The organism is Pseudoalteromonas sp. SG43-4 (genome assembly GCF_014164325.1).
Taxonomy (GTDB): Bacteria; Pseudomonadota; Gammaproteobacteria; order Enterobacterales; family Alteromonadaceae; genus Pseudoalteromonas; species Pseudoalteromonas distincta.
Genome location: NZ_JACJFB010000008.1, coordinates 1 through 197,887, shown reverse-complemented (window position 1 = coordinate 197,887; position 197,887 = coordinate 1). Strand labels below are relative to the sequence as shown.

Annotated in this window: 172 protein-coding genes, 1 other RNA gene and 1 other annotated feature; of the genes, 96 read left to right on the top strand and 77 right to left on the bottom strand. The window is 38.7% G+C overall.

What is annotated here, in order from left to right:
- Window positions 1–65 precede the first annotated feature (65 nt).
- The gene (locus H5160_RS10370; RefSeq protein ID WP_182737391.1) at window positions 66–410 is read left to right on the top strand and encodes a hypothetical protein; all 345 of its coding nucleotides are present in this window, start codon (window positions 66–68) and stop codon (window positions 408–410) included.
- Between the two features lie 207 nt (window positions 411–617).
- On the opposite strand, the gene H5160_RS10365 is transcribed toward H5160_RS10370, so the two are convergent.
- The gene (locus H5160_RS10365; protein ID WP_002958138.1) at window positions 618–833 is read right to left on the bottom strand and encodes a hypothetical protein; all 216 of its coding nucleotides are present in this window, start codon (window positions 831–833) and stop codon (window positions 618–620) included.
- A 170-nt stretch (window positions 834–1,003) separates the two neighbouring features.
- Here H5160_RS10365 and H5160_RS10360 point away from each other — a divergent pair, with 170 nt between their 5' ends.
- The 4 genes from H5160_RS10360 to H5160_RS10345 all read left to right on the top strand — a co-directional run bounded on the left by H5160_RS10360 (window position 1,004) and on the right by H5160_RS10345 (window position 6,271).
- Window positions 1,004–2,911 (top strand): DUF1800 family protein, encoded by a 1,908-nt coding sequence (locus H5160_RS10360; protein WP_182737390.1) that lies wholly within the window; start codon window positions 1,004–1,006, stop codon window positions 2,909–2,911.
- Between the two features lie 9 nt (window positions 2,912–2,920).
- Window positions 2,921–4,261 (top strand): DUF1501 domain-containing protein, encoded by a 1,341-nt coding sequence (locus tag H5160_RS10355; protein ID WP_182737389.1) that lies wholly within the window; start codon window positions 2,921–2,923, stop codon window positions 4,259–4,261.
- 107 nt (window positions 4,262–4,368) lie between these two features.
- Complete coding sequence (locus H5160_RS10350; RefSeq protein ID WP_024596009.1) at window positions 4,369–5,082, top strand: DUF1499 domain-containing protein; 714 nt, start codon at window positions 4,369–4,371, stop codon at window positions 5,080–5,082.
- Window positions 5,083–5,224: 142 nt separating this feature from the next.
- Complete coding sequence (locus H5160_RS10345) at window positions 5,225–6,271, top strand: NAD(P)-dependent alcohol dehydrogenase (RefSeq protein WP_182693538.1); 1,047 nt, start codon at window positions 5,225–5,227, stop codon at window positions 6,269–6,271.
- A gap of 75 nt (window positions 6,272–6,346) precedes the next feature.
- Here H5160_RS10345 and H5160_RS10340 read toward each other — a convergent pair whose 3' ends face one another.
- On the bottom strand, window positions 6,347–7,552 hold the full coding sequence (locus tag H5160_RS10340) for an MFS transporter (RefSeq protein ID WP_182737388.1): 1,206 nt from the start codon (window positions 7,550–7,552) through the stop codon (window positions 6,347–6,349).
- 360 nt (window positions 7,553–7,912) lie between these two features.
- Here H5160_RS10340 and H5160_RS10335 point away from each other — a divergent pair, with 360 nt between their 5' ends.
- The 3 genes from H5160_RS10335 (at window position 7,913) to H5160_RS10325 (ending at window position 12,690) form a co-directional block, all read left to right on the top strand.
- Window positions 7,913–9,211, top strand: a complete 1,299-nt coding sequence (locus tag H5160_RS10335; RefSeq protein WP_182196878.1) for a PAS domain-containing methyl-accepting chemotaxis protein — start codon at window positions 7,913–7,915, stop codon at window positions 9,209–9,211.
- 133 nt (window positions 9,212–9,344) lie between these two features.
- Window positions 9,345–11,516: a TonB-dependent receptor gene (locus tag H5160_RS10330; protein ID WP_182737387.1), complete on the top strand. Its 2,172-nt coding sequence runs from the start codon at window positions 9,345–9,347 to the stop codon at window positions 11,514–11,516.
- 211 nt (window positions 11,517–11,727) lie between these two features.
- A complete protein-coding gene (locus tag H5160_RS10325) occupies window positions 11,728–12,690 on the top strand; it encodes a TDT family transporter (protein WP_182737386.1) in 963 nt (320 codons plus the stop codon).
- A gap of 2 nt (window positions 12,691–12,692) precedes the next feature.
- On the opposite strand, the gene H5160_RS10320 is transcribed toward H5160_RS10325, so the two are convergent.
- Entirely contained in the window at window positions 12,693–12,884 is a 192-nt protein-coding gene (locus H5160_RS10320) for a DUF2986 domain-containing protein (RefSeq protein WP_182693613.1), read from the bottom strand.
- Between the two features lie 336 nt (window positions 12,885–13,220).
- Between H5160_RS10320 and H5160_RS10315 the strand changes: the two genes are divergently transcribed.
- Window positions 13,221–14,708, top strand: a complete 1,488-nt coding sequence (locus H5160_RS10315; protein WP_182196875.1) for a dipeptidase — start codon at window positions 13,221–13,223, stop codon at window positions 14,706–14,708.
- A gap of 69 nt (window positions 14,709–14,777) precedes the next feature.
- On the opposite strand, the gene H5160_RS10310 is transcribed toward H5160_RS10315, so the two are convergent.
- Window positions 14,778–15,563 carry a putative porin gene (locus tag H5160_RS10310; RefSeq protein ID WP_182737385.1) on the bottom strand — a complete coding sequence of 262 codons (786 nt, stop codon included), beginning with the start codon at window positions 15,561–15,563 and terminating at the stop codon, window positions 14,778–14,780.
- Window positions 15,564–15,681: 118 nt separating this feature from the next.
- Window positions 15,682–16,446 carry an EAL domain-containing protein gene (locus tag H5160_RS10305; protein ID WP_182695030.1) on the bottom strand — a complete coding sequence of 255 codons (765 nt, stop codon included), beginning with the start codon at window positions 16,444–16,446 and terminating at the stop codon, window positions 15,682–15,684.
- Between the two features lie 217 nt (window positions 16,447–16,663).
- Between H5160_RS10305 and H5160_RS10300 the strand changes: the two genes are divergently transcribed.
- Entirely contained in the window at window positions 16,664–16,846 is a 183-nt protein-coding gene (locus tag H5160_RS10300; protein WP_002958152.1) for a 2TM domain-containing protein, read from the top strand.
- Window positions 16,847–16,922: 76 nt separating this feature from the next.
- Here H5160_RS10300 and H5160_RS10295 read toward each other — a convergent pair whose 3' ends face one another.
- From H5160_RS10295 to H5160_RS10270, 6 genes are all read right to left on the bottom strand, one after another.
- Window positions 16,923–17,360 carry an OsmC family protein gene (locus H5160_RS10295; RefSeq protein ID WP_024593544.1) on the bottom strand — a complete coding sequence of 146 codons (438 nt, stop codon included), beginning with the start codon at window positions 17,358–17,360 and terminating at the stop codon, window positions 16,923–16,925.
- 124 nt (window positions 17,361–17,484) lie between these two features.
- Window positions 17,485–17,625: a DUF2256 domain-containing protein gene (locus H5160_RS10290; RefSeq protein ID WP_002958154.1), complete on the bottom strand. Its 141-nt coding sequence runs from the start codon at window positions 17,623–17,625 to the stop codon at window positions 17,485–17,487.
- Between the two features lie 2 nt (window positions 17,626–17,627).
- Window positions 17,628–19,157: a cryptochrome/deoxyribodipyrimidine photo-lyase family protein gene (locus tag H5160_RS10285; RefSeq protein WP_182737384.1), complete on the bottom strand. Its 1,530-nt coding sequence runs from the start codon at window positions 19,155–19,157 to the stop codon at window positions 17,628–17,630.
- Between the two features lie 445 nt (window positions 19,158–19,602).
- Window positions 19,603–20,595, bottom strand: a complete 993-nt coding sequence (locus H5160_RS10280; RefSeq protein WP_024598256.1) for a carbohydrate kinase — start codon at window positions 20,593–20,595, stop codon at window positions 19,603–19,605.
- Window positions 20,596–20,658: 63 nt separating this feature from the next.
- Entirely contained in the window at window positions 20,659–23,247 is a 2,589-nt protein-coding gene (locus H5160_RS10275) for a TonB-dependent receptor (protein WP_024597027.1), read from the bottom strand.
- Window positions 23,248–23,481: 234 nt separating this feature from the next.
- Entirely contained in the window at window positions 23,482–24,639 is a 1,158-nt protein-coding gene (locus tag H5160_RS10270) for an ROK family transcriptional regulator (RefSeq protein ID WP_220486982.1), read from the bottom strand.
- A gap of 286 nt (window positions 24,640–24,925) precedes the next feature.
- Here H5160_RS10270 and fucP point away from each other — a divergent pair, with 286 nt between their 5' ends.
- The 7 genes from fucP to H5160_RS10235 all read left to right on the top strand — a co-directional run bounded on the left by fucP (window position 24,926) and on the right by H5160_RS10235 (window position 33,376).
- Complete coding sequence (gene fucP, locus H5160_RS10265; RefSeq protein WP_029753314.1) at window positions 24,926–26,233, top strand: L-fucose:H+ symporter permease; 1,308 nt, start codon at window positions 24,926–24,928, stop codon at window positions 26,231–26,233.
- Window positions 26,234–26,364: 131 nt separating this feature from the next.
- A complete protein-coding gene (locus H5160_RS10260; protein WP_182712565.1) occupies window positions 26,365–26,973 on the top strand; it encodes a flavin reductase family protein in 609 nt (202 codons plus the stop codon).
- A gap of 43 nt (window positions 26,974–27,016) precedes the next feature.
- Entirely contained in the window at window positions 27,017–28,966 is a 1,950-nt protein-coding gene (locus H5160_RS10255; RefSeq protein ID WP_182737383.1) for a S9 family peptidase, read from the top strand.
- 56 nt (window positions 28,967–29,022) lie between these two features.
- Window positions 29,023–30,678 (top strand): YHYH protein, encoded by a 1,656-nt coding sequence (locus H5160_RS10250; RefSeq protein WP_182733501.1) that lies wholly within the window; start codon window positions 29,023–29,025, stop codon window positions 30,676–30,678.
- A gap of 9 nt (window positions 30,679–30,687) precedes the next feature.
- On the top strand, window positions 30,688–31,218 hold the full coding sequence (locus H5160_RS10245; protein ID WP_024597033.1) for a hypothetical protein: 531 nt from the start codon (window positions 30,688–30,690) through the stop codon (window positions 31,216–31,218).
- A complete protein-coding gene (locus tag H5160_RS10240; protein ID WP_182737381.1) occupies window positions 31,218–32,663 on the top strand; it encodes an ATP-binding protein in 1,446 nt (481 codons plus the stop codon). Before H5160_RS10245 ends, H5160_RS10240 begins: the two co-directional genes overlap by 1 nt.
- A 38-nt stretch (window positions 32,664–32,701) precedes the next feature.
- Window positions 32,702–33,376 carry a response regulator gene (locus H5160_RS10235; RefSeq protein ID WP_182695987.1) on the top strand — a complete coding sequence of 225 codons (675 nt, stop codon included), beginning with the start codon at window positions 32,702–32,704 and terminating at the stop codon, window positions 33,374–33,376.
- A 24-nt stretch (window positions 33,377–33,400) separates the two neighbouring features.
- Here the strand turns inward: H5160_RS10235 and H5160_RS10230 are convergent, their stop codons facing one another.
- Window positions 33,401–34,258, bottom strand: a complete 858-nt coding sequence (locus tag H5160_RS10230; protein WP_182196864.1) for a PA4780 family RIO1-like protein kinase — start codon at window positions 34,256–34,258, stop codon at window positions 33,401–33,403.
- 302 nt (window positions 34,259–34,560) lie between these two features.
- Here H5160_RS10230 and H5160_RS10225 point away from each other — a divergent pair, with 302 nt between their 5' ends.
- Together H5160_RS10225 and H5160_RS10220 are read left to right on the top strand one after the other, a co-directional pair.
- Window positions 34,561–34,836 carry an EF-hand domain-containing protein gene (locus H5160_RS10225; protein WP_182196862.1) on the top strand — a complete coding sequence of 92 codons (276 nt, stop codon included), beginning with the start codon at window positions 34,561–34,563 and terminating at the stop codon, window positions 34,834–34,836.
- 12 nt (window positions 34,837–34,848) lie between these two features.
- On the top strand, window positions 34,849–35,304 hold the full coding sequence (locus tag H5160_RS10220) for a hypothetical protein (protein ID WP_024603529.1): 456 nt from the start codon (window positions 34,849–34,851) through the stop codon (window positions 35,302–35,304).
- A gap of 88 nt (window positions 35,305–35,392) precedes the next feature.
- Here the strand turns inward: H5160_RS10220 and H5160_RS10215 are convergent, their stop codons facing one another.
- The 5 genes from H5160_RS10215 to H5160_RS10195 all read right to left on the bottom strand — a co-directional run bounded on the left by H5160_RS10215 (window position 35,393) and on the right by H5160_RS10195 (window position 41,786).
- Entirely contained in the window at window positions 35,393–36,772 is a 1,380-nt protein-coding gene (locus H5160_RS10215; RefSeq protein ID WP_182737379.1) for a VCBS repeat-containing protein, read from the bottom strand.
- Between the two features lie 499 nt (window positions 36,773–37,271).
- Window positions 37,272–39,212 carry an EAL domain-containing protein gene (locus H5160_RS10210; protein ID WP_182737377.1) on the bottom strand — a complete coding sequence of 647 codons (1,941 nt, stop codon included), beginning with the start codon at window positions 39,210–39,212 and terminating at the stop codon, window positions 37,272–37,274.
- A 259-nt stretch (window positions 39,213–39,471) separates the two neighbouring features.
- On the bottom strand, window positions 39,472–40,317 hold the full coding sequence (gene yghU, locus H5160_RS10205) for a glutathione-dependent disulfide-bond oxidoreductase (RefSeq protein WP_024597039.1): 846 nt from the start codon (window positions 40,315–40,317) through the stop codon (window positions 39,472–39,474).
- Window positions 40,318–40,404: 87 nt separating this feature from the next.
- Window positions 40,405–40,986 carry a rhomboid family intramembrane serine protease gene (locus tag H5160_RS10200; protein WP_182737375.1) on the bottom strand — a complete coding sequence of 194 codons (582 nt, stop codon included), beginning with the start codon at window positions 40,984–40,986 and terminating at the stop codon, window positions 40,405–40,407.
- Window positions 40,987–41,102: 116 nt separating this feature from the next.
- Window positions 41,103–41,786, bottom strand: coding sequence for a type 1 glutamine amidotransferase domain-containing protein (locus tag H5160_RS10195; RefSeq protein WP_024597040.1), 684 nt, complete (start codon window positions 41,784–41,786; stop codon window positions 41,103–41,105).
- 157 nt (window positions 41,787–41,943) lie between these two features.
- Between H5160_RS10195 and H5160_RS10190 the strand changes: the two genes are divergently transcribed.
- Window positions 41,944–42,867, top strand: coding sequence for a LysR family transcriptional regulator (locus tag H5160_RS10190; protein ID WP_024597041.1), 924 nt, complete (start codon window positions 41,944–41,946; stop codon window positions 42,865–42,867).
- A 19-nt stretch (window positions 42,868–42,886) separates the two neighbouring features.
- Here the strand turns inward: H5160_RS10190 and H5160_RS10185 are convergent, their stop codons facing one another.
- The 5 genes from H5160_RS10185 to H5160_RS10165 form a co-directional block, all read right to left on the bottom strand.
- Window positions 42,887–43,621 carry a dienelactone hydrolase family protein gene (locus tag H5160_RS10185; RefSeq protein ID WP_024597042.1) on the bottom strand — a complete coding sequence of 245 codons (735 nt, stop codon included), beginning with the start codon at window positions 43,619–43,621 and terminating at the stop codon, window positions 42,887–42,889.
- A gap of 245 nt (window positions 43,622–43,866) precedes the next feature.
- Complete coding sequence (locus H5160_RS10180; RefSeq protein WP_182695991.1) at window positions 43,867–45,192, bottom strand: glycerophosphodiester phosphodiesterase family protein; 1,326 nt, start codon at window positions 45,190–45,192, stop codon at window positions 43,867–43,869.
- A gap of 74 nt (window positions 45,193–45,266) precedes the next feature.
- The gene (locus H5160_RS10175) at window positions 45,267–46,112 is read right to left on the bottom strand and encodes a carboxylate/amino acid/amine transporter (protein WP_182737374.1); all 846 of its coding nucleotides are present in this window, start codon (window positions 46,110–46,112) and stop codon (window positions 45,267–45,269) included.
- A 114-nt stretch (window positions 46,113–46,226) separates the two neighbouring features.
- Window positions 46,227–48,362 (bottom strand): M3 family metallopeptidase, encoded by a 2,136-nt coding sequence (locus tag H5160_RS10170; RefSeq protein WP_024598247.1) that lies wholly within the window; start codon window positions 48,360–48,362, stop codon window positions 46,227–46,229.
- A 213-nt stretch (window positions 48,363–48,575) separates the two neighbouring features.
- Window positions 48,576–48,782, bottom strand: coding sequence for a hypothetical protein (locus tag H5160_RS10165; RefSeq protein WP_002958182.1), 207 nt, complete (start codon window positions 48,780–48,782; stop codon window positions 48,576–48,578).
- A gap of 196 nt (window positions 48,783–48,978) precedes the next feature.
- Here H5160_RS10165 and H5160_RS10160 point away from each other — a divergent pair, with 196 nt between their 5' ends.
- The 6 genes from H5160_RS10160 (at window position 48,979) to yegD (ending at window position 55,958) form a co-directional block, all read left to right on the top strand.
- On the top strand, window positions 48,979–49,839 hold the full coding sequence (locus H5160_RS10160) for a mechanosensitive ion channel family protein (RefSeq protein WP_002958183.1): 861 nt from the start codon (window positions 48,979–48,981) through the stop codon (window positions 49,837–49,839).
- Between the two features lie 414 nt (window positions 49,840–50,253).
- The gene (locus H5160_RS10155) at window positions 50,254–52,518 is read left to right on the top strand and encodes a TonB-dependent receptor (RefSeq protein ID WP_182724978.1); all 2,265 of its coding nucleotides are present in this window, start codon (window positions 50,254–50,256) and stop codon (window positions 52,516–52,518) included.
- A gap of 105 nt (window positions 52,519–52,623) precedes the next feature.
- On the top strand, window positions 52,624–52,923 hold the full coding sequence (locus H5160_RS10150) for a hypothetical protein (protein ID WP_002958185.1): 300 nt from the start codon (window positions 52,624–52,626) through the stop codon (window positions 52,921–52,923).
- Between the two features lie 75 nt (window positions 52,924–52,998).
- Window positions 52,999–53,655 carry an HAD family phosphatase gene (locus tag H5160_RS10145; RefSeq protein ID WP_182737372.1) on the top strand — a complete coding sequence of 219 codons (657 nt, stop codon included), beginning with the start codon at window positions 52,999–53,001 and terminating at the stop codon, window positions 53,653–53,655.
- A 33-nt stretch (window positions 53,656–53,688) separates the two neighbouring features.
- Complete coding sequence (locus H5160_RS10140) at window positions 53,689–54,531, top strand: DNA ligase (protein WP_182721406.1); 843 nt, start codon at window positions 53,689–53,691, stop codon at window positions 54,529–54,531.
- A 62-nt stretch (window positions 54,532–54,593) separates the two neighbouring features.
- Entirely contained in the window at window positions 54,594–55,958 is a 1,365-nt protein-coding gene (gene yegD, locus H5160_RS10135) for a molecular chaperone (protein ID WP_024595669.1), read from the top strand.
- 19 nt (window positions 55,959–55,977) lie between these two features.
- Here yegD and H5160_RS10130 read toward each other — a convergent pair whose 3' ends face one another.
- From H5160_RS10130 to H5160_RS10120, 3 genes are all read right to left on the bottom strand, one after another.
- Window positions 55,978–56,442, bottom strand: a complete 465-nt coding sequence (locus H5160_RS10130) for a methylglyoxal synthase (protein ID WP_002958191.1) — start codon at window positions 56,440–56,442, stop codon at window positions 55,978–55,980.
- Between the two features lie 66 nt (window positions 56,443–56,508).
- On the bottom strand, window positions 56,509–57,153 hold the full coding sequence (locus tag H5160_RS10125) for a LysE family translocator (protein ID WP_024595670.1): 645 nt from the start codon (window positions 57,151–57,153) through the stop codon (window positions 56,509–56,511).
- Window positions 57,150–58,349 (bottom strand): multidrug effflux MFS transporter, encoded by a 1,200-nt coding sequence (locus tag H5160_RS10120; protein WP_024598245.1) that lies wholly within the window; start codon window positions 58,347–58,349, stop codon window positions 57,150–57,152. Before H5160_RS10120 ends, H5160_RS10125 begins: the two co-directional genes overlap by 4 nt.
- Window positions 58,350–58,532: 183 nt before the next feature.
- On the opposite strand from H5160_RS10120, the gene H5160_RS10115 reads away from it, so the two are divergent.
- Window positions 58,533–59,006 (top strand): hotdog fold domain-containing protein, encoded by a 474-nt coding sequence (locus H5160_RS10115; RefSeq protein WP_002958195.1) that lies wholly within the window; start codon window positions 58,533–58,535, stop codon window positions 59,004–59,006.
- Window positions 59,007–59,027: 21 nt separating this feature from the next.
- On the opposite strand, the gene H5160_RS10110 is transcribed toward H5160_RS10115, so the two are convergent.
- From H5160_RS10110 to bcsR, 12 genes are all read right to left on the bottom strand, one after another.
- Entirely contained in the window at window positions 59,028–59,510 is a 483-nt protein-coding gene (locus H5160_RS10110) for a polymer-forming cytoskeletal protein (protein WP_002958196.1), read from the bottom strand.
- On the bottom strand, window positions 59,500–60,663 hold the full coding sequence (locus H5160_RS10105; protein WP_182737370.1) for a M23 family metallopeptidase: 1,164 nt from the start codon (window positions 60,661–60,663) through the stop codon (window positions 59,500–59,502). Before H5160_RS10105 ends, H5160_RS10110 begins: the two co-directional genes overlap by 11 nt.
- Before the next feature lie 143 nt (window positions 60,664–60,806).
- A complete protein-coding gene (gene fahA, locus H5160_RS10100; protein WP_002958201.1) occupies window positions 60,807–62,120 on the bottom strand; it encodes a fumarylacetoacetase in 1,314 nt (437 codons plus the stop codon).
- A 136-nt stretch (window positions 62,121–62,256) separates the two neighbouring features.
- Window positions 62,257–63,303 carry a 4-hydroxyphenylpyruvate dioxygenase gene (hppD, locus tag H5160_RS10095; RefSeq protein ID WP_182724980.1) on the bottom strand — a complete coding sequence of 349 codons (1,047 nt, stop codon included), beginning with the start codon at window positions 63,301–63,303 and terminating at the stop codon, window positions 62,257–62,259.
- A 318-nt stretch (window positions 63,304–63,621) separates the two neighbouring features.
- Window positions 63,622–66,351 (bottom strand): metallophosphoesterase, encoded by a 2,730-nt coding sequence (locus tag H5160_RS10090; protein ID WP_182737369.1) that lies wholly within the window; start codon window positions 66,349–66,351, stop codon window positions 63,622–63,624.
- Between the two features lie 147 nt (window positions 66,352–66,498).
- Window positions 66,499–67,992, bottom strand: coding sequence for a peptide MFS transporter (locus H5160_RS10085; protein WP_024598453.1), 1,494 nt, complete (start codon window positions 67,990–67,992; stop codon window positions 66,499–66,501).
- A gap of 247 nt (window positions 67,993–68,239) precedes the next feature.
- Window positions 68,240–72,058, bottom strand: a complete 3,819-nt coding sequence (locus H5160_RS10080; RefSeq protein WP_182737367.1) for a cellulose synthase subunit BcsC-related outer membrane protein — start codon at window positions 72,056–72,058, stop codon at window positions 68,240–68,242.
- Window positions 72,049–73,179, bottom strand: a complete 1,131-nt coding sequence (gene bcsZ / locus H5160_RS10075; RefSeq protein ID WP_182737365.1) for a cellulose synthase complex periplasmic endoglucanase BcsZ — start codon at window positions 73,177–73,179, stop codon at window positions 72,049–72,051. The genes H5160_RS10080 and bcsZ overlap by 10 nt, the downstream gene beginning before the upstream one ends.
- Complete coding sequence (bcsB, locus tag H5160_RS10070; RefSeq protein WP_182737363.1) at window positions 73,179–75,425, bottom strand: cellulose biosynthesis cyclic di-GMP-binding regulatory protein BcsB; 2,247 nt, start codon at window positions 75,423–75,425, stop codon at window positions 73,179–73,181. Before bcsB ends, bcsZ begins: the two co-directional genes overlap by 1 nt.
- Entirely contained in the window at window positions 75,418–78,087 is a 2,670-nt protein-coding gene (gene bcsA / locus H5160_RS10065; RefSeq protein ID WP_182737361.1) for a UDP-forming cellulose synthase catalytic subunit, read from the bottom strand. The genes bcsB and bcsA overlap by 8 nt, the downstream gene beginning before the upstream one ends.
- A gap of 1 nt (window position 78,088) precedes the next feature.
- Window positions 78,089–78,805, bottom strand: a complete 717-nt coding sequence (bcsQ, locus tag H5160_RS10060) for a cellulose biosynthesis protein BcsQ (protein ID WP_182737359.1) — start codon at window positions 78,803–78,805, stop codon at window positions 78,089–78,091.
- Between the two features lie 32 nt (window positions 78,806–78,837).
- Entirely contained in the window at window positions 78,838–79,017 is a 180-nt protein-coding gene (gene bcsR, locus H5160_RS10055; protein ID WP_002958211.1) for a BcsR/BcsP family cellulose biosynthesis protein, read from the bottom strand.
- Window positions 79,018–79,131: 114 nt separating this feature from the next.
- Here bcsR and bcsE point away from each other — a divergent pair, with 114 nt between their 5' ends.
- From bcsE to tyrR, 3 genes are all read left to right on the top strand, one after another.
- Window positions 79,132–80,754, top strand: a complete 1,623-nt coding sequence (gene bcsE / locus H5160_RS10050) for a cellulose biosynthesis protein BcsE (protein WP_182737357.1) — start codon at window positions 79,132–79,134, stop codon at window positions 80,752–80,754.
- A 169-nt stretch (window positions 80,755–80,923) separates the two neighbouring features.
- Window positions 80,924–82,504, top strand: a complete 1,581-nt coding sequence (bcsG, locus tag H5160_RS10045) for a cellulose biosynthesis protein BcsG (protein WP_182737356.1) — start codon at window positions 80,924–80,926, stop codon at window positions 82,502–82,504.
- 188 nt (window positions 82,505–82,692) lie between these two features.
- Window positions 82,693–84,249, top strand: coding sequence for a transcriptional regulator TyrR (gene tyrR / locus H5160_RS10040; RefSeq protein WP_002958215.1), 1,557 nt, complete (start codon window positions 82,693–82,695; stop codon window positions 84,247–84,249).
- A gap of 28 nt (window positions 84,250–84,277) precedes the next feature.
- Here tyrR and H5160_RS10035 read toward each other — a convergent pair whose 3' ends face one another.
- Window positions 84,278–84,772 (bottom strand): hypothetical protein, encoded by a 495-nt coding sequence (locus tag H5160_RS10035; protein ID WP_182673719.1) that lies wholly within the window; start codon window positions 84,770–84,772, stop codon window positions 84,278–84,280.
- 105 nt (window positions 84,773–84,877) lie between these two features.
- On the opposite strand from H5160_RS10035, the gene H5160_RS10030 reads away from it, so the two are divergent.
- A complete protein-coding gene (locus H5160_RS10030; RefSeq protein WP_182737354.1) occupies window positions 84,878–85,417 on the top strand; it encodes a thioesterase family protein in 540 nt (179 codons plus the stop codon).
- Between the two features lie 82 nt (window positions 85,418–85,499).
- Here H5160_RS10030 and H5160_RS10025 read toward each other — a convergent pair whose 3' ends face one another.
- Window positions 85,500–86,153 (bottom strand): OmpW family protein, encoded by a 654-nt coding sequence (locus tag H5160_RS10025; protein ID WP_024596630.1) that lies wholly within the window; start codon window positions 86,151–86,153, stop codon window positions 85,500–85,502.
- Window positions 86,154–86,565: 412 nt separating this feature from the next.
- On the bottom strand, window positions 86,566–88,272 hold the full coding sequence (locus tag H5160_RS10020; RefSeq protein WP_182737353.1) for a lysophospholipid acyltransferase family protein: 1,707 nt from the start codon (window positions 88,270–88,272) through the stop codon (window positions 86,566–86,568).
- A 129-nt stretch (window positions 88,273–88,401) separates the two neighbouring features.
- Between H5160_RS10020 and H5160_RS10015 the strand changes: the two genes are divergently transcribed.
- Window positions 88,402–89,322 (top strand): glyoxylate/hydroxypyruvate reductase A, encoded by a 921-nt coding sequence (locus H5160_RS10015; RefSeq protein ID WP_024596628.1) that lies wholly within the window; start codon window positions 88,402–88,404, stop codon window positions 89,320–89,322.
- 96 nt (window positions 89,323–89,418) lie between these two features.
- The gene (locus tag H5160_RS10010) at window positions 89,419–89,565 is read left to right on the top strand and encodes a hypothetical protein (protein ID WP_002958221.1); all 147 of its coding nucleotides are present in this window, start codon (window positions 89,419–89,421) and stop codon (window positions 89,563–89,565) included.
- 194 nt (window positions 89,566–89,759) lie between these two features.
- On the opposite strand, the gene H5160_RS10005 is transcribed toward H5160_RS10010, so the two are convergent.
- Together H5160_RS10005 and H5160_RS10000 are read right to left on the bottom strand one after the other, a co-directional pair.
- Complete coding sequence (locus H5160_RS10005; protein ID WP_002958222.1) at window positions 89,760–90,005, bottom strand: hypothetical protein; 246 nt, start codon at window positions 90,003–90,005, stop codon at window positions 89,760–89,762.
- A gap of 106 nt (window positions 90,006–90,111) precedes the next feature.
- Entirely contained in the window at window positions 90,112–90,555 is a 444-nt protein-coding gene (locus H5160_RS10000; protein ID WP_024596627.1) for a hypothetical protein, read from the bottom strand.
- A gap of 113 nt (window positions 90,556–90,668) precedes the next feature.
- Between H5160_RS10000 and H5160_RS09995 the strand changes: the two genes are divergently transcribed.
- Window positions 90,669–91,052: a response regulator gene (locus tag H5160_RS09995; RefSeq protein ID WP_002958224.1), complete on the top strand. Its 384-nt coding sequence runs from the start codon at window positions 90,669–90,671 to the stop codon at window positions 91,050–91,052.
- A 107-nt stretch (window positions 91,053–91,159) separates the two neighbouring features.
- Here H5160_RS09995 and rpsT read toward each other — a convergent pair whose 3' ends face one another.
- Complete coding sequence (rpsT, locus tag H5160_RS09990) at window positions 91,160–91,420, bottom strand: 30S ribosomal protein S20 (RefSeq protein ID WP_002958225.1); 261 nt, start codon at window positions 91,418–91,420, stop codon at window positions 91,160–91,162.
- A gap of 295 nt (window positions 91,421–91,715) precedes the next feature.
- On the opposite strand from rpsT, the gene murJ reads away from it, so the two are divergent.
- From murJ to H5160_RS09925, 13 genes are all read left to right on the top strand, one after another.
- Entirely contained in the window at window positions 91,716–93,254 is a 1,539-nt protein-coding gene (gene murJ, locus H5160_RS09985; protein WP_404936231.1) for a murein biosynthesis integral membrane protein MurJ, read from the top strand.
- Between the two features lie 84 nt (window positions 93,255–93,338).
- A complete protein-coding gene (gene ribF / locus H5160_RS09980) occupies window positions 93,339–94,289 on the top strand; it encodes a bifunctional riboflavin kinase/FAD synthetase (RefSeq protein ID WP_024596625.1) in 951 nt (316 codons plus the stop codon).
- Between the two features lie 5 nt (window positions 94,290–94,294).
- Window positions 94,295–97,123 carry an isoleucine--tRNA ligase gene (gene ileS, locus H5160_RS09975; protein WP_182737352.1) on the top strand — a complete coding sequence of 943 codons (2,829 nt, stop codon included), beginning with the start codon at window positions 94,295–94,297 and terminating at the stop codon, window positions 97,121–97,123.
- A 12-nt stretch (window positions 97,124–97,135) separates the two neighbouring features.
- Window positions 97,136–97,636 (top strand): signal peptidase II, encoded by a 501-nt coding sequence (lspA, locus tag H5160_RS09970; protein ID WP_002958230.1) that lies wholly within the window; start codon window positions 97,136–97,138, stop codon window positions 97,634–97,636.
- Window positions 97,633–98,073 (top strand): FKBP-type peptidyl-prolyl cis-trans isomerase, encoded by a 441-nt coding sequence (gene fkpB, locus H5160_RS09965; protein WP_002958231.1) that lies wholly within the window; start codon window positions 97,633–97,635, stop codon window positions 98,071–98,073. The genes lspA and fkpB overlap by 4 nt, the downstream gene beginning before the upstream one ends.
- Window positions 98,073–99,002 carry a 4-hydroxy-3-methylbut-2-enyl diphosphate reductase gene (gene ispH, locus H5160_RS09960; RefSeq protein ID WP_182737350.1) on the top strand — a complete coding sequence of 310 codons (930 nt, stop codon included), beginning with the start codon at window positions 98,073–98,075 and terminating at the stop codon, window positions 99,000–99,002. Before fkpB ends, ispH begins: the two co-directional genes overlap by 1 nt.
- Window positions 99,003–99,031: 29 nt before the next feature.
- Complete coding sequence (locus H5160_RS09955) at window positions 99,032–100,066, top strand: sensor histidine kinase (protein WP_182737349.1); 1,035 nt, start codon at window positions 99,032–99,034, stop codon at window positions 100,064–100,066.
- Complete coding sequence (locus H5160_RS09950; RefSeq protein ID WP_182737347.1) at window positions 100,063–100,764, top strand: LytTR family DNA-binding domain-containing protein; 702 nt, start codon at window positions 100,063–100,065, stop codon at window positions 100,762–100,764. The genes H5160_RS09955 and H5160_RS09950 overlap by 4 nt, the downstream gene beginning before the upstream one ends.
- Before the next feature lie 185 nt (window positions 100,765–100,949).
- Window positions 100,950–101,510, top strand: a complete 561-nt coding sequence (gene pilV, locus H5160_RS09945) for a type IV pilus modification protein PilV (protein ID WP_024596572.1) — start codon at window positions 100,950–100,952, stop codon at window positions 101,508–101,510.
- Between the two features lies 1 nt (window position 101,511).
- Window positions 101,512–102,489, top strand: a complete 978-nt coding sequence (locus H5160_RS09940) for a PilW family protein (protein WP_182696013.1) — start codon at window positions 101,512–101,514, stop codon at window positions 102,487–102,489.
- Entirely contained in the window at window positions 102,477–102,980 is a 504-nt protein-coding gene (locus H5160_RS09935) for a hypothetical protein (protein ID WP_024596574.1), read from the top strand. Before H5160_RS09940 ends, H5160_RS09935 begins: the two co-directional genes overlap by 13 nt.
- A gap of 1 nt (window position 102,981) precedes the next feature.
- On the top strand, window positions 102,982–106,200 hold the full coding sequence (locus H5160_RS09930; protein ID WP_182737346.1) for a PilC/PilY family type IV pilus protein: 3,219 nt from the start codon (window positions 102,982–102,984) through the stop codon (window positions 106,198–106,200).
- A gap of 9 nt (window positions 106,201–106,209) precedes the next feature.
- Window positions 106,210–106,626 carry a type IV pilin protein gene (locus H5160_RS09925; protein ID WP_024596576.1) on the top strand — a complete coding sequence of 139 codons (417 nt, stop codon included), beginning with the start codon at window positions 106,210–106,212 and terminating at the stop codon, window positions 106,624–106,626.
- A gap of 6 nt (window positions 106,627–106,632) precedes the next feature.
- Here the strand turns inward: H5160_RS09925 and H5160_RS09920 are convergent, their stop codons facing one another.
- Together H5160_RS09920 and H5160_RS09915 are read right to left on the bottom strand one after the other, a co-directional pair.
- Window positions 106,633–107,163: a GspH/FimT family pseudopilin gene (locus H5160_RS09920; RefSeq protein WP_024596577.1), complete on the bottom strand. Its 531-nt coding sequence runs from the start codon at window positions 107,161–107,163 to the stop codon at window positions 106,633–106,635.
- 79 nt (window positions 107,164–107,242) lie between these two features.
- Window positions 107,243–107,806 (bottom strand): GspH/FimT family pseudopilin, encoded by a 564-nt coding sequence (locus H5160_RS09915; RefSeq protein WP_165723617.1) that lies wholly within the window; start codon window positions 107,804–107,806, stop codon window positions 107,243–107,245.
- A 160-nt stretch (window positions 107,807–107,966) separates the two neighbouring features.
- On the opposite strand from H5160_RS09915, the gene glnB reads away from it, so the two are divergent.
- Window positions 107,967–108,305 carry a nitrogen regulatory protein P-II gene (glnB, locus tag H5160_RS09910; protein ID WP_002962211.1) on the top strand — a complete coding sequence of 113 codons (339 nt, stop codon included), beginning with the start codon at window positions 107,967–107,969 and terminating at the stop codon, window positions 108,303–108,305.
- A gap of 50 nt (window positions 108,306–108,355) precedes the next feature.
- Here glnB and H5160_RS09905 read toward each other — a convergent pair whose 3' ends face one another.
- On the bottom strand, window positions 108,356–109,120 hold the full coding sequence (locus H5160_RS09905) for an outer membrane protein assembly factor BamD (protein WP_002962210.1): 765 nt from the start codon (window positions 109,118–109,120) through the stop codon (window positions 108,356–108,358).
- 141 nt (window positions 109,121–109,261) lie between these two features.
- On the opposite strand from H5160_RS09905, the gene rluD reads away from it, so the two are divergent.
- From rluD to clpB, 3 genes are all read left to right on the top strand, one after another.
- Window positions 109,262–110,239 carry a 23S rRNA pseudouridine(1911/1915/1917) synthase RluD gene (rluD, locus tag H5160_RS09900; RefSeq protein WP_002962209.1) on the top strand — a complete coding sequence of 326 codons (978 nt, stop codon included), beginning with the start codon at window positions 109,262–109,264 and terminating at the stop codon, window positions 110,237–110,239.
- Window positions 110,239–110,970 (top strand): peptidoglycan editing factor PgeF, encoded by a 732-nt coding sequence (gene pgeF / locus H5160_RS09895; protein WP_182737344.1) that lies wholly within the window; start codon window positions 110,239–110,241, stop codon window positions 110,968–110,970. Before rluD ends, pgeF begins: the two co-directional genes overlap by 1 nt.
- A 96-nt stretch (window positions 110,971–111,066) precedes the next feature.
- Window positions 111,067–113,643 carry an ATP-dependent chaperone ClpB gene (gene clpB, locus H5160_RS09890; RefSeq protein WP_165723615.1) on the top strand — a complete coding sequence of 859 codons (2,577 nt, stop codon included), beginning with the start codon at window positions 111,067–111,069 and terminating at the stop codon, window positions 113,641–113,643.
- A 52-nt stretch (window positions 113,644–113,695) separates the two neighbouring features.
- On the opposite strand, the gene H5160_RS09885 is transcribed toward clpB, so the two are convergent.
- Entirely contained in the window at window positions 113,696–115,243 is a 1,548-nt protein-coding gene (locus tag H5160_RS09885) for a methyl-accepting chemotaxis protein (RefSeq protein ID WP_182737343.1), read from the bottom strand.
- A gap of 589 nt (window positions 115,244–115,832) precedes the next feature.
- On the opposite strand from H5160_RS09885, the gene gshA reads away from it, so the two are divergent.
- On the top strand, window positions 115,833–117,410 hold the full coding sequence (gshA, locus tag H5160_RS09880) for a glutamate--cysteine ligase (protein WP_182737341.1): 1,578 nt from the start codon (window positions 115,833–115,835) through the stop codon (window positions 117,408–117,410).
- 147 nt (window positions 117,411–117,557) lie between these two features.
- On the top strand, window positions 117,558–118,169 hold the full coding sequence (locus tag H5160_RS09875) for a transglycosylase SLT domain-containing protein (RefSeq protein ID WP_002962200.1): 612 nt from the start codon (window positions 117,558–117,560) through the stop codon (window positions 118,167–118,169).
- 48 nt (window positions 118,170–118,217) lie between these two features.
- On the opposite strand, the gene H5160_RS09870 is transcribed toward H5160_RS09875, so the two are convergent.
- Both H5160_RS09870 and H5160_RS09865 read right to left on the bottom strand, forming a co-directional pair.
- Window positions 118,218–119,486 (bottom strand): HlyC/CorC family transporter, encoded by a 1,269-nt coding sequence (locus H5160_RS09870; RefSeq protein ID WP_002962198.1) that lies wholly within the window; start codon window positions 119,484–119,486, stop codon window positions 118,218–118,220.
- A gap of 61 nt (window positions 119,487–119,547) precedes the next feature.
- Complete coding sequence (locus H5160_RS09865) at window positions 119,548–120,354, bottom strand: inner membrane protein YpjD (RefSeq protein WP_182737340.1); 807 nt, start codon at window positions 120,352–120,354, stop codon at window positions 119,548–119,550.
- Window positions 120,355–120,606: 252 nt separating this feature from the next.
- Between H5160_RS09865 and ffh the strand changes: the two genes are divergently transcribed.
- The 6 genes from ffh to tyrA all read left to right on the top strand — a co-directional run bounded on the left by ffh (window position 120,607) and on the right by tyrA (window position 125,591).
- Window positions 120,607–121,986, top strand: a complete 1,380-nt coding sequence (ffh, locus tag H5160_RS09860; protein ID WP_002962194.1) for a signal recognition particle protein — start codon at window positions 120,607–120,609, stop codon at window positions 121,984–121,986.
- 260 nt (window positions 121,987–122,246) lie between these two features.
- On the top strand, window positions 122,247–122,495 hold the full coding sequence (gene rpsP, locus H5160_RS09855) for a 30S ribosomal protein S16 (RefSeq protein ID WP_002962192.1): 249 nt from the start codon (window positions 122,247–122,249) through the stop codon (window positions 122,493–122,495).
- Window positions 122,496–122,512: 17 nt separating this feature from the next.
- The gene (gene rimM, locus H5160_RS09850) at window positions 122,513–123,049 is read left to right on the top strand and encodes a ribosome maturation factor RimM (protein WP_024604448.1); all 537 of its coding nucleotides are present in this window, start codon (window positions 122,513–122,515) and stop codon (window positions 123,047–123,049) included.
- Window positions 123,049–123,816, top strand: coding sequence for a tRNA (guanosine(37)-N1)-methyltransferase TrmD (gene trmD, locus H5160_RS09845; protein ID WP_002962190.1), 768 nt, complete (start codon window positions 123,049–123,051; stop codon window positions 123,814–123,816). The genes rimM and trmD overlap by 1 nt, the downstream gene beginning before the upstream one ends.
- 33 nt (window positions 123,817–123,849) lie before the next feature.
- A complete protein-coding gene (rplS, locus tag H5160_RS09840; protein ID WP_002962189.1) occupies window positions 123,850–124,209 on the top strand; it encodes a 50S ribosomal protein L19 in 360 nt (119 codons plus the stop codon).
- Between the two features lie 248 nt (window positions 124,210–124,457).
- Complete coding sequence (gene tyrA / locus H5160_RS09835) at window positions 124,458–125,591, top strand: bifunctional chorismate mutase/prephenate dehydrogenase (RefSeq protein WP_182715688.1); 1,134 nt, start codon at window positions 124,458–124,460, stop codon at window positions 125,589–125,591.
- Between the two features lie 61 nt (window positions 125,592–125,652).
- Here tyrA and H5160_RS09830 read toward each other — a convergent pair whose 3' ends face one another.
- Window positions 125,653–126,810 (bottom strand): chorismate mutase, encoded by a 1,158-nt coding sequence (locus tag H5160_RS09830; RefSeq protein WP_002962945.1) that lies wholly within the window; start codon window positions 126,808–126,810, stop codon window positions 125,653–125,655.
- 44 nt (window positions 126,811–126,854) lie between these two features.
- Window positions 126,855–126,972, bottom strand: a sequence feature (Phe leader region).
- 192 nt (window positions 126,973–127,164) lie between these two features.
- On the opposite strand from H5160_RS09830, the gene H5160_RS09825 reads away from it, so the two are divergent.
- Window positions 127,165–130,179, top strand: coding sequence for an EAL domain-containing protein (locus H5160_RS09825; RefSeq protein ID WP_039489199.1), 3,015 nt, complete (start codon window positions 127,165–127,167; stop codon window positions 130,177–130,179).
- A gap of 12 nt (window positions 130,180–130,191) precedes the next feature.
- On the opposite strand, the gene H5160_RS09820 is transcribed toward H5160_RS09825, so the two are convergent.
- Window positions 130,192–130,521, bottom strand: coding sequence for a translation initiation factor (locus H5160_RS09820; protein WP_002962947.1), 330 nt, complete (start codon window positions 130,519–130,521; stop codon window positions 130,192–130,194).
- Between the two features lie 135 nt (window positions 130,522–130,656).
- On the opposite strand from H5160_RS09820, the gene H5160_RS09815 reads away from it, so the two are divergent.
- From H5160_RS09815 to H5160_RS09800, 4 genes are all read left to right on the top strand, one after another.
- Entirely contained in the window at window positions 130,657–130,962 is a 306-nt protein-coding gene (locus tag H5160_RS09815) for an STAS domain-containing protein (RefSeq protein WP_149602997.1), read from the top strand.
- Window positions 130,962–132,611, top strand: a complete 1,650-nt coding sequence (locus H5160_RS09810) for a SpoIIE family protein phosphatase (protein ID WP_182712753.1) — start codon at window positions 130,962–130,964, stop codon at window positions 132,609–132,611. The genes H5160_RS09815 and H5160_RS09810 overlap by 1 nt, the downstream gene beginning before the upstream one ends.
- Before the next feature lie 56 nt (window positions 132,612–132,667).
- On the top strand, window positions 132,668–133,327 hold the full coding sequence (locus tag H5160_RS09805) for a GAF domain-containing protein (RefSeq protein ID WP_182737338.1): 660 nt from the start codon (window positions 132,668–132,670) through the stop codon (window positions 133,325–133,327).
- Window positions 133,328–133,407: 80 nt separating this feature from the next.
- Window positions 133,408–134,598: an amino acid aminotransferase gene (locus tag H5160_RS09800; protein ID WP_002962951.1), complete on the top strand. Its 1,191-nt coding sequence runs from the start codon at window positions 133,408–133,410 to the stop codon at window positions 134,596–134,598.
- A gap of 73 nt (window positions 134,599–134,671) precedes the next feature.
- On the opposite strand, the gene H5160_RS09795 is transcribed toward H5160_RS09800, so the two are convergent.
- The gene (locus H5160_RS09795; RefSeq protein ID WP_182737337.1) at window positions 134,672–135,874 is read right to left on the bottom strand and encodes an aromatic amino acid transport family protein; all 1,203 of its coding nucleotides are present in this window, start codon (window positions 135,872–135,874) and stop codon (window positions 134,672–134,674) included.
- A 216-nt stretch (window positions 135,875–136,090) separates the two neighbouring features.
- On the opposite strand from H5160_RS09795, the gene H5160_RS09790 reads away from it, so the two are divergent.
- Window positions 136,091–136,984 carry a DMT family transporter gene (locus H5160_RS09790; RefSeq protein WP_182721329.1) on the top strand — a complete coding sequence of 298 codons (894 nt, stop codon included), beginning with the start codon at window positions 136,091–136,093 and terminating at the stop codon, window positions 136,982–136,984.
- Window positions 136,985–137,051: 67 nt separating this feature from the next.
- Here H5160_RS09790 and H5160_RS09785 read toward each other — a convergent pair whose 3' ends face one another.
- Window positions 137,052–137,930: an OmpA family protein gene (locus tag H5160_RS09785; RefSeq protein ID WP_024595663.1), complete on the bottom strand. Its 879-nt coding sequence runs from the start codon at window positions 137,928–137,930 to the stop codon at window positions 137,052–137,054.
- A 202-nt stretch (window positions 137,931–138,132) separates the two neighbouring features.
- Here H5160_RS09785 and rnt point away from each other — a divergent pair, with 202 nt between their 5' ends.
- The gene (gene rnt, locus H5160_RS09780; protein ID WP_165744211.1) at window positions 138,133–138,837 is read left to right on the top strand and encodes a ribonuclease T; all 705 of its coding nucleotides are present in this window, start codon (window positions 138,133–138,135) and stop codon (window positions 138,835–138,837) included.
- On the opposite strand, the gene H5160_RS09775 is transcribed toward rnt, so the two are convergent.
- The gene (locus H5160_RS09775; protein ID WP_182737335.1) at window positions 138,821–140,446 is read right to left on the bottom strand and encodes a DUF342 domain-containing protein; all 1,626 of its coding nucleotides are present in this window, start codon (window positions 140,444–140,446) and stop codon (window positions 138,821–138,823) included. The two genes, rnt and H5160_RS09775, sit on opposite strands and share 17 nt — an antisense overlap.
- 263 nt (window positions 140,447–140,709) lie before the next feature.
- Between H5160_RS09775 and ssrA the strand changes: the two genes are divergently transcribed.
- Window positions 140,710–141,066: a transfer-messenger RNA gene (ssrA, locus tag H5160_RS09770) on the top strand.
- 508 nt (window positions 141,067–141,574) lie between these two features.
- Window positions 141,575–143,032: a P-loop NTPase fold protein gene (locus tag H5160_RS09765; RefSeq protein WP_182737333.1), complete on the top strand. Its 1,458-nt coding sequence runs from the start codon at window positions 141,575–141,577 to the stop codon at window positions 143,030–143,032.
- 136 nt (window positions 143,033–143,168) lie between these two features.
- On the opposite strand, the gene H5160_RS09760 is transcribed toward H5160_RS09765, so the two are convergent.
- The 3 genes from H5160_RS09760 to H5160_RS09750 form a co-directional block, all read right to left on the bottom strand.
- On the bottom strand, window positions 143,169–144,275 hold the full coding sequence (locus tag H5160_RS09760) for a hypothetical protein (protein WP_310736669.1): 1,107 nt from the start codon (window positions 144,273–144,275) through the stop codon (window positions 143,169–143,171).
- Between the two features lie 162 nt (window positions 144,276–144,437).
- Window positions 144,438–144,734, bottom strand: a complete 297-nt coding sequence (locus tag H5160_RS09755; protein WP_182195342.1) for a hypothetical protein — start codon at window positions 144,732–144,734, stop codon at window positions 144,438–144,440.
- Between the two features lie 35 nt (window positions 144,735–144,769).
- Complete coding sequence (locus tag H5160_RS09750) at window positions 144,770–145,774, bottom strand: YHYH protein (protein ID WP_024596755.1); 1,005 nt, start codon at window positions 145,772–145,774, stop codon at window positions 144,770–144,772.
- A 186-nt stretch (window positions 145,775–145,960) separates the two neighbouring features.
- Here H5160_RS09750 and H5160_RS09745 point away from each other — a divergent pair, with 186 nt between their 5' ends.
- Entirely contained in the window at window positions 145,961–146,719 is a 759-nt protein-coding gene (locus H5160_RS09745; protein ID WP_182715678.1) for a sulfite exporter TauE/SafE family protein, read from the top strand.
- Window positions 146,720–146,897: 178 nt separating this feature from the next.
- On the opposite strand, the gene H5160_RS09740 is transcribed toward H5160_RS09745, so the two are convergent.
- From H5160_RS09740 to mnmC, 3 genes are all read right to left on the bottom strand, one after another.
- On the bottom strand, window positions 146,898–147,533 hold the full coding sequence (locus H5160_RS09740; RefSeq protein WP_182737330.1) for an NAD(P)-binding oxidoreductase: 636 nt from the start codon (window positions 147,531–147,533) through the stop codon (window positions 146,898–146,900).
- A gap of 182 nt (window positions 147,534–147,715) precedes the next feature.
- A complete protein-coding gene (locus tag H5160_RS09735) occupies window positions 147,716–148,039 on the bottom strand; it encodes a hypothetical protein (RefSeq protein ID WP_182737328.1) in 324 nt (107 codons plus the stop codon).
- A 67-nt stretch (window positions 148,040–148,106) separates the two neighbouring features.
- Window positions 148,107–150,116 carry a bifunctional tRNA (5-methylaminomethyl-2-thiouridine)(34)-methyltransferase MnmD/FAD-dependent 5-carboxymethylaminomethyl-2-thiouridine(34) oxidoreductase MnmC gene (gene mnmC / locus H5160_RS09730; RefSeq protein ID WP_182737326.1) on the bottom strand — a complete coding sequence of 670 codons (2,010 nt, stop codon included), beginning with the start codon at window positions 150,114–150,116 and terminating at the stop codon, window positions 148,107–148,109.
- Between the two features lie 179 nt (window positions 150,117–150,295).
- Between mnmC and fabB the strand changes: the two genes are divergently transcribed.
- Window positions 150,296–151,507, top strand: a complete 1,212-nt coding sequence (gene fabB, locus H5160_RS09725) for a beta-ketoacyl-ACP synthase I (RefSeq protein ID WP_004335606.1) — start codon at window positions 150,296–150,298, stop codon at window positions 151,505–151,507.
- 101 nt (window positions 151,508–151,608) lie between these two features.
- On the opposite strand, the gene H5160_RS09720 is transcribed toward fabB, so the two are convergent.
- Window positions 151,609–151,974, bottom strand: coding sequence for a hypothetical protein (locus tag H5160_RS09720; RefSeq protein WP_024596750.1), 366 nt, complete (start codon window positions 151,972–151,974; stop codon window positions 151,609–151,611).
- Between the two features lie 51 nt (window positions 151,975–152,025).
- Here H5160_RS09720 and H5160_RS09715 point away from each other — a divergent pair, with 51 nt between their 5' ends.
- Complete coding sequence (locus tag H5160_RS09715; RefSeq protein WP_024596749.1) at window positions 152,026–152,568, top strand: GNAT family N-acetyltransferase; 543 nt, start codon at window positions 152,026–152,028, stop codon at window positions 152,566–152,568.
- Between the two features lie 98 nt (window positions 152,569–152,666).
- Window positions 152,667–154,340 carry a gamma-glutamyltransferase gene (ggt, locus tag H5160_RS09710; RefSeq protein WP_182737324.1) on the top strand — a complete coding sequence of 558 codons (1,674 nt, stop codon included), beginning with the start codon at window positions 152,667–152,669 and terminating at the stop codon, window positions 154,338–154,340.
- 47 nt (window positions 154,341–154,387) lie between these two features.
- Here the strand turns inward: ggt and H5160_RS09705 are convergent, their stop codons facing one another.
- The 9 genes from H5160_RS09705 to H5160_RS09665 all read right to left on the bottom strand — a co-directional run bounded on the left by H5160_RS09705 (window position 154,388) and on the right by H5160_RS09665 (window position 163,690).
- Entirely contained in the window at window positions 154,388–155,242 is an 855-nt protein-coding gene (locus H5160_RS09705; RefSeq protein ID WP_182737322.1) for a Tim44 domain-containing protein, read from the bottom strand.
- Between the two features lie 164 nt (window positions 155,243–155,406).
- A complete protein-coding gene (locus tag H5160_RS09700) occupies window positions 155,407–156,159 on the bottom strand; it encodes a DUF3379 family protein (RefSeq protein WP_182737320.1) in 753 nt (250 codons plus the stop codon).
- Window positions 156,159–156,716 carry a sigma-70 family RNA polymerase sigma factor gene (locus tag H5160_RS09695; protein WP_032827217.1) on the bottom strand — a complete coding sequence of 186 codons (558 nt, stop codon included), beginning with the start codon at window positions 156,714–156,716 and terminating at the stop codon, window positions 156,159–156,161. The genes H5160_RS09700 and H5160_RS09695 overlap by 1 nt, the downstream gene beginning before the upstream one ends.
- Before the next feature lie 61 nt (window positions 156,717–156,777).
- Complete coding sequence (locus H5160_RS09690) at window positions 156,778–158,436, bottom strand: BatD family protein (RefSeq protein WP_182737318.1); 1,659 nt, start codon at window positions 158,434–158,436, stop codon at window positions 156,778–156,780.
- Window positions 158,430–160,370 (bottom strand): VWA domain-containing protein, encoded by a 1,941-nt coding sequence (locus H5160_RS09685; protein WP_182737316.1) that lies wholly within the window; start codon window positions 160,368–160,370, stop codon window positions 158,430–158,432. The genes H5160_RS09690 and H5160_RS09685 overlap by 7 nt, the downstream gene beginning before the upstream one ends.
- Entirely contained in the window at window positions 160,370–161,356 is a 987-nt protein-coding gene (locus tag H5160_RS09680; RefSeq protein ID WP_182712767.1) for a VWA domain-containing protein, read from the bottom strand. The genes H5160_RS09685 and H5160_RS09680 overlap by 1 nt, the downstream gene beginning before the upstream one ends.
- Window positions 161,349–161,783, bottom strand: a complete 435-nt coding sequence (locus tag H5160_RS09675; protein ID WP_004335624.1) for a DUF4381 domain-containing protein — start codon at window positions 161,781–161,783, stop codon at window positions 161,349–161,351. The genes H5160_RS09680 and H5160_RS09675 overlap by 8 nt, the downstream gene beginning before the upstream one ends.
- A gap of 2 nt (window positions 161,784–161,785) precedes the next feature.
- The gene (locus H5160_RS09670) at window positions 161,786–162,730 is read right to left on the bottom strand and encodes a DUF58 domain-containing protein (RefSeq protein WP_004335626.1); all 945 of its coding nucleotides are present in this window, start codon (window positions 162,728–162,730) and stop codon (window positions 161,786–161,788) included.
- A 3-nt stretch (window positions 162,731–162,733) separates the two neighbouring features.
- Window positions 162,734–163,690: a MoxR family ATPase gene (locus H5160_RS09665; protein WP_007377762.1), complete on the bottom strand. Its 957-nt coding sequence runs from the start codon at window positions 163,688–163,690 to the stop codon at window positions 162,734–162,736.
- Between the two features lie 306 nt (window positions 163,691–163,996).
- Here H5160_RS09665 and fadI point away from each other — a divergent pair, with 306 nt between their 5' ends.
- The 3 genes from fadI to H5160_RS09650 all read left to right on the top strand — a co-directional run bounded on the left by fadI (window position 163,997) and on the right by H5160_RS09650 (window position 168,098).
- On the top strand, window positions 163,997–165,307 hold the full coding sequence (gene fadI / locus H5160_RS09660) for an acetyl-CoA C-acyltransferase FadI (protein ID WP_004335629.1): 1,311 nt from the start codon (window positions 163,997–163,999) through the stop codon (window positions 165,305–165,307).
- A complete protein-coding gene (gene fadJ / locus H5160_RS09655) occupies window positions 165,307–167,514 on the top strand; it encodes a fatty acid oxidation complex subunit alpha FadJ (protein ID WP_182693123.1) in 2,208 nt (735 codons plus the stop codon). The genes fadI and fadJ overlap by 1 nt, the downstream gene beginning before the upstream one ends.
- Window positions 167,515–167,588: 74 nt before the next feature.
- Window positions 167,589–168,098 carry a GNAT family N-acetyltransferase gene (locus tag H5160_RS09650; protein WP_024596740.1) on the top strand — a complete coding sequence of 170 codons (510 nt, stop codon included), beginning with the start codon at window positions 167,589–167,591 and terminating at the stop codon, window positions 168,096–168,098.
- Between the two features lie 35 nt (window positions 168,099–168,133).
- On the opposite strand, the gene H5160_RS09645 is transcribed toward H5160_RS09650, so the two are convergent.
- Window positions 168,134–168,520 (bottom strand): MmcQ/YjbR family DNA-binding protein, encoded by a 387-nt coding sequence (locus H5160_RS09645; RefSeq protein ID WP_182737315.1) that lies wholly within the window; start codon window positions 168,518–168,520, stop codon window positions 168,134–168,136.
- 194 nt (window positions 168,521–168,714) lie between these two features.
- Between H5160_RS09645 and yeiP the strand changes: the two genes are divergently transcribed.
- A complete protein-coding gene (gene yeiP / locus H5160_RS09640) occupies window positions 168,715–169,287 on the top strand; it encodes an elongation factor P-like protein YeiP (RefSeq protein ID WP_002962153.1) in 573 nt (190 codons plus the stop codon).
- Between the two features lie 139 nt (window positions 169,288–169,426).
- On the top strand, window positions 169,427–169,621 hold the full coding sequence (locus H5160_RS09635) for a hypothetical protein (protein WP_182695843.1): 195 nt from the start codon (window positions 169,427–169,429) through the stop codon (window positions 169,619–169,621).
- Here H5160_RS09635 and H5160_RS09630 read toward each other — a convergent pair.
- A complete protein-coding gene (locus H5160_RS09630) occupies window positions 169,618–171,870 on the bottom strand; it encodes an EAL domain-containing protein (RefSeq protein WP_182737313.1) in 2,253 nt (750 codons plus the stop codon). The two genes, H5160_RS09635 and H5160_RS09630, sit on opposite strands and share 4 nt — an antisense overlap.
- 54 nt (window positions 171,871–171,924) lie before the next feature.
- Window positions 171,925–174,648: an insulinase family protein gene (locus H5160_RS09625; protein ID WP_182695806.1), complete on the bottom strand. Its 2,724-nt coding sequence runs from the start codon at window positions 174,646–174,648 to the stop codon at window positions 171,925–171,927.
- A gap of 191 nt (window positions 174,649–174,839) precedes the next feature.
- On the opposite strand from H5160_RS09625, the gene sixA reads away from it, so the two are divergent.
- Window positions 174,840–175,310, top strand: coding sequence for a phosphohistidine phosphatase SixA (gene sixA, locus H5160_RS09620; protein ID WP_024593905.1), 471 nt, complete (start codon window positions 174,840–174,842; stop codon window positions 175,308–175,310).
- An 18-nt stretch (window positions 175,311–175,328) separates the two neighbouring features.
- A complete protein-coding gene (locus H5160_RS09615; protein ID WP_182737311.1) occupies window positions 175,329–175,679 on the top strand; it encodes a RidA family protein in 351 nt (116 codons plus the stop codon).
- Window positions 175,680–175,731: 52 nt separating this feature from the next.
- Here H5160_RS09615 and H5160_RS09610 read toward each other — a convergent pair whose 3' ends face one another.
- Window positions 175,732–176,673 (bottom strand): AEC family transporter, encoded by a 942-nt coding sequence (locus H5160_RS09610; RefSeq protein ID WP_024604477.1) that lies wholly within the window; start codon window positions 176,671–176,673, stop codon window positions 175,732–175,734.
- Window positions 176,674–176,700: 27 nt separating this feature from the next.
- A complete protein-coding gene (gene smrB, locus H5160_RS09605; protein ID WP_007377742.1) occupies window positions 176,701–177,258 on the bottom strand; it encodes an endonuclease SmrB in 558 nt (185 codons plus the stop codon).
- Window positions 177,259–177,410: 152 nt separating this feature from the next.
- Here smrB and prmB point away from each other — a divergent pair, with 152 nt between their 5' ends.
- From prmB to H5160_RS09560, 9 genes are all read left to right on the top strand, one after another.
- Window positions 177,411–178,346: a 50S ribosomal protein L3 N(5)-glutamine methyltransferase gene (gene prmB / locus H5160_RS09600; protein ID WP_007377743.1), complete on the top strand. Its 936-nt coding sequence runs from the start codon at window positions 177,411–177,413 to the stop codon at window positions 178,344–178,346.
- Window positions 178,347–178,410: 64 nt separating this feature from the next.
- Window positions 178,411–179,508: a chorismate synthase gene (aroC, locus tag H5160_RS09595; protein WP_002962170.1), complete on the top strand. Its 1,098-nt coding sequence runs from the start codon at window positions 178,411–178,413 to the stop codon at window positions 179,506–179,508.
- A gap of 118 nt (window positions 179,509–179,626) precedes the next feature.
- The gene (locus H5160_RS09590) at window positions 179,627–180,004 is read left to right on the top strand and encodes a DUF4112 domain-containing protein (protein WP_024591638.1); all 378 of its coding nucleotides are present in this window, start codon (window positions 179,627–179,629) and stop codon (window positions 180,002–180,004) included.
- Between the two features lie 106 nt (window positions 180,005–180,110).
- Window positions 180,111–180,758 carry a glutathione S-transferase family protein gene (locus tag H5160_RS09585; protein WP_024596733.1) on the top strand — a complete coding sequence of 216 codons (648 nt, stop codon included), beginning with the start codon at window positions 180,111–180,113 and terminating at the stop codon, window positions 180,756–180,758.
- 61 nt (window positions 180,759–180,819) lie between these two features.
- Window positions 180,820–181,281, top strand: coding sequence for a zinc-ribbon domain containing protein (locus H5160_RS09580; RefSeq protein WP_029753288.1), 462 nt, complete (start codon window positions 180,820–180,822; stop codon window positions 181,279–181,281).
- Window positions 181,282–181,399: 118 nt separating this feature from the next.
- Window positions 181,400–181,954, top strand: a complete 555-nt coding sequence (locus H5160_RS09575) for an elongation factor P hydroxylase (protein WP_182737309.1) — start codon at window positions 181,400–181,402, stop codon at window positions 181,952–181,954.
- The gene (locus H5160_RS09570) at window positions 181,944–183,107 is read left to right on the top strand and encodes an ATP-NAD kinase family protein (protein ID WP_154903375.1); all 1,164 of its coding nucleotides are present in this window, start codon (window positions 181,944–181,946) and stop codon (window positions 183,105–183,107) included. Before H5160_RS09575 ends, H5160_RS09570 begins: the two co-directional genes overlap by 11 nt.
- Complete coding sequence (locus H5160_RS09565) at window positions 183,104–183,379, top strand: YfcL family protein (protein ID WP_024596509.1); 276 nt, start codon at window positions 183,104–183,106, stop codon at window positions 183,377–183,379. The genes H5160_RS09570 and H5160_RS09565 overlap by 4 nt, the downstream gene beginning before the upstream one ends.
- 142 nt (window positions 183,380–183,521) lie before the next feature.
- Window positions 183,522–185,075 (top strand): AbgT family transporter, encoded by a 1,554-nt coding sequence (locus tag H5160_RS09560; protein ID WP_182693393.1) that lies wholly within the window; start codon window positions 183,522–183,524, stop codon window positions 185,073–185,075.
- A 901-nt stretch (window positions 185,076–185,976) separates the two neighbouring features.
- Here H5160_RS09560 and H5160_RS09555 read toward each other — a convergent pair.
- A complete protein-coding gene (locus H5160_RS09555; protein WP_024606656.1) occupies window positions 185,977–187,821 on the bottom strand; it encodes a DEAD/DEAH box helicase in 1,845 nt (614 codons plus the stop codon).
- 160 nt (window positions 187,822–187,981) lie between these two features.
- Entirely contained in the window at window positions 187,982–188,245 is a 264-nt protein-coding gene (locus H5160_RS09550; RefSeq protein WP_024595981.1) for a GrxA family glutaredoxin, read from the bottom strand.
- 258 nt (window positions 188,246–188,503) lie between these two features.
- Between H5160_RS09550 and H5160_RS09545 the strand changes: the two genes are divergently transcribed.
- The 8 genes from H5160_RS09545 to H5160_RS09510 all read left to right on the top strand — a co-directional run bounded on the left by H5160_RS09545 (window position 188,504) and on the right by H5160_RS09510 (window position 197,732).
- On the top strand, window positions 188,504–189,541 hold the full coding sequence (locus H5160_RS09545) for a response regulator (RefSeq protein WP_024595980.1): 1,038 nt from the start codon (window positions 188,504–188,506) through the stop codon (window positions 189,539–189,541).
- Window positions 189,542–189,563: 22 nt separating this feature from the next.
- Window positions 189,564–190,175: an isochorismatase family cysteine hydrolase gene (locus H5160_RS09540; protein WP_182682043.1), complete on the top strand. Its 612-nt coding sequence runs from the start codon at window positions 189,564–189,566 to the stop codon at window positions 190,173–190,175.
- The gene (locus H5160_RS09535) at window positions 190,168–192,978 is read left to right on the top strand and encodes a PAS domain-containing hybrid sensor histidine kinase/response regulator (protein ID WP_182737308.1); all 2,811 of its coding nucleotides are present in this window, start codon (window positions 190,168–190,170) and stop codon (window positions 192,976–192,978) included. Before H5160_RS09540 ends, H5160_RS09535 begins: the two co-directional genes overlap by 8 nt.
- Window positions 192,979–193,666: 688 nt before the next feature.
- Window positions 193,667–193,957: a hypothetical protein gene (locus H5160_RS09530; protein WP_182694241.1), complete on the top strand. Its 291-nt coding sequence runs from the start codon at window positions 193,667–193,669 to the stop codon at window positions 193,955–193,957.
- Window positions 193,958–194,457: 500 nt separating this feature from the next.
- Complete coding sequence (locus H5160_RS09525; protein WP_182737306.1) at window positions 194,458–195,198, top strand: bifunctional diguanylate cyclase/phosphodiesterase; 741 nt, start codon at window positions 194,458–194,460, stop codon at window positions 195,196–195,198.
- A 108-nt stretch (window positions 195,199–195,306) separates the two neighbouring features.
- Window positions 195,307–195,681: an Hpt domain-containing protein gene (locus tag H5160_RS09520; protein WP_039489282.1), complete on the top strand. Its 375-nt coding sequence runs from the start codon at window positions 195,307–195,309 to the stop codon at window positions 195,679–195,681.
- A 9-nt stretch (window positions 195,682–195,690) separates the two neighbouring features.
- Complete coding sequence (locus tag H5160_RS09515; protein ID WP_082007326.1) at window positions 195,691–197,088, top strand: sigma-54 dependent transcriptional regulator; 1,398 nt, start codon at window positions 195,691–195,693, stop codon at window positions 197,086–197,088.
- 113 nt (window positions 197,089–197,201) lie between these two features.
- Window positions 197,202–197,732, top strand: coding sequence for a peroxiredoxin-like family protein (locus H5160_RS09510; protein ID WP_182737304.1), 531 nt, complete (start codon window positions 197,202–197,204; stop codon window positions 197,730–197,732).
- The last annotated feature ends 155 nt before the right edge of the window (window positions 197,733–197,887 follow it).

The following is a 197,887-nucleotide window of genomic DNA, read 5'->3' as shown; positions in this document are numbered from 1 at the left end:
CGAATAAACGAATAAACGAATAAACGAATAAACGAATAACTAATAAAACAAATAAGGATATATTTATGAAACGTTTACTTATCGCACTATCAATATTAATGCTCAGTGCATGCGCTAGTACAAAAAGTGATTTTAGATTTGATGGTTCTACACCTGAGTCAACTCAGGCCGGAGTTAATAAAGTTTTAAAGACATTAAAATCTCAAGATGTAATGCGCTTTATAGGCGCCTTAATTGCAATTCAATTTTCTGATGTGCAAAGCGCAGAAGATGTTTTAGGCGACCCAACCATGATGAATGAAGTGAATTACTTTATTATTGGTAAAAAAATTGATGGCTTAAATTATTATGAAGTACTGGATCTTGCGAGTTCATCTTCATCGAAAGTGGAAGTTTCGGTAGCGAAATAGTTTCAGCTTTTTTTCTATCTAAAAATATAATTTTACGCCATTGAAGCACTGTATCAATGGCGCTTTTTATACAGTAAGGCTATTTATACATAGCTATTTTTTATGGTAGTTAATTTTTGTAAAGCACCCTATACAGCTAAATGCAGAGTATCGGCATGATCTTGGCTTTTATTATAAGAATAGGCGCTACTTTTATGTTACTGCCTGCTAAACCTCTTTCCCGCCATGGCTCTGTGCAAGGTCATCAAGTTCGGCGCAAGTGTAATCAAAACCACTTTCGTCGTATTCGTATGTCACTTTTACACTATCGCCGCCATTAAAAAGTCGTGTTTTTACATCGTTAACCGGCCAGTCTTTGAGCTCGTGTAAAAATCGGTTAGCAACTTGTGAAGATTCAAAACAATAGCGAATTTCTGTTTTCATAAATAATAAAGCTCTGGCTGTTTACCCCAGCTGCTAGCGCATTATTAATGGGGCGTTCATGATTCGGTTACAAAAAATAAAGAGTTAAATTGTAAATTTTGTGTTTCAATAAATGCATTAAACTCGGTACACACTAACGTACTTTAATTAACAAATGATGACGACTTTACATGCATTATAAATTTGCTCTTATCGCAAGCTCGGTTTTTATACTAAGCGCTTGCGGTGGTTCAGGCTCCGATGATACGCCAACCGTTAACGGAAATAAAATCCCCATTTTGTCAGTCGCTGATATTCCTAGTGAATTAAGTAAAGGCCAAACAATTGAGCTAACAGCAACAGCCAGTGATAAAGACGGCACTATTACATCTGTTGTGTGGCAACAAACGCAAGGGCCTGAACTAATTAGTGGGCCTTTAGAGGCAACAACTACTTCAGTAACACTGCTAAATGCGCAAAGTTATAAGCCTGTTGATTATGCTTTTTCGGTAACAGCAACCGATAACGAAGGGGCAAGCAGTGTAAAAACGCTAAGCTTTACTGCACGTAATAATATGGATGACATTAGCGCCGCACGGTTACTACACCAAGCAACAATGGGACCTAAGCTTAGTGAAATACAAAACGCACAAGGTTTAAGCGAGCAGCAATGGCTTGATAAACAAATAGCGCTACCTATTAATTATCACCGTGATTATTTAGTAAAGTTAAATGACGATGATGACTTTAAATACATAAGCCGCATAGACGCATGGTGGAAGGCAGTAATGCAAAGTGACGATCAACTTCGTCAACGTGTTGCATTTGCGTTAAGTGAAATATTAGTAGTGTCGGATGAAAACAGTGCCTTAAGAGGCCAACCTGAGGGCATGATCACTTATTACGATTTGCTACTAAAGCATGCCTTTGGTAATTATCGTGACTTACTCGAAGATGTCACGCTTTCGCCTATTATGGGAACTTACTTAAGCCATTTGGGTAACGAAAAAGCAGACGATGCACTTAATATTCGCCCAGATGAAAATTACGCACGTGAAGTAATGCAGTTATTTACTATTGGCCTTGAAGAGCTAAACCTAGATGGCAGCGCCAAGCTTGATGCACAAGGTAATACTATTGCTACTTACGGACAGGTCGAAATAGAGGGTTTTGCACGCGTATTTACTGGTTGGACGTTTGCCGATAGTGAAACATTTAAGCGTAAAAGTCGTGACTATATTAAACCAATGGAAGCATTTGACGAGTACCATTCTAGTAAACAAAAAACCTTACTAAATGGCGAGGTTATACCACAAGGTTATACAGCAGAAGAGTCATTGCAAATAGCGCTCGATAATTTATTTAACCATCAAAATGTTGCGCCATTTATTACTAAGCAACTTATTCAGCGATTAATTACGTCAAATCCAACCCCCCAATACGTTGAACGAGTAGCTAATGTATTTATTGATAATGGCGCCGGTGTACGCGGCGATTTAGCGGCTGTAGTAAAGGCTATATATTTAGATGATGAAGCACGGCATTTTGGCTCAGTGCTTAACTATCAAGGTAAAATTAAAGAGCCTATTTTAAAAACCGTACAGTTTTGGCGAAATCTCGATGCTAAATCTTTGGCTGGTTACTATAAAACATGGAATTTAATAAATAGCTACGGGCAAGGACCCATGCAGTCGGCTTCGGTATTTAACTTTTTTAGGCCTGATTATCAAACCGCAGCTTTACGAAATGAAGGTATTGTTGCGCCAGAGTTACAAATAGCAAACGATGCGACACTGATTGGCACCATGAACGCGCTTTACGCAAGTTTAGTGTGGAGTACCGCTGAAGCACACAGTGATTTAAATTTAAATGGTATTTATGTTTATATTCAAGACGACATGAATGTTTTAGAGAAAAACGGTGTTAGCGCGCTATTAACTCAGTACAACACGTTATATTTTGCAGGCGCAATGAGCAGTGGCACACGCCAAGCATTACTTGATTTAGATGCCTACTTTAATGAAGAGCAATACCGTGAACGGGTTTCGTATTTATTATATATGATTGCTATTTCACCTGAATTTAACGTGCAGAATTAGGAGCGCATAATGAGCATTAATAGAAGAGAGTTTTTGTCGTTATGTGTAAAAGGCAGCGTATCGGCTGCCGCGTTAACGAGCCTGCAATTACAAGCATTAACTGGAGCGACTAATGCCGTTGAGCTAGGTGATTATAAAGCATTAGTGTGTGTGTATTTATACGGGGGGAATGATTCGTTAAATATGCTCGTTCCGCTTGAAGGCGAGCAACGGAGTTTGTACGAGCAAAGCAGGCAAAACCTAGCGGTAGAAAGCCCACTTGAGCTAAGCATTAAAAGCCAGTTTGCTGGTGGCGTAGGTATTCACCCTTCACTTGAACCCATACAAAATGTGTTTGAATCCCAAAATTTAGCATTTATAGGCGGGGTAGGTACTTTACTCGCTCCCACAACATTGAATGACTATAAAAATAAAACAATAGGTTTGCCTAAGCATTTGTTTTCGCATAACGATCAGCAAGCTGCGTGGATGTATGGTCGAGAAAAACAATCACTTAATAGCGGGTGGGGCGCACGACTTTTAGAGCGTTTAGAGTTACAAGATGAGTTTGCAGCTAATGTATCACTCGACGGTACTAATTTATGGCAAACGGGAAGTGCTAGCAATGCATTTGCGCTTAACAAAAGCGGCATTAGTAGTATTAACGCGTTTGGAGGGTATCAACCTCGTAGCGAGCACGTAACCGCTATTATGAACCGTTTACTAGGCAATACGAGCCATCCGTTAAGTACAGCTTATGCCAATGGCTTAACAAGTGCGATAAATAACACTCAAGCAATGAACAGCGCGTTAGAAAGCGCGCCTGCACTTATTACCCCATTTAGCGATAATAGCCTTAGTGAGCAATTTGCCGCAGTCGCTAAAACAATTAGCGTACAGGCAAAGTTGAGTACTCAACGCCAAGTGTTTTTTGTTTCTATGGGGGGGTATGATACCCACGACAACCAATTAACAACGCACCCTGCTTTATTAAATACGTTAGCTCAAGGGTTAAGTGAATTTGATAGTGCGATGAAAGAGCTTGATATGGCAGATAAAGTGACTACGTTTACTATGTCTGATTTTGGTCGCACGTTGACCTCAAATGGCGATGGTACTGACCATGGTTGGGCAGGAAACCAAATAGTAATGGGCGGCGCAGTAAAAGGCGGCAATATATATGGCGAGCTATTAACTCAACATTTGGATGGCCCACAAGATACCGGTGGCGGTCGTTTAATTCCAAGTGTTGCTAATGAACAGTACTTTGCCACATTGGCTCAGTGGTTTGGTGTGCCAAGCTCTGAGCTTGTTGATATTTTTCCAAACTTGAGTAACTTTGATCACACAACATTGGACTTTTTTGTGTAATTAGTCGCTAATAGTAATCTAAAAGCGCTTGTTAGTAGTATAAGCTACTGTTTAATAGTGCTTAATTGTTTTAATAATAAAAAATCACACAATATAGGAATCATAAAATGAAAGTTTTAGTGAGCTTAGTTAGTCTAATCGCCTTTTTACTCGTCATACTGCCGGGGCCTTTGTATAAATTTGGTATTGTAGAGCTAGGAACTGCGTTTGCTGGTTTTAAATTTGGTGTTTACGCTGGTGGCGCTGCATTGGTGCTACTTATAGTACAAGCGTTATTTATGCGTAAAACGTTAACGCTAAGCAGTGGTGTTATTGCGCTTGTGTTTTCGGTTGTGGCTATTGCTATGCCACTTAACATGATGAACAAAGCTAAAAGCGTACCGGCAATTCATGATATTTCAACAGATTTAGTTAACCCACCAAAATTTGTAGCAATTGCGCCACTTCGTGCTGAAGCACCAAATCCAGTAGAGTACGCGGGTGAAGAAACGGCAGTACAACAACGCAAAGCATACCCTGAACTGGCAACGTTAAGCTTTGCACAATCTAAAGCCGATTTGATGGCAGCAAGCGAACAAGCAGTTAAAAATCTTGGCTTTGCAGTGGTAAGTGCAAATACGGCTACAGGTATTGTAGAAGCTACTGATACAACCACATGGTTTGGTTTTAAAGACGATGTGGTAATTCGTATTAAAGATGAAGGCAGCCAGCGTTTTGTTGATATTCGTAGTAAATCGCGAGTAGGGCGTAGTGATTTAGGAAAAAATGCAGAGCGCATTCATTCAATTATTAATGAACTAAACAGCTTACTTGCAAAATAATTAAATTTAGCGCCCTAGTACTAACGATTGAGCCCAAACACTGTTTGGGCTTTTTTGTGCCTATTTTATATTGTCAGGTTCTATTCACGGGCTATGGACTATGCTGTTGATGATTTAAATTTTTAACCACTATGGAGTTATTATGAAAACAGTAGGATATGCAGCAAAAAGCCAAGGTTCTGAATTGACAGAGTTTTCTTTTGAGCGCCGCGATTTGCGAAATAACGATGTAGAAATTGAAATTTTATACTGTGGTGTGTGCCATTCAGATTTACACGCCGTACGAAATGATTGGGGTGGCAGTGACTACCCGCTAGTACCTGGGCACGAAATTGTTGGTAAAGTTATGTCGGTAGGTAGCGACGTTAAAAAATATAAGCAAGGCGACACAGTTGCTGTGGGTTGTATGGTTGATTCGTGCCAAAGTTGCGATCAATGTGATAACGACGAAGAGCAATTTTGCCGCGAAGGCATGGTTGGTACGTACGCAGGCAAAGACCGCGTTAGTGGTGAAATGACCCAAGGTGGATATTCTAAGCATGTTGTTGTACGCGAAGAATTTGTACTTTCTGTACCAGAAAATTTAGACCTTTCACGCGTTGCACCGCTACTTTGTGCAGGTATTACTACGTATTCGCCACTTCATAAGTGGGGAGTACAAAAAGGTAGCCGTGTTGGTGTTGTTGGTCTAGGTGGGCTTGGTCACATGGCCGTTAAAAATGCAGTTGCAATGGGCGCAAGCGTTACGGTAATTGGCCGTAGTGAGTCTAAAAAAGATGATGCGGTTAAATTAGGCGCTCAGCACTATTTAGTGTCATCTAATGATGACGAAATGAAAGACTCGCAATCTGCCTTTGACGTCATTATAGATACAGTCCCTGTAAAACATGATTTATCTATTTACACACCGCTACTTGATGTAGATGGTACATTAGTTATTGTTGGCCAAGTTGGTCCTGTAGATGAGCTAAGCACGGTGCCATTATTAATGGGTCGCCGTCGTATTGCAGGCTCACTTATTGGTGGTATTGCACAGACGCAACAAATGCTCGACTTTTGTGGTGAAAATAACGTGCTACCTGAGTGCGAAATGATCAACATTGACGAAATTAATACGGCATACGAGCGTATGGAAAAATCTGACGTACGATACCGCTTTGTTATTGATATGGCATCGTTAAACGCTTAATTTACTAGGTAAATTAAAAATAAAAGAGCCGCTAATTAGCGGCTCTTTTTGTATTTTAAATTAACTCGAACTCAGTTAATTAGTAGCTTGCGCTGTTGGTTGCTGTTTGTTTAGTTGTAAGTAACTTAATAGCCACATACCCAAACCACCTAAAAACAATACAGCTGCTACGTAACCTGTTTGATTAGGTGCAGCACCTTGCGCTATTGCTATTCCGCCAACCCAAGGACCTATAGCATTGGCAGTATTAAATGCGCACTGTACTAAGGCACCAATCATAGCGTGGCCTTCGGGCGCAACGTCCATTAAAAGCGTTTGAATCAGCGTAGCCAAGCCCACACTGCAACCAATAAAGAAGATCACCGCGTAAAGAGCCCAAATATTATGGCTTGCCGTTACATATGCAAAGGCAAATACAATAGTACATACAAGCGCAAGGCCAGTCGTTTTAATTGCTGATTTATCGGCAGCTTTACCCAGTACATAGTTACCGAGTGTACAACCGATACCAAACATTACCATTGCGATAGAAATAGTATACGGAGCTGTTTTTGTTACCACTAATATGGTGTCGGCAATGTAAGTATAAATACAAAACACTCCGCCAAAGCCAATAATTACAATACCCAAAATGGACCAAACCAGTTTATTTTTAAGTACGCCAAACTCGTTTAGTAAGTTAGAAGGCTTAGCGTTATCGATACTAGGCACTACTTTATAAACAAAAACAAAAGCAATAAAGGCCAGTACTGCAGCGCCAGCTAAACAATAACGCCAACTTAAATTTTGACCTACAAGTGTGACTATAGGCACGCCAACAATAGTAGCCACAGTTAAACCCATAAACACCTTAGACATAAAGCTAGCACGCTTACCTTTTGGAGCAATATCTGATGCTAATAAAATAGCAGCACCAAAATATGCACCATGAGGTAAGCCACTTAAAAATCTAAATATTACAAGCTGCTCAAGCGATGTTGCCATCGCGCTTAACCCGTTTGAGATAAACATTAAGCTTATAAAAATGAGCAATGCTTTGCGCTTTCTCATATTAGCAGTAGTGAGCATTAAAATAGGTGCGCCAACTACAACACCAATGGCGTAAGCACTAATTGCGTAACCACTTTGTGAGGGCGTTGAGCCAAATGTTTCGCTAATTAGTGGCAGCATAGGCATCATCGAAAACTCAGATAATCCTAAAATAAATGTGCCAAGTGCTAATACGAGTAAAATAGCGGTTCTGTTAAGTTGACTAGATGCCGACGTTACATCTGATGTCATAGATGATCCCTTAAGATTTAATTTTAAAAGTGAAACAGCACAATAAATTCTGAATAGAAAATATTATATGTATGCTTAAATTTTGGTGTGAGAGGGTAGTCTGTGAGAGTGCTATTTTAAGTTAAAAAAAGTACAGAGTCATGCATAAATTAGTGTTTTTGTTAGGTTTTTGAAATGTTAATTAGAAGAAAATACTACTTAAAATTTATAAAATAAAAAAACTATTTATAAAGCATGCATCTATAAGGTGTTAAATATTCGCCGAAAGGTTATTTAGAGCTTATATTTACAGTATAGTTACATATTTGTTTAACGTTATTCTGCTAATGTTTTTACTAATTTACTCCTTAAGGTTTTTATATGTTTGGTATTTCTAAAAGAAACGCAAAAATTGAAGAAATGGAGCTTCAATTAATTCAAAAACAGTCTATCTTGTCGGCAATTAACAAGCATGTGGCTTATATAGAGTTTACACCTGAAGGAATAATATTAGACGCAAATCAGTTATTTCTAGCTACTGTAGGCTACAGCAAAGAGCAAATAATTGGCAAACATCATCGCATGTTTTGCGAACCTGAATATGCAAAGTCAGATGAATATAGCCAATTTTGGCAAGCATTAAAAACCGGAGATTCTAAATCAGGATCGTTTTTAAGATACAAAGCTAATGGCGATAAGCTTTGGCTTGAGGCAACTTACTTTCCTGTAGAAGAGCATGGCGTAGTCACTAAAGTGATTAAAATAGCCTCTGATATTACGACTAGTTATATACAACGAAAGGCACAAGAAGCCATAGCTAGTGCACTCGATAAAGCATTGGCTACAATAGAGTTTACCCCACAAGGTAATATTTTAAGCGCAAATCAAAACTTTTTAGCGACAGTAGGCTACAGCTTAAAAGATATTGTAGGTAAACATCATAAAATGTTTTGTACTGAAGTGTTTTATGAGAAAAACCCACACTTTTGGAATGAATTAGCGCAGGGGCAGTTTAAGTCAGGAAAATTTAAACGTATTGCCGCCGACGGTTCAGAAATTTGGCTAGAAGCTACTTATAACCCAATATTAGATAGCAAAGGTAATGTAATTAAAATAATTAAGTTTGCATCAAATATTACTGATCGTATACACAATAATAATGCAGTGACTGAAGCCGCTGCAATCGCGTATGAATCGGCGGTAGCTACAGCGCAAACCGCTAAAAAAGGTTCTGAGATACTACAAAGTTCTGTTGCAAACTCAGATGCCATTGTAAGCCAAGTTCTTAAGTCAGTTGATTTAATTAAAAATCTTAATGAACAATCAGCTGTAATAGGCTCCATTGTTTCTACAATCAGCAGCATTGCTGATCAAACTAATTTACTTGCACTCAATGCTGCTATTGAAGCTGCACGTGCTGGTGAATACGGTCGAGGTTTTGCTGTAGTAGCTGACGAAGTAAGGCAACTTGCAGCCAGTACGAGTAGTTCAACTAATGAAATAGCGACCGTTGTTAAAAATAACCAAGAGCTCACTAATGATATATCAAGGCAAATTACGTCGGTTTCAGACTCTTCAGAGCAAGGCCGAGAGCTTATTGCGAATGTATCTGAGGTTATTAAAGAGATTGAGCGAGGGGCTGATATTGTTTCTCAAACAGTCGCTGAGTTAAATACTTAATTTATTATATGACCTTTTAGATTAAACACGCCTAACAACATTCAAAATTGATAAAGTGCGACAATATGTCGCGCTTTTGCTTTTGCAGTTCACACTATAATTACGCCAATTATTACAGTGGCATAAATTAACAATGGTTTATAAAAGCAAAACTCAAAAAACTTACTTACTTTCCCCTGTCGCACTTTTTATTAGCGGTGTGCTATCTACTTTTGCATTTGCCGACGATACGTCTTTAGAAGTAATTGTAGTACACGGACATGCTCAAAATAAGCACTTAGCACTTGGTTCGTCAGAATCGTTATTAAGTGATTTAGGTGTCGACTTTTCAGCTGCGGGCGGCGTATCTAACCTCCCTATTTTAAATGGTTTAATGGGCGACAGAGTTAAAGTGTTAATTGATGGCGCAGATGTAACCGCTGCATGCGCTAATCATATGAACCCGCCACTTTCGTATATCTCGGCTAATCAAATTACGTCTTATAATGTGGTTGCAGGCGTGTCGCCAGTGAGTGCGGGCGGCGATAATATTGCTGGCGTAATAAGCGTTAATTCTATTTCACCACAGTATAGCGATAGCAATGAATTAGGTTGGCACTCAGGTTATGTGTCAGCAAAGTACAGTAGTGTTGATAACGGACGTAAGCTTGGCGTAGGTGCACGTTTAGCAAGTGACAAGTTTAGTCTTAATTACCAGGGGTCGTTTAGTGATGCAGGTAGTTATGAAGACGGTAACGGCGATGTAGTGTTAGATACATTGTATCGAGCACAAAATCATAGTTTAACCGCAGCTATGCGCGATGATAAACAGCAATTAGTGATAAAGCTAACACATCAAAAAATCCCGTATCAGGGATTTGCAAATCAGTATATGGATATGACCGATAACACCAGTTACGGTGCAATAGCTCAATACAAACGCTCTTTTGATAACAGTGAGTTTGAAGGGCAAGTTAATTGGCACAGTGTAAAGCACGAAATGGGTTTTTTTAGCCAAGAAAAAACAGGCATGATGCCAATGAAAACCGATGCACAAGATATAAGTACGCAGCTTAAATGGCGTATTGCGCTTGATAAAAATAGCAGTATTTTACTCGCTCAAGAATATTACAATTACAGCATTGATGATTGGTGGCCAGGTATTGAAGGCTCAACCATGATGGGACCAAACGATTACGTAAATATAAATAATGGCAAACGAGAGCGCATAGCAGCATTTGCTGAATATGAGAACCCAATAAATACAAAACTGTGGCTAAACGCAGGTGTACGTATTGAAAGTGTTAATACCCAAGCTGGAGAGGTTCAATCTTACAACGATGGTATGAATATGAGCATGATGGATATTGACGATATAAGCGACATGGATAGTATGGAAACTATGACCATGAGCGATACGTCTACAGATAATAGCATTGCTGCACAGAATTTTAATGCTGGCGGCAGAGATAAAACCGACACTATAGTTGATGCTAACTTATTAATTAACTACCAAATAACAAATTATGATGAGCTGCAATTTGGTCTTGCCCGTAAAAACCGCGCGCCCAATTTAAACGAGCGATACAGTTGGGGTGTAAGCACCATGGCAACCACCATGATTGGTTGGTATGGCGATGGTAGTGGCTATATTGGTAACCCTGATTTAGACGTTGAAACTGCGCATACAATAAGTGCTACTTATATTAAATCGGCTAAAGATGATGGTTGGCGATTAAGTACCAATGTGTGGTATACCGATGTGAGCGACTATATTGATGCTGATATTGTAAGATGCTTCAATAGTTATAACTTGGACAATACAACGCGTAACATTTTTCAGTTCACTAATGTAGATGCCATTTTGTATGGTGCAAAAATAGATTTAACAGCCAACATTTATGAATCTAAGGACTTAGGTAACTGGCAGTTACACGCTAATGTTACTAATACGAGAGGCAAGCGCGACGATACTAACCAGCCGCTTTATCAAATTAAACCACTGCAGACCCAGCTAGGTATTAGCCAGCAAATGGGTCGGTTTGAAAACGCATTATCTTGGCAGTGGGTCGATAATAAAAGCCGTGTAGATAATAATCGTTTTGAAAACCAAACAGACAGCTACAGCTTGGTTAATTTAAGCTCTAAAGCCACATGGGATTCATTAACGCTAAGCGCAGAAGTGAGTAACGTGTTTGATGAGTACTACCAACTCCCACTAGGCGGCGTAAGTATTGCAGCACTTAAACAAGATAGCAGCAACGGTTTTGAACAACTTGCTGGGCAGGGTCGTTCATTTAATGTAAGCATTAGTTACGCGTTTTAACTAAATTAAATTTTAAAATAAAGTAAAAGCCATAACTGTGTTATGGCTTTTTTCATACGCTTTAATATGTAAGCCGTAAACTTATTTTTATGAAATATTTGTACGCAAAAAGCGTTCTATTAAGCACGCTTGTACTAATTTTACAGCGTTATTTTAAGGCAATGCAGTAAAAAGCAGTAACTTGTTCATCACCCAATGATTAGGAAGTACAGTGTTTAAGCAATTTAAAAATAAAGTGATGGGTGCGCCAACAGCTATGGCCGGTTTAGCTTTGGGTATTGCTAGTATGGGATGGACATGGGAAAACGTTTTTAATTTAAACTCCCAAGGGCAATTTTTGGGAGCGGTATTAGCTGGCGTATTAGTTTTACTTTTGGCTGCTAAGTTTTTACTACACCCTCATTTATTAAAAGCCGATTTAGCACACCCAGTTGCAGGAAGTGTGATCCCTACATTTGCAATGGCTAATCTTGTTATTTCAAACTCAGTTGGGCAATTTAACCAATTAGCTGGCGACATTATGTGGGTTTTAGCTTTTGTGTTGCATCTAACCTTTTTGGTGAGTTTTTTATACCAGCGAGCAAAAAAGTTTAATTTTGAAGATATGGCGCCTAGCTGGTTTGTGCCACCAGTGGGGATAATTATTGCAGATGTTACTTTTTCGGGAAATCCGACATTAGCGTGGTTAGCTTATAGTGCATTAGTTATTGGTATATCAACGTACGCTATAATGCTGCCAATTATGTTTTATCGTTTTTTATTAGCATTAAAAAGTGACTACGAAATACAGCCAACACTCGCCATTTTAGCAGCGCCTGCCAGTTTAACATTAGCGGGGTATTTTCATATTGTAGCTAATCCATCACTTGTTATAGTGGGCGCATTATTTATATTAGCGATAATAAAAACACTGATTGTTTATGTGTTATTTATAAAGTTATTACGCAGACCTTTTACGCCGAGCTACGCTGCTTTTACATTTCCAATGGTTATTGGGGCAACTGCATTATTTAAAATGAAAGACTGGATGCAAAGTATAAACCTCGCAATGCCATATGTAGATACAGTTAATTACTTAGCTACGTTTGAACTTATAGTTGCCACGGCAGTGGTTGGTTATGTAAGTGGTCGGTACTTTTGCCACTTTAAATTATCAAAGCAACAGGTAACGTAAAGTTACTCTTGGATTACCTGTGGCTCATTATTTTCTTGCTCAGCTAGTTTTTCGCGCTCAGCTTTTGACACATAAGAGGGTTTGTTGCTTTTGTGTAGTTTAGCGTTAGTGCGTTTATCTTTTTTTTGAAATTTAGTGACGATTTTTTTACGACGGTTCACAATTAAATACTCTCTTAATTTTAAGTCGCGCATTATACAGTCATCCTCATAAAAGCTGCTATATAAATATTTAACATGAACTCTGGGTAAGAGGTTTACCAGCGTATTGAACTATAGTGATATTTAAATTTATTTTCTCTAGCCAGAGATTTTCAGTGAAAACAAGGCGAACTTACGCGTCAATAGCTGGCCTATTGCAAGTAAGTTCAACGCAGTTAGCGCTGGAAATAGCTGCTTGAGATAGATTTATTATCCAGAGTTCAGGTTATTTACCTTAAGTAATCTGCGCGTTTGGCGTAAAGAGCTATAAGTAAGTAACTCATAGCGTTATAATTACCGCTCTTAGCTATTAATTAAATGGGAATTGTTTTGAAAAAGTTAGCTTTAGCCAGTATTGCTTTATTTGCATTTGGCGCACATGCGCAGTTAAATAAAAATATTGATAGCGTTGCCGATTACGCAGTAAATACCTACCAAAATGCTCAAATACACACACTAACTAACTTAGTGGCTTTTCCGACGGTTAACAAAAGCGACATTAGCACTCCTCAAAATCCCGATTTTATTGGCTTTAAAGCACTTTTAAAAATGAAAGCCGCAGAGCTTGGTTTTGACTACCAAGATTTAGGCTACACCGTATTAATTGGTATGGGCGAGCAAAGCGAAAAAGTAACGGTAGTAACCCACGGCGACGTGCAACCTGCTAATGCAAGTAAATGGAAACAAAGCCCTTTTATTATTGATACATCTGAACCGGGTAAATTAGTTGGTCGTGGTACTGAGGACGACAAAGGTGCAATAGCAACAGCGCTTTACGCCATGAAAGCAATTAAAGATAAAGGCATAACCCTTAATAACCGTATTGAGCTTATGATTTACCTTGCTGAGGAGTCTGATTGGGGTCCGCTTACTCAATTTATGAAAACGTATGAACAACCAAAATATGCAGTAACGATTGATGCATCATACCCTGTAGTGGTTGCCGAGAAAGGCTGGAGCTTAATTGCACCTACTTTTAATGCAACATCACCACAAACGGGTTTATATGTAAAGGATGTAACTGGCGGTGCGTTTAGAAGCCAAATTCCAGAAGACGCCAGCTTAGTGCTTCACAATGCAGACGCGGCACTTATTAATACATTAAAAGCAAAAGCTAAAACATTAAATAAAGTTGAATTTAACTTTAGTGAAAAAAGTAATGGTTTAGCAATAAGCGTTAAAGGTATGTCGGCGCATTCATCTGAGCCGGAGTCGGGTATAAATGCTATTGCTTATTTAGCTGAGTTATTTAAAGGTGTGAAGCTTGAAAATAACAGTGACGGCGAGCTAATCGACTTTGTGAATCAGTTAATTGGTTTAGACATTCACGGTAAACAATTTGGCGAAATAGCTTACAAGCACGACTTTATGGGCCCAATGACAGTGGCACCAACCGTTATTGAGCGCGATGGTAATGCGCTAACACTTGCTGTAAATGCACGTCGCCCAATGGGTAAAGACGAAGCTGTATTACAAAAGCAAATTGATGATGCACTCGCTAATTGGCAAGCTACTAACAATGTAACACTTGCTAACATAGAAACAATTATTGGCACACCTATGCTACTTGATGGCGCGCCACATGCGCAAAAGCTGCTTGATATTTTCAAGCATTTTACGGGCGACGAAAAAGCTGACTTTGTATCAATAGGTGGTGGCACTAACGCAAAGCTGTTTGATAATGCTGTATCGTTTGGCCCTTCAATGCCGGGTAAGCGCTACACAGGTCATTCAGAGCATGAATTTATGACACTTGAGCAACTTGAACTGAATTTACGTATGTACACAGCAATGATGATAGAGCTGGGTAATATGTAGTTATAGTTGTTTAGTAAAAGCCGCCTTGGTTAACTGAGCAGACCCAGCAAGGCGGCTTTTTTGTGTTTATTAAAACTGGGCTACAAAGCTAAGATTGTATATATCATAGTTATCATTATCAGTGTAATTAGCAGTGAAGTAGTAGCTATCATTAATAAAGTACTTACCTTCAATAACTAAATCAGAGTCGTTTGAGCCAATACCGACTGCAACATGTTTATTGAAGTAATAGTTTGCGAGCACATTAAAAACTGAGTCGTCGCCAACATCTAGATAGTCAACATTTACAGCAAAATAGCTGTCATCATAAAGATGGGCAAAGTAACGTGATGATAGGTCCCACGACTCTGTTTCATCATCTGTTTCAGCAGTAAAACCAATGTAGTCGGTGTCGTTAATTTCATGATTATACTGAGCTTTAAACAAATAAACTGTATCGCTATATTCATAATCTAACATACGTACAGATACTTTTAGTGAATCAGCAAATAAGTAACCTAAACCTAGTGAATAGTTGTCGGCATCACCAATATTAGGTAGTTCAAAAGTTGCAAAAGCATTGCCGTAAAAGCCTTCTCCAAAAATACCTTTTCCACTGTAACCATCTGAATTAAAATAATTTAAGCCTATATTACTATCTGTATCCAAGTAGCCATAATCATCCCAAACACCAGAGTTTTGCTGCTTCTCAAAGTAATAGTGAGTTGATAGCCCATACACATCATCGCTGTAATAATCAGAATCAATTTTTGCGTAGTTTATAGAGTTAAACCATTGTTTTGATTCTGACTGCTCAGCGTTTACAGACGCTGTGCAGCTAAGTGTGAGTAAAGTGAGTGGCATTAAAAAGCGCATAAGTATCCCTTCTTATAATTAAGTAAATTTGTTACTAGAATGGGTATTATATTTGTGAGGTTTTATAAGGCAATTAAATGATTGTAATAAAGTGTTTAGATGTTGTTAGTTTTCCTAATTAAAAAATTAGGTTTACCTCAGGCAAGTTTTCAAAGCTTGGTTTGGCAAATAAATACCCTTGCATAAGCTCAACACCTGCGTTTTTAAGCCACTTATATTCTTCTACCGTTTCAATCCCTTCAGCTAGTGCGGTGATGTTTAAATCGCGAAACATATTTAAGCAATGAGTTACTATTAGTTGGCGTTTTTTGTCGTTGTTAATATCGCGTATGAGCGCCATATCAAGCTTGATAATATCTGTTTGAAAGTCAGCCAGTAGATTTAAACCAGAATAACCTGCACCAAAGTCATCAGTGGCGGTTTTAAATCCGAGAGACTGATAGTAATCAACAATGCGTTTAATGTGTGCGGTGTCTTCTATTTTTTCAACTTCAGTAAATTCAAACATAATATTTTGAATTGGAAAGTTATACTTTTTTGCAGCTTCGAGTGTGGTGCGTATACATCGCTCAGGTTTATAAATAGCATTAGGTAAAAAGTTAATGCTTAGCATTGATGTTATGCCCAGCTTTGCGGCTAGTTGAATGGCTTTAATACGACAAAGCTGATCAAATGCATAGCGGTTGTCTTCATTCACTTTTGAAATAATTGAATAAGCAGATTCGCCATTTAAACCTCTAACCAATGCTTCATAGCCATAAATTAGGCGAGTTTTACAGTTTATAATCGGTTGAAAAGCCATAGAAAAATCAAATTCAAGATCGTTGGCGTCAGCACAATTACTACATGTCACTTTTTCACAATCTTTAGATTTTTCGATCACTTAGTTCATCCTCTGATGTTTATTTTTAAAGTTAGTTGAGGGTAGATCCTAACACAAATAGATTAAAGTATTAGTTTATATTTTTTTTAACGTAATAAGTGATTATTTATATGTGAGTAATATGATGACTAATGCCATGCTATTTAATGACATTTGGCAGGAGTTTGCATTTCGTTTTTATATAAAAATAGATTTATACATTAACAGGAGGATAAACATGAATACATCAACAACAATATTTCAAAGTTTTAAACAGTATGCAGTTGCTTTAGTGTTTTTAGGATTAATTAATTTAATTACATCACCAAACACCTTATGGGTGATTTGGCCCGCGCTTGGCATGGGGATCGCTTTATTATCTGAAGTCTTAGGTATAAGCAGCTCTAAAAAGGTATCTTGATGATTAGTAAGCCAAGTAATAATTTACTTGGCTTTAATTTAATGTGCTTTATTTACAGTAATCTAAACCTAAATATTTAAAATGCTGATTGAAGTGTCGCATCTAGTGATATTTCGGTATTTAAGAGTTTTGAAATAGGGCAGCTCTTTTTGGTTTGCTCACATAAAGCTTGAAACTGCTCGTTTTGAATATCATCAATACGCGCTTTTACCTCAAGGGCAATATGCGTCACCGAAAAACCATCATCTACTTCATCAAGGCTTACAGTGGCTTTAGTATCAATTTTATCTGCGGTAAAGCCTGCATCACCTAATGCAAGTGAAAGCGCCATACTAAAACATGCACTGTGCGCTGCACCTACTAATTCTTCAGGGTTTGAGCCCGCCTCATCTTCAAAGCGGGTATTAAAACCATAAGGTTGTTTATTAAGCGCGCCACTTTGAGTTGATATGCTACCTTTGCCTGTTTTAATGTCGCCAGACCATGTTGAACTTGCCGTTTTTTTAATCGTCATCATCTTCTCCTTGCTAGAGTGTAAGCTTTTCAGGTTATCTAAGCGTTATTTACAAAATAAACTTATATAAAGCCTTAAAAGCACTAATTACTGATGATGTTGCAAAATAGGCGCCAGTTAATTGTTACCCCTGTTTATTTCGCTTACAGCGCTCTGAACAGTAAATAACGTTATCCCAGTCGCGCTGCCATTTTTTACGCCACGTAAAAGGTTTATTACAAATAGGGCATATTTTTTGAGGTAAGTTTAGTTTTTTGTGCGCCATGCTTACTTAGCCTTACTGTTATTTTTAGTATCCGTTTTACTTTTTGTTCGAGTAACTTTTTGAGTACCCCCAACGTGCTTTTTAAGAATTTTCCCTATGGCACGTTTAACATCGGCTCGCTCACGGTATTGCCATAAGCGTTCGCGTGCTTCTTTTGAGGCCGCTGTTAAATCAAGCATGGGTTCAGGGTAATCCTCCCCTAACTTAAAGTCGTTAAAGAGTGCTTCCATTGGAGTTTGCTCCCAAGGCTGATGTAAATATTCAATAGGGAGTTTTTCAAGCTCGGGGCACCACTTTTTAATAAACGAACCTGTTGGGTCTTGATCTTCTGATTGCTTAATTGGGTTGTAGTGCCTAATGGTATTAATACCTGTGACCGAGGCTTGCATTTGAATTTGCGGATAATGAATCCCTGGCTCAAAATCTAAAAAGTAATTAGCGAGCGGAAAGCTTGCTTGCTGCCAACTTATATTTAAATGATGCGTTACAAAGCTTACAAGCATGGCGCGCATTCTAAAGTTTATATAACCGGTGGCTTTTAAGCAGCGCATGCAAGCGTCAATAATTGGAATACCTGTTTGACCTTGCGCCCAGCGTTCAATATCGTTTTTCACACGTTCATCATCACGATACGGAAATACGTGATAACCCGGATTAAGAGCTAAAAACTCCATAGAGCACTCGCTTTCAAACTTTTGCATAAAGTGGCAGTGCCAATGCAAGCGCGATACAAACGCTGCTAGTGGGCGTTTCCAACCTCTTTTGTCAGGGTGTTTTGAATGATATTCATCAATGGCCATTTGATACACTTGCCTAAGGCTAATGTTCCCCCATGCTAGGTAGGGCGAAAGGCGAGAGCAGTGGCTTTGGCTTAAACTTGGGCTCGATATTCCCTTTTGATAACCTTTACCGCGCTCGGCAAAAAAACTCTGCATTACAGTTCGCGCATGCAGTGGGCCACCTTGTTGAAAGCTGTCGTGATCTTGAGTGTAAGCGCTTGGCAGCTCAGGCGCTTGATAGTTATTAAGGGTAATTGTTTTTATACTCTTCCAATTAGGAACAGCAATAGGTGCTTGCATTGTTTGCTGCCAGCGTTCGTTCCAATTATTACGATTTTTTTTGCCGCGAATTACCGCGCCTGTTTGCGACTCTTGCCAATTAATGTGGTTATGCTGGCACCATGCTTTTATTGCCTTATCGCGCTCAAAGGTGTTGTTTAAGCCTATTTCTTGATGGCTAAAAATATTAACTATTTCAAACTGCGTCTTTATCGACTCAAGTAAATCGTTCATATTTAAATTAAATATATAAACACAGGCGTTAAAACGCGCTAGCTGATTATTTAACTCAACTATCGATTGATACACAAAGCGCCAGTGCCGCTCATTGTAGTGTGCATCTTCGAGCAGTAATGGCTCAAAGTTATAAAGTAACAGGGTCGGTAAGCCATTACTAAATGCATTTTTTAATGGTTGATGATCGCTAAGACGTAAATCACGTTTAAACCACACGATGTTTATTCTTTCTTTCATACTGGCAATATTAAAACCGTGGCATTATAAATAATAGGACAAAACCAATACGTATTAAATGTAAAAGAAGACTAGTGTAAAAACGATTTTGATATAGGCAACTCATGTTAAGGTGATACTAAAATGAGTCGCCAATAAAAGAAGTATTATAAATAGGGAGAATTACCGTGATACTTAAGCAATTTTGGCACTTGCAGTCATGTGAGAGTACACCTATTAAAGCTTCACCAATTGCAACTACTTCCATTATCTTTTCCTAAAACTTGCGGGGGTATCGCTTTGTATGACGATACCCTCAGTTAGGGTAAAATTAAAAACGCTTACCAATAGTAAAGCTAAAGACACGAGATATGACAACGCGCGCATTAAATATAATTGATTGATCTGCTACCGTTTCACCTGAGTGAAACTTCCCTCTGATAAGTTTCCTGAGTTATTTAGGTTTTTAACATCGACACGAAGATTTAAGGGTACTCGCCGAGATATCATGGTATGTAGGTAGGGCATCAAAGGCTCCAAACGTTGCTACTGTTTTGGCTCCGCATTTAGTAGCAAAGTCGATAGCCTTTGAAACGTTAGTAAAGTTATTTGCCCAGTCAGTAAATTCTGTTTTATTACTCACTAGCGAAGATATTTGATATAAAAAACCACCTACAAACGCATCGCCTGCAGCTGTGGTATCCACAACATATGCCTTAGGGCAAGGATAAGTACCACTAAATGAGCTAGATGAAAAAGTAATAGGCTCGCCACCATCGGTCATTAAAACTAAAGCTACGCCACTATCTACCCAACTTCTAATAGTGGTATCAATATGCTCTATTCCATAAAGCGAGATCAGCTCATCTTTACTCGCTTTAATAACATCAACTGTTTTAGCAACATCCTCAATAACAGATTTAGCTGTGAGTGGTTCATCCCAGAAGGCTGAACGAAAGTTAATGTCAAAGCATGTAACCGAGCCTGATTCTTTAAAGTGTTTTAGCGCATGTAAGGTTGTATTTAATACTAAAGGTTTTGCAAAAGAGCCTGAACAAAAACTCACAATTTTAGGTGTTGAAAATAAAGAGGGCTCTAAATCGGTTATTTGTAAATCGTAATGTGCAGCATCTTTATCGTAAAATTCAAATGTACGTTCACCGTTTTCATCCAACGATACGAACGCGAGTGCCGTCTTCCCTTTTTTTGAAAAGCCAACATAAGATGTGTTTACATTATACATTTTGAGTGCATTTATTAAAAAGCGACCAAATTTATCATTGCCTACTTTACCAAGCAAATAACTTGAACCACCAAGCTTTGCTACGGCTACAGCAACATTAGCGGGTGCGCCTCCGGCAAACTGTGTGAAGTCTAGTTCGCTATTTGATGCCTTATTGTGCATGCAGTCATGTGAGAGTATATCTATTAAAGCTTCACCAATTGCAACTACTTCCATTATATTTTCCTAAAAATTGCGAGGGTATCGCTTTGCATGACGATACCCTAGATTAGAGTAAAATTAAAAACGCTTACCAATAGTAAGGCTAAAGGTACGAGGTAAGACAACGCGCGCATTAAATGTAGTTGCTTGACCTGCTACCGTTTCACCTGCGCGAGGATCCCCCTCTGATAAGCCTTCTGAGTTATTTAGGTTTTTAACATCGGCACGAAGGTAATAACCGTCTTCGTTTTCAAGGGATAAACCAAGGTTTAACATGCCATACATAGGCAGTTCTGCTGTGTTGGCGTCGTCGGCATAACGTTTACCGCTCCAAGAGTAGCTACCATGAATAGCTGCCATACCCCACGAAAAATCTTCAAACTGATAGCTACTAGTTAATTGGCCAAAGTGCTTAGGCACACGTACAGGTAAGTTGCCGTTTATATCAATAGAGGCAGAGCTTCCATTAGCATCCAAGTATTGCGCCGCTGGTGTGTTTACAAATTCGGGTGATTGGTACGTTGCAGATACACCAATGCGCCAGTCTTGGGTGATTTGCAGGTTAAATTCGGCTTCTACACCTAAGGTTTCTGTGTTTCTAAAGGCTTGACGTTGCACTACTTGACCATTTTCAACAGTAGGTACATTAAAGAATAAATCATCCGCAGCGGCGAAGTAACCGGTTACAAATGCTGCGACATCACCTTCGTTATATTTAATGCCCACCTCGGCCATTACCGTTGAAGCTGGTTGTGTTTCACGTCTCTCAGAGTTATTAAATTGATTAATTTCCTCTTGACTAGTTAGGTTGGTAATCGCCATGTATTTATCTACATCAGGCATACGAAAACCATCTGCATATCGAGTGAATACCGCTAAGTCGTCGTTAAATTTGTAGTTAGCTGCAATTGTCCATGCCATTTCGTTGTATTCAACATCAAAGTTTCGGTAAGTCCCATCACCAAAGGGCAGGGTAATATTCCCATTGACGGTATCAGTATCGCTGGCAAAACTGTCAATTGTGTAATTAGCTTGGTTTTGCGCTTCCCCATCTGCTTTGAGGGTTTCGTACCTTAGGCCCAGATTAAACGACACATCTTCAAGCTCGTATTCAAAGTCAGCAAAGGGCGCAAGGGTATTTTCACTATAAACAATATCGGCAAAACCATGTGATCCAGCCTGAATACCTTTGTAAGTACCGCTGGCAATGTCAAGACCTTGTGCATCTGTAAATACAACATCTAAGCGCTGCGGCAGGGGCTCTACTGATTGCAGTGTATTAATTCGATAGTCGGTAACATGGCCATTAATATTAGAGAAGAATAAGCCAAAATTAGCATAAAGAGTCCCTTCGCCTACATCATCAAAGGTGTAGTTGAATCTGGTTTCGTTTTGAAAGTTATCGCCTTCAAAACGTCTATGCCAAAAGCCTGCGTTTATTCCGTATCCATTGGTGTTGTAGGTATTTACGTTGCTTGAATCAGCCAATACAAAGCCGTTTCCTGCATCGCGTATATCGTAACTTAGGTTACCATCAACCATGGCACCTGCAAGGACATCAGTATTTGCAGCATATATAGCTTGTGCTTTACTAGCTAACGATTCGGCGTTACCTACGTTAATGATGCCGGTAAAGGTTGTTAGCATATCGGTATAACGCATTTGATTTGAAAAGACTAAGTTTTCGTTGATTTCAATTTCGGTTGTATTGCCAAAGTAGGTCACATTAGCGTAGTTACCATCTGCAATATCCAAATCAATGTCGCCGCTTGGGGTGTTATTAAGAGTTAATAAACGCGCACCTGCTGAGTTACCGGTGGTGCCATCTCTGATATCCATCCCGCCTGGGATTGTTTTAGCATTGGTGGTTGAGCCTATTAATGGCTGAGGAATAAAAAAGAATGATCTATCGTTTTGTTTATTAAACTCAAAGCGGGTAAAGCCGCTGCCATCTTTAAAAAAGTGCTTAATATTGCCATTAAGCTCACCACCTTGGTTAGCTGTATACCCCGGATCGCGTGCGGAGTCATCCTTGCGATACCAAGCGCCAACAGCATAGGTTGTCTGATCGTCTATTGATCCGCTAACCCAACCTTGTCCACCTAGGCGGTTGTTGCTGTTGGTTTCAAAAAACACATCACCTTGGGTATCATCGGAGCCTTCACGAGAAATAAAATTAATAAACCCAGCTGGCGCGCTACCAACAAAAATTGACGAGGCACCACCACGAATAGCTTCAACGCTGCCCACAAAATTAGACAAACGGGTAAAGCGATCATTTTGAGTAAATAAAATATCTTGATTATAAAACACGGTCATACCATCACGAAGTAGTGCTGTAAACTCTGTTTGCGTTGATAACGGAAAGCCTCGTGGGGCTACGTTGTTACCGGTTTCTCCACCGGTGTCTTCGGCATGAAAACCAGGAATACTTCGCACTAATTCAGCAACACTGTGCGGAGCCAATTGCTCTAACTTTGCTTCGTTAAAGGTAGTTATTGCATTAGTTGATTCGATTTTCTCTTTTGGCCGAGATGTTCCCGTTACAATGATGCGCTCAAACCCTAAATCACTTTTTGCTTCTTGTTGCTCTTGTGACAAGACGCTAGGGGATATGGATAGACCTACAGCGACTGCAATTAGAGTCATTTTTGCTGATACTTTCATTTTTCTGTTCTCTCTTTGTTGTGTGTGTATACAAATTTGCGGTTTTATTAATCAAACATGTCAGTGTTATCAAATTTGTAAATAGAATGTAGAGAACTTAAAATAATAAATCAACTATTATTACTTATTATTTTTTGTACAGCTTTTTGATTGTTTAAGTGAATTTTTTACCTCTGATAAAAAATAAATAAGCAGCCAACGTTACCGATGGCTGCTTTTTAACTTTAAAGTATATTAGTGGTGTGAAAGGCTTGCGTGATCTTGAGAAAAGTTGATAAGTAACGGAAGGTTAGCGCAGCCTACTGATTGAGCCTTGGCGCCAATAGAGCCACTTTGTACTTCACAGCGATTAATACCGCGATGATCAGCCTGGCTCAATTTTAACTTTGTTGCCAAAACTATTTTTTCTCTGACATTGATAGGAATGGCGCCATCAATGACAATTGCCTCAAAATCAAAAATAGCTAAAGAACACAATGCCGCGTAGGCGAGGCCATCTGCAACTTGGTCTATCCACTTATCGAGTACGGGGCCTAAGTCTCCCCAATACTCTTTTGAACTCCATAGTATGTCAGTATTGTAGCCATCACCTTTGAGCATTTTTTCGAGAATATACAGTGATGATTGCATAATAAGTTGTTGGGAGGTTAGTTGTCCTTCACTATTAAGCATAGGCCTAGGTAATGAACCTATAGCGCCGGCATTACCTTTTTTACCAGTAAATAAGGTTTCGTTTATAACAACTCCACCACCAATAAAAGTACCAATAAAAATATATAAAAAATCGCTAAAACGAGCAGGATTACCAAAGCTTAATTCAGCTGAACAAGCAGCGGTATCATCATTACATACATACACGGGAAGATGTACAATTTGATTTATTTTTTCTTTAAAATCAAAAGACTTCCATTCATTCAATACTGTTTTTGGAGCGCCGGCTTCTTCTGTCCAGTTCCAAATTTCGTAAGGGGTTGCAACACCCACACCTAAGATACGCTTGGCTAATTCGTCACTTAAGCTCATTTTAAGTACGCTGATCCCTTTCTCTAAAAAGGTTAGCAAGCTCTGTACTGTGGGGTAAGCGCAGTTTTCGTGCAAAGTTGCGCGTATATTTCCTACTAAGTCAATCAAGGTTAAATCAAAACTGCGACGACCTACTTTTAAGCCAATTCCAAATGCACCATCTGGATTTAACGCAAATGGGATGGTTGGTTGGCCAACCTTACCACGCTGAGGGTCTTTCCGTATTAATAACGATTCGGCTTCTAAACTATTGATAATTACTGTGACGGCCTGTGCTGAAAGCCCTGTTTTTTGTGCAATTTCAGCTTTTGGAGCACTACCGTGTTGGCGAATTAATGACATAATTCGGCGTTCATTATGAGCACGCAGGCCAGATTGGCTTCGGCCTTCTTGTAAAGAGAGTCGAGGGTTTTTAGATTTGATAATTATTCCTACCTAGTTGTTATTATCTTGAATAACCTGATTAATTGTACACCGAGTGTGTGTAATTGGCGACTATATTAGCTTTATTGCCAGGTTCATTTCTTATTATTAAATTTACGACAGAGTATAAATAAGTCACAGGAGGTCAATAAATAACTATAGTTGATTTATTGACGGAATGATATTTAACTGGTTAAATGCTTTACTTAACATTAACAACTGAGACACGGCAATGACCACACACACACACACACAAACACCTCTTGTCTCCAAGGAGATGGTGGTTCCCTTTATTTTACTTGTTCTGTGCTTTGCTGCATGGGGAGCTGCGGCAAACATGACTGATCCGCTAGTAAAAGTGTTTAGTAAAATTTTTACTATGTCGTCAGTGCAGTCTGCATTGGTACAATTTAGCTACTATGGAGCTTACTTTTGCCTAGCTATTCCGGCGGCATATATCAATAAACGCTTTTCGTATAAAACAGGTGTGTTAACCGGTTTAGGGATGGCTGCAATCGGAGCATTTTTGTTTTATCCCGCCAGCCAAGCAATGACTTATGGTTTTTTTTTAGTGGCTTTGTTTGTGTTAGCTGGAGGCTTATCTATTTTAGAGACATCAGCAAACCCTTATGTAATGGGAATGGGCACCCAACAAGGTGCAACTCGCAGGTTGAATTTGGCGCAATCATTTAACCCTGTCGGTACTAACATTGGTGTTTTTTTAGCCGCCACCCTTATTTTACCAAAGCTCAATACCGCAACCTCTGGTGAGCGCACAAATATGAATAGTGAGCAATTAACTAGCATTATAAGCGCAGAACTTGATGCAGTTATGGTGCCTTATGTTGGTATGGCTTGTGTGTTGGTTTTTATTTGGTTGGCAATTGCGTTTACTAAAACACCTAATTTTTGTAAGCAAAAAAAAGTCTCTAAGCATGTAGAATTTAGTGCAACGTTTAAGCGTTTGTTTAAAAATACCCATTACCGCTTTGGTGTTATCGCCCAGTTTTTTAATGTTGCGGCGCAAACTTGTGTATGGACATTTACCATCCAGTACGTAATGGAGGCACTCGATACAAATGAAGTTACCGGGGGAAGTATTTTACAATACAGTATGATCACCTTTTTAGTTTCTCGATTTGTAATGACCTGGCTTATGGGATTTATTCGTCCTGCCAAACTGTTAATGGCAACCTCTATTATTGCAATGCTGCTGTGTTTTTATATGGTGAAAATGCCAAATATAAGTGGCGTATGGGCGCTGGTAAGTATATCGGCTTGCTTGTCGTTAATGTTTCCAACTATTTACGCGATTTCACTACATGGGTTAGGCGATGATGCAAAACTAGGTGCTGCTGGTTTAGTAATGGCTATTTTAGGTGGAGCGATAGTTCCTGTATTCCAAGCTGTGTTTATTGATACATACAGTGTCGCGTTTTCTTATGTTGTGCCTGCGGGGTGTTTTATTATTGTTGCAGCTTATGCTGCATTTGATTTAAAAACAAAAGTCAGAGTATTCAATAATGTAGCGCCTTGCTAAATGGATTGAAAACCGAGCCTGAAGGCTCGGTTTTACTTTTTAACTTTTCTCATTTGTAAATCTTCTTTAACCCCAACCTTCATCGGATTAAGATATTAGGCATGTTGATATTCTTATTTAGTTGAAAAAATATGTTTTTAGATCTCACCGAAAATACCAACCAAAATGTTTACTCTTACTTAGTAGGCGGTATCAGCCCACGGCCTATCGCATGGATAAGTACATTAAATAGCGAAGGTATTGCAAATATTGCGCCTTATTCATTTTTTACTGTGGCTAGTTGCAAGCCAGCTGTTTTAAGTGTTACGCAAGTAAACCCTAGTGATAAAACGAATAAAGATACGCTCAGTAATCTAATGGCAACTAAAGAATGTGTGGTTAATATTGTCAGCCAAGAGCTAGTTGAAAAAATGAATCAAAGTTGTGCAAATTATCCTAGTGATATAAGCGAATTTGATGCAGCTAACATTGCCCAAGCTCCAAGTAAGTTAGTAAATGCACCAAGCGTTGCCGATTCAAAAGTACGGTTTGAATGTAAATTACGCGAAGTTATTAGTATTTCAAATGAGCCTGGCGGCGGAAAAATGATGTTGCTGGATGTAGTGGGTATTTGTATAGACGATGAAGTGATGAGTGGTGGCTATATTGACCCTGAATTATTAAATGCAGTGGGCAAAATGGGCGGCGATTACTTTAGTACAACCAAAGATAAGTTTTTGCTTAAAAGGCCACAGTTGTGAAATAATCGTTTACTTAGGAGTACAATAATAAAAGGATTTACGAATGTTTAAGTTCATTTTCACTTTGTTAATTGCTTTGCAAAGTTTTGGCTCTTTTGCCACACAAGATAAAAAACTACCTATAGAAGTTTTTGCAGGCTTAAAAGATTTTAGCCAAGTGAAGCTATCTCCCAATGGTAAGAACCTCGCTTTTATAAGAAACCACCAAGGGACTTTAATCTTAATGGTTAAAAACTTGGAGACGGGGGTTACAACACCAATTATAAACTCAAATAACCATACAGTGTTTTTTGATTGGTATAACTGGGCAAATGATGACGTACTGTTACTTGGTGCTCGCTATATAAAATATCAGTTTGGCGGAGTTAAATATACATCAACGCTTATGTATGCGTATAACTTTAAAAATGATAAAGGTCTTAAATTAGCTTTTAAAGCCAACACAGTAAGAGATGAAATCCAGCCACAATATTCAGACCGAATTGTTAGTTTTTTACCTGAAAAAGAAAATAAAATTTTAGTTCAAGGGGATTTTAAAATAGCAAATACCCCAGCAGTTTATGAGTTAGATTTAACCACATTACGTAAGACACAAATACAAAGACCACGCAGTAATGTAGTTACTTGGTTTGCCGACAGGCAAGGTAAAGTTCGTATTGCAAAAAAAATGGACGATACGCAATTTACTTACGATTATTTTGATGAGAATAAACAGTCGTGGGAAACTTTATTTGATTATGAGGTTTTTAGTAAGCAAAGTATTTCTATATTAGGGTTTGATAAAGACTCTAATTTTTTATACATCACTGCGTTACATGAAGGGCGCGATGCATTATTTAAACTCAATTTAACGACTAAAGCTCGCGAGCTAATTTACAGTAATAGTAAATATGATTTTGATGGGTCTATTTTTTATTCACAACAAACTGGCGAAGTTGCAGGCTTTACTGATTCACATTTAGATGATGGTATTAAATATTGGGATAAAGACTTAGATAAATTACATCGTTCTTTGCGCGTATCACTCCCTAAAGATGAATATAAATTAGACATTGTAAGTACCAGTAAAGATCAGCAAAAATATATACTCTATATCAGCTCAGACAAAACGTCTGGTAGTTATTTATTTGGGGATAGAGTAAAAAAGCAGGTGAGTGCAATTGCTGATGTTTATCCGCAAATAGATGCCTCTGTATACAGAGGCAAAAAGCGCATTAGCTACAAGGCAAGAGATGGCTTGAAAATAGAAGGCTATCTAACTCTACCAGTAGAATATAAAGAAGGTGATAAGTTACCAACAATTATATTTCCACATGGCGGCCCCATGGCAAGGGATTATGCTAATTTTGATTACTGGACAGCTTTATTAGCCTATAACGGATATGCTGTTTTACAGCCTAATTTCCGTGGTTCGAGTGGCTATGGGCACGACTTTTTAATGCAGTCAATTCAAGGTTTTGGTTTGGCTATGCAAGATGACTTGCAAGACGGTGCAAACTGGTTAATTGACCAAGGAATAGCACAAGCAGATAGCATTTGTATTGGTGGTGCTAGCTATGGTGGCTATGCAGCGTTAATGGCTGTAATTAAGCACCCAGAAACGTTTAAATGTGCAGCTAGTTTTGCTGGGGTAAGTGATTTACAGTATTTAGTGAGTAAAGCACGACACTTTACAAACAAAAATATCGTTAGAAAGCAGTTTGGAACTGATGATGATTTACTAGAAGCTAATTCTCCAGTGAATTTTGCTAAAAAAATAACAAGACCAATATTGCTTGTACATGGAACTGACGACAGTGTGGTACCTGTTTATCATAGTAGAGAAATGCAGGATGAACTTGATGATGAAGCAAAAGATGTTACTTATATTGAGCTTGAGGATGGCGATCATTACTTATCTTATCAAGAACACAGAGTTAAAACTCTTCAGGCATTTTTAGACTTTTTTGATAAACATTTGAAAAAAATAAATAGCCAGACTCCAGTTAAATAGCAAAAAGACAACTTAGGTTGTCTTTTTTGATCACAATCTTCCTTTGTTTGTGCACATTGTTTGCACTTTTACTTGTTAACTTTGTTTTATTAAACGTTAAAGTAAAGGTTCAAGCATTGAAAACACTTCTTAAAACAAAAGCCGCTAATGCAACTAAGTTATTTGCGTTAAGTGCGCTTTGTATCGCTTTAAGCGCATGTAATAGCGATTCAACAAGTACTGCAACAGACGGCGATACAGTCAGTAATAGTGCTCCAACGGTTGATGCTGGTATTGACCAAACTGTTAATGCGGGCGATACCGTTTATTTAAGTTCAATGGTTGAAGATGACGGTGAAGTATCGGTTAGTTGGTCACAAACATCAGGCACTACCGTTAGTTTATCTTCAAGTACTGCAACGTCTACAGAGTTTGTTGCACCTGAAGTTTTAACCGATGAAGCACTTGTATTTGAAATTAGTGCAGATGATGGCACAAACGATGTCGTTGTAGATACAGTTATAGTTAATGTTATTGCTTCATCAGACTCAGATACAGTTGATAATAGTGCAAAACTTACCAGCTGGTTAATTAACAACGATACAACTTCTACATACATACAAAATAATGGTGCAGTGGTTGAAGATGTTCAATCAGTTGAGGTCGTTAGCGTTACTGAGGAAGATGCTGACGTTGAATACATGTATGTGCAAACTACTGACATTCCTAAATATGATGTAACGCTTACACAAGACCAAGTAGACGCGTTAAATAACCGCCCGCGTGCAGCTACCGATTTTTATAACGGTGTAACTTCTGCAGCAGTAGGGCAAACCATTTCCTTTGGTGAAGATATTGGCTATAACAGCAGCACTGAAAACTGTGATGACACAGGCGGTGCAGGTTATTGGCCTCCAGGACCGGGTTGCCCAACAGAACAAGCGGTTGAAGCATATTTTCCGCTAACACCTACCGATTTATCTGACGCTGAAACTTGCGAAACAGGTTTAGGTACAGTTGGCTTAATGGTTAATGGCACCAGTATATTTAACTGGGGCGATGGTATGAGCTACGGAAATAATATTTGGTATACATTAGCGCCCATTGCTGAGCAATATGATGTTGATGTGTGTGGCGGACATGCTGCTAACGGTGAATATCATCACCATTTTTATACTAGTTGCTTAGCTGATTTACTTGAAGATGATGGCGATGCGCATTCACCTATCTATGGGTTTGCAGCTGATGGCTATCCGCTTTATGGTCCTTATGAAAGTAACGGACAACTAGCATTAAGTGGCTGGGAAATGCGAGATTACGGTGCACCTACAAGTGAAGGGGGTTGTGGTACTGAGGGTGAGCGAAGCTGTACCTTAGTTGATCAATACGATGTTAGCCAAGGTACACAAACAAGTGATGCAGGTCCTGCTATAGGTGCACAAGTAACGACGCTCTCTGGTAATACATTAAATGCCGACGATGGTTATTACTTTGAAGATTATTACTACGCGCAAAAAACAGTAACCGGTGCTCAATTAGATGAGCATAACGGCCACGATACTAATGATGGTAAGGGTTATCACTACCATATAACACTAACGTTAGACAGTGATGGTAAATTACAGCCTTCTTTTCCTTATCAAATAGGGCCTCGTTTTAAAGGTCAATTAGCCGCTAATTCAATTGGTCGCTGTGATACTGGCGAAACAATGGGTCCACCACCGGGAATGTAAGGAGTAACTATGCGTTATTTTAAATACGCATTGATCCTAACAACTGCTGCGCTATTGAGCTTCAAGCTCTTTGCGCAGCAGGAAATGATGGATCATAGCCATATGCCTATAGCTGTGCCAAATGACACGCCAATCCCGGCATTAAGCCTTAAGTTATTAAAAGATAGTATGTCGGGTTATAACTTAATTTTAGATACACAGCGTTATGATTTGTCTGTGCCGCCAGAGGGCACGATGAACATGCAACAAATGATGGGCGTGACAACAAACCAAGACACCGGTTTTTTACAAGGTCATGCTCATTTATACATTAATGGGGTTAAAATACAGCGAATTTACGGACAAGCGTTGCATTTACCTGCTAACTTATTTAAAACTGGTATAAATACCGTATCGGTTACTTTAAATAATCATGGTCATATGTATTGGACCGCTCAAGGTAAAAAAATAGTTGCTACGCTGTATGTTAACGACCAAACCAAAGAGTTTATAACATACCGATTTGAGAGCTTTCCTAGCAAGGTTGAAAACACGCATTAATGAAAATTCATAATAAACTTTTTTTAATACTATTTAGTTTTACCTTTAGTGTTATTGCAGGGCTTGTGGTTCTTATACAGTGGAGCATAGGGCAAGGCGTAATTGATTTTGTTAATGCAAAAGAGGTGAAAGCGCTTGAACCACTTGTTGTGCAATTTGCAAAGCAATACGAACAAACACCCTCATGGGAGCATGTTGTCGGCAATGGCGAAAGCTTTAGAAAACGTGTTGAATCGCAATTAGAAAATAGCCAGTTTTTGCCTAGGCCACAAGAAGGCCCAGGTCCGCGTGGGCGAATGATGCGACCACCGCCGCCAGATCATATTCGTTTAGAGGAAGATCGCCGCCCACCGCCAGAAAATATTGCTCACTACGCTTTGCTTGACGAAAATAAACAGCGAGTAGTGGGTAGATACCTCAGCGATTTAAAATATATAACAACCCCAATTATTGTTAACGATAAAATAGTGGGTTACTTAGCAGTTTCTAAAAGAGATAGCTTGGTTGATGGCTATGAGCTTGATTTTTTACAGCAGCAAACTAACTACTTATGGTTTATTGCTTTAGCTGCGGTATTGCTAACATTAATGGTTACTTTTTTATTGTCTCGTCACCTAGTAAGCCCTGTAAAGCAAATTGCTAACGGTATGCATCGCTTAACGCAAGGTAATTACGAGACCAAACTCAAACTTGAGCGAAAAGACGAGCTAGGACAGTTGAGCGAAGATTTTAATACGCTTGCATTTACACTCGCTAAAGATGAGCAAGTACGTAAGCGTTGGCTTGCTAATATTTCTCATGAGCTTAGGACGCCAATGAGTATTTTACTCGGTGAACTTGAAGCTATGTTACTTGGTATACGAGAACCGAACGCAAAAAATATAAGTTCGGCTAACGATGAAGCTTTGCATTTAAAACGCTTAATAGACGACTTGCATATGCTCAATAGCGCAGAGTTAGGAGGTATGCACTACACTATGCAACCTACTGATATGGCGTTATTATTAAATACTATTGAGCAAAAATATCAGGTTGTGCTTGAACAACATAATATAAAAATATACCTGCTAAATAGCGCTAAACACATAACTGTACAAGCAGATAAAACACGCCTTTTGCAGCTACTCGATAATATTTTAATGAACGCAGTACACTATGCACAATGTACAACTATTTCTTTAACGGCTAATAATATAAGCATTAAAGGGCAAACTTATTTAGAGCTTATAATCGAAGATAATGGTGTCGGTGTAGAGCAATCGCATTTATCGCATTTATTTGAATATTTATACCGAGTAGATAGTTCGCGTAATCGCCAAGAGGGCGGTTCTGGCTTAGGTTTATCTATTTGCCAGCATATAGTTAAAGGTCATAAAGGTGAAATAGCTGCAGAAAAAGCCAGCTTAGGCGGCCTTGCTATTATTATTAGATTGCCAACTATTTAGCTTATAAAATAAAGTTAAGGTTACTTAAAGAGATGCCTATGAGTGAACAAATACTAATTGTGGAAGATGAAGTAAAGCTAGCTAACTTAATGAGTGACTTTTTAAGCAGCCATCACTTTATTACTCATCAAATACATCACGGGAATGAAGTATTACCTTGGCTTGAAATTAACAGGCCGAGTGTAATCTTGCTAGACATAATGTTACCAGGTCAAAGTGGTATTGAACTGTGTAAAGCAATCAGGCGCTTTTCAAACGTGCCTATTATTATGGTATCGGCAAAAGTAGAAGAAATAGATAGGCTGCTTGGGCTGGAATTAGGTGCAGATGATTATATTTGTAAGCCGTTTAGTTATGCTGAGCTGGTGGCACGTGTAAAAGCTATTTTAAGGCGATTAAATAACGCAAGTGACGTTACAGAGTCAACAATGAAGCTTGACGAAAGCAGCTACAGCGTAAAATTTAAATCAAACAGTATAGAATTGACGAACTTTGAATTTCAACTATTTAAACCTTTGTTTAACAACCCAAATCGTATTTATTCGCGCGATAGCTTAATGGACACTATGTACGCCGATCAGCGTATTGTGAGCCACCGTACTATTGATAGCCATATTAAAAAGTTGCGTAAAAAACTAGATGAAGTGACACAAACTGAAAGTGTTATCCAGTCTGTTTATGGGGTTGGCTACCGGTTTGTGCATCCACAGTAAGGTGGAATGAGCTATGACGATGAGTTACTCATCGTCGTCAGCATTTTTAATTCGCTCTAAACGGTCAAACTCTTCGTATTCGGCAGCTTGAATTTCATCAAGAATAGAATCTACATCAGCAAGTTCGTCGCTGTCTTCAAATTCACCTGTAAGCGTTGAATTAGGCGTTAAATTGGCCTCTTCAAATAGTGCCCACATTTCTTTAGCGTATTGAGTTTTTAGTATGCTTGGCGCAAATTCACCATAGTAGCGGCGTATGTTATTTACATCGCGTGCAAACATAGCTTGTGCACTGTTATTAGCTGAAGCGTTAACGGCTTGCGGTAAATCTATAATTACAGGGCCGTTATTATCTACAAGTACATTAAACTCAGATAAATCACCGTGTATTATACCAGCGCAAAGCATAAGCTTAATGTAATGTATCATGAGTTTATACTGCTCAATCGCTTGCTCTTCACTAAAAACGACATGTCCTAGTTGAGGGGCTACGTTACCATCTTCATCAGAGACGAGCTCCATAAGCAGCACGCCATCAATACAAAAGTAAGTATCAGGAACGCGTACACCCACGCTAGCTAAACGAGATAACGCATCAACTTCGGCATTTTGCCAAATTTCTTCTTCTAATTGGCGGCCATAGCTAGAGCGTTTACCCATTGCACGCGCTTGGCGTCCACCACGTACTTTTCGGCCTTCTTGATATTGTGCCGCTTTTTTAAAACTACGTTTAACCGCATCTTTATACACTTTCGCACAGCGAATATGTTCACCACAACGCACAATAAATACATCGGCTTCTTTACCGCTCATTAGTCGGCTTATTACTTCGTCAATAAGGCCATCATCAACAAGAGGTTGTAGGCGTTTAGGTATTTTCACAGATTGCCTGCTAAGTAGGGTTGGTTATTAATCATTATTTATGAAAGTGCTCTGTATTTGTTTGTTTAATTGGCTCAAGCAGTATATCAGCTTTGAGAATTAAGGGCAGTAACACTACTGCCAGAGAGTAATTAATCGTATTATTTTATTAGCTTATATATTGATTGCAAAGCAATCAACCAGAACTTTTTTTGAATCATCAGTTTTTATTAAAAATAATTTATTACTTCCTCATTATTTGCACATTGTTTGCGTTTTTAAAGCGTAAGCTTAGTTTAATTCTTAAATACGAGGTTATTACTATGAAGCATTTTTCAACTCTTGCCACTGTGGCAATATTATCTATTGCTTTTTCAGCTAATGTAGCTGCTCGAGGCGGTGACAATCCTCCTGAAAAACCTGACTTTTCAACTATTGATACTGATGGTGATGGCGTAATTAGCTTTGAAGAGTTTAGTGCTAAAAAACCGCCGCACGGTGATGCACAAACAATTTTTGATTCTATAGATGCCGATGGTAATGGCGAAATTACTGAACAAGAGCTTAGCGATCATAAACCACCTCGTCGTGAACGTTGAAAGGATACTAAAATGATTAATAATATTGGCAGCAGCTCTGTGAGTTTTGTGCCGCAACAAAGTAGTCAAGCTGCAAAATTAACAACAGAGCAAAGTGATTTTGTTAAAGAAACGCTTGCACAGTTTGATGCAGAAAACTTAACTAGCGACGATGCGCAAAGTATTCAAGCTGCATTTAAAGAACAAGGTATTGAACCAACAAAAGAGCTTGCTGATTTAATGGGCGAACTCGAGTTTGATGCTAAAAGCATTGGTGATGCAGGAAGAGCAGAAGGTCAAAGACCGCCGCCACCGCCACAAAACTCATTAGAATCAGTCGATACAGACGAGGTAGTGAGCTACTTAGATGAGCTCTTAACTGAGTATTCAAACCAGTTGTCTGATGAAGATAAAGAATCAATCCTTGCATCAGTGCAAGAGAAGTTTGGTTTAAGTGAAGGCGATTCACTGCTAAATGTAACTGCTTAGGTGTTATTACTTAGAGTAAAGCTGACTGTTACTCGAAAGTCTTAAGTCCAAAGCCCAACGGTTAATTCTGTTGGGCTTTTTTATTGGCTTAATTTAATCGTGTTTCTATTTTACTGGTGCCATCTTCTTCGGTAAATTTAAATACAAAATCTTTTTTACCGTCTTGGTTTATATCTATCAGAAGAATATCTTTATTATTTTTAGGCAGCGTTAGCTTTAATTTTTTGCGTTTATCATTTAGCAGTGAGTCTTGCTCTCCATAATAAATATACAGCGTTTTTTTACTGTATTTGTATACCGCATCAATATAGCTATCGCCGTTAATGTCACCTAAATAGAGAGCCGGTTCTGATTCATCGCCATTCATCCCCACTTCCATTTCTAAATCAAGTTCAATACTCGATTTATTGGCAAATGAGCCGTCGGGTTGCTGCTTATAAAGATTCATTTCTACATCTACATCAGTACTGCCACCGCCTAATGCCATAGAGGCGATAGTACCTAAGCCAATATCTAAGTCCATTTTTTGTAAATCAATTAAGCCATCATTATTAAAGTCAGTTTTGAGCAATAACTCACTAGGGCCCTGTGTTTCAAATAAGGTAATGGGCGTATTAGTAAAACCTTTAGCACTCCCTAGGTACAAAGTATGTGCTATTTTTATATCTAGCGAGTCCATACCTTGTGTAGGCTTAAACTGTCTGGTTGTAAAATCTAGAAATCCGTCGTTATTAATATCAATAATTTGCTTTATTTTGCGAGTCTCGCCATTGCTTAGCTCGCCTAGCTCAATGTTAAAATCAATTGAGGTGAGCTTTTGCTCAAAGCCCTCTGAATTAGCAAGGAGTACATCTGCTCCAAAGTCATTTGAAAAAACCAGGTCGTTTAATCCGTCGTGGTTAAAATCGATAACCACAGGTTTATTGTTAATATTAACTTCTAAAGAAAGCCCTTTTCCTGAAAAGCGGCCTTCATATTTAGGTATTTGCTTAAATTGGTTAGGTTTAAAGCTGCCATCTTTATTTTGAATGTATAAAGTACTGCTTGCTAACCCAGGAATGAAAATATCGCTTAGACCATCGTTGTTAGCATCGAAAACAAAGTCTACTTTTTCAAATTTATCTATTTTTAATTGATTAAGAACCGACTCATAATTAAACAACAATGTTGGTTTACCTGCTTGGGCTTTATATACGCCATCACTTGTTAGTACGAGTGCTTGTTTATCGGTGATGTTAGCAAGTGTTGCCACATCAAACCCGATGGCGTTTTTTGGTAAAGCAAGTTCACTACTAAGTGATGTAAGTAAATTGATGGCTTCTAATTGTTTTAATTCTTTATTATATGCAAATAAAATCTCTGAATCGGTTGATACTAATTCATCCGTTGTTTTTATTGCCATTGTTTGAGCTATAACGCTTATGGGGGTAAGTAAAGTGATGAGTGAATAGCAAAGTGGTTTTATCATGCAAATTCCTTTTTTATATTTAGTTGTATCGTTAAAGTTTTTATTATTTAAGCAGCGTCAGCGCATAATTCTACCTACTATCCAGCGCTGGGGCTTTTTCGTTTAAACGTAATATACATATGTAAGTTGAATTATATTTAGCCTACGCTAATTACTATGTACTGGGTGTAAGCAATTGTAAGATTATGTTTTAGGGAGGGGCTGCTGACCTTTAAGGATTGAAATTTGTTCAATCCAAGGACGATTTAATCGCGGCGCGAGGTTTGTAACCTAGTAACAAAGAGTCTATCTCCCTAGGCAGAACCTTTGGGCAGCGCATGTTTGGCATTAATACTACGTTATCAACTGGTTATGGGGGCTAACCACACTTCATAGGCTCTGCCTTGCTTAATATCAAACAGTCTGCTGCAAATTCAACCTCAAAAAATAAACTGGCCCTAATAAGAAAGGTAGCGCATAACTCATATGGTAGCTAAGCGCTTTTAGAAGTGTTTGGTTATTAACTACATCGCTTATTTTGCTCATTTAAATAAGCATCTACAAAACCTACTTCCATCGGTTTTGAAAAGTAATAACCTTGTAGGTGAGATACACCAATTTTAGTGAGTGTGTTTGCTTGCTCAATAGTTTCAACGCCTTCTGCAACAACAGTAAAATCTAAAGTAGAGGCCATTTGTACAATTGCATGAATAATACTTAACCCTCTTTTATCCATATTTTGAATAAAGCTTCTGTCTATTTTTACTATATCGACACCAATATCAAGCATGCTTGATAGTGATGAGTAGCCTGTACCAAAATCATCAATTGAAATACAAAAGCCTTGTTTTTGTAGTGCTTTAACGGCTGTCAAAAATGTGAGTTTATCCTCGGCAAATACTGACTCAGTAATTTCTATGTGTAGGTTTTTAGGTTCTACCTGATGGCGATTTACTATTTTTAATACCTTAGATACAAAATCAGGATCTTGTAGCTGAATAACCGATACGTTTACGCTTATAGCAATTTGTGGTTGTAAGTGACTTAATTTTGTTGCTTGTATACATGCCTGTTCTATTACCCAAATACCTAACTCGGTTATTAAACCGTATTGCTCGGCAATAGCTATAAATTCATCAGGGAAAATATTTTCACCATCTAGTTGCCAGCGTAATAATGATTCAAAAGAGGTTACTTTTGAGGTTTTGCTATCAACAATTGGTTGAAATACTAGCCTTAAACTATTTTCTTCTATGGCACTGGCTAGGCGTTGACTCAAAAGATACTCCCTTTCTTGTATTAATTTGAGTGAATCGTTATAAATATTGATATTACCTTTCGCGATGCGTTTTTGGTGATACATTGCAGTATCAGCAGAGCGAATTAAAGTATTAAAATCACTCCCGTGCTCAGGATACATGGCAATACCAATAGTTGCAGATACCCATTTTTGATATTTATATGTTTCATGCTCGGCACCAATGCTTTGAAGTACTTTATCTGCAAACTCGATAAGCTCAGCTTGTTTTTGATACGTTGCTAAAATTAAAAACTCATCCCCGCCCCATCGGCATTTAAATAGCTGTTGATTGCATACATTACTAATTCTTCGTGCTATTTCTTTTAATACTTTATCGCCTACTTTATGACCCAACGAATCATTTATTTGTTTAAACCCATCTAAATCTACAAATAATAAAGCAAAGGGTTCTTGAGGGTTGTCTGCTAGTTGTCTGTTTGCATTTTTTAAAAATGCGGTTCGGTTTAATAGATTTGTAAGTGGATCGGTATTAGATAAACGGTAGATTTCTTCTGTGCGTTGCTCAACCTTGTTTTCCATTTCATTAAGCAGCTCTCTGTTTTGGTTTTTGAGCTTGATTGCGCTGTGTGTAAATGTGGCTGATTTGTACGATGAAGCCACCATAATAGCAGTAAATGCTAGGCCTAAAATACCGAGGACAGAGTTGTAGTTTTCGTTAGAAAAGGTTAATAAAAAAGAGTAGGGCGCCAGTAAAATAATGCTATAGAGTACAGCGGTTACTCGACTTCCTGAAAGCAGATTTGCAGAGCCTCCTGCAAATGCCGATAAAATAGCAATCGTGGTTGTCGTCTCTATTGCTGATGAGGTGCTATGAAACCAAAGTGCATACCCACACCACGATAGCGCAGTTAAAATACACCCGGTTGAAAATCTTTTTGAGTATGTGTCAGCATTAAATAGCGGGCTATCCTTTTTGGTTTTATAAAACCATATTACATCAATAGCGCGAGCTGCTAATAAGACAACCATAATGCTTAACCAAATACTTTTTTCGTAGGATATTTTCTGGTTATTTAAATCAAAAGCAAACACTAATATAAAACTGACTACAGTCGAAATGGCAATGCCAGAGATGGCATTAGAGTATAAAATTTTAACGGTTTCTCTGCGTTCTTCACTATTTAGATTTTTATATGGCACTAAGTAAAACCTTATACAAAAGTCACTCCAACTAGCGATGGAGAAACGTTCAAGAAATACAGCAAATATTTCAGATGAACAAAAGCGTATTAAACATCGATTAGTTAGGCTCTAATCCTGAGTATAAGAATAAATATAGTTTATGAAAGCAAAAAAAAAAGCTAGCACAGTAAAAAGGCTCATAATAAATAATCATTATGAGCCTTAAAATTATTAAGCAGGTTAAAGTGTTAACGACTTTACTTGCTGTTTAGTAGATTTAACCTTCGAAATCACTATCGTTATGGCGCTCTGCCATTTGATCTTCTTCAGGGCCCCATGTGCGATTTACGCGGCGGCCGCGCTTTACAGCAGGGCGATCAGCAACTTGTTTTGCCCAACGAACAACATGAGTGTATGAGGCAACATCTAAAAATTCAGCTGCATCATATAAGTCGCCTAAAACAAGCGAGCCATACCAAGGCCAAATTGCAATATCGGCAATTGAGTATTCATCACCCGCCATGTATTCATTTTCGCTTAAATGACGATTTAACACGTCAAGTTGGCGTTTAGTTTCCATGGTAAAACGATCAATAGGGTATTGCATTTTACTTGGTGCGTAACTATAAAAGTGACCAAACCCACCACCTAAGTATGGCGCTGAGCCCATTTGCCAAAATAGCCAGTTACGACACTGCGTTTTAGCTTTTAAATCCTTAGGGATGAGTACATCAAATTTTTCAGCCAAATATTGTAAAATAGAACCCGATTCAAAAACGCGAGTAGGTGGGGTAGTTGAATGATCCATTAGCGCTGGGATTTTTGAGTTTGGATTAATATCAACAAAGTCAGATCCAAACTGATCGCCATCACCTATGTTTATTAAATATGCGTCATAGTCTGCATCGGTGCAACCAAGCTGTAAAAGCTCTTCAAACATGATTGTAGCTTTTTGGCCATTTGGTGTAGCAAGAGAATAAAGCTGAAATGCGTGCTCACCAATAGGTAGAGTTTTGTCATGAGTCGCGCCTGCAATTGGGCGGTTAATGCTGGCAAATTTACCGCCACTTTCACTTTCCCACGTCCATACTTTTGGTGGCGTGTATTCGTTTTGATCACTCATAAATAACCTCAATGTTAAATGGAAATGTTTAATACTTACTCATAAATGTGGCCATAAAAAATTAATTAAAGGCCCTAAATATTTAATTTACCAACCTTTTAATTTATCGGCTTTTGCTAATCTATAACCTAAAAACAACCCGCTTAGCGCTCCAAATAAATGGCTTTCAAACGATACATGATAGCGCTGAGGTAAAACACCCCATATAAAACCGCTATAAAGTATAGCCACTACAACTGCAATTATAATTGATTTTAATGAGCGTCTTACTAAGCCGTAGCATAGAATAAAGCCCCATAAACCATATATAACACCGCTTAAACCAACATGTATGTTACTGCGCCCAAATGCCCAAACTAAAAGTCCACCGATTAAAGCGGTAAAAATAAATACGTTATAAAAACGTTTTACGCTGTACTGGCAAATTAGCCAACTTAATACTACAAATGGGATCATATTACTGGCAAAGTGCCACCAGCTACCATGTAAAAAAGGTGCGCATAGTATGCCAATTAATCCTTGGATACTGCGTGGATATATGCCTAAACCATTAAGATTTATGCCAGGTAGACTATTGATCACTTGTAGTACGAAGCAAATAACAACAATATTAAATATTGCGAAACGGGTACTAGTTAGTAATGACAGTGTGGTTGGCTTGGTTGCCATATAATCGCCCTAATTGACTTTAAGAGTTGCCAGTATAGGAATTGTATTTGCTAATGAAAAGCAATTAAAAAAGCACAGCATTAAATGCTGTGCTTAATTTTAATTATTACTCACTATTAACCTAATTTAGTTAATAGTTTTTTTGCAGCTAGTTCAGAGCTTGCTGGGTTTTGGCCGGTAATTACTAAACCGTCTTCTAGTGCTAATACACCCCAGTCGTCAGTTTTTTGATAATCGCCACCTTTTTTAATTAGCTCGTCTTCAACTAAAAATGGCACGATATCGGTAAGTTGCACTGCAGCTTCTTCAGAGTTAGTAAAACCAGTTACTTTTTTACCCGCTACTAGTGCATTGCCATCGGCATCTTTAACATTTAAAAATGCAGCACTTGCATGACATACCGCAGCAACAGGTTTTTGCTCTTTTACAAAGCTTTCGATAAGAGAGATTGAATCTGTGTTGTCAACCAAGTCCCATAATGGACCGTGACCGCCTGGGTAAAATACAGCGTCAAAATCGCTAGATTTTACTTCACTCAACACTTTAGTGTTTGCCATAAGTGTTTGTGCTGCGCTATCGGCGTCGTAACGTTTAGTTGCATCTGTTTGAAAATCGGCAAGTGTACTTGTCGGATCAATGGGTGGTTGGCCGCCAGCTGGAGACGCTAATGTTACTTCAACGCCTGCATCAACGAAGGCGTAATAAGGGGCTGCAAATTCTTCTACCCAAAAACCTGTTTTTTCGCCAGTGTTACCAAGTTCTGCGTGAGATGTAAGAACCATAAGTACTTTTTTAGACATTGAATATATTCCTTCTGATGATTTGAATTAGTTTATCTTGCTTACCAATTACTATATGCACTAACACTGCTTTAAACAACGATGATAAATTTAACTTTATTGGTTTAATAATTGATACAATAAAAAGGTTGAATTTAAAACACACTACGGAGCATTTATGAAAGTGTCGTTTGAGCAGTTAAAGAGCATGGTTGTATTTGCACAAATTGTAGAGCAGGGCAGCTTAACCGCTGCTGCCAAACAGCTAGGGCTTACGCGAGCAGTTGCAAGTTATCATTTAAAAAAATTAGAAACGCAGCTTGAAGTTACTTTACTAAATCGCTCAACCCGTACCATGGCGCTCACTGAAGCGGGCATTGCTTATTATGAGCGTTGTAGAATAATTACCGAACAAGCTAATGCGGCTAATCAGCAAATAGAAAATATAAAGAGCGAGCCACAAGGTTTACTTAAAATTAGTTGCCCAGTAAATGTGGGAATGCAGTTAATTGTGCCTGCAATAAATACGTTTAAGCGCCAATATCCTAAAATTCAAATAGACTTACAGCTTACTGACGATGTGGTTGATATTATTAAAAATGGGTTTGATTTTGCAATTAGGGGCGTGGCACTGAGTGACTCCAACTTGCAGGCAACCAAGCTGACTACAATGAGCACTTGTATTTGTGGCGCGCCGGAATACTTTGCACATTTTGGTAAACCTAAAACGCCTTTAGAGCTAGCAGAGCACCAATGGGTCGTTTATCAATTGGGCAGTAAAACATTAACACTTCAAAAAGATGGCAAAAAACACGATATTACAATGCAAGGCGCCTTAAGCACCAATAATGCCGCTGCTCGTACTGCTTTTGTTGAAGCAGGGCATGGCATTGGGCGTATTCCGCTTTACGATGCGTGGCCAAAAGTGCAAGCTGGACTGCTTGAAATAATATTAGATGATTATAAAAGCAAAGATATTGAGCTTTACGGGGTATTTCCGCCAGGGGCTGCGGGCTCTAAAAAGCTACGATTGTTTATTGATTACTTAAAAGCATACTTTGTAAAACAGCATACCGCTTTAGGTATGCTGAAAAGTACTTAATGAGTAGTTTTTACAGCATTTATAAAGTTCGGCTAAATAATGCCACCGCTTGTTGATACATATTTATCGCAAGGGCTGCATCGTATCGCTCACCTTCATCACGCATAAAGGCATGCTGTGCGTTAACTTCCTGCCACTGGTAATTGATGCCTGTGCTTACGCATTGCTGGTATATTTTAGCGCGGCCTTCTTTTGGCACATGCGGGTCTTGTTTGCCCCATATAAAGTGAATTTCGCCTTGTATATCAGCCATACGCTCGAATGAGTTATTTCCAGGTTGCGCAGGTAATGTATTGCTGTGAATATCAGTTGCGTATAAACAAAAAGCCGCATTAATTTCAGGATTTAGTGCCGCTCTGTAAGCTAAGTGACCGCCAATACATACGCCCATTGCGCCGACGGAGCCTGTGCAATAGCTTTGTAATCTAATGAAGTCGATCATAGTTTGTGTGTCACTGTCGTGGTGCTCAAGTGGCTTTGCCCACTTGTCGGCATTGCCTTTGTCTTTACCTGTATCATCATAAGCAAGCACAGTGCCTATAGGGTTTAACTCATGAAACACTTCAGGCACTAACACTACAAAGCCATGGCTTGCTAAAATAGCTGCGCTGCGTGCGATGGGGGCAGTTTGCTGAAATATTTCAGAATAAAAAATGATAGCAGGGAACTGTCCTTGCGCTTGAGGGCGATATACAGTTGTTCGCATTAAACCTGTCGGTGTTGGCAAGTCAGCATTATGTTGTTGGATTATCATAAAAAGCGCTCAGTAAAATAAAATTATATATGCTGATATGGTAACTGAGCGCGATAAAATATACGACTTTTGTCGTTGAGTATTTATACCAACCTGCATAAATCTTTGATCAATTTAACGAATTAAATTTCACTACAACGTCGTTAAAAATTTTTTATTTAGAACAACTAGATAAAAAAATTTTTGCCTAGTTCTAGCGTAATTTTCTCAACGTTAAATAGACCCCATATATAAGCAGATTGGTATTAAATACTTGCAGGCATTTTATTACAACTGGCGTAGTAACTTACCGTAGCCGGCCAATCTGAAAAAATACCCATTACCCCCACGTCCTTTGCGAGTACGTCGACTACTGTCATCATGTCGCCATCGTTATCTATAACATCAGCAATTGATTGATAGTAGTAACCTCCACCTTCATTAAGCGGGCCCGAGCGCTCAAGGCTCCATGCAATAAGCTTTAAACCTGCTGCTTTTGCGTCAATAGCGTATTGCGATGGCACAATATTACTTTCGTTATCTATTGTTAACATCATCCAAATTGGAGGAGCTAAAATTTTCACCCCATCAGCCACTAACTCATCCATTCCCGGTTGCCATGTTTGTGGGTTACTTGGATCAAATCCGGCTTCACTGTCACGTCCATCTAGGTAAACGCTTTTATCTGCAAAGTCAGGGTTATTGTTAATCCAGTATTTTACGTCTTCAAGGTTAAATGATTGCGGATAAACTTTTGAGGCTGGCACACCCATTTGCGTGTACTCGTCTAGCATTTTTTGCGCATATTGTTCTTGCGTCATTCCATCAAATGGCATACTTACTTGTGGCGATTTTAGCTCTGGTGTCATTTTTACACCTAGCTCATTAAACAGTGCAATGCTTTGTTTATGGGTCATCAATGTGCCGTTGGTGGCATATAAATCAGTGCGCCAACTTGGTGTGCCATCCATGTAATCGGCAACGGTCGTTGCATTAGTGTTTGCACCATCCATTTTACCTTCAAGGGTTAAAAACTCCGCTAAGCTTATATCGCTGGTACAACATTTAGCTGATGCGGCAATACCATTAGCAGGGTCGGCTGGTGTAAATGGCACACTGCATTTAGCTGCAAGTTCAGGAATAGCTAAAATATTAGTTGTGGTATGTAAATCGCATTGAGAGTGGCGACAAACAAGCTCTTTGTCGTTTGTAAATGTAACATCGCATTCAACAATGCCAGCGCCCATTCTCGCTGCCGCAATGTAGGCTTCTTTAGTGTGTTCGGGGTATTGCATTGATGCACCGCGATGACCAATAGAAAAATCGGTGCGGTAAAAAGGACCTTCGCTGCATGACTCTAATTTTGTTTTTAGTGTGCTTTGCGCCATATCGTTAATTAAATAGTCAGGGCGAGTCCCTAGCTGAATATTTACTCCTTCAGCAACCTCTACAACAATGGGCGTAGGTACTTCAACAATTTCCACTTCGGTGTTGGTAACAACCACTTCTTTTTCTACTATTTCTACATCGTCGTCGCAGCCTGCAAGTGTGGCTAACAATATACAGCTTGTAAGTAAGGTAATACGTTTCATTGTTTATCCTTAAAAAGTACAATTTGTACTACCTTAATGATTATTAATGACAATTTTGCTACAAGCTTATTAATTTACTTTTTATTAAGCATTTGATTGACCAATAACGCACCTAACATTATAGCAGCCCCAATACTTAACCTGACTATATCGGCATCTCGGTTCCAGATCAGCACGTTAATTATAATCCCAGCTGGGATAAGCAAGTTATTCATAACTGCCAAAGCACCTACGTTGACAAGGGTTGCGCCTTTATTCCACATAAAGTAACCAAGTCCTGATGCAACCAACCCTAAATAAATTAGTATGCCCCACTGTGTGAAAGTGGTTGGTAATTTGTTTGAGTTACCAAATAATGCATAGCAAATTGTGGCAATAATAAGTGCACCTATAAAAAACCATCCAAATACGGCTTTATCATCAAGCTGATTGTTATTCATTAATCGTTTGTAGGTAACTTGGCCTACAGCAAAACTTATATTCGCCCCTTGAACGATTAATAAGCCGATTATGAAATCGCTATTTAGGTTTTCGTAACGAATAGTAATTGCACCGATTACAGCAATAAGTGCGACTATAAAAAAGCGTGGGTTAAAGCGTCTGTTCAATCCATCATTTAGCAGGGTAATGTACAAAGGAGTCATTACAGTAAATAGCAGCACTTCGGGAACGGTTAAAAATAAAAATGAGTGGTAGTAAAAGCTATACATAACACCAAGTTGTATAGCGCCAATCAGCATAAGCTTTAAGGCTAAAGGTTTAGGCGTTTGTTTGAGCTTTAAAAAAGGTAGAAAAATCAGTGTTGCCAGTGCTATGCGTATTAATACGCTAAACCAAGCGTCAACTTGGCCTGCTAAATACACACCAATTAAACTAAACGAAAACGCCCAAAGCAAAGTGACTGCAAATAAGTACTGCATAACCATCATCTTTTAATAAATATTGAGCTAAGTTTATCTGTTATATGTGAGGGTATAAACAATAAAAGCCCGCAAGCGGGCTTTTATAAAAGTGAGCTTAATAAATTAAGTTATTTACTCAACTAAACCACGGCGCTTAAGTAATGCGTCGGTAGTTGGTTTTTGACCTCTAAACTCAATGTAGCTTTGCATTAAGTCGCGGCTGTTACCTTTAGATAGGATTTCTTTACGGAACTTATCACCATTTTTACGTGTTAAGCCGCCGTTGTTTTCCATGTGTGCAAAGGCATCGGCTGCAAATACTTCAGTCCAAAGGTATGCGTAGTAACCCGCAGAGTAACCACCGGCAAATGTATGGCTAAAGTAGTTTGATTTATAGCGCGGTGGTACAGGGTAGTAATCAATACCGTGTGCTTTTAGCGCATCGCTTTCAAACTTTTGAACATCAGTAATTTTTTTATCTGAGCCAAACGAGTGCCATTCCATATCAAGTAAAGCAGCTGCTAAATATTCAGTGGTACCAAAACCTTGGTTGAATTTTTGCGATGCAAGTACTTTATCAAGTAAAGCTTGTGGAATTGGCTCACCTGTTTTGTAGTGTTTGGCGTAGTTAGCAAGTACCGTAGGTTCAATCATCCAATCTTCATTCGCTTGCGACGGAAACTCAACAAAGTCACGCGCTGTAGCAGTACCTGCTAAGCTTGGGTATTTAACGTCAGAGAATAAACCGTGCGCCGCATGACCAAACTCATGGAACATAGTTGACACTTCGTCAAACGTCATTAACGTTGGCTCGCCTGCAGCAGGTTTTGGAATGTTTTGGGCATTGTAAATTACAGGTTTAGTGCCTTTTAAGCCGCTTTGACTTACGTAAGCGCTCATCCATGCACCGCCACGCTTACCTTCACGTGCGTATGGGTCTAGGTAAAATAAACCGATGGCGCTGCCGTCAGCGTTGAATACTTCGTAGGCTGTAACATCTTCATGATAAACCGGTAAATCTTTACGCTCTTTAAATGTAATACCGTATAGCTTGTTCATTGCAAAGAATAAACCATCGTGAATTACAGAATCCATTTCAAAGTAAGGCTTAACAAGGGCAGGATCTAAGTCGTACTTTTCAGCACGTACTTTTTCTGCGTAAAAAGCCCAATCCCATGGTTTAAGCTCAAAGCTTTCACCTGAATCGTTAATTACTTTTTGAATAGCAGCTGCTTCAATTTTAGCTTTTTCAACTGCTTTTGGTGCTAGGTCATCTAAAATGCCGTACACGTTGTCAGTTGTTTGTGCCATACGCGAAGTCATTACATACGATGCCCAATCTTTAAACCCTAGTAGCTCTGCTTTTTGAGCGCGGAGGTTTGTTTCTTCAATAATAATTGGGCCGTTAGTTTTTGCTGCACGGTTAGCAGAGGCTTTAAATATTTGCTCACGAAGGTCGCGGTTTTCAAGGCTTGATAAAATTGGCTGTTGGGTCGTATTTACCAGCGTGATCATGTAGCCGTCTTTACCTGCTTTTTTAGCAGCGGCCGCAAGACCTGCAATTTCACCTTCAGAAAGGCCAGCAAGTTTAGATTTATCGGTAACGACAATGACATCTTCTTTAAACGATTTTAAAATGTTTTGAGAAAACGCAGTAGAAAGCTCTGCAAGTTGTGAGTTGATTTCACGCATTTTTGCTTTTTCAGCGTCATTTAATTTAGCGCCTGCTTTTACAAATTGCTTATAGTAAAAATCCACAAGGCGTTGATCTTCAGCATTAAGCGAGTCTTTGTTGTCGTAAATAGTTTGTACGCGCTTGAATAATGCACCATTTAAGTAAATGTCGTCAGAGTGAGCAGATAATACCGGCGCCATTTTTTTACTTATACGTTGGTATTCGTCATCAGAAATCAAACCTGAAAGGTTATAAAAAGCAGCTGATACACGGTTTAGTAGCTCGCCAGACATTTCCATTTCAACTAATGTATTTTTAAAAGTTGCAGGAGCTGGGTTGTTAGCAATAGCTTGTATTTGCGCAGTATGCTGAGCAATACCAGCATCAAAGCCGGCTTCGTAGTCTTTTGTACCAAACTTATCAAACTCAGGTGCCATGTATTGTAATGGGCTTGGTTTGAATAAAACATTGTTTGCGTTCATGTCTTGCACTTGTGCTGCGCTCTCTTTTGCCATGTCTTGAGGTTCGTTAGAAGAACAAGCCGATAGGATTAGGGCACTAGCAATAGTAGTGGCGATCAGGGTTTTACGCATAATAACTCCATAAAAAGATTAGCCGAAATAGGCTTTGCGAGTCGAAAAACCTAGTTAACTTATCAAATTTGTGGGTTTATACAATAAAGTTTATCGGTATTAAGGGGGATTTGAACGCAAATTAGCTAATAATTAGTATTAAGGTGGGTAAAAGTAGCTCTAAAATCAAACGTTAAAGCTACTTAATTATACGATTGTGTGCTTGAGAGGGGGTTAGTTATAACCTAAAACAAATTTTTTCTCTGAGCCAAAGCTATTAGATTGCTGCCCAAACTCTTTATTAATAGTTGCTAGAGTTTGCTCTTGTTCGGCCAGCAAGCACAAAACTTTATTTCGGTAATCTAGGCTGCTTTCAAACAATTTTAAATCTACCTGCGGCTGCAAAGTAGCGAGTCTTTGATTTAGAGTAAGTTGTGTCATATGTGATCTCCAGTGCTTGTACACTATTTATATAGCACTCGGTGCAATAAAGAGTTAATAAACTGTTTATAAAATTCATATTGAACTTATTAACTTGGCGTTTTAGTTATATTATGACGTGCAAAGCTTAGCGAAAACTGAACCACACTTATTTTTAGTGAACAAATAACAATCAAAAAAGATATTGGGAACACTTATGACCCTCGAACAAATTAATCAATACTTAGCCTTTGTAATATTCACTTATAACGATGTGAATATTACGGTAGCAAAAGTAATTCAAGTGCCACTTATATTGTTTGCTATGTGGTTTGTAGTCACACGTATTGGCAAGCTTATTAAAAAAACATTACTCGCTAAAAAAATAAGCCAAGATGCAGTGCATTTGTTTACTCGTATTTACTTTATTTTAAGTATCGCAATTTTAATTTTTACATCGCTTGAAGTGCTCAGCATCCCGCTTACGGCATTTGCTTTTGTATCCGGTGCGATTGCTATTGGTGTAGGTTTTGGTGCACAAAACATTATTAATAACTTTATCAGCGGTTGGATATTGATGTGGGAACGTCCAATTCGCATTGGTGACTTTTTAGAGGTAGGTAACGCAAAGGGCGTAGTTGAAACTATTAATACGCGTTCTACACGTATTCGCCGAAATGACGGCGTACATATGCTTATACCTAATTCTCAATTGCTCGAAAATACAGTAACAAACTGGACGCTGATAGATGGCAATGCACGCTCATCGGTCAGTGTCGGCGTTGCGTATGGTTCAGACGTTATACTGGTTAAAAAGCTTATCCAGCAAGTGCTTGATGATCATGATGCAATATTGGTTAATCCAAAGTCATCAGTGTTATTTGATGACTTTGCAGATAGCTCGCTTGTATTTAATGCTATTTTTTGGGTATGCGCCGAGTCTGAAACCATGCTTAGAAAAGTGCGCAGTGATATTCGTTTTAGTATTTATGCTGTATTTGAAGAGCATGATGTAGTGATTGCGTTTCCACAGCGCGATATTCATATAGATGGTGAAATTGCTTTTAAAAGGTCGTAGTTCTAATAAAAAAAGTCGCTTGCGGGTGACTTTTTTATGAGTAACCACAACGTTTCTATTTTGGGTTAATATGGAAGGTAATCCATTTTTCCTACTTCACTTCGCGATCTTCAATAAAGGACATATGTCCTCATTATTAGGTTTTTGCATCTAAATATTGATAAAAACACGTAATCTTGTAGTTAAATGTTGCAAAAAAGTTTACATTTATGTTCATATTTATGCAGTAAAATTATTACACAATGGTATAATCTTAATCGTTCGTTCAGCCTTGTTACTCCGTTTTGTACTCTCGGTGATGAGGTCCGCGCGCCATATAGCAAGTCGCGAAAAATTGTACGAGCCCGCAATGAATACATTGCGCAACACAAAAAACCGTTGAACAAGAGTGCATACTAAAGGTTAATACCCGACATGAAATCATTAAAGAAATCTGCAATAGCGACAATTATTAACGCTGCACTACTATCTGCTGCTGGCACATCTATTTCAGCATTCGCCGCTGAAGAAGAAACGGCTAAAAAAAGCAATCAACTAGAAGTTATTCAAGTTACCGCCCGTAAACGCGTAGAAAATGCACAAGAAGTACCTGTAGCTGTATCTGCATTACAAGGTGATAACCTTGATGCATATAGCTCTGCAGGTATGGATATTCGCTTTTTAAATGCGAAAATTCCAAGTTTATCTATTGAGTCTTCATTTGGTCGTTCATTCCCACGCTTTTACGTTCGTGGTTTAGGTAATACCGATTTCGATTTGAATGCATCACAGCCAGTATCACTTGTTGTTGATGAAGTAGTTCAAGAAAATGCAATTTTAAAAGGTTTCCCAGTATTTGATGTTGAACGCGTAGAAGTATTACGTGGTCCTCAAGGAACGCTATTTGGCCGTAACACGCCAGCTGGCCTTGTTAAGTTTGATACTGTTAAACCAAGCCAAGAATTTGATGGATATGGCTCTGTTTCATACGGTAGCCGTGGTGCTGTAGATACAAGTGGTGCTGTAGGTGGTGCTTTAACTGACCGTTTATCTGCTCGTGTTTCATTATTATGGCAAGACAAAGACGATTACATTGATAACCAAGCTCCAGGCTTTGAAGCTAAAGATGAGCAAGGTGGTTACACTGAAAAAGCGGCACGCGTTCAGTTTTTATATGAAGGCGATGATTTTACTGCTTTATTAAACTATCACACACGTGACTTAGATGGCTCACCAATTGCCTTTCGTGCAAATGTAATTAAAGCGGGTACTAATGAGCTAGTAGATAACTACGAAAATGATGTTGTTTATCAAGATGCGGCATCTCGCTCTACTCAACAAGTAGAATCGGAAGGTGCAAGCTTAAAGCTTGAGTGGGAACTTAAAAACCACACAATCACTTCTATTTCTGCATGGGAAAGTGCTGAAATTTATTCTCGCGCTGACATCGACGGCGGTTATGGTGCTTCTTATATTCCAGATTTCATGGGACCCGGTTTTATCCCTTTCTCTTCAGAAAGTGCTGATGGCATTCCAGATCACGACCAGTTGACGCAAGAGCTACGTTTATCTAGTAACTTTGATGGTGACTTAAATTATCAAGTAGGTGTATTTTACTTTGATGAAGAGCTAACGATTGAAAACTTCAGCTACGATACATTCTCAACACCTAATGCTGGTGCTTTAAATGGTTATGTTCGCCAACAACAAGACACAACGGCATGGGCTGTATTTGGTTCTGTAGATTATACTTTTTCAGATGATTTAAAAGTAACAGCGGGCCTTCGTTATTCTGATGATGATAAAGATTTTGTAGCTGATCGTACACTTAGCCCAATTGGTGGCGGTGCATTACTTGTAGAACGTGATGTTAGTGACGACCATGTTAGCTGGGATTTATCTGCAAACTATAAAGTAAACGATGATGTTAACTGGTACGGCCGTGTAGCAAACAGCTTCCGCGCACCTAGTTTACAAGGTCGTATTTTATTTGGTGATGACGTTACAACAGCTGAGTCAGAAACGGTAACATCGTACGAGACAGGTATTAAATCAGACGTGCTAGACGGCCAAGGCCGTGTAAATGCAACTGTATTTTACTACACGATGGACGACCAACAGCTTACTGCTGTAGGCGGTGGTGCTAACTTTAACCGTTTAGTTAATGCTGATAAAACGACTGGCTATGGTTTTGAGTTAGACTCGCAGTGGGTATTAAGCGATGAGTTTAATGCAACGTTTAACTTAAGCTACAATAAAACAGAAATTAAAGATAACGATTTAGCTGTCGCTGTTTGTGCTCAATGTACTGTAACTGACCCAATTAATGGTTCTGGTCTTGCTGTACTTGATGGTAATAGCTTACCGCATGCTCCTGAGTGGATCTCTAACTTTACGCTTCGCTACACTAAAGAACTTGCCGATGGTAATTTCTTCGCAAGCGGTGATATTTCTTATCGTAGTAAAATCAATATGTTCCTTTACGAATCAGTAGAGTTTGAAGGTAAAGAGCTTATTGAAACAGGTTTGCGTACAGGTTACACATGGTCTGAAGGCGATTACGAATACGAAGTTGCTGCGTTTGTTCGTAACTTATTTGACGAGCAACAAGTTATTGGCGCTGTAGATTTCAATAACAATACAGGTATTGTTAACGAAGAGCGTTATGTTGGTGCTGAATTTAAAGTTAACTTCTTCTAGAGATAACCTTAAATTATATTAATTTTTAAAAGCCTGCCTTGTGCAGGCTTTTATGTTTTTATAAAGCTGGTAAAGTAGCGTTAATTAATTTAAAGAGATAAAAAGATGGCTGGATTTTGGAATTACCGTGTAATTTTTTGTGAAGCAACGAAAGACGAAGCAGCGCAATATCAAATACATGAAGTAGAATATAACCTAAATGGTAAAGTAACTAACTGGTCAGAAACTGGCGCAGCCCCTTTTGGAACAACCTTAGATGAGTTGAAAGATGACTCTGAGCGTTTAAAAACTGCATTTGATAAACCAGTACTTAAAGTTGTACGTAAAACGCGTGGCTACGAGCTTGTTGATGTTGAAACGGGTGAGGAAGCAACGGGTGAGCCGCCAGCAGGCTTAACGCAATAACTGTATTTATATAAAAGGTGCTTAAGGCGCCTTTTTTATTGTCAAAATTTAGCACAAGTTAAATAAGGAATGAGGATGACTTTAAAAGCAATATTATTTGATATGGATGGCACATTAGTTGATTCAGAAAGCATGCACTTTGTATGCTGGAGTAAATTACTTAAACCCTACGGTGTTAGTTATTTAGAAAATGATTTTTGTCAGCGCTTTTCGGGACGGCCCACTTTAGAAGCCGCAATTGAAATTAAGCAAGAGCATAACTTATCGGTAAGTGCACAGTTTTTAGCAGATGAAAAATACCGTTTATTTGGTGAATATGTAGTAACACATTTACCGCCACTGATGGCATTTACAGAGCAAACATTGAAAGCTGTAAAAGCGAGTGGCTTAAAAATGGCGCTAGTAACAGGCAGTGCTAAAAGTGAAGCTATGCCAATACTGAAAGGCTTAGGGTTTTATGAGCTGTTTGATACGGTGGTTACAAAAGATGATGTAACTAATCCTAAACCTGCAGGGGATCCGTATTTACTGGCACTTGAGCAGATAAATATACAACCTGGCAATGCAATTGCTGTTGAGGATACTTACACAGGGGTAACAGCTGCTAATAATGCTTTGTTACGTGTTGTAGCCATTGCCAATAGCCATACTAAAGATCACGACTTTAGCCAAGCTACCTATCAAATGAGCAACTTAGATGAGTTTTGGCAATGGGCGCAATCTCAACTATAGTTTAAGCCAACTTTTACGTGCTTGGATGCGCCAATGTTTACTATTAAACACCTGCTTTTAATTGTTATTGTACTTTTTACGCAATGCATAAGTGCAGCACAACCGTCTGTTTTACTTGCTAAAGTATATGACGAAACGAAGCATTATGATGTAAGTAAATATTTAGTCAGTGAAAAATATGATGGCGTAAGAGCTATCTGGACCGGCACGGAGTTTGTCACTCGTAAGGGTAATATTATCAATGCGCCCAGTTGGTTTACAGCGCCATTGCCAAATATATGGCTTGATGGTGAGCTGTGGACTAAACGTGAGCACTTTTCTGCGCTTAGTGGCATAGTCAGAACTAAAAAACCTAATAATCATGATTGGCAAACTATTACTTATAAAGTATTTGATATGCCAGATAAAAATCTGCCTTTTAGCACTCGCTATAAAAACTATAATGAGCTTATTACTAGCCTAAACTCGCCGCACATTAGTGCTGTAGTTCAATATAGCTTTACAAATAATGAGCAACTTACAGAGTATTTTGAGAACATAACTAAGCAGGGCGGCGAGGGCGTAATGCTTCATTTGGCCAGCGCGAAGCACAGCAATGGAAGAAGTAATGCATTACTAAAATTAAAACCTTATTTAGATGCAGAAGCGGTTGTAATTGCGCACTTACCAGGCAAAGGTAAATATCAAGGTATGTTAGGGGCATTAAGGGTAAAAACAGCGCAGGGGCAGGTATTTTCTATTGGTACTGGGTTTAATGATGCACAGCGCTCCATCCCACCGGAGATTGGTAGTACTGTAACGTACCGATTTCATGGCTTAACAAAAAATGGGTTACCGCGTTTTGCCAGTTTTTTACGGGTCAGAGATAGTTTATAACATTTATAAATTTTACAAAGTGTGCTAAATTGCGCGGCCTTTTTGGTAATGTGTGGTGAAGTATGTTTGTAGGTTTTGATTACGGTAGTTCTAATTGTGCTATGGGTGTAATGAGCGAGGGTAATGTTCAATTAGTACCGCTAGAGCAAGGAAAACATTACTTACCGTCTACACTTTACACTCATCACAGCGCGTTGGTTGTTGATTTTGTTGCTAAGCATTTACATGGCACAGCCCATGAGCATGACTTTTTAACGCAGCGCCAAGCATTATTAAATACCTTACCTCGTATTAAGTCAGACCTTGATTTACAACCTTCAGATGAAACCCTATTTATTGGTCGTGAAGCGATTAGCGAGTACGTGCAGTTTCCTGAAGAAGGCTATTTTGTTAAGTCTCCTAAATCATTTTTTGGTGCAACAGGTTTAAAGCAAGGTCAAATTAACTTTTTTGAAGATATCGCAACCGCGATGATCTTAAAAATTAAGCAACGTGCTGAGCTCTCTTTAGGTAAAACACTTACACAAACAGTGATTGGTCGCCCAGTAAACTTTCAAGCTGTGGGTGGTGAGCAATCAAATCAACAAGCGGTCGGTATTTTAGAGCGTGCTGCTAAACGTGCTGGTTTTAAAGACGTAGAGTTTTTATATGAGCCACTTGCTGCGGGTATCGATTACGAGAGTGATTTAACTCAGGATCAAAAAGTACTCGTTATTGATATTGGTGGTGGTACAAGTGACTGCTCATTTGTACAAATGGGCCCAAGCTTTAGAGGAAATAGCCAGCGCGATAGCGATTTTTTATCTCACAGTGGTAAACGTGTTGGCGGAAACGATTTAGATATTGCTTTGAGCTTTCATGGTTTAATGCCGTTATTGGGTTTAGGTAGTACGTTTAAATCGGGTTTGCCTTTGCCTAATCAAGCGTTTTGGCAAGCGTGTAAAATTAACGATGTAAACTTACAAAGCCAATTTTATAGTGAAAGCCATACCCGAGAGCTAAACGCACAATTACGTGATGTAAGTGCACCTGAGCTTTATAAACGTTTAATACATTTACAGCAAAACAAGCAAGGCCATCAGTTAGTGCAACAAGGTGAAGCGGCTAAAATAGCACTTTCGTCTGCTAGTGTGTTTGATTGTGATTTAAGTTTTTTAGATAGTGGGCTGAATAAAAATGTATCTGTAAGAGATTTAGCTGTTGCCGTTGAGAGTAGTATTAGCCAAATAGTTACTTTAGCAAAACAAGCAATCAGCGACGCTGCGACCACGCCAGACATTATTTACTTAACAGGCGGTAGTGCACAGTCACCATTGATTAAAGCGGCTTTAAGTGAGCACTTAGGCGATATAAAGATGGTTAACGGGGATCACTTTGGTAGTGTAACCGCTGGCCTGACTAAATGGGCCAGCATGCTTTATAAATAACCTAGATTACAATTGAGGTTTAAAGATCTATTTGTCGGGTTGCGAGGTATTTTTCGTAATCTGGCAATGTGCGTTCAAGCTCTACGTCCATAAGCGGTGAGCTTAATAACATATCTGCACTCACTTCATTACACGCCACCGGAATATTCCAAACAGCTGCTAAACGCAGCAGCGCTTTAACATCAGGGTCATGAGGCTGTGATGCTAATGGGTCCCAAAAAAATATTAAAACATGTATCTCATGTTCTGCTATTTTAGCGCCAAGTTGTTGATCGCCGCCCATAGGACCACTTAAAAGCTGAACTACATCAAGCCCCGTAGTTTTTTGAATTAAATGCCCCGTAGTACCTGTGCCATATAAAGTGTGCTTACTTAGTATTTCTTTGTGCTTTTCACACCATAATTTTAGTGCTGCTTTTTTACCATCGTGTGCCACTAAAGCAATATTTTTTTGTGCGGGAAGAGATTGTGTTTTTTGTTCCATGCTAATTCTTTTTATTGATGAACCTAAACTCGGAAGAATAAATCTCTTAACCAAAGTGCAGGTTAGTTAAAATAATAGATTGATAGCAAGGGCAATAAATACAATGCCAGTGATCCTATCAATCCAAAGTTGGCTATTTGGGTTACGTCTAAAAAACTGTGCAATTTTGTCGCCAAAATAAATATACGTGCAGTCAATCGGAAAAGCAAAAAGAGGGTAAAGTAAGCCAAAAAATGCGAGCTGAAAAGTAGCCGATGAAAGCGTTGGATCTACAAATTGTGGAATAAATGCAATAAAGAATAATGCTACTTTAGGGTTTAATACTTCAGTCATCATGGCCTGAAACATGACATTACTTTTTTTACTGGTACTTATATGCGGTTTATCGGTTTGCTTGTCATCAGATGTCGGCTCTGGCTGCTTTAGCGTGCCTTTAATCATCATAAACCCTAAATAGCATAAGTATGCTGCGCCTGCATATTGCACTGCGGCATAGGCACTAGGGGAAGCTTTCAGTACTGCGCTTAGGCCTACAACAGCAAATAGCGTATGAACAACCCCACCTAATGCAAAACCAAAAGCACTTTGCATACCAGCACTTCGACCATTAGCAAATGTTTGCGCCATCAAAAATGCATTTGATGGCCCAGGCGCTACTGCCATTAAAAAACTGGCTAATAAAAATGAGACTAGAAAGTCAGGATTGATCATTGAGTACTTTTAGCCGGGTGTAAAGTATGTGCTTTTTTGCTCATTAAAATAAGCCAAAGCGGAACTAGCAATAATAAGTGAAAAGCAATCAACCACGGTGTGCTTAGCCCTAAATATTGGGTTAAAACAACAAGTATACTCGCGCCACTCATTTGCATAGCACCGAGTAATGCAGAGGCTGTGCCTGCTTGTTTAGGAAAGCTAGACAGAGACATTCCTGCAGCAGAGCCTAAACTTAAAGCAAACCCTAATGCAGCAATTAAGATAGGTAGCATAAGCGCAAATGCTGTTTCTATATGACTCAAGGCTAGCATTAAAATGCCTGAGAAAACCAGTACACTCACACCGACACGCAAAGCACGTTGGCTATTTCGTTTAATGTAGGTAGGTAAAATAAAACTTGCGACAATACTTATTACGGCATTTAACGTAAACCAAAAAGTAAAGTCGGCTACGGTGCCGCCTAAATGTGTAATAAGCCAGCCTGGTGCGAGCGTTACATACACTAATATGGCTGACATTGAGACCATACAAATTAGGCTATTAAACAAAAATACCGGTGTTTTAATAATCGGTGTAAAGCGACGTAAATCTAAAATATGCCCCTGATAATGACTATCAGCAGGACGAGTTTCTCTAAAAAAGAATAGGGTAACAATAAGGCCCAAAATAGCAAACGCGGTTAAAAACATAAAGTTCATACGCCAGCCAAACTGTACGGTAAGCCAAGCCCCTAAAATAGGTGCCATTGCCGGAATAAAGCACACAATCCCGTTAAGGTAGGTAATCATTTGTCCGCTTCGTTCACTGCCATATTTATCACGCACTATCGCAAATGCGACAACAAATGTGGCACACGCTCCAAATCCCTGAAAAGCACGTGCTATTAGTAATATCTCAAAAGAAGGCGAGTAGTATGCGAGTAATGCAGAGCTTGCATATAAACTAATGCCCACTATAGCCACTGGCTTTCGGCCAAATTTATCAGCTAAAGGACCTGCAATTAATTGGCCTAAACCCACTGTTAGCATAAAAATAGCAACGGTTTGCTGTACTTGTTGTTCAGTAACTGCAAATTGTTCTGCAATAGTTGGAAAAGCAGGTAGGTAAATATCGATTGCCATAGGGCAAAATATAACGAGTAACGCTAAGATAAGTAACAAAGTCATATTAGGTTTAGCGGGCTGTGTTTGCATTGAGTCTCCTTTTGTCGAGTATTTTAGGTGGGCACTCATAAAAAAGAAAGGGCTTATGACCCCTGCATAGGTCGTCATTCTTACTTTTTGATTGGATTAAGCTAAAAAGCCAGCATAAATGCACTTTTTAAAACTGGTCTGATGTGTTAATTTTAAAAAAGTAACTGTTGATGGAAAATAATAATGAGTAATAAATCTGCACTTGTACAAACATGGCATAAATTTAAGCGCCTACCTTTTGGGAATTGGCTTTTTACTAAAGCTGTTTGCTTTAAAGCGCCATATTTTGGTTCGATGAAACCTTACGTACTCGATTTGAGAGAGGGCCATTGTAGTGCGGTGGTTAAAAACCGCCGAAGCGTTCATAATCATATTGGAACTATTCATGCTATTGCGCAGTGTAACTTAGCTGAATTGTGTGCAGGTGTAATGGTTGATGCAACAGTGCCAGTTAAAACGCATCGTTGGATCCCAAAAGGGATGACAGTTAGGTATTTGGCTAAAGTAGATACAGATGTACGAGCAGTCGCTGAAATTGATTTACCACATAAGTGGATTGATAAAGAAGACTTAGTAGTACCGGTTAAACTGTATAATACCCGCAATGAGCTTGTTTTCACTGCAGATATTACTATGTACATTACTGAGAAAAGGTAACTTACGTAAAGCTAATTTGACTTAGCTTTTATCAGCGGCTTGTTTATTTACAAATGATAAGTCGCTGCCATCTTCTTTCAATAATGCTTTAACTTCTTTTGCGGGTTTTAGTTCTTTCGAAATTAGTTCCGGCTCTTCTTTTTCAAAGCGTTGCTTTAAACTGCCTTCAATTACTGCACCTGCATCAATACTCAATGTATCGTGAAATACATCGCCATGAACATGAGCGCCACTTTGTACTTTTACTTCACTGGCATTAATTGACCCAATAACTTTACCTTTAACAATAACGCTTTTAGCTTCAACAATACCTTCAACAACTCCCGCTGAGCCAATAACTAAATGCTCCACTTTTATGTCACCATCAATACGGCCATCAAGCTGTACTTCACCTTGGCTAACTAAAGTGCCTGTAAGGCGTACGTCTTCAGAAATAATAGACGGTGTGTGATTCACTCTTTTTAAATTAGAGCTAACTGTTTTTTGTTTTTTTCTACCAAACATGAGAAAGCGCCTTTGTTATTTTTAGAGGATTGACTTGTTTACCATTAAGTAATACTTCGTAGTGTAAATGCGTGCCTGTGCTTCGGCCGGTGCTGCCCATTAAACCGATTACATCATGTTTAGTGATTGATTGACCTTTCTTTACTTTAATTTTATTTAAGTGTCCAAATCGAGTCACTAAGCCATTTTTATGTTCAAGCTCAATAAAGTTACCATAACCACCATTACGACCGGCACGGAGCACTACAGCGTCTGCTGGAGCGAATATTTCGGTTTTATGCCAACCGGCTAAATCAATTCCTTTATGAAAGGCATGATTACTATTCATGGGATCTTTTCTAAGGCCAAAATTACTCGAAATATAGTATTTAGCTTTAGCTAAAGGCAGGGTATTTGGTAGCTCAGTTAAAAAGTTTTCTAAATTATTTAATATTAATAACTTATCAACGATGGCTAAAAAGTGGCTCGGAATTTTTGTTTCGTTAAATATATCAAGTGGCCCACCTTGTGCAGTTGTCTGGGCGCTTAATATTAGGTGTTGCTCAAGCGCAGACTCAATTCCTGCGCCTTTAACCATAGCTAAAATGGCTTGGTGACGTTCACTAATTTGGTTATCTAAATAGGTAAAGCTTTGCTCATACTGATTATTTAAGTTGGCCACTCTTGTTGCAAATGTGATTGGAGCGATTAACTGTGCTTGTTTACCTTTTTGATTTTCATCGACTAATGGCTCATGAAATTCATTGCCATTTTCATTAATAGGTACATCAAGTTCTGTATCAAGCTTAATAACGTCTTTGCTAATTGAAGCAGGAAGGGATTCTATCATGCTTTGCAGTAGCGCCTGCTTTTGCTCAAGAATTGCAAGTTGCTCTAACTGCGTTGCTTGAAGGGCTTGTTGCTCACTGACTTTTTGTTGCCACAGCGTTTGCTCGGTTATTTGATTTTGTTTTATGTCAGAGATTTTATTTGTTTGTGTATAAACACGAAAGCTTGAAATACTCAGCCAAGTAAAAGTGACTAAAATAAGCAACGCTAAAAGAAGTTGAAACCAAGAGGCTAAAACAACATGCTTAACTTCGCCATTTTGACGAATAAGTAGCTGACGAGCAGGGAAAAATTTATGATAAAAAGACTTTATAAATACTGACATGGCATATAAACACTGGCTATTAACCGAATTAAGATAGCAATTTGAGTTAAAAAAGCTAGAAAAAAATTGTAACTGTTCAAAAATTAATAAAAAAGGGCTGCTTTTAGTAAGCAGCCCTTTTAATAAATTTTTTAATATGCGTATTATTTTGCCGGCAGTACAGTACTCTCTACAGAGCCAAAACCTATACGTGCATAGCCTTCTTTTTCACACCAGCCACGCATAATAACGTTATCGCCATCTTCTAAAAAGCTACGTTGTTCGCCATTACTTAGCGTGATTTTTTCTTTACCGCCACGAGAAAGCTCAAGTAATGAACCTGCTTCTTCGTGCGTTGGACCCGACTGAGTGCCCGAACCTAGCATGTCACCTGGCATAAAGTTACAGCCATTTACTGTGTGATGAGTAACCATTTGTGCCACAGTCCAGTAAGAGTGCTTAAAGCTAGATGTTGATACGCGCGTTGGGTTATGGCCTTCGCTACGCATTTTTTGCGTTTGAATTTTAACATCCATTTGAATATCAAAAGCACCTTGGTCGCGATTCGCTTTTGATTCTAAATAGTCCATTGGCTGTGGATCGTTTTCATCACGTGTCCAGCTTGTTCTGTAAGGCGCTAATGCTTCGGTTGTTACAATCCAAGGCGATACAGTTGAGGCAAAGTTTTTAGCTAAAAATGGACCAAGCGGTTGATATTCCCACGCTTGCAAGTCACGTGCTGACCAATCATTAAATACACAAAAGCCAAATACATGGTTTTCAGCATTTTCGATAGCGATTGCATCGCCCAGTGCATTGCCTTTACCTAAGTAAATACCCAGCTCTAGTTCGTAATCAAGGCGTTTACAAGGACCGAATGATGGCACTTCTGCGTCTGGCGCTTTAGTTTGGCCTTTAGGGCGATGAAATGTTTGACCCGATACGTCAATAGATGAAGAGCGACCATGATAACCAATAGGTACCCATTTATAGTTAGGTAATAATGGGTTATCAGGGCGAAATAAACTACCCACAGCTGTAGCGTGATAAATAGAAGTGTAAAAGTCAGTGTAATCACCGATGCGACAAGGCAAAGAAAACTCTATATCAGACTGTGCAACCAATGTATCGCTAAGCGCTTGTTGGTGCTCAGAGCCTGCTCTTAGTGCTTTTGAAAGGGCTAGACGAAGGGCTGACCAATACTGCTTCCCTAAACCCATAAATGTATTTAAGGTTGCCTCACTTGCTGCATCTGCGGCTGTTTTAGCGTCACCTGTTAAAACGTTTAATTTACTTAGTTTTGCTAAATCGATTACTTGGTCACCAATTGCAACACCACCACGAAAGGCCTCATCAGACCCTTTACGACGAAATTCTGCAAACGGTAAGTTTTGAATCGGGAAGTCGCAATTATCAACATTAGCTGATTCTACCCAGCTGGTTAAATTAATATCGTGGGTTTCGTTAATTAGGCTCATTACATTTCCTTTGGATTTTACTGTATGGCGACAAGGTATAGTTTATTTAATCATACTTGTACTTGGCGCCATACTTTTTAAATATTAAAACGACAAAAAGCAGCGAAGTTCGCTGCTTTTAATTTACTCAAATATTTTATAAAACGCCGCGACGCTCTTGGTCACGTTCGATTGATTCAAATAATGCTTGGAAGTTACCTTCACCAAAGCCACCATCATCAACGCGTTGGATCATTTCTATAAAGATTGGACCAAATAAGTTTTTAGAGAAAATTTGTAATAAATAACAATTTTCACTTTGGCTATCTACGAGTATCTGATGCTCACGAATTTTTTCTTTATCTTCAGCAACCCAAGGTACACGGTCAAAAATAGTATCGTAGTACTCTGGGATTATATCGAGTGTGGCAATTGTTGATTTATCAAGCTTATCAAGAGAGCTTACTAAGTCATCTGTTAAAAACGCTAAATGTTGAACGCCTGGGCCGTTGTACTCACCAAGGTATTCATCAATTTGGTTGTTATCGTTACCTTTACCTTCGTTTATTGGAATAGAGAAGGTGCCGCATGGCGATTTAAGTGCATACGAAATAAGCGCTGTTTTTTGACCTTTAATGTCAAAGTAGCGTACTTCAGTAAAACCAAATACGTCTTTATAAAAGTTAGCCCATTTTTCCATGGTGCCTTTATAAACGTTATTGGTTAAATGATCGATTCGGATAAAGCCTTTATCTTCTACAACATTTTGCGTTTCTAAGTCTTCAAAATCACTTTCGTAAATAGTGCCTTTGTCGCCAAATTGTTCAATAAAGTAAATTAGGCTGTCGCCAATACCATAGATCGCAGGGTAAGGCATATTTTTATGCGTTGAGTCGGTCGCTGGTTTTGCACCACGTTCTACAGCTGTTTCAAATGCTTTTTGAGCATTCTCAACACGCCAACCCATTGAACAAATAGCAGGGCCATGGCTTTTAGCAAATTCTGCAGAAAAACCTTCACGCTCGTTATTCAGAAGAAAGTGAATATCGTTTTGGTTGTAATAAACAATGTCTTTACCTTTGAATTTTTTAAGCTTAGAGAAGCCAAAATCAGTAAATACTTTATTCATATAATCAGCATCAGGTGTTGCGTACTCGGTAAACTCAATACCGACTAAACCCAAATAGTTATTTACTTCACTCATTATTATTACTCCCGCAATTAAGCACTGCGATTATGTGTTGTTGTCATATTGCAGTAGATAATCAACCAGATTTTTAATTTGGGGAAGAGGGGGGCGCTATTTAGTATATAGTGCATGTGTAAATTTTATAGGACGGTTATTATAAAGTTACGTGTTTGTAATACAGTTAAGTAAAATGAAGTTATATGGTATAAATTCAAGTGGGAGCATTTGTTTTTAAGTCATTGTATTTAAATACTAAAAAGGAGGTTTAACCTGCGCTAAACCTCCTCTTACAATTAATAAGTAAAAGCCTTTTTGTATGTAATTGTTTACACTTTAAGAGCCGTTACCAAAGAACTTGTTCCGTTGTTCTATCCACATGTTAGTTTTAATTGCTGGAGCTGCTTGGTAATGGCGCTCAATGGTTTGATTTAGCACTCGCGTCGGTTGCTCAAAAGACAGCTTTTGTTGTGCGCCGCCCATACTTTTAATTTCATCTCTGGTCATAGCACGTCCTGCATAAAGCAGCGAATTTAAGTACCCTGGTACTGTTTCATAATTGTTATCTGTAAAAAGCAATACAGATTGATTGAGTGCCCAGCGACTATCGATTTCGCCATCTTCTTTTACGCCAGCAAGTTCTCCATCTATATAAACTTCAAACACCCCGTTGGTTGGTGCTGTATAAAATACAAAAGCTATACGATGCCAAGAGTCAGGTTGTGTATTGCCAAAATAGCCGCTATCGCTAGTTGCTTGTCCATAGCCGCCGCTTGGGTCAATAAACATATCGGCATCATCATTAAGATAATCAGTTGTATTGGCTTGCATAATTGCACGGTAAATATCTTTACCTTCTGCGGGCCAGTATAAATCCATAACCAAGGTGTAGTCAGACACCATTCCTTCATTTGCAAAGTCACCATTTGCTGGTGTGTTTAAATCAATAAGTAAGCCTTCTGTTGGAGCGTGGCGAGAAAACGCCATAACACCTGAAGGACTATCACTTAAATCATCAATATTTAATTGAGTAGTGGTGCTATATTGTGTCTCTGCAGTGCCCCAGTTTGTTTCATCTGGATCAAAGTAGCTAAGTACCGAAGGTCCAAAATCAGCTGCTAACGGGTTGTTAGTATCGTCAAAGTTCCATACGGTTACATTTGCTAAGTTGTTACATGAATAAAGTTCGGTGTCAGTGTCAAGGTGTAGGCACTGACTTGTTCTAGCACGTGCATATTTATCAAGTAGCCACCAAGCTTCAGCTATTGGTTCTACGTTTGAGAATGTAACACTATTAAAAAATAAATCAGGATTCAAAGCTGCTCCTTTAAATAGTGCAACTTCGTAATTATTTGTGGGTTGTATATCTTCAGGTTTAAGTAAAAACCAATCTGGTTGACTTGCAAACATCGTTGTTAAGTCGCTTCCCGATACTGTTACTTTATAAATAGAGTTAAACCCTGGCGTATTTGATGGCTGTCTTTCTACGTAAAAAGCTTTATGGAAGTCTTCTTGAGTAAGTGTGCCGGGTGTCCAGCGCTTTTGTACTAGTTCAGGATTAAGTAATGCTGCGCTAATTGTGCTTGAATGTTTTGCGGCTAAGGCGGTTATTTCGGCTAGCTGCGCATCAGTTGGATAGTTTTCAGAAATAGCGATTTCAGTTTCTGCATCGGGAGCATAACGCCCCATTATCTCATCTATAGCTAGTTTTGTTGCCTCATCGCGTTCATCAATTGTATCGGTTTCAATCGTTTTGTAATCAACAACTGGGGATGATTTATCAGCTAAATTAAAATTAAGCGTTAAGTCCGTAATACCTTTAGCGTAAAAGTCCGGTTGTAAAACAATAGCGCCGTTATCAAGGGTAGTGTAGCTTTCCCCACCGTGTGTATGGCCGCCAAGTACTAAGTCTATACCGGGTACGTTTGTTGCCATATCAGTATCTTGGCCTACACCTAAGTGGCTCAACATAATCATGTAATCTACATCATCACTGTATTGGTTTACGATGCTTTGTGCGATTTGTTGCCATTGCCAGCTCATTTTAAATTGTTTAATAAAATCAGGGATCGGATCATCTTGAATTGGTTCATCTAGCTCATTCCATGGCACTGAGGTCATGCCAAAGACACCAAGTGTAATACACCCTACTTGTACTTTTGCAAATCCTACGCCTGCAAAATCTTGTAGTTGCTCTGCTTCATAACGAGTATTACTAGCAAGTACAATTGCATTCTCGTCTTGGGAATAACTTAGTAATTTTTCAGGGCCCCAAGCATAATCATGATTTCCAACGACTCGCAGGTCAAACTGCATTGCTTTTATAGCTTCTTCTGTCGCGGTACCTTGTGATAATTGCTCAGCAACGGTGCCTTTTTCATAGTCGTCACCACCGTTTGTAAATAAGGTGTGCGGGGTTTGGCTTGCTACTTGGTTGTAGTAGGCTTTGATCCGGCTGAAATATTGCTCTTCATAGCCAAAGCGAGCATGTAAATCTGCAACGTGAACAAACCTTACCGATTGCTCTGTTGCATTAGCGTCGCAAGTTGGGCCGATATTTGCGAAAGCTTCATTGCGCTGCATTTGTATTGCATATGTGCCCAGTGTTGTTACTTGAGCGCTAACAAACCCATCTAAAACTATTGAATTTGTAACAGTATCCCAATTAGCGCCCGATAGTTTTGCGATAAACAGTTGTCCGCCTAATGCATAGTCATCAGGGATTTTTATTGTAATGGTAATAGGTTTTTCAAGAGTAAGCGTGGAGGGCGTAAGCGCATGTAAATCAGAAATTATATTTTGTTGTATATTCGTCTCATCTAATAATGTTTTCTCGTAGGTAAGCTCTACATCACTAGAAATAGCACTGGAAGGTGCATTAAATATAAAATTGCCTTCGTCTAATGTAGCCTCTAAACCATTAGCGCTTGATAGTGTTAATTTGCTAGGTTCAGGCTCAACAGGATCGTTTGGATTAACCGTCACTTCATCACCGCTACCACAGGCAGTTAGAATAAAGCTAAGAAATATAAATATAATAACACGTGATATCGTTAACGATTGCATCTACGGATGTCCCTGAGTCTATTCAATAACCAATCAGGATATAATATCAGTTAACGGGGGAAGGGCAAAGTTGAATAAAAAATTCCCCCATAGAAGCTATGGAGGAATTGTCTTAGGTTATATTGCTACATTTGAAATAAACAATAATTAAGAGACTTTCTCTTCTAAACCTTGTTTTTCCCATACTTTAGCTTTAAAAGTCATTAGTACTAAAACAACACCAACACCAATGCTAAATAATGCAATTTGTAAGTATAAGTTAGGAATTTCATCAACATTATTCGGATCGAAATTACCAGCAAGTAAACCTGCGATGATGTTACCGATTGAGTAAGTTAATACAAACACACCCATCATTTGGCCAGTGTAACGTTTAGGCGATAACTTACTTACAGCACTTAATGCTACAGGGCTTAAACAAAGCTCACCCACTGTATGTAAAAAGTACGTAGTAACAAGCCAGTAAGGCGCAACTTTTAAGCCTTCAGCTGCGTAATGAGCCGCCATAAACATAACTAAAAAGCCTGATGCCATGATAATTAAGCCAATTGCACATTTAACGCTGTAGCTAGGTGATACTAAGCTTTTAGATAAGTTAATCCAAAGCGCTGCAAAAAATGGCGATAAAGCAATAATAAACAGTGAGTTTAATGATTGAAACCACGTTGTAGGGATTTCAAAAGTACCAATAAGACGGTCAGTATAGTCGCGAGCAAATAAGTTTAATGATGAACCAGCTTGTTCAAAGCCAGACCAAAAACATGCAGATGCAATACATACTAAAAATAGTGCCCACATTCTTTGTTTTTCTGCATCTGTTAAATTACCTGTAAAGTAAATAACTCCAAAATAAACAAAAAAGATAATAGTAAATACAATGGCTGTGTAACCTGCAACTACAGTTGGATTAATAACAATAGCGCCGGTCATTGCAGCCGTAGTAACTGCAGCAGCTGCAATTACAAATGCAGCAATACCGCCCCATGCACGTGAAGTACCTTTAGAGCCTAATGGATTAGCCGGTAAAGCACTGTGCTTTGGTAAGTTATTAAGTGTGAGTTTGTACTGCACTAAACCAATGGCCATACCTACAGCTGCCGCACCAAATGCCCAGTGCCAGCCTACGTTCTCCATAAAGTAACCACATACGTAGTAACCTATTAAAGAACCCATGTTAATACCCATGTAATAAATAGCGTAACCGCCATCACGACGCTCATCAGCATCGCTATATAATTGGCCTACCATTGCACTGATATTTGGTTTTAGTAAACCAGTACCTGTTGCTACAAATATTAAGCCAACGAAGAAAGAATAATCATGTGGAATAGCCAAAATAATATGGCCAATCATAATAATTATGCCGCCATACCAAACTGCTTTTTGACCACCAAACAATCTATCAGCTAGCCACCCACCCGGTAAGCCTAAAAAGTATACTGCGCCTGTGTACAAACCATAGATTGCAGCAGCTGATGCAACAGTAAAGGCAAGGCCTTCTTCTTGTAAGCTTGCTGTCATGAATAATACGAGCATAGCTCGCATACCGTAATAACTCATTCGTTCCCACATTTCAGTGAAGAACAATGTCGAAAGTCCTTTAGGGTGGCCAAACCAACCACTATCTGGAGCTGAACTCATATTTACTTCCTAACTTTAAGAATTGTTGTAATGGCCTTATAATTTTTTGCTTTAGCTATCTTAGTATTTAGTCATACTAAAATGCTCGACCATCAGTTTATTATTTGTAGCTAAGATAATGATTTGCTATATGGTAGTAACACCAGAAGGTAAGAGACACACCCTTATCCTAGTTACAATTGGGCACAAGTATACATATACCTTAGTGCTAGGGGAAGTATTGCGCGGTGTATCACCTTATGCCAAGTTAGAACTCAGCATAAGGAACAATAGGCGTGCCTGGAAACTCTAATGTACCGTATACAGGGTTAAAATAGTAACGTATGTAAAGTTGACCAAAGTTTGGTTCGTAAAAGTCAGAGCGATCGATGGCTAAGTAGCCACCAAAAAACCAATTCGGCGTTATTCTATACTCAAAACTACCTTCAAGATTATATGAAACACCAGAACTTGTTTCACCTTCAAATACAGGGTCAACACCTGTTATTGATTCTCTATCATACGCAGCTATTTGCAAATCGCTATCGTTAGGGAAGAAATCAATAGATTGAGTTTTTGTTTGCGAGTACGAAACACCGGTTTTTAATCGATAAACAAAATCATCGCCCCAACGCGCGTCATAAGTGAGTGGCACGGATAGACCTACATAGTTTTGCGGACTGTAATAACCACCATGGCCCCATGTTTCTTCACTTAAATTATACTTGTATGCCCAATGTAATAAGCTAGCGCCTACGATAAATTCACGCTTTTGATTGCTTATTACACGGTAATAAGTACCGCCCATCATACGATAGCGTTGGTTGTCTTTTACATTTTGGCCTTTATAGAGGGTAAAGTCGGCGCTTGACCAAAAACCCCATTTTCCGCCTAAGTCGTGTGATACATTAGCTGTTAGGCCTGTAGAGCGTACGCCCCCCCAAACTTCACCTGTATTTACATCTTTTAAGCCCGCATAAGAAAGCACTGAATTTGTAACTGGGCGCTTTTCAAGTTCTAGGCTGTATCCAAAGTCGCCAAAACTGTCTGCGTAATTTACACCCCACACAAAGTCTTCAATTAAAAAGCCAAGTGGTGTAGTGCCTACATCTACACGCCAGTTTTCGTTTTGCCAACCAATACCTATATCTACACCACTTTCCTCTGGTGTCACTTCATCGACTGAACAAGTGAAAATACATAAAGCACCTTGTCCGTAGCGACTACCAGCGAACTGCTCATCAAAGCGAGTTGTTTGTGCGCTAATAGTAGTCGGGTCTACTTTAATAAAACCTTGGCCTTGCCAAAGTGGAAAGTAAGCTTCAATTGGTACTAAGCCCGCACCAAGTGTTGCTTCACTTTCGGTGCTTGTTTGTCCACTAAAGTTAACACCAATGGCAATGTATGCTTGGTTTTTGTTTTGCTCGTTTATTAGCTCACGTTTAGCACCGTTTACATACCATTGATCGTTTTCATCTATTTTTAAAAGCGCTCCGTAAAGCTCTTTTTCGTTTAAAGTACGATTAGGTGACAGGGTTTGTGCGTACCAAGATTGTGCTTGTTCGGTTTCATTAAACTTACTGGCTACTTGAGCACCTAAATAGCGTAACTCTTGATCGTTTGGTGACTTTTCAATAAGTTGCTTAGCTAAATAAAGTGCATCCCCTGAGTAATTAAACTCATTAAGAGATGACATGATTTGGCGTTGTAAATAACCCTCTTGCGATGTGGTTTGCGCTATCGCTTTTTGCGTAACTTCTTTTGCTTGAAAGTCGTCTCCAAGTTCTATGTATGCATTAGCAATAGCGAGAAGTGCTTGAGGCTCAATTGTTTGACTACTTTGTACTTTTCGCTGATATAAGATAACGGCTGCTTCATATTGTTCTAGCGCTAAGTTTGCATCAATAAGGGCAGTTGTTGTTGCTGGAATATCTTTATATTTTTGATCAAGCTGATTGAGCTTAGCAATTAAGTCACTGCCTGTATAAAACTGGTTGAGGTAGTTATTTTGTAACTGCACATATTGAGCCGTTTCGTTTTCAGAAGCGCTCTCTGGTAACACGTAATCCTCAAACCAGCGTTTAATTTCAACTTGGTTACCTTGCTCTAGTATCCACTGGCCTTGTAAAAGGTGCCAATAAGGCGACAAAGATGAGTCAGATGAAAGGGCACTTGAAAGCAATTTAAGAGCATGTCGTTTTTCATCAATTTTGTACCAACTATTAGAAAGCTCAGCTTGCATTTCAGGTGTTAGCTCTCTCGCTTCTAAGTTACTTAAATGGTAGATGGCGACAGATTTGTTTTTTAAATCAAGATATTGCTGGCTTTGAGTAAGAGACTCGTTAAGCAACAATTGCTGCTCTAAAGCAATAATGTCGGTATCTCGATTTTTAAAAGGAATATATTTAAGTGTATCCAAAGCTCCTTCATAATCATTTATAGAGCGCAAAAATAAAGCATGGCTATATCTAATTTGGGGGTTTAGCGGGAACTGCCACAATACATTATTAAACAAATCACGTGCTTGTTGAGTCAGGCCTTTTTGTTGGTATATAAAAGCTAAATCGTAATATAACCAAGGTTGTTCAGGTGAAAGCTCAATAGCTTGCTTAAGTAGTTCTTCTGCTTTTTCTAGCTCTCCACCATTAGTATACTGGCTTGCTTTATCCCTTAGAGTATTACTGGTAGCTAGTGCATATGAGGGGTAGATTAAATCTCGTTGCTTTGCGTTTAATGAATTATAAAAGTTGCGAATTGATTTTTGGTTTTGATCTAGTTGCGCGATATTTAATAAGCCAAGTAAGGCATTTTCATACAAAGGATTGGTTTTTAGGGCTGCTTGATAGGCGGTAGCTGCTTGTGTGTAATTTCCTTGAGCTACTAATAATAGGCCTTTGTTATAAAGAAAAGCTTCTTGGTCATGATTTAATTGCTCAGCTAGATTTAGTTTTAATTGTGCTGTTTTAAAATCAGATTGCTCTATAGCATCTTCCATTTCAGACATATACAGCCAAAACTTCGCAACTGTCGCGAGCTCTTGAAGTCCTTCACGCTCATCAAAGTTAGGTGTATATTTTTGCGCGGTAAAAAAATAGTAATATGATTTTTTGTAGTCGCTTTTCGCTAAATACAAATACCCTAAGCTGCGCATAATTTCTTTATCGGTTGGCCGCCCTTTTAAAGCATTTAATAGTAGGGGCTCAGCTTCTTTTAATTTTTTATTATTAAGTAAACGATCGCCTTTGAGCCAAAGCTGATACGCGGGATCGGCAAGTAATGCTTGTCTTACTTTAAAATCTCGTTGGAAATCTTCATATTGTAACTTACCTTTACTACTAAATGGATACACAGAGAAGTAACGTTGGTATTGCTCAACTGTATTTTGAGTAAGATCCATACTCTTAAGAGCTGCAAGCCAAATAAACTCAACTTCATTAATAAAAGAAGGGCTAGTACCGTAATTACTTAAAATATCTATAGCTTTACTATTTGCTGGGTTTTTCCTCAGTAAATGGCGAGCATAAGGTATTTCTACTTGAGGGATATTAGAATAGCTTTTTAATAACTTTTCATAGCCTTTTTTAACACTTTCCCATTGGTCGCTGTCTTGTCCATACCAGCTTAAATGCTCAAGCTCGTAATTAAGTGTAGGGTAGGTGTTTTTAAATATTTTATTGTATATTTCTCGGGCTTGTTCATAACGTCCAGCTCGAGAAAGTAGCCTAGCTTCATGAATTAAAGACTTATCTTTACCTTCAATACGAGAGAGTATTTTAAGTTTTTCAACACAAGGGACTTGCTTAGTGAGTCCGTTATCTATTTTGCTTAATAACTGGTTGGCTTTCAATGATTCGCCATTGGCAAAATCATAACGCGCTACTGCGCACTGCGTTTCTATTCGGGCAGGGGCAATAGCGACTAGCTTTCGTAAGCTATCTTCAACTAGTTTTTTATTTTGCTGTGCTTCACCAATACCTATTTGGCTTAGTAACCAATCAACAGATTGCGTATCAATATCGTTGACTGTGTTAGCGCTCAACCCAGAGCTAAGCGCTAATGTGCAAGCGAGGGCAAACCTTAACGGCATTCAGTGCTCCATACCGGTTGTAGCGTCCCATCTGCTGTAATTGAAAAACGCTTATTTAAAGCACTTGTACCAAACAAGTTAAGCACGCTGTCGTAATAACGGGTCTGGGTAAATGATTTATCAATCATTAGTTTTTGCTGAATCGCCATTACCGTAGAATTATCGTTATTAGTCGCCAGTAAAGGTAATAAAGCTGAATTAAAGCCTAAAGGGCCTCTTTTTTCAGATTTTCCAGATTTAGCAAAGGTATTTAAAGGCACGTAACCACGTTTATTAATTGTTTCTATAAAAGGGTTGAATTGCGCTAATAGCTCTTTTTTATAAGGCGCGTTGTCTGCCATCATACTTGCCCATAAATATACTCTGATGGCGTTATAACTGCCCAAGTCGCTCGTTTTCTTATCGTAGTAAAAGCCGTTATTTGCATCAAACATTACCCAGTCAGGGCTAACACCTTGCTTTGCTGTATCTAAAATTAGCTTTGCTGAGCCTTCGTGTAATTGATGCCAAGGTGAGTGTGGGTAGAGCTTTTTAAACTGCTGGTAAATAAATAATGGTGAGTAGCTCGGGTTTAACTTAAAACGTTCGTTATCAAATTCAAAACCTGTAGGAGCGGGTAGTAATGATAAACCTAGGCCCGAGATATAAGCGGTTTCTTCACGCATTATTCGCTGTGCAAGTACAGCTGCTAATATGCTGTAGCGGCGCTCATCCCAAAGAATAGCTGCTTGCGATAAGCTGTATGCTATCCATAAGTCAGAATCAGACGCAGGGTTTGAATCTAAAATTCCGCCAACATTTTGATTATTAACACCCCATTGCCATGCCGGTAAACGAGTGCTTAAATCACCTTCTGATAAATGTTCTTGCGTCCAATCAAGCACTAAGTCAAACATTGCTTTGTCATTTGCTACAACAGCAAAAAACAACGCATAAGATTGGCCTTCAGAGGTTGTGATATTTTGCTCACTCCCCAAGTCAATAACGCGGCCATTTTGGCTTATAAAGTTACTTTTAAACGTTTGCCATGCATCCCATGGTTGGCATTGCTCTATTTGTGCACTGGCATTAAAGGTAAATAATGCAATCACGGTAAAAAATACATTAATGAGTGACTTCATTACTTATCTCCTTCAGCTAAGCGCTTGTATGTTAATGCTTGCAGTAATCGCCATATAATAAATGAGATCAGCAGTAGTGTTAAAATAGACAACAGTGCCAGTACAAACGGGTGATCCGATAAATGGAACCAAATTAGGGTATGCACAGGAATGTGACCAACAAAATATTGCTCATCAGTTTTAATTGTTTTAATGCCTTGAGAGTTTATGACCGCAGCACTGCCTTTAATTTGCGCAAGCGCTTGTGAACTCATTAACGCATCATCTAGTAGAGTAAAGGCTTTTTGTGATGTTGCACTGAGCGATACTATTGATCGCTCTGAATCAAACGGTGATTGAAAGCCTGTAATAACGGCCATATCCCCGCTACTTTTAATACTTACTTCTACTTTATCTGTAGTTTGTTCATCATATGCACCATTGTATATAGCTTGTTTTATAGCACGCTGATTGTTATCAAGGAGGATATTAGTTTGTGCATCTTCATCTAAGTTATTAGCAATGCTATTAGGTTTTGCGATAACTAAGATGTCTTTGTCATCTAAGTTTGCATCTTCATTTAAATGAGCAACGCTTATTCTATGAGCGGGGTAACCTGTGATAGCACCAAAGTGGCCTGTTAGGTTAAATAATACAGAAAGTGCTTTTGGTGATGGAACTTCGTCTATTAACACTAAAGTTTGCTGTAAATCTGCATACTTTGTAAATGGGAACCCGCTATTTGCAAATACATTTAAATCAGGCAAAGCCATGTAATGGTCAAACCCACTTACATCAATATTAGAATTTCCATCAATTACACCGTATTCGCCGCCAGGGGGAGCAACGGCACATTCGCCCTTCTTAAGTACTGCAAACCTAAAATCAAAGTTTAGTTCATTGCGATTGGCAAGATTAATACCTTCCAATGAAAAATCTTCTGCGCTTTGTGTTGTGTCTGTATTAGCGATTAAAGGCAGTAACGTTTTTGCGGTAGTTAACGATGTGTCTTTTTTATCAAGTAAAAAACCACTTATAAACTCTTGGTTTATTAACATGTTTAAACGTGAATTTAAGGTTTCGCTCTCTGGCGTATTACGGTATTGCAAAGTAATAGGAATGCCTTTTTCACGCCAAGTAAATAAATCAGGTGCAAAACGAACATTTAGCTTTATAGGACCGTTGTTAAGTCCCTCAGCCTGTAACTGAGTTGGATAGTCAACAAGCTCGTCAAAGTGCACGGGACGATCGTTTCTAAGCCATCTTGGCGCATCATAAGCTTTACGCAGTGGGAGTTTGTTAATTGCTTCGATACTTGCACTTCGGCCTGTCATAATTTTATGACCAAACACAAGACCAGTAACCGCTGTTTTTAAGTCTTTTTCGTCACGCCCCAAAATTAGCAGCATTTTATTGTATCTGTGAATAGGGCTTGAAATTAGCTCGACGGTTGGCTTTTCAACATCTGGATAATCTTTTAAAAAATCAGGTTTTGAGTCATTAGTAATAAACACCACACTATGCTGCTCTGGTGCTTTATTTAAAACTACTGGAAAGTTAGCGCCACGCCAGTCTGCTTGTGCGCCAAACCAACTAGATAAAGTGGCTGCCGCTTCTATAGCTTGTGTATTAGGTGTGCTTGCAAATACAAAAGGTAAGTTTAATTTGTTGTAATCTTTAGCATCAAAAAATGGTTCTGGTAAATATTCAAGACGGCTATCAATTGCTAACTGTTTTTGATCAAGCGTGATGTGGCTTGATTTGTTTATTTCAGTCCAAATTGAGCGGCTAAAGTAATCTTGGCATCGTAAATCATAGTAACCAACTAGTTCAAAGCGAATTTGGTTGTAGTCTTGAATGTATTTAGCATTTAGGTCAAGGCTATGACTTACCGTATTTTTTACAACACTTAGCTGTTCATTAATAGGTAATACTGTTACTAAGTTATCGTTAAAATAAACTTTTAAGTGCGATACATTAGCCAGTAATGAAGGTGAGTTAGTGTACGAAAAGTTAAGCTTTAAATTAGTGCTTAATTTATCAATTCTATTTGTGAAATCGACACGAGAATTATTATTGACGCCGTCGAGTTTATAGTCATTGAATCCTAATTTTTCAAAGCTAAGGCGTAAACTAGAAACCTGGGCACTCTCAGGGTAGCCATTTACAAACAGGGTTTTGTCGTGCATAGGCTCGATAGCGAGCACTTTATATGCGCTACTAATAAGTAACAATGTTAGAAATGTATTAAGTAACTTTTTAATCATAATTATTATGCACTATCGGTTTTTTTGGAGTAAATGAATTTATGTAAATGACAATATTAGTCATTAACTTAATAACTGGTTGTAACGCTCTTGGAGCATGAAATAATAAATTACTAAAGCCCCGTAAACTGGTTTTTTGTACTTCTTTGAAGCTATACGATGGACGGTCATGTCTAAAGTTATTTTGCCAATCTAACCAAGCATCTGCTCTTGAGAAGGTACATTGTATAAAAGCCCTCTGTTTTTCGAGAGATAAATCTTTAAGTGTAAGGCCAATTTGTTTTTTGCGGGTATTACATACATACGTTGTAAACGAAAACTGCTTATTACCGCGACTCATTAACAATTCAATTTTATCGTTAACACGACATAAATGCGCGTGATCTGTCTCTATGCCCACGCCGTTATCTGAATAATCCGTTATTTTTACTTTCAAAGTATGACCATTTGCTAAACGAACGCCGGCAGGAAAGTTTGCCTTTATACGATGCGAGTGCCTCACTTGACGAGCTTCAGCAGCAACAGCAACCGCAGCACCTAAAATTATAATATTATAAAAAGCCCAACCCATACTTATTATAAGTACGCCAATCTGGCTTGGGTCACCTAAAAATAGACGTAATACACCCACTAATATACCGAGTAAATTAATAAGTAAGAGAATTAAATACGGTTTAGAAATACCCCAGTCGTAATGCTCTTCATCATTTAAACCGCCTTTTTCGGTTACGTTAAATTTACCTTTATTGGGATTAAATAAAGCAACGGTAGTTGGTTTTAATATATACCAAGCAAGTACTGACTCATACACTTCACCCCAAAAGGAGTAACGATATTTGCCTTGAATACGCGAGTTAGTCGCTTTTATTTGAATTAATGTCGGCACCACATAAATAAAAATAGCTAAAAATGGGGCATAAATTATGTATGCATTAAAATATATCAGCGCTAAAGGGGCTGTTAAAAATACAATACGAGGAATACCTGATAAAAAGTGCAGCATTGCGTTTATGTAGCATAATCGTTGAGGAATGCTTAAACCCTTACCCATTAATGGATTATCAAGCCTAAATATCTGCGCCATACCACGCGCCCAGCGAATGCGTTGACCTATATGCGCTGACAGGCTATCGGTTGCAAGACCTGCTGCCTGTGGAATATTTATATAAGCAGTTTTATAACCAGCGCGCTGCATACGAAGTGCTGTGTGAGCATCCTCCGTTACTGTTTCAAACGCAAAACCGCCAATATCATCAAGCGCAGCTCGTTTTAATACGGCGCAAGAACCACAAAAGAAGGTCGCATCCCACATGTCGTTACCGTCTTGAATAAGCCCATAAAACAACATGTTTTCGTTAGGAATTTGACTATGGTTGTTAAGGTTTCGCTCAAACGGATCTGCAGAGAAAAAGTGATGCGGTGTTTGCACCAAGCATACTTTACTGTCTTTTAAAAACTGCCCCATCGTCATTTGTAAGAACGAGCGAGCAGGAACGTGGTCACAATCAAAAATTGCGATATATTCGCCATCGGTATAACGCATAGCGCTATTCATATTGCCGGCTTTAGCATGATTGTTATCCGAACGAGCTAAATAGCCCACTCCAATTTCCTCTGCAAATTCCTTAAACTCTGGGCGCTTACCATCATCTAATATATAAACATTTAGTCTATCTGCAGGCCAATCGATGCTTAGAGCAGCCAGAGTAGTGGGCCTTACAACGCTTAACGGCTCATTATAAGTTGGAATATATACATCTACTGTTGGCCATAAGTCAGTGTTTTTTGGTAAAGGAACCGGTTTTCGCTCAAGCGGGTTAATTGTTTGGAAAAAACCTAAAATCAGTACAAGCCAGGCATACGTTTCAGCAAGTAATAAGCCACCACCTAGTGCAAGTGCAAGTGGATCATCCCAATTTAAAGTCTCAGTGTAACGCCACCACAAGTAACGAGAAGACGTAGTTACTGACAGAGTAATCATGACAATGGTTGCTATTTGGCCTTTTACTCGTTTAAGCGCATACGCAACTAGTAAAATAAAGCTTATAAAAACGGCTTGAGCTTCCAAGCTAAAAGGAATTGTAATAAATATTGCTAATAAAAATAGAATAAACGCTAGAATGACGTATTTGACTAGTTTATTTTGCCATACACGCGCATCCGCCATGGTTTTAAACGCACTTTTTTTAGGGCCTTTTTTGTTTTTTGATAGTAGGCGCTTTAATAATCTACCTAGCTTTAAATCAAACCAACGTAATTGCCTTAAAAGGTAGCTAACGCCGTCATAAAAATAATTAACAGCATCTTCTTTTACAGAACTAGATTTAAGCTGGTTTTTAAAAAACACTAAAAAAACACTTTGTATAATAAAGCGTAATATATTTGAGTAAATGTAGGCTCGGTAAGGCAACCTTAAATGAGGGTAGTAGTCATAAAGGGTATATTCAAAGCTGATTTTGTGCTTTTTAATATTTATAAACAGTGAGCTTAAAAGCGTAATAAAAGGCATTATAAAAGCTTCAATAACATTTACTTTATGTTGATTAAAGTAGCTATGAAACTTAAATAAAATGTACCGGACTAACTTATCAGTAAATAAAATGCTCAGCAGCAAGTATAAAGTGCTGTGAATAGGACGCTGATAAAATAATGTAATGCTCATTTTATAAGGTCGCTTTACTAACTAGCCAACCAGCTAGTGTTTCAAAGTCATCGTTTGCGACACTATATGGCGCGCAATTAAGCGCTACATTTCTGTATGCGGTTGACTCTTTAATAACTTCGTCACTGTTGATAAAAAACGGAGCCATAAGAGGGAAAGTAGATTGCCAAAGAGAAAACAAGTCAAATTCTAGCGTAGATGCAGAATTGTAACGGTTAACTAAAAAGTAATGCTTCCAATCAGTATCTGAATTTTTGAGTGTTTGAAGGCGTCTATAAATTAAGCTGTGACAAATAGCGTCGCAATTAACCAGTTCAATTACAATATCGCTTTTCTCTAACGGATAGTGGGGAAGGTTAATGTGTGCAGGGCAGTCAAAAATTACCCAAGCTTCTTGGCTATAATTTAGGTTTTTGCATTTACTTACCATTTTAGTGATGTTATCGATGCTAGTATCAGTGCTGTCACCAAATGGTAAAAATATAATGCCATCGTCATCTTGATGAAAATGCACAAGTGCATCTTCAAAGCTCGCTTCATTACTCCAGCCTTTGGTATATTTCCATGGCAAGCCAAAATGTAAACCTAAGTCACTTTTTGCATCTAGATCGATTGCAATAACGTCAACGTCAGACTTTTTTAGCACGCACGCTAAATTTGCAACCACAGAGGTAGTTCCTAAACCGCCTTTGATACCTTTAACGAAAACTCTTTGCAACGGATGTTTTACCTATCTTTAATTGAACTAACTTATGTGTTTAGTTCGTTGTTTATTTCTTTAAGTAATGCGTACTTATTAATTGTATTATTATTTTGCTGCTTGTTTACAATTTCTATGTAGTCATCACTCTTTCCACCAAAACGTAGTGCAAGGTTTTCTATGTCACTTGATGTTAACGTTTGTGAGTTTTTAGGCGTCAAGTTATTCATTCTTACCTTTACGGTTACTTTAATTATTTTGATTAAAAGTGGACAATATTTGGCTATTATATATAGAATAACGGTTAAAACTAGTAAAAAAGTATTTTTTATAGGGCGTTTTAAGTGCATAACTTTAACATAACGGGATTAGAGCCTGCTGCAAGAGAGTTAAAATCGGCTTCAAGTTATGCTGTTTTAGCCCCTTTAGACAATTTTGTAATCGAATTGGCGTTACATTCAATTAACCAAAGCTTGGTTAATGATATATATATAGTTTCCCAAGAGATTGAATCATTTTTTGATTCTTCTTTTTCTGCATCGTTAAATTATGCTTATAAGCATAATAGAGTACACCCTTTTTCGTTGGCCTCAGAAACACAGAATCATTCTATAGAGAAAATTAATTCAGGTATTATAAAAGAAATAAGTGCTTATAAACGCCTAAACAAAGCGCTTATTTTTGTTCATTTTAATACAGCACAGTTAAGCAGTACTGACGAGAAAAGCTTAGAGTTGATGATGAGGCAGTACAACGATTTTGTTCGTAGTACGGGAGCTACATTATTATTTTTAATTTCGGGACCTGATATTGCAAATTATCGCTTTTTATTTAGACGATTAAACAATGTATTTGATGGGCTGGTATTTGTTGATAACGACTCTGCGGTTCGAGTACTTGAATATGATTATTGGCGTCACAGTAGGGGGGTTATTGCTGGTGAACATTACCAATTATTATTAAGTGGTAATCAGTTTGTTGTTCAAACTGGAACGGCAAGCGAAAGTAAAACACTTAAACAGTCAGAGTTTGCCGATGAAGACGATGTTTGGCTTGTGCAAAGTGCTGTGCCCGAAGGTACTAAGTTACCGATGCATTATAAAAGCGTAAAAGATAATAATGATTTATTTAATAAAGGCCCAAAAGTAGAAGCAGCCACCTTAATTTTTGCAGTAACGCGTTACACCGATTTGGCGCTATTGGGTAAGCAGTGTTTTGAACTTAGAAAAAACTGCGGACGATGGTTAAAGCTTGTTATTCAAAATGTTGATGGTGTTATTCGCCATCAAGATGAGTGCTTATTTTTAACCTTGGGTGTAAATCTAATTTTGTATAGCTTTTCAGAGCCTTCGCGTTTGCTTTCACAAGTGCAATCTATTCAAGGTTTTAAGTTTTCAAGGCCTTTACCTTCCTCAGTTGAGGATGTTTTGAAATACACTGAAAATACCTTTTCGAAAGGATATTTACCTTTCATCGAGTTTACGAAACAAGTAGAAATTCATAGTGACTCAGCCGTTAATTTAGGTGTTAGTGGTGTGCTAGTGAAACTTGAGCTACTACCAAGAATTGACCCTATTCATCCTTTGCATTTATTTCATATTAAGCGCGAAGGTGATGTATTTAGCATTGCAGATAATACAGTTTATTTATATTTGCATGCTTGTAGAGAAAATGACGTTGATAATGCAATTAAGCATTTGTTTAAATTAAAAACGAGTGATTTTTTTGTACAGCAAAATATAATTTCTGACCACTTTTACATTCAACAAGAATGTAAACAGTTAAGGCGATTTTATAAAGGTAAGAGTGTTGTAGATTTCTCGCAAAAACTTGCTGAGAATGATAGCTATAAATTTGCACCTGATATAGCAAACAGCGTTACTGAAAATATTAACACCCCAGAATTTTCTAGTAAAAGCCGCCCAGATGCTAAGCCTTTTATAATGAAACTAAGAGATAACTTATGAGTATGAATCAGCTTTTAATTACCGTGTTTCTTGCAATGGTGCTTGGCGCGGTGCTTTGTATGCTAGGCAAATACATTTTATCTCAAATAACAAAATATTATTATAAGCTTACTTTTAAACATGAAGTACTAGAGCCTTATACACCAAATACAGTAAAAAAGGATAAGCAGTGAAATTATCAGGTTTAGGGGTTTGGAACCTTTATTTTTTAGTTAAGTTTGCTCTGTTTTATTACAGTGCAATTGATTTTAACGTACTAACTAATGCCGCTTTTGCTGCATTGCTTGCGATTAAATTTAAACAGCCATTAATAGAGAAGGCAAAACATATAGTAGGTGCTGTGTTTGCTGTGGTGTTACTGTATCAAGACTCATGGTTGCCACCAATAAACAGGTTGACTAAACAAGCAGGTAACGTTCAAGATTTTAGTTTTGGTTACTTTATCGAGCTATTAACCCGAGTTATTAGCGTTGATATGTTGTTGGCTTTGTTCTTAATTAGTGTGTGTTTTTGGTATACATCGCAATGGATACGCTTTACCACTGTGACTATTGTTGGGCTGTTAATTGTAGGGTGGCAAGGAGATAACTCTCAATCACAATTCGTTAATAATGTGGCAAACCCTGAACCGGTTACTCAAAATCAGAGTAATCCTCAAACGCAAGTGATCACTCAGGCAGCGCAATCTCCTGATCAAAAATTAGCTGATTTTTACCAACAACAAAGCTTACTAATGAGCCACTTTCCAAACCAAGTGAATGGTGAGCTGTTTGATGTAATTATTTTGAACATATGCTCAATGGCTGTTGCTGATTTAAATGCTATTGGTGTAAGTGTTACTGATATGTATAAAGACTTTGATGTGGTGTTTTCAGACTTTAACTCGGCTACGTCATACAGTGGACCCGCTGCGGTAAGACTGCTGCGCGCTAGTTGTGGGCAAACGAGTCAAACAGCATTATTTAAAGAGGCACCTGAACAATGTCACTTGTTTAAAAACCTAGAGAAACTAGGTTATCAAAACAATGTTGTGATGAATCACGACGGACATTTTGATGAGTTTAAAGGTTTAATAAATAAGTACGGTGGCCTTGATAGCACGCCATTTAATATCGATTCAATGCCAGTGGCGCTTCGAGGTTTTGATAATAGTCCTATTTACTCAGATGAAGCTGTGCTGGATGGTTGGTTAGAGCAAGCTGAAGATTGTAAGCCGTGTGCGATGTACTACAACACCACAAGTTTACATGATGGTAATCAGCTAGAGAATCAACCAAGGGTTAATAGTAAAGAGACATACCCAATCAGACATAAAAACTTGTTTGCTGATATTAACCAATTTGTAAAAAAATTAGAAAAACGCGGTCGCAACGTTATGTTAATGATAGTGCCTGAACACGGCGCTAATTTAAAAGGTGACAAAGTACAGTTTGCAGGTTTACGTGAAATCCCAAGCCCAGCAATTGTGTCGGTACCTGTAGCAATTAAATTTATAGGCCCTGATGTACAAAACTACTCACAAATTGTGGTGGATGATTCAACAAGTTACTTTGCGCTTTCAGAGCTGGTAAGTAAGGCGCTGCAAACTGATGTATTTGGTGGAAATAATAGTATTGCTAATTTACTTGAAAACCTACCTAAAGCACCTAAAGTTGCTGAAAATGAAGGCACAATAATGATGTATGTTAACCAACGACCATTTATACAATTAGATGGTGGTGATTGGTCTGCTTACCCACAAGGTAAGTAGCCTTATAATAAGATTTAACAAACAGCACTGGCATAGTGAAATATCCGTGCTGTTTTTCTTTGTTTAATTGCATTTCAACTTATCGCTTTAGTAGCCTATTTTGTCCAAAAATGTTTACAATAAGCTACCTTCTCAAAGCGACTTAGCGTATTATTCGGCTAATATAGTTTTTCCTTCTTTGAGGATGTATGCGTCTAGATATTCACTGTGCTGATCGAATTGGTATTGCTCAAGAAATCCTTAACATACTAGTTAACTACAGCGTTGATTTAAAAGGAATCGAAGTCGATTCTGTAAATTGTCGTATGTACGTCAGCTTTCCCGAAATAGAATTTGAACAATTTCAAAAAATTATGCCATCGATACGTTTAATCGACGGCGTACATGACGTGCGTACCACTGCGTTTTTACCATCTGAGCGTGAACACAACGAATTAAATACTTTGCTACGTGCATTGCCTGATGGCGTTATCTCTATTGATGCTAAAGGTTGGGTACGCTTATGCAACGATGCAGCATGTAAGGACTTACAGTTAATTGAAAAAGAAGTTATTGGTGCAAATATTAATAACTTACTTAAAGGGTTTAACTTTACGCGTTGGCTAGAAGGTAAAGAAGTGCTTGGGCAAACCACGCGCGTTGAAGTGGCGGGTGAAGATTTTATTGCAGACATTTTACCAATTGCAGTCCCTCAAGGTAGTGAAGGTGATGTGCTTGCGGGTGCGGTTATTAACATTAAATCGCAAAGCCGCTTAGGGCAGCAGGTCAGTGCATTTAGACGCTACGGGCAAGAAAGCTTTGCTACTATTCATAACTTTAGTACGGCAATGCGCCGAGTTGTGCGCGAAGCACGCAAAATGGCGCAACTAGAAGCCCCTATTTTGATTACTGGCGAAACTGGCACTGGTAAAGAGTTATTAGCTCGCGCGTGTCATTACGCATCTAATCGGTCTGTTAAGCCTTTTATTGCGCTATCGTGTGCTTCACTTCCTGATGATGTTGCTGAGTCTGAATTATTTGGTTATGCCGGGTACGAAGAAAACGCAGCGCCAAAGCGTGGTGTATTAGAGCAAGCTGATGGTGGAACTGTATTTTTAGATGAAGTTGGCGAAATGTCGACTCAACTACAAACTAAGTTACTGCGTTTTTTACAAGATGGTACGTTTAGAAAAGTAGGCGATGAGAACGAAGTTAAAGTAAATGTTCGTATTGTAGCTGCTACTCAAAAAGACTTACCTGCAATGGTACAAGAAGGGGTTTTTAGAGAAGACTTATATTACCGTATAAACGTGCTTACTTTAGAAATAGCACCACTAAGAGATAGAAAAGCAGATGTAGGGCCACTTGCAGAGCACTTTATTCAAAAATATGCACAGCAAAATGGTCATGCAATTCCTGTTTTATCACAAGAGTGTTTAAGCTTCTTACAAGAGTATCCGTGGCCTGGAAATGTTCGTCAGCTGGAAAATGCCATTTACCGTGCAGTGTCGTTACTAGATGATAGCGAGCTTCGCGTAGAGCATTTGCAGTTACCAACTTTTACCCATGATTTAGGGTATTTAGAGTCTGATTTTGAGGGCTCACTAGATCAAGCTGTTAAGCGCTTTGAAGCGACTTTACTTCGTAAACTTTACCCCGCTTACCCAAGCTCGCGTCAGTTAGCTAAGCGATTGGGCCTAAGTCACACCGCTGTAGCTAATAAGTTACGTGATTACGGGATTAACCGAAAAACAGTAAAAGTGTAATTGGCCTAAATAAATTAAAATATGGGGACTAATTTTTAGTGCCCATATTTTTTGTTACCCCATCAATTGCAATCGTCTCAATACCTTCTTCGTTAAAGTTCATTACGATACTGGCGTTATTACGAGTGAAAAAATAGCTACGGCCATTTAGCTCAATAACATAGTCACCTTTTACCGGATCGCTAAACTGCTGCTTTTTTAAAGTGACTGTATGTTCGCCAATTTGCCATTCAAACTCTTCAATAAACCCATTATTAAATTCTTGAACCCATACTTGGCTGTCATCTTTTGAAAGCGTGATAGCGACAGAATAAGAGCTAGGAATTTGCTCCATATTGTAACTTTTAGATCCAATAGTAAATTTCTCAGCTTTTTGCTGCCATTCAAAACCAAATTTAAATTCTTTAACTACACCGGTAGGGTAAGTTACTGAGCCTTTACCTGGTAACGAAAAATCGGCAAAAGCATTGTAGCTAGGGGCTAATAGGGCCAGTGCAGCGATGATTTTTAGTTTTGATTTCATTAGTTATCTTTTTATTGTAATAATGATTTAAGATTAAAGTAGAATATTCGTCTTCGCAAGGGGCTATGCTACACTCGAATAAATTTAACTGGTAAGACCTTTATTGTGAACTTATATATTCGACTTTTATTATTATTTTTCAAAATTAAACGCAATAAGCAATATCAAAATCTACTTGATATAGTAGATATTGATTACAAAGCTTTGCCGACTGATTGTGATATTAATCTACATTTAACGAACTCACGCTATCTTGCGATGATGGATTTATCTCGCACGTGGATGACGGAGCGTGTTGGCTTACTAAAACAAATAATGAAGCGTCGTTGGTTTCCGATTGTTAACGCAACTGCTATTACTTATATCCGCGATATTAAACCTATGCAGCGATATACAATAAGTACTAAGTTAGTTGGCTGGGATCATAAATACTTTTATATTGAGCAAAAGTTTCACTCAGAGCGAGGCTTACATGCTATTGCTTATGTACGCGGTGTATTTAAAAGTAAAAAGGGTATTATAAGTATTGAAGAAATGCTTGAAGTTGCTGGTTTTGATGGGCAAACACCTATATTGCCAAGTGAAGTAATGCACTGGAAAGAAATGTTAGAGCAGAAAAAGTTAAGTAACCTGCCAAATCGCTAATACCCTACAAATGAGAAAAAAGGCCTTTCGGCCTTTTAACATACATTGTAATTGGGTAACTATGTACTACTTCATATATGCTTTAAAAGCTGTACCTAACACCAAACATAGCCACAACAGGGTCAAGCTCAACAGTTGATGTAAGCGATTTTGCACCATTAGCATAAACAGTGGCATCGGTATCAATATCCATAATTGATACCATAGCGTGTAAACCCCAGTTTTTATCAATTTTATAGTTAGCACCTACCTGAGCCATAAAGCCAAACGAATCATCTAACTTTACTTCTACATCGTCTGTTCCTAGCGTTGCTTTAAGTGCTTGAGAGGGTTGCTCATCAAAAAATGTAGTGTAGTTTATGCCTACGCCTATAAAAGGTCTTAGCGCATAGCTTGTATCTAAAAAGTGGTATTGTGCAACCAATGACGGTGGAAGTTGTTTTATATCTGCAATTTTGTTGCCTGCTAAGCCGTCTGCGCCATTTACATCGTGTGAAAACGGTGTTGCTGCTATCAGCTCTAACACCCATTGATCGTTAAATGCATAATCTACGGTGATACCTAGTTGAGTATCTGAATCACCTTTAAGGCCTAGCGTAGGTGCTTCATTAATCGCTGAGCTACTGTTATCAGGGTTTACGTTAATAGCGCCAACATTTACGCTAAAGTTAGCGTGTGCAGCTGGAGAGAGTGCTAATAAAGAGGTTAATAATGCGATGCTAATTTGAGTTTTCATGTTGTTCTCCAAGAACTACTGTTTGATTGGCGCTATTATTACCGAGCAATAAATATGAAAACCTGTTCTAGATCAAAGTTTAAAAAGCATTTGAAGCTTATAAAATATTTTATTGATTTAGATTAATTTTAGTGTCGTTATGCTTTTGTAAAGATTGACATATTTATTTAATTAACAGTCACATGAATATATTAAGGCAGGCACTGCCTTGCCATAATCTCGTGTTTAACCAAGGGCCTTAATAAACAAGAAAATATGTTTTTAGCAGGGTTCAAAAAATAATTAAAACAGCCGACACTTAAAAAAGTATTGGAAGACTTAAATGCGATTGAGTCGGTTTGTATAATGAAATATAAACCGAGTATTTTATAATACATAAAATACTCGGTGCACTGACTTTACTTATCAATAGTTATTCTAAATAACGTTTAGCTTTGTTTTCTTTCACACTTTTAAGATCGACTAATACCAATCCATCAATACAATTATTAAAATCGGGATCAATGCTAAAGCTTAAAAATTGTACACCGCCAGGGTTGCAAAGCTCAGTATATTGTTTAAATAAAGTAGGGACTTGAGCGCCCATATTAGCTAACACATGTTTTAACTCTACAAAATCTTCTTTAACATCGTTTCCATTAAAAAGAATATTGCATTGAGTTAGCTGTTGCTCAGTTAATTTAAGCTCATTATTAGGCGTAGCTAGTTCTATACTGCTTTTATAATAATGTTGATAGTAATAAACGAGCATGGCTTTGGCTTGCTCAGGTAGAGCGTTGGACACGCTTACAGCCCCAAATAAATATCTATACTGTGGGTAGTTTTTTATAAAAGCACCAATACCGTACCATAAATAGTCGAGACTCTTACGTCCCCAATACTTAGGTTGTACAAAACTTCTACCAAGCTCAATACCTTGGTGTAGATAGGGCGTCATAGCGTCGGTGTAAGAAAATAAACTATCGGTATATAAACCTTCACGTCCATGCTTTTGTATTATCTGTTGTGCGCAGGCTAATCGATAAGCACCTACTAGCTCTAGTTGCATAGGGTCCCACAGTACAAGGTGTTGGTAATCCATATCGTATTTATCTATATCACGACGCTTACCGCTTCCTTCACCTACTGCTCTAAATGCGATTTCTCTGAGGCGTCCTAGCTCTCTAAAAATAGGGGAACTACCTACATATTGATATAGATGAATGTGCATGCCATCGTGTGTTTTACCCAGAAGCTGACATTGCTCAATTGCTCTTTTTAGTTCTTTTCTACACTCGGGCACAGCAATAGGTGTTTGTGTTTTTAGCGGCAGTGTTTTTTTAGTTGTAAGCCTATAAAGCTGTTTACGGATGAGGTTTACAACTTCTTTATCTTTAAGGTTTTCTATTAAGTAGGACTCAGGAGGGATAGAGGCGCCAATCTCAAACTCTAAAGATTTTTGGCGCTGCTTAAACATTTCTGTCACTAATAATAAACTTGCCAAAGGTTTATAAATCATTGATGTACCATAAAAAAGCGGACTATTTTTGGCTTTAATAAAAATAGGTAAAATTGGGCAGTTGGCTTTTTTTGCCATACGTAAAAAACCGCTATTCCATTTGCAATCCTTAATACCGGTTGGTCCTAGGCGCGACACTTCCCCTGCAGGAAATATAAGTAAGGCACCTCCACCTTTTAAATGGTTTTGTATATTACTAAGCTCTTGCTTTTTACTCATACCAGATAAGTTATCAACAGGGAGTAAAAGAGAATGCATTGCGCTGACCGACATTAACATGCGGTTTGCGACTACTTTTAAATCCTGCCTTACTGTAGAGAGTACTTTGATAAGTGCTAAAGCATCTAGTGAACCAATAGGGTGGTTAGCAACAATAACAAGTTTACCCTCGTTAGGAATATGTTCTATCTGCTTAGGTTTATAGCGCGTGTCAAAATTGAGTTCATCAAGTACTTGCTCAACAAATTCTAATCCTTGTAGGTGAGGGTAGGTATTACCAAAGGTGATAAACTCTTGTTCATGTAATAAGTAACCTAAGCCCTTTTTTACTAAACCTTTTACTTTTGGAGAGTTCTCTAGTTGTGGTAAGTTTGCTGCAATTACTTTATCAACACTTATCATATTAACCTCATATTCCGTTTGGTCTATTCGCTATACATGTAAGATTAAAAAAAGGGTGTGACAGTTACTTTGCAGTAGTGTGACTTTTTAAAGTACTAAATTATAAACTGTGAATTGCTAGGAGAATTTATGTCGGTATTGGTGGCTATAACGGGGCGCAACAACGAAAAGCTAATAACGAAGTTACAAGAGCGATTACCAAATACATTGATAGAGCAATGGCCTGATTGCAAAAACGCAAATAATGTGGATTTTGTACTTGCGTGGAATGCTCCTGAGTCTCTGTGGCCGCAGCTGCCTAACTTAAAAGCTGTGTCGTCATTTGGTGCAGGCGTAGACAGTATCGATTTAACATTACTCGACGAAAGTGTCGAAGTAGTACGTATTGTTGACATGCAACTAGCTGAAGATATGGCGGAATATGTACTTACACATGTCTTAGCTCAAAAATTACGCTTAAAAGAGTATTACACTAAACAAACACAGCAAACATGGAAGCCAAAACGAGCTTTTAGTAATAAACATGTTGGTATACTTGGATTTGGCGAATTAGGTAAAGCATGTGCGCAAAAACTTGTAACTAATGGTTTTAAAGTAAGTGCCTGGGCGCAAAGTAATAAAAACACGACTAATGTCGAGGTTTATTATGGCGATGAAGGACTTAGCGATATGCTTTCTGACGTTGACTACCTTGTATGTCTATTACCCCTTACGCAAGCAACTACAGGCATTATTAATCACTCAATGCTCGCTAAGCTACCTTCACATGCTGTTGTTATTAATGTGGCACGTGGCGCTCATGTGGTTGAGCAAGATTTATTAAATGCATTAAATAGCGATAGCTTACGCGCTGCTACCTTGGATGTTTTTGACCAAGAACCTTTAACGCAGAACCACCCTTACTGGGGAAATCCCAAAATAACACTTACACCACATTGTGCAGCGCTATCTGATTTAAATAGCGTTATAGACCAAATAGCCGATAATATTGAACGTTTGAATAAGGGCTTAGCACTCAATAATTCAGTGGATAGAACAAAAGGTTATTAGCTGATAGCTAATTAGTTTAAAAAACAGCTTGTTAACATTTGTAATTTTCATTAGTGTAAAAGATATTCTCACTAATAAAAATATAAAGAGGGTGTTATGAAATCCAGTCAAAGTGGGGCTAAATTAAGCCTCGTTGTTATTTCAATTATCGTGCTAGGTGTTTCAGCTTGGTTTAATCAGGCTAACGCTGAAGATAGTCCATCTAAAACACAAACCCAAAGTGAATTAACAATAGCAGATTAACCTAGCTTATTAGGTATTTTCGGTTTTCGTCTTTCTTCTCGTTTCTCTCAACAGTACATGCTCAGCACCATTATTGTAGTGGTGCTTTAGTGGCGTTTAATATTGTCCTGATCCAACGTGTTTCTAATATTTTAAAAATTCGCAATAAAAAAGCCCAGCAATGCTGGGCTATTAAATATTCTAAGGAAAAGTTGTTAACTTTGGGTTACATTAAATTGCCCGAATGTATAAACTTTAAACAAGTAAAAAGTGTTGATCAACACTAAACTCATATTTGAAATAACGCTCGACGACATAAGATCTAGGCTAAATGATAAGAACAATAAACCACATGCACTAATGGCGGCAACGCGCAGCAGTGTTATCTGGTTAATAAAGAATGCACCTAAACCTAGTGCAAGTAGTGTAGTATTTAAAAGCCAATCTAGCTCGTTTAGCATGGTCGTTTCAATAGTTCAGTTGTTGAAAAAAGGAGCGCCATTATGTTGATCTTTTGCACACCTTTCAACCAAGTAATTTTAAATTTTCAGATTAGTTTTTTTAATGCTAAAAGTAACTGCCAATTGCCGAAAACAAACCATTGTCAGCAATTACTTGATACTTTTGACAGCTCTGTGGTTTTTGTAAATCACTGCATAAATAAAGGGATTCACGGCTAGAATCATAGTTGGGGTGCAGGTTGGAATCAATTAAAGTAGCTCCGTAACCTAAAAGTCCAGGCCAGTAAACACTTTCACTTACCATCCCTAATTTTTTATAGGTGAGCAAGGTTGGTTTTGGAAAAGCTAAAATTATTACAATAACAATGGCCAGAGATATAAATAGCCCCTTTTTTGACTTTGTTTTTTGGCTAGTGCCATTGTTTATGTTTGTTTTTTCCTCTACGGGTATAGAGCGCTGAGTAGGGCGTTGCGGCTTTCTTTTTTGCGCTGTTTTTTTTCTTGTTGGTGCTTTACCTAGCAACGACTGTTTATTTGGGGTTTTAGACATAAAGCAAATCTGGCCTTTTTTCCGTAGGTCTCTATAATTAAATGAGCAAATTTATATACTAAGCTAATTATTATGATAACTTAAAGTTAGCTTATAGCCTACGAGGAATAAAGATGAATACGCAGCTATCAATTTTAATTGTAGATGACGTTAGCACAGTGCGTAGTTTTTTGAGCCAAACGCTCATGCACTTAGGGATAGATAACGTAAAGGAAGCATCTACTGCCTCACAATGTATTAGTGAGTGCCAGGCTGCAAATTATAATATCATTTTTTTAGACATAGAACTGCCGGACGGCGATGGCAAAGATTTGATTGCACAAATCAATGAATTAAGCCCTGAGACAAATGTTGTAATGGTATCTGCACATTCAGGTATTGAAAATGTTAAGGATGCAATTGATAAAGGCGCTAAAGGATTTGTAGTGAAGCCGTTTACACCTAAAAAAATAGCGGCAATGCTTAAGAAGTTTTATCCAGACTTGGAAAATGTATGACACTAATCTGTTTAAATATTTATGTCGACTGTTATTAAAGTACGAGTTTAAATCTTAGATAAAAAAAAACCGGCAAAAGCCGGTTTTTATATTCTATCAAAAACAAATTATAGAGCTTTAATCTTAGCTGCTATACGGCTCTTATGACGAGCTGCTTTGTTTTTGTGAATTAGACCCTTAGTTGCGTAACGGTCTAGGATAGGTGTAGCAACAGAAAAAGCTTGCTGTGCAGCTTCTTTATCGCCCGCTTCAATAGCAACAATTACTTTTTTGAAGTAAGTGCGCATCATTGAACGACGGCTTGCGTTGTGCTGACGGTTTTTTTCGCTTGTGATAGCGCGTTTTTTTGCAGACTTGATGTTAGCCAAGGTTTGCTCCTAACAATCTTAAAATAAAGCTTAAATTAAAGGCCGTGGAATATGCCTGTTTCTATCATGGATGTCAATTTAAATTTAACAATCCAAGAAAAACTGCACCATATAACGAGCATCAATTTGCCGCTTTAGCAGTTAATATAGACATTGTAACAAAGCACAGACCCCCAGCCTAGTGCTTTAAAGCGATTTATAAAAAAGACTGTGGCATAATCGCCTATCTTGAGGATTTTTGAGTAGGTTTAAGGTGTCAAAAGGTTTATTTCGCTCTGGTATGATTGTTAGTTGTATGACTATGATATCGCGTATTTTAGGGCTCGTTCGAGATGCTGTCGTTGCCAATTTATTAGGCGCAAGTGCAGCGGCTGATGTTTTTTTATTTGCTAACCGTATTCCTAATTTTTTACGCCGTTTATTTGCAGAAGGTGCCTTCGCACAAGCATTCGTACCTGTGCTAAGTGAAATTAAAGAACAGCAAGGAGACGACAAAGTCAGACTTTTTGTTGCACAAGCAGCAGGCACCTTAGGAACCATTTTGCTAATTGTCACTATTATAGGTGTTGTTGCTTCCCCTGTTATTGCAGCATTATTTGGTACCGGTTGGTTTATAGATTGGTGGCAAGGCGGACCTAATGCCGAAAAATTTGAACTTGCAAGTTCACTACTTAAACTTACATTCCCTTATTTATTTTTTGTAAGCTTAGTTGCACTTAGTGGTGCGGTTATGAATGTGTATAACCGTTTCGCTGTTGCTGCATTTACACCAGTTTTGCTTAATGTTTCTATTATTACGTGTGCAATTTTTTTACATGATAAATTTTCAGTAGGTGCTTATGCACTTGCCATAGGTGTATTTGTCGGTGGTGTAGTGCAGCTACTATTTCAACTACCGTTCTTGTATCGCGCTAAAATGTTGGCGCGTCCGCGCTGGGCATGGCAAGACGAAAACGTAAAAAAAGTACGAAAACTTATGCTACCGGCTTTGTTTGGTGTCTCTATTAGTCAAATTAATCTGTTGCTCGATACCATGATTGCGTCATTACTGATGACGGGTTCAATTGCGTGGCTTTATTATTCAGACCGCTTAATTGAATTTCCGCTGGGATTATTTGGTATTGGTATTGCGACGGTTATTTTACCGGCGCTTTCTAAACTACATAGCAGTAAAAAAAGTAGCGACTTTCAGCATACTCTCGATTGGGGAGTTCGTTTTGTTATATTTTTAGGCCTACCAGCAATGGTAGGTTTGATGATCATCAGCCCACTTATTATTACCGTGTTGTTCGACCACGGTGCATTTAAAGAAGACAGTATTGATCATGTCAAAGCTGTAAGCTTAGGCGTAGTCGCATATTCGGTCGGTCTTGTAAGCTTTATGCTAATAAAAGTACTCGCTCCTGGCTTTTATGCTCGTCAAGATACAAAAACACCGGTGCGTATCGGTATTATTACCTTAGTACTTAATATGGTGTTTAACATTATGCTGGCTCCTTTCATTGGTTATTTAGGGTTGGCACTTGCTACTTCGTTATCGGCTAGCTGCAATGCATTTTTATTATACAGACAGCTTAAAAAAGAAAATGTATACCAGTTCTCATCAATGAGTATGCGCTTTACACTTAAATGTGTTGTTGCAAGTATTGTTATGGGAGCTGTCACATGGTTTGTGAGCAGTTACTATTATTGGGCTACATGGGCCTTTACACAGCAAGTAATATTATTAGTAGCGCTAGTGGCTTTGGCTGGTATTAGCTACTTTGCAATGCTATTTGTGATGGGCGTTAGACTAAATACGATAAAAAGTGTAGCAATTACTGAATCAAACTAAAAAAAAGATTATAATCGGCAACTCTGCGGCTTTAATCATTTTTTAGCCGTAATTAATAGCTCGCTAAACAAGGCATTAGGTGGCATGGAGTTAATTAGAGGTATACACAATATTCGCCCACACCATTTTGGTTGTGTGTTAACTATTGGTAATTTTGACGGCGTTCATTTAGGCCACGCAGAAGTATTAAAAGGTTTACTTAGCGATGCTAAAGCGCATAGTTTGCCTAGCACTGTAATGCTGTTTGAACCCCAGCCACAAGAGTTTTTTGCTAAAAACAATGCCCCTGCACGGTTAACGCGCTTACGAGATAAATTACGTTTATTGAGTGATTTAGGTATTGAGCGAGTTATTTGCATTAGCTTTAATCAGCAATTTGCAAACATGCATGCTGAGCAATTCGTTAATGAGATTTTGATTAAAAAGTTAGGTGTTAAAGCACTTACTGTTGGTGATGATTTTAAGTTTGGAAAGCAACGCCAAGGTAACTTTCACTTACTTGCTAGCATGGGTAAGCAAGCTGGCATGGATGTAAAAAGCACCGCGAGCTTTCGTCAATTAAATGCTAGAGTAAGCAGCACTTTAATACGAGATGCTTTAGCATCCGGTGACTTAGCGAGTGCTAAAATAATGCTTGGTCACGATTATGCTATTTCTGGGCGTGTTATACATGGCTGGAAAAGAGGACGTGAACTCGGTTTTAGAACGGCAAATATAGCCCTAAAACGCCAAGTGTGTCCTGTCAACGGAGTGTTTGCAGTGCAAGCAACGATTGCAGGAAAACAGATTTTTGGAGTTGCAAATGTAGGTAATAAGCCGACATTTAATGGAACTCGTGCATTATTAGAAGTTCACCTTTTTGATTTTGCACAGGATATTTACGGACAATTTATGCATGTGGAGTTAATAGAAAAACTTCGCGATGAGAAAAAATTCGAGACATTAACACAATTAACGGCGCAAATAGCAACTGATGTTGCTGCCGCTAAGCAGTGTTTTGGTTTAAATCAGGTAGCCGATAGAGACGGAATGTAGGATAAATGAGCGACTATAAACATACTTTGAACTTACCGGAAACACCGTTTCCAATGCGTGGCAATTTGGCACAACGTGAACCAAAAATGCTTAAAGCATGGTATGAGGACGACCTTTATGGTCAAATTCGCAGCGCTAAGAAAGGTAAAAAAACCTTTATTTTGCATGACGGCCCTCCGTATGCAAATGGCGATATCCATTTAGGCCACTCAGTTAATAAAATATTAAAAGATATTATTGTTAAGTCTAAAACATTATCTGACTTTGATTCACCATTAGTTCCAGGTTGGGATTGTCATGGTTTACCAATCGAGTTAATGGTTGAGAAAAAAGTAGGCAAGCCGGGTGTAAAAGTTACTGCGAGTGAGTTTCGTGAAAAATGCCGTGCATACGCTAAAAAACAAGTTGAAGGTCAAAAAGTTGATTTTAAACGTTTAGGCGTATTTGCAGATTGGGATAAGCCGTATTTAACAATGAACTTTGACTTTGAAGCGAATGCGATTCGTGTGCTTGGTCGAATTATTGAAAAAGGTCATTTGCATAAAGGCGCCAAGCCTGTGCATTGGTGTACAGACTGTGGCTCTGCATTAGCCGAAGCAGAAGTTGAATACCAAGATAAACAGTCTCCAGCAATAGATGTGCGTTTTACATTTGTTGATCAAGATGCTGTTGTTAGTGCATTTGATTTGGCTGATGGTCATAAAGGTGAAGGCAGTGTTGGTACTGTTATTTGGACAACAACACCGTGGACGCTTCCTGCAAACCGCGCTGTGGCTGTGCATGCCGATTTAGAGTATGCGTTAGTACAGGTTGAAGATGAAGGCGTACAACAACGTCTAATTTTAGGTTCTGAGCTTGTTAAAGATGCTATGGACCGTTTTGGTTTTAATCACTTTCACGTACTAGGGTATGTAAAAGGTGCAGCGCTTGAAAACTTGCAAGTAGCCCATCCTTTTTATGATTTTAATGTACCAGTGATTGTTGCAGAACACGTAACTACTGATTCAGGTACTGGTGTTGTACATACCGCCCCAGGCCATGGTCAAGAAGATTTCGTGGCTGGTTTAAATTACAACCTTGAAGTGGCTAACCCTGTTGGTGCAAATGGTGTTTATTTACCAGATACCGAACTTTTTGCAGGTCAGCACGTATTTAAGGCAAATGCGAGCGTAATTGAAGTATTACAAGAGCGTGGTGCGCTTATGCATCATCATGCGCTTACGCATAGTTACCCACATTGCTGGCGTCATAAAACACCAATCATTTTCCGTGCTACACCACAATGGTTTGTAAGTATGGATCAGGCTAATTTACGTCAAGATTCTCTTGCTGAGATTAAAAACACGCAGTGGTTACCAGAGTGGGGCGAAAGCCGTATTTCTAACATGGTTGAAAGCCGCCCAGATTGGTGTATTTCTCGCCAGCGTACTTGGGGCGTTCCTATTGCATTGTTCGTTGATAAAGACACCGGTGCACTTCACCCAAATACACAAGAGCTAATTGCTCAAGCAGCAGAGCTTGTTGAAAAGTCTGGTATACAAGCATGGTACGATTTAGAACCAGCTACTTTACTTGGTGAAGAAGACGCCAAGCAATACATGAAAGTGCAAGATACGCTAGATGTATGGTTTGACTCAGGTGTGTCACACGCTTGTGTAGTAGATGCACGTGAAGACTTGGTTGGTCCAGCTGACTTATATCTTGAAGGTTCTGATCAGCACCGTGGTTGGTTTATGTCGTCAATGATGACATCAGTTGCGATTAATGGACATGCACCATATAAGCAAGTGCTTACGCATGGTTTTACCGTTGATGAAAATGGCCGTAAAATGTCTAAGTCGTTAGGCAATGTTATTTCACCACAAAATGTGATGAATAAACTAGGTGCTGACATTCTACGTTTGTGGGTGGCTTCTACCGATTACACGGCAGAAATGACTGTGTCGGATGAAATATTTAAACGCTCAGCCGATCGTTACCGCCGTATTCGTAACACTAGCCGTTACTTGCTTGCTAACCTAAATGGTTTTAACCCAGAAACAGATCAAGTAGCTGTTGATGATATGGTTGAGCTTGATAAGTGGATTGTTGGCCGTGCAGCTCAGTTGCAAGACGAGATTTTAGCCGCATACGACAGCTACCAAATGCTATTAGTAACGCAAAAGCTAATGAACTTCTGTACGGGTGAGCTTGGCTCGTTCTATTTAGATGTTATTAAAGATCGTCAATATACAGCTAAGAGTGATAGCCATGCACGTCGTTCTTGTCAAACTGCGCTTTATCATATTGCAGAAGCAATGACGCGTTGGATGGCACCTATTATGAGCTTTACCGCACAAGAAATTTGGGAAGCGTTACCGGGTGAGCGTAGTGACTACGTATTTACATCAGTTTGGTACGATGGCTTACAAGCACCAACAAATAGCCAATTTAGTAACGATGATTGGTTAGAGATTTTAACTGTACGTGACGAAGTAAACCGCTTATTAGAAGCTGCACGTAAAGAAGAAGTCATTGGTGCAACACTTCAAGCAACGGTGAATTTATTTACGGGTAAAGAGCTTGCCGCTAAATTAAACGCGCTTGGTGATGAACTGCGTTTTGTATTGTTAACATCAGCCGTGAATGTTACTGAAGTTGATAGCCAGCCTGTAGATACACAAGCTACCGAGATTGAAGGTTTGTTCATTAGCGTTGCTGCAACAGATGCTGCTAAATGTGAGCGTTGTTGGCATTACAGCGAAGATGTAGGCGTTGAGCCTGCTCATCCTGAAATTTGTGGTCGTTGTGTAAGTAATGTTGACGGCGAAGGTGAAAAGCGTCAATTCGCTTAGGAGTTATTCTTAGTGAGCAAACTAGCCCAAAAAAGTGGTTTAGTGTGGCTTTGGTTGAGTCTATTACTTTTAGTAATAGACTTTGCCAGTAAAACACTTGTTGTAGGGACTATGGCTTATCAAGAGTCTATAAACTTACTCCCTGTTTTTAGTATTACTTATGTACATAACTATGGTGCTGCTTATAGCTTTTTAAGTGAAGCGGGTGGTTGGCAGCGTTGGTTTTTAAGTGCAATTGCCGTTGCTATTAGTGCTTTGCTTGTATGGTGGCTAAAACGCTTACCTGCTACAAATAAAGTACTATGCGGTGCTTATGCATTGGTACTTGCTGGCGCTATTGGTAATTTATACGATCGTATTGCGTATGGTTATGTAATCGACTTTATTCACGTTTTTTATAAAGACTCACATTTTCCTGTATTCAATATTGCCGATTGCGCTATTTGTATTGGCGCAGCATTATTGTTATTTGACGCCTTCACCGGCGAGAGTCCAAAGGAGCATAAAGCATGAGCCAAGCTGTAATTGGTGAAAACTCGCAAGTTATTTTCCATTTTTCTATTAAATTAGAAGATGGCTCTGCCGCTGATTCTACCAAGGTGCACAACAAACCTGCTAAATTAACAATGGGTGATGGCAGCTTAACGGCAAACTTCGAAAAGTGTTTATTAGGTTTAACTGCAGGCGAAAGTAAAACGTTTGAATTAGAACCTGAAGATGCTTTTGGTCAACCAAACCCAGATAATATTTACTACGTTGACCGTAGTAAGTTTGGTCCAGAAACACCAGCTAAGGTAGGTGCAATTATTGCGTTTACTCAACCTGATGGCACTGAGCTTCCTGGTTTAGTTCGCGAAGTGCAAGGTGAGTCGGTAACGATTGATTTTAATCACCCTTTATCTGGCCAGCGTTTAACCTTTGAAGTTGATATTATTGAGGTGGAAGGTTAATGGAAATATTACTAGCTAATCCTCGCGGCTTTTGCGCTGGTGTTGACCGTGCTATTAGTATTGTTGAGCGCGCTTTAGATATTTTTGAAAAGCCAATTTATGTTCGCCACGAAGTAGTACATAACCGCTATGTGGTTGATGGACTAAAAAGCCGTGGTGCGGTATTTGTTGAAGAGCTTGATCAAGTACCTGACGACAGTATTGTTATTTTTAGCGCACATGGCGTATCGCAAGCGGTTCGCAGCGAGGCTAAACGTCGTGATTTAAAAGTATTTGATGCAACTTGTCCGCTTGTAACTAAAGTGCATATGGAAGTTACACGTGCGAGTCGCAAAGGTATTGAGTGTATTTTAATTGGACATCATGGTCACCCTGAAGTAGAGGGAACAATGGGACAATATGATAACTCAGACGGTGGTATTTATCTTGTTGAAACCGTTGATGATGTTGTTGCGCTTAATGTAAAAAATGCTGAAAATCTTTTTTACTGTAGTCAAACGACTTTATCAGTTGATGATACTACTGATGTTATTGATGCACTACGCAATAAGTTTCCATCAATTGACGGACCTCGTAAAGATGATATTTGTTATGCAACGCAAAATCGTCAGGATGCTGTTCGTGACTTAGCTGACAAAGTTGATGTGCTATTAGTTGTTGGCGCTAAAAACAGCTCTAACTCTAATCGCTTACGTGAACTTGCAGATAAAATGGGCACTGTTGCTTATTTAATTGATGATGCAACTGATGTGCAAGAGCAGTGGGTTTCAGGTTCTAAATCAGTGGGTGTAACTGCGGGTGCATCTGCGCCAGAAGTACTTGTACAACAAGTTATAAGCCGATTAAAAGATCTTGGTGGTACGCAGGTTGTTGAAAACCCAGGCGAAGAAGAGAATATCGTATTTGCTGTTCCTGTAGAGCTACGTTAATTTAAAATTTAGATTATAGGAGAGTCGTTATGAGCAAGTCACTAAAAAATGATGGTTTGCTTTTTTCGGCTCTTTTTAATGAGCGAGGCGTACTAGCTTCGCTTATTGTTTCTCAAGTTATTGCTATTGTTTTAGCCTTTGCACCCAATGTAGAAGGAGATATTTGGCTTCGACTTGGGATCATCAGTTTGTTTATGCATTTAATTGTTTTAGTCGGTACCTCTTCTTTATACTTTTGTAGATTTTTCTTACAAACGCGCACTCAAACTTTTCAATTAAGTTTGTTTTTTATCTTTTTTTTATTATCTACATGCATTTTTAGTATTTTATTTTCCCATTTTGCTTTTGATATAGATGATACAGATAACTTAATTTATTTCACACTTCGCAATTGCATTATAGTGGCTTTGCTGGCGGCTTTATTCGTCCAATTTTTATTAATTCATTTTGAGAAAGAGCAGCAAACTAAAGCGCTTTCTCGAGCTGAGCTTGATGCCTTGCAAGCTAGAATACGTCCTCATTTTTTATATAATAGTTTAAACACCGCTGCAGAGCTTACTCATCATGATGCCGATGCGGCAGAGCAGGCTATTTTAGCATTAGCCGCCTTATCGCAGGCAGCAATGCACTCAGGAAAAAATGTATCTCTTGACGATGAAATAACGCTGAGTAAGCAATATATAGCACTTGAAACATGGCGTTTCGGTAATCGCTTAATCGTTGATTGGCAAATACCTAATGAACTACCTGCATTGAGCATTCCTTGTTTAACCCTGCAGCCATTAATTGAAAATGCAGTATGCCACGGTGTTGAAACAAGTGAGCATGGTGCAGAAATAAAAGTAGAGCTACATATTACTACCGGCTATATAACCATGATTGTTTCTAACCCAATAACAATTTCTAATGCTCAAACTAGGCCTAATAACGGCATGGCGCTTGAAAATATTCGCCAGCGATTAAATATTTATTATAAAAATAAAGCGCAGCTAACAATTACTAATAAAAATGATGTGTTTAGGGTCAAGGTCGTGATCCCTAAGCTTATTGAGGGTAGTGTATGAACGTACTCATTGTTGATGATGAACCTCTTGCGAGATCGCGCTTAATTCGTTTGTTGGCACATGATAAAAGTATAGTTGTACAAGGCGAGGCTAGTAATGGTAATGAAGCTCTGGTACTTGCTAAAAAGCAAACGCCGGATTTGATTTTTTTAGATGTTGATATGCCCGGTATGAATGGTTTGCAAGTTGCTAATGAGCTCAATAGTTTAACTCTACCTCCTGCTATTGTTTTTATAACTGCTCACTCTGAGCATGCCTTCGATGCTTTACAATTAAGCGCTGCAGGCTATTTAGTTAAACCTATTTCAGAGCAATCATTGCAAAAGGTGCTTAAGCAAGTCGGGCGCTTAAATAAAGTACATATTCAAAAACAACAAAATGCAAAAATCTCTTATCAGCTAGCTGGTACTCTACGCAGTGTTGATATAAATGATGTTTTGTATTTTAGTGCCGAAGAAAAGTATACCAAAATGATATTCTGTGGTGGAGAAGCTTTACTTGAACAAAGTCTAAAACAATTAGAGTTACAATTTCCTACACATATTTTGCGAATTCATCGCAATACATTGGTTAATAAACAAAAAGTAATTGCTTTGCATTCAAAAGCGAATGGCAATCATATGATTGAGCTACAAGGGGGCAGTGAGTTATTGCCAGTGAGCCGCCGTGAGCTTAAATTAGTAAAAAATTCGCTTTAGGCTTACCTTGCAATTAACCTCCCCTTGATTTAAATACATTTGAGTCTTAATTATCAACGGTGTTATTGAATAAACAGGTTTAATTAACCGTTTATCAACAAATATAACCGCTTGTCTTAGTCCTCATTGATTCCTCAAATAAATAACATAAACTTAAAATCAGAAAATTTTTATTTGGTTTTATTATGCAATCACCTCACGTAAAAGTGCAAAGAGGCTTCACTTTGATTGAAGTGCTAATTGCATTTATTATTCTTAGTTTTGGCCTTTTAGGCGCAGTTGCTTTGCAAGCAAAAGCAAAGCAAGCAAGCTTTGATTCTATGCAGCGTGCTGCTGCAGTTGCACTTGGTAATGATATTGTGCAGCGTATCCGTGCTAACGATACCCCGCAAATAGCTAGCCTATATACCCAAACATTTAATAGCGAAGCCTCAACTAAAACCTCACAGACGTGTTTTACAAGCACTTGTAGCGCAGCGCAAGTTGCAGCCCTAGACCTTGAGCAATGGAAAAGAGCTATAAAAGCAAGGGAAAACACAGGCTCTTTAGATGACGCAACTGTATGTATTGCGGCTACTGCAGTTGCAGGTACAGGTGGTAAAGCATTTAATTTAGAGGTCGTTGTATCTTGGCAAGGGCGTCAAGAGTTTAATGCAAATAGTACGACTGGAGACATCAAGTGTGGAACGGCTGATAAAAAGCGCCGTTTAGTTGTTTTAACTAGTTATATTTACCTTAGGAGCTAACATGAAGCAAAAAGGTTTTACACTTGTAGAAATGATGATTTCATTATTTATTGGTGGGTTAATTTTAGGCGGCGTTATGTTTACCTATATAGGTATGAAAGTAACCACTAAAGATACGATGACTATTGGTGAACTTCAAGAATCAGGACGCCTTGCAATTAACATAATGCAACGTGATATTGAACAAATTGGCTTTTGGGGCACTTATTATGATGATTCTTTTACTTCGGTAAACACAGAAGCATTATCAAACCCGCTAAATGACTGTTTTGAAGGACTAAATAACGGTAGTTTTCCTGATTTGGCAACTGCGAGTAACTTTAGAACTATTTATGCGAAGGTTGCAGATGCTTCAAAAGAACTAAACTGCGTAACGAGTCCAGTAAAAGGTACCGATATTATTCAGTTAAAGTTTTTACAAGGTGATCAATTAACTGAAGGTGAGACTCAAACGAGTGAAAACTATTTCATAGCGGAGCAAGAGAGAGCCCAATTCAAGCGAGGTGAAATTACAGGAAGTTCTGTTAATGCCTCTATTTGGCCGTATAGCCATCATGTTTATTATATTTCAGAGCAAACATATAAAGTAAATAACAAGAACCTAACTGTACCTGCATTAATGAGAAAGCGCTTAGTTGGTGGGAATATCACCACAGAAACTATTATGGAAGGTGTCGAAAACATGCGGTTTGTTTTTGGTCTCGATACAAACAGCGACAATCGTGTAGATACATACCGAAGTATTAAAAGTATGGAGCACACTGATTGGGAAAATCGAAAGGGTATTTTAACAGTACAGGTATTTTTATTAATACGCGCATTGGAGCCAGACCCTGGGGTTAAAATTAAAAACCAAACTTACATATTAGGTGAAGATGAAGACAAGCGTGAATTGAAATTCACAGATAGTTTCAGACGCACAGTGTTTACCACGACTATTCGATTAAATAATGTTGGATCAAATTTATGGCGTATTTAAAACAATCACAGAAAAAGCAGCAGGGTGTAGTACTGATCACCGCTCTAATAATGGTAATTGCAGTGACGGGTATAGCGGTGACTCTTATGAGCAGTAGTAGTATTGATATTAAAATTACCAATGCAGCGCAAGAGCGTGAAGTGGCCGAAAATGAACTTATTGGCGAAGTACAGCGCATGATTTCTGATGAAGCTAATAAAGGTGCGAATAATCAGTTTTTTTTGAGTCCAGATGAAGTCACTTCGATTGCAGCCTCTGATAAAGAAGGCATGGTGATCGCAACACATGATGGTATGCAAAGCAAAATGGTTAATCTAAACAAAGGTGCGCTTGACCTAGAGTGTCCTCGACGCTTTAATTTTACTGCAGGTATATCGTGCAATATGTTACAGGTCGCCACGACAATAGAATATGGCTCTAAAAGTAAGCATGAACTAACCATTGTTACAGGTGTAGCGCAAGAAATGGCTAGCATAAGTAAGGGGATTTAAGATGAAATTTAAATTAAACAAAGTGCTAGCCTCTTTACTTGGCTTAACAATAAGTGCGTCAGTTTATGCTGAAGATATAGAGCTTTATGTTAATCATGATGTGGATGTTGAAGAAAAACCTCGAGTATTACTGATTTTTGATACATCAGGAAGCATGGCTTTTTCATCAAGTACAGGTAGTAATTGTGGGCAATATTCGAGTGGAGGTTGGGTTTTATGTTCTGATAGTCGATTAGCTGCAGCACAGTTTGCGATGAATAAAGTTATTACCGATAACGAAGATACTATCGACTTTGGTTTAATGCGCTTTAAAGCCACAGACGGTGGTTATATAGTTAATGGAGTTGGTAAAGATTCTACAATTATACGAAATTCACTTGCTGCTTTACCTGCTGCTGGCGGTACTCCTTTGACAGAAACCCTTTGGGAAGCTTATTTATATATTACAGGGCAAAAAGTTCAATATGGCTTAGAGGCCACAATTCTTGAACGTGATACGAGTGTCGAGTTAAGAACTGGAAGTGAGTTTACACAGCTTGAATGTGGTTGGGTTAGAAATAGAGGTCGCTGGAGTTATGAGTGTGAAAATGTAACTACAAATAATTATGAGTATACTTACATATCGCCCTTTGCAGATAGCACCGCTGAGGCTAAGCGCTGCGACAACTCGATAAATATCATTTATATGACCGATGGCGACCCATCTGGTGATAATGATAGTGACAGCCAAATTAGTGCAGAGCATGAGAAGTACTTTGGGGAAGGATTAAACTGGAATACGGATAGTTACTACAGTAGTTACCTACACCAAATGGCTAAAATTATTCATGGTACAAGTGATACTACTGTTGATTTATACCCGTCGACTCCCGATATTCATGAAACAGGCCGTTTATATACTATCGGTTTTGGCTCTGGTATGAGCGCGAGTGGACAAGAGCTTTTACGTAGGGCCGCTTCTTTAGGTGGTGGTGAAAACTTGCCCGCAAGTACGCCAGATGAGCTTTCTGAATCATTAAACAGTGCAATTTCTCGTATTCGTGAAGTAAATGATAGCTTTTCATCGCCGTCCGTTGCTAGTAACAACGTAGATCAAACCCGTAGTCGAGATGCTATTTATTTTGCAATGTTTTATCCAGAGACAAATACCCGCTGGGGCGGTAACTTAAAAAAGTTAAAGGTATCGGGTAGTAACATAGTTGATTCAACAGGCAATGTAGCGCTTGATTCTAATGGTTTGATAGACACTGATGCAAAAACATTTTGGCTTCCTGATGGTAAGTCAGCAGATGGGAACTTAGTAGCACAAGGTGGCGTTAATTATCAACTAAGTACCTTAACAGGAACCAACGCAGAAGAACGAAGAACACTATATACAGATAAACAAGGCGATATAGTACGATTTACTACATCGATTGTTAGTGACATTCTTGATTTAATAACTAATAACCCAATTAGCTTATCTAGTTCAGATATTAAATGGGCTATGGGTATTGATGTTGATGATGAAGATAACGATAACGATACCACGGATCAAAGAGATGATATTTTTGGTGATCCTCTGCACTCAAAGCCTGTTGCGCTTGATTACGGTAATGATGATATTCGTATTCTTATTGGTACCAATGCTGGCTTTTTGCATATGTTTAAAGACGATGATACAAATAATGAAGTATCTGAAAGCTGGGCATTTATACCCTCAGAACTGTACAGTATTATCCAACCGCTGCGCAACAAAGAAACGGGTAAAAAATATGGTATGGATGGACCAATCAGCGTTTATTTTAATAATAAAAACTTAAATAGCGATGGTTTAAACGACGGGATTATTGATGCGAGTGGTGATGATGAAGTATGGGCTTTTGCAGGAATGCGTCGAGGTGGTAAAAACTACTACGCACTGGATATAACAAATCCCGATCAGCCTAAAAAACTATGGAGCGCACCAATAGAAGGCGGAAAAGGTGATTTTAAAGAGCTTGCGCAAACATGGTCAAAACCGCAAATAGCCTACATTAAAGCATTTGGTGACAAGCCTTTATTAATTTTTGGTGCTGGGTACGATACAAACAAAGATGCGGTGATTAAAAGTGAAGATAGTACAGGGCGAGGTATTTACATTGTTGAAGCCGAAACAGGTAAAAGAGTATGGGCATTAACACCCGATATTAATGGCTTTAAAGGTAAGCATAGTATTGCTGCAGATATTACCACGCTTGACTCAGATTATGATGGATATATAGACCGAATTTATGCGGCAGATACTGGTGGAGATATTTGGCGTATAGATATGCCAGGCACTAGTACTAGTGAATTTAGTCACTTTAAATTAGCTGAGCTTGGCAGTAATAAAGCAACTGAGGACAGACGCTTTTTTTACAAACCACTCGTTGCACGAACCATTTATAGTAAAGTAAGCGAGACAACCGTTGATGGTAGTACCGTTATAACACGCTTAGATACGCCGTATGATGCAATAGTTATTGGTAGTGGTAACCGCTCAAAACCAACCGGTACCAATGAAAAAGATCAACTGTTTATGATCAGAGATGAAAATACAGTTACTAAATCATATAAAACGAATGCACCGGATACTATTGTACCTGCTGATTTGATGCAAATGAATTCAGACCCATTTGGTAATGCTCTAGATGACGTTAATGATTTTGTTGACTTAGAAGTCGACTTGGCTAAATTTAATGGTTGGAGATATGAGTTAGGAACGGGTGAAAAATCACTAGCTGCTGCTACAGTTGTTGGAGGTGTTGCTTATTTTACAAGTTTCACACCTGCATCAGATACATCGACTGAAAACCAATGTTCACTAAGTGGTGGTGGTGGTTCTTTATACGCATTTCACTTACATTACGGTACTAAAGTGTATGACGACCTTAAATTTACAACCAGCTATGATGTACCAGATACACCTCAGTTATACTTTGGCGAAGGCCCTTCATGCGTAGATGGTAATGGAGATGGTAAGTGTGATGACAACCCAACAGTTGACGTAACACAAGAAAGTCAGTTTTATCTAATTGGGCCGGGTATCAAAGGTGAAAATGCTGAAAACCCAATGAAGCCTGTTGAGATAAAGGGCCCTGGCTTAACAATTGTTGATGGTAAAGTTGTATTGGTTAATGACAATGCTGTAGGGTTTGGCTTTAAAACTCAACAAACATATATCTATAAACGTGAAGAAAATGACGAAGTTAATAATTAAGGAAATTAAATGAAGAAACAACATGGGTTTACCTTAATTGAGCTGATGATAGCGGTTGCAATTGTAGGCATACTTGCCTCAATTGCATTGCCCAATTATACAGAATATGTAAAGCGTGCTTCGCGCGCTGAAGCTGCTGCAGCCTTGTTAGATGCTGCAAACAAAGAGGAGCAATATTTTGTAGATAATCGTGAGTATACGCAATCCTTTACTGACTTAGGGCTACAAAGTAAAACCGAAAATGGTCACTTTGAACTATCTATCAGCGTAGTTGATAGTAATACCTTCACTATTACAGCTAAGCCTATAGACGGTGCTGTAAAAGGAGATACTGATTGTAAAGAGCTTTCAATCACTGATATTGGTCTCAAAGGTGCAAAAGGGTCTAAAGGAGACACCGATATTGGTTATTGCTGGGGTCGATAGCCTAGATTACTTCTTCTGGCACTTATCAGTTGATTTAATACGTATTCTGCCAGTCTGACTTACTGATAAGGCCAACCCCTCGAGGTTGGCCTTATTGCTGTTGGGGCAATATATAAAAGTACCATTTTGAAAACCATTCAAAGAACCATCAGGACGAAACGTAATTGCGCTGCGAGGGTATTTAAGACTGTCAGCTTCATGGATCTCCTCAAAAGTACTTAAGAGTAGTTCATCATCATCTAACGAGGTTGATTTATCTTTGTCGATAAAGAGTGACATTTGGCCATTCCACTCGTCCTTTGTACATTGACTGTCTTTTAGTGCACAAAGCGTGACGTAAGTAGTATTTTCAATGGCATATAAACGGCCATAATTTATATTTCGGTGTAGGAGGTTTACGTGGTTATCTAAGCGGTTTTTAGCTAAAAAATCTGGGTAAAACCACATAGATAATTGGCTGATAATACTGACAACAGCCATAGATACCATTAATTCGAGAAGTGTTACTCCCTTACTTTTTGATATTGATAATCTCATCCTTGAAGACCTGAGTTAATAAATGATTAACTCAGTCTAGTAAATGATACAAATATGACAAGATATAATTGTACGTTTTTTAATCGCACTTTTCAGTGGTGTCACCAAGGTAGAAAGCAGTACCAGATACTGATACATTCAGCGCTTTATTGTTTTCATTGTCATTATTAGGGCAGTATACAAAGCCAGCAAAGTTACCGCTGGTGTTTAGATTTGTTGTAATGCGCCCACTAGTATTAAAGCGAAGGCTACTATCACCAGTAAATTTAACCTTGTCTATACTATTTATCTGCTCCATGGTGCGTAAAATAGTATCTTCTTTCCAGTTATATATTCCGTTATTATTAGTATCTACAAAGAGAGTTATGATTGAATCCTCCCCCCATGAACTTTGACATTTAAAGTATCTATTAATCTCAACTTTACTTATAGGAGCAGGGCATATGATAACAATTTCATCCGTACTTGCAGCTTGAGCACGGGCGTAGCTAATATTTCTTTTTAATTCCAACAAAAAATTCTCAGCTCTATTTTCTTCTAGCATATCGCTGCTATTCCAAATCGCAATTGATGCAATAATGCCAACGATAGCAACGGTTACCATGAGTTCTAAAAGGGTGAACCCGTTTTGTTTGTTTTTCATATTAATCTCATTTACTGCTAGTCATTTAAGTATAGCTATTTTTATATAATAAATTATACCACGATCGGTTGTTTTATCACCGTAATTCAATTGCTTTGTTTGCTATGAACACTATGATTGTCTAAAATCGAGGCAACTGAAGCTTTCAAAAGTAATTAATATGAAAAAAATAGAAGCAATTATCAAACCTTTTAAGTTAGACGATGTGCGTGAAGCGTTGTCAGATGTGGGTATCACGGGGATGACGGTAAGCGAAGTTAAAGGCTTTGGACGTCAAAAAGGTCACACAGAGCTATATCGTGGCGCAGAGTATATGGTCGATTTTTTACCTAAAGTAAAACTTGATATTGTATTGACTGATGAAGATGTAGACCGTGCAATTGAAGTTATTGTAAAAACGGCGCAAACAGGAAAAATCGGTGATGGTAAAATATTTGTCACAGATGTTGAGCGTGTAATACGTATTCGTACTGCAGAGGAAGATGAAGAAGCGATTTAAGCTTGTTTTTCTATGTAGTTAAAAGGCGCTTTAGTAAGCGCCTTTTTTATTTATTTAGTTCTTTTATTTAGTTTTCGTGTTTGCTTTGCGTGCTCACTAAGCTCAGTTAAACCTAATTGGTCGTAACTTTTCTCCATCATTTCAAGCGCGGGATCTAAGTAACTGCTTTGTGAATAATGCTCAACAACAAACTTACCTCTATTAGCAGCAGCTAAATAAGCTTCACGTTCGTAATAGTAAGTTGCTACTTTTAATTCATAACGTGCCATGCGGTTTAAAAGCCACACTAAACGACGCTTAGCTTCAGGCGCGTAATCACTTTTTGGAAAACGTTTTACTAATGTCGATAAATCTGTAAATGCAACACGAGTACGGTTAGCATCACGGTCGGCTCTATCTACACCAAAGTACTCTTGGAACGCATTTTTATCTGCTTTAATATTTACTAAACCACGCATGTAATACATGTAGTCTAAATCTTTATGATTTGGGTTTAAGCGAATAAAGCGGTCAATGGTTGCAAGTGCTTGTTCAGTATTACCTGATTGATAATGTGCATAGACTAAGTCCATTTGTACTTGCTTAGAGAATGGGCCAAATGGGTAGCGAGAGTCTATAGCACTCAAAAGTTCAATTGCACGAGCATATAAACCAGAATCTAGCGTTTCTTTTGCATCTTCATATAAAGCGTGTGCAGACTTATTCGGTACACGTTGAATGTCTTCTTGGTCTGGAGCAGACGAACAAGCGCCTAAACTAAGTACAGAAACTGAAAAAACAATGGCAAATGCACGTTTCCCTATTTTATTTATCATTTTATTTGTTACCTTCGATGTCTTCGGCTAGGCCAAGTCGGTAAAACCGAGTAAACTATGCGTATTATATTATGCTTTTATTAAAAGCGATTCTAACCCAGTCGAGCAAAGCTTGCACTGGTAAATTGGGTAAAGTTACTAATGTCAGAGCAAATTTCTCTTCAAGCCGACGTTCCAACCGAATTAGGTGGTAAACGTCTAGACCAAGTATTAGCACAATTGTTCCCTGATTATTCACGTTCTCGTATAAAAACGTGGATTTTGGATGATAAAATCACTGTAGACGGTGAAATTTTCAACACTCCACGCGAAAAGCTACTAGGTGGTGAAGTTGTAAGTGTTGAAACAACAATTGAAGCACCACGCGAATACGAAGCACAAGATATCAAATTAAACATTGTTTATGAAGACGATGATATTTTGGTAATTAATAAACCAATGGGCCTAGTGGTTCACCCAGGTGCGGGTAACCCTAATGGAACAGTGTTAAACGCATTGCTACATTACTACCCTGAAATAATTAACGTGCCACGCGCAGGTATTGTGCATCGTTTAGATAAAGACACGACCGGTTTAATGGTTGTAGCTAAAACGATTCCAGCACAAACGCATTTAGTAACAGCGCTGCAAAAGCGTGAAAACTTTACGCGTGAATATGAAGCACTGTGTAATGGTACTATGACTGCAGGTGGTATGGTTGAAAAAGCAATTGGCCGCCATCCTACGCAGCGTACGCATATGGCCGTACATGAACTGGGTAAACCGGCAATTACACATTACCGTGTTGCTGAAAAATTCCGTGCTCATACTCGTTTACGTCTGCGCCTAGAAACAGGCCGTACTCACCAGATTCGTGTGCACATGGCACATTTAAATCATCCGCTAATTGGCGATCAATCTTATGGCGGCCGTCCGCGTCCACCTAAAGGTGCAACACCAGAGTTATTCGAGTTACTTCGTAGCTTTAGACGCCAAGCACTACATGCTGTAAAATTGAGCATTGCGCATCCAATCACGGGTGAAATGATGACATGGCAAGCACCTATCCCTGATGATATGGTTGCTATGACACATGCACTACGTGAAGATACTAAAGCTAATCCTGATATCGATAGATAATGCACTTATTGTCAGCGACATGGCAAAACCTTCATAAAGTAGGAACGTTAAGTACTACTTGTGGAGGTGGTGTTTCAAAAAACCCATTTAAAAGTTTCAATTTGGGATACCATGTTGGAGATAATCAAGATCATGTATCAAAAAACCGCTCACTATTAACCAAACACTTACCTAAACCTGCCGTGTGGCTAAATCAAGTTCATAGCTCTGATGTTGTTATTGTTGATGAATATTTTGACTCTAATAAGTTACACAATGCTGATGCGATTTATACTCAGTTATTAAATCAGCCTTTGGCTATCATGACTGCCGATTGCTTACCTATTTTATTAGTGAGTGATGATGAGAAGGAAGTTGCAGCTATACATGGTGGCTGGCGGGGGCTTGAGCAGGGAATTATTAAAAATACTTTAGAATGTTTTAGCTCAAAGTATGAAAATATAAATGCTTGGCTAGGGCCTGCAATTGGGCCAACTCAATTTGAGGTTGGCGCTGAAGTGTTTGAGTTATTTCAAAAAAGGTCTTCTTCATTTATTCAAGCATTTACACCACAAGCTAATGGCAAATTTCTTGCTGATATTTATGGCATTGCGCGTACTTTACTTACCCAGCAAGGCGTTAAAAATATTACAGGCGGCGACTATTGTACAGTCTCTCAAAGTGACTTATTTTTTTCTTATCGACGGGATGGGCAAACCGGACGTATGGCAAGTTTGATCTGGCGCAAGTAATTAGCACCTTTAGCTATTATATTTCTCTCTACACCTTGAACAAACACCTAAACATACCCATTAATTAAGCAATTAGATTATTTAATAGGTAACACCATGCGTTTAGATAGATTTACAAGTAAATTTCAATCTGCGCTTTCTGATGCGCAATCGCTAGCCCTTGGCCGCGACCATCAATTTATTGAACCCGTACATTTAATGTATTCACTACTGCAGCAAAGCGGCTCCAGTGTGCGCGCGTTATTTGCACAAACGGGGGTCAGCGCAGATGAACTTAACACCAAGCTTTCTCAAGAAATAGAAAAACTATTTAAAGTAGAAGGCGTAGGTGGCGACGTGCAGCTATCAAATAATATGGCTTCACTTATTAACCTATGTGACAAGTATGCGCAAAAACGCAAAGACAAATACATTTCAAGTGAATTGTTTGTACTGGCAGCATGCGACGATAAAGGTCCACTTGGCGATATATTCAGATCGTTAAATATTACCTCCACTAAAATTGAAACAGCAATTAAAGCGATTCGTGGTGGTCAAAAAGTTGATGACCCAAATGCCGAAGAAACACGCCAAGCGCTTGAAAAGTTCACGATTGATCTAACTGAGCGAGCAGAGCAAGGTAAGCTTGACCCTGTTATTGGTCGTGATGACGAAATTCGCCGCACGATTCAAGTATTACAGCGCCGTACTAAAAATAACCCTGTATTAATCGGTGAGCCAGGTGTTGGTAAAACAGCAATAGCAGAAGGTTTAGCACAGCGTATTATTAATGGTGAAGTACCTGAAGGATTAAAAAACAAACGTGTTTTATCGCTTGATTTAGGAGCACTAGTTGCGGGCGCTAAATATCGCGGTGAATTTGAAGAGCGTTTAAAATCAGTGTTAAACGAATTGGCTAAAGAAGAAGGCCAAGTCATTTTATTTATTGATGAAATACACACTATTGTGGGTGCAGGCAAAAGTGATGGCGCAATGGATGCGGGTAATATGCTAAAACCTGCTTTAGCACGCGGTGAGTTACACTGTGTTGGCGCAACCACGCTTGATGAATACCGTAAATATATAGAGAAAGACGCAGCACTTGAGCGTCGATTTCAAAAGGTACTCATTGAAGAGCCGTCGGTTGAAGATACCATTGCAATATTGCGTGGCTTAAAAGAGCGATATGAGCTACATCATTCAGTAGAAATTACTGATCCCGCGATAGTTGCTGCGGCGCAGTTATCTCACCGCTACATTAGCGATCGTCAGTTACCAGATAAAGCAATTGATTTAATTGACGAAGCGGGTTCTTCAATTCGATTACAAATTGATTCAAAACCAGAGTCGTTAGATAAGCTTGAGCGTCGTATTATCCAATTAAAATTAGAAGATAATGCACTTGCTAAAGAAAAAGATGAGGCGAGTCAAAAACGTCGCACTGAAATGCAAGAGTTGATCACCGACCTTGATGGACAATATCGTGAACTAGACGAAATTTGGAATGCTGAAAAAGCATCGCTTCAAGGTACACAAGTAATTAAAGCCGAACTTGAACAAGCAAGATTAGATTTAGATGTAGCGCGAAGAGCAAGTGATTTACAGCGTATGTCAGAGCTGCAATATGGGCGAATTCCAGAGCTTGAACGAAAACTTGATTTAGCCTCACAAGCTGAAATGCAAGAAATGACTCTGCTTAAGAACCAAGTAGGTGAGGATGAAATTGCTGAAATTTTATCTCGCTGGACAGGTATTCCTGTTGCAAGAATGCTACAAGGTGAGCGTGAAAAGCTGCTGCAAATGGAAGATAAGTTACACAGTAAAGTAATAGGGCAAGATGAAGCGGTCGTTGCTGTTGCTAACGCAATACGACGCTCACGTGCAGGACTTGCAGATCCTAATCGCCCAATTGGTTCTTTCTTGTTTTTAGGTCCAACAGGTGTGGGTAAAACCGAGCTTACAAAAGCACTGGCAGGTTTTATGTTTGATACCGAAGATGCCATGGTACGTATCGACATGTCTGAGTTTATGGAAAAGCACTCAGTTGCACGCCTAGTGGGCGCACCTCCAGGTTATGTGGGTTATGAAGAGGGCGGTTATTTAACAGAAGCTGTTCGTCGTAAACCTTACTCAGTTATATTGCTTGATGAAATAGAAAAAGCACACCCAGATGTGTTTAACATTTTACTGCAAGTGTTAGATGATGGCCGATTAACTGACGGACAAGGTAGAACCGTTGATTTTAAAAATACTGTTATTATCATGACATCAAATTTAGGCTCAGATATTATCCAAGAACAAGCGGGGAATAATGACTATACGACCCTTAAAGCTAAAGTAATGGAAGTATTGATTAATGAGTTTAGACCTGAGTTTATTAACCGTATTGACGAGACTGTTGTATTCCACCCGTTAGCAAACGAGCATATAAAAGAAATAGCTGATATTCAGTTAATGAAATTACGTGAGCGTTTAACAGAGATGGGGTATCTGCTTGAAATAAGCGATGCTGCACTTGAGCGAATTGCAGCAAGTGGGTTTGATCCTGTGTACGGTGCACGCCCGCTTAAGCGTGCTATTCAGCAAACGATTGAAAATCCGCTAGCACAAAAGCTACTTAATGGGGACTACATACCAGGTAGCGTGATTGTTATTGATGCAAATGACGACTCTTTGGTATTTACCAAACGCTGATTGTAAATAATTAAACTCTAAAGCCGCTAAAATAGCGGCTTTTTTATGTTTGTTAAACTTTAAAGGTTAGTAATAAATCATTCACTCTACGTGAGCCTTCAACAAGCTCAGCTGCACCTTTTGCCACATTAAAGCTTAAACTTAAGTTGTTATCGCCAAAATCTTTAATTTGCGAAACATTATTACTAATGTCGTTACTAACCATTTGTTGCTCTTCTGCAGCGGATGATATTTGTATTGCCAAGTGAGATATTTCACTGATTTGGATAAAAATTCCCTCAAGTTCAACTTGAGTTTTATCGGTTGTCAAAACACAGTTATCGGCTTGTGCTTTAGTGCTTTGCATTACTTTGGACCAGCTAAATAAAGTATCTTGTATTTCTTTAATAGAACTGTGGATTTGTGTTGTAGCATTTTGAGTACGTGACGAAAGGGTCCTTACCTCATCGGCGACTACTGCAAAGCCTCGACCATGTTCTCCCGCTCTAGCTGCTTCAATCGCTGCATTAAGAGCAAGTAAGTTAGTTTGATCGGCAATTCCCTCTATTTCACTCATTACCTTACCAATTTTATCTGCTTCAGAGGCCAAGCTGGTGGCTGTATTTGCTGCTTGTTCTACTTGAGAAGCTAAGTCAGATACCATTTTACTATTATCAGCAATGTGGTCTTTTATCTCTGAGCAACTTTGATGGGTGTTATTCACTTTATCCGCTGTTTGAGCGGTATTTACTGATATTTCACCAATGGTAGAACTCATTTGAGTCATCGCTGATGCAATTTGTTCTAAACGCTCACCTTGTGAAGAAATCCCTTTTTCGGTGAGTGTTGATTGTTTGTCTAAATCAGTTGCGATGCCATTAAAGCTTAATGTTGAGTCTTTCATACGGCCAAGAACTGTGCGCAATTTTGCACTTAGCATTTGCTCTCTATAATCACTTACACTGTGCGGTGTATGGCCGCTGTAAATATAACGAGAGATTGAATCGGCTTTTGCTTTTTGTTCGCGTAATATTTTAGGGGTAACAATGAGTTCGTCATAATTTAGCACAATAACTAAAGCACAAATAAATAGGCTAATTGCAGCAATGGTGATTGATGCCGCAACAGCAATAAAAATCAGCCAAAATAATAGACTTATAAAAGTAAGGCTTTGTCGTATTGTGGTGTGTTCTCGTAGTTTAAATAATGACTTGTTGGTATTTATTTTGTTGTAAAGTGTTTGTGCACGGTGCTTAAGTTGAGAGCTTGCTTTGGTTCTTACAGATTGATAACCAACAAGTCGGCCATGTTCAAAAATGGGGGTTACAAAGGCATCTACCCAGTAATAGCGGCCATCTTTACAGCGGTTTTTAACCATACCGCGCCACGAGTGTTCTTGTTTTAATGTTGCCCACATTTCTTTAAAGGCTGCTTTTGGCATATCAGGGTGGCGAACAATATTATGATGCTGACCGATAAGCTCTTGTGCGCTATATCCTGCTACAGCACAAAACGCTTGATTGACGTATGTTATTACACCTTTAAGATCAGTAGTGGAAACCAGCTCTTGTGATTCATCAAAGTATACTTCTTCATTTTTTAAGCTTTTATCATTGTGCATTGTATTTATTATCATCCTTTATTGTTGCAGTCATTATATTGCTTACACTCTACAAAGCAAAAAATAGCGTCCTTCCTTCTATGCTCATAAGACAAATAATTGTATTTATTGATCTAGATCAAGTTTAAATACCGGACAGCTAAATTGAACTGATTTTGCATAAGTTCCGGTCTATTACTTTAAGCTGATATTTTACTTATTTGATTTATAATTAAATACGTATTTAAAGCATTTGTATAATGCACATAGCAATGGCAATATTACGACTTAATATAATGATGTTGGTCATATTAAGTGCATGTATAAAGTGGGGAAATAATTATTAAATTTGAAAAGTTATATAGTTCTTAGCAATTTATACCAGTTGCATTAAATAAGTGATCTATTATAGCGCTAAGAAAATAGCACAATAGCACGTCGAAAATTATGAAATATAGTTGTTCTATATGAATAATTTTTAACGCAGTCAGTGCGCTATTTAATGCGATACAATGATCATATTTTCAATAAAAATTGGTATTAATCTTGAGTCTAAGTAATTAGTCCCCATAACCTTATGATTAAGCCACGTGGCCCGAGGAAAGATTTTTTGACAATACATGATTTAGCTAACGCACTTGAAGCGTTATCAGTAAATGAGCACCAACATGCAGTTAAAGGCATTAAACGTGGCATAGAGCGAGAGTCGCTGAGAATACAAGAGAATGGTGCTATATCACCTAAAGGCCACCCAGAAGGGGTGGGCAGTGCATTAACTAATGGCCATATCACAACTGATTTTTCTGAATCTTTACTTGAATTTATTACTCCAGTTAGTGAGTCGTCAACGCAAACTCTTAAGCAATTAAAAGATCTTCAAAAGTTCACTCTAGAAAAGATGGACGATGAACTGCTTTGGCCTATTAGTATGCCATGCTTTATTGAACACCAAGATGATATTGTTTTAGCTCAATTTGGTAGTTCAAATACTGGTCAAATGAAAACACTATACCGTGAAGGATTAAAAAATCGTTACGGAAGTATGATGCAAGCAATTGCAGGTGTTCACTTTAATATTTCATTCCCAGATACGCTTTGGCAATCGCTTCATTCGTTACAAAAAAGCAATGCAAGCCTTCAAGATTTTATTTCAGAAGGTTATTTAGCGCTTATTCGTAACTTTAAACGCGAACTATGGCTAATAAGTTACATGTTTGGTGCATCGCCAGCATTGTGTAACTCATTTTTACAAGGTCGAAAAACCGATTTACCATTTAAAAAACTAGGTAAAGGTACACTTTACTTAGAAGTTGGTACGGCACTGCGTTTAGGCAATTTAGGTTATACGAATAGCGCTCAGTCGTCACTACGCGTAATGTATAACTCGTTAGATGAATATGTAGGAGGCCTTAAAAAAGCAATCAACACACCATCAGAAATTTATGGTGATCTTGATGACTATAAGAGTGAAAACCCTAAGCAGTTAAATAAAAATATTCTGCAGATTGAAAACGAATTTTACTCGCCAATTCGTCCTAAGCGTAATGCTAAAAGTGGCGAAACGCCAACGGATGCTCTGCTTCGAGCAGGCATTGAATACGTAGAAATTCGCGCATTAGACGTTAATCCGTTTAGCGAAGTTGGTATTGATATTGAGCAAATTCACTTTTTAGATGTGTTTTTAACGTATTGTTTATTAAAAGATTCAGCTCCAATGGATTGGAAAGAACAAGCACGCAGTACTGAAAACCTCGACACAGTAGTCAATCAAGGTCGAGAAGAAGGGCTAATGCTTAACTTTAATAACACACAGCGTAGTCTTCAGTCGTGGGGCGATGAAATATTTGCACAGCTCACTGATGTCGCTAAATGGATGGATAATGCTTATGGTGTTAATTATTACTCCGATACTATAAAGCGCATGGCAACGTGGGTGCATAATCCAGAGCTTACTTATTCTGGACGTTACGTGTCGCAATTAAAAGAGTCTGGTTTAGACAACGGTCACTTTGCACTAGCACTGGCTAATAAATACAAACAAAGCCACGCAGACACTGATTACAGTGAGTTTTTAAAGCCTTGGCTGGAACAACAAGTTGTAGAGTCTAACGAAGCACAAACTGCAATTGAGCAAGCAGATACTCAGTCATTTACCGCCTTTTTAGATGCGTATTTTGGCGGTAAATAATCTTAATACTTAGTAAAATTTAAGCAAAAAAAACGCAGCCTAAGTAGGCTGCGTAAATATATATTCAGGGATGAACTAATGCTGTACTGCTGCATTCATTGAGTCAGACCCACACTTTTTAGAAAAGTTCTGTGAGATCTTAGAAAAATGAAAAAAAATGCAATTATTTTATCTCTTGCCATTACTTTAGCTGGTTGTGCTACAGCCCCTCCAAAACAACCTAACGATCTATGTAAAATCTTTGAAGAAAAACCTGATTGGTATTTTGACGCAAAAGATGCGCAAGAAAAATGGGGTTCTCCTAAGCATGTACTCATGAGTATGATGTACCAGGAAAGCTCATTTAAGCATGATGCCGCTCCGCCTATGGAGTACTTCTTATGGATAATTCCAACCGGTCGCGCAAGTGATGCTTATGGTTACTCACAGGCTAAAACACCAACATGGTCAGATTATATTCGTGAAACAGGCAACAATGGTGCTGATAGAGACGACTTTGACGATGCAATCGACTTTATGGCGTGGTTTGTTTATAAAACGCATAAAGTAAATAAAATCTCTAAATGGGATGCTTACGCACAATACCTTAATTATCATGAAGGTTGGGGTGGCTATAAGCGTGGCACATATAAAAAGAAAAAGTGGTTAATGGGTGTAGCAAATAAAGTTAAACACAGAGCGAGCCGTTATGGCGCGCAATTAAAGCGCTGTGAAGACGAGCTTGATAAAGGTTGGTTTGAACGTCTTATATTTGGCTAGAGAGTTATTAATGGATATAAAAAAGGAGCCAATCGGCTCCTTTTATACTTAGCGAGAACGCTTATTAGGCTGAATCTTCACCTGTTTTATCATATTCTCTTTTACTTCAAGTACCTCAATAGGGTAGCCCGCAATACGTAGACTAATATTTGCATCGGGAATATCTTCTAAGTATTCAACAATTAAACCACTCAAAGTTTTTGGGCCGTCTAGTGGGAAATCCCAACCCATCTCTTTATTTAAATCGCGTACGTTAGCGCCGCCATCTACAATACAAGAGCCATCAGTTTGTGTTTCTACTTCTTCGCTTGGCGTACGAGTTTGTGTAGTTGTAAAATCGCCAACAACTTCTTCTAAAATATCTTCAAGCGTTACTAAACCTTGAATATCGCCATACTCGTCTACTACTAAGCCAATACGCTCTTTAGACTGCTGAAACTTTAACAGCTGAGTGTTAAGTGATGTTCCCTCTGGGATAAAGTAAATTTCGCGTACAGCACGCAGCAAAGATGGTTTATCAAATTGCTCTTTTGTAAGTAGACGTAGTGCATCTCGAGAGTGAATAAAGCCTACTGCGTCATCTATATTGTCGCGATACAACAACACGCGAGTATGTTGTGCATGGGTAAGCTGGCGACTAATTAGTTTCCAATCATCATTAATATCAATAGCCACAATTTCGTTACGTGGGATCATGATATCTTCAACGGTTACTTGCTCTAAATCTAAAATTGAGGTCAGCATACTTTGATGGCGAGCAGGTATAAGTGCGCCTGACTCATTGAGCACTGTTTTTAATTCTTCTTTGCTCATGCTGTGCTCGTCGATTTGAGCGGCACTAATACCAAATAATCGCAATATCCCGTTGGTCATCCAGTTAACGATAACAACAAAAGGAAAAAGAATTTTTAGTAACCCTTTAAGTATTATTGAGCTTGGAAAAGCAACTTTTTCAGGATAAAGGGCAGCAAGAGTTTTAGGTGTTACTTCGGCAAATATAAGCACAACTAAAGTTAACACACCCGTAGCTATAGCAATACCAAGGTCACCGTAAAGGCGAATACCTATAATGGTAGCAACTTGAGCTGCAGCTATATTGACAAGATTATTGCCAATTAAGATTAAACCGATGAGCCTATCTGGACGGCTAAGTAATTTACTGACTCGTTTAGCTGCACGATGATCCTCTTTAGCGAGGTGTCGCAGGCGTATACGATTGATTGACATAATTCCGGTTTCTGAACCAGAAAAATAAGCAGAAAAAAGCACCAAAAAACCTAAAATGATAAATAGGGTACTTGTCGATATGTCGTCCAACGATGGATCCTTTTCTTATAAATCAATGCGTATTAAGCTAGAGTGAGCAAGCAGAGTCAAGTTAAAACTTATTTAGTATTACTTCTTGTATGAAACGGCTGCCAAAATATGCGAGTGTGAGGACAAATGCAGCGACCATGATCGTAATAACCACAGGTTTACCGCGCCAACCCTTTTTCATATGCCCGATGGCTACAATGGCAAAAATAGCCCACGCAACTAACGACAATATCGTTTTATGAATGAACTCTTTAGCAAACATCCCATCAAGAAATACAAACCCAGAGAGTAATGCGAACGTGAGTAATATGGTGCCTAAATTAAGGAGTTGGTAAAGCTGGCGCTCAACAACCATCAAAGGCGGGAGGTGACTATGCACAATTGCTAAATCTTTACGTTTTAAACGTTTATCAATAAAGTAGAACTGTACACCATATAAAGTAGCAATAATTAAAATACAGTAGGCCAATAGGGATAAGGAAATGTGTGTTACTAAGCCAACCTCAATATTAATGCTTTGCAGTAAAATATGATGAGGAATAAATAAACTGGCAATTGTAAGTAAAGCACCAAAACCATAAACAACGGGCAATAATAAAGTGGCAGGGAACTTTAGCGACACAGCTGTTACTGAAACTACAATAACCCAGCATGTTAAAAGGGAGACGTTTACAATACTTAAGTCTTGACCGTCGGATCTAAAAACAGAGTTAACTAACAGCAGCATATGCGTCACTATAGCAACCGTGCTCAATATGACGGTTACCTTTTGGCTAGGGCCTTGTTGATGAAACAGGCGTGAGAGCACGTGAGACGTTGCTAACACATAAAATAAACTGGCAATAATAGTTAAACTAATAATCAGCATTGTGCTTGGGCCACTTAATTTGAGACAAAATAATCCTTGTTGTTATATAGCCATTGTATTTTATAGCAAAGCAAATGCATAGACCTTAAAAAAAGAAACTCAACAAGGTGCACTTGAACACTGTATTGTAAGACGCCATATACGGTATACTACTTTTAATTGAAACTTAATAAGTCAATCCTGGTTAATTGAAAATCAAACTAACCGTAAAATTTTAATGGATTGATATAAACGTCTTATCGGAACCGTTACATGTTTGAGAACCTCCAAGAACGATTAGGTAAAACCTTAAAAAATATCAGTGGCCGTGGCCGTCTGACTGAAGACAACATAAAAGACACACTTCGCGAAGTGCGTATGGCATTTTTAGAAGCCGATGTGGCACTGCCTGTTGTTCGCGAGTTTGTAAAACAAGTTAAAGAACGTGCAGTTGGGGTTGAAGTTACAAAAAGCTTAAGCCCAGGCCAAGTATTTATAAAAATAGTGCGTGAAGAACTAGAAAAAGCAATGGGTGAGGCCAATGAAGAGCTAAGCCTAAATGCACAACCGCCAGCCGTTGTTATGGTAGCGGGTCTGCAAGGTGCTGGTAAAACCACCAGTGTTGCTAAGCTTGCTAAGTTTTTAAAAGAACGCAAAAAGAAATCAGTGCTTGTAGTAAGTGCCGATGTTTATCGCCCTGCTGCGATTAAACAGCTAGAAACGCTTGCTACAGAAGTTGACGTTGATTTCTTTCCAAGTGATATTTCGCAAAAGCCAGTGGATATTGCAAACGCTGCAATTTCTCATGCTAAAAAGAAATTTATAGATGTAGTACTTGTTGATACCGCAGGTCGTTTACATGTTGACAGCAACATGATGGACGAGATTAAAGATCTTCACAAAGCAATCAACCCAATTGAAACTTTATTCGTTGTTGATGCAATGACGGGTCAAGATGCGGCAAATACAGCTAAAGCATTTGACGAAGCCCTGCCACTAACCGGTGTAATATTAACAAAAACCGATGGTGATGCACGTGGTGGTGCTGCTTTATCTATTCGTCATATTACAGGCAAACCAATAAAATTTATGGGTGTGGGTGAGCGTACTGACGCACTTGAGCCTTTTCATCCAGACCGTATAGCGTCGCGTATTTTAGGTATGGGTGATGTACTTTCATTAATCGAAGAAGTCGAAATGAAAGTAGATAAAGAGCAAGCTGCCAAAGTTGCTGAAAAAGTATTTAAAGGTGCCGGTTTTACCCTTGACGACTTTGCTGATCAATTAAAGCAAATGAAAAACATGGGTGGCATGATGTCGATGCTTGATAAGCTCCCTGGTATGTCTAACTTACCAGATGCTGTTAAAGGCCAAATGGGTGACAAAACATTTATCCAAATGGAAGCTATTATTAGCTCAATGACTAAAAAAGAGCGCGCACGTCCAGAAATCATTAAAGGTTCGCGTAAAAAACGCATAGCAGCAGGCTCTGGCACACAAGTACAAGAGATTAATAAGTTGCTTAAGCAGTTTACGCAAATGCAAAAAATGATGAAAAAGATGAAAGGTAAAGGCGGCATGACTAAAATGATGCGCGGTATGAAAGGCATGTTACCACCTGGGATGATGGGTGGAGGTGGTCCTAAGTTTTAAAAAATACTTTTGAGTTATTTTTTAAAACAATAGCGAATCATATTTAAAGGAGCAAATAGCTCCTTTTTTGTTGAATAAATTATGCATGTAATACACCTTTAACCCTAATTTGTCGTTGAGATCACGGTTTAACCTACTAAACTGTCTTTTTGCTTCACTTCTTACTTGCGTTATTGCCAAAAACTCGTACAATTCCCCAGCTCCCCATTCTGGGGAGTAAATCTTATTAATGAAAACAGTCAATCTTTATAGAGGACGGTATGGTAACTATTCGTTTGCAACGTGGTGGCGCTAAAAAACGCCCTTTCTATCAAATTGTGGTTGCGGATAGCCGTTTCTCGCGTGACGGTCGCTTCATCGAGAAAGTAGGCTTTTTTAACCCAATTGCTTCAGGTCAAGAAGAAAAAATTCGTTTAGATTTACCACGTGTTGAACACTGGGTAGGTCAGGGCGCATCTCTTTCAGATCGCGTAGCTAAGTTAGTAAAAGACGCTCGTAAAGCGGCTTAATAGGCGTAAGTGTAACCATGAGTCAAGAGAACACCTCATCAATAATTGTCGTAGGAAAGCTCGGTGCCCCATATGGTATAAAGGGCTGGCTTAAGGTACATTCATTTACTGATGATCCCGTAGGGATCTTCGATTTCAGCCCGTGGTTGATAGGGCAGCAAGGTAAATGGCAGTCCTTAGAAGTGGTCGACTGGCGTCGCCACAACAAAGGCTTTATCGCTAAATTTGCGCAGATAAACGACCGAGACGAAGCAATGGCTTATACCCATGCTGAAATCTCAATGGATGCAGCGCATTTACCAGAACTTCCGCAAGGCGAGTTCTATTGGCGAGATCTCATTGGCATGTCTGTTGTAACCGATAAAGGTTATAGCTTAGGCATTGTTGATGACCTTATGGAGACAGGGTCAAATGACGTACTAGTTGTGAAAGCAAACAGTAAAGATGCATTTGGTCAAGCTGAACGTTTGATTCCTTTTTTAACTGATTCAGTTATTAAAGAAGTTAAATACGACGCAAAAGAAATTACCGTAGATTGGGACCCAGGGTTTTAATGACGCAAACTAGTTCATTATGGGTAGGGGTGATAAGCCTTTTTCCAGACATGTTTGACGCTATTACAGACCAAGGTGTTACCGGTCGCGCAGTAAAAAATGGTTTAATTGATTTTAACTGTTGGAATCCGCGAGACTACGCTTTAGATAAGCATAGAACCGTAGATGACCGTCCTTACGGGGGCGGACCAGGTATGTTAATGATGGTTGAGCCATTAAAAAAAGCGATTGCCGAAGCTAAAAAAGCAGCTGGTGATGGCGCTAAAGTAATTTATATGTCCCCGCAAGGGCGCAAACTTGATCAGCAGGGCGCTAGCGAACTCGCTAACTCTAATAAACTGATTTTGATTGCCGGTCGCTATGAAGGTATAGATGAGAGAATAATAGAATCATATGTTGACGAAGAATGGTCAATTGGTGATTTTATTTTGAGTGGTGGTGAACTACCTGCCATGACATTAATTGACGCAGTAGCGCGATTAGTGCCAGGTGTGTTAGGTCATAACCAGTCAGCAGAACAAGATTCGTTTTCGGATGGCTTGTTAGATTGTCCACACTATACACGACCAGAAACATTGGACGACAAACAGGTTCCTGCTGTATTACTCAGCGGAAACCACCAAGAGATAGCAAAGTGGCGGCTTAAGCAGTCATTAGGTAGAACTTGGTTACGACGTCCTGACTTGTTGCATAACCTAGCTCTGACTGAGGAGCAAGCGGTATTACTCGCAGAATTTCAGCAAGAGTACCAAAAAGCTTGTGGCTAGAAGACAGTTACACCTAGGAAAGTGAGAAACATAATGGCAAAAGTAAACCAAAATATTATTAAAGCGCTTGAAGATGAGCAGCTTAAAACAGACGTACCTGCATTTGGCCCTGGTGATACAGTGGTTGTACAGGTAAAAGTAAAAGAAGGTGCTAAAGAGCGTCTACAGGCCTTTGAAGGTGTTGTAATCGCTAAGCGTAATCGTGGTCTTCACTCAGCATTCACAGTTCGTAAAATTTCGAACGGTGAAGGTGTTGAGCGTGTATTCCAAACGCACAGCCCTCTTATTGATAGCGTAGCAGTTAAGCGTCGCGGTGCAGTTCGCCGTGCTAAGCTTTACTACCTACGTGAGCGTTCTGGTAAATCTGCACGTATTAGAGAAAAGCTTAACTAATACGCGCTGTTTATCAACGCAAAAAAACGGGTTGCATCCTTCGGGTTGCAACCCGTTTTGGTTTTAGAATATTATTATCTCAATTCTCAATTCTCAATTCTCAATTATCAATTCTTATTTCCTTATTAGTAAAATTTAAGCTTTAGCCTTTTATCAATTAGCTGATCCTGTTAGTATTTATCGTATTGATTAGTTTACTTTTATGTAAATTTATATTTACGTTATTTGTTTTTTAAGGTGGTATGAACGTGGCTGACATAAGTGATTTAGCACAGCTGAGAGAAGGTATAGATGAATGCGACGCACAACTTGTTGCCTTACTTGCTAAACGTAATGGTATTACGCAAAAAATTGGTGAGATAAAACAACAAACAGGCGCGCCTTTGCATGCACCTAATCGTGAAGCAGAGCTATTAGCGGCAAGAAGACAAGAAGCAATAAATCAAAATGTAAGCCCCGATCTAGTTGAAGATATACTAAGACGCATGATGCGAGAAGCCTATCAAAACCAACAAGCAAAACTTGCATGTGCAGCGTCAGAGCTTTCGCCAATTGTTATTGTAGGTGGTCAAGGTGCTATGGGGCAGCTATTTGCTCAGCAGTTTATTCGCTCAGGTTACGAAGTTAAAGTTTTAGATAAAGATCAGCAAAACGATGCGCAAAATATTTTAAAAGGTGCCAAGCTGGTAATGATTAGCGTACCAATTAATGCATTGGACGCAGTAGTTGCTAAGTTACCTAAACTAGATGATGACTGTTTACTAGTTGATATTACATCGGTAAAGCAATCGCCTATTAAAGCACTAAAAGCTGCGCACAGTGGCCCTGTGGTTGGTTTGCATCCTATGTTTGGCCCTGACATATCACATTGGGTAAAACAAACGGTCGTTGTATGTGAAGGGCGAGAGCACCAAGCGGCAAAAGGCTTGTTACAGCAGTTACAAGTATGGGGTTGTCAGCTTGTTGAGCTTGATGCTAAAAAGCACGACGAAGCAATGCAAATTATTCAGGTAATGCGCCATTTAACAACATTTGTGTACGGACAGTTTTTAGCAAAACAAAGTCATACACTAGAAGAGTTACGTAGTTGCTCGTCACCCATTTATCAATTAGAGCTGATGATGGTAGGGCGTTTATTTGCGCAGTCGCCGGAGTTGTACTCAGATATTATGTTAGCGCAATTCGATGATGTAGAGAGCCTGCTCGCACAGTACCAAGACACTTTTGCAAGTACATTGGAAAAATTAAAAGCAGGAGATAAAGCAGCGCTTATTGATTCTTTTGCGCAGGCGAAAGTTTACTTTTCTGATTCAACAGAGCACTTTTTAACACAAAGCCGAAGCTTATTAAATAAAGCGAATGATTCAAAAGTTTTAGACTAATACTTGTCACTTTTTACTAAAAAGGGCCGATATCGGCCCTTTTTAATTATGAAAGTGTGTATTAAGTATTAACGCTTACTGCCTGCAATGACTCGCTTTGATAGCAGCCTAAAATACGCACATATTGGGTGTGTTCTTTAAGTTCTTCTAGTGCTTCTTTTACTTGGCTATCAGCTAAGTTTGCTTCAAGATCTACATAAAATACTTCTTCCCACGGATTGCCCGGAGTTGGGCGCGACTCAAGTTTTACTAAATTAATCTTATGCTGTTTAAAAATCATCAACGCATCGGCTAGTGAGCCCGCTTGCTGTTTTGTCGACATGATTAAACTAGTTTTAGTTGGAATTTGGTTAGACACTTGCAGAGGTTTACGCGCAACAACAATAAAGCGGCTATGGTTTTCGCTTTGATTAGCAAGATTTGATTTGATGACTTCAAGGCCGACATTTTTTCCTGCTTGTGCAGAGCCTATTGCAGCACTATTTGGTGTGTTTAGAGCTGATTGTAATGCGCTTGATGTAGAGTCACATGTTTCGTGTTGTAAATCACCTAAGCCCTGTAAAAAACGGCTGCACTGTGCAAATGGTTGTGGGTGTGCAAATACTTTTGTTAGTTGGCTAAGTTCAGTATCAGGGTTTGCGAGTAAGCAATGCTCTACACTGTGAGTGACTTCTCCAACAATAGAGACTTGTGCGTGCTGTAATAAGTCAAATACTTCGTTAATGCTACCAGAGCTTGTGTTTTCAATCGGTAATAAACCAAAATCAGCTTGGCCGTTTTCTACTTTACCTGTTATTTCGTCAAACGATGTACAGCCAATTTCAATTAATTTACCAGGGCGGCGACTAAAGTATTTATGACATGCAAGCTGGCTATAAGAACCTTGACCACCTAAGTAAGTTACACGGTGTGTTTCACTCAGTGCGTCTGGATTAAGGTTTTTTTGTAACATTGCTTGTTGGTGTAAAACTGAATCTTCCAAAATAGTTTGAAACACATTATTTACGTAGTAAGCATCTAAACCCAGTGACTTACCATAACCAATTAATTTTTCTAGAAGCGCGAGTTCACGTGCTTCATCGCGAATTGGCTTGTTGTTGGCGATTTTATATTCAACCACACCGTGGCTAATGCGACGGCGTTTAGCTAATAACACGAGTAGGTCGGAGTCTATTTCATTTATATCGTGTCTTAGTGCATTTAATACATCATTTGTCATTTTGGTATCCTCATTCCAAAAGTAGGCTGTTATTACACAGCAAAAACAAAAAAGCCTCCCGGTTGGGAGGCTTTACTATTCGATTGATTTTATCTCACAAACAGGGAAGCCTCTTCTATATAAAGAAGCTAAAAAACGAAAAAAAAGTGCGAGAGATAAATATGTTCATACGGTTAATGTATGGAGAGTTGCCAACAATGTCAATAAAGATCTAAATAAGCTTAGGGTACTATTTATTTATCTTAGGTGATTATTATAGAAACTTTACAAATAATTTATAAATATGAATGCGGATCTGGTATATTTCGTTAACTGGTTCAAATAATAACAATTATTAATAATTAAGGTTGACCCGTGGTTTACAGACGGCCTCCATCTCGTTTTGGATTGAATTCTTTAAGTGTAAAACTTTCACTGCTTATATCTGCTATTTGTTTAATAGCAGGGGTATGTGCGGCTGCCTTAATGCTTAAATCTGAAGAGAAACAACTTGTTTTTGAAGAACATGAGGTGTTAAAAAGCTCTACAGATTTATTAGTGAAGCAGTTTAATGAGCGTATTAAAACAAAAATAAATATTGCTCAGCAAGCTAATAACGTAGTGACAGAGCAGCTTTTTCAATCTAATTCACCAATTAATTTAGGTAATAAATCACAGTTACAGTTTAATAGCGATGGTACGATTCGAAGTGCCTCGGCTGACGGATTATCAGCAGCATTTTTACCACAGCAAAATTACTCTCCTTTTTATAAACGCCTATTTAATGATTCTGAAATGTTATGGCGTATAATTTCTCCGACTCTGGTACATGACTTTTTTAACTTTTATTTAATTACCGATGACGATTTCATTCGTGTTTCTCCTCCAAACTGGGCATTAAATGCACCAGCCGAGTTTAGAGTTACGCAAGGTACAACGTATAAATATATTAAAAGTATGTTGGGGTCAGAGCGAGAGCCTGCATGGTCAAAAGTTTATTACGATACAGTATGGCGAAAGTGGGTTATTAGCTTACTAGTGCCGGTGTATGTTGATAACGAGTTTTTAGGTGTAACGGGAAGCGATATTTCCCTTAATAAACTTATTTCATTTTTACCTGTTGGCGATAAAGAAAAACACTTACTTGTATTTGATAGTAAAGGGCAATTGTTAGCCCATCCCAATCTAAACCCTGCATTATTAGCTGACTACGGTAGTGACAATAAAGCACTCGCTACTAACGAATTTGTAAACCCAGAACTGCAGTCAATTATTGACGATGCAATTGCGGTGAAGTTACCAGAATACGCCAATTCATTTGAACAAAATGATGAAGCTCACATTATTAATATTCGTAAAATTGATGATTTAGATTGGTACATAGGGGTTTATAAAAAACGTTCATCAACGTTATCTGCGTTACAAGATTTAAAACTGAAGTTTTTTGGACTCTTTATTTTATACGCAATATTAGTTGCTTTATTGCTGCATCAGGCGCTTTATCAACTAGTACTTCGCCGTTTACATACTTTAGTTTATGCAGTAACAAGCTTTGGTAAAGGTCAGCTAACAACAGAGTTTCCGCCAGAAAACAAAGATGAGATTGGTACCCTTAATGGCTCATTTAGAGACATGACGGTAGAAATCCGCAAACTTATTGATGGTTTAAACCAAAGAATTACAGAAAAAGAAATTGCTGAAAAAGCAGCTAATCGTTTATCTAAAGCGGTCGCATTCTCGGGCACTGGGGTTGTGATCACCGATGAAAATTTTGTCATTGAGTACGTAAACCCCAAAATGCTCGAAATGACAGGCTATCCAGAAAGCCATTTTAATAGAGCACCATTACTTAATATTATTGCCTCAGAAATGTCTATTTTAGTTGAAGATATAGACATAGATTTACGCAGCCGTAATTACTGGCGCGGGGACACATTAATAGCTGGCTTAAACAAAGAGCCAATTTGGGTGTCTTTAAGTGTTTCGCCAATTCGTGAAGAGGGCGGTGAAATAACCAGTTATGTAGCATCAGCACAAGATATTTCGTTTGTAAAAGAAAGCCAGCGTAAAATGGAACAACTGGCTTACTTTGACACCCTTACGGGTCTTGCCAACAGAACATTTTTTAGAATGCAATTGCGTAAATCAATGGCATTAGCAGAGCGCGGGCATTATGCATTTGCTTTGTTTTACTTTGACTTAGACGAATTTAAGCGTATTAACGACACATTAGGGCACGATGCTGGCGATCAATTATTAATTGAAGTGGCAAACAGACTTAAAAAACGTTTACGAGCCGAGGACACCATAGCGCGCTTAGGTGGTGATGAATTTGCAGTGTTGCTCAGTGGTATAGAAAGCCAAGCTCACGCGGCTGATGTTGCCAATACAATTCAAAAAACACTGAACGTGCCTATAAAACTAGGTAGCAATGAAGTTATTGTCAGTGCAAGTATTGGTATAACTATGGCTCCTTACGACAGCTTAGAGGAAGATCAGTTACTCAAACATGCTGATTTGGCAATGTATGAGGCAAAAGCAAAAGGACGTAATACCTTCCACTTTTATAGCCAAGAATTAAACGCGGCCGCAAATGAGCGTTTATTTATCGAAAATGAGTTACGTATAGGGCTCAAAGAAAAGCAATTTGTAGTTTACTACCAACCTCAAGTTGATAGCCGTACTCATCAGGTCGTTGGTTATGAAGCGTTATTAAGATGGTTCCACCCAACTGAAGGCGCAATCCCTCCAGATAAATTTATTCCTATTGCAGAAGCGACAGGCCTTATAGTTGAATTAGGTGAATGGGTGCTTCAAGAGTCTTGTGATTTTGCCGTAAGATTGGCAGAACAAGGTCTAGAAAATAATATATCGATAAACTTATCGGCCCGCCAGTTTAAAGACTCAAGCTTAGTTACAACACTGAGCAAAATGATAATTAAGTCGGGTGTTTCAGCAAAGCGCCTTCATTTAGAGCTGACCGAAAGCATGCTAATGGGTAATGTAGAGGCAGCCATTACACAATTGCACGAGCTTAAAGCATTAGGTATATCTATTTCTATTGATGACTTTGGTACAGGTTATTCGTCGCTCAGTTACTTAAAACGGTTCCCGGTTGATATATTGAAAATTGACCGTTCATTTGTAAAAGATATCCCTGAGGATACAAATGATATGGAAATCACTGCAGCTATTATTGCCATGGCGCAAAAGTTAAAGCTAGACGTGGTCGCAGAAGGAGTTGAGACAATAGAGCAGATGCAGTTTTTACAAAATAATAATTGCTTCATTGTGCAAGGCTATTATTTTAGTAAGCCAATTGCTGAGCACGAACTACCGAATTTGTATGAAAGGTTAAATGAACTCGCAAATAGCGAAGTAACTAGTTAATAAAATTGCGGGTTAACCACCCGCAATTTTAACTTTAAATTTTAACGCTTCTAAAATGCCTTTTAGTTTATCTCGGTCATCACCTTGTACTTCAATAATGCCTTCTTTTACTGCGCCGCCTTGGCCCATTTTGCTTTTTATAGTTTTAGCTAACTTTTTTAAATCATGATCTTTTGGATCAATGCCAACAACTAGCATTACGCCTTTGCCTTTACGCCCTTTTGTTTGACGCTCAATGCGAATAAAACCATCTTTAAAAAGTTTAGCGTGCAACTCTTTTTCTGGTTTCGGCTGGTCAATGCGACCCGTACTAGTTGAATATACTAAGTGACTATCACTCATACCTTACCTTTGTGGATAAAAATGAATTAAATACTGGTGTAAATGATAGCAAATTTGAAGTTGTGTGTTTTTCTTTTTGCTAAATACTTTTAACAGGTTATATTTAGTTCAAAGGAAATATTATTGGAGTTTAATATGAGTTTAACTAAGAATGAATCAGTCGATGGCACTACATTAACAATACAAATTAAAGGTAAGTTTGATTTTAATTTAGTGCAATCGTTTCGCCAAGCTTATGCTCAAATGAGCGAAAAAACAGTAAAGGTTATTATCGATTTAAGAGAGACTGATTATATGGATAGTTCAGCACTTGGCATGTTACTTAACATGAAAAAAACCATTGATAGCCAAGTACAAACCATCGAAATAAGTAATTGCCAGCCTCAGCTTAGAAAAATCCTACAAATTTCACGTTTTGATAAAAAGTTTGATATTAGCTAATGATACATGTGTTGATTGTTGACGATCAGGCGCTCAATCGCATTTTACTAAGTAAAATGCTTGAGCAGGAAGGTTACAAAATTTCAGTGGCTTACAATGGGCTAGATGCACTTAATGTACTTAAAAGAGAGCAAATAGACATTGTTTTACTCGATGTATTAATGCCCGTAATGGATGGTTTTGAAGCAGCTGAAAAAATAAAGCAGCAGTATAGTGAAGTTTACTTACCGATTATTTTTATAACCTCCTTAGAAGATCAAGCAAGTTTTGAGCGGTGCCTCGCGTTAGGTGGCGATGACTTTATTCATAAACCATTTGAAAAAGTTATTTTGCATGCAAAAATTAAAGCACATAGCCGCACCAGAGAGCTAAGTAAAAAATCGAATCAACAAAAAAAACTGCTTGAATATCATCACAATCAAATTGAACGTGAACACGAAATAATTGAGCATATTTTTAATAACTCATTAGAGAATCAAGGCAAGTTTAAAGAGTACCTCGATTTTAATTTATCGCCGGCGTCTATGTTTAACGGCGATATGTTTTTAGTGGCGCAAAGTCCAATAGGCAATCTGTATTGCATGTTGGGAGACTTTACAGGGCACGGCTTAGCGGCAGCTATTGGTGCATTACCTATCTCTCGTGTTTTTTATACTATGGTACAAAAAGGCATGGCGATTAATGACATTGCCTGTGAGCTAAATACACTGCTTTACAATCTCCTACCTGGACACATGTTTTGTGCTGCAACCATTATAGAGCTTAGTGCATCCGGTAAAAGTATTTCTGCATGGATGGGCGGCCTGCCAGATGCGTACCTAATAGATAAAGACGGTAATGTAAAACAAACATTAGAGTCGCAACATATGGCGCTGGGGATTTTAGACGACCAAGAATTTGAATATGAAGTTATTCACTTTGAAACGAATAGTAATACACGCCTAGTATTAGCAACCGACGGTATTATAGAAACAGCAAACAAAGAAGATACATTTTTTGGGGAAGAGCGTTTTTTACAAACCTTAAAAAGTAAATCGATGATTAGTAGCGAAGATATAGTGGCTGACGTTACTAAGTTTGCAGATGGCACTAAACAGCAAGACGATTTAAGCATTGTTTTACTAAACTGCCTGCCTTTAGTTCCTGAGGAGCAAGAGCGAGAAGCATTCTCTACTTTAGCGTTTAATTTATCTTTGAGTTTAAACTCAGAACAAATAAAAAAAACAGACCCCGTTTACGACGTTGTTAATATTTTAAGCAGTGTTGGGGGGCTAAATGCCCATCGTTCTAATATATTTTTACTGTTGTCTGAGGCTTATAACAATGCGCTTGATCATGGCGTACTAGGACTTAACTCAGAGATTAAAAAACAAGAAGACGGCTTTTTTCGATATTACGAACTAAGAGAGGCAGCTCTTGCTAAACTTACAGATGCTATGATTATTATTGATATGCGCTATTGCCCCGATACGCTCAGTTTATATTTCATTATTTGTGATTCAGGCCGAGGGTTTAGTAGTAAGCACGATGAGTTGGCAAAGGTTAATAATGAATTTGGTAGAGGGGTGTCTTTACTAGAAGAAATAGCCGAAAAAGTAACTTATAACGCCAGCGGTAACCAAGTTGAAATGTGCTACAAGTTGAGCTAGCTCTGCAAAAATATCCATGCTATTATTCTCGAAACTTTAGATGTATGGATGGCCAAATGATTTCTTCTTACCTAAAACAAGCACAACTAAGTGCTAATCCAGCTTTGATTTCAACAGAGCTTGAAAAGCTTGAGCTACATTTAGCAAACACAGCTTTGCCTGATGTATGTTGGGAGTATCAAATACCTGAGCTTGGCGAGGGCGGTGCGTGTAGTTTATTTGGTTACCTACAAGATGAGCCATTCAAATTAACTGATTATCTTGAAAATGATGAGCAAACCCAGTTCAAGCTAGCTAATTTACAAAGTATTGTGAGCTACATTGAGCAACAAACAAGTGTTGATTGGTATGGTATTTATCAATCAACTAATACTAGTGAAGGTAAGCAACTATTAAAATTGGCTTATCATGGTGCACCTAGTCGTCCGTTGTTCCCTTTAACGCAAGCATTTGCGGCAGGTAGTAATAACGTGCAGGTTGCGCTATCTCACAAGGGCCGTATTATTAATAACGTTGAAGAGTACTTATCACAAGGTGGTGAATACTACACATGCGATCCTAAAGTTAAATCAGAAACCTGCTTACCTTTATTTAATACACAAAATGAATGTGTTGGTATTGTAGATGCTGAAGCCTTTAAAAATGATTTTTTTGATGAAAAGACGCTTGCCGTTTTAATTGCATGTTGTATTAAAATTCCTCACTTTCTAGTGTAAATAACGCTAGTCAACATGATGTGCTTTTATGTTAAGCTTAGCTTAACAGCTAACCCCTAAATAACGATAAGAGATAGCCAATGTTCTCAGTATTAAAACCATTACCAACAGATCCTATTCTTGGCCTTATGGCGGCCTATAAACAAGATACAAACCCTAATAAAATTGATTTAGGTGTAGGTGTCTACAAAGATGAGCAAGGCAATACACCGGTTCTTAAAGCGGTTAAAAAAGCTGAAGCGTTTCGTCTTGAAAACGAAATGAGCAAATCTTACATTGGTTTAGCGGGTAACTTAGATTACTGCCAAAAGATGGAGCAGTTACTACTAGGCGAACATCAAGCATTGCTAGCAAATCGCGTACGTACTGCACAAGCGCCAGGTGGTACGGGCGCACTTCGCGTTGCAGCTGAATTTATTAAGCGTTGCAATGCAGATGCAACAGTATGGGTAACTAACCCAACATGGGCAAACCATATTAGCTTGTTTGAAGCTGCAGGCTTAACAGTAAAAGAATACCCGTATTACGATTACGAAAATAAAGACTTACTGTTTGATGAAATGATCAATACACTTAAACAAGTGCCTAAAGGTGATGTAGTTTTAGTGCATGCATGTTGTCATAACCCAAGCGGTATGGACTTAAACGAAACACAGTGGAACACAGTTGCCGAACTTGCAAAAGAAGTTGGCTTTACACCACTTGTTGATATTGCATACCAAGGCTTTGGTGCTTCACTTGAAGAAGATGCACGTGGCTTACGTATTTTAGCTGATGCAGTAGAAGAGCTAATTATTTGTTCTTCATGTTCTAAAAACTTTGGCTTATACCGCGAGCGTATTGGTGCATGTTCACTAATTGCAAAAGATAGCGCAACAGCGGATATTTCAAACTCTGTAATGCTAAGCGTTGTACGTAGTATTTACTCAATGCCGCCAGCGCATGGTGCTGATATTGTTAATACTATTTTAAGCAGTACAGAGCTTACACAATTATGGCACTCTGAGCTTGATGAAATGCGTAGCCGCATAAATGGCTTACGTAGCTTAATTAAAGAAAGCTTAGCAACTAAAGATATTGCGCAAGACTTCTCATTTATTGAACGCCAAAACGGTATGTTTTCTTTCTTAGGTATTAATAAAGAGCAAATTGCTCGCCTACAAAAAGAATATGGTATTTACATTGTAGGTTCTAGCCGCGTAAATGTTGCAGGTGTTAGCCAGTCAAATATTGAATACTTTTCAAATGCTGTAGCTGACGTTTGTAAATAAACGCAGTTAATATAAAAAAACCGCACATCTAATGATATGCGGTTTTTTATTATCTAAATTAATACAAAAAGCTTTAACCGATAGCAGGAATTAGCCCCGCCATTTGCATAAACTGCGCAGCAATAATCGTTATGCCACATATAGCTGCTATGCCAAGCCCAACATTCCCACTTTTAACTTTGTAGCCTGTTTTACTTGATGTTGTACGCTGTTTATAAACCATTGCTACAGGCAAAAATATTGCAAGTACGACAAGTGCTATTGCAGCGTAACCTAAAGCCATAATAAAGCCTTGAGGATAAAATAATGCAAAGCCAAGCGGCGGAATAAACGTAATTAAGGCCGTTTTAATTCGGTCCGTTTTATTGTCACCTTTTTTAAATGTATCAGCAAAAAAATCGAATAACCCTAAACTCACCCCTAAAAATGATGTCGCAAGTGCTAAATCAGCAAATAATTTAACGGCCGTTGCTACACTTGGGTTATGCGCAATACTTGCCACGCTTGATACAAAGCCACTAAGGCCTTGGCTGTTGAGTAAGTCAACTTGGCTCATAATACCTTGGCTAAGTAGTTGCCAAAAAATATAAATGACTAAAGGCAGGGCGGCTCCAGTAATCATTACTTTGCGCAGTACTTTTATTTCTACACCAACATATTTAACAATAGAAGGAATAGAGCCATGGAAGCCAAACGAAGTAAATATAACCGGTATAGCTGAAAGGATTAACCCTTGCTCTACAGGCATCTCTAATAAATGCTTACCTTGTACATAAGGGGTTAGCATGTAAAACAAACTAGCTAATACAATAATTTTTATTGTAAATAACACTCTATTTAGTTTATCTACCTTGCTAGTGCCCAGCGTTACCACACTTGCAATAATAACAGCGAGGATCACAGAGCCAAACTGTGGGGCTATATTTACATCAAAGCCTATATTTATACGCGCTTGAAGTTGTGCACCACCACCTGCAATATAAGCAGCGCATAAAGCGTAAAATAAAAAAACCATCGAAAAATTCGCGATGTATTGTCCGCGCTTTCCAAGCCATAATTTAGCCAACGTATTTAACGTTGCATCGCGTGGTGCATATTGGTGTAGCTCTAGCATGAGTAGTGCGGTGTAGGTCATTAGTAACCAGCTAGCAATTATCAATGCAAGGGCAGTACTAAACCCAAGCCCGGCAGATGCAATTGGCAGTGCCAACATACCTGCACCAATAGTTGTGCCTGCAACAATTAACATGCTTCCAGTTGTTTTATTTTTAAGCACTTAATTACCTTAATTATTATTAATATACATGCACGATATAACTAGTTACTCAAATCTCAAATAGTTTTGTAATAAAAGAGCTGTATTAAAATGTAACTTACAATTTACAACTGTATTTATTAAGGACTTGTATGCATTTAAAAGTATTAAAATAGGGTGGTGAGGGTATAATTTTATGTACGTTGGATTGCGTTATAAAACGCTAAGGATTGGCATGTGCCGGTAAAAGTATCGTATTTTTTTATGGTTCTCATTTGGTCTACTACACCTCTGGGGATTGTGTGGAGCAGTGAAACAGTATCGCCAACGCTTGCTGTATTAATGCGTATGCTGGTGGGGTTGTTTTTAGGTGGTTTAATTGTTGCCATAACAAACATTAGAGTACCTTGGAGCAAAAATGCATGCTTACTTTATTTTTATTCGAGTATAGGTATTTTTGGCGGTATGTTGTTGAGCTATATGGCAGCTAAAACAGTCCCTTCGGGTATTATTTCGCTTATGTTTGGCCTTGCACCTATTTTGTCAGGGTTGCTTGCTCAGCAATTACTAAATGAACCTAAATTTAGCCCGATTAAATTAGTGGCGTTAGCGTGCGCCCTAATCGGCTTATATTTTGTTAGTTATAACCAAGTACAAAACTCGCAAACTCAAGGGCTCGGGTTACTTTATGTGTTTATGGCTGTCTGCTTTTTTAGCTTAAGTGGTGTGATGATTAAACGCGTACAAATTGCGATTCACCCTATGGCAACAACATTTGGTGCCTTAGTTTTTGTAACCCCACTCTTTTTTATTGCTTGGTGGTTATTAGATGGTCAGTTGCATATACAAAACTGGAGTGCAAAATCATTGTGGGCAATTGGTTATCTAGGTGTGTTTGGATCTTTAGTTGGGGCTTTGGCGTATTTTCATGTACTGCAAAACCTAAATGCGAGTACGGTATCACTTACTACGCTCATAACTCCTAGCTTTGCGTTAGGCTTAGGAGCTTGGCTAAACAATGAGCCATTAAGCCAAGAGCTAATCATTGGTGCGGTTATTATTTTAATTAGTCTGGGTTTTTTCCAATTTGGTGATAAATTTTTAAAGCAAAAGAGAGTAAGCGCAAATTAGTTTTACTACATTTTTCAATTTGGTGATAAGTTTTTAAAGCTAAAGAAAGTAAACACAATTAGTTTTACTACATTTTCTCTATTTGAATAATTAAACGACGGTTTTTGTCTCGGCCTAAAATGTTATCGTTATTATCAACAAAGCGTTTTTCGCCTAAACCGGTGGTTTGCACTTTTGCTTCATCCACACCCAAGCTCACCATATAATCTTTTATAGTTTTGGCGCGCTTGCGCGATAAATCTAAGTTATTCCAGCGGCCGCCATAACTATCGGTGTATGAGTCAATGCTAATGGACTCTATGCTTGCATCATTTTTTAAATACTCAGCAATTTTATCAAGGCGTTGTTGCGACGATTTAGTTAATTTACTGCTGTTAGATTGATAGTTCATTACAGTAAACGAAATATCTTCAAAGCTGTAAGGGAGTAGCTCATCACGGCATTGTAAAAAAGCCCAGTAAGCTTGTTTAAAGTTTACACTCGATATACCAACGGCAATTTTATCGGCACTGTTTTGCCAGTCTTGATAATAAAAAGTAGGGTAGTAGCCTTTTTCAAGCTCACTAAGCATCTCCCATGCGGTTTTATTACCCAGCTCACCATCAAACTTTTTAAGTAATTTCATATTTGCAATATCACGGGCCGGTAAGCCTGCTCGCCAAGACGGTGGCACGGCTTTTAAACCAGCTATTGCGTAATTATCTGGGCGTACAACCATATCTAAATTAAACGTTAAGTTTTTATTTTTACTTGCTGAAGCTTTAAAAATAGCTTCCCCATAATAAGGAACTTCATGATTTAATTGGCATTGTAAGCGCGTTGTTTTAACGACTTCCCAGTTGGAGTTGTCTTGGGTTGCTGTGTATTGGCGCATAGCAGCTTGCGAGTGAGTACTGCAAAGCACTGCACTTATACTAAGGCTAATAAATAACAACTTATACTTCATGGTGCTCTCCAGTTATCCGGGAATGCCAATAATTTGGCAAATTAACGACTGCAATGATTAGTTTGTTCTCTACGTAACTAACTTACAAGTTAAAGCAAGTTATGTGCCTACAATTTTAAAGCAATAAATACTTAAATCCCCTAGCCTAGGGGGCATCAATTTTGACATAATAGTCAGCTTACACGTATAAACAAAGAAGACTATGGCAAATACTGAGCAAACACCTTTCGCAAAACGCTTTCGTGGATTTTTTCCTGTTGTTATTGATGTTGAAACTGCTGGTTTTAACAAAGAGACAGATGCCTTGTTAGAAATAGCAGCTTCTGTTTTAAAAATGGATGACGAAGGACTGCTCAGCATAGATCATACTGTTCATTTTCATGTTCAGCCATTCGAAGGCGCTAATATAGAACAAGCAGCCATCGACTTTAACGGTATAGACCCGTTTTCACCATTACGTGGTGCAGTACCTGAAGACGAAGTAATTAAAGAAATATGTAAAGTAGTACGCAAAGCACAAAAGGCCGCTGGGTGCCAACGTTCAGTTATTGTGGCACATAATGCCGCATTCGATCATGGCTTTTTAAATGCAGCAATAGAGCGTAATAACATTAAGCGTACGCCATTTCATCCGTTTGTAAGCTTTGATACAACATCTTTAGCGGGTTTAGCGTTAGGGCAAACTGTATTAGCAAAAGCATGTAGAGCGGCAGGTATCGAGTTTGATAACAGCCAAGCACACTCAGCGCTTTACGACACAGAACGTACAGCTGAGCTTTATTGTTTAATAGTAAATCGCTGGCAGCAATTAGGTGGTTGGCCATTAGCGCCAACTGATGATTGCGACGCTAATGCCGAAGTTGAAACTGAGACACAAAATAACGAAGAAACTAAAACGTCTGAGTAATTTTACCCTCAGTTAGCTTAACTAGGTGGGGCGGGTAAATACGCGAAAATTGTTTAGAATCTTTCGCTATTTTAAGCTCCACACCAGGGTGCATTAATTCATTTACTTTTAAACGACTACTGGCAAGTAATTGCACTATTTTTTGCTTAATAAGTAGTTTTTGACGATGAATATGTGCAGAGCGTATTTTTATATGCTTTTCATTTTCAGTTATCTTATTCATGAATTGCTGGCGCTGAGCAGCCCCCGCAATTTTACTCGCTTTTTCACGAGCCTGTTGTAAAGCGGTTACTTTAGTCGCAAGTACTTTTTCAAAATCGGTTATTTGTGTTTGCTTTTGGCGAAGCTCAAACCAGAGTTGCGCTAAAAATACGCGCGTTTTAGTACCGGCTGGCGCGCCCAGCTCACCTGTTTCAATGCGCATAGCATCTAAAATATTACCGCCAATAATTTTACCTCGCGGATCGTTTGCTTTGCCTACACGTATTAACCGCCTAGCACTTAAATCACAATGTAGAGCTTGGCGTTCAATAAATAAATCTTGTTCGGATTTAATATTGCAGTACTGAGCATAACCAATAGAAATAGTTCGCTGAGCGGTTATAGAGCATGTAAATGCTTCCTCGCCTTCACGTTTTCTACCAATTGCGCCAAGCATAATGGTTACCGCACTTTTACTTTCAACAGCTCCTGATTCTACAAAACCCAGTACCGTAATATCACCATTGGCTTTTACACGCATGCCGTCTTTAATATCGCCAGTAATAATTACGCTACCATCAAAATCAACGTGGCCTGTACTTACATCTACGTTATCAAAGCATAAAACGTCATCTACACGCATACCTCGGGGTAGGGCAACGGGCACACCTTTGCAGTCGGCAATAAGCATATTAGGATTATTAGGATCTACTTTTGTACCTTCGAAAGGCTGGAGTTGGTGATCTGTACCTGGTTTTGCACTAATTGAATCGCCAAATACCGTATAGCCATCTTCTCCAGGAGTAGCGGCAATACGCTGCATTAAGGGAGTACCAGGTTTTACGGTGATAATAGCGCCAAGATTTTTCATATCAACCTTACCACCTTCCTTAGCTTGTGGGCTAAGCACACGGTCTTGGGCTGTTGAGCATAAGCGCACAAATTTAGCATCGCTGCCTTTTTTAGGATTACGCCCATGTGCAATTATGGCGCTATAAGAGCTTCCTGCTGGTTTTTCAAACTGCTGGCCTAAAAAGGTATCAAGCGCGCGTGGGCTTATTCCTTTTTTAACACCTGCATCAGCAAGCGCTTTTTGCGCACCTTCCATAGACAAAAGCGCACCACCTTTAGCGGTAGTTAATGTTGCTTCTGCGACCATGTTTTTTTCATCAATATTAATGACAAGCGACGCATCTACCGCTTTAGCAACGACAAGTGATACTTCCTGATAGTTTTTAGTTGGCGCAAAAAGCTTTCCAATATTGGCAATGACAGCTTCGTACTCACTAAACTCAGATTGTTCGAGCATTTGCGTAAGCTGAGTACTCGTAACAGGAAAGCCACTATCAATAGGGTGACTAACTAAAGAGACAAACCCTGTATTTTGATCAAATGAAAAAACCGACATTTATTAATTCCCTACTCTATGCCTGTTATTATTTTTGTTTTTTACAACTAAAGGTTTAGAAATGACAAAAACCTTAACTCCTTATTTGAACACAGGTTAAACACATTGTTAAGCAAATGTTTATATGGGCTTGCATAAACTAAATTTTGGTTACTTAATGCTCGGTTAGTGCACGCAATTAAAATAAAGCGTTACTAGGCCTTGAGTATCAGTACTTTACTCAGTTATACTGTTTGCACGCTCTGAATTGAGTTACTAATTCAGGGGCTGATTAGGATTCGACGGAATTCAAGAAGCCCAAGGTGCATGTCGAGGTGCGGTTTGCCTCGTTAAACAGCCGCAACCTAAAGTAATCGCAAACGACGATAACTACTCTCTAGCAGCTTAGGCTGGCTAGCGCTCCTTCCATGTATTCTTGTGGACTGGATTTTGGAGTGTCACCCTAACACCTGATCGCGACGGAAACCCTGGCCGGGGTTGAAGCGTTAAAACTAAGCGGCCTCGCCTTTATTTACCGTGTTTGTCCGGGACTTAAAGGTTAATTAAATGACAATACTAAACATGTAGTACCGACGGTCGAGGCTTTTCGGACGGGGGTTCAAATCCCCCCAGCTCCACCAATAAAGGTTTTTGAACTCGTTATTCGAAAACCATAAGAAACCCGCAAATTTGTTAATCCAAATTTGCGGGTTTTTTTATGGATCCGATTTGAGTTGATTTCTTAATATACAACTCATGTTTTTATATGCAGTTTAAAGTCATTATAAAATTTTAATACCAAGGTGGTCGTTACTTGGCTATCCGAAAAATAACTCAAAAAGCAAATAGTGTTCCTTTTATTGAATTTATTTTATAGATGATTTTTGATGCCAAAATGACGGTTTAAATGACGGTTTAAATGATAGTTTAAGATTATCACACCTTGATAAATCAATAATTAGCTTTATTATCAATGATCTCAATATCAAAAACGCACATTAGTAATTAATATAGGCAGGTCGCTCAGTACGGTTGAGGGGAGTATTAATTATTTAGAGGGCATAATATGATAGTAAAAATCGTTTAAAAAACAGCTGGTTATTGGCAGGTAAAGTAAATAATAATTTTTGTAATGGATTATAAAGCTATATGAAAAACACGAACTGTAAATACCCCGAGTGGTTAGAAAAATATACATTCGATAACTGTAAACTTAATCGTAAAGAGTATGGTGAGTTTTTAACTAACTATATTAAGGGTGAACACGACGGCTTTGTGCTTAACTTAAATGGTGCTTGGGGAACAGGCAAAACTGAATTTTTAAGACGCCTATACACACACCTGACGAATGAAGGGCATCCGACTATTTATATTGATGCATGGGAAAGTGACTTTTCGGAAGTTCCATTATCAGTAGTTGCTAGTGAGCTAATTAATCAACTTTCAAAGATTAATCAAAATATTGGTGCAGAATTTGATAAAGTTTCAGAGTATTTGGGGAAGGTACTAAAGGGATCTTTTATAGGTGGAGCCGGTTTGTTAGCTAAACACCTTACAGGAGACTCTGCTGCGGGTATTGAAGCGGCAAAGGCTCTCTTTGAAGCAAGCCCTGAGGACTTTATATCAAGTGTTAAAAGTAACCATGAAGAACAAGTAACAGCAATAAAAAACATACGTGAAGAGCTTGGGCTTTTAGCTGAAGTGCTTGAAAAGAATCATGGTAAAAACTTACCTGTAATAGTGCTAATAGATGAGCTTGATAGATGTAGACCTAATTACGCCATAGAAATGTTAGAAGTGATCAAACATTTTTTTACTACCAAGAACTTTGTTTTTGTTGTTGCTACAGATACTACACAACTGCAAGAGTCGATAAGGTCAGTTTACGGTTCTAATTTTGATTCTAATACTTATCTAAAGCGTTTTTTTAATCGAGAAGCTAGGTTAGCAGAGCCAGATCTCGAGCACTATTTAAAGTTACAAGAAATAGATTCAACGTTGTATTCTGAAAAGATAGTTCTTTATCCAAACCTTACAAACAATACGGAAAACAATATACGTCAATATATCATATGGGTAGCTAAAGCTTACGAGTTGAGTCTGAGGGATGTTGATCAGACAATCGATAAGTTAAAAGCTTGCTTACGAGGAGCCTTATACGCTGAACAAAGCTCCAATAAAGTTCAGGTGATAAATATATTTTCTTTATTGTTAGGGATAGTAGAATTCGATCTTAAGAATACAAGTTTTGATGAAAGAAAAAATGATAAGCCATGCATAGATGGTGGTTTATACAAATATAATATTTTGCTAGATAATCATGATGAAAATGTATTCTCTGAACTATATGAGCTAAATATGTATAATTCAGTAAAGCATAGTATTGAGTTTCAAAATGGCTGGGGGGAAAACCAAAAAGGTTTAGTTTATGGGACTCACATTAATGCTAAAGGTAAAGATTATGACCACTACAAAGGAATTATAAAAAAAGTAGTTAATGAAATAGATAGTAGCTTTTACAACTTCAACCGACAAAAAGATGAAGTGAAAATTTGGTTATGGCCTGATTATCAAAAAGTGATAAAGCTAGCTGGAAATTTAGATTAGTAAAAAATCGTATTAAATATACCTAGCTATATTTAATAATGATAACAATTTATTTTAGTACCATCTTGGTTGTTCTCTTGGTTTAAATTTGTTAATTCAAATTTGCGGGTTTTTTATGGAATTTATAAAATAAAGTTTAAGAATGTCTTATTGCGCGTAGCTTCATTTTTATTGCAATCACAAGCAGGCTAAATAACGACAGCATACTTATTAACAACGTTAGATTAAGTATAGGGTTACTTGGCTCGTAGGTAGTGACAGGAGAGTTGTTTGTAGTTTGCGAGTTTTGCTGTTGCCTAATATAGCTTTGGCTGATCCAATCTACCGCGTTTATCCATTGTACTTTGGCGGGATCAGTATTGTTTAGCTTCCCTATTGCATGTTTATCGTTATCTAAGCCTTTTGAAAGTTGTACCAGTTGCTGCCAAAATTCATTTTTAGGGCCTAGGTCATCTATTTCTTGCAGGTGCTGTTGTAATTTATCGCCCCCCATCGTTTTTATATCAGCTTGTCCTGTACTTTGCGCGTAGCTATTTATTAGCGATGAAAAGCGACTAAAGTACTCATTACTTTTTTGCTGTGTAGGGTTAGCTGCTTGCTCGTTTGTTACTTTTTGTGTTGGTTGATTTAGGCTGTTTTGATCAATCAAATATTGTTTATAGTTTTGGTAACTTAAGCTGTTTGTAGTTGTGTTATTTGTGGTTCCATTATTTAGAGTGCCCAAATTGTTTTTAAGTGCATTAACACTGATCCCTACGCCTATTATGGTAATAATACAAAGTGTGCAATAGCAAAAGTACAATCCGCTTTTTAAAGTGTTACGCAGTAATTTATATTTATTATAACTTTGCTTAATAGCTGCAGCTGTATTTGGGGCTTCGTTTGTATCTAGGCGTTCGTTTTGTATTGAAATACTTTTGCCGTCAGTACTTTCACTAATGTGTTTATCTGTATTTTTGTTGTGCTCAGTGAGTGCTATTTGATTATTTTTAGATTGAGAGGTTACAGTAGAGAGTTGCGGTTCTACTTTAGTAATTAATCCTAGCTTTTTTAGTGAGGATTCTGTTTTAACAGCATCAATACTCGATAAGTCTTTTTTTAAAGCGTAAGCTTTCCCATCAAATAACTGAACAACAATATTATGAGGAATATTTAGAAGTTGGCTAAGTTTTTCTTGGGCAGAGGTAAGGTCAGTATTTTGATATAACTGACCATTAAAAACAATTTTAAATGTAGCGCTCACGTTAGTACCTTGCTTGTGTAATTCCATTTTTGGAATTTTATTTTTATTATTTGATACACAAAGCTAATTTAACAGATAAAGGGTATGCTTTCTAATGATTTGTGATTAAAAAAAGCCTTAACAAACAGCGTTAAGACTTTGGCGTGTAGCTGTTACTTTACTTTATCGTTTTGCGAGTGATTTTACAGATTGCTTTTGATCACTGGCAGATTGGGTTGCTTTGTCTATTAATGTTTCAAGTGGTTTATTTCGAACGCACATAAGTACTTTGTTCATTGCTTGGCATGTGCCTGTCGCTTTTTTATCATGGCTTGTGTAGCTACAACCTTCATTAATGGCTTTTTCTTCACATGCTTCCCAAGGCGCGTTTGAGCCGTGGCCTGCATGACTTAGCGCTGAGCATGAGGTAGCAAGTAAAAAGCCAGTGGTTAGTGCTTTTATTACGTTAAATATTTTCATTAGTATCTCAGTTAATTATTTGGCCAGAATGCGAGTTATCTTGCGGTAGCACCTTTAAAACAACCAATAAACATGTTTTCAGATACATCGGCTGCATGGTAGTGGTATCCGCGTGTATCGTCGGTGTGGCCTCTACATTCGTCTAAATCAGTGGGTTCTAATCCATCTTCGTTAAGCATGCCAAATATACCAAATCCATCGAGTGCATAACCCATCATGGCGGCATGACCGTCTGATTGGATTTGTGTTTGGCTACAGCCTGCTTCACCGTGGTAGTGATAACCTGCTACTAAGTTAATATGCCCAGCGCAATCATCAAAGGCTGCAATAGTGTATGCGCCTAAAATAGCCTCAACAGGGGCGGGGGCAGCAAGTACAACACCATTTAGAGCAACACCTACATTAGTGTTACCAATACTGCTATTTTGAGTGGTTGCAACAGGCGTTATTGGTATTAAAAATGATTCTGATATACCGCCATCAACATAATCAATAGAGCATTCTACGCAGTGATTTTGGTATTGCTCCTCTACGTTTGGACGTGCAGCACCATCACACGATTCTTGTGTGTCTGTTACATTTACAAGGCCTGTACCTTCGTCGTATAGCTTCCAATGGCTATCGTTATACAATGTTGGTAGATTTAAAATAAAGTCGCCAGTTATATCGTAAACCTCACCGGTGCCATCAAACCAAATACCGGCTTCGTCTGCTGTTGATGTGATATTTCTAGGGCAGAATACACCAATCTCGTAATTTGAAGGCGCACCGGCTATATCAATTTTGTAGCATGAAGCTTCATCGCCATTACTTAGCGTACATGTTTGAGTTGTAATTGATGAAATGAGCGCATCGCTTTCAAAGTTAAAAGGGTCAACTTCAACAACGAAATCGGTTGAAGTATCTGTTGTAGTGCCCTCATCGGTGGTTGTTTCAGTTACGACGGTATTTTCAGCATCACTACCGTTACAGGCAGCTAAGCCCAGTGCAAGTATGCACACTGTAAGCGGTGCTAAAATTGGTGCGTTAAGTTTTCTCATCAGAAATATCCGGTAATGAAGTTGGATGTATAATATTTGTTAAATGTGCAAACAAAGTGCAAAAACAACGCAACATAATACATTGCCTGAAATAGAGACTTATAACACTTGCTATAGGTGTATGTTGTACCTTTTATTGTTTAAAATACTGCGACTTTAAAGTACCTAAATAGGCAGTGGAGTTTTATGGACTTTTTATTTCCCGACAGTATGTCTTTATTTTTGTTTCTATTAATGATGATCACCGCTGGCTTTACTTCTTTTATATCTGCTGCATTTGGTGCGGGTGGCGGGCTAATGTTGCTTGTTGTTATGGCGTCGTTTATGCCTATGGCAGTTGTTGTGCCTGTGCATGGTTTAGTACAGCTTGGCTCTAATGCAAATAGGTTATTACTCAGCTTTAAGCATATTGATAAAAGCATGTTTGTATATTTTGCGTTAGGCGGCTTAGTAGGGGCGGGGTTATCAAGTTTTGTAATTGATGATATATCGCTTGATGCTATGAAGTTAGTGGTCGCTATTTTTGTTATTTATTTACTGTGGGGTAAAACGCCGCCAGTAAAACTAACCTCTAAGCTATGGCGCATGGTCGCCGGTGGCATAACAACTTTTGTTTCTATGTTTGTGGGGGCGAGCGGGCCATTAGTTGGTAGCTGTTTATATATAAATAATTACGAAAAGTTAAAATTTACGGCAACGTTTTCGAGCATTATGAGTGTGCAGCATTTATTAAAAGCGGTAATTTATGGTGCTGTTGGCTTTAGCTTTTGGCAATGGATGCCGCTTGTAATTGCTATGGTAATAAGTGGTGCTGTAGGGACTTGGTTTGGAATTAAATTACTTAAAAGTATGTCTGGGGATAAATTTAAGCGTATTTTTAGAGTCGTTTTAACGTTATTAACGCTACAACTCGGTTGGCAAGGTATTAAAATATTACTCCACTAATTTACTTAGTGGAGTAAATTTAATTTTATTAAACATAAATCACTTAAGCGGATTAAATAATTCATTGCGCCAAAAAGTTACTGATATAGAGCGACTACACTGTAATTTTTTGGCTTATCCATGAACTATACTAACTTGCAATAATTGTTCATACGTTTAATTAAATTGGTATTAAAGCTTATTTAACAGCGGCTTTAATTGGTTTGTCGCCATCAAATAACTCAAAAATGCGGTTACTAATAAATGAGTTAGTCGCAATATGTAATAATGCATTGGCTACGTTTTCGCGGCTAATTTTAGCCTCAGAACGATCACTTGGTCGCTGCGTTGTTACTTGCATTGAAGCGCTATCATCAGTCAGTGTACCAGGGCGAACGATGGTGTAATTTAAACCACTATTGATTAAGTGCTCGTCAGCCATGTGCTTGGCAACTAAGTAAGGTTTTAAATCACCTTGAATCGAATCTGGGTCGTCTGCACCGATTGAGCTGACCATAATAAAGTGTTTAACGCCATGCTCTTTTGCAAAGGTAGCTGCTTTAGTTGCAGCCCATAAATCAATAAGTACAGTTTTATCATCGCCCGTACTCCCGCCAGAACCTGCAGCAAAAATCACTTGGTCACAGCCTTTTATTGCTTTGCCAAAATCGCCTTCAAGATTTTGCTCAACAATAGTTAAAAAAGAGCTGTTTAAATCGCTTAGCTTATTCTTGTCGCGCACTAATGCCACAACATTTTGCTCATTTTTTAAAAGTAGCTCAGTTGCCATTTTACCTATTTGTCCGCTTGCGCCAATAATTAGGGTCTTACTCATAATTAACTCCTTCCAATAAATAGTAAAAGTAATGTGCTTACAAACAGACCTTGGGGTAGGGGATAATTTTTAAAGGGTAAAAAAGAGTTTAAATGAGCTAATTTCAAAAAATACTTTAATTAAAATTCAATACTTAACTGAGCATTAAAATTAGCTGCTTTTGGCGTGTTTTTTAGAACTTTTTATTCAACCATTATACTCACTTCGGTCACATAACTACGGCGATATAGACTAATACGAACCTTATGTTCTTGGTAATTATAAAACAAAGTGCGATATGTATTATTGCCGTTTGTTTTTAACGGCTCACCTAATTTTTGCTGATAAAAGCGAGCGATATCAGAAATTGAATCTGTTAAATAACCAGTGCGAACCATTGGATATTCGCCGGCTACATCCATTGTTGTAACAAACTCTTCAGGAAGTGGGATTTCAGTGACGTTTTGGCTAAGTACATTAAACGATAGAGTGCATAGCAGTATTATTAAAAATGCTAAAATTTTCATTAAAGTCCTTTAAATAATAAATTCCATTTATTGGTACTCATTTTACCTCAATAAGCACCTTTGTCATTTAAATTTTATTACGAATTAAATCTCGTACTATAAACCGAGCAGGGTGAATAGCTTGGCTTACACGTTCGCTTAATGGGCGGGGCTCGTTATTTAAACAGCTTACGAGATGTTCTGCACTTAGCGGTGCGCTACATAAAGCGCGGGCGCCAAAGCCGGTAAAAATATGCAGGCCTTGTTGTGGCTTATTAAGTTTCTCATATTGATAGCGTTTTCCTAAGCGTAGGTTAGCAAAAGCCATAGTGTAATCACTTTGTTCGCACCATTGCCCTGCCATTGGTAGGTGATCTATAAATGTGCATCGTACAGCTGCTTTTGCCGAGGTAATATTGCCAAGGGTTGAGGCAAATTCACTTTGCTGATAAAAGCTAAGTAGTTGCTCTTGGTTTAATTGGTTGTCGAGCGCTGTAACTTGACGGCTTTTGGTGTTTTTTTCAAACGTGGCACCCATACAGTGATGATCTAAATAGGCTGGGGTAAAATACCCTTTATGGCACAGCACTGTTTTAAGTTTGCGTGATTGCTCACTTGCCTCAATATGTGAAACTTGCCCGCGTACGCCTACTATTGGTAGCGCTTTTGTTTGCTCAAATGCATCACTGTGCTCGCCTGCACAAATAATTACATCACTAAAAGGACCTAACTGCTCATCATTCGTTAATAAAAACCAACCGCTGTCAGTTTTTTTAAGCTGTTTTATATTGCAGTTAAATACGCTTTTAAATGGGTTTATGCTATTTGCAGCGCTTAACATGGCGTTTACTAATTGCGGAGGGTTAACCCAGCCGCCTTGCTCAAAAAACACGCCCGAATAACCTGTTTCTACGCCGGCTATTTCGTCGCCTTGCTCTGCGGTTACGTTGTGCATTAGCTGGGTTGGCCACAGTTGTTTTTGTGCTAAGTTTTCATGTTTATCGGCCAGAGGCTTTTTTACTGCGTGTTGTAATACGCCGCACCAATCGTAATCAAAATTAAAACCACTGCTAAGTAAGTTGTTATATAGGCGCTTTGCGTATAAAAAGCTATGTGCAAACAATTCACTGTGCGGTGAATTTTTAGCTTGTAGGTGAGGGTAAATAGCACCTTGCACATTGTGCGATGCCCCCATAGCTGGTTTTTCATCTTGGCAGAATAATTGGCTTGCTATGCCTCGTTTAGCCAAACTATATAAAATGCAGCTACTGGCTATACCGCCGCCAATGACCGCTACTTTTTTTAAAGCGCTGCTATCTTGATGAAAATATGCAGGAGCTGATTGAGCATCATTTACGCACTCTAGTTGGCCAACAAGCATATCTCTTTTTTGGCCAAAGCCTTTGGTTTTTTTAGTATTAAACCCTGCATCAATTAATCCACGGCGAACAAAGCCTGCTGAAGTAAATGTTGATAAGGTTGCACTCGCCCTTGATATATTGGCCATAGAATTAAATAAACTTTGCTGCCACATTTCGGGGTTTTTACTTGGCGCAAAACCATCTAAATACCAAGCGTCAACTATTCCTGTTTGCGGATAGCTCATTGCTTGTATTGATTCAAGTGCATCACCAAAGTATAAATCGAGAACAACCAGTCCATTGTCAAATTCGAGTCTGTGGCATCCTTCTAAATTAATTGGGTATTGTTTAGATAATTTGTTACTAAAGGTGCTTAATGAAGGCCATGCCTGTAGTGCTTTGTTTAAATCGTCTATGTGCAGTGGATATTTTTCAAATGAAATAAAGTGTAAGCGTTTAACACCATTATCTAATTGATTTTGAACTTGTTGACGTGCAAGGTGGTCAGTAAAGCGTTGCCATGTATTTAAAAAGTTTAAACCTGTACCAAAGCCGGTTTCGGCAATAACAAAATGTGGCTGGTCATGATTTTGTAATCGTGCATCTATATTATTTTGCTCATAATACACATAATGCGATTCAGCTAAGCCATCGTCATTAGAAAAATAAATATCACCGAAGTCATTAGCGAAAGGTGTACCTAAATTATTAAAGTGTATATGTGCATTTTTGATCATGATTTTTTAATTTTATAGATATATTTTTTAATTATTTTACGGGTTTTCTTTGAAATAGTCTGGCGTTATTTATAAGCTAGCAGTTCAGAGTACAAGTGTACGCTAGAAAGCTGACCACTTAGGTGATTAAATTCGCGTAAAATAGAATGCAATTAAGTATTAAGCTAAGGGAATTACCCATGAGAAGAGCTGTAATTACAGGTATCGGTGTTGTATCAAGTATAGGTAACAACAAAGAAGAAGTATTAGAATCGTTAAAAACGGGCAAAAGCGGCATCGCTTTTAATCAAGAATTTGCCGATTATAAGTTACGTAGTAACGTATCGGGTAAAATTGATATTGACGTTAAAGCACACGTTGACCGCAAAGCAATGCGCTTTATGGGAGATGCTGCTGCTTACTCTTATATTTCAATGACGCAAGCAATTGAAGACTCAGGTTTGTCTGACGACCAAGTATCAAATGAGCGCACGGGTATTATTGTTGGCTCTGGCGGTGGTTCGTCTAAATGGCAAGTAGAAGCTGCTGATATTTTACGTGAAAAAGGCGTAAAACGTGTAGGGCCTTATATGGTGCCACGCACTATGGCGAGCACTACATCTGCTTGCTTAGCAACACCATTTAAAATTAAAGGTGTTAACTATTCAATTAGCTCTGCATGTGCAACATCTGCGCATTGTATTGGTAATGCAGTAGAGCAAATCCAGCTTGGCAAGCAAGACGTTGTGTTTGCTGGTGGTGGTGAAGAGCTACACTGGACATTGGCAATGGAATTTGACGCTATGGGCGCACTTTCTACTAAATACAACGAAACACCTGAAAAAGCATCTCGTACATACGATGCTAATCGCGATGGTTTTGTTATTTCTGGCGGCGGCGGTATTGTTGTAGTTGAAGAACTTGAACATGCACTTGCACGTGGCGCGCACATTTACGCTGAAATTGTTGGCTACGGTGCAACATCAGATGGCTACGACATGGTTGCTCCATCTGGCGAAGGTGCAGCACGTTGTATGCGCCAAGCTATGCAAGATGTAGATAGTATTGATTACCTAAACACGCATGGTACATCTACACCAGTAGGTGACGTTAAAGAGCTAGGTGCTATACAAGAAGTGTTTGGTGGTAAATCACCAATGATCAGCGCAACTAAAGCAATGACGGGTCATGCCCTAGGTGCTGCAGGTGTTCACGAAGCTATCTTCTCATTATTAATGCTAGAGCACAGCTTTGTAGCACCTTCAATTAATATTGATGAGCTAGATGAGCAAGCGACAGGTTTAGATATTATTACTGAGCGTCGTGATGTTGAGTTAAATACTGTAATGTCTAATAGCTTTGGCTTTGGTGGCACAAACGCGACTTTAGTGATGAGTAAGTACAAAGGTTAATTTGAGCTTATAAGCCCTATATGCAAACGCATAACTGGGCTAAATAGTCCAAAACAAAAAAGGAAAGCCGAGGCTTTCCTTTTTTATTATCGAAAGTTTAATTAACCTTCGTTATGTTCTTGACGCGCTTGCTCAATTTCGTCTGCAATTTCTTGCGCTTTTTGCTTAGTTTTTTCAGTTAACTCGCCAGCAGCTTCTTTGCTTTTAATCCATGCGTCAACCGCAATCTCTTTGCCGTCGTCGTACATGTCTAAGCCCATTGCTTTACTTTGCTCTAATAGCTCGTTTAAAGACTCGTCATTTTTAAGATCGTTAGTTGTCTCTTTAACGTCGTTCCATGCATCACCAAGCTTTTCTTGCATTTGTGCGCTTTTATCTTTTGCATCTTCTTTAACTTCGTTGGCATCTTCACAACCAGTTAATGTAATTAAAGTGCCTAATAAAGCTAAACCTGCTAATTTATTCATGTGCTATCTCCTTTAGAGACTGATAATTAATTCGAGGCAGACTATACAACAATGAAAATGAACGCCCCCGTAACAAAACGATTAAATTTTAAATTAATGAATGAGCATGATTGGCCTCAATTATTTGAACTCGACCAAGACCCGGCTGTAATGCAGTATTTAACACGAGGTGAACCTACCTCTTTAGAGCAAATAAAAAATGAGGGAGTGCCTCGTATGCTCGCATATCGAAATGAGCTTAAAGGCTGGGGGCTGTGGAGTATCACTATAAAGCAAACCAATACATTTATAGGTTGGGTATTAATAAGGCCTATGTGCTTTTTTACTGATGCACCAAACTACAGTGATATTGAAATAGGCTGGCGCTTTAAGCAAGCAAGTTGGGGGCATGGTTATGCAACCGAGGCGGCTTTAGCATTATGTGATGAACTTATAAAGCAAGATGACGTTAAGGCGATAAGTGCAACGGCACTAAAAGATAATACGGCCTCTATAAATATAATGAAAAAGCTAGGTCTGCAATTTATAAAAAATTATACACATACAGACGAGCAAGGCGACTTACCTGCGGTGCTTTATTCAAAAAGTGTTTAAAGATGATTAAATATCAACAGTATAAAGATTGACCTGTCCTTAAGTGACGTGCATTAATAAGAATGCGTAACTAAAAAATAATAAATTAAGGATGTTGTATGGGATTGCTTTTTTCACCACGTAAATTAATTGTCAAAAGTGTGCTGGTTTTACAGTTCGCTGCTTTTAGTGTTTTAGCGCAGCCTTTATCGCAAAGTGCGGTAGCAATGCCTGACTCGTTCAGTGCCGATGCTGCTAAAAGTATATTAGAGCAAGGCGGTAATGCTGTTGATGCGGCTATTACGGCACAATTTGTACTAGCAGTAACGCTTCCTGAAGCCGGCAATATTGGCGGCGGGGGATTTATGCTTATTCAAAAAGATGGCAAGGGCGATTTTATAGATTATCGCGAAACAGCGCCAACAGCGGCTCATCGTGATATGTATTTAGATGAGCAAGGTAATGTTATTGCAAACAAATCAATATATGGTATTCACGCAAGCGGTGTACCTGGCAGTGTAGCGGGCATGTGGCTTGCCCATAAAAAACATGGCACTTTAAAGTGGGAAGAATTAGTACAACCAGCGGTAACGTTGGCTGAGCAAGGGTTTGTAGTTCCGCCTAAGTTAGCAAAAGGTGTGAGCAATTATATAGCCCACCTAAAAGAGCAAAAAATAAATGTAAACTTCGAAAAATACTTTGCTGATGTAAAAGCTAATAAAGTATTTAAGCAACCCGAGTTAGCGGCAACGCTAAAGCGTATCCGTGATAACGGCCAAGATGGGTTTTATAAAGGCGAAACTGCAAATATTATTGCTAAATTTATGCACCAACATGGCGGTATAATTAATCAAGATGATTTAAAAGGTTACACCGCTAAATCACGTACACCTATTAAAGCGAGTTGGAATGGTTATGAAGTACTTACTTCTCCACCGCCGAGTTCAGGTGGTATTGCTATTTTACAGTGGCTTAAAATGTATGAGCTACAAAAACCAGATGCGGGCTTAGCGCATAACTCTACTCAGTATGTACACTTACTTTCTGAAATAGGTAAACGTGTATTTGCAGATAGGGCGGAGTATTTAGGCGATCCTGATTTTTTTGATGTACCAGTCAACGCATTAACTAATATTAACTACCTCAAAGAGCGCAGTAATGGCATTTCGTTAACCGCTATCTCGACTACCAAAAATATTAAACCGGGCCTTAAAGAAAGTGAGCAAACTACACACTTTTCAATCGTTGATAAAATGGGTAACGCTGTCGCAAATACCACCACAATAAACTTAGGGTTTGGTAGCGGTGTAGTTGTTGAAGGTGCAGGGTTTATTTTAAATGATGAAATGGACGACTTTAGTGCCAAACCAGGCGTTATGAATGTGTTTGGTGCAATAGGCGGCAAAGCTAACGAAATACAGCCGCACAAGCGTATGCTTAGCTCTATGACGCCTACAATACTCCTTAAAGACAACACCGTTAAAATGGTGACAGGCTCGCCTGGTGGCACAACAATTATTAGCTCTGTGTACGAATCTATTTTAAATGCGGTAGAGTTTGATATGACTGCAGAGCAGGTTGTAAATAGCCCTCGTTTTCATCATCAACTGTGGCCTAAAAATATAATTAGAACACACATAGGTTTAACCGATAGCGTAAAAGCAGAGCTTACAAAAATGGGCTACACCATAGATGAGAATCACTTTGGTGACTTACACGTTATTATTAATAAAGAGGGCCAATTAGATGCCGCTTCTGAAGCATCAGGACGTGGTAAATCAATTGTTTTTTAAATAAAAAAACACCGCGCTAAAAGCGCGGTGCTTTAAACAATACAAAATTATTGAGTATCAATTAAATCTTCAACACCCACTATTAGCCATGGAGCATCGTCTGAAATTAGACGCTCTAAGTGCCAAATTTCTAAAATAGGCTCTTCTTTTTTATCGCCTAAATCACGGTACTTACCTTTAAAGCGAACACTAATCTGCCACGATTGCGCGTTTGTATCTGCGCGCACAAGTTCGGCATCAATAAACATCACTTCTGTTTCTACGCTTTGTATAGCTTCACGTTCAGCTTTAAACTCGGCAACAAGTGCAGGGCTTAAGTATTCAGCCATTGTGGTGTAATCGGCATTGTTCCATGCAGTTTGTAGCGTATGGTAATGACTACGGGCACCTTGCAAAAAGCCATTAACGTCAAAGTTAGGTGGTAAATTAAAAGGCACACTTTCACCTTGTGGGGCGCTGCTTGCAAAGGCTGTACTTGTTGGTTGCTCGATAGGTGCTTGTTTAAAAGCATTTTGCTGAGCACTTGTACTTGCACTGGCAAGTTGTGGGGCACGATTAGCACGTAAAAAGCCCGTTACTAGCTTAAATAAAATAAAGAGTCCGCCAGCTAATAAAATCATTTCTAATAGCTGAAAACCTTCAAAATCGTCGCCTAGCATTGCTGCAATTAAGCCACCCGCTAAAAGTCCCCCAAAAACGCCTGCCATAATGCCTTTTTTATTCGATGTGGCTTTAGGTGCAGCTGTAGGTGTTGTTGTATCTGTTTGTTGTTTTTGCGCTGTTTGTTGTGTTGCAGGTGTCTGTCCGCGTTTACTGCTGCCAAACTTTTTACGTGCATGTGCATCAAAACTGGCTGTACATAACAATGCCAATAATGAAAAAATAACGATGATGTTCTTCATGAAATTCCCTAATTAAAATCGAGCCGCGATTATAATTTACTTTCTTTAGGAATTTAATTAATTACTTTAAAAATCAGAGGTTTTGGGGAGTGAAGAAACGCTTTGTTGGTGAGTATATAATCAAAAAACCGCTCAGTAGAAACTAAGCGGTAAATTTGTCTATTTTAAAGCCAACGAATTGCGCCAGTAACGCGTTCATTGTATGTATCTAGAGGTGCTCCAAGACTTGCCACTAAAATAGTATCAGCTTGTGAGCCACGATTAATGTGACCTTCAAAGCGCTCATCGCGGAAGTTGTCATCCCCAAAACCAAATGATTTATTTTCAGAAGGCACTATAAATACCGTCATAGGACCAAAGTCAGACTCAAATATTAAATGCAGTCCTTTTTCGCCTTTAAAATCACAAAACATCGCATAAGTTACAGCGCCAGGAAGTTCATCAAGATGACCACCTAATACTGCAAGCTTGTCGTTAACGCTTTGTAGGCTAATGGGCTCTTTTTTATCAAGCGCATTAATTTCGTAATACACATGGGCAAGCGCATGCTCACCTGCTTCGTGTGCAATATTTCGCTCTGTACTAAAAAAGAAGGCACTAATCGCCACTACAAAAGACGCTGCTAACGCAAGATGTACACGATCAAACTTAAAACGCGATCGAGCATCAACCATGTTTTTACCAGTTGCTTGTTCTTCTTGGAGTGCTTTTTCTTTTAACGATGTGTTTAAAAGAATGCGGTCTGCAAGATTTTCAGGCACAGGTATATCTAAAGAATCTTGAATGAATTTATCAAAATCTTTCATATCGTTAATAAAACTTTGTCGCTCTGGGTTATTGTCAGCAAACTCCATAAGCTCCTTGTCAATGTCGTTTGGCTGCGCAATAGTGCGGCGACGAAACTCAAGTTCATCCATTATTTTGATGCCCCTTTAAGTTGTTCATCATCACGGCTTAAAGCCTCTTTAAGTTGATTTCTGGCACGGTATAAACGAGTCATTACCGTGTTTTTATTTAAATTGAGTATGCCTGCAATTTCTTCACCAGAGCAGCCCATTACAACTTGCAGTAATAATGGCTCTCGGTATTCATCAGATAGCAGTGCAATCTGGCGTTGAATTACCGTTTGTTCCATTTCATCGTCTAATGAATGGCTGGTTTCATCAACAAGCGTATCGTTTTCTACGTCGCTGTAATCAAACTGTTTACGTTCAAATCGGCGTGCGTTTTCTCTTCGTAATATAGTAAGCAGCCAAGGTTTAGCTGCCTTTTGATCAAGTAAAGAGTCGAGTGAACGCCATGCGCGTAAAAACGTTTCCTGTACTAAATCATCTGCTATGTGCGGATCACGGCATAACCAATAAGCAAAGCGATAAAGCTCTTTATTGTAAACGTGGACCAAGGCTTCATAACGCTTTTGTTTCTCTGCCATATCGATTAAGACCTGATTGTTTGATTTTTTCTTTCCAAGCATAAGCACTTTTTTAATTAAAAATTATTAGTTATTGCAAAAAAAGACCTGAGGTTCGTAGTTATTAATCATAAAGGTCTTTTAATACAGTTTGTTGCGACTTTGATGCCTGAGTTTGATAGTTCTCAAGAATTTTAATAATAGCATTAAGATCCGTGTTTGCGCCTTTATTACTATAAAGTTGTGCCTGCAATTGGCTAATAAGACCATTAAGCTCGCTGCTGTTTACACGAATGCAGAGCTCATCAATTGCGCCAACATTTTTATGGGTCACCTTTACAGAAAAGTTATTTAATGCGGTGTAAAAGGCTTTCACATCGTGTGTTTTAGCTAATGCTTTAAGCTCATTTAAGCTTGGCTGAGAAGTACCACGGGTGTTTAGCTGTAATTTTTCAGTCGGATTTTTAGTAGAACGGCTTATTAAGTAAAAAATTACAGTACCAATCCATAAAATATACCCTAAAGCGGCAACGACTATTAACCAAAGAGGAGTATCACTTTTAGTTTCAATAGGTTGTGTGCCAGTTGCTTGATTCGAAATATTTTCAAGAGTAGGTGAATTATTTGTGCTGGGTTGTGGGTTTGCTATGGCTGTATTAGGCGCGGTAGTACTTTGCGTTACTGTAATAGTACGCTTTGGTAATGTAGCTACGCTAATACGGTTCATTTTGGTATTAAACCAAGGCAGCTTTATTTCAGGCAAAGTATAAGTACCTGGTTTTTGCGGCAGTAAGGCATACGATGCAGTTTGCTGCGATACAACGCGTCCGTCTCGCACTGCATTGTTATTTTCTTTTTGATCAGGGTAGCTGCGTATGCCATCAATAGTAGGCATAGAGATTTCAGGTAATTGCTCTTTTGTAACTCCAAGCGCGGTAAGCGTAATAGTACGTGTTATAGGCGTACCTACTTCTACTGTGTTGTCGTTAGGTTGCCATTCTTCATCAAGGTTAACCAATTCGCTTGGTAACCATGCGCCTTTATAATCACTCGGGATTGGTTTTATTTCTACTTGCTGATCATCGCCAAGAGCAGATACCTCCAGTTGGCGGTAATTTTGCTGTACTCGCCCTTGAAACGCAGGGCCTGCAATCGTGTAGGCACCACTTTTTTGTGGTTGAATTAAGTACTCACGAGTAATAACAAGGTAGCGTTTGCCATCAACTAGCTCATAACTCTCAGTTTGTTTACCTAATTGGGTTAGCTGAGCATCTTCCATACTTGGTGTGCTTAAGCTGCCATCAAGCAGTTCTTTGGCAAGGTAGAGCTTAACAGTGTAAACACCGGCTTCTTGCACAAATAATGAATTACTCGAGAGTGACGTTTTTAAAAATATTTCGTTATTTTTATCTGCATCAACTGAGCGTTTTGCCACTTTTAACTTAATAGGTTGTGAGGTTAACCCTGCAACGCTAAATGCTGGTATCGTGTAATCACCCTCTGTACGGGTCATTAGTTTAACTGACCACGTAGTTTGTTTATTAATGCTGCCATTAATAATGTTGGTACGAGAGCTTAAGCTTGTTGGGCCTACAACAAAGTCTTTTAACAGCGATGAGGTGTCTGGTTGCTCGCCTTTAACTGTATCGTCTACCGATATATTAAGCATAAAAAATTCACCCGCTAATACAGGGTTTTTATCTACGCTGGCTTCTAATTTGGTGGCAGCCCACGAAGGCATCGCACTTAATAGCAATAAACAGCAAAATAATCGCATTACCATGATTTTTCGACTCCTGTAGGGCGACGTTTGTATTGTCTTTTTTGGGCTTCTAATTGCATTTTATTCCGTAATAAAATAGCCGGATCGTCCGGGACTTTTCTAAGTAGTTGATTAAGCTGTTGTGCTTTTTCTTTTTCTTCATTAGTGAGCTCACTTGCTTGGGCTTGCATCGCTTGTTGCTGAGCACTTTGTTTTTGCTCATCAGTGGCAGGTTGCTCACTCATTGCTTGTGGCTTACTTTGTTGCTGCTCATCCTCTTTAGGCTGGTCAGATTCTTTATTTTGCTCTTGTTCGCTTTGTGGCTGGGCTTGCATATCAGGCTCATTTTGCTTATCTGATTGCTCGCCAGGCTCACCTTGTTGATCTTTTGATTGTTCAGATTCTTTATCTGATTTTTCATCGCTTGAGCTTTGACTTTCGTTTTCGCCTTTTTCAGAATCGCTTTTATCACCATTTTGTTGCTGATCCTGTTTTGACTCATCAGAATTCTGCCCTTGGTTTTGCTCATCTTTTTTCTGACTATCATCTTGGTCTTGAGAGTCGTCGCCGTCGCTTTGCTGATCTTGCTGATCTTGCTGGTTTTGTTGCTCTTGTTGATTTAGTAATTGCTCAACTAAGGCTTGGTTATTGGCTGCTTGCGTAAAGTCATCTTGTAAGGTTTGGGCTTGTTTGTACGCTTCAATTGCGTCCTCAAGTTTGCCAGCTTTGGCAAGGGCATTACCGTAGTTGTATAAACCGGTAGCCGACTTATCATTACTAAACTCATTAAGTGCAGCATCAAAATTACCTTGCTGGTATAGCGCCGCGCCTTTTAACTCACTCGATTGCGCCTGTGTTGCTGCATCGTATTCTTTATTATTGTAAGCCTCTAATGCACGTTGATCTGCATTTTGCAAAAGAGTAGGGAGCTCTACGGCATACGCATTTTGTTGCGGTAAAAAACCAAAAGCTAAAAATGCGCCTAACAAGGCAGCGCGTCTAAATAAATACAAACCAAATGGCAGTAATAACAATAGTCCGTAAATACCTGCATCTATTCGCCAAAGTGCGTGGCTTTGTTTTTCGTCTTTCAATAATTCACTCTGCGCATTTGGAGCAAACGTATTTATGTCGTTATTGCTAGGTTGGTAACTAGCAAATTTACCGCCGCTGCTTGATGCTAAATTTTTAAGCTGAGAGGCATTAATTGTAGGTACAACAATTTGGCCGTATCTGTCTTTCAAAAAGCCGCCTTCAGGTAACTTAATTGGTGCGCCTTGAGCGGTACCTACACCATAAATATTTAATCTATATTGGGTGTTACTGGTAAAGCTACTCACGTCGTTTTGTTCTTGTTGGTCAATACCGTCGGTTACTAAAATAATGTCGCCATCAATATAACCCGCTTGCGTTAATAGCTCTTTGGCCATATCAAGACCGGCTAAAACGTTTGAGCCTTTGTCTGGCATTATTTCAGGGCTTAAGCTTGGAATTAAATTACTGAGTGTTGTGGCATCGTTTGTTAGTGGCGAAATTACATAGGCCGTGCCTGCGTAAGCTACAAGCGCGGTATCACCTTCTTTAAATAGCTCAATCATATCAAGCGCTTTAAAGCGTGATTGCATTAAACGATTTGGCAAAATATCGGTGCTGTACATTGAGTACGACATATCCATAACAATTACACGGGCACTTTTACTTTGAAATACAGGAACTTGTTTTTTCTCAAAACTAGGCCCAGCACTAAATAAAATGCCAAGGCTGCAAAACAAAGCAACTAACCAAAGTGGCTGGCTGGCTTTAGTATTTGCTTCGCTCATTATAAATTGTGCTAAATGAGGTGCAATTAGCTGCTCACTGGTGGTTTTTTTATGCTTAATTAAGGCAACAAAAAATAATGCCACAGCAGGTATGAGTAACCATAAAAGAGCGGGGCGAATAAATTCAAAATCCATTAGTTTGGCTCCTTTAATGCACGCAGTGTGCTAAGCATTACTTTTAAGCTAATAAGTAAAATAGCGATAAGTAACGGGTAGTAAAATAATGAGCTTTGTGGGCGAAATGTTTGTTCATCAGCGCTAATAGGTTCAAGCTTATCAAGCTCTGCGTAAATTTGTTGAAGGCCAGCTACATCTTTAGCTCTAAAGTATAATCCGCCAGTTTGCTCGGCAATCTTTTTAAGTAAGCTTTCATCTAAATTACTGCCACTAGAGCCACCCACATTAAAGAGACTAAAGCCGCGCGGATTATCTGAGCCAACACCAATGGTGTACACTTTAATCCCTTCTTCGCGAGCTAGCAGTAGGGCATCTTCTGGGTTTAGATTGCCCGCGGTGTTTTGTCCGTCGGTTAATAGCACCACAATTCGGTTACTTTCATCTTTATTGGCAAAGCGTTTTACCGAAAGACCCAATGCATCACCAATTGCTGTTGCGCGCCCCACTAAACCAATTTGCGCTTCGCTGAGCATTTTACTTACTGTTTTAACGTCGCGCGTGAGCGGGGTTTGTAAAAACGCGGTGTCGCCAAATAATATCAGCCCAAGCCTGTCGCCTTGACGCTGTTCTATAAAATCACTGAGTACGGCTTTTACCATGGTGAGGCGGTCAACATATTGGCCATTATAAGCCATGTCTTGTTCGGTCATCGAGCCTGATAAGTCAACTGCTAACATTATATCGCGTCCTTCATTTGGTAATGAAATTGGCTCATCTAACCATGTTGGATTGGCAGCGGCAGTAACAAGTAATAACCAAATTACCCACTCGAGGGGATTTAAACGTCGTGCGTGTGGCTCGATGCTTTGGCTGGTTAAATTGTGCTTTGCAAAACTGGGTATACGTAAACGCGTACTGGCATTACTTGCTGCGGGTTTTAATAGTAAAAGTAATAAAGGCAAGGGTAGTAATAAAAATAACCATGGCCAGCTAAATTCAAACATTTACTGACTCCTTTATTTTAAATTGCTTAATACCTTGGCGAAATTTTTCGCACAGTGTTGTATCTTTTTGGCTAGGGTTATACAAGCTTAGTATTTCTTGTTCTGTAAAGCTTAAACCGGTGAGTGTATTAAGTGTTGTGCACCATTTAGAGGTAGATTGCGCAGCAAGTCGCTTGTCGTAATATTCAATCACTAAACGTTTTAAAATAATATGCAGTTGCTGAGGGTTTTGCTCACTTTGGCTCAATTGTATTGCGTAGCGTTTAGGCTTTTTAAATTTATGTTTTTTATAAAATATATAAATAGCTGCGCATAGTGCTAAAAACAGCAGTGCAATAATAACCCACCAAGCAGGGGCGAGTGGCCACCAATTAACTTGGCTTGGCGCTATTATATCGTGCAGGCCATCGAGTGGATTGGTTTGCATGGTTATTTTCTCACTAATTGCAGCTCAAGCGGTGTTGCTGCATTGAATGATATTAAATTAAGACCCGATTTAGTTAGGCGATTAAAGCGCGCGCTAAATGCTTGCTCAGCATTTTTAGCAAAGCGTTCTCTAAAGCTGTTATCCATTAATGGTAGGGCAAAGTCTTGACCATTTGCATTAACAGTAACGGCTTGCTTAAACGCAGGTAACTGATGCTCAAATGGATCGCTTATGTGGCAACCAATCAGCTCGCAGTGGCGGCTTAATATTTCAAGTTGCTTAAAGCTCGCATCATCCAGAGCATTAAAATCAGACACTAAATACACTAAGCTGCCTGGTTTTGCTAAATGGTTAAGGCGCTTTAGGTTATCGCTAAAGTTGTTAGTGGCTGTTTTATCAATATTGTTAAGCGCTTGCTGGTGGTTGTCGCATAAATTATGACAAAGCTTAAGCACGGCTTTTTCACGGGCGCTGGGTTTTAGCTCTAAATGCGAGTGCTGATTAAACACAATACCGCCAATTCTATCGCCGCGCTGACACGCCGACCATGCAACAAGAGCGCTTATATGCGCAGCTTGCACCGACTTTAACAGTAACTTTGAGCCAAACAGCATTGAGTTAGAAAAATCAGTAAATACAAATACAGGACGCTCTTTTTCTTCTTGAAAGAGCTTTGTGTGAGTCTCGCCGGTACGCGCAGTAACTCGCCAATCAATAGAGCGAATATCGTCACCTTGCTGATAATGTCGCACTTCGGCAAATTCCATTCCTCGGCCTTTGTGCGGTGCAAGGTATTGTCCTGTTAAGGTATTTTTTATTTTTACCTTAGGGGCAAGTTCAAGCAATTGCGCTTTGGCTTTGTAATACATCAGCTCTTTGAGTGCTAAATTAACACCGTGGCTATGGCTCTGTTTGAGCCATGCTTGGGTTTCTAATTGTTTTTGCATAACTTATGGTACGGCTACAAGTTCAACTATACGGCTTATTACTTGATCTTTAGTAATGCCATCGGCTTGGGCTTCGTAACTTAAAATAATGCGATGACGCAGTACATTATGCACAACAGCTTGAATGTCATCAGGTGCTACAAAGTCACGGCCTTGAAGCCATGCATGAGCACGAGCACATTTATCAAGTGCTATTGTTGCACGCGGACTTGCACCAAACTCAATCCAGCTACCTAGTTGCGCGTCTAATTTAGCGCCTTCACGAGTGGCAATAATAAGTTGTACTAAATATTGCTCAAGTGGCTCTGCTAAATAAAGGCCTAATATTTCTTTACGAGCTGCAAATAAATCGCTTTGACTAATTTTTTGCATTACTGGTTGTTGCTCGTTAAGCGCTTCGCCGCGTGTTAAACGCAGTATATCAAGCTCATGCTCTGCGCCAGGGTAGTCAATACTTAGGTGCAGTAAAAAGCGATCCAGCTGGGCTTCTGGTAACGGGTAAGTCCCTTCTTGCTCTAGCGGGTTTTGCGTTGCCATAACTAAAAACAGTTCGCTAAGCGGATAGGTATTTTTACCCACGGTAACTTGTCGCTCTGCCATGGCTTCTAATAGTGCTGATTGTACTTTGGCAGGTGCACGATTAATTTCGTCAGCTAAAATTAGGTTGTGAAAAAGAGGGCCTTTTTCAAATACAAACTCGCTAGTTTGTTGGCGGTAAATATCGGTACCTGTTACATCAGCTGGTAATAAATCTGGCGTAAACTGTACGCGCTGAAATGAGCCTTCAATGCCTTTAGCAAGTGCATTAACTGCACGTGTTTTTGCAAGCCCAGGAGGGCCTTCTACTAATAAGTGACCATCAGCTAAAATAGCAATAAGTAGCGCTTGAGTAAGCTCTGGCTGGCCAATGATTTGTGTATCTAAGTACGTTTTTAATTGTGAAAATGCGTTAGCTGCCATAATAAGTGGACTGTCCTCGTCAGCTGGGTTTGTACCTAATAGTGTTAGGTGATAAATACTGACCTATTTATAAGGTTTATAATTGGGTAACTCAAGAGTTAGACTGTATTTTTTAAAATAGTTCGTTATTTTTTAACGAATTTTAGCGTACCACAAAACTTTGTAAATGCGTCTAAAAAAGCCTATTGTGATAGTCGTAATTAAACACTGTTTATATAAATTTGTGTTTATCTATTGGCTTTAGGGCACGGGTTGTTTAGAATCGAGGAAAACAAACAGGTCAGACCTGTCAGCGGGAGAGCATAAATGTCTGAGCAAAACATACTAAAAACACCAAAGGGCGACCGTATTGCCATCGTTAGCGGCTTACGTACACCTTTTGCAAAACAAGCAACAGCGTTTCACCATGTACCTGCACTTGATATGGGGAAATTGGTGGTTAACGAAATGCTTGAACGATTAAATTTCAATAAGTCAGAAATTGATCAACTTGTATTTGGTCAAGTAGTACAAATGCCAGAAGCGCCAAATATTGCACGTGAAATTGTATTGGGCACAGGTATGCCTGTATCGGTTGATGCATATTCTGTATCGCGCGCATGTGCTACCAGCTTTCAGGCTATTGCTAATGTAGCTGAGTCTATTATGGCGGGATCTGTAAGTGTAGGTATTGCAGGTGGCGCAGATTCGTCATCAGTATTGCCAATTGGTGTAAGTAAAAAGCTAGCAGGCAGCTTAGTTGATTTAAATAAAGCGCGTACGCTTGGTCAACGTTTAAAAATATTTTCAAAACTGCGTTTAAAAGACTTATTACCAGTGCCTCCTGCAGTTGCAGAGTACTCAACAGGCCTTTCAATGGGGCAAACTGCTGAGCAAATGGCTAAAACACACAACATTAGCCGTGAAGATCAAGATGCGTTAGCGCATCGTTCTCACTCACTTGCAACGCAAGCATGGGCTGATGGTAAGTTAAAAGATGAAGTAATGACGGCGCATTTACCGCCATATAAAAGCTTTATTTCAGAAGACAACAACATTCGTAAAAACTCAACGGTTGAAGGCTACGCCAAGCTTAAACCTGTTTTTGACCGTCAGCACGGTACTGTTACCGCTGCAAATGCAACACCATTAACTGATGGTGCAGCGGCCGTACTTATGATGAGCGAAAGCAAAGCAAAAGCACTTGGCTATGAAATACTAGGTTACGTACGTAGCTTTGCATTTTCGGCAATTGGCGTAGAAAAAGACATGTTAATGGGCCCAGCTCATTCAACGCCTATTGCACTAGATAGAGCGGGTATTACGCTTGCTGATTTAGATTTAATTGAAATGCACGAAGCGTTTGCATCGCAAACACTTGCCAATATGAAAATGTTTGCCTCAGACAAATTTGCACAAGAGCATTTAGGTCGCAGCAAAGCAATTGGCGAAATTAACATGGATAAGTTTAACGTTAACGGCGGCTCTTTAGCATATGGTCACCCATTTGCAGCAACAGGTGCACGCTTAATTACGCAAAGCTTACACGAGCTTAAACGTCGTGGTGGCGGTTTGGCATTAACAACAGCGTGTGCTGCTGGTGGTTTAGGTGCAGCCTTTGTATTGGAGAGCGCGTAATGACTGATTCAGTATTTAATTTAGCGGTAGATGAAAACAAAATTGCCGTAGTAACGATTGATGTGCCAGGGGAGAAAATGAATACCCTGCGCAGTAGTTTTGCCGATGACTTAAAAGCATTATTAGAAGACGCTAAGTCGCAAAATGTAAAAGGCATGGTATTTATAAGCGGAAAAACCGATAACTTTATCGCGGGCGCCGATGTAAAAATGCTTGATAGCGTTCAAAAGCGTGATGATGCTTTAGCTATTAGCGAACTATGCCATCAAGCATTTTTTGATATGACAAAACTGCCATACACAACAGTAAGTGCGATTCATGGCGCTGCATTAGGTGGTGGTTTAGAGTTTGCTTTAGCGTGTGACTACCGTGTTGGTACCGACAGCGATTTAACAAAAATTGGCTTACCAGAAGTGCAACTTGGTTTACTACCAGGTGGCGGCGGTACGCAGCGCTTAACTAAAATTGTTGGTATTCAAAAAGCACTTGAGTGGATGCTAACAGGTAAACAAATTCGCCCTAAGCAAGCTAAAAAAGCAGGCGTGCTTGATGACTGTGTACCACACAGTGTGCTGCTAAAAGTTGCAAAAGAATTTGCGACTAAGAAAAAGCCACAAGCAAAAGAGCCAAAGCTCGACAATATTAGTAAATTACTAGAATCAAACCCGTTTGGCCGTAACTTTATCTTTAAAAAAGCTAAAGAAAACGTACTTAAAAAAACGGGCGGGCACTACCCAGCACCACTCGCTATTATTAAAGCTGTGCGTGCTAGTGTAGAGCTTGATGAGCTAAAAGCGTATAAAACAGAAGCTGAAAGCTTTGCAACACTTGTAATGAGTGACGAATCGAAAGCGCTTCGCGGTATTTTCTTTGCAACCACTGAAATGAAAAAAGAGTGGCGCAATGATGACGCACCCGCAATTAGCAAAACTGCTGTTTTAGGTGGTGGACTAATGGGCGCAGGTATTGCGCACGTAAGTGCTGTTAAAGCTAAAGTACCGGTACGTATTAAAGATGTAGCAGAGCAGGGCATTAGTAATGCAATGAGCTACACCTACAAAATTTTAGACAAGCGCCTTAAGCGCCGTATTATGTCTAAAGCTGATATGCAGTTAACAATGAACCGTATTACAGGTACAACAGACTACAGCGGCTTTAAACACATTGATTTAGTAATAGAAGCTGTGTTTGAAGATCTTGCGCTTAAGCAAGGTATGGTTGCCGACGTAGAGCAGCAATGCCAAGAAAATACAATTTTTGCTAGTAACACGTCATCATTACCAATTTCGCAAATTGCAGCGCAGGCAGCACGTCCTGAAAATGTAATTGGCTTACATTACTTTTCACCAGTAGAAAAAATGCCATTAGTGGAAATTATTCCACACGAAGGTACATCTAAAGAGACTATTGCTCGCGTTGTTAACTTTGCGCGTAAGCAAGGTAAAACGCCAATTGTTGTAAAAGACATGGCCGGTTTTTACGTAAATCGTATTTTAGCGCCTTACTTAAACGAAGCTGCTAATTTAATGCTTGCGGGTGAGCCAATTGAAAAGATTGATGCAGCCCTAGTTGAGTTTGGCTTTCCGGTAGGACCGCTGGCTCTACTTGATGAAGTAGGGATTGATATTGGCTCTAAAATTGCTCCAATTCTTGAAAAAGAATTAGGTGAGCGTTTTAAAGGCCCTGATGCATTTATGCGTATGATTGATTCAAAACGCCTTGGCCGTAAGTCCGGTCGTGGTTTTTATGAATACGACAAAAAAGGCAAAAAGGTTGATGAGTCAGTTTACGAACTATTGGGTGTTACCCCAGCTCCACGTTTAAACAAAAGCGAAATTGCTAAGCGATGTGTATCGAAAATGCTTAACGAAGCAGTACGCTGTTTAGATGATGGCATTATTGCAAGCCCTCGTGATGGCGACATTGGTGCAATATTTGGTATTGGTTTCCCACCATTTTTAGGTGGCCCGTTTAGCTATATGGATAAATTAGGCGCAAGTAAAATAAGCTCTGATATGTCTACATTGGCTAACAGCGATGCTAACTTTGCTCCATGTGAGTCACTGGTAACAATGGCAAGCTCTGGTACTACTTTTTATAATGCAGCAACTGTTGAGGTTGTAGCTCCTGAAGTACAAAGCACTGAGCCACAAGAGCAAAGTGTCACTGAGCCTGAAGTTACTAAAGAGATTGAAACAAAAGAATAAAGTTTCTACTGTTTATAAAAACCGCATTTAGATGCGGTTTTTTTATGATTTTTAATATTTAAATGAGGAGCTTAATGACATTATTTACACAAAGATTGAGCATGTACCAAATGGAAGAATCTGATTGGCCTCTTTTTCTAGCGCTTCATCGCGATCCTCAAGTCCTTAAGTATTGTTTTGATATGCCAATGGAGTCACTGATAAGAAACCGCTTTGAGATACGCTTACCTAAGTGGAATACTAAATCACGCCACCCACTGTGCTTACTCATTATTAATAATAAAACAAAACAACCAGTGGGTGTTACAGGCTTTGCCTATGACGGAGAAACCGCAGAGCTTGGTTATTTATTATTGCCAGAGTATTTTAATAAAGGCTACGCGACAGAGTCTTTAAGAGCTGTGATTGATTGGGCTTGGAAAGAATGTGGTATTAGGCAGTTTAAAGCTGTCGTAACGCGTGGCAATATTGGTTCTGAAAAGGTGCTTAGTAAGTGTGGCTTAACCCATACCGATACACTTTTTAAAGTGCATACAATAGGCGAAAAGTTATATGACGATTTAATTTATACGCTTAAGGTTTAAGGTTTTAATGGGCTAGTAGCCTAGCCCAAAAAGTGCTACAAGTGAAGTGCGATAGCTTTGCGGTCTTCTTCTGGCATATTTTCTACGACTAAATTAAATGAGTTATCAATCATTCTCTCAATTTCACTTTGTGCAATTGTGCCGTCTAAAATTACTGTGTTCCATAAGCGTTTATTCATATGGTAACCAGGGATCACTGCCGGGAAAGTATCACGCAATGATATTGCTTCATCAGGATCGCATTTTAAGTTAAGCCACCAAATAACCTCACCATCATCATTAGTTTGACCGTCATTGCCAATAGCAAGAGTCGCAAACATTTTATGATTCACTTTATATACATCAACCTCTTGCGCAAATGGTTTTGTAACCTGAACAAGTGGTTTTTTAACTAAATACTCATGTACTTTTTTCTGGTCCATGATCCATTCCTTGAAGTCATACTCGGTAAAGCTACCATAGCAGTTTTTTTCACATTTGATTATATGTATTTTAGTATAAATTAAAATTTTACAAGCTAATACAACATGTAGCGTAAAACCAACGTAATTTTAGTTGAACAAAATCCAGTTCGTGGTATGTTTCTGCCAATCAAAAAAATAATAGGAATTCACACATGCCAAAGGCGAGTGATGTTAAAAAAGGTACTGCTATTGACTTCAATGGCCGCGTTTTAGTTGTAAAAGATATTGTGCGCTCTGTGCCGCAAGGTCGTGCTGGTGGTAGTTTATACCGTATGCGTTTATACGATGTGGTAACCGGTGGTAAAGTTGACGAAACATTTAAAGACAGTGACATGCTAACGCTGGCTGATTTAACACGCCGTGAAGTAATGCTATCGTACATTGATGGCGACGAGTATGTGTTCATGGATAATGAAGATTACACGCCTTACAACTTAAACAAAGATGCTATTAGCGAAGAAATTTTATTTGTTAATGAAGAAACGCAAGGCGTACACGTCATTGTTATTGATGGCGCGCCAGTAGGACTTGATTTACCATCAAGTGTTGAACTTGTTGTTGAAGAAACAGACCCATCTATTAAAGGTGCATCTGCAAGTGCTCGTTCAAAACCTGCACGTATGTCTACTGGCTTAAATATTTCTGTGCCAGAGCATATTTCAACAGGTGACCGTATCCGTATTAATACTGTTGAACACAAATTTATGGGTCGTGCTGAAAAGTAACGCGTAAATTATAATTTTAAAAGCCGAATCTGTGTTTAACAGGTTCGGCTTTTTTGTGCGCGGGGATTTGTTGCTTTAAATTTAATCACGTTAGCGTTAGAATAAGCGCCGTATTTTTGAGCAACTTTAAGGGGTAGCTTTGTTTATAGTTTTACTAAGCAGTGCATTTATAGCTTTAATGTATTTAGAAACCATTAAAAAAGGCATGCCAATTAAACGATGGCTGATTTTAGGCGGTTTATTTGGACCAGTAGCCTGGTGCTTGTTTAATCTACATTATCGTCGTGCTTTAGTTAGAAATGTAGGAATAAATGCGTGTATATGGCGCCCTTAATTTATCGACGCCACATTTTTATTTTTTCTAATTAAGCTTGGGGCTGCTTTAGTTTGTTGTTGCTTTAAAAATTCAGTAAATTCACTTTTTGATAGAGGCTTAGAATAGTAATAACCTTGTACTGTTTCGCAATTAAGCTTTTTGAGTATATCAATTTGATGGGCTTGTTCTACACCTTCAGCCACTACATGTAAATCAAGGTTATGTGCAATAGTGACTATTGAGTCGACCATATTACGGCCACGTTCGTTGGTCATGTCATCTATAAATGCTTTATCTACTTTAAGTGTATTAAGCGGAAATTGCTTTAAATACGCTAATGATGAATAACCAGTACCAAAATCATCCATTGCTAAATGAATACCTCGGGCACTTAACGAACGCATAATTGCAATGGCTTCTTTAGGGTCATCCATTACAGTACCTTCTGTTATTTCAAGCTCTAAAAAGTATGAAGGTAATTCGTTTTTTTGCAAAATAACGTCAATACGAGAGGTTAAATCGGGGAGGCTAAATTGCTTTGCTGATAAGTTAACGGCTACTCGACCGCTAAATAAACCGCTATCTAGCCATTCTTTTACGTCTCTGCAGGCTTTGTTTAATACCACTTCACCAATTTCAATTATTTGGCCCGTTTCCTCGGCTATAGGTATAAATACACCAGGGCTAATAATGCCTTTTTTGGGTGTAATAAAGCGCACTAACGCTTCCATTCCGGTTAGCTTGCCTGTGCGAATATTCATTTTTGGTTGGTAGTACACTTCAAAATGGTCTTCTTTTAAACCAAAGCGCATGAGGTTTTCAATTTGCAGTCGTTTAACGGCTTGACGGTTCATCGTGTCGTTAAAAAATAAGTAGCTGTTACCTTTCTTTTTAGCATGATACATGGCGGTATCTGCATTTTTTAAAAGCAGTTCAGGCGTATTACCGTCTTCTGGGAATAATACAATACCTACACTTGAGGTGATTGCCAGTTCGTGGCCTGCCATTTTAAATGGTGTAGCAATGGCTGCTAAAAACTGTTTAGCCATGCGTGTAATTACATGTATGTCGTTAGTGTCAGACATTACCAGAGCAAACTCATCGCCGCCTAAACGATAAAACACATCATTTTCGCGGGTTAGTTTATTTAAGCGCATTGCTAGTTTAGCTAATAAGCTGTCACCTAGCTGATGTCCTAACGAGTCATTTATTTTTTTAAAGTTATCTAAATCGAATACAAGCAAGGCGTGATGCGAATTGAGTTTTACTAGTTTATGCAAATCAGTAAAAAATAAATTTCGGTTAGGCAGACTGGTTGTGCGATCTCGATTCGATAAGTTATGTAATTGCGATTCTGCTTTTTTACGCTCTGTTAAATCTGAATATACAACGACATAATTAGTTATTTGATTTTGATCGTTTTTAATTTCATCTATGGATATTTCTATCGGTAATAAAATACGCTCACTATTACGAAGCTTCACTTCTTGTTGAATATGTTCGCGCTCTTTTACTATTTCAATAATTCTGTTTGTGTAGCTTGGCTCATACCCAGATAGGCTAAAATCTTTTCCTAAGTATTGTTCGCGTACGCCACCAAACAAGGTTAAAAAGCTAGGGTTTATATCAACCAGTTTAAAGTTTTTATCGTAAATTGCTAAGGCGTCAGTAAGCGACTCAACACATTTTGCAAAAAGGTTTAAGCGCTCTTCAGTTGATTTTAACTGTGATATATCGCGAACGGTACCCGTCATTCTAAGGGGGGATAAGTTGGCGTCTTTTTCAATTATTTTTCCGCGATCGAGCACCCAGTGCCAACGACCAAAAGTATCTTTGATTCGGTAGGTGGCTTCAAAAAAAGCAGACTGCTCTGCAAAGTGCACTTTTAGCAAGTGCTCAACGTTATTAATATCGTGAGGATGGATAAGGCCTTTATTTGGTGGAAACCCCATTAACGTAGTTGAGTCCATTAAATATTTATCGTTAATACGAATAACTTCGCCTGTTTTTATGTTCCAGTCCCAAAGTGTATCGCCGCTACCTTCTACGGTACTTTTAAGGCGTTTTTCCGAAAGTCGAAGTTGGCGGCGTGAACGTCTAAGTTTATGGATTACAAATAACAGGTAGGGCAAAGCAAGCGATATAATGGCGCTTGCTAGTATAAGTATATTGTCTGAGTTGTAATTAAGTGACGACTCAAAGGCAAAAAGCTCAAATGAGTAAGCAAGTACTACAAGCATGCTTAGTTTTATTGTTGTTTTTATCATTTTTTGATTACTTCTAATTTACAAATGATAATTTAAAACAAGCTAAACCTAGAGTCAAAGAGATTGAGAGTAAACGGGCATATTTTGAGATTTACTGACTTTCGCCGAGCTTAAAAGCTCATATCTTGGTCTATTATCATCAAATAGGCTTAGTGCATAAACTTTTACTTCTCTTAGTGTTAGTGCGTTTAGGGCATCTAAAAGTCGCTGCTGCATATGAAATTCGTGATCTCTGTTACCAATAGCAAGCCATAACCGTTGTGAGCGCAGGCGCAAGTTTTTATCTTTTTCTGCAATATGAGTACTAAGGCCATGTTTTTGCTGTTGCCAATCGTTTTCATCAAGTGCATCAATGTTATCAAGGTATTTTTTAATAAAGCTGTTATGACGATGCAATAATGTTTTTGCATCAAACTTAGGTGACTGCACATAAAATGCTATTCCAGCACGAGTATTAAAAGGTGCATAACCTGCGCCCACTAAATAACCTAGCTGTTGTGTTGTTCGTAACTCGTTAAAGTAATCTTGATTAATTAAATGATTTAACGCCATCATTTTTACTTTTTCGGCCACGCAATCCGTTTGCGCCTGATAGTAAACTACCATGGCATGGTCGCTACAAGGAAGTTCTAACTCGTAGCGAGTTACTTTTTTAATTTCAAAAAGAGGGCGTCTTAAATCTTCAATTATGGCTGCGTTTTTTAGGTGTTCGGCGACCTTTTTTTGAAAGGCTAATGCATCACTTTGCTGCCAGTTACCATGTAAAAATGATTCAACATGTAGTGCTTTAAAAAAGTCTGTTCTGAACTCATTAAATTGCTGAAAACAGGTGTTTTTTAATGCCGATGCAAGCTCCCCAGGTTGAGGGTTCCAAGGCATTATTTTTGCGCCTAAAATACTAAATAACTCACTGACTGGTTTGTTTTGGTTGCTATTGCGCCAATGCCTTACAAGTTGTTTTTTATATTCAGCAAAGCGTTTTGCACAAATTTCTACATTAAATAAAGCATCTATTAATTGATCAACAAGCTCTAACTGACTGGATGAAAGCCCAGCGGTATGTAGAGTTAATCCACCTTGATGCGAGGTTAAGTGGTAGCTAAGTCCTGCAAGTTCTGCAGGATAAAATTGCTCGCCTACGCTATCCATAAATAAATCTGTAAATAAGCGGGTGAGTGCCATATGCTTTACATCTTTTACGGCAAAATCAGAATCCATGGCCAAATAAAAATGACCTTTAGCAACACGAAATGTGTTGTCTTGTTTAAACCAAAAGTCAAAACCGGGTTCTTTTACTAATAACTCGGGTTTCGTTTGTGGTTTTATGACATCAAATAACACCACTTCTTTTGTCAAATAAGGATTAGCGGTAGGCAGCAGCATTTCGCTCAGCGGTTTATTTATCTCGCTAAGTGCATCAAGCCAATTAGGTGAAATATGTTCTACTTTATATGGTGTGTTGTACCATGCGGTTTTATGTTCAGGCTCTACATCTGGATGTATAAGTACGATGCGCATATTATGTGGCGTTAACCACTGCATGGCCATTTCGTGGGTCGCTTTTTTAAAGCCTTCCATTAAATAGTCGCCTTGCACGTAATTTGCTTCGTCGTAATGCTGCATATTAATGCTTAAATTACTGACCCAATCAATCAAGCGTGACTTTTCTTGGTTATCGAATGCTATTTGTAATAGATTTTTTTTATCTTGGTATAAGCGCGGCAATTTTTCGGTGTTATCGTTAATTAAGCAAATGTATTCAAACACCATTTCAATAATGTCTTCGAAGTATTCAATACCTTCATCGGTAAGCGCTAAACTAATATTAAAGTCTTTAAAGTTGCTGCCATTAATACCACCGCCAGCAGAAAGCGCGTTTATCCAGCCTTGCTCTTTTAAAATAGAATAAAGAGAACCCGCGCCTTCATAGCCAAGTAAATGGGCAATAAAACTCACTGTTTTGTGGCGATAAAAGTCGTCAATATTAGGCATAGCAAAACTTATGATAAGTTTTTGCATATGCTTATGCGGCTCAATATGAAGTATTTTTCCTATGTCTTGTTTGCGATAAAGTGGCTCACTGATCTCTGGCTTTTTGAGGTTTTTATTACCCTTAATTGCGCCAAAGTAAGTTTGTGCCCAGCTTTGTAGTGTGTTTAATGTTTCGTTTGCGCAAATAACTAAAGTCATCCACTGAGCTTGGTACTGACTATTAAAAAAGTCGCGAAGCTCATCACTAATACAGCGCTCTCTGTCAGCTAAGGTTTGTAGGTTTCCTACAGAAAATTTAGCAAATGGATGAGCTGGATTTACCGTTTCTTTGTGGGCTTGATAAATACGGCGACCATCGTCTTTTATTTTTAGTTTAAACTCGGCTTCAATTGCGTTGCGTTCTTTTTCTGTTTCGGCTGAATTTAAAAGTGGCGCAATAAAAAAACGGCTAAATTGGGTAAGCGCCTGTTCAAATTCTTGGTTATTAATATCAAAAAAGTAACAGGTATGCTCAGTGCCAGTCCACGCATTAGTGTTCCCGCCAGCTTGCGAAACAAAATTATTAAAACTGCCTGAATCTGGGTATTGGTCTGTGCCTAAAAAAAGCATGTGCTCTAAAAAGTGTGCTAGGCCTTGCCTATCAAGAGGATCGTCAAAATGCCCGGCGTTAACTGCCATTGATGCTGCCGCTTTTGTAGAATCTTTATCTTGCACTAATAGTACTTTTAGACCATTGTCCAGTGTAAAGGCGCGGTATGCTCTGTTATCATTGCGGCTGATATTCAAATGATGCTCCTGAAACTAAACGTTTACTTGTTAACAACAGATGATGGCTTCAGGAAAGCGAAATACAGCTTAAAGATTTACCTGAATCTCATGAAAGAATTATTTAGAAATAAATAGATTTATGTTGTTAATATAGCTGACAAATGGGCAAACTGGCTACTGTTTTATATTCTTTAATCGGTTGATTTTTTATGAAAACAATCCTAATAATGCGCCACGGCGAAGCAACACCCATGCAGGCTGATGATGCAGGTAGAAATTTAACCCAAGCAGGGCACGATGAAGCTGAAAAAATGGGCCTTTGGCTCAGTAAAGCACATTGCCCTGATGCACTGTTAGTTAGTCCTTACATTCGTGCACAGCAAACAGCTGCAGGTGTAGCTAAAAATAACGTATTTAAATTTAGCGAAACCACATCCGATATTATCCCCGAAGGCAAACCTCAAATTGCTGCTGACTATCTTGAAACGCTTATTGCTACTCATCCCCAATGCAATACATGGCTTATAGTGGCACACATGCCTATTGTAAGTTATTTAGTGGACCAATTAAGCCCTGGTAATATGCCAATTTTTAATACAGGTGCTGTTGCTGTTATTAGTTATGATGAGCAAACCCAGCGTAGTAGTTATATAAGTATAAATGCCCCAGAAAACCTTTAAATAATTGAGAAAAGTATTATGACGATAGAACGCTTACAAACAGGTGCGCGCATGAGCCGCATAGTAAAACATAATGGCACTGTGTATTTATGTGGGCAGGTATGCGCCGACGCGCAAAAAGGTATTAAAGAGCAAACTCAAACTATGCTTGTTAAAGTAGAGGCGCTGCTTGATGAAGCAGGGAGTTCAAAAGAACATATGCTTAGCGCGACTATTTATGTAAAGAGCATGGAATACTTTGCTGATATGAATGCAGTATGGGATGCATGGGTACCCGAGGGTTATGCACCAGCACGTGCCTGTGTGGAAGCTAAAATGGCACGTGATGCACTACTCGTAGAAATATCTGTTGTAGCGGCCTTAAAGTAATTTGATTAAACAATTATATAGCTCATGGCAGTTTTGTTAGTTATATAGTTGTTTAAAGCAAAATAGCCAACCAAAAGCTAAAACTCAACATACACAATATAGTAGAAAGTACCACCGTCCCTGCAAGCGTTGCTTGATGCTGTTTTAACTGACACGCAATTAAGTAAGCATTTACCCCTACAGGTGATGCACTCAATAGAACTAGCACATTTCTTATTTGCTCATCTAACTCAAACACATAAGTTGCTGCAACAAATACCCCAGCCGGTAATATAATAATTTTTAATAATGAAGATATAAGCGCGGGCTGCCAGTTTGAGGCTATTTTATAAAATACTAAGTTTGCGCCTAGTACAAATAAAGCACACGGAATAGCGGGTTTGGCGAGTAAATCTATACTGCTTACTAAATTGTCATATAAGCTAAGCCCAGATACATTAATGATCAACCCGCAACCAATACTCAGTACGATAGGGTTTAGCACCATACTCTTGCTAAAGTTATACCATGAGAAGTTTTCAGCACTTCCTTTTGCCCCAATTAAAAAGGTCAGGGCAAATAGCAATGTGCTATGAAAGGTGATGATCATAAATGCAATAGCAATCATCTCTTTACCCAGTGACGCTATAACAATTGGGATACCTACCAACACCATATTTGAATAACTTCCTGCCAAACCAAATACGCTGTGTTGTTGATAATTTATTGCTTTATTATTGAGACATGGCTTATTTAAGTAAAAGCGGTCAATTAAAATGCCTAATCCAAACACACTCAAAACAGGTATGTAAAAGCTCAAAAATGCAAAAAGGCTAATACTTTGCTGTAAGTTTATTTGCGACATATTTAGTACTAAAAAGGCCGGTAAACTCACATAAAAAGTAAATTTACTTAGACCCGCAATGTGTTGTTCGTTAAAAAACTTTAACTTACAACATCCATAACCCAGTGCCACAATAAAAATGAGCGGAAAAATAATTGAAAAAATATGCACGTAGTTACATCCTAGTAATGGCTAAAGTTAGCGTCTAAATTCATCACTTTGCGGTAAATTAATTAAAATAAGTACAGCGCCTCTTCCACCATATTCGAGAGGGGCTTGGTGCATCGCTATTACGTCAGGGTGCTGTACTAAGTACTGAGGCACTTTGTGCTTTAGTACGCCGCCACCAATACCGTGCACTACACATGCACAATAATAATGCTGCTTTTTACATTCGTGAATGAGTCCAGCGAGTTCGTCTTTAGCAAGTTCTTTATTTAAGCCATGTAAATCTAGCGTCAAATCGGGTGCAAAGTCACCACGGCGAAGCTGTTTAGCTAGGAAAGTATCTTGGCCAGGTTTTACATATTTAACCGTGCCGTGGGTGTCTATATCGGGAATATAAACGTCTGAGAAGAAAAATTCAGATTGAGCCTGCTTTTTTTGCTGGGCAAATTGCTTAGCTTGTGACACCTTAGGCTTTGTATCAAAACGATGAGTATCTTGTTTAAATACTTTGGCGCCTGTGATCGTTTGACGAAATAAGCTTATGTCGTCATTGCTTAGGGACGAATGTGATGGAGTGTCTTTTTTCATAACTATTACCTAAACAAAAAAACGTAAAAACGCAGCGCAAAAGGCGGTACAATACTTAAATGAGGGGCAATTGTAATTTGCCCAGCGCAGATAGGCAATGCAATCGTCTTAAAGACTCAAAACAGTCAGTAAGCTAATACAGGTAAAAATATATGAGCGATTTACAAATAGAAGAAGCAACACTCGAAGAAGCCGTTGCAGAACTGTCAACTTTACATGACTGGTTACGTTGGACTACAAGCCAATTTGCAAGTAGTAGTATATTTTTTGGACACGGTACAGATAACGCATGGGATGAAGCTGTAAGCTTATTACTGCCTGCGCTTAGCTTGCCTGTTGATGCGCCAAAAGAATTAATGCACGCGCGTTTAACAAGCACAGAAAAAAACCGACTTGCGGGTCTTATTGCAGAACGTATTAACGACTGCACACCAGTACCTTACTTAACAAACATTGCATGGTTTGCGGGTATGCCGTTTTATGTTGATGAACGTGTACTTATACCTCGCTCACCATTTGCCGAGCTTATTAGTAACCGCTTTACGCCGTGGCTTGAAGAGCCACAATCGGTAAACCGTATATTAGATTTATGTACGGGTTCGGGTTGTATCGCAATTGCACTTGCGCAAGCTTTTGAGCAGGCACAAGTTGATGCGGTAGATATATCGTATGAAGCGCTTGAAGTCACAGACATTAACATTAACGATTACATGTTGAGTGATCGCGTGTTACCGATTCAGTCTGATGTATTTAGCGGTGTACCAGGTCAAAAATACGACCTTATAGTAGCAAACCCACCGTATGTTGATGCAGAAGATATGGCTGACTTACCACGCGAATTTCATCATGAGCCAGAGCTTGGGCTTGCATCAGGCCACGATGGTTTAGATGTAACCCGTACTATATTGAGCGAAGCGAGTGAACATCTAACTGATAACGGTTTGTTATTTGTAGAAGTTGGTAACTCTATGGTACATATGGATGCACTGTATCCGGGCGCGCCGTTTGAATGGATTGAATTTGAACAAGGCGGCTTAGGTGTATTTGTAATTAGTAAAAAGCAGCTAGATGAGTATTTTGCAAAATAAGTAAAAAATGAATAGCCAAGCCCTGTGCTTGGCTATTGGTAGTCATTAGGAATGAGGAAAGTTAATGGCAGGTAATAGCATTGGGCAGTTATTTAAAGTGTCCACCTTTGGTGAGAGCCACGGCGTTGCATTAGGCGGCGTTGTTGATGGTACTCCCGCAGGTCTTGAAATCACAGAGGCCGACTTACAAATTGATTTAGATCGCCGAAAACCAGGCCAAAGCCGTTATACAACGCAGCGCCGTGAAAGCGATCAAATAAAAATATTAGCAGGCGTTTTTGAAGGTAAAACCACAGGTACCAGCATTGGTTTATTGATTGAAAATACCGATCAACGCTCGCAAGATTACGGCAAAATTAAAGATGTATTTCGCCCAGGTCATGGCGATTACACGTATTGGCATAAGTACGGCTTGCGCGATTATCGCGGTGGCGGTCGTTCATCTGCACGCGAAACCGCGATTCGCGTAGCGGCAGGTGCTATTGCTAAAAAATACTTAAAGCAATTTCATGGTATTGAAGTTAAAGCATGTTTAAGTCAGCTTGGCCCTATTAAGGCGGAAACGTTTGACTGGGATGAAGTGGAAAATAACTTATTTTTCTTCCCTGATGCAAGTAAGCTTGAAGCGCTTGACGAATATATGCGTGACCTTAAAAAGCAAGGTGACTCAGTTGGCGCTAAAGTAAAAGTAGTTGCAAGCAATGTACCTGTTGGTCTTGGTGAGCCAGTATTTGACCGTCTTGACGCCGAACTTGCACACTCATTAATGAGTATTAACGCGGTTAAAGGCGTTGAAATTGGTGATGGCTTTGATGTGGTTGAGCAAAAAGGCTCTGAGCATCGCGACGAGCTAACCCCTGAAGGTTTTACATCAAATCATGCAGGTGGTGTACTTGCGGGTATTTCGACAGGGCAAGATATTATTGCTTCTATTGCGCTAAAACCAACGTCGAGCATTACTATTCCAGGTAACAGCATTAATACAAGTAACGAAGCGGTTGAGATGATCACTAAAGGTCGTCACGATCCGTGTGTGGGTATTCGTGCAATCCCGATTGCTGAGGCAATGATGGCCATTACCTTAATGGACCACTTACTGCGTCAACGCGGACAAAATCCGCATGTAAATCATCAACACGGGCCAATTAACGGCTCAGTGTAAGTGTTTATAATTATAAAAACGCGGATTACCGCGTTTTTTTATGTCTGTAATTTAGTTAAGAGCCTTTCAGGAGTTGTTCAAGTAGGTCCTATATACTGCAAGAAGGAGGGTAGTAATCATGAACGATAATATTAATGAACACTCACAAATAAAAGCCCAGGCTGCAATAGCCCGCTTAGAACGTTTCAGTAAGTTAACGGATAGCAGCATTGGTATTCCTTTTACTAAATTTAATATAGGCCTAGAGGCTGTGATTGGTTTAATTCCCGTTATAGGTGATGCCGCAGGGCTAATTTTATCAAGCTATGTGCTTATAGAAGCGCAGCGTTTAGGTGTGAGTAAACGTATAAAGACTAAGATGATTATCAATATGCTCATTGACTTTGTGGGCGGCTTAGTGCCGTTTTTTGGCGATATATTTGATGCGTTTTTTAAAGCTAATACGCGTAATACACAACTATTAAAAAAACATTTAAACAAGCAGTTAAGTGAGTAATTAATAGCTTTAAGTAACCGTTAGCAAAGAGACTTTAAACAAAATGTTGTTGGTTGTTTAATCACCTAGTAAGGTAGGAGCGTCTATTCACTTTGGTATTTACAATATGCAATTATTTATCGGTAATAAAAACTACTCCAGCTGGTCATTACGCGCATGGTATTTAATGAGTAAATTTGATGTTGAGTTTAGTGAAACCCAGCTGGTACTCGACACCCCTGATTTTTACAGTGAACTAAAAAAGACCTTTGCTGTGCAAAAAGTTCCAGCGTTAATTGATGGCGATTTACAGGTTTGGGATTCACTAGCAATTTGTGAATATATTAACGATGCTTACTTATCAGGCGCTGCATGGCCAAAATATATTACCCAAAGAGCTAAAGCGCGTGCGCTAAGCGCTGAAATGCATTCAGGCTTTATGGCGCTGCGCAGCGAAGTGCCAATGAATATAAGAGCTACCCGTAAAGTAGACCTATCGAGCGAAGCATTAAAAGACATAGCCCGTATAGACGAGATATTTGCACAGCAACAAGATGTGTTTCCAAACGAGTGGTTTTTTGGTGACTTTAGTATTGCTGATGCTATGTACGTACCTATTGTATTGCGTTTAAAAACGTATCAAATTACGTTATCGCCAGAGGCGCAACAATATTGTGACTTTGTTATGCGTTGCCCAGTATTACAAGTATGGATCACTCAGGCATTAACCGAAACCGATATTGTAGAGTGTGATGAAGCAGGAACGCCTTTATAATTATTGTTTTTCATATGGCATGTTCTATGCCTTAAAATCATAAGTTTAAACTAGGCTGCTCATGTATCTAAATCACCCAAGGTATGGCAATAAACCGATAACTACCAATACCTCAGTGACAATAGAGGCGATAGAGAATGCGCACTGGCGTTACTCGAGGCTTAAATACTTCCCTAATACGGTAATATTGGCAGATATAAAAAAGCAAAACTATGCCATTGACCCTCGGGCACTTTATGTTGATATTGAAGAGAAGTGCGAAAGTTGCTCTAAGGCATTTATTTTTTTTGCTCAAGAGCAGCAATATTGGTTTGAGGTACTTGATTTTTGGGTCGATTCACACTGTACACGTTGTTTTGAATGCCGTAAGCATGCCAGATATATACTAACTCTACGTAAACGGTACGATATGTTAACTAGCTTAGCCAATAAAACCTCAAGTGAAAAAACACAGCGTAAAGAACTTGCCAATACGCTTTACTGTTTAGGTATTATTAAAAATATCAATAAAGTGAAAGATTAATCCGCTTATATTTTACTATCACGCCTTATTTTTACTTTAGTTGTAAAAGCCCGTACAATTCGTCTCGTTTTTAGTGCGCTAATATGGCGCTGTAACCGAGACGAATTAATCAATTTTTATGCATCAAATAGCTGATCTAATTTCAATTTTTGAGCGCACTTTTTATCAAAGTCACAATACACGACTGATAAAAGGCGATTGTGAGCCTGTGTATTTACCAGCAACAGAGCAGGTGCCATATCACCAGGTTGTATTTGCGCATGGTTTTTATGCCAGTGCATTACATGAAATAGCACACTGGCTGGTGGCCGGTGATGCACGTCGGTTATTAGAAGACTACGGCTATTGGTACTGCCCTGATGGGCGCGACAAACAAAAACAAGCTGAGTTTGAAAAGGTAGAAATAAAGCCCCAAGCTATAGAGTGGTTATTAAGCACCGCAACAGGGTTTAATTTTAATGTGTCGGTGGATAATTTAAACGGCGAGCAAACGTGTCGGTTTGATTTTCAGCAGCGAGTATATGCACGGGTATTATCGCTAATCGAAAATGGCTTTAACTCTCGTACAGAGTCACTTTTAAAAGCAGTGTGTGATTTTTACAATACACCGTGGCCCTTAACAGCGCAGCAATTTAAGTGGCAACATCCAAAGGAGCTTTGTAATGGCGTTTAAATTAGGCTTAATTGTAAACCCTGTAGCAGGTTTAGGTGGCACAGTCGCTTTAAAAGGCAGTGATGGCGCGCACACAGCGGCAAAAGCAATAGAGTTAGGCGCAGAGCCAAAAGCAAATAGCCGAACAAAAGCAGCGCTTGAGGTGCTATTACCTTATAAAGAACGCTTAACCATTTACACTGTTAACGGTGACATGGGTGAGCAAACAGCAAAAGCTTTGGGCTTTAATGTAGAGGTTGTATATAACACTTCTGCAATAACAACCCCAGATGACACAGAACAAGCCGCAAAAATACTTAAAAACTCTGGTGTTGATTTAGTCTTATTTGCCGGAGGCGACGGTACAGCACGTAACATTTGCCATGCAATAGAGGATACCATTCCCGTACTTGGTATTCCCGCAGGTTGTAAAATTCATTCTGGTGTTTACGCTATCACGCCAAAGGCTGCAGGGCGCGTAGTCGAAATGCTGGTTAAGGGGGAGTTAGTTACCTTAGCCGATGCAGATGTAATGGATATAGATGAAGATGCTTTCAGGCAAGGCACAGTAAAAGCCAAACGCTACGGCGAAATGCAAACACCTAGCGAAGTACGCTATATGCAAGCGGTTAAAAATGGCGGTAAAGAAACCGACGAACTCGTACTTGCCGACATTGCAGCGCATGTTGTATCGCAAATGGATGAAGACACATTTTATATTATGGGTAGCGGCTCAACGGTTGAAGCCATAATGGAAGAAATGGGGCTTGAAAATACGTTACTTGGTGTTGATTTAATAAAAGATCAAACCTTAGTTGCCCAAGATTTAACGGCTAAGCAATTGCTTGAGCTTACACATGATCAAAGTACTAAGTTAGTCATTACGCTCATTGGCGGGCAAGGGCATATATTTGGCCGTGGTAACCAGCAATTGAGTCCTTTGCTTATACGCGCAATTGGCAAAGAAAATATTATTGTAGTAGCAACAAAAACAAAACTACTAGCGCTTAATGGTCGCCCCCTTATTTGTGATACAGGCGATGGCGAATTAGATGATGAATTAACCGGTTATATTAAAGTAACCACCGGATTTAACGACCATATTATGTATGCAGTAGGGCACCAAAACCTTGAAAATACAGGTGCTTTGCAAAACCAGGAGATTAATAAATGAGTTTAGTGAACTATATCGATGCAGCCCAGCAGTACTTCGATGATTTAGTAATAAAAGCAACTGACGATGAGTTATTTGCTGGCGGCTATTTACGAGGTCATTTTGATCTTGCAGTTGGTTATGCCGAAGTAGAAAAGCTGACAATCAGTATAGATGAGCTAAATGAAACTGTAGAGCAAAGCTTAGTTAAAGCATATCGCAACGGCGAGCTTAACGAAGAAGACAAGGCATTAGTTGCACGCTTGTGGGATGAAGTTAAAGCCCTCGCTTAACCCTAAGTGGCAAAAAAACACGATTTGTTTATCACTATCGTGTTTTTTTGTGCCCAAAACTTTTAAAGCACATTCCCATGTTAATTTACTGTTTTGTTTTTATGCGATATTGTTACTAAAATAAATTTTAGGAACAATAAAAATGAATAATAATCAAGACGCTTTACCTTCAGGGGTTGTAGCGCGTTTTTTAAATTTTGTTGAGCGAGTAGGAAATAAGCTTCCAGATCCAGCCGTAATATTTCTATTTGCAATGTTATTGATTTGGTTTTTGTCGTGGTGGTTTTCAGGCGTGAGCTTTGATGCAATAGACCCACGTACCGGTGAAGCGATTATTATTAATAATATGCTGGCAAGTGATTCGCTCGCTACTTTTTTATCCTCTATGGTAAAAACCTTTACTGGCTTTGCTCCCTTAGGTGTCGTTTTAGTAGCTATGTTAGGTGTCGGTGTTGCAGAGCATTCGGGATTTATTAATACCGGCCTTAAGTTAATGCTTAAAGTTACTCCTAAAAAGCTATTAACGCCTTCAATCATTTTAGTGGCCATTGTGAGCCATACCGCTACTGACGCAGGTTATGTATTAGTTATTCCACTTGCCGGTGTTATATTTTATGCAGCAGGACGCCATCCGCTTGCGGGTATTGCAGCTGCATTTGCAGGAGTCAGTGGTGGTTTTGGGGCTAACTTTATTCCATCGGGTATCGACCCATTGCTACAAAGCTTTACCCAAAGTGCGGCGCAAATAATTAATCCTGCAATAACAATTAACCCGTTAAATAACTGGGCATTTGCTTCAGCATCTAGCTTATTTATTGTGGCATTAGGCTGGTACATTACCGATAAAATTATTGAACCACGTTTACAAAAAACAGCAGTTGATGGTGCTAAAGAGGATTTACCTGTATTTGAAGATGCACGTAGTGATGAAAAACGTGCCTTTTATATAGCCAGTACCGTGATGATTGCTGGACTTGCGTTATTAGCATTTGTCTCTGCTCCAGACGATTCTGCAATGCGCAGTAGTGACGGATCCCTTACTAATTTTAGCTCTCCTTTAATGCAATCAATTGTACCACTAATATTTTTACTTTTTTGGATCCCAGGCACTGTATATGGTTTTACGGTAGGTACCTTTAATACTTCAAAAGATATGATTGATGCTATGAGTAAAGCGATGAGCGGCATGGCATATTATATCGTCATGGCGTTTTTCTGTTCGCTATTTATTGCTGCATTTAGTAAATCAAATTTAGGTGCACTGCTCGCAATTGAAGGTGCGCAGTTATTAAAGGCGATGGAATTGCCAAGTGCAGTAACGGTTGTAGGCATTATCTTTTTAACTGGCTTTGTTAACTTGTTTGTAGGTTCAAGTTCAGCAAAATGGGCGTTACTTGGCCCCATTTTTGTACCGATGTTAATGCAACTTGGTATTTCGCCAGACTTAACTCAAGCCGCTTATCGTGTAGGTGACTCAAGCTCTAATATTATTACACCGTTAATGCCATACTTCCCATTAGTGGTAGTGTACTGTCAAAAGTATGTCAAAGGCACCGGTATAGGCACTTTAATTGCTATTATGCTGCCGTACTCAATTGCCTTTATGATTGGCTGGAGTATCTTTTTATTAGGTTATTGGGCACTTGGTATTCCTTTAGGTTTAGATGCAAGCTACATTTATCCAGCATTGCCTTAACCTAAACCTTTATGAACCTCACTCACTTGAGTGAGGTTTTTAAATAAAAGTCCTGTAATGTAAAAGTAAGTCTAAGTTATCTTTCTAAATCTCTCACTATATAGCCAAATAAGCTGGCCTCTCCAACAATATACACATAATCATTTTTATTGTTTATTATTGTAGACTTATCGTCATACCACCTAAAATCATGAATCTTATTCGTTTTAGGGTCTTTGAAGTATAAACGAGTACAGCTATCTTCATACTCAGTGCCACACTCTTGTACATCGGTCAGGATGTATTCTTTATACCAATAGTCGCCTTGCGTGTAGTAAGCCCATAATTTAATAGGATCAGAGATAAAAACATAGAGTATTCCAAAGATTAATAAAGGGGATAATGGGTACATGAAAATGGATGCTAATTTTATTTTAGTATCTGAGAAATTGTATTTAAGTGATTCTCTATATTTACTGCAGCGTTTATATTTATTGAATATAAGTATATTTAAATAGATAAATAGTGCACAACAGATAATAGGGAGGGTTATAAAGAAAACAGCGTCGTATAGTTCATTTGAGATGAATGGTGGATCTGTAAAGTCCATTAAAATAGGTATAGTGATGCATAATAATGGGGAGTACTATTGCTACAAAGAGCAAGTTGTCGTAAATCTTTTTCAATTTTTAATTCGTCCGTGAACTATAGCCTTTGTCTAGTTTACAGAATTTTTGTTATTTTAAAAATCAGAGAAATGTATTTATAGGCATTAAGCAACCCGAACTCAGGCTAAAAAAACTATCTCAAGCCGCTATTGAATTGACGCGAAAGTTTACTTTGTTTTCACTGTAGCAGCAGCTTAAAAACAAAAAAACCTTGTCACTTTCGTGGCAAGGTTTTTTTATTAAAGAGTCGTTGCTTATTTAGCTGTGAAGCTTACAGGGCGACGTTCTTTACGAGGACCGCTGCGCTTATCACCGCGTGCGCCGTCATCTTTATTAAAGCTGCGTTTCTTATCACCAGCTGGACGCTCAGAGCGTTCGCCACGTGGTTCAGCAGGACCTTGATCAGTTGTAATTGTTAAGCCCATAGGGCGTTTACAAATAAACACTTTTTGGAAGTGATCAAGTACATCTTTAGGCATGTTTTGCGGTAATTGAACCGTGCTGTGATTGTCGTGTAGACGAATATCACCAATAAACTTGCTTGAGATGTCAGCTTCGTTAGCGATAGCGCCAACAATATTTTTAACCTGAACACCATGTTCACGACCTACTTCGATACGGTACGTATCCATAGGACCTGCATCACGGCTGTTACGTTCGCGAGGTTTACGCTCAGCGCGTTCACCACCACGTTCGCCGCCACGTTCGTTACGACGTCCACGGTCACCACGATCGTTGCGTGAATTGCGGTCGTTACGCTCGTTACGTTCACGAGGTTGAATCTTAACTTCTTCAACTTTAATTGGCGATTGTTGCTGTGCTAAACACAGTAACGCACCCGCTAAGCTTTCAAGAGGAAGATCAAGTTTTTCAGCCATGTTAGTAGCTACTTCATTGAAGAACGTGATGTCTTTGTTTTCAAGCGCAATAGTTAATTTTGCTTGTAACGCTTCGATACGTTTTTCTTCAACAATTTTTGCTGTAGGTAATTCAACTTGAGCAATTTCAGACTTCGTATGACGAATGATATTTTTAAGTAAATAACGTTCGTTATGTTTTACGAATAAGATTGCTTTACCAGTACGACCAGCACGACCTGTACGGCCGATACGGTGAACGTAGGCTTCAGAATCTTGTGGGATATCGTAGTTGATAACTAAGCTTAAACGGTCAACATCAAGACCACGTGCCGCTACATCTGTTGCAATAACAATGTTTAGCATGCCACTTTTTAAGCGATCTACAGTGCGTTCACGTGCTTGCTGGTTCATGTCACCGTTAAGTGGAGCAGCAGAGAAACCTTCGCGCTCTAATAACTCAGCAAGTTGTACTGTATCGTTACGCGTACGTACGAAAACAATAGCACCTTCATATTGCTCAGCTTCTAAGAAGCGAACAATTGCTTTATTTTTATGTACGCTTGCATTCCAAAACACTTGCTCAACAGATGATACTGTAGAGTTACGCGCAGAAATATGAACCTGTTCAGGGTTATTCATATACTTGCTGCTGATGTTTTGAATTTGCTTAGGCATAGTCGCAGAGAAAAGACATGTTTGCTTTTCGCGCGGTGTTTTTTCCATGATGCTTTCTACATCATCGATAAAGCCCATACGTAACATTTCATCGGCTTCATCAAGTACAAGTGCTTGTAGAGCATCAAACTTGATAGTGCCACGGTTAATGTGATCGATTAAACGACCTGGAGTTGCAACAATAACCTGAGCGCCACGACGAAGTGCGCTTAATTGGATACTGTAGCTTTGGCCACCATAGAGTGCCAATACTTCAATACCACGAACATGTTTAGCATATTGTTCGAATGCCTCAGCAACTTGGATCGCAAGCTCACGTGTTGGTGTGAGTACAAGGATCTGTGGCTGTTTCACAGACGGGTCAATATTATTTAGTAATGGCAGTGCAAATGCTGCGGTTTTACCTGTACCCGTTTGAGCTAGTCCCAGTACGTCCTTTCTTTCTAGCAATAACGGTATACATTGAGCTTGGATTTCAGATGGTGTCTTGTAACCCAACTCTTCAACTGCCTTCAAAATTGCAGGAGAAAGATTTAGAGATTCAAACGTGACTGGTTCTGACATTAATACGCCTCAACGAATTTAAAGAGGCGCGCATTATATAGGATTCGCGAGGCAAATGCTTGTATAAATTGAAACTAATTTCTATGTGTTTGATGTTGGTCGAAATTTAACCAGTTTGATTTGGGGTTTATTAAACTGGTTAACATATTTAATACAACGCTTATTTGTACAAGCCTAGGTTTTCTTTTGCGTAAGCTTCAAATTCTGTAAATCCACCGATGTGATTTTGATCCACAAAAATTTGTGGAACGGTAGGGCAAGGTTTACCAGCTGACTTTTCAAGGTCGGCTTTACTAATGCCTTCTTTAATTATATCGATGTAGCGAAATTTAAAGTCATCACGTTCATTTGATAGTTGCTCCGCAACATCTTTTGCACGAACACAATATGGACAACCTTCACGGCCAAAAATTACAGTTAACATAGCTTTCTCCTCAATTTGATTAAAATCAGTTTAAATGATTGAAAAATTATTTAAAGCAAAAAAAATCGATTACACCATTCTAATAAAAACTATAAATCATATATTGCATAGTAATATGATTTGCAAAATGCGAATGAGAAACTAAAGCGCTGTCTGTCTAATACTTAAGTATATGAATGCAAGTGTGTTTACAAGAACTAATTTGTGGCACATAACTTGATGATTAAGAGCTATACATTGGGTTAACGAGAATACTTTATGAATATTAATAGTCACGTTTTAGAAATTATCCAAGGGGTAATCGGTAAATATTGTAAAACCCAAAATCGAAATTTTTCAGTTACTTTAATTAACAAGTTGCAATGTAACTACGTTTGTTTGCAAATCCCTCTTGAGCAAATGATTGCGCAATGCGAGGAATTTCTGATTCCAGCGCTAGCATCTGTAAAGCAGAGCTTTTTACTTAACCTAGAAGCAAATATACAAGGGGTTAGCCTTCATTACCAGATTGATGATTCTGAGCAAGTAAGCACGCTGGATTTTCATGGGCTTTTAGCAACAAAAGAGTCTGTTAGTTTGGCACTTGATATTAGCCAAAATATAGACGTTCTAACTGATTGTGAGGCGTTATTTAAAAGTTGTTTAATAACATCGGATAATACCCATGAGCGCTTTGGCTTAAATTTTAAATTATTCAATAGCACTTTTAAGGAAACGGTACAGATTGAGGATTTACGTCACCTTAGTGGTGATGCGCTAACTGATAAACTAAATGGTGACAGCATAAATAGACACATAAAGTTATGCACTATTAGCGACATTAGTGAGCTGAGCCAAGAGAACAAACTATCTAAAAAAATATTAGGTTGGCCATTTTTTGATACTGACCTCATTACCATTTTAACAACATTTCATACGCAAACACGTTTATCTGTATTAGTGGCGGATGATAGCTTACCAAGTCAAATTGCAACAAAAGTGATGCTCGAAATGCTGGGCTGCTTAGTAACATGTGCAGAAAATGGCGCTAGTGCTTTAACGCTTGCTCAAAATGAACCATTTGATTTACTGCTCTTAGATGAGCGCATGCCAGGAATGTTTGGCAGTGACGTAGCACAGCAATTGGTGCGTCAAAATACCCCTAATAATGATACACCCAAAGTTATTTTAACGGGGCTAACAGGGGATGAGCAGATAGCTGAGTTATTTGAAAAAGGTATTACGCACTATTTACAAAAACCAGTGACCAAAGCAGTGCTTGAAAAGTTTATTAAACCTTGGCAATTAGCGTCTTAAATTGGTTAATAAGGTGGCAATGATGCATGACTTTTCTAAAACAGCGCTTATTTTGATTGGTTTTCAAAATGATTACTTTTCACCAAAAGGTATTTTGTATGACGTGGTTGAAGAGTCGTCAAGAATTACTGGCGTGGTAGAAAATACACTCTCTTTATTGGCCGCCTGTGCAGAGCAATTTGCGTTAGTTGTTAATACACCCATTCATTTTACACAAAACTACAGTGAGCTTAAAAATCCGATTGGCATATTAAAAGCTATTGCTGATGTGGGCGCATTTAAAGCAGGTTCGTACGGCGCTCAAACCATTGAGCAGCTAGATTTTTTTAGCAATGTTATAGAAGTGGTGCCTGGGAAAAGAGGTTTAAATGCTTTTACACATACTGCTCTAGCGCAAAAGCTCAAAGAACATGGTGTCACTAATGTAATTTTAGCCGGCACGGTGACTTCTATTTGTATTGACTCAACTGCGCGAACGGCTGTTGAACTTGGTTTTAACGTCACTATTTTAAGTGACTGTACATCGAGTCGCACTCCTTTTGAACAAACTTTTTACTGTGAAGAGGTTTTTCCTCTTTATGCGCGAGTTTGTGATAGTAAAACTTTTATTAAGCATTGGAGAGAGCATGGATAACAACGATGAACTACAAGTGCAAATCCAATATGCATTGGTCGAAAAGCTCTCCAATAGTAATCGACGTCAAGCAAAGCTATTAGCTATTTTAGATGAATGTATTTTTGAGTGTGATAAACATTTAAATCTTACCTATATTAACGAAGCATGGGAGAAGAAACTAGGTTACTCAAGCGATTCATTAATTGGTTCTAATATTACTAAGTTAATGAATTGCGATGATATTATGCATTTTGTTGCATACAGTTGTTGTTTGCTTGAAGGAAAGCAGACTCCTAGTGTAGAAATACAAATAAAAAATAGTCACGGACTCTTAAACTGGTTTGAGTTGAGGCTAGTTTATGATGAAAAAAGCGGTTTTATAGGTTCACTCTATGACATTCAACGTCATAAAGACTCACAACTTTTGCTTACACAACAGCAAAAATATGTAAAACGCTTATCGCTTGTTGCGAGCCATACAAATAACTTAGTGATAATTACAGATAAATTTGGCGTAATTGAGTGGGTTAACAATAGTTTTGAAGTACTTACAGGTTACACCTGTGATGAGGTTATAGGCACCAGTCCTGGTCATTTACTGCAAGGGCCAAAAACATGTGAAAAAAGCCGTAAGGTCATGTCTCATGCCGTAAAAAATGGACTTCCTTTTCAAGTTGAAACTACAAATTACGATAAAAACGGTAATATTTATTGGGTTGCTATTGATGCAAACCCAGTGCGAGATGATGAAGGCCAAGTAAAGCACTTTATCGCTATAGAAACTAATATTACGCAGCGAGTTAAAGCCGAACAAGCAATGGCAGAGATAGAATATAATTATCACTCTGTCGTTGATAATATCCCTGATATTGTTTTACGCCTTGATACATTTGGCAATCTATTATTTATAAATCAAGCATGGCAGCGAGTTCTACACAGCAAGGTAGATGAGAGCCTTGGCTTACCTATAATTAAGTTTATAGCAAAAGAAGATGTAGAAAAAATTAGTAGCACTTTACTTGATTATAAACAAGGTAAGCGTGACATTCGTCGCTTTGATATACGTTTAATTAATGCACAAGGTATAAATAACTGGGTCGAAATTACACTTACTCCAATTGTTGGTGGCTACGAAAGTGATTTATCATCAATTGCTGCGACACTTGTGGATATACAAGAGCGTATTGAAAGCGAGCAAATATTACTTGAAGCTAAACATCAGGCAGAAACCCTAGCGGAGTCAAAAAGCCGATTCATGGCAAATATTAGCCATGAAATTCGCACGCCATTAAATGCTGTGATTGGATCTGCAGATATTTTGCATCATACCGGTTTAACTTCTGAACAAATGCGCTATACACAAATGATTAAAACAAGTTCTGACGCGCTATTAAGTGTATTGGACGATGTATTAACGTACTCACGTTTTGAAGCACAAGCCATAACACTCAATAATCAGCCATTTAGTATTGATACGTGTATTGAAGAAGCAATAGATATAATTTCCCAAAGTGCTTTACAAAAAGGGCTTGAGGTTATTTTTGATTTTTATCCTGATGTACCAGCTCAAGTAATTGGTGATCATGCCCGTATAAGACAAATAGTCATAAATTTATTAGCCAATGCGATTAAGTTCACTCAACATGGTGTAATAACGGTTACTGTTAAGTTCACTCATATTGAAGGTAATAATTTAAACCTTTATATATCTGTAAAAGACACGGGTATGGGAATTGCAAAAAATAAAATTGACAGTATGTTTATGCCTTTTATTCAATCCGATAATTCAATTACTCGAAAGCATGGTGGCAGTGGCTTAGGGCTTGCGATATGTAGGCAAATTTGTGATGTGGTAGGTGGAGATATTTCGGTTAGTTCTGAGTTTAATAAAGGAAGCGAGTTTATAGTTAATTACCCGCTGCAAATAGACACAACTGACTCAATTTTAAGAGAAGGGTTTGCAGCACGAAGTAAAAAGCCAAAAGTATGGATAGTAGGAAGTCACGAAATTCTAAAAACAGCCTTGGAGCATACGCTCACTCGGTTTTCTATCACTTTTGAACACTACGAAGTATGCCCAGATATACCCAAGTACGATAGTTTTCCTGATGCAATTGTACTAACTGAACCTCAAATGTTAGCCCAAACACGCGAGCGTATAAATACATACAACTCCCTTAATTCACCGTGTTTACTCATCCTAGATTTGCTAGGTAAAAGCTTATTACCGCAAAATATTAACGACAGAGAGCTTAGGTTAAATGGCCCTTATAAAGTATCGCATGTACTACGGGCAATTAGTTTATTAGAAGAGCAGCTGTTTCATTTGGATATTATATTTACCAATCGTGAGCAAAAAGAAACTTTAGAAAGCCCCTTAGGGTTAAATCAGTTAAGCGGAACCAAGGTATTGGTTGCTGAAGATAATACGAATAATCAAATTGTAATTCGGCAGTTTTTAGAACAAAAAGGTTGCCGTGTGCATATTGTTAGTGATGGTCAAGAGGCAATAATAAAGGCGCAAAGCGGTGAAATTGATATTATTTTTATGGATATCCAAATGCCAATACTCGATGGGATTTCTGCAACTAAAGCAATCAGAAAGTTAGGTATAACCACCCCCATAATAGCACTCACTGCAAATGCGATTCATGGTGATAAAGAGCGATTTATAGACGCGGGGATGAATGACTATTTAGCTAAGCCAATTGTAAGTGAGACACTTTATTTATTACTTGATAAATATGCCCCAGAGCAGGTTATTGAATCTAAACATTTAAAGCTCTCTCGTTTAGCGCAAGTGTGGGAAAAGCTGAGTTGAGCAATAAAGGCTAGGGTTTGTTAAACGTTTAGGGTTAAGTTTGTAGCAGTGTGTTTGGTATTTAGGCAAAGTTGAGCCTATGCAGTGTGGTTATTTTCCATAAATGGGCGATAACGTAGCATTAATGCCAAACAGGCGCTGCCCAAAGGTTTCTTCCTAAGGGCTATTTACTCTTTGTTGCCAACATGGATGTAGGTAAGGGGCGTGAGCAGAACGCGGAAGCTTTGCTCGGTCTTACATCGATGTAAGTCAGTAGGGTAACGCAGGAGCAGTTACCGATCCCGCTAGGTTATAAACCTCGCGCCGCGATTAAACCGCCTGTAGTTTGAACGAATTTTAATCCGCAAAGATCAACAGACAATATAAAAAGTGGGTTTGTGTTGCATAAAACTTGATAAACGGAGAAATTAACCTAGTATTTTAGGGGTAAGTTAAATTTATTTTTTAGTAATTAATGAGTGTTTTTTAGTGTGTTTTTTTTAATTTGATTCGCAAATTGCAATTCAAAATAAAAATAAAATGTTATGAACTTTATTTAAATACTCAATCATACCTTTAATTTATTTTAACGACATGATTTTGTAAGGTTTTTACTTTTTTGTAAAGTTGTTATCTGGTTGGCACGACTTTCGCAATATATTAAATATCAAATCAAGACGAATTTAGTTAAATTTTTAAGGGGTGCAATATGCAAACAAACACAAAAGCCAAACAACAGCCTAAAGGTAACAATTGGGTACTAACACCTGAAATTATGGTTTTGTCAATTTTGCTTGTTGCCACTTTAGTAATAGGTATAACAGTTTTACGAGGTAACGATTCGATTGAACCGCTGGCAGATATTCAGCCAATTACTTTTACACAAGCTGATGTTGAAAACGCTCAGTTGATGAGTAATACGTTTGACTCGCAAAATACCAACTATGCACAACATGTAACTTCTTCTAAAAACGAAAATAACGACACTCTTTCAAACTAGAGACTTTTGCGCAGGTAACTATTTATAGTTGCCTGCGTTTTTTTATGTTCCTACCACCAATTTAATTTTTTATCCCTCCCCATAAAATTATTTATTTTCTCTTAAATTTAGATGGTGCTTAACCTAAACAGGGTTTTATCAAAGCTTTCTCTTTTCTCATATACAATTGCTAATATTAGCTTTGGTCAGTATCTATTAACTGGCTTATCTGTGTTTTATAAGCTCGATTAAGCGCTCACATTGCCAATGTAGCTGCATTGCAAACTGAATTGCAAAATGCGAATGAAATGGGAGAAGTAAATCCATTCAATATTCTAATTTAACTACCTGAATATATTGGTTTTTATTTCTGTTTTTTTGTATTTAAAATGGCCTGTAAATTGCTCTTTAATATAATAAGTCACTAAGAGTGAAACCGGAGTAAAATCATGAGTGCGTTTAAATACCTAGAATCGGAAAAACCAGTCAATCTAGCAAGATGGCATGAGTTAGAGAGAATCATGTCTGATTCAATGCAAAATAATTATTTTAAAATGGTTTATCAACCGCTTTTATCATTGGGATCTGGAAAGCTGGTCGGCTTTGAGTCGCTAGTAAGGTGCCAATCACCGCGCTTTGGCATTGTTGGCCCTGATGAGTTTATCCCTCATGTAGAGCAATCGGGAATGATTTTAGAATTAGGTGACTGGATTTTTGAGCAATGCTTGTCTGATTTAAAGCATATGCGGCAGTTTGGTATGACAGATATTGCTGTTTCATTAAATATTTCACCGGTACAAATCTTAGATGGTGATGTGTTTTCAAAAGTAATGTCTTTGCTAGAAAAGCACCAAATACCACCACAGGCTATTAAAGTCGAATTAACGGAAACAGCGCTCATTCATAGTCCTGATAAAATAGCTAAGGCGTTTGAAAACTTCCATAAAGAAGGCGTAAAGGTGTGGATTGATGATTTTGGCACTGGGTATGCCTCTTTAGGTTTACTTCGTCAATTTGATATTGATGGTTTAAAAATTGATCGCAGTTTTGTAAGTGGTATTGCAACTAATAATGAAGACTTTACGTTATGTAGCGCAATTATTGCGATGGCTCAACGATTGGGTTTACAAACGGTAGCAGAAGGTATTGAAGAGAATGAGCAATTACAAATATTAGAACAACTTGGTTGCGATATAGCTCAGGGGTACCTGCTAGATAAGCCGCAAACGTTAACTAAAAGTATTGATACTTGGGCTTTGTAAATGTTTATATTCATTTTGATTTGCAAAATGCAAAAAACAAATTACTCTTAAACTACAACTCTTACATATTATTAGTGTACGAAGTTTTAACTTACACAAAGGTTATCTATGCCCATATCAGAGCAGTTTGTCGATAAAAGTATTACCGAGCTAAATGTATTAACTCAACTCGAAAAGGATGTTGGGACAACCGTGTTAGCTCGTTTAATTAAATTATTTATTGATGAATTAGTTACTATGGCTAACCAATTAGATACGGCAATTAGTAGTGAAGATACTATAAAAATTAAAGAAGTAATGCATGTCTTAAAAAATTCAGCAGCTTTATATGGTGCATCTGCTTTAGCTGCGTTAGCAACACAATTACACGATTCGCCACCGTCAACTACACAAGAAAACTTGCACGCAGCGCTTGTTATTAAACACAACTTGGATAAAACCCGAGATGCGTATCAAATAATGAGTAATAGTATAGCTATCTAGGAGAAAGCTGTGTCAGATATAATTGATAAAGGTCTTGTTTATATTGTTGAAGATAGCATTGCCAGTGGTGCTTTATATGCAAGTCAGCTTGAGCAGGCTGGTTTCCAATGCAAACACTTTACAGATGGGTACTCTGCTTTAGTCGGTATTAAAGAAAAAATGCCAGCGGTCATAGTACAAGACGTATGCTTGCCAGATATAAGTGGGCTTGAGGTATTACAATTTGTAAATAAGCAGAAAAATCCTGCTAATGTAGTCATGATCACCTCAAACAGCTCTATTGATATTGCAGTGGAAGCAATGCGTTTAGGCGGTTTTGATTTTTTAGAAAAACCTTTCACAAGTCAACGACTCATTAGCTCAGTAGAAAGTGCGTTGACGCCAAAAGAGCAAGTTAAAGTTCAACCATTGGTTAAAAACAGGGATAAAAATCAAGATTTTGTTGGTGAATCACTGGCAATGAAAACCGTTTTTAGATTACTTGATAGTGCAGCTAGAAGTAAAGCGTGTGTATTTATTACAGGTGAAAGTGGAACCGGTAAAGAAGTTTGCGCACAAACCCTTCATGATACAAGCCCGAGAAATACAGGACCATTTATTGCCATAAACTGTGCAGCTATACCTGCTGAGCTATTTGAATCAGAGTTTTTTGGTCATGTTAAAGGTGCGTTTAGTGGGGCATTGAGCGATCGAAAAGGGGCTGTTGAAGTGGCCAACGGCGGTACCTTATTTTTAGATGAATTATGTGAAATGGAACTTAACTTACAAGCAAAGTTATTACGCTTTTTACAAACAGGCATTTTTAGTAAGGTTGGTAGTAGTGAAGTATTACACAGCGATGTTCGTTTAGTCTGTGCAACAAACAGAAACCCAATCATAGAGGTTGCAGAAGGGCGCTTTAGAGAAGATTTATATTACCGTTTAAATGTTATCCCCGTAAAACTCCCCCCTTTAAGAGAACGCGGAGGCGATATATTACTGCTTGCTGAGTATATTTTGAAACAAAAAAGCGATAGTAATGCAAAGCATTTCACTGGTTTTTCTGATGAAGTTAAGGCGCTTTTTTGTAATTACGATTGGCCAGGAAATATTCGCGAACTACAAAATGTAATTGAAAACACCGTCGTTATTAATGATGGCGATGTAATTGAAAAAGACATGCTACCAAGCTCATTTGGATTAGGCGCTGTTAAGCATTCGATATCCGCTAAGTCAGTTCACAATACAAACGAGCAGAGTGTTCAACTATCGCCTATGTCTGTTCACGATATAGAACCTTTGTGGCAAGTTGAAAAAAGGGCGATTGAAAATGCAATTAAAAGCTGTGAAGACAATATTCCTCTTGCTGCTGCTTATCTAGGGGTTAGTGCATCTACCATTTATAGAAAAATAAAGGGATGGTCTTAAAGTCATAATCGATTTTTAATTACACTTTTCAGGTTGAATTAATAAAAGTTACCCTAAGCTCTATGGGTAAGAGCAAATTAATTTTTAATCTGAAACAGTAAAAGGAGATCGCAATGAGTAACACTAGTTTAAAACCTGCGGATATTATGCCATCACTAGTAGTGAGAGATGTTGATGAGAATAAGGTAGATTTAGTTGATAGAGTAAGTGACTCTCCCTGGAAAATGATTGTTGTTTATCGAGGCCAGCACTGCCCTAAATGTACTGCGCAACTTAACGAGCTTGCTAAAGTTCATAAAGACTTTAAAGATGCTGGTGTTGAAGTGGTTGCAGTAAGTGGTGATAGCCATGAGCAGCTTAATAAACATTTTGAAAAAATAGATATTAACTTCCCAATTTACTATGGTTTAACAATCGAACAAATGACCGATTTAGGGCTACATATTAGCGAGCCTCGCAGTGATGCAGAAACTGATCATCCATTTGCTGAGCCAGGCATTTTTGTACTTAATGAAAAAAATCAGCTTCAAATGGTCGATATATCAAACAGCCCATTTGTTCGTCCTGATTTAGAGCAACTGCTAGGTGGAATTAAGTTTTCTAGAGAAAACGACTATCCAATCCGAGGCACATTTATTAAATAACATTCATTTTCATGGTTTCAAAAGGCACTTTTTAGCTGTCTCTTATACACAAATCCCTGCTAAGAAATTAGCGGGGATTTTTTTGAACTAAATCTCAATGTCATGATCAGATCTTCAAATCTTGTTTGAGGGCACATTATGATTAACGAACATAC

Coding starts and splice junctions, on each gene's coding strand:
- H5160_RS10370 (WP_182737391.1), top strand. CDS start 66: ATGAAACGTTTACTTATCGCACTATCAATATTAATGCTCAGTGCATGC.
- H5160_RS10365 (WP_002958138.1), bottom strand. CDS start 833: ATGAAAACAGAAATTCGCTATTGTTTTGAATCTTCACAAGTTGCTAAC.
- H5160_RS10360 (WP_182737390.1), top strand. CDS start 1,004: ATGCATTATAAATTTGCTCTTATCGCAAGCTCGGTTTTTATACTAAGC.
- H5160_RS10355 (WP_182737389.1), top strand. CDS start 2,921: ATGAGCATTAATAGAAGAGAGTTTTTGTCGTTATGTGTAAAAGGCAGC.
- H5160_RS10350 (WP_024596009.1), top strand. CDS start 4,369: ATGAAAGTTTTAGTGAGCTTAGTTAGTCTAATCGCCTTTTTACTCGTC.
- H5160_RS10345 (WP_182693538.1), top strand. CDS start 5,225: ATGAAAACAGTAGGATATGCAGCAAAAAGCCAAGGTTCTGAATTGACA.
- H5160_RS10340 (WP_182737388.1), bottom strand. CDS start 7,552: ATGACATCAGATGTAACGTCGGCATCTAGTCAACTTAACAGAACCGCT.
- H5160_RS10335 (WP_182196878.1), top strand. CDS start 7,913: ATGTTTGGTATTTCTAAAAGAAACGCAAAAATTGAAGAAATGGAGCTT.
- H5160_RS10330 (WP_182737387.1), top strand. CDS start 9,345: ATGGTTTATAAAAGCAAAACTCAAAAAACTTACTTACTTTCCCCTGTC.
- H5160_RS10320 (WP_182693613.1), bottom strand. CDS start 12,884: ATGCGCGACTTAAAATTAAGAGAGTATTTAATTGTGAACCGTCGTAAA.
- H5160_RS10310 (WP_182737385.1), bottom strand. CDS start 15,563: ATGCGCTTTTTAATGCCACTCACTTTACTCACACTTAGCTGCACAGCG.
- H5160_RS10300 (WP_002958152.1), top strand. CDS start 16,664: ATGAATACATCAACAACAATATTTCAAAGTTTTAAACAGTATGCAGTT.
- H5160_RS10295 (WP_024593544.1), bottom strand. CDS start 17,360: ATGACGATTAAAAAAACGGCAAGTTCAACATGGTCTGGCGACATTAAA.
- H5160_RS10290 (WP_002958154.1), bottom strand. CDS start 17,625: ATGGCGCACAAAAAACTAAACTTACCTCAAAAAATATGCCCTATTTGT.
- H5160_RS10285 (WP_182737384.1), bottom strand. CDS start 19,157: ATGAAAGAAAGAATAAACATCGTGTGGTTTAAACGTGATTTACGTCTT.
- H5160_RS10280 (WP_024598256.1), bottom strand. CDS start 20,595: ATGGAAGTAGTTGCAATTGGTGAAGCTTTAATAGATATACTCTCACAT.
- H5160_RS10275 (WP_024597027.1), bottom strand. CDS start 23,247: ATGAAAGTATCAGCAAAAATGACTCTAATTGCAGTCGCTGTAGGTCTA.
- fucP (WP_029753314.1), top strand. CDS start 24,926: ATGACCACACACACACACACACAAACACCTCTTGTCTCCAAGGAGATG.
- H5160_RS10260 (WP_182712565.1), top strand. CDS start 26,365: ATGTTTTTAGATCTCACCGAAAATACCAACCAAAATGTTTACTCTTAC.
- H5160_RS10255 (WP_182737383.1), top strand. CDS start 27,017: ATGTTTAAGTTCATTTTCACTTTGTTAATTGCTTTGCAAAGTTTTGGC.
- H5160_RS10245 (WP_024597033.1), top strand. CDS start 30,688: ATGCGTTATTTTAAATACGCATTGATCCTAACAACTGCTGCGCTATTG.
- H5160_RS10240 (WP_182737381.1), top strand. CDS start 31,218: ATGAAAATTCATAATAAACTTTTTTTAATACTATTTAGTTTTACCTTT.
- H5160_RS10235 (WP_182695987.1), top strand. CDS start 32,702: ATGAGTGAACAAATACTAATTGTGGAAGATGAAGTAAAGCTAGCTAAC.
- H5160_RS10225 (WP_182196862.1), top strand. CDS start 34,561: ATGAAGCATTTTTCAACTCTTGCCACTGTGGCAATATTATCTATTGCT.
- H5160_RS10220 (WP_024603529.1), top strand. CDS start 34,849: ATGATTAATAATATTGGCAGCAGCTCTGTGAGTTTTGTGCCGCAACAA.
- H5160_RS10215 (WP_182737379.1), bottom strand. CDS start 36,772: ATGATAAAACCACTTTGCTATTCACTCATCACTTTACTTACCCCCATA.
- yghU (WP_024597039.1), bottom strand. CDS start 40,317: ATGAGTGATCAAAACGAATACACGCCACCAAAAGTATGGACGTGGGAA.
- H5160_RS10200 (WP_182737375.1), bottom strand. CDS start 40,986: ATGGCAACCAAGCCAACCACACTGTCATTACTAACTAGTACCCGTTTC.
- H5160_RS10195 (WP_024597040.1), bottom strand. CDS start 41,786: ATGTCTAAAAAAGTACTTATGGTTCTTACATCTCACGCAGAACTTGGT.
- H5160_RS10190 (WP_024597041.1), top strand. CDS start 41,944: ATGAAAGTGTCGTTTGAGCAGTTAAAGAGCATGGTTGTATTTGCACAA.
- H5160_RS10185 (WP_024597042.1), bottom strand. CDS start 43,621: ATGATAATCCAACAACATAATGCTGACTTGCCAACACCGACAGGTTTA.
- H5160_RS10180 (WP_182695991.1), bottom strand. CDS start 45,192: ATGAAACGTATTACCTTACTTACAAGCTGTATATTGTTAGCCACACTT.
- H5160_RS10175 (WP_182737374.1), bottom strand. CDS start 46,112: ATGCAGTACTTATTTGCAGTCACTTTGCTTTGGGCGTTTTCGTTTAGT.
- H5160_RS10170 (WP_024598247.1), bottom strand. CDS start 48,362: ATGCGTAAAACCCTGATCGCCACTACTATTGCTAGTGCCCTAATCCTA.
- H5160_RS10165 (WP_002958182.1), bottom strand. CDS start 48,782: ATGACACAACTTACTCTAAATCAAAGACTCGCTACTTTGCAGCCGCAG.
- H5160_RS10160 (WP_002958183.1), top strand. CDS start 48,979: ATGACCCTCGAACAAATTAATCAATACTTAGCCTTTGTAATATTCACT.
- H5160_RS10155 (WP_182724978.1), top strand. CDS start 50,254: ATGAAATCATTAAAGAAATCTGCAATAGCGACAATTATTAACGCTGCA.
- H5160_RS10150 (WP_002958185.1), top strand. CDS start 52,624: ATGGCTGGATTTTGGAATTACCGTGTAATTTTTTGTGAAGCAACGAAA.
- H5160_RS10145 (WP_182737372.1), top strand. CDS start 52,999: ATGACTTTAAAAGCAATATTATTTGATATGGATGGCACATTAGTTGAT.
- H5160_RS10140 (WP_182721406.1), top strand. CDS start 53,689: ATGTTTACTATTAAACACCTGCTTTTAATTGTTATTGTACTTTTTACG.
- yegD (WP_024595669.1), top strand. CDS start 54,594: ATGTTTGTAGGTTTTGATTACGGTAGTTCTAATTGTGCTATGGGTGTA.
- H5160_RS10130 (WP_002958191.1), bottom strand. CDS start 56,442: ATGGAACAAAAAACACAATCTCTTCCCGCACAAAAAAATATTGCTTTA.
- H5160_RS10125 (WP_024595670.1), bottom strand. CDS start 57,153: ATGATCAATCCTGACTTTCTAGTCTCATTTTTATTAGCCAGTTTTTTA.
- H5160_RS10120 (WP_024598245.1), bottom strand. CDS start 58,349: ATGCAAACACAGCCCGCTAAACCTAATATGACTTTGTTACTTATCTTA.
- H5160_RS10115 (WP_002958195.1), top strand. CDS start 58,533: ATGAGTAATAAATCTGCACTTGTACAAACATGGCATAAATTTAAGCGC.
- H5160_RS10110 (WP_002958196.1), bottom strand. CDS start 59,510: ATGTTTGGTAGAAAAAAACAAAAAACAGTTAGCTCTAATTTAAAAAGA.
- H5160_RS10105 (WP_182737370.1), bottom strand. CDS start 60,663: ATGTCAGTATTTATAAAGTCTTTTTATCATAAATTTTTCCCTGCTCGT.
- fahA (WP_002958201.1), bottom strand. CDS start 62,120: ATGAGCCTAATTAACGAAACCCACGATATTAATTTAACCAGCTGGGTA.
- hppD (WP_182724980.1), bottom strand. CDS start 63,303: ATGAGTGAAGTAAATAACTATTTGGGTTTAGTCGGTATTGAGTTTACC.
- H5160_RS10090 (WP_182737369.1), bottom strand. CDS start 66,351: ATGCAATCGTTAACGATATCACGTGTTATTATATTTATATTTCTTAGC.
- H5160_RS10085 (WP_024598453.1), bottom strand. CDS start 67,992: ATGAGTTCAGCTCCAGATAGTGGTTGGTTTGGCCACCCTAAAGGACTT.
- H5160_RS10080 (WP_182737367.1), bottom strand. CDS start 72,058: ATGCCGTTAAGGTTTGCCCTCGCTTGCACATTAGCGCTTAGCTCTGGG.
- bcsZ (WP_182737365.1), bottom strand. CDS start 73,179: ATGAAGTCACTCATTAATGTATTTTTTACCGTGATTGCATTATTTACC.
- bcsB (WP_182737363.1), bottom strand. CDS start 75,425: ATGATTAAAAAGTTACTTAATACATTTCTAACATTGTTACTTATTAGT.
- bcsA (WP_182737361.1), bottom strand. CDS start 78,087: ATGAGCATTACATTATTTTATCAGCGTCCTATTCACAGCACTTTATAC.
- bcsR (WP_002958211.1), bottom strand. CDS start 79,017: ATGAATAACTTGACGCCTAAAAACTCACAAACGTTAACATCAAGTGAC.
- tyrR (WP_002958215.1), top strand. CDS start 82,693: ATGCGTCTAGATATTCACTGTGCTGATCGAATTGGTATTGCTCAAGAA.
- H5160_RS10035 (WP_182673719.1), bottom strand. CDS start 84,772: ATGAAATCAAAACTAAAAATCATCGCTGCACTGGCCCTATTAGCCCCT.
- H5160_RS10025 (WP_024596630.1), bottom strand. CDS start 86,153: ATGAAAACTCAAATTAGCATCGCATTATTAACCTCTTTATTAGCACTC.
- H5160_RS10020 (WP_182737353.1), bottom strand. CDS start 88,272: ATGATAAGTGTTGATAAAGTAATTGCAGCAAACTTACCACAACTAGAG.
- H5160_RS10015 (WP_024596628.1), top strand. CDS start 88,402: ATGTCGGTATTGGTGGCTATAACGGGGCGCAACAACGAAAAGCTAATA.
- H5160_RS10010 (WP_002958221.1), top strand. CDS start 89,419: ATGAAATCCAGTCAAAGTGGGGCTAAATTAAGCCTCGTTGTTATTTCA.
- H5160_RS10005 (WP_002958222.1), bottom strand. CDS start 90,005: ATGCTAAACGAGCTAGATTGGCTTTTAAATACTACACTACTTGCACTA.
- H5160_RS10000 (WP_024596627.1), bottom strand. CDS start 90,555: ATGTCTAAAACCCCAAATAAACAGTCGTTGCTAGGTAAAGCACCAACA.
- H5160_RS09995 (WP_002958224.1), top strand. CDS start 90,669: ATGAATACGCAGCTATCAATTTTAATTGTAGATGACGTTAGCACAGTG.
- murJ (WP_404936231.1), top strand. CDS start 91,716: ATGACTATGATATCGCGTATTTTAGGGCTCGTTCGAGATGCTGTCGTT.
- ribF (WP_024596625.1), top strand. CDS start 93,339: ATGGAGTTAATTAGAGGTATACACAATATTCGCCCACACCATTTTGGT.
- ileS (WP_182737352.1), top strand. CDS start 94,295: ATGAGCGACTATAAACATACTTTGAACTTACCGGAAACACCGTTTCCA.
- fkpB (WP_002958231.1), top strand. CDS start 97,633: ATGAGCCAAGCTGTAATTGGTGAAAACTCGCAAGTTATTTTCCATTTT.
- ispH (WP_182737350.1), top strand. CDS start 98,073: ATGGAAATATTACTAGCTAATCCTCGCGGCTTTTGCGCTGGTGTTGAC.
- H5160_RS09955 (WP_182737349.1), top strand. CDS start 99,032: ATGAGCAAGTCACTAAAAAATGATGGTTTGCTTTTTTCGGCTCTTTTT.
- H5160_RS09950 (WP_182737347.1), top strand. CDS start 100,063: ATGAACGTACTCATTGTTGATGATGAACCTCTTGCGAGATCGCGCTTA.
- pilV (WP_024596572.1), top strand. CDS start 100,950: ATGCAATCACCTCACGTAAAAGTGCAAAGAGGCTTCACTTTGATTGAA.
- H5160_RS09940 (WP_182696013.1), top strand. CDS start 101,512: ATGAAGCAAAAAGGTTTTACACTTGTAGAAATGATGATTTCATTATTT.
- H5160_RS09935 (WP_024596574.1), top strand. CDS start 102,477: ATGGCGTATTTAAAACAATCACAGAAAAAGCAGCAGGGTGTAGTACTG.
- H5160_RS09930 (WP_182737346.1), top strand. CDS start 102,982: ATGAAATTTAAATTAAACAAAGTGCTAGCCTCTTTACTTGGCTTAACA.
- H5160_RS09925 (WP_024596576.1), top strand. CDS start 106,210: ATGAAGAAACAACATGGGTTTACCTTAATTGAGCTGATGATAGCGGTT.
- H5160_RS09920 (WP_024596577.1), bottom strand. CDS start 107,163: ATGAGATTATCAATATCAAAAAGTAAGGGAGTAACACTTCTCGAATTA.
- H5160_RS09915 (WP_165723617.1), bottom strand. CDS start 107,806: ATGAAAAACAAACAAAACGGGTTCACCCTTTTAGAACTCATGGTAACC.
- glnB (WP_002962211.1), top strand. CDS start 107,967: ATGAAAAAAATAGAAGCAATTATCAAACCTTTTAAGTTAGACGATGTG.
- H5160_RS09905 (WP_002962210.1), bottom strand. CDS start 109,120: ATGATAAATAAAATAGGGAAACGTGCATTTGCCATTGTTTTTTCAGTT.
- rluD (WP_002962209.1), top strand. CDS start 109,262: ATGTCAGAGCAAATTTCTCTTCAAGCCGACGTTCCAACCGAATTAGGT.
- pgeF (WP_182737344.1), top strand. CDS start 110,239: ATGCACTTATTGTCAGCGACATGGCAAAACCTTCATAAAGTAGGAACG.
- clpB (WP_165723615.1), top strand. CDS start 111,067: ATGCGTTTAGATAGATTTACAAGTAAATTTCAATCTGCGCTTTCTGAT.
- H5160_RS09885 (WP_182737343.1), bottom strand. CDS start 115,243: ATGCACAATGATAAAAGCTTAAAAAATGAAGAAGTATACTTTGATGAA.
- H5160_RS09875 (WP_002962200.1), top strand. CDS start 117,558: ATGAAAAAAAATGCAATTATTTTATCTCTTGCCATTACTTTAGCTGGT.
- H5160_RS09865 (WP_182737340.1), bottom strand. CDS start 120,354: ATGCTGATTATTAGTTTAACTATTATTGCCAGTTTATTTTATGTGTTA.
- ffh (WP_002962194.1), top strand. CDS start 120,607: ATGTTTGAGAACCTCCAAGAACGATTAGGTAAAACCTTAAAAAATATC.
- rpsP (WP_002962192.1), top strand. CDS start 122,247: ATGGTAACTATTCGTTTGCAACGTGGTGGCGCTAAAAAACGCCCTTTC.
- rimM (WP_024604448.1), top strand. CDS start 122,513: ATGAGTCAAGAGAACACCTCATCAATAATTGTCGTAGGAAAGCTCGGT.
- trmD (WP_002962190.1), top strand. CDS start 123,049: ATGACGCAAACTAGTTCATTATGGGTAGGGGTGATAAGCCTTTTTCCA.
- rplS (WP_002962189.1), top strand. CDS start 123,850: ATGGCAAAAGTAAACCAAAATATTATTAAAGCGCTTGAAGATGAGCAG.
- H5160_RS09830 (WP_002962945.1), bottom strand. CDS start 126,810: ATGACAAATGATGTATTAAATGCACTAAGACACGATATAAATGAAATA.
- H5160_RS09820 (WP_002962947.1), bottom strand. CDS start 130,521: ATGAGTGATAGTCACTTAGTATATTCAACTAGTACGGGTCGCATTGAC.
- H5160_RS09815 (WP_149602997.1), top strand. CDS start 130,657: ATGAGTTTAACTAAGAATGAATCAGTCGATGGCACTACATTAACAATA.
- H5160_RS09810 (WP_182712753.1), top strand. CDS start 130,962: ATGATACATGTGTTGATTGTTGACGATCAGGCGCTCAATCGCATTTTA.
- H5160_RS09805 (WP_182737338.1), top strand. CDS start 132,668: ATGATTTCTTCTTACCTAAAACAAGCACAACTAAGTGCTAATCCAGCT.
- H5160_RS09800 (WP_002962951.1), top strand. CDS start 133,408: ATGTTCTCAGTATTAAAACCATTACCAACAGATCCTATTCTTGGCCTT.
- H5160_RS09785 (WP_024595663.1), bottom strand. CDS start 137,930: ATGAAGTATAAGTTGTTATTTATTAGCCTTAGTATAAGTGCAGTGCTT.
- rnt (WP_165744211.1), top strand. CDS start 138,133: ATGGCAAATACTGAGCAAACACCTTTCGCAAAACGCTTTCGTGGATTT.
- H5160_RS09775 (WP_182737335.1), bottom strand. CDS start 140,446: ATGTCGGTTTTTTCATTTGATCAAAATACAGGGTTTGTCTCTTTAGTT.
- H5160_RS09765 (WP_182737333.1), top strand. CDS start 141,575: ATGAAAAACACGAACTGTAAATACCCCGAGTGGTTAGAAAAATATACA.
- H5160_RS09755 (WP_182195342.1), bottom strand. CDS start 144,734: ATGAAAATATTTAACGTAATAAAAGCACTAACCACTGGCTTTTTACTT.
- H5160_RS09750 (WP_024596755.1), bottom strand. CDS start 145,774: ATGAGAAAACTTAACGCACCAATTTTAGCACCGCTTACAGTGTGCATA.
- H5160_RS09745 (WP_182715678.1), top strand. CDS start 145,961: ATGGACTTTTTATTTCCCGACAGTATGTCTTTATTTTTGTTTCTATTA.
- H5160_RS09740 (WP_182737330.1), bottom strand. CDS start 147,533: ATGAGTAAGACCCTAATTATTGGCGCAAGCGGACAAATAGGTAAAATG.
- H5160_RS09735 (WP_182737328.1), bottom strand. CDS start 148,039: ATGAAAATTTTAGCATTTTTAATAATACTGCTATGCACTCTATCGTTT.
- mnmC (WP_182737326.1), bottom strand. CDS start 150,116: ATGATCAAAAATGCACATATACACTTTAATAATTTAGGTACACCTTTC.
- fabB (WP_004335606.1), top strand. CDS start 150,296: ATGAGAAGAGCTGTAATTACAGGTATCGGTGTTGTATCAAGTATAGGT.
- H5160_RS09720 (WP_024596750.1), bottom strand. CDS start 151,974: ATGAATAAATTAGCAGGTTTAGCTTTATTAGGCACTTTAATTACATTA.
- H5160_RS09715 (WP_024596749.1), top strand. CDS start 152,026: ATGAAAATGAACGCCCCCGTAACAAAACGATTAAATTTTAAATTAATG.
- ggt (WP_182737324.1), top strand. CDS start 152,667: ATGGGATTGCTTTTTTCACCACGTAAATTAATTGTCAAAAGTGTGCTG.
- H5160_RS09705 (WP_182737322.1), bottom strand. CDS start 155,242: ATGAAGAACATCATCGTTATTTTTTCATTATTGGCATTGTTATGTACA.
- H5160_RS09700 (WP_182737320.1), bottom strand. CDS start 156,159: ATGGATGAACTTGAGTTTCGTCGCCGCACTATTGCGCAGCCAAACGAC.
- H5160_RS09695 (WP_032827217.1), bottom strand. CDS start 156,716: ATGCTTGGAAAGAAAAAATCAAACAATCAGGTCTTAATCGATATGGCA.
- H5160_RS09690 (WP_182737318.1), bottom strand. CDS start 158,436: ATGGTAATGCGATTATTTTGCTGTTTATTGCTATTAAGTGCGATGCCT.
- H5160_RS09685 (WP_182737316.1), bottom strand. CDS start 160,370: ATGGATTTTGAATTTATTCGCCCCGCTCTTTTATGGTTACTCATACCT.
- H5160_RS09680 (WP_182712767.1), bottom strand. CDS start 161,356: ATGTTTGAATTTAGCTGGCCATGGTTATTTTTATTACTACCCTTGCCT.
- H5160_RS09675 (WP_004335624.1), bottom strand. CDS start 161,783: ATGCAAACCAATCCACTCGATGGCCTGCACGATATAATAGCGCCAAGC.
- H5160_RS09670 (WP_004335626.1), bottom strand. CDS start 162,730: ATGCAAAAACAATTAGAAACCCAAGCATGGCTCAAACAGAGCCATAGC.
- H5160_RS09665 (WP_007377762.1), bottom strand. CDS start 163,690: ATGGCAGCTAACGCATTTTCACAATTAAAAACGTACTTAGATACACAA.
- fadI (WP_004335629.1), top strand. CDS start 163,997: ATGTCTGAGCAAAACATACTAAAAACACCAAAGGGCGACCGTATTGCC.
- fadJ (WP_182693123.1), top strand. CDS start 165,307: ATGACTGATTCAGTATTTAATTTAGCGGTAGATGAAAACAAAATTGCC.
- H5160_RS09650 (WP_024596740.1), top strand. CDS start 167,589: ATGACATTATTTACACAAAGATTGAGCATGTACCAAATGGAAGAATCT.
- H5160_RS09645 (WP_182737315.1), bottom strand. CDS start 168,520: ATGGACCAGAAAAAAGTACATGAGTATTTAGTTAAAAAACCACTTGTT.
- yeiP (WP_002962153.1), top strand. CDS start 168,715: ATGCCAAAGGCGAGTGATGTTAAAAAAGGTACTGCTATTGACTTCAAT.
- H5160_RS09630 (WP_182737313.1), bottom strand. CDS start 171,870: ATGATAAAAACAACAATAAAACTAAGCATGCTTGTAGTACTTGCTTAC.
- sixA (WP_024593905.1), top strand. CDS start 174,840: ATGAAAACAATCCTAATAATGCGCCACGGCGAAGCAACACCCATGCAG.
- H5160_RS09615 (WP_182737311.1), top strand. CDS start 175,329: ATGACGATAGAACGCTTACAAACAGGTGCGCGCATGAGCCGCATAGTA.
- smrB (WP_007377742.1), bottom strand. CDS start 177,258: ATGAAAAAAGACACTCCATCACATTCGTCCCTAAGCAATGACGACATA.
- prmB (WP_007377743.1), top strand. CDS start 177,411: ATGAGCGATTTACAAATAGAAGAAGCAACACTCGAAGAAGCCGTTGCA.
- aroC (WP_002962170.1), top strand. CDS start 178,411: ATGGCAGGTAATAGCATTGGGCAGTTATTTAAAGTGTCCACCTTTGGT.
- H5160_RS09590 (WP_024591638.1), top strand. CDS start 179,627: ATGAACGATAATATTAATGAACACTCACAAATAAAAGCCCAGGCTGCA.
- H5160_RS09585 (WP_024596733.1), top strand. CDS start 180,111: ATGCAATTATTTATCGGTAATAAAAACTACTCCAGCTGGTCATTACGC.
- H5160_RS09580 (WP_029753288.1), top strand. CDS start 180,820: ATGTATCTAAATCACCCAAGGTATGGCAATAAACCGATAACTACCAAT.
- H5160_RS09575 (WP_182737309.1), top strand. CDS start 181,400: ATGCATCAAATAGCTGATCTAATTTCAATTTTTGAGCGCACTTTTTAT.
- H5160_RS09570 (WP_154903375.1), top strand. CDS start 181,944: ATGGCGTTTAAATTAGGCTTAATTGTAAACCCTGTAGCAGGTTTAGGT.
- H5160_RS09565 (WP_024596509.1), top strand. CDS start 183,104: ATGAGTTTAGTGAACTATATCGATGCAGCCCAGCAGTACTTCGATGAT.
- H5160_RS09560 (WP_182693393.1), top strand. CDS start 183,522: ATGAATAATAATCAAGACGCTTTACCTTCAGGGGTTGTAGCGCGTTTT.
- H5160_RS09555 (WP_024606656.1), bottom strand. CDS start 187,821: ATGTCAGAACCAGTCACGTTTGAATCTCTAAATCTTTCTCCTGCAATT.
- H5160_RS09550 (WP_024595981.1), bottom strand. CDS start 188,245: ATGTTAACTGTAATTTTTGGCCGTGAAGGTTGTCCATATTGTGTTCGT.
- H5160_RS09545 (WP_024595980.1), top strand. CDS start 188,504: ATGAATATTAATAGTCACGTTTTAGAAATTATCCAAGGGGTAATCGGT.
- H5160_RS09540 (WP_182682043.1), top strand. CDS start 189,564: ATGCATGACTTTTCTAAAACAGCGCTTATTTTGATTGGTTTTCAAAAT.
- H5160_RS09535 (WP_182737308.1), top strand. CDS start 190,168: ATGGATAACAACGATGAACTACAAGTGCAAATCCAATATGCATTGGTC.
- H5160_RS09530 (WP_182694241.1), top strand. CDS start 193,667: ATGCAAACAAACACAAAAGCCAAACAACAGCCTAAAGGTAACAATTGG.
- H5160_RS09525 (WP_182737306.1), top strand. CDS start 194,458: ATGTCTGATTCAATGCAAAATAATTATTTTAAAATGGTTTATCAACCG.
- H5160_RS09520 (WP_039489282.1), top strand. CDS start 195,307: ATGCCCATATCAGAGCAGTTTGTCGATAAAAGTATTACCGAGCTAAAT.
- H5160_RS09510 (WP_182737304.1), top strand. CDS start 197,202: ATGAGTAACACTAGTTTAAAACCTGCGGATATTATGCCATCACTAGTA.